177 protein-coding genes and 14 pseudogenes (1 of these 191 running past the window's edge) are annotated in these 230686 nt (G+C 53.5%); 87 read left to right on the top strand and 104 right to left on the bottom strand.

Annotation, left to right across the window (positions count from 1 at the left end; translation table 11 throughout):
* The 4 genes and pseudogenes from HACJB3_RS16390 to HACJB3_RS19145 all read right to left on the bottom strand — a co-directional run.
* A protein-coding gene (locus tag HACJB3_RS16390; RefSeq protein ID WP_008414232.1) for a phenylacetate--CoA ligase family protein crosses the window boundary here: on the bottom strand, positions 1–365 show its 5' end (the start). Its footprint begins 1021 nt before the window's first position; only the first 365 of its 1386 coding nucleotides appear in the window; it begins with the start codon at positions 363–365; its stop codon lies beyond the left edge, outside the window.
* Between the two features lie 124 nt (positions 366–489).
* Positions 490–1540, bottom strand: a pseudogene (locus tag HACJB3_RS16385) (VIT1/CCC1 transporter family protein).
* Positions 1541–2038: 498 nt separating this feature from the next.
* A complete protein-coding gene (locus HACJB3_RS16380) occupies positions 2039–2458 on the bottom strand; it encodes a hypothetical protein (protein WP_013199611.1) in 420 nt (139 codons plus the stop codon).
* Positions 2455–3330, bottom strand: coding sequence for a ParA family protein (locus HACJB3_RS19145; protein WP_008414229.1), 876 nt, complete (start codon positions 3328–3330; stop codon positions 2455–2457). Before HACJB3_RS19145 ends, HACJB3_RS16380 begins: the two co-directional genes overlap by 4 nt.
* A 335-nt stretch (positions 3331–3665) precedes the next feature.
* Between HACJB3_RS19145 and HACJB3_RS19140 the strand changes: the two genes are divergently transcribed.
* Positions 3666–3950: an AbrB/MazE/SpoVT family DNA-binding domain-containing protein gene (locus tag HACJB3_RS19140; protein ID WP_081461360.1), complete on the top strand. Its 285-nt coding sequence runs from the start codon at positions 3666–3668 to the stop codon at positions 3948–3950.
* A 25-nt stretch (positions 3951–3975) separates the two neighbouring features.
* Entirely contained in the window at positions 3976–4404 is a 429-nt protein-coding gene (locus HACJB3_RS20840; RefSeq protein ID WP_241430824.1) for a type II toxin-antitoxin system VapC family toxin, read from the top strand.
* Positions 4405–4416: 12 nt separating this feature from the next.
* On the opposite strand, the gene HACJB3_RS19135 is transcribed toward HACJB3_RS20840, so the two are convergent.
* Positions 4417–4752: a hypothetical protein gene (locus HACJB3_RS19135; RefSeq protein WP_008414226.1), complete on the bottom strand. Its 336-nt coding sequence runs from the start codon at positions 4750–4752 to the stop codon at positions 4417–4419.
* A 626-nt stretch (positions 4753–5378) separates the two neighbouring features.
* Here HACJB3_RS19135 and HACJB3_RS16360 point away from each other — a divergent pair.
* Positions 5379–6605: an orc1/cdc6 family replication initiation protein gene (locus HACJB3_RS16360; RefSeq protein ID WP_008414225.1), complete on the top strand. Its 1227-nt coding sequence runs from the start codon at positions 5379–5381 to the stop codon at positions 6603–6605.
* A 48-nt stretch (positions 6606–6653) separates the two neighbouring features.
* Here HACJB3_RS16360 and HACJB3_RS20530 read toward each other — a convergent pair whose 3' ends face one another.
* Positions 6654–8597 (bottom strand): archaea-specific SMC-related protein, encoded by a 1944-nt coding sequence (locus tag HACJB3_RS20530; protein ID WP_013199609.1) that lies wholly within the window; start codon positions 8595–8597, stop codon positions 6654–6656.
* Positions 8598–9058: 461 nt separating this feature from the next.
* On the opposite strand from HACJB3_RS20530, the gene HACJB3_RS16350 reads away from it, so the two are divergent.
* Complete coding sequence (locus tag HACJB3_RS16350; protein ID WP_008414223.1) at positions 9059–9370, top strand: hypothetical protein; 312 nt, start codon at positions 9059–9061, stop codon at positions 9368–9370.
* A gap of 69 nt (positions 9371–9439) precedes the next feature.
* Here HACJB3_RS16350 and HACJB3_RS19130 read toward each other — a convergent pair whose 3' ends face one another.
* The 3 genes from HACJB3_RS19130 to HACJB3_RS21280 form a co-directional block, all read right to left on the bottom strand.
* Positions 9440–9802, bottom strand: a complete 363-nt coding sequence (locus HACJB3_RS19130) for a TRAM domain-containing protein (protein ID WP_081461359.1) — start codon at positions 9800–9802, stop codon at positions 9440–9442.
* A gap of 560 nt (positions 9803–10362) precedes the next feature.
* The gene (locus HACJB3_RS16340) at positions 10363–10653 is read right to left on the bottom strand and encodes a PadR family transcriptional regulator (protein WP_008414219.1); all 291 of its coding nucleotides are present in this window, start codon (positions 10651–10653) and stop codon (positions 10363–10365) included.
* Positions 10654–10731: 78 nt separating this feature from the next.
* Positions 10732–11010, bottom strand: a complete 279-nt coding sequence (locus HACJB3_RS21280) for a universal stress protein (protein WP_148258267.1) — start codon at positions 11008–11010, stop codon at positions 10732–10734.
* A 77-nt stretch (positions 11011–11087) separates the two neighbouring features.
* Between HACJB3_RS21280 and HACJB3_RS20835 the strand changes: the two genes are divergently transcribed.
* Together HACJB3_RS20835 and HACJB3_RS20830 are read left to right on the top strand one after the other, a co-directional pair.
* Entirely contained in the window at positions 11088–11444 is a 357-nt protein-coding gene (locus tag HACJB3_RS20835; protein ID WP_008414218.1) for a transporter, read from the top strand.
* Entirely contained in the window at positions 11431–11886 is a 456-nt protein-coding gene (locus HACJB3_RS20830) for a formate/nitrite transporter family protein (protein WP_008414215.1), read from the top strand. Before HACJB3_RS20835 ends, HACJB3_RS20830 begins: the two co-directional genes overlap by 14 nt.
* Before the next feature lie 215 nt (positions 11887–12101).
* Here HACJB3_RS20830 and HACJB3_RS16325 read toward each other — a convergent pair whose 3' ends face one another.
* From HACJB3_RS16325 to HACJB3_RS16300, 7 genes are all read right to left on the bottom strand, one after another.
* Entirely contained in the window at positions 12102–12389 is a 288-nt protein-coding gene (locus HACJB3_RS16325; RefSeq protein WP_008414214.1) for a GYD domain-containing protein, read from the bottom strand.
* 302 nt (positions 12390–12691) lie between these two features.
* Positions 12692–13330, bottom strand: a complete 639-nt coding sequence (locus tag HACJB3_RS16320) for a DUF7344 domain-containing protein (protein ID WP_049934667.1) — start codon at positions 13328–13330, stop codon at positions 12692–12694.
* A 921-nt stretch (positions 13331–14251) separates the two neighbouring features.
* The gene (locus HACJB3_RS16315) at positions 14252–14545 is read right to left on the bottom strand and encodes a helix-turn-helix domain-containing protein (protein ID WP_008414209.1); all 294 of its coding nucleotides are present in this window, start codon (positions 14543–14545) and stop codon (positions 14252–14254) included.
* Positions 14546–16661: 2116 nt separating this feature from the next.
* Positions 16662–17150 (bottom strand): glucosamine inositolphosphorylceramide transferase family protein, encoded by a 489-nt coding sequence (locus HACJB3_RS20825; protein ID WP_238532899.1) that lies wholly within the window; start codon positions 17148–17150, stop codon positions 16662–16664.
* Positions 17143–17784, bottom strand: a complete 642-nt coding sequence (locus tag HACJB3_RS20820) for a glucosamine inositolphosphorylceramide transferase family protein (RefSeq protein ID WP_238532898.1) — start codon at positions 17782–17784, stop codon at positions 17143–17145. Before HACJB3_RS20820 ends, HACJB3_RS20825 begins: the two co-directional genes overlap by 8 nt.
* 276 nt (positions 17785–18060) lie before the next feature.
* The gene (locus HACJB3_RS16305) at positions 18061–19185 is read right to left on the bottom strand and encodes a polysaccharide deacetylase family protein (RefSeq protein WP_049934665.1); all 1125 of its coding nucleotides are present in this window, start codon (positions 19183–19185) and stop codon (positions 18061–18063) included.
* Between the two features lie 569 nt (positions 19186–19754).
* Complete coding sequence (locus HACJB3_RS16300; protein ID WP_238532897.1) at positions 19755–20324, bottom strand: hypothetical protein; 570 nt, start codon at positions 20322–20324, stop codon at positions 19755–19757.
* Between the two features lie 2206 nt (positions 20325–22530).
* Here HACJB3_RS16300 and HACJB3_RS16295 point away from each other — a divergent pair.
* Both HACJB3_RS16295 and HACJB3_RS16290 read left to right on the top strand, forming a co-directional pair.
* Positions 22531–23418 carry a dihydrodipicolinate synthase family protein gene (locus tag HACJB3_RS16295; RefSeq protein ID WP_008414205.1) on the top strand — a complete coding sequence of 296 codons (888 nt, stop codon included), beginning with the start codon at positions 22531–22533 and terminating at the stop codon, positions 23416–23418.
* Positions 23419–23661: 243 nt separating this feature from the next.
* Complete coding sequence (locus tag HACJB3_RS16290; RefSeq protein WP_008414204.1) at positions 23662–24096, top strand: universal stress protein; 435 nt, start codon at positions 23662–23664, stop codon at positions 24094–24096.
* Between the two features lie 56 nt (positions 24097–24152).
* Here HACJB3_RS16290 and HACJB3_RS16285 read toward each other — a convergent pair whose 3' ends face one another.
* From HACJB3_RS16285 to HACJB3_RS16265, 5 genes are all read right to left on the bottom strand, one after another.
* Positions 24153–24905: an MBL fold metallo-hydrolase gene (locus tag HACJB3_RS16285; RefSeq protein ID WP_238532896.1), complete on the bottom strand. Its 753-nt coding sequence runs from the start codon at positions 24903–24905 to the stop codon at positions 24153–24155.
* Between the two features lie 4 nt (positions 24906–24909).
* On the bottom strand, positions 24910–25716 hold the full coding sequence (locus HACJB3_RS16280; RefSeq protein ID WP_008414202.1) for an MBL fold metallo-hydrolase: 807 nt from the start codon (positions 25714–25716) through the stop codon (positions 24910–24912).
* Positions 25717–25809: 93 nt separating this feature from the next.
* On the bottom strand, positions 25810–26403 hold the full coding sequence (locus HACJB3_RS16275; protein WP_008414201.1) for a tripartite tricarboxylate transporter TctB family protein: 594 nt from the start codon (positions 26401–26403) through the stop codon (positions 25810–25812).
* On the bottom strand, positions 26403–27926 hold the full coding sequence (locus tag HACJB3_RS16270; protein WP_013199608.1) for a tripartite tricarboxylate transporter permease: 1524 nt from the start codon (positions 27924–27926) through the stop codon (positions 26403–26405). The genes HACJB3_RS16275 and HACJB3_RS16270 overlap by 1 nt, the downstream gene beginning before the upstream one ends.
* Before the next feature lie 63 nt (positions 27927–27989).
* Positions 27990–29003, bottom strand: a complete 1014-nt coding sequence (locus HACJB3_RS16265; protein WP_238532895.1) for a Bug family tripartite tricarboxylate transporter substrate binding protein — start codon at positions 29001–29003, stop codon at positions 27990–27992.
* 318 nt (positions 29004–29321) lie between these two features.
* On the opposite strand from HACJB3_RS16265, the gene HACJB3_RS16260 reads away from it, so the two are divergent.
* A complete protein-coding gene (locus tag HACJB3_RS16260) occupies positions 29322–30353 on the top strand; it encodes a mandelate racemase/muconate lactonizing enzyme family protein (RefSeq protein ID WP_238532894.1) in 1032 nt (343 codons plus the stop codon).
* Between the two features lie 143 nt (positions 30354–30496).
* Here HACJB3_RS16260 and HACJB3_RS16255 read toward each other — a convergent pair whose 3' ends face one another.
* Entirely contained in the window at positions 30497–31630 is a 1134-nt protein-coding gene (locus HACJB3_RS16255; RefSeq protein ID WP_008414192.1) for a mandelate racemase/muconate lactonizing enzyme family protein, read from the bottom strand.
* A gap of 106 nt (positions 31631–31736) precedes the next feature.
* Between HACJB3_RS16255 and HACJB3_RS16250 the strand changes: the two genes are divergently transcribed.
* Entirely contained in the window at positions 31737–32555 is an 819-nt protein-coding gene (locus HACJB3_RS16250) for an IclR family transcriptional regulator (RefSeq protein WP_008414190.1), read from the top strand.
* Between the two features lie 126 nt (positions 32556–32681).
* The gene (locus tag HACJB3_RS16245; protein ID WP_008414188.1) at positions 32682–33776 is read left to right on the top strand and encodes an ADP-ribosylglycohydrolase family protein; all 1095 of its coding nucleotides are present in this window, start codon (positions 32682–32684) and stop codon (positions 33774–33776) included.
* 998 nt (positions 33777–34774) lie between these two features.
* On the opposite strand, the gene HACJB3_RS16240 is transcribed toward HACJB3_RS16245, so the two are convergent.
* The 6 genes from HACJB3_RS16240 to HACJB3_RS16225 form a co-directional block, all read right to left on the bottom strand.
* On the bottom strand, positions 34775–35014 hold the full coding sequence (locus tag HACJB3_RS16240; RefSeq protein ID WP_008414187.1) for a TRAM domain-containing protein: 240 nt from the start codon (positions 35012–35014) through the stop codon (positions 34775–34777).
* Positions 35015–36730: 1716 nt separating this feature from the next.
* Positions 36731–36841, bottom strand: coding sequence for a hypothetical protein (locus HACJB3_RS20815; protein WP_238532918.1), 111 nt, complete (start codon positions 36839–36841; stop codon positions 36731–36733).
* Positions 36842–36947: 106 nt separating this feature from the next.
* Positions 36948–37157 (bottom strand): hypothetical protein, encoded by a 210-nt coding sequence (locus HACJB3_RS20810; protein ID WP_013199607.1) that lies wholly within the window; start codon positions 37155–37157, stop codon positions 36948–36950.
* On the bottom strand, positions 37154–37750 hold the full coding sequence (locus HACJB3_RS20020; RefSeq protein WP_013199606.1) for a hypothetical protein: 597 nt from the start codon (positions 37748–37750) through the stop codon (positions 37154–37156). The genes HACJB3_RS20810 and HACJB3_RS20020 overlap by 4 nt, the downstream gene beginning before the upstream one ends.
* Positions 37751–37811: 61 nt before the next feature.
* Positions 37812–38534, bottom strand: coding sequence for a hypothetical protein (locus HACJB3_RS16230; RefSeq protein ID WP_008414185.1), 723 nt, complete (start codon positions 38532–38534; stop codon positions 37812–37814).
* 1807 nt (positions 38535–40341) lie between these two features.
* Positions 40342–40623 (bottom strand): hypothetical protein, encoded by a 282-nt coding sequence (locus tag HACJB3_RS16225; protein ID WP_008414184.1) that lies wholly within the window; start codon positions 40621–40623, stop codon positions 40342–40344.
* Between the two features lie 275 nt (positions 40624–40898).
* Between HACJB3_RS16225 and HACJB3_RS21350 the strand changes: the two genes are divergently transcribed.
* Positions 40899–41291: a DUF7344 domain-containing protein gene (locus tag HACJB3_RS21350; RefSeq protein ID WP_449267223.1), complete on the top strand. Its 393-nt coding sequence runs from the start codon at positions 40899–40901 to the stop codon at positions 41289–41291.
* A 187-nt stretch (positions 41292–41478) separates the two neighbouring features.
* On the top strand, positions 41479–41793 hold the full coding sequence (locus HACJB3_RS16215) for a hypothetical protein (RefSeq protein ID WP_008414182.1): 315 nt from the start codon (positions 41479–41481) through the stop codon (positions 41791–41793).
* Between the two features lie 393 nt (positions 41794–42186).
* Here HACJB3_RS16215 and HACJB3_RS20805 read toward each other — a convergent pair.
* A pseudogene (locus HACJB3_RS20805) lies at positions 42187–42300 on the bottom strand (ParA family protein); the annotation flags it as partial.
* Positions 42301–42576: 276 nt separating this feature from the next.
* On the opposite strand from HACJB3_RS20805, the gene tnpA reads away from it, so the two are divergent.
* The 3 genes from tnpA (at position 42577) to HACJB3_RS16195 (ending at position 49449) form a co-directional block, all read left to right on the top strand.
* Complete coding sequence (tnpA, locus tag HACJB3_RS16210; protein WP_008414181.1) at positions 42577–42981, top strand: IS200/IS605-like element ISHje2 family transposase; 405 nt, start codon at positions 42577–42579, stop codon at positions 42979–42981.
* Between the two features lies 1 nt (position 42982).
* Positions 42983–44224 (top strand): RNA-guided endonuclease InsQ/TnpB family protein, encoded by a 1242-nt coding sequence (locus tag HACJB3_RS16205; RefSeq protein WP_008414180.1) that lies wholly within the window; start codon positions 42983–42985, stop codon positions 44222–44224.
* A 407-nt stretch (positions 44225–44631) separates the two neighbouring features.
* A complete protein-coding gene (locus HACJB3_RS16195) occupies positions 44632–49449 on the top strand; it encodes a beta-galactosidase small subunit-related protein (protein WP_081461354.1) in 4818 nt (1605 codons plus the stop codon).
* A 257-nt stretch (positions 49450–49706) separates the two neighbouring features.
* On the opposite strand, the gene HACJB3_RS16190 is transcribed toward HACJB3_RS16195, so the two are convergent.
* Positions 49707–49916, bottom strand: coding sequence for a hypothetical protein (locus HACJB3_RS16190; protein WP_008414176.1), 210 nt, complete (start codon positions 49914–49916; stop codon positions 49707–49709).
* A gap of 145 nt (positions 49917–50061) precedes the next feature.
* Here HACJB3_RS16190 and HACJB3_RS16185 point away from each other — a divergent pair, with 145 nt between their 5' ends.
* The 6 genes from HACJB3_RS16185 (at position 50062) to HACJB3_RS16160 (ending at position 58059) form a co-directional block, all read left to right on the top strand.
* The gene (locus tag HACJB3_RS16185) at positions 50062–51090 is read left to right on the top strand and encodes a Cdc6/Cdc18 family protein (RefSeq protein ID WP_049934659.1); all 1029 of its coding nucleotides are present in this window, start codon (positions 50062–50064) and stop codon (positions 51088–51090) included.
* Between the two features lie 109 nt (positions 51091–51199).
* Positions 51200–51889 (top strand): hypothetical protein, encoded by a 690-nt coding sequence (locus HACJB3_RS16180; RefSeq protein ID WP_008414173.1) that lies wholly within the window; start codon positions 51200–51202, stop codon positions 51887–51889.
* Positions 51876–52157 carry a hypothetical protein gene (locus tag HACJB3_RS16175; protein ID WP_008414172.1) on the top strand — a complete coding sequence of 94 codons (282 nt, stop codon included), beginning with the start codon at positions 51876–51878 and terminating at the stop codon, positions 52155–52157. Before HACJB3_RS16180 ends, HACJB3_RS16175 begins: the two co-directional genes overlap by 14 nt.
* Positions 52158–52165: 8 nt before the next feature.
* A complete protein-coding gene (locus HACJB3_RS16170; RefSeq protein ID WP_049934699.1) occupies positions 52166–54289 on the top strand; it encodes a type B DNA-directed DNA polymerase in 2124 nt (707 codons plus the stop codon).
* 1151 nt (positions 54290–55440) lie between these two features.
* Positions 55441–56712, top strand: a complete 1272-nt coding sequence (locus HACJB3_RS16165) for a hypothetical protein (RefSeq protein ID WP_008414168.1) — start codon at positions 55441–55443, stop codon at positions 56710–56712.
* A gap of 108 nt (positions 56713–56820) precedes the next feature.
* Complete coding sequence (locus HACJB3_RS16160) at positions 56821–58059, top strand: outer membrane protein assembly factor BamB family protein (protein ID WP_238532893.1); 1239 nt, start codon at positions 56821–56823, stop codon at positions 58057–58059.
* 207 nt (positions 58060–58266) lie between these two features.
* Here the strand turns inward: HACJB3_RS16160 and HACJB3_RS19080 are convergent, their stop codons facing one another.
* The 6 genes from HACJB3_RS19080 to HACJB3_RS16135 form a co-directional block, all read right to left on the bottom strand.
* Complete coding sequence (locus tag HACJB3_RS19080; protein ID WP_081461353.1) at positions 58267–60192, bottom strand: CocE/NonD family hydrolase; 1926 nt, start codon at positions 60190–60192, stop codon at positions 58267–58269.
* A 112-nt stretch (positions 60193–60304) separates the two neighbouring features.
* Complete coding sequence (locus HACJB3_RS16145; RefSeq protein ID WP_008414163.1) at positions 60305–61570, bottom strand: mandelate racemase/muconate lactonizing enzyme family protein; 1266 nt, start codon at positions 61568–61570, stop codon at positions 60305–60307.
* 60 nt (positions 61571–61630) lie between these two features.
* Entirely contained in the window at positions 61631–61744 is a 114-nt protein-coding gene (locus tag HACJB3_RS19765; RefSeq protein WP_148258264.1) for a 2Fe-2S iron-sulfur cluster-binding protein, read from the bottom strand.
* Positions 61745–62033: 289 nt separating this feature from the next.
* Positions 62034–62894 (bottom strand): endonuclease/exonuclease/phosphatase family protein, encoded by an 861-nt coding sequence (locus HACJB3_RS19070; protein ID WP_081461351.1) that lies wholly within the window; start codon positions 62892–62894, stop codon positions 62034–62036.
* 153 nt (positions 62895–63047) lie between these two features.
* A complete protein-coding gene (locus HACJB3_RS16140; RefSeq protein WP_013199600.1) occupies positions 63048–66188 on the bottom strand; it encodes an amidohydrolase family protein in 3141 nt (1046 codons plus the stop codon).
* Positions 66189–66870: 682 nt separating this feature from the next.
* Positions 66871–68892 carry a glycoside hydrolase family 97 protein gene (locus tag HACJB3_RS16135; protein ID WP_238532891.1) on the bottom strand — a complete coding sequence of 674 codons (2022 nt, stop codon included), beginning with the start codon at positions 68890–68892 and terminating at the stop codon, positions 66871–66873.
* Positions 68893–70384: 1492 nt separating this feature from the next.
* On the opposite strand from HACJB3_RS16135, the gene HACJB3_RS16125 reads away from it, so the two are divergent.
* Positions 70385–70669, top strand: coding sequence for a hypothetical protein (locus tag HACJB3_RS16125; RefSeq protein WP_013199598.1), 285 nt, complete (start codon positions 70385–70387; stop codon positions 70667–70669).
* Positions 70670–70683: 14 nt separating this feature from the next.
* Here the strand turns inward: HACJB3_RS16125 and HACJB3_RS16120 are convergent, their stop codons facing one another.
* Entirely contained in the window at positions 70684–71265 is a 582-nt protein-coding gene (locus HACJB3_RS16120) for an LURP-one-related/scramblase family protein (RefSeq protein ID WP_049934696.1), read from the bottom strand.
* Positions 71266–71487: 222 nt separating this feature from the next.
* On the opposite strand from HACJB3_RS16120, the gene HACJB3_RS16115 reads away from it, so the two are divergent.
* The 3 genes from HACJB3_RS16115 (at position 71488) to HACJB3_RS16105 (ending at position 73976) form a co-directional block, all read left to right on the top strand.
* Entirely contained in the window at positions 71488–72321 is an 834-nt protein-coding gene (locus HACJB3_RS16115) for a phosphoenolpyruvate hydrolase family protein (RefSeq protein WP_008414152.1), read from the top strand.
* Between the two features lies 1 nt (position 72322).
* Positions 72323–73549 (top strand): Tm-1-like ATP-binding domain-containing protein, encoded by a 1227-nt coding sequence (locus HACJB3_RS16110; protein ID WP_008414151.1) that lies wholly within the window; start codon positions 72323–72325, stop codon positions 73547–73549.
* A 136-nt stretch (positions 73550–73685) separates the two neighbouring features.
* A complete protein-coding gene (locus HACJB3_RS16105) occupies positions 73686–73976 on the top strand; it encodes a hypothetical protein (protein WP_008414150.1) in 291 nt (96 codons plus the stop codon).
* A 796-nt stretch (positions 73977–74772) separates the two neighbouring features.
* Here HACJB3_RS16105 and HACJB3_RS20795 read toward each other — a convergent pair.
* Both HACJB3_RS20795 and HACJB3_RS16100 read right to left on the bottom strand, forming a co-directional pair.
* Entirely contained in the window at positions 74773–75207 is a 435-nt protein-coding gene (locus tag HACJB3_RS20795) for a hypothetical protein (protein WP_081461350.1), read from the bottom strand.
* Positions 75208–75215: 8 nt separating this feature from the next.
* Positions 75216–75749, bottom strand: coding sequence for a DUF7342 family protein (locus HACJB3_RS16100; RefSeq protein WP_013199597.1), 534 nt, complete (start codon positions 75747–75749; stop codon positions 75216–75218).
* A 547-nt stretch (positions 75750–76296) separates the two neighbouring features.
* Here HACJB3_RS16100 and HACJB3_RS16095 point away from each other — a divergent pair.
* A complete protein-coding gene (locus HACJB3_RS16095) occupies positions 76297–76620 on the top strand; it encodes a hypothetical protein (protein ID WP_238532890.1) in 324 nt (107 codons plus the stop codon).
* A gap of 96 nt (positions 76621–76716) precedes the next feature.
* Here HACJB3_RS16095 and HACJB3_RS19060 read toward each other — a convergent pair whose 3' ends face one another.
* On the bottom strand, positions 76717–76995 hold the full coding sequence (locus HACJB3_RS19060) for an HAD hydrolase-like protein (RefSeq protein WP_238532917.1): 279 nt from the start codon (positions 76993–76995) through the stop codon (positions 76717–76719).
* 510 nt (positions 76996–77505) lie between these two features.
* On the opposite strand from HACJB3_RS19060, the gene HACJB3_RS16090 reads away from it, so the two are divergent.
* A complete protein-coding gene (locus tag HACJB3_RS16090) occupies positions 77506–78078 on the top strand; it encodes a phosphatase PAP2 family protein (RefSeq protein ID WP_008414147.1) in 573 nt (190 codons plus the stop codon).
* 784 nt (positions 78079–78862) lie between these two features.
* Here the strand turns inward: HACJB3_RS16090 and HACJB3_RS16085 are convergent.
* The 3 genes from HACJB3_RS16085 to HACJB3_RS19055 all read right to left on the bottom strand — a co-directional run bounded on the left by HACJB3_RS16085 (position 78863) and on the right by HACJB3_RS19055 (position 82103).
* Complete coding sequence (locus HACJB3_RS16085) at positions 78863–79426, bottom strand: hypothetical protein (RefSeq protein ID WP_238532889.1); 564 nt, start codon at positions 79424–79426, stop codon at positions 78863–78865.
* Positions 79427–80404: 978 nt separating this feature from the next.
* Positions 80405–80686, bottom strand: a complete 282-nt coding sequence (locus HACJB3_RS16075; RefSeq protein WP_008414142.1) for a hypothetical protein — start codon at positions 80684–80686, stop codon at positions 80405–80407.
* A 715-nt stretch (positions 80687–81401) separates the two neighbouring features.
* On the bottom strand, positions 81402–82103 hold the full coding sequence (locus HACJB3_RS19055; protein WP_081461349.1) for a twin-arginine translocation signal domain-containing protein: 702 nt from the start codon (positions 82101–82103) through the stop codon (positions 81402–81404).
* Positions 82104–82504: 401 nt separating this feature from the next.
* On the opposite strand from HACJB3_RS19055, the pseudogene HACJB3_RS19050 reads away from it, so the two are divergent.
* The 5 genes and pseudogenes from HACJB3_RS19050 to HACJB3_RS16055 form a co-directional block, all read left to right on the top strand.
* Positions 82505–82807 (top strand): annotated as a pseudogene (locus HACJB3_RS19050) (NADH-quinone oxidoreductase subunit C); the annotation flags it as partial.
* 28 nt (positions 82808–82835) lie between these two features.
* Positions 82836–83159, top strand: a complete 324-nt coding sequence (locus HACJB3_RS16070; RefSeq protein WP_008414139.1) for a hypothetical protein — start codon at positions 82836–82838, stop codon at positions 83157–83159.
* A gap of 56 nt (positions 83160–83215) precedes the next feature.
* Positions 83216–83800 (top strand): SprT family zinc-dependent metalloprotease, encoded by a 585-nt coding sequence (locus tag HACJB3_RS21120; protein ID WP_008414137.1) that lies wholly within the window; start codon positions 83216–83218, stop codon positions 83798–83800.
* Between the two features lie 251 nt (positions 83801–84051).
* Positions 84052–86079: a hydantoinase/oxoprolinase family protein gene (locus tag HACJB3_RS16060; protein ID WP_008414136.1), complete on the top strand. Its 2028-nt coding sequence runs from the start codon at positions 84052–84054 to the stop codon at positions 86077–86079.
* A gap of 2 nt (positions 86080–86081) precedes the next feature.
* Positions 86082–88052 carry a hydantoinase B/oxoprolinase family protein gene (locus HACJB3_RS16055; protein ID WP_008414135.1) on the top strand — a complete coding sequence of 657 codons (1971 nt, stop codon included), beginning with the start codon at positions 86082–86084 and terminating at the stop codon, positions 88050–88052.
* A 532-nt stretch (positions 88053–88584) separates the two neighbouring features.
* On the opposite strand, the gene HACJB3_RS19045 is transcribed toward HACJB3_RS16055, so the two are convergent.
* The 5 genes from HACJB3_RS19045 to HACJB3_RS20360 form a co-directional block, all read right to left on the bottom strand.
* Positions 88585–88959: a PIN domain-containing protein gene (locus HACJB3_RS19045; RefSeq protein ID WP_081461348.1), complete on the bottom strand. Its 375-nt coding sequence runs from the start codon at positions 88957–88959 to the stop codon at positions 88585–88587.
* Positions 88960–89190 (bottom strand): AbrB/MazE/SpoVT family DNA-binding domain-containing protein, encoded by a 231-nt coding sequence (locus HACJB3_RS19040; RefSeq protein WP_008414131.1) that lies wholly within the window; start codon positions 89188–89190, stop codon positions 88960–88962. It abuts the gene before it with no gap.
* 356 nt (positions 89191–89546) lie between these two features.
* Positions 89547–90662 carry a low temperature requirement protein A gene (locus HACJB3_RS16040; RefSeq protein ID WP_008414128.1) on the bottom strand — a complete coding sequence of 372 codons (1116 nt, stop codon included), beginning with the start codon at positions 90660–90662 and terminating at the stop codon, positions 89547–89549.
* 97 nt (positions 90663–90759) lie between these two features.
* Positions 90760–90924 (bottom strand): hypothetical protein, encoded by a 165-nt coding sequence (locus HACJB3_RS20365; RefSeq protein ID WP_008414127.1) that lies wholly within the window; start codon positions 90922–90924, stop codon positions 90760–90762.
* Positions 90925–91097: 173 nt separating this feature from the next.
* Complete coding sequence (locus tag HACJB3_RS20360) at positions 91098–91268, bottom strand: hypothetical protein (RefSeq protein WP_008414125.1); 171 nt, start codon at positions 91266–91268, stop codon at positions 91098–91100.
* Between the two features lie 98 nt (positions 91269–91366).
* Between HACJB3_RS20360 and HACJB3_RS16035 the strand changes: the two genes are divergently transcribed.
* Both HACJB3_RS16035 and HACJB3_RS20355 read left to right on the top strand, forming a co-directional pair.
* The gene (locus tag HACJB3_RS16035) at positions 91367–91765 is read left to right on the top strand and encodes a type II toxin-antitoxin system death-on-curing family toxin (protein WP_008414123.1); all 399 of its coding nucleotides are present in this window, start codon (positions 91367–91369) and stop codon (positions 91763–91765) included.
* A gap of 33 nt (positions 91766–91798) precedes the next feature.
* Positions 91799–91969, top strand: coding sequence for a hypothetical protein (locus HACJB3_RS20355; RefSeq protein WP_008414121.1), 171 nt, complete (start codon positions 91799–91801; stop codon positions 91967–91969).
* Between the two features lie 549 nt (positions 91970–92518).
* Here the strand turns inward: HACJB3_RS20355 and HACJB3_RS16030 are convergent.
* The 3 genes from HACJB3_RS16030 to HACJB3_RS16020 form a co-directional block, all read right to left on the bottom strand.
* A complete protein-coding gene (locus tag HACJB3_RS16030; RefSeq protein ID WP_238532888.1) occupies positions 92519–96199 on the bottom strand; it encodes a glycoside hydrolase family 97 catalytic domain-containing protein in 3681 nt (1226 codons plus the stop codon).
* A gap of 577 nt (positions 96200–96776) precedes the next feature.
* Positions 96777–99359 carry a penicillin acylase family protein gene (locus tag HACJB3_RS16025; protein WP_274378065.1) on the bottom strand — a complete coding sequence of 861 codons (2583 nt, stop codon included), beginning with the start codon at positions 99357–99359 and terminating at the stop codon, positions 96777–96779.
* 437 nt (positions 99360–99796) lie between these two features.
* Positions 99797–100528: a hypothetical protein gene (locus HACJB3_RS16020; protein ID WP_008414116.1), complete on the bottom strand. Its 732-nt coding sequence runs from the start codon at positions 100526–100528 to the stop codon at positions 99797–99799.
* Between the two features lie 288 nt (positions 100529–100816).
* Here HACJB3_RS16020 and HACJB3_RS16015 point away from each other — a divergent pair, with 288 nt between their 5' ends.
* From HACJB3_RS16015 to HACJB3_RS15990, 6 genes are all read left to right on the top strand, one after another.
* Positions 100817–101857, top strand: a complete 1041-nt coding sequence (locus tag HACJB3_RS16015; protein ID WP_008414115.1) for an endonuclease NucS domain-containing protein — start codon at positions 100817–100819, stop codon at positions 101855–101857.
* Between the two features lie 163 nt (positions 101858–102020).
* Positions 102021–105203 carry a PD-(D/E)XK nuclease family protein gene (locus HACJB3_RS16010; protein WP_008414114.1) on the top strand — a complete coding sequence of 1061 codons (3183 nt, stop codon included), beginning with the start codon at positions 102021–102023 and terminating at the stop codon, positions 105201–105203.
* Positions 105196–108957, top strand: a complete 3762-nt coding sequence (locus tag HACJB3_RS16005) for a UvrD-helicase domain-containing protein (RefSeq protein WP_008414113.1) — start codon at positions 105196–105198, stop codon at positions 108955–108957. Before HACJB3_RS16010 ends, HACJB3_RS16005 begins: the two co-directional genes overlap by 8 nt.
* A 206-nt stretch (positions 108958–109163) precedes the next feature.
* Positions 109164–113891 carry a DUF4011 domain-containing protein gene (locus HACJB3_RS16000; RefSeq protein ID WP_008414112.1) on the top strand — a complete coding sequence of 1576 codons (4728 nt, stop codon included), beginning with the start codon at positions 109164–109166 and terminating at the stop codon, positions 113889–113891.
* Between the two features lie 255 nt (positions 113892–114146).
* On the top strand, positions 114147–114365 hold the full coding sequence (locus HACJB3_RS15995) for a hypothetical protein (RefSeq protein WP_008414111.1): 219 nt from the start codon (positions 114147–114149) through the stop codon (positions 114363–114365).
* A gap of 156 nt (positions 114366–114521) precedes the next feature.
* Positions 114522–115529, top strand: coding sequence for an HNH endonuclease (locus HACJB3_RS15990; RefSeq protein WP_008414110.1), 1008 nt, complete (start codon positions 114522–114524; stop codon positions 115527–115529).
* Between the two features lie 199 nt (positions 115530–115728).
* On the opposite strand, the gene HACJB3_RS15985 is transcribed toward HACJB3_RS15990, so the two are convergent.
* The 3 genes from HACJB3_RS15985 to HACJB3_RS15975 form a co-directional block, all read right to left on the bottom strand.
* Positions 115729–116463: an MBL fold metallo-hydrolase gene (locus HACJB3_RS15985; protein ID WP_008414109.1), complete on the bottom strand. Its 735-nt coding sequence runs from the start codon at positions 116461–116463 to the stop codon at positions 115729–115731.
* Between the two features lie 76 nt (positions 116464–116539).
* On the bottom strand, positions 116540–117307 hold the full coding sequence (locus HACJB3_RS15980; protein ID WP_008414108.1) for a helix-turn-helix domain-containing protein: 768 nt from the start codon (positions 117305–117307) through the stop codon (positions 116540–116542).
* A 452-nt stretch (positions 117308–117759) separates the two neighbouring features.
* Complete coding sequence (locus tag HACJB3_RS15975) at positions 117760–121857, bottom strand: beta-galactosidase small subunit-related protein (RefSeq protein WP_238532887.1); 4098 nt, start codon at positions 121855–121857, stop codon at positions 117760–117762.
* Positions 121858–122285: 428 nt separating this feature from the next.
* On the opposite strand from HACJB3_RS15975, the gene HACJB3_RS15970 reads away from it, so the two are divergent.
* Positions 122286–122711, top strand: a complete 426-nt coding sequence (locus tag HACJB3_RS15970) for a DUF6884 domain-containing protein (RefSeq protein WP_013199595.1) — start codon at positions 122286–122288, stop codon at positions 122709–122711.
* Between the two features lie 104 nt (positions 122712–122815).
* Positions 122816–124048 (top strand): hypothetical protein, encoded by a 1233-nt coding sequence (locus HACJB3_RS15965; RefSeq protein ID WP_008414104.1) that lies wholly within the window; start codon positions 122816–122818, stop codon positions 124046–124048.
* A gap of 105 nt (positions 124049–124153) precedes the next feature.
* On the opposite strand, the gene HACJB3_RS15960 is transcribed toward HACJB3_RS15965, so the two are convergent.
* The 6 genes from HACJB3_RS15960 to HACJB3_RS19030 all read right to left on the bottom strand — a co-directional run bounded on the left by HACJB3_RS15960 (position 124154) and on the right by HACJB3_RS19030 (position 131744).
* A complete protein-coding gene (locus tag HACJB3_RS15960; protein WP_008414102.1) occupies positions 124154–125659 on the bottom strand; it encodes an FGGY-family carbohydrate kinase in 1506 nt (501 codons plus the stop codon).
* A 129-nt stretch (positions 125660–125788) separates the two neighbouring features.
* Entirely contained in the window at positions 125789–126928 is a 1140-nt protein-coding gene (locus tag HACJB3_RS20490) for an endonuclease/exonuclease/phosphatase family protein (RefSeq protein ID WP_081461346.1), read from the bottom strand.
* Between the two features lie 21 nt (positions 126929–126949).
* Positions 126950–128839, bottom strand: coding sequence for a DUF2075 domain-containing protein (locus HACJB3_RS15940; protein ID WP_013199594.1), 1890 nt, complete (start codon positions 128837–128839; stop codon positions 126950–126952).
* Between the two features lie 5 nt (positions 128840–128844).
* Positions 128845–129192: a nucleotide pyrophosphohydrolase gene (locus tag HACJB3_RS15935; protein ID WP_008415248.1), complete on the bottom strand. Its 348-nt coding sequence runs from the start codon at positions 129190–129192 to the stop codon at positions 128845–128847.
* A gap of 59 nt (positions 129193–129251) precedes the next feature.
* Positions 129252–129722, bottom strand: a complete 471-nt coding sequence (locus HACJB3_RS15930; protein ID WP_008415250.1) for a hypothetical protein — start codon at positions 129720–129722, stop codon at positions 129252–129254.
* Between the two features lie 177 nt (positions 129723–129899).
* Positions 129900–131744 (bottom strand): AAA domain-containing protein, encoded by a 1845-nt coding sequence (locus HACJB3_RS19030; RefSeq protein WP_081461345.1) that lies wholly within the window; start codon positions 131742–131744, stop codon positions 129900–129902.
* A gap of 273 nt (positions 131745–132017) precedes the next feature.
* On the opposite strand from HACJB3_RS19030, the gene HACJB3_RS15920 reads away from it, so the two are divergent.
* Positions 132018–132857 (top strand): HFX_2341 family transcriptional regulator domain-containing protein, encoded by an 840-nt coding sequence (locus HACJB3_RS15920; RefSeq protein ID WP_013199592.1) that lies wholly within the window; start codon positions 132018–132020, stop codon positions 132855–132857.
* Between the two features lie 312 nt (positions 132858–133169).
* Positions 133170–133937 carry a 2-keto-4-pentenoate hydratase gene (locus HACJB3_RS15915; RefSeq protein WP_008415255.1) on the top strand — a complete coding sequence of 256 codons (768 nt, stop codon included), beginning with the start codon at positions 133170–133172 and terminating at the stop codon, positions 133935–133937.
* 113 nt (positions 133938–134050) lie between these two features.
* Here the strand turns inward: HACJB3_RS15915 and HACJB3_RS15910 are convergent, their stop codons facing one another.
* A complete protein-coding gene (locus HACJB3_RS15910) occupies positions 134051–135784 on the bottom strand; it encodes an amidase family protein (RefSeq protein ID WP_174264869.1) in 1734 nt (577 codons plus the stop codon).
* 340 nt (positions 135785–136124) lie between these two features.
* Here HACJB3_RS15910 and HACJB3_RS19025 point away from each other — a divergent pair, with 340 nt between their 5' ends.
* Positions 136125–137723 (top strand): amidase family protein, encoded by a 1599-nt coding sequence (locus HACJB3_RS19025; protein WP_238532886.1) that lies wholly within the window; start codon positions 136125–136127, stop codon positions 137721–137723.
* 1296 nt (positions 137724–139019) lie between these two features.
* Here the strand turns inward: HACJB3_RS19025 and HACJB3_RS15900 are convergent.
* The 4 genes and pseudogenes from HACJB3_RS15900 to HACJB3_RS20785 all read right to left on the bottom strand — a co-directional run.
* The gene (locus tag HACJB3_RS15900) at positions 139020–139721 is read right to left on the bottom strand and encodes an FxLYD domain-containing protein (protein WP_008415262.1); all 702 of its coding nucleotides are present in this window, start codon (positions 139719–139721) and stop codon (positions 139020–139022) included.
* A gap of 161 nt (positions 139722–139882) precedes the next feature.
* Positions 139883–140530, bottom strand: a complete 648-nt coding sequence (locus tag HACJB3_RS15895) for a sugar phosphate isomerase/epimerase family protein (RefSeq protein WP_008415263.1) — start codon at positions 140528–140530, stop codon at positions 139883–139885.
* 183 nt (positions 140531–140713) lie between these two features.
* Complete coding sequence (locus HACJB3_RS19020; RefSeq protein ID WP_008415264.1) at positions 140714–141277, bottom strand: GNAT family N-acetyltransferase; 564 nt, start codon at positions 141275–141277, stop codon at positions 140714–140716.
* Between the two features lie 113 nt (positions 141278–141390).
* Positions 141391–141513 (bottom strand): annotated as a pseudogene (locus tag HACJB3_RS20785) (GNAT family N-acetyltransferase); the annotation flags it as partial.
* 175 nt (positions 141514–141688) lie between these two features.
* Between HACJB3_RS20785 and HACJB3_RS19985 the strand changes: the two are divergent.
* Positions 141689–141850, top strand: coding sequence for a hypothetical protein (locus HACJB3_RS19985; protein WP_155828818.1), 162 nt, complete (start codon positions 141689–141691; stop codon positions 141848–141850).
* Positions 141851–142166: 316 nt separating this feature from the next.
* Here HACJB3_RS19985 and HACJB3_RS15890 read toward each other — a convergent pair whose 3' ends face one another.
* Positions 142167–142418, bottom strand: coding sequence for a hypothetical protein (locus HACJB3_RS15890; RefSeq protein WP_238532885.1), 252 nt, complete (start codon positions 142416–142418; stop codon positions 142167–142169).
* A 319-nt stretch (positions 142419–142737) separates the two neighbouring features.
* On the opposite strand from HACJB3_RS15890, the gene HACJB3_RS19745 reads away from it, so the two are divergent.
* From HACJB3_RS19745 to HACJB3_RS15875, 4 genes are all read left to right on the top strand, one after another.
* A complete protein-coding gene (locus HACJB3_RS19745) occupies positions 142738–143004 on the top strand; it encodes a helix-turn-helix domain-containing protein (RefSeq protein WP_008415266.1) in 267 nt (88 codons plus the stop codon).
* Complete coding sequence (locus HACJB3_RS19740; RefSeq protein WP_148258262.1) at positions 143001–143510, top strand: HTH domain-containing protein; 510 nt, start codon at positions 143001–143003, stop codon at positions 143508–143510. Before HACJB3_RS19745 ends, HACJB3_RS19740 begins: the two co-directional genes overlap by 4 nt.
* Before the next feature lie 1026 nt (positions 143511–144536).
* On the top strand, positions 144537–144779 hold the full coding sequence (locus HACJB3_RS15880) for a hypothetical protein (RefSeq protein ID WP_008415267.1): 243 nt from the start codon (positions 144537–144539) through the stop codon (positions 144777–144779).
* A gap of 186 nt (positions 144780–144965) precedes the next feature.
* Complete coding sequence (locus HACJB3_RS15875; RefSeq protein WP_008415268.1) at positions 144966–145178, top strand: hypothetical protein; 213 nt, start codon at positions 144966–144968, stop codon at positions 145176–145178.
* Between the two features lie 125 nt (positions 145179–145303).
* Here HACJB3_RS15875 and HACJB3_RS21275 read toward each other — a convergent pair whose 3' ends face one another.
* Positions 145304–145495 carry a fibronectin type III-like domain-contianing protein gene (locus tag HACJB3_RS21275; RefSeq protein ID WP_081461344.1) on the bottom strand — a complete coding sequence of 64 codons (192 nt, stop codon included), beginning with the start codon at positions 145493–145495 and terminating at the stop codon, positions 145304–145306.
* Between the two features lie 90 nt (positions 145496–145585).
* Here HACJB3_RS21275 and HACJB3_RS15870 point away from each other — a divergent pair, with 90 nt between their 5' ends.
* From HACJB3_RS15870 to HACJB3_RS15845, 6 genes are all read left to right on the top strand, one after another.
* Positions 145586–148378 (top strand): M14 family zinc carboxypeptidase, encoded by a 2793-nt coding sequence (locus tag HACJB3_RS15870; protein WP_238532884.1) that lies wholly within the window; start codon positions 145586–145588, stop codon positions 148376–148378.
* An 823-nt stretch (positions 148379–149201) separates the two neighbouring features.
* Positions 149202–150815 carry an FAD-binding domain-containing protein gene (locus HACJB3_RS19000; RefSeq protein WP_081461343.1) on the top strand — a complete coding sequence of 538 codons (1614 nt, stop codon included), beginning with the start codon at positions 149202–149204 and terminating at the stop codon, positions 150813–150815.
* Positions 150816–150923: 108 nt separating this feature from the next.
* Positions 150924–151100, top strand: a complete 177-nt coding sequence (locus HACJB3_RS20350; protein ID WP_008415275.1) for a hypothetical protein — start codon at positions 150924–150926, stop codon at positions 151098–151100.
* A gap of 86 nt (positions 151101–151186) precedes the next feature.
* Positions 151187–151960, top strand: a complete 774-nt coding sequence (locus HACJB3_RS15855; protein WP_008415276.1) for a phytanoyl-CoA dioxygenase family protein — start codon at positions 151187–151189, stop codon at positions 151958–151960.
* Between the two features lie 39 nt (positions 151961–151999).
* A complete protein-coding gene (locus HACJB3_RS15850; protein WP_238532883.1) occupies positions 152000–153283 on the top strand; it encodes a divalent metal cation transporter in 1284 nt (427 codons plus the stop codon).
* Position 153284: 1 nt separating this feature from the next.
* Positions 153285–153845 carry a hypothetical protein gene (locus tag HACJB3_RS15845; RefSeq protein WP_008415278.1) on the top strand — a complete coding sequence of 187 codons (561 nt, stop codon included), beginning with the start codon at positions 153285–153287 and terminating at the stop codon, positions 153843–153845.
* Positions 153846–154315: 470 nt separating this feature from the next.
* Here the strand turns inward: HACJB3_RS15845 and HACJB3_RS15840 are convergent, their stop codons facing one another.
* Positions 154316–154939, bottom strand: coding sequence for a sulfatase-like hydrolase/transferase (locus HACJB3_RS15840; protein WP_008415279.1), 624 nt, complete (start codon positions 154937–154939; stop codon positions 154316–154318).
* Positions 154940–155106: 167 nt separating this feature from the next.
* Between HACJB3_RS15840 and HACJB3_RS21270 the strand changes: the two are divergent.
* The 7 genes and pseudogenes from HACJB3_RS21270 to HACJB3_RS21265 form a co-directional block, all read left to right on the top strand.
* Positions 155107–155295: pseudogene (locus HACJB3_RS21270) on the top strand (TrmB family transcriptional regulator); the annotation flags it as partial.
* A 405-nt stretch (positions 155296–155700) separates the two neighbouring features.
* Positions 155701–156258: a class I SAM-dependent methyltransferase gene (locus tag HACJB3_RS15835; RefSeq protein ID WP_008415280.1), complete on the top strand. Its 558-nt coding sequence runs from the start codon at positions 155701–155703 to the stop codon at positions 156256–156258.
* Positions 156259–156831: 573 nt separating this feature from the next.
* Positions 156832–157512 (top strand): hypothetical protein, encoded by a 681-nt coding sequence (locus HACJB3_RS15830; protein ID WP_008415281.1) that lies wholly within the window; start codon positions 156832–156834, stop codon positions 157510–157512.
* Positions 157513–157919: 407 nt separating this feature from the next.
* A complete protein-coding gene (locus HACJB3_RS20770) occupies positions 157920–158150 on the top strand; it encodes an Lrp/AsnC family transcriptional regulator (RefSeq protein WP_238532882.1) in 231 nt (76 codons plus the stop codon).
* Between the two features lie 18 nt (positions 158151–158168).
* Complete coding sequence (locus tag HACJB3_RS20765; RefSeq protein ID WP_238532881.1) at positions 158169–158471, top strand: hypothetical protein; 303 nt, start codon at positions 158169–158171, stop codon at positions 158469–158471.
* Between the two features lie 518 nt (positions 158472–158989).
* A complete protein-coding gene (locus HACJB3_RS15820) occupies positions 158990–159328 on the top strand; it encodes a hypothetical protein (RefSeq protein ID WP_008415282.1) in 339 nt (112 codons plus the stop codon).
* A gap of 636 nt (positions 159329–159964) precedes the next feature.
* Entirely contained in the window at positions 159965–160324 is a 360-nt protein-coding gene (locus HACJB3_RS21265) for a class I SAM-dependent methyltransferase (RefSeq protein WP_148258261.1), read from the top strand.
* A 143-nt stretch (positions 160325–160467) separates the two neighbouring features.
* Here HACJB3_RS21265 and HACJB3_RS15815 read toward each other — a convergent pair whose 3' ends face one another.
* Together HACJB3_RS15815 and HACJB3_RS15810 are read right to left on the bottom strand one after the other, a co-directional pair.
* Positions 160468–162213 carry a hypothetical protein gene (locus tag HACJB3_RS15815; RefSeq protein ID WP_013199584.1) on the bottom strand — a complete coding sequence of 582 codons (1746 nt, stop codon included), beginning with the start codon at positions 162211–162213 and terminating at the stop codon, positions 160468–160470.
* Positions 162206–163030 carry an ABC transporter ATP-binding protein gene (locus tag HACJB3_RS15810; protein ID WP_049934649.1) on the bottom strand — a complete coding sequence of 275 codons (825 nt, stop codon included), beginning with the start codon at positions 163028–163030 and terminating at the stop codon, positions 162206–162208. The genes HACJB3_RS15815 and HACJB3_RS15810 overlap by 8 nt, the downstream gene beginning before the upstream one ends.
* A gap of 871 nt (positions 163031–163901) precedes the next feature.
* Between HACJB3_RS15810 and HACJB3_RS15805 the strand changes: the two genes are divergently transcribed.
* Positions 163902–164582 carry an SdpI family protein gene (locus tag HACJB3_RS15805; protein WP_008415286.1) on the top strand — a complete coding sequence of 227 codons (681 nt, stop codon included), beginning with the start codon at positions 163902–163904 and terminating at the stop codon, positions 164580–164582.
* A gap of 366 nt (positions 164583–164948) precedes the next feature.
* Here HACJB3_RS15805 and HACJB3_RS15800 read toward each other — a convergent pair whose 3' ends face one another.
* Entirely contained in the window at positions 164949–165872 is a 924-nt protein-coding gene (locus HACJB3_RS15800; protein ID WP_008415287.1) for a sulfite exporter TauE/SafE family protein, read from the bottom strand.
* Positions 165873–166728: 856 nt separating this feature from the next.
* Between HACJB3_RS15800 and HACJB3_RS18980 the strand changes: the two genes are divergently transcribed.
* Both HACJB3_RS18980 and HACJB3_RS15795 read left to right on the top strand, forming a co-directional pair.
* Complete coding sequence (locus HACJB3_RS18980) at positions 166729–166917, top strand: HVO_2922 family protein (RefSeq protein ID WP_008415288.1); 189 nt, start codon at positions 166729–166731, stop codon at positions 166915–166917.
* Between the two features lie 241 nt (positions 166918–167158).
* A complete protein-coding gene (locus HACJB3_RS15795) occupies positions 167159–168166 on the top strand; it encodes a sodium:calcium antiporter (RefSeq protein WP_049934694.1) in 1008 nt (335 codons plus the stop codon).
* Positions 168167–168502: 336 nt separating this feature from the next.
* On the opposite strand, the gene HACJB3_RS15790 is transcribed toward HACJB3_RS15795, so the two are convergent.
* Together HACJB3_RS15790 and HACJB3_RS18975 are read right to left on the bottom strand one after the other, a co-directional pair.
* Positions 168503–169519 carry a lysylphosphatidylglycerol synthase domain-containing protein gene (locus tag HACJB3_RS15790; RefSeq protein ID WP_049934647.1) on the bottom strand — a complete coding sequence of 339 codons (1017 nt, stop codon included), beginning with the start codon at positions 169517–169519 and terminating at the stop codon, positions 168503–168505.
* 414 nt (positions 169520–169933) lie between these two features.
* Positions 169934–170347 (bottom strand): annotated as a pseudogene (locus HACJB3_RS18975) (zinc ribbon domain-containing protein); the annotation flags it as partial.
* A gap of 4 nt (positions 170348–170351) precedes the next feature.
* Between HACJB3_RS18975 and HACJB3_RS20755 the strand changes: the two are divergent.
* Positions 170352–170972, top strand: a complete 621-nt coding sequence (locus HACJB3_RS20755; RefSeq protein WP_238532880.1) for a hypothetical protein — start codon at positions 170352–170354, stop codon at positions 170970–170972.
* A gap of 689 nt (positions 170973–171661) precedes the next feature.
* On the opposite strand, the gene HACJB3_RS15765 is transcribed toward HACJB3_RS20755, so the two are convergent.
* A complete protein-coding gene (locus HACJB3_RS15765; protein ID WP_008415312.1) occupies positions 171662–172351 on the bottom strand; it encodes a TVP38/TMEM64 family protein in 690 nt (229 codons plus the stop codon).
* A 230-nt stretch (positions 172352–172581) separates the two neighbouring features.
* On the opposite strand from HACJB3_RS15765, the gene HACJB3_RS15760 reads away from it, so the two are divergent.
* Positions 172582–173433 (top strand): formate/nitrite transporter family protein, encoded by an 852-nt coding sequence (locus HACJB3_RS15760; protein WP_049934645.1) that lies wholly within the window; start codon positions 172582–172584, stop codon positions 173431–173433.
* Positions 173434–173780: 347 nt separating this feature from the next.
* Here HACJB3_RS15760 and HACJB3_RS15755 read toward each other — a convergent pair whose 3' ends face one another.
* Positions 173781–173963 carry a helix-turn-helix domain-containing protein gene (locus HACJB3_RS15755; RefSeq protein WP_008415314.1) on the bottom strand — a complete coding sequence of 61 codons (183 nt, stop codon included), beginning with the start codon at positions 173961–173963 and terminating at the stop codon, positions 173781–173783.
* Between the two features lie 85 nt (positions 173964–174048).
* Here HACJB3_RS15755 and HACJB3_RS15750 point away from each other — a divergent pair, with 85 nt between their 5' ends.
* Entirely contained in the window at positions 174049–174228 is a 180-nt protein-coding gene (locus tag HACJB3_RS15750) for a hypothetical protein (protein WP_008415315.1), read from the top strand.
* Positions 174229–174255: 27 nt separating this feature from the next.
* Here HACJB3_RS15750 and HACJB3_RS15745 read toward each other — a convergent pair whose 3' ends face one another.
* The 9 genes and pseudogenes from HACJB3_RS15745 to HACJB3_RS15705 form a co-directional block, all read right to left on the bottom strand.
* Complete coding sequence (locus HACJB3_RS15745; RefSeq protein WP_008415316.1) at positions 174256–174894, bottom strand: LysE family translocator; 639 nt, start codon at positions 174892–174894, stop codon at positions 174256–174258.
* Positions 174895–175463: 569 nt separating this feature from the next.
* Positions 175464–175784, bottom strand: a complete 321-nt coding sequence (locus HACJB3_RS15740) for a helix-turn-helix transcriptional regulator (RefSeq protein WP_008415317.1) — start codon at positions 175782–175784, stop codon at positions 175464–175466.
* A gap of 11 nt (positions 175785–175795) precedes the next feature.
* Positions 175796–179956, bottom strand: a complete 4161-nt coding sequence (locus tag HACJB3_RS15735) for a multicopper oxidase domain-containing protein (RefSeq protein WP_008415318.1) — start codon at positions 179954–179956, stop codon at positions 175796–175798.
* A gap of 1670 nt (positions 179957–181626) precedes the next feature.
* Positions 181627–181782: pseudogene (locus HACJB3_RS18960) on the bottom strand (ArsR family transcriptional regulator); the annotation flags it as partial.
* A 105-nt stretch (positions 181783–181887) separates the two neighbouring features.
* Complete coding sequence (locus HACJB3_RS15720) at positions 181888–182793, bottom strand: DUF4397 domain-containing protein (protein WP_238532879.1); 906 nt, start codon at positions 182791–182793, stop codon at positions 181888–181890.
* Between the two features lie 240 nt (positions 182794–183033).
* Positions 183034–183840 (bottom strand): CHRD domain-containing protein, encoded by an 807-nt coding sequence (locus tag HACJB3_RS15715; protein ID WP_238532878.1) that lies wholly within the window; start codon positions 183838–183840, stop codon positions 183034–183036.
* Positions 183841–184431: 591 nt separating this feature from the next.
* Entirely contained in the window at positions 184432–184572 is a 141-nt protein-coding gene (locus HACJB3_RS20345) for a DUF7563 family protein (protein ID WP_169312210.1), read from the bottom strand.
* Positions 184573–184940: 368 nt separating this feature from the next.
* Complete coding sequence (locus HACJB3_RS15710; RefSeq protein ID WP_008415327.1) at positions 184941–185108, bottom strand: hypothetical protein; 168 nt, start codon at positions 185106–185108, stop codon at positions 184941–184943.
* Positions 185109–185199: 91 nt separating this feature from the next.
* Positions 185200–186084, bottom strand: a complete 885-nt coding sequence (locus HACJB3_RS15705) for a PhzF family phenazine biosynthesis protein (RefSeq protein WP_238532877.1) — start codon at positions 186082–186084, stop codon at positions 185200–185202.
* Between the two features lie 310 nt (positions 186085–186394).
* Here HACJB3_RS15705 and HACJB3_RS15700 point away from each other — a divergent pair, with 310 nt between their 5' ends.
* Entirely contained in the window at positions 186395–187000 is a 606-nt protein-coding gene (locus HACJB3_RS15700) for an HdeD family acid-resistance protein (RefSeq protein ID WP_238532876.1), read from the top strand.
* 68 nt (positions 187001–187068) lie between these two features.
* Here HACJB3_RS15700 and HACJB3_RS15695 read toward each other — a convergent pair.
* The 6 genes and pseudogenes from HACJB3_RS15695 to HACJB3_RS15675 all read right to left on the bottom strand — a co-directional run bounded on the left by HACJB3_RS15695 (position 187069) and on the right by HACJB3_RS15675 (position 194990).
* Positions 187069–188352: pseudogene (locus tag HACJB3_RS15695) on the bottom strand (TIGR00341 family protein).
* Positions 188353–188665: 313 nt separating this feature from the next.
* On the bottom strand, positions 188666–189184 hold the full coding sequence (locus HACJB3_RS18955; protein WP_049946407.1) for a hypothetical protein: 519 nt from the start codon (positions 189182–189184) through the stop codon (positions 188666–188668).
* Between the two features lie 14 nt (positions 189185–189198).
* The gene (locus tag HACJB3_RS15690; RefSeq protein WP_013199581.1) at positions 189199–189783 is read right to left on the bottom strand and encodes a DUF7437 domain-containing protein; all 585 of its coding nucleotides are present in this window, start codon (positions 189781–189783) and stop codon (positions 189199–189201) included.
* 113 nt (positions 189784–189896) lie between these two features.
* Positions 189897–190076 carry a hypothetical protein gene (locus tag HACJB3_RS15685; protein ID WP_238532875.1) on the bottom strand — a complete coding sequence of 60 codons (180 nt, stop codon included), beginning with the start codon at positions 190074–190076 and terminating at the stop codon, positions 189897–189899.
* A gap of 998 nt (positions 190077–191074) precedes the next feature.
* Positions 191075–192344, bottom strand: a pseudogene (locus HACJB3_RS15680) (RNA-guided endonuclease TnpB family protein).
* A gap of 54 nt (positions 192345–192398) precedes the next feature.
* On the bottom strand, positions 192399–194990 hold the full coding sequence (locus HACJB3_RS15675; protein ID WP_238532874.1) for a penicillin acylase family protein: 2592 nt from the start codon (positions 194988–194990) through the stop codon (positions 192399–192401).
* A 782-nt stretch (positions 194991–195772) separates the two neighbouring features.
* Here HACJB3_RS15675 and HACJB3_RS15670 point away from each other — a divergent pair.
* A complete protein-coding gene (locus tag HACJB3_RS15670) occupies positions 195773–196357 on the top strand; it encodes a CPBP family intramembrane glutamic endopeptidase (protein ID WP_238532873.1) in 585 nt (194 codons plus the stop codon).
* Between the two features lie 398 nt (positions 196358–196755).
* Here HACJB3_RS15670 and HACJB3_RS15665 read toward each other — a convergent pair whose 3' ends face one another.
* The 3 genes from HACJB3_RS15665 to HACJB3_RS15655 all read right to left on the bottom strand — a co-directional run bounded on the left by HACJB3_RS15665 (position 196756) and on the right by HACJB3_RS15655 (position 201168).
* Positions 196756–197868, bottom strand: coding sequence for an agmatinase family protein (locus tag HACJB3_RS15665; protein ID WP_008413777.1), 1113 nt, complete (start codon positions 197866–197868; stop codon positions 196756–196758).
* A 578-nt stretch (positions 197869–198446) separates the two neighbouring features.
* Positions 198447–199472 carry an AbrB/MazE/SpoVT family DNA-binding domain-containing protein gene (locus HACJB3_RS15660; protein WP_049934692.1) on the bottom strand — a complete coding sequence of 342 codons (1026 nt, stop codon included), beginning with the start codon at positions 199470–199472 and terminating at the stop codon, positions 198447–198449.
* Positions 199473–199617: 145 nt separating this feature from the next.
* The gene (locus tag HACJB3_RS15655; protein WP_008413780.1) at positions 199618–201168 is read right to left on the bottom strand and encodes a sodium:solute symporter family protein; all 1551 of its coding nucleotides are present in this window, start codon (positions 201166–201168) and stop codon (positions 199618–199620) included.
* Between the two features lie 348 nt (positions 201169–201516).
* On the opposite strand from HACJB3_RS15655, the gene HACJB3_RS20485 reads away from it, so the two are divergent.
* On the top strand, positions 201517–201861 hold the full coding sequence (locus HACJB3_RS20485; RefSeq protein WP_049946405.1) for a hypothetical protein: 345 nt from the start codon (positions 201517–201519) through the stop codon (positions 201859–201861).
* Between the two features lie 1083 nt (positions 201862–202944).
* On the opposite strand, the gene HACJB3_RS15645 is transcribed toward HACJB3_RS20485, so the two are convergent.
* Positions 202945–203730 carry a hypothetical protein gene (locus tag HACJB3_RS15645; RefSeq protein ID WP_008413784.1) on the bottom strand — a complete coding sequence of 262 codons (786 nt, stop codon included), beginning with the start codon at positions 203728–203730 and terminating at the stop codon, positions 202945–202947.
* 670 nt (positions 203731–204400) lie between these two features.
* Between HACJB3_RS15645 and HACJB3_RS15640 the strand changes: the two genes are divergently transcribed.
* From HACJB3_RS15640 to HACJB3_RS21260, 5 genes and pseudogenes are all read left to right on the top strand, one after another.
* Positions 204401–204763: a DUF5518 domain-containing protein gene (locus HACJB3_RS15640; RefSeq protein ID WP_008413786.1), complete on the top strand. Its 363-nt coding sequence runs from the start codon at positions 204401–204403 to the stop codon at positions 204761–204763.
* A 522-nt stretch (positions 204764–205285) separates the two neighbouring features.
* Positions 205286–205588 (top strand): PadR family transcriptional regulator, encoded by a 303-nt coding sequence (locus HACJB3_RS18945; protein ID WP_008413787.1) that lies wholly within the window; start codon positions 205286–205288, stop codon positions 205586–205588.
* A gap of 261 nt (positions 205589–205849) precedes the next feature.
* Complete coding sequence (locus tag HACJB3_RS15635; RefSeq protein WP_274378067.1) at positions 205850–206545, top strand: AI-2E family transporter; 696 nt, start codon at positions 205850–205852, stop codon at positions 206543–206545.
* Positions 206546–206660: 115 nt separating this feature from the next.
* A pseudogene (locus HACJB3_RS19710) lies at positions 206661–206968 on the top strand (toxin-antitoxin system TumE family protein).
* A pseudogene (locus tag HACJB3_RS21260) lies at positions 206949–207417 on the top strand (HVO_A0114 family putative DNA-binding protein). The pseudogenes HACJB3_RS19710 and HACJB3_RS21260 overlap by 20 nt, the downstream one beginning before the upstream one ends.
* A gap of 31 nt (positions 207418–207448) precedes the next feature.
* Here the strand turns inward: HACJB3_RS21260 and HACJB3_RS15625 are convergent.
* Both HACJB3_RS15625 and HACJB3_RS15620 read right to left on the bottom strand, forming a co-directional pair.
* On the bottom strand, positions 207449–208492 hold the full coding sequence (locus tag HACJB3_RS15625) for a hypothetical protein (RefSeq protein ID WP_008413794.1): 1044 nt from the start codon (positions 208490–208492) through the stop codon (positions 207449–207451).
* Positions 208489–208728, bottom strand: a complete 240-nt coding sequence (locus HACJB3_RS15620) for a DUF4177 domain-containing protein (RefSeq protein ID WP_008413797.1) — start codon at positions 208726–208728, stop codon at positions 208489–208491. Before HACJB3_RS15620 ends, HACJB3_RS15625 begins: the two co-directional genes overlap by 4 nt.
* A 1394-nt stretch (positions 208729–210122) precedes the next feature.
* Between HACJB3_RS15620 and HACJB3_RS15615 the strand changes: the two genes are divergently transcribed.
* Positions 210123–211784, top strand: coding sequence for a potassium channel family protein (locus tag HACJB3_RS15615; RefSeq protein WP_008413799.1), 1662 nt, complete (start codon positions 210123–210125; stop codon positions 211782–211784).
* 17 nt (positions 211785–211801) lie between these two features.
* Here HACJB3_RS15615 and HACJB3_RS15610 read toward each other — a convergent pair whose 3' ends face one another.
* The gene (locus HACJB3_RS15610; RefSeq protein ID WP_238532911.1) at positions 211802–212491 is read right to left on the bottom strand and encodes an alpha/beta fold hydrolase; all 690 of its coding nucleotides are present in this window, start codon (positions 212489–212491) and stop codon (positions 211802–211804) included.
* 393 nt (positions 212492–212884) lie between these two features.
* On the opposite strand from HACJB3_RS15610, the gene HACJB3_RS15605 reads away from it, so the two are divergent.
* Positions 212885–214051 (top strand): acyl-CoA dehydrogenase family protein, encoded by a 1167-nt coding sequence (locus tag HACJB3_RS15605; RefSeq protein ID WP_008413804.1) that lies wholly within the window; start codon positions 212885–212887, stop codon positions 214049–214051.
* A 127-nt stretch (positions 214052–214178) separates the two neighbouring features.
* Here the strand turns inward: HACJB3_RS15605 and HACJB3_RS15600 are convergent, their stop codons facing one another.
* On the bottom strand, positions 214179–215729 hold the full coding sequence (locus tag HACJB3_RS15600; protein ID WP_008413805.1) for a long-chain-fatty-acid--CoA ligase: 1551 nt from the start codon (positions 215727–215729) through the stop codon (positions 214179–214181).
* Positions 215730–215794: 65 nt separating this feature from the next.
* A complete protein-coding gene (locus HACJB3_RS15595) occupies positions 215795–216958 on the bottom strand; it encodes an acyl-CoA dehydrogenase family protein (RefSeq protein WP_008413806.1) in 1164 nt (387 codons plus the stop codon).
* A gap of 329 nt (positions 216959–217287) precedes the next feature.
* Here HACJB3_RS15595 and HACJB3_RS15590 point away from each other — a divergent pair, with 329 nt between their 5' ends.
* From HACJB3_RS15590 to HACJB3_RS15580, 3 genes are read left to right on the top strand one after another with little or no spacing between them, the layout of a single operon-like run.
* Complete coding sequence (locus HACJB3_RS15590; protein ID WP_049934639.1) at positions 217288–219237, top strand: 3-hydroxyacyl-CoA dehydrogenase/enoyl-CoA hydratase family protein; 1950 nt, start codon at positions 217288–217290, stop codon at positions 219235–219237.
* 1 nt (position 219238) lies between these two features.
* Positions 219239–219646 carry a PaaI family thioesterase gene (locus HACJB3_RS15585; RefSeq protein WP_008413811.1) on the top strand — a complete coding sequence of 136 codons (408 nt, stop codon included), beginning with the start codon at positions 219239–219241 and terminating at the stop codon, positions 219644–219646.
* Positions 219647–219660: 14 nt separating this feature from the next.
* Positions 219661–220101, top strand: coding sequence for a MaoC/PaaZ C-terminal domain-containing protein (locus HACJB3_RS15580; RefSeq protein WP_008413813.1), 441 nt, complete (start codon positions 219661–219663; stop codon positions 220099–220101).
* A gap of 9 nt (positions 220102–220110) precedes the next feature.
* Here the strand turns inward: HACJB3_RS15580 and HACJB3_RS15575 are convergent, their stop codons facing one another.
* The gene (locus HACJB3_RS15575) at positions 220111–220632 is read right to left on the bottom strand and encodes an AsnC family transcriptional regulator (protein ID WP_008413814.1); all 522 of its coding nucleotides are present in this window, start codon (positions 220630–220632) and stop codon (positions 220111–220113) included.
* 424 nt (positions 220633–221056) lie between these two features.
* On the opposite strand from HACJB3_RS15575, the gene HACJB3_RS15570 reads away from it, so the two are divergent.
* From HACJB3_RS15570 to HACJB3_RS15560, 3 genes and pseudogenes are all read left to right on the top strand, one after another.
* Positions 221057–222055, top strand: a complete 999-nt coding sequence (locus HACJB3_RS15570; protein ID WP_008413815.1) for a TAXI family TRAP transporter solute-binding subunit — start codon at positions 221057–221059, stop codon at positions 222053–222055.
* 4 nt (positions 222056–222059) lie between these two features.
* Positions 222060–224093 (top strand): TRAP transporter permease, encoded by a 2034-nt coding sequence (locus tag HACJB3_RS15565; protein WP_238532910.1) that lies wholly within the window; start codon positions 222060–222062, stop codon positions 224091–224093.
* Between the two features lie 40 nt (positions 224094–224133).
* Positions 224134–225635 (top strand): annotated as a pseudogene (locus tag HACJB3_RS15560) (thiamine pyrophosphate-binding protein); the annotation flags it as partial.
* 102 nt (positions 225636–225737) lie between these two features.
* On the opposite strand, the gene HACJB3_RS15555 reads toward HACJB3_RS15560, so the two are convergent.
* From HACJB3_RS15555 to HACJB3_RS15545, 3 genes and pseudogenes are all read right to left on the bottom strand, one after another.
* Positions 225738–226889 carry a thiolase family protein gene (locus tag HACJB3_RS15555; protein ID WP_008413817.1) on the bottom strand — a complete coding sequence of 384 codons (1152 nt, stop codon included), beginning with the start codon at positions 226887–226889 and terminating at the stop codon, positions 225738–225740.
* Between the two features lie 187 nt (positions 226890–227076).
* A pseudogene (locus HACJB3_RS18930) lies at positions 227077–227914 on the bottom strand (IS5 family transposase).
* Positions 227915–229027: 1113 nt separating this feature from the next.
* A complete protein-coding gene (locus tag HACJB3_RS15545) occupies positions 229028–229243 on the bottom strand; it encodes a hypothetical protein (RefSeq protein ID WP_008413821.1) in 216 nt (71 codons plus the stop codon).
* Positions 229244–229459: 216 nt separating this feature from the next.
* Here HACJB3_RS15545 and HACJB3_RS21325 point away from each other — a divergent pair.
* Positions 229460–229547: pseudogene (locus HACJB3_RS21325) on the top strand (short chain dehydrogenase); the annotation flags it as partial.
* Between the two features lie 7 nt (positions 229548–229554).
* Here HACJB3_RS21325 and HACJB3_RS15540 read toward each other — a convergent pair.
* On the bottom strand, positions 229555–230511 hold the full coding sequence (locus HACJB3_RS15540; protein WP_174264868.1) for an alpha/beta hydrolase: 957 nt from the start codon (positions 230509–230511) through the stop codon (positions 229555–229557).
* Between the last annotated feature and the right edge of the window lie 175 nt (positions 230512–230686).

Genomic DNA, 230686 nt, shown 5'->3' with positions numbered 1-230686 from the left:
AATACTCCTGGTTCCCCGGTCGTCCCAGATGTGGTCCAAACCGGATACTTTCCGAGGAAGCGCTCGCCGATCTTCGTCTCGTCAGCGACGAACGCGTCGACCTCGTTTTTCGTTATTGCCGTGTCCGTGACGACGTCGTCAAAGTGTTCCATGAGCATCGACTTCGTCACCGGCGGGTACTGTGTGAGGTCGGTACTGCCGTCGGACACGTCGGCGTAGTGGCGCTTGTAGAACCGTGACTGTTGACGGGCAAACGAGAGCATCTCCACGAGCCGTCGTCGCTGTCGAGCCTCTATCTCTGCACGGGTCCCTCCTCTGGCCCGCCACACGTCGAGCGTGATCTTTCCTCTCTCGATTGGATTCATCGGACTGGTGTTGGAGCGCGGGGGAATTCTTCCGAGCCACCTCTCGTATTTCCTGTAGACTTCGCGGCGAACAGACTTTGTTATTGGCCCGCCGAGCCAGTTGTTGCCCGACGTTCCCTATTGGTCAGCCGACGAGCGTCACTCCAATCACGCCCCCGACGCCGTAGGTGAGGATCGCAGCAGCGAGTCCAATCCCGACCTGACGCAATCCAGAAAAGAGTACGGACCGTCCCGCAAGCAGGGCGATGCCGGCGCCGATGACGAACAGCGCGATTGCACTCAGCACGAGACTCGCCCCGACGGCGACCAATCCGCTCAACGCAAAGTACGGGAGGACCGGGACGATGGCGCCGAGTACGAAGAGCACGAACGACGTCGCGGCCGCTTCCCATGCTGAGCCGCCCAGCTCTTCCGGGTTGATACCTGATTCCTCACGAGCAAGCGTGTCTAACGCCATCTCCTCGTCGGCGATCAACTGCTCGGCAATCTCTGGCGCGTTCGGTCGAGAGGCCTTTCGCCTCGTAGATGAGGGCCAGTTCTTCTGCCTCTTCTTCAGGAACCTCGGCGAGTTCTTCGGCCTCGATATCGATCTGGCGTTGATACAGTTCCCGAGAACTTTGGACTGAGAGCCACTCGCCCATCGCCATCGATCCCGACCCAGCGAGGAGTCCGGCGAGACCCGTAATCAGAATCGCTGTCGAATCCAGTGCCGCACCGGCGACGCCCATCACGAGACTGAGATTGGAGACGAGACCATCGTTTGCACCGAGCACTGCCGCACGGAGTGCGTTGCCGCTGGTCGCCCGGTGGCGTCCTTCGAGCTGGGCGAGGACTTCCCCCCGTACCCCCTGCCCGGGTGTTTCCGCGATCACCGTCAGGAGGCGATCGTGCGAGCGTTCGTCGGCGGCCATCCCGGTTCCCGTGACCTCCGGTTGGGTTGCGTAGTCGCTCCCACCGATGGCCTCCCCGGCTTGCATAGAGGATAGTACCAGCCCCGGCCCGAACCGACGGGCAAGCCACGCCAGCACTCTTGCTCTCCGAGACGGCTTGGCGCCTCCTGGGTCAGAACCGGCGTCTCGAATCTTCTCAGTCCAGAAGTCTGCATGGGATCGCTCCGTGTCAGCCAGCCGGCGGTAGACTTCTGCGACCTGTGGTTGCGATTCGGCGTCAGCCATCGCCGTATAGACCGTCGCACTATCGATTTCGTCTTGCTGATTGCGACGGTAGCGTTCGATGTTCTCTGGAGCAGTCATATATGGTGTAATTGCGACGCGAGGACTTAGTGGTGGATTCAGCGCATCACACGGTCGCCTTGACTGCTGAGAATAGCGAAATATGTAGCCGGATAGAGTTTATAGATAGAGAAACTGAGTTTATGGGTCCCGTACCCCCTGTTATCGGACGAATCCGAAGTCTATTAATCCACTTTTGATTAAGCCAATAATCAAAAGTGAAAAGTGCCATCACCGAGCCCTCCACTCATCCAGCCCTCCGCCAGATTCCAAAGTCCAGGGTTCAGCCACTACATCCGCCCTCCAACACTTCAAGAAGGACTCACGCAGTTCCTCAATGCGAAGGCCAAAGGCGACGACTCGGGGAATTAATGACGCAACGAAAAGCGCGTCATCACTCACTGGATCGACTGGCTCAATCAACGAAATATCGAAAGTACGCTAATCGTCGAACGTCATTCCGTAGCCCCAATCTTCCAGTTGGGTTTCAACTTCATCGAGATGATTGAGACCAGCTATCACAAGTGCTTCTCGCAGATCGGTTAGTGAGACGTTGCTGTCGAACTGCTCCTCAAGCTTTCGAAGTGCATCACGTTCTGCGCTTTTCGTATCGCTATGAAGGAATAGTGGGACCCGATCACGTCCATCTTGGACTCCATCTCGCCGGAATTTGTATGGGATCTGCATCGGTTGAGAGGAGTCTCCGCTTTCTGAGCGAGTTGTGCCTGAACTTTCGATATCGGCGTCCATTGACTGGATCTCATCATCAAGTTTATCGTCAGCAGCTGGTGATTGCTCCTCGTCTGTGTCGGAGTCTTCAGCGAACGGGTTCTCTCCGGCGCCCTGCTTCATTCCCGTCATGCAATGACCACCTCATGGTCCACATCCCCTGGTTCAGGTGGATTTGGTGCTTCAAGCCCAACTTCTGTCTCTAGTTGCCGAGCTATGGAATCAAACTGAGCGAGCGTATTGATCTCGTAATCCCGACGTCGGTCTCGGAATTCTCGAACGTATCTAAATGCCGAACACTGCTGCATCCAGCACCCCTCCATGAGAGAAGCTCGCTCTCCGATGATCTCGGGAATAGGATACTCGATCTCATCAAGAATCGTTCGCTGGTCGCGTGTATCTTTGAAGCCGACAGGGACGGCTGCTAGTACACCAACCTCGACGTTGAGTTGGTCTTCAAGACCGGCAACGAGGGATTCGAGGCCTTGGACTGCTGCTTTACCTTTTGCACTTGGTTCAACAGGAATTACGAGTGAGCGAGTTGCATGGATTGCATTGTAGAGATGCGGGCCTTCAGTGGCTGGTGGGTCGCAGATAAGGACATCATACTTCTCGGGGACACCTGCTTCCTGAAGGACGCGCAGAAGCTGTGAGTGCATCCCGAACGCTTCGCCCATTGCTTCTGCCTGGTCTTTCTCGCGTTGGAGGTACTCTGCGAGATCGGAGAGCATGTTGTGCTCGGGAATGATATCAACGCCTTCTACGGTTCGAATGAGATCATTCAGATCACCTTTGGGCCGGCGAATGAGATGGCGGGTGAGATTATCAACGGGTTCTGTGCGTTGGTCATCAACACCGAATAGCCGTGAGAGATCACCATCCTGCGGGTCAAGCGGTACAACAAGTGGTTTGAGACCTGCTCGCGCATGAGCAACTGCGAGATTTGCTGCTGTCGTGGTTTTCCCCACTCCACCGGCCTCACTGTACGTTGAGTACGCTAACATACTCTCTCCAATACTGCGATCTCCCATTAATGTTCGTCAGACACATTCAATAATGCAGACACCTACAGAACATACTGAACACTATTATTGAACACACATCATGAATGTATGTACTGAACACAAGTAATGAAGATCTGCAATGAACATTCTCAATGAACATCGCTAATAGGTCCGTTCATAGAAGAGAAGAAAGCATATTGGAAGACGCTAGCCGAGATTAGTCTTAACCAACTGAAGAGCCGCGAAAGGGGATTCTGTTGGTTAAATTTTCCCCTCTTCTGAAATTGCACCGGCTGTACAGAACAGTTATATAGATTCCCACCCTAGGTGGGACTATGCCAAAAGTAGATTCGAAGGGTCGGATTGTACTCCCCCAAAAGATACGCGAACGGCTCGGAATCTCACCTGGAACATCAGTCGAAGTTCACGAAGAAGAAGGAAAAGCAGTAGTCAAACCCGAAGACAAGCCAGAGCAAATCCTGAACCGGATGGATCAAATAATCGAAGAAGCTACCGAAACCAGATCTCCAACACCGTATGGAGAACTCGATCCGATAGCAAAAGATCACGCAGACACAGTACAACGGCAAGCCCAACAGGAGCAATCCAGTGACCAGTAACGGCCCATTTCTATTCGACGTCGGTGTGACTGCGCTCGCGCACGCGGGAACTCCTGTAAGTGAAACCCCCCTCTCGTATGTAAAGCAAGCAATTCGCGGAGAGATCGAAGTAGTCATCCCGTATGCGTCACTCATCGGAGCACACCATGTTTTATCGTCGTTCTATGGTTTTTCGAACGAGGAAGCGTCTCGACTAATGCAGAATTTCATGGACGCCAAGCAGATTCACTGGTACGAGAAAACAACAGAGAGCAGCGTTCGAGCAGGATTCACTCTCGCAGCTGAAACCAACATCGAAGGCTGGGATGGATATTACGCGCAAGTCGCTCGCGAAGAGGGCATTGAGACCGTGCTGACTCTCGACGATGACTTCAAACAGATAGACGAATTCAGTGCAAAGGTCATTCTCTCTCCTGAAGAGTTCACCACTCTGAACCAGTACTTAGGTTACTAGAGATGGATAGGTTCAGTCCTTGCTCACAGGTTTAATATACTCAGATCTGATTTTCTTGCCATCGCGCCACTGCCAGTAGTAGTAGCGATTATCGTTGATAGTCTTGATCGTGACACCAGCTTTAGCCGGAACACCATCAGGAGTGTCATTTTCATCAGCTAAACCGTTGATCTCTCTATGGCGATCAATCGTTGTTTCTTCTAATTGCTTCTGTGCCTGCTGTTCTTTGTAGTCTGCGAGCTGACGAGCATATCGTCTAAGATCATGAAGAGTTGTTGGACTCTGTTTCTGGAGCCCCTCGACCAAGTACTTCGGGAGTGAATCGGGCGGTTGTGGCTGTTGATCCATTGTTAACCAACGAGAAGCGATTACAGATAGCGATGTTGGTTAAACTGATACATGATAAGGCGGTCTCAATCAGATCGAAAGGATTCGGAGGATGATAGAGGAGGTTCAAAATGACGTACGCTTTGTTATTCGCCACACCACTGTTTCCGGAGCAACCGTCGTTTAGAGGGGATTGAACAGGGGAGTAACTAGTAGGAAGTGTGAGAACCCTCCACCATTTCCTAAGCTTCCTATAGAGAGGATATGGGGACACCCTCACTCCACCGTTTCCTAAGCTATCGCGGAAATAGAGAGAGGGCCAAAGGGATGATGCTGCTATAGGACAGTGATCAAATGTCAATTCTGAAGAAAGTACGTGTGAGTTCTACTAGACTAACCTTCACTACCTCCACTACGGTTATGGTTAACGTATATCGTACTTAAAGATTTCTATTGCTATAGAAGGATTTAGGAGCGGTCCATCTTTGTTTACCAGAGCTTCGGAAATAGTGGGGTGAGGGTGTTTATAAGTATCTGGAACTACGGAAGCAGTGGTTCTACTATCACTTATAAACTCGGAAGCTCCGGACGCTTAGGAAGCTAAGGAAGCGGTGGCTTTATTAATACGTCGTGTGAGTCCACTCCACATGGGAATGTTTCGCCGGGATCATTTGGTGTTTGCTAATGCCAAGCCACTCGATGATTCCTATGAACCCGAAGACATTCGAAAGCGAGACCAAGAACTCGCCAAGTATCAACGCGCGCTACAACCCATTATCGACAATCGCCCCACATCAAATATTTTCCTCTACGGGAAAACCGGGACCGGCAAAACAGTAGCGACAAAGTTCATGCTTTCTCACCTAGAGAACGATGCCGCCGACTACGACGATGTGGACCTTGCAACCATCTGGGTAAGCTGTGAGAACCTTTCTTCCTCCTACCAAGTCGCCATCGCACTCGTGAACGAGATCCGCAGAAAACAGGATAAGGACCGAATTAGTACAACTGGATACTCTCAGCAACGAGTCTTCGACATTCTCTATGAGGAACTTGACGCACTCAATGGGACCATCATAATCGTGCTCGACGAGATCGATAATATTGGACAATCCGACGACATCCTCTATGGACTCCCTCGAGCACGTTCAAACGGATATGTCGAGAACATTCGCCCAGTCATCGTCGGTATTAGCAACGACTTCCAATTCAGAGATAATCTCTCCCCCAAGGTCAAAGATACACTCGCTGAAAAAGAGATTCTGTTCCCTCCATATGATGCCAATCAGCTTATCTCGATCTTAGAACCACGTGCTGACAAAGCATTCCATGACGGTATCCTCGAGAGTGATGTCGTTCCTCTCTGCGCTGCGTTTGCTGCACAGGATTCTGGATCAGCACGACAGGCAATCCGCCTTCTTCGGGAAGCCGGCGAACTCGCCCAATCGAACGATGACGAAACTGTCTCTGAGTGGCACGTCCGTGAAGCACAAGATGAACTCGAAAAAAATCAACTGTATGAGGGAATGCAGGAACTCACGATTCAAGGCCACGCTGTCCTCTGTGCACTTGCATTTCATCAAGCTATGAATGAGGTACCAGTTCGATCACGGACACTCTACGAACGGTACATGAATATTTGTAACCAGTTTGATGCCGACAGCGTAAGTGAACGCCGAGTCCGAGATCATCTCTCTGACCTGAGTATGCTGGGCCTTATTACCGTCTATGAACGCAATGAGGGACTTTCAGCCGGTCGTTACCATGAATATGAACTCGACGTTCCGTTACGAGCTGTCCTTAACGTACTCCGCTCTACAAACCGTTTCGAAGGTATTGCAGATACTATCAAAGACAATGTCAAAGAACAGTAGCCCTCTCAACTATTTTTGACAATCTGTGAAATCTGTGACTCAATCAAGTCAAATCTCTGCAACTCGTTGGTAGTCATCGTCGAGAGCGTTCGCGTCTTCAGACAATAGTGCAACGACGATATACGAGGCATATTCCTTGAGATACTCAACCAACTGTGCGATACGCTCGGAATCGATTGCTTCTAACGAGTCAAGCAGGATAAACGGCATCTCTTCGTGCACATTGTGGACGAGATAGCCCGCCAATGCCAGCACTAAGCCGGTGACCTCACGTTCGCTCTCGCTCAGGTGCCCGACTGAATCCTCGTACGTTGTATCGTCATCCGTTTGGCGCGTTACGTGCAGCTCGAAGGTTGCATTACCACTCGTCTTTGGATTCCGGTATTCGAGCCAAATACGCGCGAGGTTCCCGTAGTCCAGCAGGTCGACAACCGTCTCCATATGTTTGTTGAACGCTTCAATAGCTTCGCGCTCGATCCGTTCGATGCGCGTCCGGAGCTCTTCGAGCTCCGCGTTGATCTCCTCGCGCCGGGCTTCGAGCTGATCGCGTTCTGCAAGCTGCTCTTCGAGATTCTCGATATCCTCTGCGAGAGCGTTCTGTTTCCGTTCAAGCCGATCACGCTTGAGTTCAAGCTGTGTGACCTCCTTTTGAGCCGCAAGGAGATCTTCGTCATCCTCGTCAGCTTCGACGGCCGATTCGAGATCCTCAATCTTCTCTACAAGCTCTTCACGCCGTGCTTCGAGTTCACTGATTCGGTCAGTCCGGTCAGTAAGCTCTGCCACAGCCGTTTCAAGCGCTCGTTCGAGTTCCGCACGCTCGTCTCTCGTACTAGTGTACTCCTTTCGTTGAGCGGTGAGCTCTTCGAGCTCTCGGGTGAGTTCATTACGTCGTTCGACTTTCTCTTGGCGGAGGTCTTGGAGGCGAGAGACCGTCGACTCGATCTGTTCAGTACCTACTTGCGAGCCACACGTCCAACACGTGACATCGTCCGATTGGTCCGCGAGCAGTTGATCCGTGATCGCACCCCCATCTGCTTCCGTCCCAGACGGTTCTTCTCCGCCAAGGAGATCCGTGACGCCTTCCTCAGTGATCTGCTCGTTGAACTGGATGACCGTCTGGAGTTGAGAGATAATCTCGTCGAGTTCTCGCTTTCGGCCACGGATCTGCTCGATTTGACTCGCGAGATCATCTACTTCGTCCTCATCGATAACCGAAAGCTCCTCAAGTTCGGCTTCGAGCTCAGACTGTTCGGCTTCGAGCTCAGACTGTTCGGCTTCGAGCGAGGCGACGCTTTCCTGCTCGGTTTCGAGATCGTAGGTAACGTCCTCAAGCTGGGATTGTGCGTTCCGGAGCGAATCGAGCTGGTCAGACCCCGTACTTTCGGAGTCGGACGTAGATTGTTGGGCCGTCTCCAAGGAGTTGCGTGCCTCCTCAAGTTCCGCCTCGGTGGTTTCGAGTTGGTTGGTAACGCGTGCGTGTTCTTCTTCGAGGGAATCACGCTCACGGCTGGCATCTGAGAGTTCCGAGAGTTGGGTGTCGATGCCGCGTTTTTCGGCTTGCAGCTGGCTGATTCGGGCTTCAATCTCTTCGACGTCGACCGGCCGCAGGATGAGTTCTCGGAGGTCCTCGTTGCGAACGACGGCCCGTCGAGCGGGATTAGATTCTAAGAGAAACGCGAACAGATCAGCCAGTTGGGCCTCTTCGAGATAGGGATCGCCAGCAAACGCGACACCGGTATCGGTCCGGGTGAGTTCACGTGTGTAGGTCTCATCGTCAAGGGCAAGGCTCACACGTCCCTGGTCGGCATCGCCTTTGAGTGATGCACGGTCGCTGCCGAGAGCGGCCATCAGCGCTTGCAGGAAGGAGGTTCGATTCGTTGCGTTTCTGCCGGCGAGGACGGTGACACCGGGTGTGAATTCGACTGAGGTCGAGTTAATGCCGCCGATATGCTCGACGTCGACGGCGGCAGGTGTGTTCTGAAGTGAGGGCATTCTGTGGTCTGTTTTACGACGGGGTCTTCAATAAGCATTCAGATGTGCTCTCATCAGCGATGAGCGGCTGATTAGACCTCCGATGGGTCTGTATCGGCACTCCAGCGTCCGTGAGAGGAGGGATGCCAGTCGTCAGGAACGACGCGATCAGGCTTCTCCGGGCACATTGCTCGATGTCCGTTGGCGGCGTCTGCGGTGAGAAATTGTTTTCCACACCGAGGACACTCGTTCATTACTCTGTACTACCCATTCCTACAATTATAATCCTTCTTCAATTAATCACAACCTGAATATCGTTTCAATTACTGAAATCTAGTGCGTTCTTTGACGCATGAGGCGCTAAGACTCCTTCCTTGCCGCTCGATCGGGGGAGTGAGTCTGAGGGCCTTAGCGCCTCAATTCAGGGAACACCCTTTATCGAACCCAATCTCTATACTCATAACGTCTAATTACCCTCTGTGATGGAGACCGACGAGTGGTCAGCAATCTCGTATCAGCTTGGCGAATCTACTGACCTTCTTACAGCGTTCGAGCACACAGGAATCGAACATCTCGAGGTCTCGGGTGAGCGGACGATCGTCATCTACAGTCGCACTATCTTCGATCTCGAAGCCGATGACGGGAACTTAGCGGACACACAGCTCGTTACTGTTGAGATCTTTGATGTCTCACCGGACTATTCTGCAAGTGATGATCCTGATCCAGTTGCGCTCACCGACCCCTTGATCGAGGAACTCACGGGTGCAATTGGTGTCAACTGGGAGCGTTGCTGAGCACTCTCTTGGTTGATCTTGTGCATCCGAACCATACACTCTACGTAGCAGCTATTTGACGATCTGGCTCTATTTGCTTCGTTCGAGGACGCTCGCAAAGGCGACGTTCGACTGGACGGTCTCGATTTCAACGGTTACCTCCTCATCGGGTTCGGCATCCGGGACGATTACTACGTATCCCCGTTCGACACGAGTAATTCCATCTCCCTGATCGCCGAGCGTATCGATCGTCACTGTTCGGATCTCACCCTCGTTGACTGGTGGCTCTGGACTCTCTGCCGGGGAAGAAGACGATGAAGCGTCAGTGGATGCTGTGCTCTGGTGGTTGTCTACTGCGTCCTCAGTTTCCGTAGGCAGCACGGCGACTTGATAGACTGCTCCTGGATTAACCGTCCCCTGTTCGACTAGCTCTTGTGGAATCTCGATCTGCATGTGTCCCGCTGTCTCGGTCGGGCGAGACGTAATAAGCGCGTGAAGACGATCTGGAATTGAAACCATTGATACGTATTACGAGTAGTTGCATGCACGCCACTCTATATAATCTCTTTCGGCGAATGTGTCTGCTAGAATGTGTTCTTTGCTGCGTGTCTCCGTTATCTCACTCAATACGATGTCGTCGGAGCAATCTGCAGATTCTTCGCTTGGTGAGCAGCTTCAGGCGCTTCACGATACTGCTCCTCAACGCTATAGTCTGCTTGAACACTATGCGGAAGATCTCAGACAGGCTCTCGAACAATCAACGCGAAACTACGCCTCAGCAAAACAACTGTATTCGATGTGGGACGATCCGCCATTCGAACCCCAGCTCTTCGGCCAACTTCTGAGTACTGCTGCGAACCTTGAGATTCTACACATCTATACCCATCGGAGCAATCGGAATCGATACGACCTAACAGCGTATGATTCGACGCGGATGGATCAGCTCGCGGCGATTTTCACCGATGAAGCAGCGTCAGCGATGAATACGGAGCCTGTCGACCGATAACCGCTGTTTAGGCTGCGCTCAGCGTATCGCGCAGGTACTGTTGTTCCCACTCTCGACGAGCGTCGATTTCTCGCTGGCCACGCGCTGTGAGTTTATAGAGGTTCGTCCGTCGATCCATCTGTAATTTCTCGACGAGCCCTTTATCGACGAGCGTATCGAGGTTTGGATAGAGCCGTCCGTGGTGAATCTCTGTGTCGTAATATCCCTCGAGTTCGGCTTTGAGCGCGAGGCCATGCGGGTCGTCTAGTCCACCAATAACGTAGAGCAAATCCCGCTGGAAGCCGGTAAGATCGTACATACGCGTATATTGATCAGGTTTATTGTCAATTTATTGCATAATATACGCTGGAAGAGTGTCTGAGCGAAAACAGATTTATCAGTTGAGTACCTTACCAGTATTGGACTCAACGGGACTTCTGTCCGTTCGAGACCGTTGCTGCAAGTCGTCTAGGTACAGGGCCAACGGCGGTCGAACGAGTGACCATTGAATGTTGCCTTCGTGGTGGTTTTCCTCTGATCGAACCGTAAGGACGGGAACTGACGCAGTCTGGGCCACTTGCTCGGCAATCGACTCGCGCAAGAATCGGGCGAGTCGCCCACGAGAGTGTGCACCCATGGCAATAGAATCAATGTCGTGCGTAGTGAGAAACAGCAAGCGTAGCTACTCTCGAGGCTCCTCTTCACATCCTAGTAAGGGACGGAATTATTCTACAGGGAATCCTTAGTCTGTTGATGAACGATGAGGAGGGCTCTCCCAGCGAAGAGGCAGTCCGGAAGGCAGTTGACCACGCCCAGAGCGGAGCGCCCGCAGCTGGGTCAGCAGTTCGTGATCGGTTCACCGCTGATGAGATCTTTCAACGTGTTGTCGCGGCCGCGGGTGAGGAAGTAACGCTTGGATTTCGCGAGCTATTCTTCAGTGGACTCGCTGCTGGGTTCGCGATCGCACTGACCTTCATGCTTCATGCCTCGTTTGCAGCGGATTTTGGTGAGGAGGCAGTAGTCGCGAGCGGAATCCTGTACCCCCTTAGGTTATCTTCTCACTCCAGAAGCAGTCGAAACAGCGACGACATTTGGAATGGAGGGAATTAGGACGGCGTGGTGGGACCTATTCTATAAAGATGTGTTTGCTGGATTTATTGTTGCCGGTGTTGTGTGGCTCGATTTCGCCGCTCGCGACACTGCATTTCGACTCGTGCTCGTGTATCTCGCGTTCCTTGCGATTCCAACCGCTGGACTGTACCACAGCGTCGTTACTGCCGCAGAGATGTTATTCCTTGTATTTGAAGATCGAATCGGTATCATTGTTGGTACAATTGACTTTCTCCTTCCAGTGTTGCTCGGCAATACGATAGGTGGAGTAGTGTTAGTGACACTGATCAACTACGCTCAGACAAGTAAGAATCGAATGGAGTTTGCAAATGTACAGCAGATCACTCCGTTAACACCTCGCGAATGGCTTTTCGGTGGACTAGTAGGTCGTGCGCATGTCGCTGGAGAGTCAGTTGAAGATTCCGCAAATCACGACGACTGATCGTCTAACCACCGACTGCAACTCTCATCGCTATTGCTTTTGTTAAAAATGAAATCCACTCTACTGCGAGTTCACTGGTAAGACATGCGATCCTCTAAAATCGATTCAAGAGACATTCATCCAATACTGGGTATCACTAGTACTCTCCTCCCGTCGAAATATGTGCAGAAGGGTCGATCTCTCTTTTGCTCTCGTGCTATTAAGTTATTGAATACTCAGGAATCAGTTACAAGATCAGCGAAATCCTCGATTGGGATGAGTTCCATCGTTTGAGTATCGAGTCCATAGCTACCGATCGCAAGCGCGGCTTGTGCTGCTGTATTTCGGTCCGGTGCGTCAAAGATCATAACGAAATCGACATCACCTAAGACAGCGTACGAATGTTCAACCTCTGTACCGAAGTCTTCCTCCAGCTTAGCATGAAGCTCCCCCCAGAAGGAGGCTAATTCTTGGGCGTTTTGTACATGTTCTTCTAATCTGATAAGGACAAGGTATTTTGCCATGACAACACTTGAGTACGAATCCTTATCAACTTTCTATTGAAATTCCATCTGATAAGATGTAATCCTATTCGGATCAGTAGCGACGATTCGTTCGATATCGATTTGTGAGGTAGAATGAATGCTAAGCGTTTTCTTAAGCATGAATTCCGTAGTCGAGAAGCAAAATACAATAATTGTGCCATTCCAAACCGTCCTTTGCATTGGTTTAACAACATCTCCAGCAGATCGTATTTGTCCACTTTCCTCCTTACACTACAGCATGAGATTCTCGCGCTACAAACATGGGAGGAGGTCACCGAAAATTAGCTGGAATGAGTAACGACCGAGTGGGTAAGGACAATCGGTCCGAACACGAAGAGTACCAGTAGGAACCACGCAATATTAGGCACAGCAACAAACGGAAATGCAGTGAATTGAGCAAATCCCAGAATGCTGAGAGTTACGAAGCCTCCACTCAGATAGAGACGGTCCCAAAACACCGTCCCCGAGTGTGAGGGGTGGAGATACTTCTGTACAGATTGAAAATTTTGTCCGAGTTCGATCGTGCCTCTCGGTTGATTGTAGTCGATGACATTTGCATCATCGAGTTTCGGAAGGTGCGTCTGATACAGTGAGACGTACGCGCGCTTCCGATCCTGGTGGGTGATGTAGGCATCCTCCTCTTCCATCTCCCACTCTGCAAGTGCGTCTGCGAGGTCACCCAGTCTCACTACTTCCGCCTGCATCTCAAAATACTGTAGCACATATCGACGGCGGCGATTGCGCAGAAGATCAAAAATTGTCTCTTTTGATAATCCCTGACCAGCCAGTGGTGACGAGAGCCGTTCTTGGAGTGCATTATATCCAGGCAGATGGCTGATATCCTCGCTCATCATGGCCTCTGGTTCGGTCAATCCACCCGATTCTTGGTCGCTCTCTTGCTGTGTTGGTCCGTAGCTCATGTTGTCCCGCCCTTAGTGGACTTGTTATCCTTGCAAACCACTGTCACGTGCTAGTAAATAAAGATAGATTACCATATTCAATTATTGCATATCTAACTAGTAATCCTCACTGAATGAGACACTGAGAGTAGTAGTACTGGCCTGGGGACAGGCATCATTGTGATCAATGCGTTACAAAACGAAGGCCATTCACAGTCGTCTGTACCAGAACCTCAATGCACTGATCGAGAGAGACTCGATAGAGAAAGGCAACGTCGATCGGCAGACGAGCTACTATGTGCCGCTGATCGCAGGCGTCGCGAGTGGGAACATCAGTACGTCGCCGTCTCGGTTAACAGTCAGGTTGTGCCATTGCCTACGTGATAACTTCGCTGCACGTGTCTAACAGAGGAGTGGACCGCCTGCCGATAGTAAAAGAATCGAGTAATGGGGAGCTACAACAATCCAGAGCAGGACGCCCCCATGAGTCACGAGAACCAACCATGAGCGAGGCACGTCAAGGGCGTCCCATCTCCTCTATGCCGTCATAGCACTATTGTAAAGGGGGGCTTGTGGGGGAGATCCTCAATTAAGTGCTCACTTGAGCTGGATATGACACTAACAAGCACGAGATGGACGGGTCGCCAGATAGGGAAATGGAACGGTAGCCGTCGGCGAGTGCGGGCTTCGCGATCGCGTCGATTGTGACCTCGTCCTCTTGGTCATTCTCGTTCTCGAGGTTGCCGACCAGCTACTTGAACTGTTCGCCGCCCCAGTCGGTAGCGACGCGGTCAGTAGACTCAAGACCACCGTTCAGATCGTAGTTGAGCTCACATCTTCGAATGGCGAAGCGACGACGCGCATCGAGATTCAGCCGTGGTGATCTTAGAGAGAAACAAACACGACGGCCCGAAGAAACAGACGCCTATTGATCTCTTGTGGCTACTGTCCCTGTGATGGGATCTCGACCTGGATCCTGTCGTTCGGACTCAGAGTCCGATCGATGAGTCTCCCGTGACCTCGCCGGAGACGCTCGGACAGCGCCTGATGAGAGACCCCGAGCTCATCAGCGAGTTCGGATAGCGAGATCCCTCGAGGAACGTCGTAATAGCCCATCTCCTTTGCTTTTATCAGTGACATGTACTGTGATTCAGTCAGCCCGTGTTCCGAACCGTCGTTCCCCTTGAGATCGTAGATTGCTCTCGGAAACCTCTCCGAATTGGAGAGGTTCAACATGATCGACGGAATGATTTCCGCCGTGGCGGTTACCCGCCATTGAGTTCTATGCTATCATTGATTTTAGTTATACGATGGTTATTCTGCGAAAATTTTTGATGCGAGGCAATAGTAGAGCCTCAGATCTGCCGCTTACTCGTATTTCCCATTCTTTGTAGCAGTATATCTGTACAGATCCCTCTGAGTTCTCGTAGAAAACCTCTCTTTTGTGAGAGAGGTACTGTGGGTGGGTGGATCGTACGCAACTGACCCTGAGTCGCGGTGACCGCATCACCTCGTAGACTGTCAATTGTATTGGTTATATAGGTGATATTCAATGGAGAGTCTCTACGTAATTCGACTCGGGGATAGTAAACGGCCAACCATCGACTCAAGAAATCCTCAGTCAATCCCGACTTTCAGCCCAATCCAACAAAAAGCCTATATTACAGACTCTGCTACAGTAAATTGCCCTACTCGATTACGGAACGAAGGTAATGTCAGAGGCACCTTCACGACGCCAGTAGGGTGTGTGCAATCCCCCACTTTCTACCTCTCGGCTCTGGCGCCGTACCTGAGGATATGTATAACAGTGAGAAATACGTTGGCATTTGTGGAGAAAGTGAGAGGATCTACCTAACACCGGTCTCCAGACGAGTAGAGACCTGTTCGATGCCGTCCTCGAATAGCAACTCCACCGCTGACTATCGATTAGACTTCTACCAATTAGAAACTCTCTCCAGCCTAGAGAGGTCAACCATGAACAAGGGGGAGGGGGGATATATGTCCGATCCCTATGAGCTCCGCGACCGCAGTAGCTCTTTGGATGTCACCTGTATTACTTATACACTGATTATTGATCGCGACAGTCATTCATATTCATCGAGTACTGTTGAATAGCAACGAAGCGAAACGAGACGGTACGAAGCCGCTATGAGGCGTTTGACGCCCAATAGATTGTCATACCTTCCTGCAGGGGGACTAGTGCCGGACCAGCCGATACAATCCTAGCCTCGCTCCCAACGGCAGCACTCCGCATGGGTGGTGTACCTCGCCGTCACTGCAATGCTCGACGTCCATGGTGGGCAGTGTGCGGGCCTCTCTCTGATAGTCGTGTCGCCAGTTGTGTACGCGCTCGCCCGTCGAATAGGCGTCTTGAGGACCTGAGTACTATACCTGATCGAAGGCCTTGTGCAACGACCGCCTTTCACAGCCGGGTTGTGTTGCACAAGGCAAAAAGCAGACGAACATCCGCTCTCCGATGACAGAGTATTGAGCGCACGTCCAGTCTATGAAGTGGCGAGTGAGGTCCCTCGCCCCAGGCCGATCCTGGTATTACCCTCACATGGGTCCCATAACCCATGTTGAGATTTGTCATACACCGAGATAAGTTTATTGGATATTGTAGCTATATTGGAATAAGTTGGACTGCAGAGTAGGTATTGAAGTACCCAGCATACTCTATCACAGTGGAAGGCTAATCGAGGGATATTCACTTTCGAAGCCACCGTTGACAACCCGCGAGCGCGCCTAGTAGCTTCTCTCGCTGACATCCCCTTTCAGTGAAAGAGCCGTAGTAAGTGCACCACACTGAGGAGTCTGCCATTGGGAGCCTCTCCTCATACGCGACGGATGTGGACTCACGACTCTGGCAGTGTCGATGACTATGGATTGGACGACGCCAGATCGTAGGTTACACCTCACGCACGGGATGGCCGCCTACTAAGGGATAAAAAAGACTGGCAACTGGAAGGTCCACACCAGAGTCGAGTAGGACACCCCGATGGATGGCACTGCATTGGTGGTTGAAGCACGTCACGGGGCGTCCCATTTCTATCATAGTGCCACATCCGCATTGTTAGAAGGGTCTTATAACCCGCGCTACTGGTCGATCAGTGCCCATTGAGAATCCAGAGTTCATCGGTGTCAACGGATAGTCGGTCGCTCTCTGTCGAAGAGTCGGTGTGTGGACCGAATGAATAAGAAAATACGAATTGGGTCCTAGGGACGTCCTCAAAGCATCTTCCAAGAGCCAGCTACCATGATCCTCGCCATTGGTATCCTGAAAGTAGTAGAATATCCTATTGTCAGTGAGGTGCCCGTTGATCTTGGCTTTAGTCCGGGAGACGACTCACCGTCACCCTTCAGGAATTTGGTAGATACCGATCGCCCAGTTTGGCCCATCCATCCCCCGAGCACCGCCATCGACAGCGGCACGCCATCCGCCGCCCTCGCCGCGATACCACGGGTCATAATGGTGCATCCGTAGGGAATTCCACGATGGGTCCTCGCTTTCCTCTTCGGCAGTCCCCTCCAGCAGCGGCGAGGTTGGATCTCGGTCCTGCTCGAAGGTCACGGGGGTAAGGTCGGTGATATGGTAGGCTGAGAGTGACTCTCCGTAAAACTGCGCAGTCGCCTGGTAGAACATCATGATCCCCTCATCGGTCACGATCGGCCGACCGCCAGGTCGTGAAGCATCGGGTCGTCCCTCGATCACCGGGTTGGCGTCGTAGGCCGTCCAGTCGCCGTCGAGGTCATCGCTGTAGTATGCATAGGCATCCTCGTTCGCGTCACCGGCAATCGACCACCAGCGGTCCTTCCACCGGAAGAATACGTGGTCAGTCACGCCGTGGCCGAATTCGGCGGGATCGTATGGGTCCGACATCGGTCCACTCGGTCGGGAACTCTTCGGCCCGGTAGAGAGGGACGACGGCGTCATCGCGTCCTTCCTCGGTCGTCATGTAATACTCACCGTCCCACTTGAACACGTACGGGAAAGAGAGGTGCCAGTCAGTCTCGAGGACGACCTCCTCGTATTCCCACGAAACGCCGCCGTCCGGGCTACTCGCATAGGAAATTACTCCACCAACGCCAGCCTCGACGGCCTCAAGGAACATGTGCCACTCACCGTCTTCGACGAACAGAAACGGGTCCGCGACGAAAAGTGGCTCGTCAAGATCCGTCACGTTCTCGGCAGTCAACACCGGATTGTCGACCGCCGGATCGGGCTCCGGAGTCAGTGGCCCCACGCCGGTTTCCGGATAGGGGTACGTGGGGATCGTCTCATCCCACGTCGGTGGCGCCTCGGGTTCGCTCTTGGTCTCCTCGCTCTCCCCCGTCGGCCTGATCTCAGTCGCCTCGGCGGGGAGGCCGGGTAATCCCTCGTCGCCCTCCTCTGTTTGGTCGGTACAGCCCACCAACCCGGTCAGCACAACGCCGATACATCCCAGTAGCTCTCGCCGTCGAGTCATGACTGTCATATTTATATGCAATTAAAAATACACATCAGTGTTTGGATATCGATACGCGATGTTCAATGGCGAGGAATCGTTTCCGAGAGTGCTATTCAGAGAGGAGCGATACCAGCCCTTTCTACGCACTCTGACTCCGCTTTCGGCCTGCTTGAGGACCTGCAAGCGCTTGAGAACACTAACCAATAGACGGTTCTCGCATGATTGTCTGATTTCTTATCGTACACGTCTTCCATTGCAGAAATCACAATAATTTTCCCACCTATCTGTTTTTAAGAAAGAAAGCTAGTGATGACTGGTTGCCGTTTCAGACTCGTCGGCGTAGATCGATATCGCCTCACGAAGCGTCAGAACTTCGATCTCGCGTTCCTCGACCCACTCAAGTATCTGCCTGATTGAGTCTTCATTCACCTTCTTTTTGACTGTGTGTGCCCCAAAAACGCCAAGAAGAGCCTCCTCAGCAATCTCATCTAAATCTCGCTTGACTGCCGTCTCCGTCGTGAACTCAATGAAATAATCTCGTTTGGTCTCATATGGGTTGTACTCTGCAGGGTCATTAATGCGGGATCCATGTCGGGCGTTCGCCACACCATCGTAATATTCCGGGACGAACAAGTCCGAATATCCTGAATACGCATCATACGGTGCCAACAATGTTGACACGTCATAGCCCATCTCTTCAAGCGTGTCCTTTGAGTCGCCAAGCGTCTCATGCATTGTCTCAGCCGGATGGCGAATCTCTGTGTCCTCTGCGGAGAATGATTCACCAACTGGTTCGGTCAGTGCAATGCGGCGTTCACCGGGTGCTCCGCCAAGTCCAGCGACTTCTCGAGTGACTTTCGTCTCTCCATCACTGATTTCGACTGTACTCCCTTCGTGGTGACCCTGTCGATACCCTTTCGCCGAGACCTCTGTATCCGTGGGATGGATGTCCTTGAGGAGTGAAAATGCTCCAAGTGGACGATGTTCTTTCGTGTGACTAGCGATCTCCCAGCCTGCATCGACTAACTCGTCTAACTCCTCAGTGCCCATGTAATCAGTGCGCCCAACCCATTCGCTCACAATACCAGTAGTCGCAGGCGCGTCAAACTCTTCATGAGCTGGGAGTGCCTGTGTATAGTCAGTTATTGGCCCATCGTCGTAGACAAAAACGATGGCTCCGTTTTCGGGTTTGGCTGGTCCCGAGTTTTCTTCTTCTTGTTCCTCATCTTCTTCTAATTCTTCAATTTCCTCGTTAGGTTCGTCAGGTGGCTCTTGATCGGTACGTTGTGGTTTGTTGTTCGGTTGCGTCGTTCCGTTACTGTCCTGTATCCCGAACAGTTGTTTTATTGAAGAAATTATCCATGAAAGTATTCCCCATCCGAAGACGCTGCGTAGCACCTCCCGCCGTGTCTCTCCCCGTTCTTCCATAATATCCAATTTAACACATAACGGATATATATTGCGAAAGTGTTAGGAAGATCACAATTCGGGTTAGAATCTAAAGGTGAGTTGAGATTTTATAACAGAAATTGTATTAAGTAGAATGGAAAATAGTCTATAATCAAATCAGATCACTTCCTCGTTGAGCCGGACGGTGATTTGTTTCATGGTGCAAGCTATCGGAGCGGGATCGGCTAGGAGTGCGTCAGACGTCCGAGCGACTCATTTCGACTGAAGCGTTTGGCACAGTAGGTTGAAAACGTAATCTTCCTTAGCTGACTCAGTAAAATACGCTAAAACGGTGTGCCGCCAAACAGTAGGTTGGCGTTCATGATTGGATAGGGCAGTTAGTCGAACTCATCGCGCAGATCATCGAGTTCGGTGCCAAGCGTTCGATTGGTGGAAGTCGTGGTCCGTACAAGCGGCGATGACGATACTGTCCATAGCCACCGTCCCTGCGTTATGTATGACGCTATATGGGGTTCAGTCTCCGGGAAATGTCGTCTGGATTTCTTCTGAAATTACTTGCCCGAAGTGAAAAGCTGGTCTATTTCTACCTAGTCAGTATTATTACCTTCTGGTCCGCCGTCGTCTTCGACAGCTCCAAGGATCATGAGAATCCGATTTACGAATTCCTCCGTCGTGAGATCTCCGAACAGACACTCACGCAGCCACTCCACATCCAGGTAGAGTGCGGCCCGCCGGACGTCACACTCGTCGTAAAGGGCGAATTTGAATTCCTCAACCGCTTCGAAGAACTCATCAACATCCGCCTCACGAATCGCTTGGTTGAACGCAGGGACCAGGGCTCGTAATTCCTCAGCGAGAACGTCTTCATCAGTCGTCTCAACGATAACGCTGAGTTTGAGTGTTCCTTCGTGGAACCCGAGATCTTTCACGGAGAGGACGTCGCTATCGAGCTCGAACTCCTCGCGATCGAACCCAGGGATTCCGCCGTACTCATCGTCCTCTCTCCTTTCCTCCTTATCTCTGTGCTTTGTGTGCCCGTTCTTTTCTGGTTTCGTATGCTCATCCTCAGCGTCGTGTGCTAAGCTAATGCTGGAATAGCCAACGAGGGTAGTTGTGAGCAGGCCACCGGTTCCGATGAGCATCTGTCGACGCTTCATACCCTATCCATCAACCTGCGTATATATAATTTTTCTGGTGCTAAACAGATAGAATTATATAGAACAACCAGTAGCGCAAATGGTGAATGGGTGCAGCAACGGAAAAGTAGAGAAAAGTGCCCTTGTGCAACGATCAACTCGCGATGAACGGGGCTGTTGCACAAGGCTAGAGGGAGAAAGGACAAGTAAAAGTTACTAATATATCATATCATGATAGATTTAATAGTTAGCAGGATGCTCTAGCTAATAGGGTTCACGCCCAAATGAGAGTGCAGGACTGAGGCCATAGTTGACTCCTGCACTCCACTGCGGTCGCTCAGGCGTGCATACCCCTTCTTCAGAATCCACCCAGGGACTGAATTGTAGCACCTGGGGTGAGTATCTATATCAGAGAGTATCCACGCCTGTGCAGGGACTATTAGCACTCCAAGGGAATATATAGTATTCGCATTCGATGGTAATGATAGACACTTATGAAATAATGGAATAGGAAAATGAAACGGAGGGTCGTCCGAACGCTCGTTATTCACCAAATAACTAATATGTCTTTACAGTTACTATTGCATGGGAGGGTCACCCCTTCCGCTCCCGGCTATGGCCTCAGAGCCGGGAGTCTGCGTTTCACACTCAGTCGGATAGAGACTATGAGGGGAGAGTGGCGATTGCTCACGGGCTATTATCAATCACCGACGGCGGTGGGATCTTACTAACAGCGTGAGCGGCGGTTATAACGGTAGAGAAAGGATACAGGGCGACCGGAAGGAGGATGTAGGGGTGTTCGCACTCTGTATGGAGTACATCGCGTTCGGGCCCGCTTTGCACACCTGATTGGTCTTGTACCGCTCTTCGTATGGTGTTTTGTTATATTATTAAGGCAAGTATTTCTCCTATCCACCTAGTAATTAATATAATTGTGTCTGTAAGAGTTAGTGCGGCCCGACTGATTCACGGCCGCCCGCAACCCACCCCCGGCCCTCCCCCTCTCGTTCGTGATTGACCTCCCCGACCCGGGAGGTGTTGAGGGCGAGTCATCGATCGAACCGCTTGCCAGATAGCTGTGTCATGGTGGAGGTCGCAAGACTGCATCGGGGTCGGTGTGAGGGCCTGACCCCGGATCGGGCAGTCCGGTTGTAGGTAATGTTCTTCCTGTGTGTCCCTGTACAACGAAGCTCCTTCGCAATCGTGAATCGTTGCACAAGGCTTGTCTCACTTGAAAAGTATCCGTCTGAGACTTGAAACCAGTGTAGAGACAACAGTGCGTATCAGACAGAGCCAACAGCAGCCAAAGACACGACTATAATAACAGCCGGTGCGAAATTCGGGCACGTGGAGTTTGTCATGCGGTCCCCGTTCCATATGCGAGTCTAGTATACAACACATAATAGTATGAAAGTGATAATTTCTGAAGAGGAATTGGGTCGCTGGTTAGATTGTACCTTGTACAAGCAATCTCCTTCCTGAAACAGCTCTGGTGAACAAGGTGGCAGCCACTAAGGACTCAGCCCTCACTGCAGGTTGCAAACATAGCCAATTGCACGATTATACTCATTTCGTCACTATCTATAGTGTCTATACCCTTAGCAATTTCTTGATAAGTAACTCTGTTACTCACGAAGGTTTCAACATAAACGCGGTGATCTCCACACCGTATAATTCAGACAACCATATGATATCTCTGCTTCTTAAGGAATTGAAATAATTCACTCATATTCACAGAGATTCAATTACGGATATGCCTGTTAAAGTTCGTATCGGAACTTCTTTCAGTTTTTATAGTTATAATAATTCATACATATGACAATAGAAATATGACATATGGGTGATTACGTCTTTTCATTCAAACTGCGATTGATCTTTATGGACAACATGACCCTGCAGCTGCCCTTTTTGAGGATGGGCAGTTCCTTTTGGAATCGAAGAAGAACGCCTTACGCGAAATAAACATGCTCCAGACGTTCCCACGCCAGACAATTCGGGCCTGCCTTGATTATCGCAACCTATAATTTTCTGAAATTGATTAGATCATATTATTCTACAAATCATATCTTTAATCGAATCTTCTGTGATATAGACTCAAAGACCATGAGGATGCTTCGATTGATGAGCCCGACCCACTGGGTTCGACGAGAGGCCGATCCCATTCCCTTCGAATAAAGCGTTACCGGGACAGGAAGTTCTTTGTACCGAGGTTACCGAAGCATGATGTATGACATCTCTTGACAGTTCGTTCACCGGCGTCCTCTGTCCCATTGTTACCCCCCTCGACGACGGGGAAGTCGACGAGGAATCGCTCGCTTCGCTCACCCAGTTCATCCTCGAGGGCGGTGTCGACGGCTTCTTTCCCTGTGGCACCACCGGTGAGTTCGCCAGCCTCGCGCCCGAACAGCGCAGCCAGGTCATTGACACTGTCGCCGAGACCGCCGGCGACGCGTCCGTCATCGCCGGCGCGGCCGGCACGAGCGTCCCCGAAACCCTCGAACGCATCGCGGAAGCCGAGGCCGCCGGCGCCGACGCCGCCGCGATCGTCGGGCCCTACTTCCACACCCAAAACGCCGCCGGAGGCACCCAGCAGTACTTCGAGGCGGTCGCCGACGAGAGCGCCCTGCCGCTCTATCTCTATAACATCCCGATGTACGTCGGTGACGGTATCGACGCCGAAACCGTCGGCGCGCTCGCCGAACACGACTCGATCCGGGGGATGAAAGACACCAGCGGCGACCTCTCGTATTTCCTCTCGGTTGATCGTCAGACCAACGAGGAGTTCGTGTTGATGCAGGGCTTCGACACGCTGTTGGTGCCTGCACTACGGATGGGCTCGAACGGTGGAGTCCACGCGCTCGGGAACGTCATTCCCGAGGTCTTCGCCGAACTGCTCGAGACCGCGGACTCCGAGCGCGGGGCCGACCTCCAGCGCGAGGCGATCGCGCCGCTCTTTGAACTCTGCGCAGAGTACGGCTTCGCCCCGGCGACGAAGGCCGCGTTGGTCCATCGAGACGTGATTCCCACAGACGAAGTCAAGCCGCCGCTGGTCTCGCTCGACGAGGACACCCACGAGGAGATCGGCGAAGCCGTCGACCGGGCACTCTCGATTTAAAGAAGAAACGAGGGGGTGTACACGATGACGACCCCCGACGGTAGTTCGTCGGTGACCGATGTCGAACAGTCCTTCGTGGCTCTATTTATGTCACCCATGACCCTCCCCCGACTGTTCTTCCAAACCGGTAGTGGCAGTAGTCGTCTCTAATAGACTGAAAGACGTATGCGAAGATGATGTCGACAAAATAATACAGGATAAGTTATAGACGACCTTTATACGAGAGGCTATCAAGAGGGCCATATGGTAGTCGTAGCCGCAGTCGATCGCTCGGACCATGCGAAACAGGTCGTAAAACAGGGAGAAACGTTAGCAAAACAGTTCGATGACGAGCTACACATACTGCATATCATCTCGCGCTCCGAGTTCAGGAATCTACAGAGAGAAAACATCGACCGGAACGACGAAGCGATTGATATGGAATCGATACGTGAGTTCGCTGCGAAACAGGCTGAAAAAGCCGCCGAAGACATCGAAGGGCCGTATGAAACCGTTGGTCGTGTAGGAGATGCCAGTTCGGATGTCGTTTCGTATGCGAAGAAGCATGCCGCACGCTACATCGTCATCGGTGGGAGAAAACGATCCCCCGCAGGGAAAGCTGTCTTTGGAAGTACAGCACAATCGATCCTTCTCAATTCGGAGAGCCCGGTTATCTCGATCATCAAAGACGAATCGTAAGTCACGCTACGGGCTCCGAACGAAGCGCCAGTAGGCACTCTGATGAGTCCGTCGTCTCAGGTCTGGCCCGGGACCTCGTATTCAGTGGCGATCTGATCAGCTGCCTTGATGAGTTTCTCCATGTACTCATCGAGGGCATTCGCTGGAATTGGATGGCCGTGGATCGGAGCGATGTACGTCGGGTGGTACTCCTCGAGGATGTCTTCAATAGCACCACGGAGCTTGCTCGGGTCGACATATCGGAGCCAGACCAACGTATCGTGATGGAACTCATAGATATGGTCGTACGAGATTCCTCCCTCGAGTTCCGCTGCGGTCTTGTTCCGGTCGGCAGCTGTATGGGTACTCCCCATTCCGTCGGCTGCAAAGAGGATACCCGATTCGTGATCGTAGATCCACGTCGTATGTGATCGATCGGCTAGCGGCGGGTCAATGAAGCTGAATTTGCGTCCAAGAACCTCGAGCTCGCCACCGATACTGCACTTCCGAGCGTCAGTGGGTAGTCCTTGTACCGCAGGGGACCCGGAGGAGGCAACGAGTTCGACGTCGTCCCACTCGTTACGGAACTCGTCGACGTTTCCAGAATGGGGGTAATCGGAGTGCGATAGAATGAGGGCATCGATACCCTCGCCATCGGTCTCCCTGTCAATCGCGGTTTTGATCGAGTCGCGATGGTGGAACGAACCGGAGTCGATGAGGATGTATTCACCACCAAGGTCGATCAGATAGACAGAGACGTGCTCGGAATGCGCTCCGACCGAGTGCGATTCATTGATCCAGATCGTATCGTGTGAAAGTCTGACAGTCATTATCTCACCCGAGCGCCCCCACACGGCCGTCCTGGTTGATGTCTTGGACGACCTGCTTCATCAAACGCATATGATCCGAAACGTTCTCCCGGACGACGTTCCCATGGGCAGGAGCGAGCAGATCAGGATCATACGACTCAATAAGCTGGTCGATCTCCGCATTTACCTTCTCGACATCGACGTACTGATACCAGAACAGAACCCGCCCGTGAAAGTGCATAAGCCGATCCGGTGTGATCGCATGATCGAATTCATCGGCAAAGAGGCCACATTCACTGTTCGTGTGTGGATATCCGAACCAATCGACTGGGAACAAGGTGTTCGTAGTGGTCTCCGTCATCCACATGTGCAGTGCTGCATCAAGGAACGTGGCTTCGTGAAACGCGACGGTATTGGTGCCGAGATCGATCGTATCCCCTTCCCCTACGTGCATTGCATCATCGAGGTGATACAGTTCGTGACCAGTACCGTATTTCGGGGCAACAAGCGTCGCCTCAGGGTACTCCCGCAAGATCCGTGCAGTGTTTCCTGCATGGGGGACGTCGGGATGTGAGACGGCTAAGTAATCCAGATCGTCACCGGCAAGCAACTCATCGAGAACGGCGATGATTCTATCGGAGCTCGCTGGTGACAGGGTATCGAATAACAGTGTTTGGTCATCCGTGAATAGGTATGCACACTGTCCGATATGCAATTCTTCGTCTTCGTTATACCAGACTGGGTTCGGATCAGAAGTCTCCTCGACGAAGTTACTTCGGTCTGCACCACACTCTTGAATCCAGTAAAGGCTGTCTCTGACCTCTCTTGGCATAGTACGTCATACCATGACTACCTATATAAAATAGTGGGAATTGATGTGTACTAATTGTGTTTTTGCTACAATTGAAATGAATTACATGTCAGATCATATTAGCCCACCAACAATTACACCTAGCTCTCTAAAGATACCTACCCCATACGGGAGTGCGATGTTCATGAAGTTCCTAAAGAGGATAAACACCAACAGGGAGACAGCACTCCCAAACACTGCTACTTTCCACACGGGTCGGTAGCCAAGGATCCACACCAGTAACGAGAGGAAGACGGCGGTGGTGATGAGGAATCCGAAGTAAGAAAGAAGGGCGATATATCCAATCAGGAGAAAGATACTAGCCGCATATTTTGTGCTCTCAGTTGAATACCTGGATGGAGAACTCACGCTGTTGAATCCCGCAACGAGAGGGCTACTGATCGAAGAGAACCCAACGACATCGTCTCTCGAGAGGATATGTACTAGATTGACCAAGCTTGAGAGAAGGATGACGACAAGAACGACCCGAGGCCAGAAGGCAGCACCCGGATCACTTGTTGCTGTCCGGACACCAGCGTACTGGCCAGAATTAATCAAAAATAGGATCGCACCAAGACTGATCGCTATCGAAATAAGTGCATCAATACCACTGTTGTGAGTGTTGGACTCCTCTTTGCTTACAGCCTGGGCATCTGTTTGTTGGGCCATTAATTAGCACCTCCTAAAGTGAGATATTTTTGCCCCCAGTTCGTCTCCTGGAGTAACGGGATGCTGAAGAGAAGAAGCGCTATCAGGAGGAGTGCAGCAGAGAGTGGGCGTTGAACGAAGACAGCGAAATCACCACCTGCTTTGATCAGCCCTCGTCGCAAGCCGGGTTCTGCGATCGGACCGAGAACGAGACCGATAATCAGTGGTGCAACAGGATAGTTGTATTTCTCGAAGTAATACCCCACAATACCGAAGAGAAGCATAATCCAGAGGTCAAAGACGATATTCCGTGTGGAAAAGGCTCCAACGACAGAAAAGAGAATAATCAACGCGAACAGTAGGGATTGGGGAAAGCCCCTGACTTTGGAAAACAGGGAGACAACGAATTTATTAGCCACTAGAATCGCGATATTTGCTATGAGTAACGCAGCGAAGACAGTGTAGACCAGTGAGGAGTTGTCGGCGATAAACGACGGACCAGGCGTTAGCCCATGCAAAACGAAGGCGGCCAAGATGACAGCGGTCGTCCCGCTTCCCGGAATTCCGAGTGCGAAAAGGGGAACGAAGGCACCGCTCGCCGCGGCATTGTTTGCTGTTTCTGGGGCGGCCACACCTTCAGCAACACCGGTCCCGAACCGTTCACGGATCTCTTCAGGGACGATCCGCTGCCCGAACGTATAGCCGAATAGTGCGCCAGTGGTAGCACCAGCACCCGGTAGGATACCGATTAGCGTCCCAGTGATAGAATTGAACGCAAGGATCCGTCGGAACCGTTTGAAATAGTGTAGTGGGGGAAGGAATGAGCCTGTTAAGGAGGATTCAGAGTCATCATCTCCGATCATTTGACCGCCAGACTGGATCTGTTTCAGTACCTCCGCGATAGCGAAGAGGCCCAAAATAACAGGGATGAGCTCGACACCGTTCAGTAGAAGTCGGTTTCCGAAGGTGAAACGAGCTTGTCCAGCAAGCGGATCGAGCCCGATAGTGGCAATGAACACCCCGATCGACATCATGATGACTGATTTCGTGATGTTGCCCGCACCAATTGTAGAAACCAATGCGAGTCCGAGGACGACAACGCTGAAATATTCCGGGTCTGAGAGGGTTCGGGACCATTCAGCCAACGACGGTGAGAAGAAAATAAGAATGATTGCTCCGACAATCCCACCAACAGCGGAACAGAAAACCGCGGTACTAATCGCTTCTTCCAAGCGCCCTTGTTGATTCATTGGATAGCCATCTAATGTGGTCATGATGGCTTCTGGTGCGCCAGGAACCCGGAACATAATAGCGCTAATAGACCCGGCATAGACCGATCCAACGTAAATCACAGATAACATCATGATCGCTGAAATAGGATCCATACTGTACGTTAGCGGAATGAGCAACACGACAGTCATCGTTCCGTTTAGCCCAGGTATTGCTCCACTCATCATCCCAACTAGAAGGGCAATAGAAAATATCATTAAATTCAGAGGAGTGAAGATATTCAAAGCCCCCTGGGCTAACTGATCAATTACCATAGCAGATCTGTTCCTCCATAATAAATCATCTTCATTGTGGTTGAGGTATTATTGATAGTACATTCACGGATTATATGCCGAGAGAGTTTCTTCAAAGAGAGTGACCATCTCCTGTAGCGAATCCATGTACTCCGGTCCAGAGAGATATCCCTCTCGAATGTCGAGATAGTTTGCTGACTCGAATTCTTGATACGCATCAGTCTCTAGAACGTCCTGTACTAACTCCGCCCAGAAATCGATAGCTTCCTGTGGTGTATCGTTCAAGACAACCAGGCCCCGCTGGGTGCCGAACTGTGCGTCCCAACCGGTGTCCTCTACGTTCGGAACGTCTTCGTACCCTTCAACAGTTTCGTCATAGCCCACATACAGAAGTTCGATCTCGCCCTCTTCTACGAGCCCCTCGAGCTCGACCAATTCACCGTACGCGCAGTCGATCTCACCGGTGATAACGTCGTTCTCCATCCGTCCTGCGTCATCATAGGCAACAATCTCAAGATTATTGAGGAATCCTGCTTCTTGGGCGAATTGTACCGGGAATGCAGCACTATCAAGCCCGCCAGAGATCCCGAAGCTAATTGCTTCCGATTGGGCGGTATCGACTAATTCTTGGATGTCCCCAAACCCAGTCCCTTGTCTACCGCTCCCGAAGATCCAGGTCGTATCATACTGCATTCGGGCGATGCCAGCCCAGTCATCTAATGTAAACGCATCCGTTCCCTGCGCAATCGATGGTGCGATGACGTTCGTGTTGGCGAAGATTGTGTGCCCATCTGCAGGTTGATTGAGAACAGTCGTGGCAGCGTTCTGTCCACTAGCTCCTGTTATGTTTTCTACGTTCAATTCAACGTTGATATCTCTTTCACTGAGTAACTCTTGGGCCGGTTGCGCCACCTGACGAACAGCGGTATCAGTCCCACCGCCAGCTCCCCACGGAACGATCAATCGAACGTTCTGATCCGGAGTCCATTCGTCTGAATCTCCACTATTACTTCCACCAGCACAGCCAGCCAGTGTACCCATTCCAACAAGGCCACCATACGTTAGGAACTTCCGTCTAGTACTGCCATTCTCTACCATGCGATATGCAATGTGTGGATTAACGATTTAAATCTTTCCCACGGTACACGATAGTTATCTAATATTTATATTCTCATAGGAATTCTATATACTACATTTCAAGTTGTGGTACGAGATCAACCATCTAGCCCTAGTGAGCCCAAGAACATCCAACTATTCACGATTACATCTGTGGGGTAAATTTATTATAGAGTGGTATGAAGCGGGGGGTGCATGGAAGTAACAGAGGTCGAACCCATCGCATTAGAGAGCGCTATCGGCACAGTATCGATTCCAGGCGGCAAGTCAGATTTCGACACCACTGTACAGCCAGTACTGGTGAGGATACATACGGACGAAGGGATTACTGGGATCGGTGAAACCTATCTCGACGATCCGTCGGGTGATAGCGCTCGGTCGGCTGCAGCAGGAATGCAGGCGCTTGGCAATCACTTAGTCGGGCGGGACCCTCGGAACGTAACCCAGCTCTGGAACGAGCTCTACGTCCACGTCAAACGAGGCGTGAAAGGGTATCGCGCCCTCAGTGCCCTCGACGAAGCGCTCTGGGATATCGTCGGAAAAGACGCTGGAAAACCGCTCTATCAGTTGTTTGGAGGGAAAGCCGGTGAGCTACAGGCGTATGCAACGTTTCCCCTTCCTAAGGAGACGGACGAGTTAATCGAGGATGCGACGTGGCTCTCCGAGAAGGGTTTCTCTCATATGAAAATCGTCGGTGGGTATGGGGTGGAGAAAGACCGCGAGCGGATACGGGCGATTGCAGACAACATTCCAGACGATTTCGGACTCGCGATCGATGCGAACACGACCTACAAGTTCTCAGACGCACTTGCCGTCGCAGAGACCGCAAGCGAGTACGGGCTCGAATGGTTCGAGGAGCCGATCGCACACACGGATCTCAACGGTCAAGCGAACCTCAACCAGCAGGTTTCGGTGCCGATATCCGGGTTTCAGACGCATCACACACAGTACTCGGCGATCGACCACCTCTCGATCGATGCCCTCGAGATCTATCAGCCCGCGTTCGACCTCGTTGGAGGGATCACGGCAGCTAATCGGGTTGCGACGCTTGTCGAGGCGTACAACAAGGAGTTCCTTCCCCATGCGTATGGGCCAATGGTCAACTATGCAGCAAGTCTCCATGTCTCCGTGGCGAGCCCGGTCTGTTCGTTGATCGAGTTCGCCGTGTACTCGGATGACGTTGATGACCCCGGGGAGTATCTCACCAGTCCCTACGTCGCAAATCAAGAGGACGTCTACGTCCAGGACGGTGGAACGATCGAGCCGCCCGAAAAACCGGGAATCGGTATCGAACTCGACGAGGACGTAATCGAAGAGTATCGAATCAACTGACGGACGGCCCGTCTACTACGCTATTTTTCGGATAGTGGTGGTTGAATGCCATCGGGAACACCGACACACTGAGATCAATCGAAGAGGTGTGTGGGATACTGACACAGTTTGGGACGAGTCTAGGCCGGAGTGGCTACGGTGACTCAGTTGAGACGGTACTCCTCGACGAGCTCGTCATCGAGTTCTAATCCGAGTCCGGGTTTTTCGGGCGGCTCGATGATCCCACCGTCTTGGACGTAAATGTCGGTCTGGTTGTCGACATAGGGACTGGCGAGATACTCACCGGGATCATCGATCTCATCTGAGTACACGCCGAACTCGATCAGTGGAGAGACAGGGCATGCGGCTGCGACGTGGAGACTCGCCGAATAGTTGATTACGGGCCCGAAAGCATGGAGTACGAGCTTCTTGTCGTACGGCTCGATCATAGTACCGACACGCTGGGCAGCAGTGATTCCGCCACAGAAGTCCAATGCAGGTTGATAGATCTCGAGGGCGTTGGCCTCTAGATGATCAACGGCCGGATAATGCGTCAGGTGGTTTTGGTAAGCAGAGATAGGAACGGAGAGGTCCCGATTCAACTGTGCTTGGCCTTGGATATTTGTATGTGAGACCGGCTCCTCGAACCACTCCAGACCGACATCGCTGGCTACTTCGCCGACCTTCATCGCATCCTGCACATCATAGGTCGTATTCGAGTCGATCGCGAGACCCATCGTTTTCGGAATATTTTCTGCGACGGCTTTGATCTTCTCTTGATCGTCCGTGACACCGCGGCCAGCAACGATTTTCATCGTCGGGAACCCCTTTTCATAAAGCCATTGTGCGTCTTCGATAAGCTGATCAGCCGGTTTCGAGAGCGGGAACGTCGCATAGGCCTTGACCTGACCGACCTTTCCTCCCAGTAGTTCATACACCGGTTCTCCTACGTCCTTTCCCTTGATGTCCCAAAGCGCCTCGTCGATAGCACTCATCGCACGATACGACCCTTCGCGTTTGACGTGGACGTACATCTCGTGCCACCGATCAGTTACATCACGTGGATCACTTCCCTGCAGTTCGTGACCGAGTGCTTCGATTCCCTTTGCAGTCGTCATCGCTTTGTGTCCCGATGGATCGTCGAGATACGTTTCACCCAGACCGATGATCCCTTCATCAGTGTGTACTTTGGCAACGACTGGCGTAACAGTGGCATTAAACGCGTTCTTGCCACCTGGCATCGAGACAGTCCCGACAGCACTCTCTAAGACGATCGGCTCGATTTGCTCGATTCGCATACAACGTCGAGGAGGACTATTGCATTTATATTTTCGGATAATATAGAACATCGACACATCTGTTTTATTCCGGAGCTCTATCAACGATGGTGAATGGCAGGGGTTGATGGTGATGGATAAGAGAGTGTGTGCCATGGAATCGAACGCCACAGACGGGAAAACGATCCAATCGATTGAAACTGCGTTCGCCATTATAGAACATATTGCGGAAACAGACCGGCCAAGTGTCTCTGAGATTGCAGCTGAAGTAGGTTGTTCTCGAAGTACCGCCCACTATCATCTAAAAACCCTCCAGCAGAATCGGTACGTAATTCGTGATACCGAAGGGCTCCGTCTTGGGCTTCGAGTAGCACGCCTCGGAGACCTTGCATTACGAGAAAGCGATCTGCATGGGATCATTGAGAAGAATGCAGACGACCTCGCAGCCGAGACTGATGCGATTGCGCACGTGGCCGTTAAAGAGGGTGAGAAGATGGTGTGGGTATATCGATCCTCAGACGGAAAGATCACCGATCTCCAGACAGAGGTCGGAAGAGAGACCTACGTGCACTGTACGGCATACGGGCAAGCCATCCTGGCATATATGCCAGAAGAACGAGTGAATGCCTTGATTGAGAGGTTCGGATTGCCTGCGATAACGGACCAGACGATCACAGAAGCGGACGATCTTGAGGAGCAGTTAGAAGTTATCCGTGAAATCGGCTTTGCCTACAGTGTAGGGGGGTTTCACCGGGAGATGAGTAGTATTGCAGCACCGATCTTTGACACGACGGGAACGGTCGTTGGCACAATCGGTATTACCAATGCAAGTAAGCATATTAACAACCCATACAAGCATGCGAAAGCGCGCCGATTCTCCGATGAGTTACCCAGCCATGTCCAGAAGGCAGCCCGAATAGCGAGCGATAACCTCGCAGATTTGTAGCTGACTCTCGACATTGACTCAGATGCTGTTCTATTCTGTAGAACGGGTGGGGCTGCTGATAGAACTCGACCGTAGTGCTGGTACCTGAGCACAACTATCTTAGTCCATACGCACGAACGGCCGACTATGACATATGATATTCAAAACACGGTGTATGGCTGTCTCATCGGCGGTGCGATCGGTGATGCACTTGGAGCACCGATCGAAGGATGGACTCGAAAACAAATCACCGAGGAGTACGGGACGTTCGAAGAGTTCAAACAGTACTACATGCCGTACTCGAACACTGAACCCGGAACAATCACGAGCGATACAGCGATGCGGCATTATCTCTGCTTGACAATTGTAGAAAATAATGGCCGGGTGAGTCCATTCGAGTTTGCTGATATTCTCCGTGAACACCTCAATCCCGATAGAGTGTGGATCACCCAAGAGATCATCCTGAAAAAGTTGAGCACTGGAGATGATCCGTGGTCGACGGGACAGGGTACTATTCCGGATAACAAGGCTGCCTCGGCGATCACACCCATTGGAATTGTTAACGCAGGAAACCCTCGGCAGGCCTATCAAGACGGCTTCAATATCGCCTCAATGCTCCAAGACGGCTATCATCGGCACATGACCGCGACAGTGGCTGCCGGCATCGCAGAGGCTGTTATGCCGAACGCCACTATTGAGTCGGTTATCGCCACAATGGTAGAACACTCAACGGGACTTGCAACACGTGCTATAGATATCGCAATGGGATTCGCCGAAGACGCGGAGTCAGTTGAGGCGCTTATTGACATGCTCTACGAGCAATTTATCGATTGGCGTTGGCCAGCAGTTCAGTGGGATCGCGAAAAATATCACAACGGAGAGATATTTAGTGCCAGCACTCTCGAGACAGTACCGGTTGCTGTCGCAATACTTTCTCTTTGCAACGACGATGTCAATCAATCAATTATAGAGGGAATCAACTATGGGCGTGACAGCGATGCAGTCGGTACGATCGTAGGGAGTCTTGCTGGAGCCCTTCACGGTGCTGACGAAATTCGCAAAGAGTGGAAAGTGAAGTGTGAAGATCGGAACCAAGACTTCTTCGAAGAAGTCGAGGGAGACCCAACTGCGGACTTTCGTTCAATGACGAATCGACTCATCGATTCCCTAGAGTACGAGCAAGAGAAGACCACCGACCGGCATGATACGTTGAGCCGACTCCTGGATAACGGCGGTTCTTGAGCATCCTACGGAGATATTACTATAGCCGCCAGTATAGAACTGTAAAAGCGTTGGATGGCATATATTGAGTGGTGTTTGGTGATGAAGTGTTACTGGAGCTAGTTTAATAATTTGATTTTCTAGTTGAACTTAATTCGATATAATCCGTAACTAACTATGCGTTCCCTTACACGCATACTTTTGTAATCCGAGTACTATGGATATAGATTAATTTGTAGGTATCAACTTCCTCCTTGCAATTCCGCTGCTTTTGATTAGAGAGTTCTATTATCTAGTGCCGGATCATTCATTGAAGAGATGATAATACTCCCAACAATTATACTCACTGAGAGAAATTCATTGAAGGAGATACTTCTTTGTGTAGTATTATTGTTCTATTCGAATTTAAATTGTTTTATCAAGTAGTACTACTGAAATCCGAACACAGATTCGTCGTACTCACCTTTCTGCCGTCCGAACCCGTAGAGTCCTGGGTGAACTACCCCGCCCTGCTGGCCTGGCGGCCTCGCTGCGGACGGGGCTTCCTGTTTCGATGACGTTGTCAGACTCTTCAACTCTGACAGCCAATCAGATTCCGGAGAAATCTGATGAACGCGCTGTGCAGGAATCGAATCGATTCCCGGAGGAAGCGCCGTCTCCGCAGGCGTTGACGAATCGCAAAGCGATTCGTTTGCTAACCAGAATGCGAAGCGTTCTGGTGACATTGAATCGGAGTGAATCACCCCCTAGTTGATTGAGGCACGAGAAAGGATGTTGTAGGCGGCGTTGAAGTCGCGCTCTGCCCCGAATCCGAGTACAACATTGGTATTTCTACAACCATCTATACGCTGACCGACAAGAGTCAAGCACTCCTGGATGAACGCTCAAATCGAAGATGACGCATCATCAGTGCACCAAAACGAGCTGCAATGGCGACTCTATGAGCGCCGGCTGGTATCTCTATACAGAGAACATACTTCAACAGGTGATTTCAAGATCCGAAATAATCCCTTTGTTCGCTACTGATAGCACTCCTCTCGCTCAATAACGTCGCCAAAGACGACGGTTGGTGTCACGTCAATGATTTCGATCTTAACGCGTTCATTCAACTCTGTGTTTGAAACGATCACAACGTATCCGCGTTCGACACGCGCGATACCATCGTCCTGATCACCAATATCGGTAATATCGACTGTCCGGTGCTCACCTTCGGTGACAGGAGGCTCGGGCTCGGGGTCCCTGTGCTGTTCAGTCCACAACGTGCATTCAATCCTGAATCCGCAGACGAACAGGTTCGTGTGCTCGCTATCGGTGCACCCTCTGTCGATGACGCGCAGGAGTATAACCCGTCGGCTGATGCGTGAAACCTTCGAGTGGATGGTCAGTTCCTCAGAGGCGTCGATATACCTTATCGACGTCTTCCAAAGACTCAGTTGTCCTCAACAAGTGCATGCCCTTCGTCAGTTAGCGTATAAGAGTGTTGCTGGAATCCCGGTCTCATATTCACCAAAGTACTGGGTTCCAACTTGTACGATGAGATCCTACGAGTCAAGAATTGAGAGCGGATAGTGCGTGTACTTCCGTCTGGAATCTCGGCATGGTCTCGGATCTCTCTTGAACGTAGTTCATCGTGTTCAGCAAGCACTTTGAGGATCCGATAGCGATCATCTGTCAGTGCAGCCTGAAGCTCTTTGTCAGTTGTCGGTTGTTGCCTACTGAGCTACTCGGAGTTGGTGTGGTTCGCTTCCAGCCTATTACGGTAGATAACGTACACCGATATAATCAATATTTCCCTTTAATCGTGTGTTCAGTCAAGTGCCCAATTGGAAATAGAAGTATAGTAGGTAACGACCGAGTAATATCAACTGAACGTTTTATCTGAGGAAGTACGGCACCTCCGAGAGCACTTTGGCAGGGCTTCCCAATCGGAGAACTGCCTGTTGTGTTTGTCGACACTCTAATGCAAAATATCGATAAATTCGACGAATACAACAGTAGTGTAGCTACTAGCACCACTCTTCTATAATTCTACTGCGTTGTTCGCTGAAAGCGGTGGTGGGTGTTCGTGACTACCGACCTTCTTCCCGTCTCGGTAGATATCAATATGCAGTCCGTCCTCCGTGATGTCATGCGTTACTTCAGCGCTCCTTTTGTGTCGTGAACTCTTTCTCGTAGACACACGGTCTATGGCCGATCATAGATAGAATGACGTATCGGATTCCTTCACCGCCCGACGTTCGACCGAGAGACCGTGCTTGGCGATCATGAGTTGACGTTCTACCTTCGGAATGTGCCCTCCATAACGATGAATTCTATCTGCGATTCGCGGAACGGTTCAATTCGGATGATGAAATTGCTGCTGCCCTCCCGGAGATATCTGAACGCGTAGTCGAAAATCGAACATCGTCGAGGGCACCTATGAGATCGATGTTGAGGAATATGATAGCCTGTTCACTGTCTATATTGCTACATTAGCCACTGTTGTCGACGACCATGTCGTGTCGAACCACTCTTTGATTGGGCGGATCAATGAGATCTATGAGGAAACCCCTGCAGAGGCTTTTGCGAGTGACTCTACGTGATTGAACCGAACAGCTGTTTTAGGTGCGTGGGTTGAACCAACGAGATCTGCTGCATTCGATCTCTTTATCCAGCACGATATTCTTAGCACAGTGTGCAAATTTCAACAGAGTACTGACTTTATCATCTCCGGTTGTGCGCAAGAGCCCCTTTCTTGACGTGGTCGGCCTTGTGCAACAAAACGCTTCTTGGATGCGAAGTGTTGCACAAGGTAGTCTCTCTTTGCGGAGCGACTATTCTCTAATAGCCCTAATCAACGGATACGTTCCTCACCACCGACCGACATCAGAGGTATCTCGATACTGCTGGTAGAAGGCCTTCTCAACCGTCCGGTGATCGAACACACCTGGGTTTCGGTCACGGAGTGTAGTGAGGATTCGTGGGTAGCCAGAGAGTCATAGTGCTCGGTCGTCACCGAGGAGGGCCGCAACCATGTATCGATCACCGACTGCGTAGTTCATTGGATCGTGAAACGCGAGAATAACTGTGGCAGTTGCAGGCCCTATTCCAGGGATCGACGTGAGAGTTTCCAGCTGGAGCTTCGGATCGTCGACGAGGAAGGCCGCTTCACTTATTCGCTGGATGAATATCTCAGAGACCTCGTACAGCCACTCAATATATCGATCTCGCCGTCCACATTGGGCGGTCAGTTTCCACTGCGTTACCTTCGGTTGGGGTATTAGGATCGCTGGAAATCATCGTGTTTGCCAGTATCACGAATCCCCTTAGAGGTTCGTTCGGCGAATCGTACTGCTTGAGGTACTCGAATCGCTGTTCGATCTCGTCTTCTGCAACACCTAATTCGGAGGCCAGTTCGCTCACAGGTTTTGGAGCAGTATCGTCCAAGTGTATTCGGAGTTCGTACCTATCCATATACCGCTGATAGTATTCCCGAACAACGCCGTCGATGGCGTCTGGATCCCCTCGTTTTCATCGAGCCGCTCCAGCGATTCGGACACTACCGTGACGAAGAGGTCCCCGCCCAAGAGCTCTACTTGGTGTTCGATTTCGTCTTCGATGGCGTCAAAGTCGAGATCAGTCTGGATGAGCGTGGCCATGTCGCTTATATCATCCGGACGCTCTGCAACGGCTTTGAAAAGAAAAACGTCCTCAAACGAGACGAGACCGATCGAGAAGTACTTGTCCGAGAGAAACGGCTCGCTTCGTGCACGCATTCCGTCGCTGAAGAGCAGCTTATCGGCGATCTGTCGGTAGAAGATGTCGAACTGGCACCTAGCGTCGTTCCGTACGCAGTGGCGTGCACCCAACCGATCGTACTCGTCACCAAGATCACTAACTTCCTCATACCCGAGGTCGTCGAGTACCCCCAGCAGGCGGCTCTCAGCCGCCTTGTCGACAACAACGAGATCGATATCTTTGGTCGTGTCCTTGAGTGACGGTTCGTGAAGTGACATCGCGCCACCGCCGATGAGGATACCTCCCTATCCCTGTCTTCACCTCTAGGTGACTCAGTCGCTAGATCGCTGTGATTCGCTGGTACTCCTCATTGAGTGCATCGGCATCTTCCGGGAGGAGGGCAACCACAATATAGGTGGCGTATTCTTCGAGATACTCGACCAACTGTGCGATACGCTCCGAATCGATCGCTCCCAACGAGTCAAGCAAAATAAACGGTATTTCCTCGTGCACATCGTGGACGAGATACCCCGCCAATGCCAGCACTAAACCGGTAACCTCCCGTTCGCTCTCGCTGAGGTGCGTGACTGAATCCTCGTAGGTTGTGCCATCGCCTGTTTGGTGCGTTACGTGCAGCTCGAAGGTTGCGTCTCTTCTTCCGTCCGGATTCCGGTACTCAAGCCAAATGCGCGCGAGATTTCCATAATCGAGAAGGTCGACGACCGTCTCCATATGCATATTGAACGCCTCGATCGCTTCACGCTCGATCCGTTCGATGCACGTCCGGAGCTCTTCGAGGTCCGCGTTGATTTCCTCACGCCGGGCTTCAAGTTTCCCCTGCTCGTCAAGTTGTGATTCGAGATTCTCGATATTCTCCACGAGGGCATCGCTCTTGCGCGCAAGCCGATCACGCTTAAGTTCGAGCTGGGTGACTTGTTTTTGCGCCACGAGGAATTCTTTGTCATCCTCGTCAGTTTCGACGGTCGATTTGAGATCTTCAACCATCTCTACAAGTTCATCCCGCTGTGCCTCGAGTTCATCGACTCGATCAGTCCTCGTCACTGAATGGATGAGCTTAGTACCTCGCTCGAGAACCCCACGTGTTCACGCCTGCATCGAGCACCGCCCACGTCTTAGAAGAAGGTTTTTACATATTCACAATTCTAAAACTAGTAACACCACAGGAGTGGGTCACTGGAGTCGTGATGAAGGCAAGCGATGCCAGGCATGCCGACTCGCTGGCGGCACTGATTCCCGTCAAGACACTCTCTCGCGCAAATTAGCTGGCCTTCGTCGTCTTTCGGGGGATCCTCTGGTAAACCCTCTAGATCGTGGCCGAACCTGGCAAGGACGTCCTGGTAACTCATTTCGCTGGCCATGTTTTGATTCAGTTAATCAAATAACATAAAGTTACGCCCTTGAAAGAACCGCTATAAGGCCGGTAGTCGGTTCTCAGGCGTCGGTTCGTTCGGAGAATGTGTGTCTCTAGGCTCGTGTGTTAACTCGCGAGTGTTTGCCGCTCAAGACGTTCACTGATCGGGCGTCCCCTTGCACTTGGGCACTAACTATTGCGCACCAATGGTTGACGTGTGGGTGCCCACAAAGTGAGAGGGACGGAGAGCGCCTCTGACATCGCCCTCTCCATTCATGAATGAGTCTATGGCCTCCACCGGGCAACTCTTCGCTTATACAATGCTTTGTATAGTATGTTAGGAACCACACATCTCTTACCGGCGTTGCTCTTCTACTTGATCAGAAATAGACTGCCCGATTCAGGGACAGACCCTCACGCCGACCCCAATGCAGTCGTGCAGTCTCCGTGATGACACACGTTTTCTGTCCGAGTCACCCATTACTTCGTTCCTGAAAACCTCCCTGAATTGGAGAGGCTCATCATGAACGGGAGGGGTGTCCGATCGTCTCGAGCGGCCGGGAGTCAGTTGGCCGCAGTAACTCATAGCATCTCAATTGTATTAATTACTATGGCTCTATACGTGATATACATGACTCACCTTGTGCAACGGCCTCTGAACGGCATTGTTGCACAAGGTGAGGGAGAGAAGGGTGAGTAATAGTCACTAATACGTCATATCATGATATAGATTTAATAGTTAGCAGGATGCTACTGTCCGGTAGGGTCCACGCCCAAATGAGAGTGAAGGACTGAGGCCATAGTTGATTCCTGCACTCCATGCACTCCACTGCGGTTGCGCAGGCGTGGATATCCCTTCTCTAGAACCCACTTAACGGCTGGGTGTAGCCCCTGCAGTGAGGATCCAGAGTAGCGGGAATATCCACGCCTTTGCATGTACTAGAAGCACGCAAGGGAATATGTATTCTTCGCATTCGAGATTAACGATAAATGCTTTTAGATATCAATCAAACTGGTGACGAGAGTCACGAGGGCGTTCGTTACTATCCTAGTAACTAACATCTATCCGTGATTACTATCTTACGGGAGAGGCACCCTCTCCCGCTCCCGGCTATGGCCTCAGGGCCGGGAATCTGCGTTTCACACTTAATCGAATACAGGCTGCAACACCAATACGAACAATATGGGACAAGGAGAAACCCGAGGCGACTCCTCCTTGAGCAGTGTCATTCGACCATGGATCCACACCTTTCCATGCCGGCAGATTACCGCTTCCCCCGCGCCGAAGCGCCGACGGTAGCCCTTCGCGAGGTGATACTTCATTTTCTCCTCGCTTTCACTCGGCGTCTGATTACTCCCTGCATTGCGAGTAGGTTGCTCAAAGGACATCCTGATCGCCTTGCGAAAAAGGATATGACCGTCGACTACTGCGTGAGATCCTCGAGTTGGGCGATCAGTTCCTCAGTGACGTCGGTTAACTGTGTTAGTGTCTATCGCTCAGCTATCCTCAAGAAGTGCATGTCCGTCGTCAGTTAGCGTGTAGATCGTCGCTGGAATCCCGGTCTCATGTTCGCCAACGTATTGGGTCCCGACTGGCGTAATGAGGTCCCACGAGTCAAGCATCGAGAGCTGATAGTGTTTGCTTCCCTCCGGGATCTTGGCCCGATCACGGATCTCACTTGAGCGCAGTTCATCGTGTTCAGCAACGACTTCGAGGATCCGATAGCGATCGCCTATTAGTGCAGTCCGAAGCTCTTCATCGGTCGTTGGTTTTTGCATACTACGGTATTGGAGAGAGTGTGGTTCGATTCTGGCCTGTTACAGGAGATAACATAGGCCAATACACTCAATATTTCCCTTTTAATCGTGATGTAGTCAAGTACTCAAGTAGACGTGATCAGCGATCGAGTACCATCGACAGGGACGTTCTATCCGAGGAAGTATGGCACCTCCGAGACTGACCCTGTTCGTCGACCTTGAGGGAGCCTGTCCAAATCATCGGATTGAAACAACAGCGTTATATCTTCCAGTTATTGTAGACTCGCCAACGGCACATGACTTCGTCTTCGCCACCCTCGGATTCTGCGGTACTCTCGTCGCTGTCACTGGATACAATCTTAGAACTCTTAGCTAACAAACGGAGGCGATTTGCGCTCTACTCACTCCTCACTGCCGATAGTCCATCCGTCGAATTCAAGACATTGATTGAGGACGTCGCGACGCTTGAAGCAGAGCTCACAGAGGACGCGCTCACTCGCGAACGGTATCAGGACGTTGCAGCGGATCTCTACCAGTGGCATCTCCCAGTGCTTGACGACGTGGGGGTCATCGACTGTGACCCTCGGCATGCTCTCATACGCGTGTTTGAGGATTCGTGTCTTCGTAAATGGTTTTGCGAATGGATGGGATCAGATGCGGACAGCTCAAGCGAGGGATCCATTGTTTAATTCATTCTCTTGTAGATACCTACCATCTATATCCTTAGTATATTTATATCTGTAAATATCATAGCTACAGGCGTCTTATTTGCCCTCTATTTAGTTCACAGAGTGAATGTCAAAAAGAGATAAATCAAACAGATATCTTAAAAAGATAGCTAGTAGAGACGAAACCAGGATAAACTGCCGATCAATTATGCAATCCGTCGGTGCGGTGGGTGCCGCTAACATGCTGCCGAACGCTGTTCAGGCGCAGGACTCTCCGGATGAGAAACCGGAGGAGTCTTCGGATGAAGATCAATCGAAGAGCCCAAAACCAACGATCGCGACGTTTGCCGGTCCGACGGCGACGATTATGAACGCTGGGATACGGATCACCAGCAACAAGGCACGAAAGAAGCACGATCTGCCACTGCTTACGGGGCCAGACGGCGAAACACTCGATAACCAGTCCTACAATGAAAACCTGATCCTTGGGTATAGCCAATCGAATTCGAATTGTTTATTATAGTAAGTATCGATAGCAATTCGCACGGGTGTATAGTTCAGACTGGAAGAACACCTACTCGGTGGCCTTGTAGTGAAATGATGGCGTGGGGGGTGCTACGCGCGACATCTCCTGATTTCATACGATTAACAAGGTCACTAAGATAGGAGGCTCAGGGTTCAAGTCCCTGTGCACCCATTATATTTCGATCAGTACGCAAGCTGAGCACTTCGAATAGGTTCTAACTATGGCTACTTTGCTGAGAGATGCTGGAATCAGGTGGAACTAGGATAGGGTTGCTTGTGGCGACTACCTGAGGAGTCCCTCGTGTAATATTGGCAGCGCCTGACCGACGAGTCTTTGCGGCTGAGAATCGTGAAATGCCGTTGTCTGTGTTCTATGGGTCCGATCTGTTGGACCTCGAGCTGCGAGCCGATCCGCGATATTGAGTGCGATTGTGGACTTTCCCACCCCTCCCTTCAGGAGGGAAATTGCTGCACCAGGAAGTCCTTCGAACTCTCCAGTACTCATTGGCCATCACCAAGATAATATCGGGATATTGTACATTGTGTGGGAAATCTAGATTTTGTAGATTTTGTGAGCAATTTGGAGTTTGTAAGCAATGTACGTTCTGTCTGAATTGAGGCGCTAAGACCCCTTCCTCAGCGAGCGCCGACCGAAGGGAAGGCGCGAGCAGGGAGGGGATACAGCGACGCACGGTTTTCATACACTCTACGGTTGCAGGCCCACAGACCCACGCAGTCGTAACGTTTTTTCAGTAGGGTAGCATAGTAGTGACTGAACCCAATGGAATACGACCTCGACTCGGGAGCGCACTCGACGTTTTCCCTGCACTACCACCTGATACTCACCACAAAGTATCGGTGCGGAGTGCTAACCGAGGAGCGAACCCAATTCATTCGCGAGGTCATCAGCGGGTTCACTGACAACTACGGTGTCGAACTGACGAACCTCGACGGAAAGGACGACCACGTTCACATCCTGTTCCGAGCAAAACCAACCACAGACCTCGTGAAGTTCATCAACACAGTCAAGGGCGCAACCGCCCGCCGTATCCGCAACGAGTACGCGGACGAACTGAAGACCGACCTGTGGGGCGACTCGTTCTGGAACGACTCGTACTGCCTCATCTCGACGGGGCAGGTGTCGCTGGATGTGCTGCACCAGTACATCGAGAACCAACGCGAGTAGAATGTACTACGCCTACAAGTACCGTCTCAAGCCGTCCGACGCCCAACATGAGGAGTTGGACCGCCACCGAGATATTTGTAGGCAACTCTACAACCATACGCTTTACCGACTCAATGAGTACCAAGACGAACACGGCGAACTGCCGTCCATGACCACCCTGCGGTCGGAACTACCCGACCTCAAGACGTGGTGGGACGGCCTCTCCGACGTGTATTCGAAGGTTCTCCAAACAGTTGTGGAACGCCTGTTCGACAATCTCAAAGGACTCTCCAAACTCAAGAAGAATGGCTACGGCGTCGGCCAACTCAAGTGGAAGCCACCACGAGAATTCCGCAGTTTCACGTACAGTCAGTCTGGCTTCAAGCTCGACAAGAAGGGCGGTCAGACTGTGCTGTCGCTCTCGAAACTTGCGGACATATCGATTCGGCTCCACCGTGACATCCCTGGCGACGCAAAGCTCAAGCAAGTCACGCTCAAGAAGGAACCGACGGGCGAGTGGTTCGCCACCTTCGGCGTTCAAATCGACCGAGAACCGCCTGAGCCGCCTGAGAATCCCGAGAAGTGTGTCGGTATCGACGTGGGGATTCTCAAGTACGCCTACGACACCGACGGCACGGCGGTCAGGTCGCTTGACCTCTCGAACGAACGTGAACGCTTGGAGCGCGAGCAACGGAAGCTCTCGCGGAAGCAACACGGGTCGAACAACTACGAGAAGCAACGTCGGCGAGTTGCGGAGTGTTATGCCGACCTCCGTCGGAAGCGCCGCGACTTCTTGCACAAACTCTCGGCGTACTACGCACGGGAGTACGACCTCGTGGCGGTCGAAGACTTGAATGTGAAGGGGATGCTTGAATCTCCGTCGAACAGTCGCAATACGGCGTCTGCGGCGTGGCGAACGTTCCTCTCGGTGCTCGAATACAAGTGCAAGCGAGAGGGGACGCACTGCGTGGCGGTCAACCCGAGAGGGACGACCAAAGAGTGCGCGTCCTGCGGCGTCTCAACGGAGAAATCGTTGTGGGTCCGTGAACACTCCTGTCCTGCCTGCGGGTTCGAGGCGGACAGGGACGCGAACGCGGCGTGGAACATTCTTTCTCGCGGCCTCGAAGATATAGGAGTGGGATACTCCGAATCAACGCCTGTGGAGACTGCGCTCCCTGTGGATACACCTGTATCTGCAAAGCGCGTCGTGGAAGCAGGAAGCCCTACCCTCAAGGAGCGAACGGCTGATGCCGTGAGCGAGTAGGGTAGGGCAGTTCACCCGTTGGACTCCGGTCAGCCACACGCCGATGGAGAGCGATGAATGCCGTTTCGAGCCCCTTTCGTTGTTGTTCATCCTCTAACGCTGTAGTGCTCACGTATGAGACGTCGAGAGCGGCCGATCTCATCCCTACCCGTCGTCCGTCGATGGATGATCCGGTCGGGAGGCCTCAGTCAGCCGTGGCGGAGTCGTTTCCGCCGCCGGGTGTCTCTTACGTACTGCTCTTCCTGCTTACCAAGCTAGTTCGGTGTCATTTCTTCGTGTAAAGAAGGCATGCCCTTCCTTGTACATTATTATTAAGTAGTCCCCTGAGAGTTTCAGCATTGTATGACAATATCAATGGTTATTAGCGTTGATGAATATACTATTACATCTGAAAACAAGGTGGTAGTATGAGTAGAATAGATAATTCATTAGAGGATGAGTCGATAGAACACCGAATTTCAACCTCCCGACGACGCTTCCTACAGGCGACAGGTATGGCAACACTAGCTACTGGGGGTGCTGTGGGAACTGCTGTAGGAGTACACGAGTCTTCCTCCACCATTCCTCCGGGGACAATTGACGAAAGAACACTCTCGTCGTATATCGACGATCCAGCGGTCTTTGAAGAGAATCATGCATCGCCACACGTTACGACGACCGTACCATTTGAGTCGGTTGATCAGGCCATAGACGCGGATTCCCCTTATGAACGCTTAGAGACTCGATTCGGTCAGTCGCCATATTTTCAATTGCTTGATGGAGACTGGCGATTCAAACGGTATGAGAACCATGCGGCGGTTCCAGATTCTCACGACGCTATTGACTGGGATGAAATTGCTGTCCCGAGCAGTTGGCAGACCCAAGGATTCGGCCAACGGCTGTACATCAACTCTGATTTGACTTGGAACCACTACGATCCCCCCTCCGATGCGAATCCCGTCGAGGAGGTTCCGCTAGAAAATAATCCAGTCGGTGTCTATCGGCGCTCGTTCGATGTACCCGCTGACTGGGACGGTCGCCAGACGTTTCTCCATTTTGCCGGCGTGAAGCAGGCGTACTTCGTTTGGATCGATGGTCAATACGTCGGCTATCACCAAGGATCGATGACGCCCGGCGAATTCGACGTTACTGAGTACGTCACGCCCGGTGGAACACACACCGTTACCCTGCAAGTGTATCGTTTCTCGGACGGCGAGGCTATCGAAACCCAGGACATGTTCCGTTACTCAGGGATCTTCCGAAGCGTCTCTCTGTACTCGACGCCGGCGGTTCATGTGCGCGATTTCTTTGTCCGGACTGATCTCGACGACGACTACGAGGATGCAACGCTGCGAGTCGACGCCGAACTTACTAATAACGGTGAGGAAATCTGTGAGTACGAACTTCGAGGGCATCTCTATGCGCCTGATTCGGACCAGCCCCGACGCGGTCCACCTAAGGAAACGCCCGGACGCGGACCACCGGACGACAGATCGGGCCACAATCGGTCTAATGACTTCCCAGGTCGTGGGCCACCTGCAGGTGACGCGGGTAGAAGCCCTTCCAAAGCCTCCGGTCACAGTTCGCCGAAAAACGGATCAGTCGGTCGAGAGGTCGCAACGCTGTCTGGATTAGCCACGGTCGACGCTGAGGGTGCCCACGTCTCGCTCGAAACCGAGGTGAGCGACCCTGAAAAGTGGTCTGCAGAGGATCCGACGCTGTATACACTGGTTTTGGAACTCGTTCCGCTCGACAAGCCTGACAGCAAGGACGATCCCTGTGAAGTACTACTTGAGAAGGTCGGATTTCGAGCATATGAGAGCGAGCGCGGCGAGTTGAGTTCCACGTGGCACGTTAACGGCGAAGCGATGAACATCCGGGGAGTGAACCGCCATGAAACCGACCCCGATTACGGCCGGTACGTCCCAATCGAGACTCTCCGAACGGACTTTGAGGTCATGAAGCGGTTCAATGTCAATTCAGTACGGACCTCTCACTATCCGAATGATCCGACGTTTTACCGGCTGGCTGACGAGTACGGGATCTATGTGCAGGACGAGATCAACGTCGAGACTCACTGGTGGGAGCAGATGGCCGCCAACGTCGACGTATTTGATGAGCAGATGCTCACTCGGTGGCGCCGCATGGTCCAGCGCGACAAGAACCACGCCTCCGTGTTCGTCTACTCGACGGGTAACGAGGCCGGTACGGGTCCACCACACCTTGCGATGGCTGCCTATAATCTCGGCGAGGAGAACGCGGACAGGATCCCCGATACGTTCGAAGCTTACCACCTTTCAGGGGCCGACGACGCAGATCGCGTCGGCGAGGAGCTCGACCTCGAGCCCCGCGGAGTCGATACCACTCGACAGCTTTACCACCAGCCCAACGGCGGCGGTTGGACCATCGATTACAGCGATATGCTGGGGCCGCGCTATCCCATGCCCGATGGGATGGTAAGCGAGGGTGACGGCTCCGGACTCGGCGATGGCCTGCGACCTGTGATGATGGGTGAGTATAACCACGCGATGGGCAACAGTCTCGGGCTGATTCACGAGATGTGGTCCGAGTATATCCAGCCTCCAGTCCGCCAGGCACGCGACGGTGCGGGTGAAAACGATGGCGTCCTCATCGGCAATCCAGAGGTCACTGGCGACGGCCAGATCGTTTTCCAAGGCGACGATCACATCGAGGTTCTCGGCATCGAGGGAATCGCATCTTCCGAATCGGGATTCACTGTCGAAATCGTCGTCCGGGAGATCACTGATGGGACTCCGCTCGTTGTTGCCGATGGCTACGCGCTGGCGGTCTCCGATGATGGGATCGAGTTCTCAGTCGGCGATGCGTCAGTCTCGGCGTCGGCGCCGGACGGGGACGGCTGGCACACCCTTGTGGGCGTCTACACGGGTGACGAACTGCAGCTATACGTCAACGACGAACAGGTAGGTACCGAGGGTCATTCGGGCGAGGACCTCGAAGCCAGTAGTGACTTGTGGATCGCCGGCGATCCCAATACCGATAACGACACGGGCGTCACGCTCGATTCGGTGGCCCTCTACGACGTCGTCCCCGATGGAGATGAGTATTCTTCGCCAGGAGACGCGACGCTGTCATACGACTTCGCCGAGCTCGCGCGCGATAAGAGTCTGCAGGGTGGGTGGATTTGGGACTGGGTGAACCAAGACCTGAACGACGAGACTGAGGACGGCGAACCGTTTCAGTTCTACCACCTCGAAGGGCCCGATGGAGCGTTCTGCCTCAACGGCACCCTCTGGTCGGATCGCACCCCCCAGCCCGAGATGTGGGAACTCAAGAAGAGCCACCAGCCTGTCGGCTTCGCTGCGCGCGCGGTCGAGAACGGCGAGATTTATATCACAAATTACTTCGGGTTCACCGACCTCGACGAGTTGGACGTGACATGGGAGCTCACCGCTGACGACGAAACTGTCGAGTCGGGCGAGCTCGATCTTGACGTCCCGCCAGGCGAGACCTGCTCCGTCACCGTCCCCTTCGAGGAACCCGACCTCGAGGCAGGCGTCGAGTATTGGCTTGATGTCTCGGCTTGTCTCACCGAAGCGACCGACTACGCAGACGCCGGCCACGAAGTCGCCTTCGAGCAGGTTGCGGTACCGTTCGACGTCCCCGATCCGGAAACCGAGAGCATAGAGGACATGCCAGCGCTGTCGGTCTCGGAATCTGACGAGACAATCACGGTCGGCGGCGAGAGCTTTGAGTATGCTTTCGACACGGAGCTTGGGACGCTCGCCTCGATGGAGTACAATGGAACCGAGTTGCTCGATCGCGGCCCGCTGCTGAACGCCTGGCGAGCGCCGATCATGAACGAACTTCAGGATTGGGGCGGCGCACAGGCGCCCGATTGGTACGATGCCGGGCTCAACGATCTGAACTACGTTGTCGAGTCGATCGATGTCGATCAACCGGAGGACGCACTCGCTCGCGTCGCTGTCGAAGGCTTCGCAGAGGGAACCGCCGAAGACGAAGGGCTTGTTACACCTGATTCGTCTTCAACGGAGGCTGATGGCGTACTCCGAGGCAGTCCTGAGATCGTTGAGGGCGTTTCCGGCAGCGCAGTTGCGCTGGATGGAGAAGACGACTACATCGAGGTCGGTACGCCCGATGCCCTCGATTTCACCGAGCCGGGATTCACCCTTGAGGTCACCTTCCAAGGAATCGACGACGCTGAGCACGGTCCATTGGTCGCTAAGGGTGATTACCAATACGCGTTGAAGACCGCTGGCGGCGATGCCTTCGAGTTCTTCGTCTATGACGGTAACTGGGTCTCGATGCAGGCGCCGATCCCCGACGAGGCTCGTGAAGGGTGGCACACGCTCACGAGCGTCTGTGCTGACGACGAATTTCGGTTGTACCTCGACGGCGAACGGTTGGCCGCCGAGAGCCACTCGATCGGGAATATCGACTCAAGTGGCGCGCCGGTCCGAATCGGACAGAACGCTGATCAGGACCGCTACACCGAAACGACGATCGATTCGGTGGCCGTCTACGATACCGCACTCAATGATGAGGAACTCGCGACGGAATTCGACGAACCGCCGGAGAATGCGGTACTGTGGTACGACCTTGATGAATTCGAAGAGGCTGAGGACGAAGGCTACGGGCCTGGATTCGCGACGCGGTACACCTACACGGTCTTCGGGACTGGCGAGATCGTCCTTAATGTCGAATCCGATCCTAATGACCGACTCCAGAGTGCGATCAGCGGCTGGTTACCCAAGGTAGGCGTCCAGCTTGAACTGCCCGAATCGTTCGGCGAGTTCGAGTGGTACGGCCGTGGCCCCCAGGAGACGATGCCTGACCGCAAGTGGGGCGTACGCGTCGGTCGGTACTCGGGGTCGGTCGCTGACCAGTATGTCCCTTATCTCCCACCGCAGGACAACGGAAATAAGGCTGAGACCCGCTGGGCTGCCGTTTCGAACGACGACGGCGTTGGTATCGCGGCAAGTGCACATCCTGAGATGCATGTCAGTCTCGAGCAGTACGCAAATCTAGATGAGGCGAACCACCAGTACGAACTCGAAGAGCGCGGCTCTATCGGATTCAACCTCGATCATGCAGTGACTGGTGTCGGTGGAACACCGACTACTCCATTGCCTGAGTACCAGGTTCAGCCCGAAACGATGGCTTTCACAGTCTCGCTTCGGCCGTTCGCTAACGAAGATCCGATGGAACTAGCAAAGCGGCGCCTTCCGAAACCCAACCGAGAGTAGCTGACCGATGAAATTGGGCTCGGCGAGCGCCCGCAAGTCGGCCTAGATGAGGCCGACAGCCATCCTCTGAGCGCAAAAACGCCGTATGCTGTGATTCCGTTTTTCTGCCTCTTATCGAGATGGCCACAGACGAGCAACGAATTCTCCATTGTTCACCATCGCACCTCGCCAATGTCGCCTCCTCTGTGGGATTTCCACTCACGACGGTTGTCTCATCCCATACGGATGTGACCTTACTCAGGAACTGTTCGCTGTCGTCACTTCTGGTTTCGGTCTCTGTCGTCGGTGTTTGAGTCTTCATTGACCTTTTCCTGAATTTTATGAATACGATCCTTGGCCTGCTTTTTGTCCATACTGGTACGCTTGCCGACTTGCTCGGCCACCTTGTCTTCGTGGCCCTCTACGAGACCAATGAGTCGACGGAGTTTGTCTTTCATGCTCATGTCACCGATGGCTTCGGCTCGCATGTCCGAAAAGGTGGTGTCTCAGTCGCGAATGCGACCAGTCGAATCGAATACGAGTATCCATTGCTGATCAACCCACTACTTATCGGAACTTTCGGAACCACCCCAGTACCGTTTATTACCCTTCATTTGCAACTCATTCTGCAATGTGATCACGGACGCTCGAGTGTTCCAGGATACGTTCGTCCCAGAAGAGGTCGTCCACCGCAATACGGAGCTCACCCACCTCTCCGGGATCCTTGCGCCTGTCCTGCGTGGAGAGCCTGCTGAAACGGCCGCTATCTTCGGTCCGACCGGTGTCGGGAAGACCTGCTGTGCTCGCTACGCTGTCGAACAACTTCGTGAGAACTCGTTCAACGTCCGGACACAGTATGTTAACTGTTGGCAGGATTATAACCGCTATCGTGTGCTCTATCGGCTCCTCGAAGGGCTCGATCGCACACTCGACATCCATCGCCAATCGACGCCCCGTGATGTTCTCTACGATCGCATTTGCGAGGCGAACGATGATCCCTATGTTGTCGTCCTCGATGAGGTCGACCAACTCGAGGAAAAAGACGTCCTCTATGATCTCTACACCCTGTCTCATATCTCGCTGATTCTCATCGCAAACGACGAGCAGGAGTTTTACTCGAACCTCGGCGATCGCCTCTACAGTCGCCTCACCGGCAGCGAGCGGGTCCAGTTTGACCCCTATTCTCTTGATGAAATTGTCGCGATCCTCGATGCGAGAGCAAATTCGGGGCTTGCAGACGGCGTCGTTTCACGTGAACAGATGGAATTGATCGCTGATCGAGCCGCTGGGGACGCTCGGGTTGCGATCGGGATTCTCCGAACGGCCGCTCGCAAAGCCTCTCGCGGCGGCGCCGAGTCGCTCACAACCGAGATCATCGACGCGGCGGTTCCCGATACTCGCTCGGAGCTTCGGCAGAAAACGATCGAGCAGCTTTCGCATGATCAGCAGGTCCTCTATGAGATCATCGAAGACCATGGTGAGACGACACCGGGGACGCTGTATGAAGAGTACGAGCAGCGCTGTGACGATCCAAAGTCCAGACGGAGCGTCCGGAACTACCTTGGGAAGATGGAACACTATCATCTGATCGATGCCGACGGCGAGAAACGCGCCCGGGTCTACCGACTTTCGGAAAGCGCTTTCGGAGCCCGAAATTCCTAATCCAAGAATCGACTGACTGCGTTGAGGTTCGGCGACCGTACGATCTTCTTTCGGCAGTATTGGTACTGACACGCCTGTACTTATTCCAGTTGTGATACATTAGCTCGCCATGGAATCCTATCGATCGGACCGTATCCCGGAGTTACCATCCTTGTCGAGTGGGGTCTATCTGCTCGACAGCGACTCTGTTCGCGGCCCCTTACACACGCTCGTACTGGATCACATCCTCACGACTCGCGGGCCAGCCTACTGGGTCGATACCCACGGCCACGTAACGACCCACCTACTTGCGCGACTCGCACCGGATCCACAGGTGCTTGATCGCATTCGCGTTGCACGTGGGTTCACTGCTTTTCAGCATTACGGACTCACCGAGACGCTTTCGACGATGGTTGATGACACTGCTTCGCTGATTATCTGTCCGGCGATCGACGGCCTGTATCGCGACGACGCACTTCGAGAGGACGACCGCCAGGCGATGCTCGTTCGGGCTCTCGCGATGCTCTCGGGGGTGGCTCGAGAGTACGATCTTACGGTGGTGCTCACCCGAACTCGGAAGGATGCGTTCTCTGAGCCCATCACGAATGCTGCCGGCGATATCATTGCGTGTGAGCAGACCCGGATGGGTCCACGATTCCACAGCGACGGCTTCGAGACACTCGTTTACCCACTCGGGAACGGACAGCTTCAGACGACGCTTGCCTTCTGGGAGCGGATACTAGAGGCCCGACAGCCGGTTTATGATGCCGCGCAAGCCGGCCTGCAGTCTCCGGAGGTGCCTGCCGATGGGTCGTACTAACCCGACCTATCGCGACGTTTTACGAGCACTCGACAACCAGTGGTCGGACTATCGTCGCGGGCTTCGCCGAGAGGATCAACAGCACTTCGATCAGCTCTTTGCATATATTCGTGCTCACGCTGACGCGAGCGGGTATCTCAACCATACGGAACCGTTCTACCCCGCACTGGTGTCGATCGATCTCGAACAGGAAGCACGGCTCGACGAGCTCGAAAGTCGACTTGCGCAGTTAGAGAGTGAGACCGACTCAATCGACAGCGGGGAGTGACCAGGGAGATGGTCTATACGATCGATTTTCTCGACTCTGGGGACGTCTACGAGTGGTCGATCACTCCCACTGGTGCTGAGTACGAACGAGTGACCGACTATACGCCGACGATCTACGTGACCTACGATGGCCGGGCCGAGGATGGGCTTTCTGACCTTCAGGAGCGTCTTGCGTCCTCTCCGACAGTCGCCTCGATGGCGATCGAACAGTGGCGGCAGGGGTTTCGCCATGAACACGAGTCGATACTTCGAATTGATGTTCGAGAGCTTGCTGCTGTCCGTCCGTTAGCCTCACAAATCCGCAAACTCGGCTGGCCTGGTGAGTACAAACTCTACAACGTGGATTTTTCACGGGAGTTTCGCTACTGCTTGGAGCGTGGCCGTGACCCCACTCCAACCCGCGTTCCATCGGTGCTTGCGATCGATGCTGAACCACCCGCCCTCTCGAATCCACCGCTCACTGAGCTTCAGATCAATGAGGAGACGGTGACAGGCTCACCGGAGGCCATACTGTACGCGATTCAGCGGCGACTCAGGCAGGTTGACCCGGATGTGTTGGTCCTCTCTTCGGGTGAACTCATACCGACGCTCTCCGAGATGGCCGACCAGCACGATGTCGACCTCCAGCTTGGACGACGACCCGGCTGGGAGCGACTTGCCGGGCGGTCGACCTACGAGAGTTATGGCAGCGTTGGCCACTCTCCAGCGCGATATAACGTTCCAGGACGGGTGATTATCGATCGCTCAAATACGTTCTTTCACTCCCAATCGGGGTTGGATGGCTGTCTGGATATGGTTCGTCGCTCGGGGAAACCACTGCAGGAACTCGGGTGGGCATCGATCGGCAACGTTCTGACGGCGATGCAGATTCGTGAGGCCCGAGATCGGGAGGTGTTAGTGCCGTGGAACTCCTGGCGCCACGAGTTTTTCAAGCCACTCTCAACGCTTCACGATGCTGACCGGGGTGGGTACACGTTTTCTCCGGAAGCCGGCTTTCACGAGAACGTCCACGAGCTCGATTTCTCCTCGTTGTATCCGAACATCATCTGCCAGTTCAACGTAAGCCCTGAGACGATCCGGTGTGACTGTCACGCCGATCGGGCAGACGTGCCGGGCTTGGAGTATTCGATCTGTGATGAGCGTGGGTATCTCCCCGACGTCCTACAGCCGTTGATCGACGCCCGTGATACGATGAAAAGAGAGATCCGAGAGATCGATGATGAGGAGCGAGTTGCAGTCCTGAAGTCGCGTGCGGACGCGATCAAGTGGATTCTGGTAAGCTGTTTTGGCTATCAGGGATTTAGTAATGCGAAGTTCGGTCGCATCGAATGTCACGAAGCGATCAACGCCTATGCTCGCGAGATTCTGCTCGATACAAAGGAGACGTTTGAGGCCAATGGGTGGCACCTTCTGCATGGAATCGTCGATAGCCTCTGGGTGACCGCGATTGAGGGTCAGAAACAGACACCGCTTACCGAGCTTGCGACGGTGATTTCCGACCGTGTTGGGATTCGACTTGAGTACGAATCGGCCTTCGAGTGGCTTGCACTCGTTCCTCTGCGTGATCGTGACGAGGGAGCGCTCACGAAATACTTCGGAAAGGTCGCGTCTGCAACGGGTGATGAGCCCGAGTACAAGTATCGGGGTATCGAGTGTCGCCAGCGATCAACGCCGGACTGGATCACGAACGCCCAACAGGAGCTGATCGTGACGCTTGATCAGTCTCGATCGCCAGAAGTAGTGTGTGCTCGCCTGCAGCGTCAACTCGCGGAACTTCATGCCGGGCGGGTCGACCCGGAGGTGCTTACAATCGATAATCGACCCTCAAAGCACGTCGAGGAGTATACCCGGACCACGCGAACGGTTGCTGCACTGCAGCGTGCACAGGATGAGGGACTTGATCCACAGCCTGGACAGGACGTTTCATACGTGGTGGTCGACGACTCAAAGCGCTCTCGAGACCGCGTTCAGCTCACTCATGAATTGTCTCAGCAGTATGATGCCGAATTTTACGCGGATCTATTGCTCCGAGCTGCCGAAAGTGTCTGCTCGCCACTCGGGTGGCAGCGGAGCGATATCGAAGCGTATCTGTCGGACCACCAAGACAGCTCGTTGGCAGCGTTTCAGAACTGAGAGTTGTGGCGTAAGCGAGCGTACTGCTACCGCTTTGTATGATGGCTGAGTAGAGACCACTCGATCGATACAGTCGCCAATGAACAACCTTGCGAATCACTCTTCCGTTGCGTAAGGATTATGATGTTCTACCTCCAGTCTATAGGTGCATACAGATCGGGGCTCCCGAGCTTAGGGAGACCCGCTGATAACACCGAGGAGAGTCATCGCTGTTGCTACGGAGACGAGCGCTCCTGCCAGTAGGTATAGCGCCCGTGATCCGAGGACGATTCGTTCGAGCTGTTCTCGACGTCCGCATTCACACGACGTGGACGGACTGTTCGTTTCGGTTGCGTTTTCTGCGGCCATAGTTGTAACTCATGCCGGCAGAATCCCGTGCATACAGATCGGGGCTCCAACCGGCACTAATTCTCATAACGCTCCAGGAACATAAAACCAAGGATTTTGGGGGTTAGAGGGGCTTAAACGGTTGTTTTCGGAATTCCGATACCGATGCCAATACCAAGATGGGGACTGGCTACCTGCTGGGATAGTTCGCGATCAATGCCGTCTCGAGGCACAACCATCATTTCGTGTGTTCTGGGTCGTGATCCGCCTTGTTTGCAGTGGCTTTTGAGTTCACTCGTATGCTCCTTACGGGGGGAGGGTAACCTCCGTACAGGTGTGGCCATCCGGCTCGCCGCATGCAGGTCCGGGCGGTAAGGGCGTACCCCGCTTTCGTCGTTTCGATTCCATTCGAGCATTGCAGGAGGACACCTGACGGCGTGTCCCCATCACGAGACTTACGCGATTCGCGCCTGCCGTTTACGGCGGGATCTCTCGCTGCTTAACGATAGGCAAGCCTTCGAGTTCGAAGCATGCTACAATTACAACCCCTGCACCTGGCGTGAGATCGGACTCAAGTACTTCAAATACCGCCACCGGACTGGAGAATTGCTTGAAGACGACACTGAACAGGATGACAGCCAGTCCACTCTCCTCGATATCCGAACTGAGCCGTTTGCTGACACTTGTTTTCGATCTGCAAAGGTTAAGATCGTATAGCGCGATATCTCAGTCATATCACATGGAGTGAGGACAACATGACCGTACAACGCCAACGGCTACAGAACCACACGATAATCACCCTACTAGTCTGCGTCTCCGTCATCATGGCCGGCTGCGCCGGCTTCGGGGCCGGCGAGCCAGCAGACGACACCGGTACCGACTCGCCAGACCAAAGCGACGACCTCGAAGACGAACAGGACAGTGCGGAGGGCAACAACAGCAGTGCCGACACTGACAGTGAGGCCGAACACGAAACCTCAGACAGCGATTCTGCGTCAGAATCTGCGTCGGACTCCACATCTGAGTCCAGTTCTAACTCCGACACAGACGCCTCGACGAGTTCGGCAAGCGACCCCTGTGGAGACTCATCAGAGACAGATCCCTGCGATAGCGGATCGCCCGACGACTCTAGTCGATCTGCCGATGAGAACACCAGTACCGATGAATCGTCGTCCAACGACAGTGATTCGACCGACGACAACGGCTCGACTGACAACACGGGCGGCGATAATGATAGTGACGACAGCGACGATACAGACGACAGTGAGGGCGAAGAGGAGCTTCTGCCACCAAGCTACACCTACACCGTGACTGTTGAGGTAGTCGACGCGGACGGAAACCCAATTGCGGACGAACCCGTGACCGCAACGGTCAACGGCGAGACGACTGAGTACCTAACCGGCGAGGACGGGACGGTCAACGTCACCACCGAATCGACCATCGCGAAGGCCGTCGAGTACGAGATCACCGTTCGCCACGACACGCGCGGCCTTCCGGTGAACCAATCGGCACAGACCGAGCGCTTCGTGATCGGTGCGCAAGAGGAGCCCGAACCGGAGCCTGAGACGTACGACTTCACGGTCTACACTCAAGAAGACGTCTCGGTCACCGTCAGGAACGACGATACGCGTGAGGAATGGACCAAGAACGCCACCAACGGCTCGGTAACGTTCGAACTCGCCCCGGGCATGTATACCATCCATGCCGATGAACACGCCTCGGTTCTGATGCCGACCAACGTTCCCGGACACACGGAGATCGAACTTCAGGGCGGATACGACGAGTTCACGGTGAACGTCGTCGACGCCGAAACCGGCGACCCTATTGAGGGCGCGGAGATCAGCGGTGTCTGCGATTGGTACTTCTCGAGTGGCGACGCGTACATCACTGGTGAGTCGAACGCCGATGGCGTGATCGAGACGAGCGTGATTTCGCCGAGTGTGTGCCACGGTGTCCTCGTCGAGGCCGATGAATACGAGTCGACTACGATTTCCGTCATCAACATCCCAGACGACGATGAAATGACAATCGAACTCGACGCAGCCTCGGATGAATCGAGAGACGAGGAGGAGCAGACGAACGCTTTGGTCGCCTGATCTCGACTGGAGTAGCCAGTATTCCGTTGCTATGGATTGCAAGACGCGTCAGTAATTCCTTAGCTATTTGAGGATTAAGTTTATTTATACAGAGAGAACCGAAGTACCGTGGGTCAAGAACTACCAGTTAGTAAGATTGATCGACGTGATTTCCTTCGATTGAGTGGGGGTGCCGTTGCCGCCAGCGCGTTCATTGGGACCGCGAGTGCAGACCCAAGTGCGGACTGGCCTCAGCCGCGGGCTAACGCCGCACGTACAGCCTCTACGGCCGCAAGCGGACCGAAAGATACGGTACAAACCCGCTGGTCGGTAACAGGGGACAGTAACGGTGTTGTTGTCGGTGACTGTATCTATATTGGAGATTCCGGTATTATTCGAGCCATTCGGCTTGCAGACGGATCCGAACGGTGGCGAGTGCAGACTGCAGGGTCGAGAGTGAGTTTGTCTGCCGGCGATGAAACGATCTATGCTGCCGTCGGTGGCAATAATTGGTCGAGTCTCCTCGCGCTGTCAGTAGCTGATGGCACTGAACGATGGCGCAACGAACAGTTCCAATCGATATTCGTGCCTACGGTTGGTGACGACCTGTATTCGATCGTTGAGGAATCTGACGCTAATGACGAGGAGACGTCCTCATCGTTAGTTGCTCTTTCTGCGGCCGATGGAACGGTTCAGTGGACCCAACCACTCGATATGGAGGAACCGACTGCACCAGCAGTTGCCAACGACACCATCTATATCGCCGGTTCTGAGGTGGTTGCGATTGACACAGATGGTGAAGAAATGTGGCGGAACCCTGCCGGTGGAGGTACTCCCGCTGTAGCGAATGACACGGTCTATGTGACTTTTTCGCCAGGCGTGCGTGCGCTGTCGGCGAGTGATGGCTTTGAGCAATGGGAGTACGTCGCTACCGTTGACGATCGGCCGGCTGAGTATGCGTTTCCGTCAGCACCGGCAATCGTCGATGAAACGATCTACTTCGGGTTGACCGACTATGCCCGTGAGGATGCAACGGCGATGTACGCGCTTTCTGCGACTACTGGAAGCGAACAGTGGACGACATTGTTCGAGCGCGACATTGTCGTTGGGGCACCAGCGGTTGCTGATGGTGTCCTCTACAGTCACGTAGCTGGATTTGCTGATTTCCCCAGCGAGCGTGGGACCGTAGAAGCGGGGAGAGCGATTGCACTTGATGCCGACGATGGCACCCTTCGCTGGGAAGTCGATGACGCGGAGGACACGTTGTTTTCCGATCCCATTGTTACCGACGGTCTCGTGTTGGTCGAGAAACACTCAATACTTGCTGATGAATCTGTTATACTGGCGCTTGAGGAGGCTGATTCGTAGCCTACTAGTATTCCTTTTCCGGACAAAACGGATCCCTTAGGCCTGTACCCGCTCGACTGTCCCCTCGAGATGCTCTTCGCAGGCGTACGCTGAGAGCAGGTCATCAGTCAGCATGTAGTAGTCGGCATTAGCGTCACAGCCATCGCCGACACACGATCATCTTAGATTTGCAGTAGGTGGGTGGCTTCTGACTGTCTCGTACGCTCCTTACCGGGGGAGAGTGACCTCCGTACAGGTGTAGCCATCTGGTTCGCCACATGCCGGTTCGGGCGGTAACGACGTACCCCGATTTCCTCGTTTCGATCCCCATTCGAGCATCGGCCAGAGGATGCTTGACGGCGTATCCCCACCATAGGACAGGGAATTCTCACTGCCGCTATCGAGTGGATCATACTCCCAGTAGCGGGCTGGGTCCGGACCTTCCTCTTGGGGTGGAGCGTGAATATTGACCAGTAGTCGATGCCCTGGGTAGATGATATGGCCAAGCGGGAAGATTTCGATATCGTAGCGATAGAGTTCCCCAGGGACAATCGGTGTTGGATTGACCATTGTATGATACGGGCGAATGATCTCCCCAGCTTCATTTCGAAGCGTTTGCGAGTCATCGAGTTCGCGGTGACTTGCGCGCAACATACCCCGCTGGAGATACGTTACGGCTTCATCCTCTGGCTCAACATCGGCCAGTGAGACATACATCTCGGTGTTCTCTGCCGATGACTGCAAATAGAGGGTCGCAGTAATTGGACCAGCAATCACACGTGGATCATCGAATGGGGTTGACCAGTAACTGAGGAGCGTCTCGTCAGTCAGATCATCGATATACCAGTAGTCTGGGCTTGAACTCGTATACGTCTCCTCACCCGCAGTTGACGGTCGTTCGGTCGTCAACTCGTGGTCACCAGCGATGTAATAGCGTGTCCAGTCCGTGTTTGATGCTGGGAAGCCATCAAAACTCATCGTGCCGTGGCTGTCTTCGGTATCCATCCCGAAGTCCAACCGAACAGGAGCTTCCTGCATGATATCGGTATTTTTCCCGCGGAGCCAGTAGTCGAACCAGCGTCGACCATCCCGATCGCGACCAAGTGCCCGCCATGCAGTGCCGTGGACCCCGTTCGTTGCCCGCAGGAATTTCGGCGACTCGCGGAGTTCGGGGCTCGGTGGGCGTCGGCCCGGGAAATCTCCAGGATGAATTGGATCCGGATCGAGAGCGTTGTACACTGTGGGACCGCCGCGCTGCCCGACTTGACCATCCTGCCACGCGACGCTAATATAGGTTGGAACCTTGATTTGCTTCGCCATTTCGACGAAATTGATTCGCCGATAGCCATCGTTCTCCGTTCGCTCCCGATACCACGTGGGATGTTGATCGATGATCGCTTGTGGATCACGGTTTGCCCGATGCTGTCTGCAGAACGGATCCTCCTGTTCTGGGATGATGTCTTGTGATTCTTCATCCCACCACAACGTTGGGAGGTTGTTAAGCCAGTTATCGAACGCGAGGTTATCGACACCGCCGGGGAAGGTGCGGCCTCGGAGTAGATCACCCATGATCACGTTCGCGGAGACACAGGCTAATGATGGTGGCTGGGTGGAGGCGACCCGAATGGATGTCATTCCTGAATACGAGAGTCCGAACAAACCGATCCGATCAAGCGACCACGGACGATCCGCAAGCCACTCAATGATCTCATATCCATCCAAGCCATGACTCCGTTTATCGTAGACTTCACCGAAATCTGCTGCATCGCCGGCTGAGCATGCTGTTGCTCGGACGCTTGATTGGACGTGGACGTACTCATCGCCGAGATCCGGCGACGGAATAGCACTATAAACGCCAACGCTCGTCGCGATGAGTGTGTCGTCTGGCATTCGAATATAGTGGGTCGGGCCGTCGGCTGCGAAACTTGCGCCTACATACCCGTCGTGCGTGTACACGACGGGCCGATCCGTACCAGTTGGCGGGTTCCAATCGTGGCGAACGTATCCCCACTCTTTTTTCGCGAACGTGTCGTCGTAGTCGATGTCTCCATCCGCCTGTGTATAGAGTTGATTTGGCTCAGCACTGACGGCGCCACTACTTGCGATTCCGACTGTTCCGATCCCGATTGATTTCAGAAGCTGTCTCCGCCTCATGAGAACAATACCCGCACCAAGGAGTTAAATATTTTACTATTATCTATAAAATTATATATTATCGAATAAATGACTCCTTTATTCGGTCATCGATGATGAACTCTCTTCAATATTACAGTTCGAACAGCTCCTCGCCAGACGCGAGATGTTCCTCGATCGTGTCGGGATCAAGCATGACGCCGATACCAGGCTTCTCAGGCACTTGGATCACGCCGTCTTGGATAACGTCTTCGTCCTCGGCATGCATGTCCTCCCACCATGGCACTTCACGGGCGTGCCACTCAAGCGCGAATGCGTTAGGAACGGTGGCGCAGACGTGGACGCTCGCCATCGTTCCAATGGGGCTCGAGATATTGTGCGGCGCGATAGGCACATCGAATGCATCAGCCACGGCCGCGATCTTCCGAAACTCAAGCAGCCCGCCGCACTTTTGGATGTCTGGCGCGACGATATCGAGCGCCTGCTGAGTGAAAAAGGGAAGAAAGTCCTCGACACGGGTGAGGTTCTCGCCTGCTAGGATGGGCGTCGACGTGCTCTCGACCACCTTGTGGTGGGTCTCGGCGCTCTCCGGCGGCACCGGGTCCTCCAGCCAGTCGAGGTCGTACTCCTCGACCTCTTGGGCGATCTTGGTCGCAGTCTCCACCGAGAAGTTCCAGTGGAGGTCAAATCCCAGGGTGGGCTCATAGCCGATCTCCTCGCGCACCGCGCGCACGATGTCGACCTTGTGTTGAATTGCTGGGCGGGACAGCCGCCGAGTCGCGGTGTCAGCTTCCTCGACTTTCACGTCAAGGTCGAATTTCAGTGCATCGAATCCCTCGTTGACGACCTCGCGCGCTGCCTGAGCGTATGAGTCGGGCGAGTACACGTCACGTGGGTCCACCGATGTGGCTTCCGCCAGGTTCTCGCCGGCGTGGCAGTCAGCGTAGATCTGGACCTCGTCGCGATACTTCCCACCGAGCAGCTGGTATACCGGAAGTCCGGTGAGCTTACCTGCAATGTCCCAGAGTGCGATTTCGATTCCCGATACCGCCGCCTGGGAGTACCCAGTTGATCCGCCCAAGCCCGAGAGCAGCTGTGTCATGTGCTCCACCAAGCGGTCGATATCGAGCGGGTTCTGTCCGACGAGACCAGGCTTGAGGAACTCGACGTACTCGCCGGCCGGACCAGGAAACGCCTCCCCCAACCCATAAACATCGGCGTCGGTTTCGACCTTCACGAGTACCCACGGGAAGTTGCCCTCTACGACCACAGTTTTGATATTCGTGATCTCTACGTCGCGTTCGGGCGCGCGGCGCTGATCCGTCTTGCGTAGGTCGCGCCACCCAATGCCACCCATCATGTCCGCTACGAGCTGGCGGTACTTCGAGTCATCTGTCATATGTATCGATCCGAAACCTACGATAGCAAAGGAGTTTGCGTATCGGCAAGCTCCTACTGGTTACTCTTTTTGAACGAGGTCACCCTTCAGTAGACGCCCAGTACAGGTGCCACAGGCGCCGTACAGACAGCCATACGGGACGCCGAGACCGTCGCGTTCGGATCGAAACGTCATCGTTTCTGCGGCCGCCGTACGGGCGCTTGGCGACTGAGTAACGGTACTGATTGTTGGCGCCCGCCCAGTCGTGAAGCGCAAGACCAGCAAGAACATCGGTGTTAACCGTTGAATAGCCGCCAAGTCACGGGCATTGTGCACATTCTCTACATTTTGCCCGATAGACTCATTGAAACCCACAGCGATGATTTTTCAGAATATACTGAATAGAACAAGTATATCGGTCACTGTATTCATGAAAGCTAGATTAGAATCAATTTGGCAAATATAGATCAGTTTTGTGTAGCCATCATAAATCGAATTCCCCGATAATCAGAGCATGATCACTACACTCAAAGCCGCTGTGATCGTAGTAGCAGTCAATTGGGCTAAGATCCTCTGAAGCGATTAGATGGTCGAATCGGAAGGTAGTATGACTGGTTTCCGCTACCTCCACTCCCTCATACCCATGGATATGCCGAAAGACATTTACCATCCCTATCTCTGTTAATCCACAGAGAATATTTCGCTCTGCAGCAATCCACCGTTCTGACAGCTGACCTTGGGTCTCTGAACGCCACGGAATCAGTGTTCCGTCTTCTCGTTCGCCCTTTGGCGCGTTAAAGTCACCAGCCAAAATTATCGGTGGCTCACCTGCTTTGAGGATGCGCCTGGACGCTGTCTCAAGGATCTTCACCTTTTCCTCTCCCCAGTTAGTCCCTGGGACAGCACGGACATTCCAGACTGCTACTTTTGTCTCTCCTAGTTTGAAAGCTGTAGGTAGTATCTTTTCTGGGAAGTTAGTGTTCCAGTTCTTCAGCTCGGAGTTTTTCCATGGTCCATCTCGGATACTCGGTGACTGACGGGTAAGGTTCGTACCACGAAATCCGTCATAGAGTGCTGTCAGATTCCCATTGACGTGGTTGATGTCTTCGTGGGGAGGGATATCGCTATTTCCTAGTGTCTCCGCCCATTCCATTGAATCTTCAATCTCCGAGTAGCCAATATCCTGAAGCGAGTCTAGCCAGAGATCTCGCTTCTTCGTCGTTACCTCATTTAGTAGAAAAAGGTCCGGTTGTCGTTCGGCAATAAACTTGACTTGAGATTGGATTCGGTCTGTACTTCCCTGCCACGGGAAAGCCCCCTGTACATTCCACGACAATACTTTCATTATCCGTTATAGATAGTGAACCATCATAAACCATCTTAGAGTTGCAAATATAGCAAGGAATTTGGGACGTGCTTGAACCCGTCAAATCCCACTGTACTACTGTGTATGTGCTTTGGAGGAACGAGATCTTAGTGAGGAACTTGAATCTCTACCTTATGTCTCGTCAGCTGAAAACGGCTCTACAAGATCCTGAATAGTAAACAACTCTCCGTTTTTCATTGTCATTCTCACATCTGTTGCGTCTTCGATTTGTTCGAGTGGATTCCCCTCAACAAAGACCATATCAGCTAGTTTCCCCGATTCAAGTGTTCCAAGATCATCGGCAACTCCTTGCTCTTCAGCGGCATATCGCGTTGCTGTCAAGAGGGCCTCGTATGGGGAGAACCCATACGCAGCCAAGGGACGCAGATTTCCGTGTACTCCAATACCAGGATAGTCCAATGGCATATCCGTGCCCGTAAGCACTACTCCACCCGCATCAAATATATTTTTGAAGGTCGTTACATTTCTACATAGGCTAGTCTCACAATCAGGATCCGAGGGGAATTCTGTGTTATCCGCGACGCTCTCTCGTAAATCATCACGGGCCGCCAGTCCAGTTGGACCCGGTGTGTCGATACTTTCTCCAGGAATAAATAGCTGCAATCGAGGGTCGTCCTCGACATCGTCAGCAAGAATAAAATCGGACGTGAAGACTGTCGTTATGACTGACCGTTCTCCTTCACCGTAGAGGTTGATGACATCATCATAGGTTTGGCTTGTCGCGGATTCCGTTCGGGCATAGCCAAGGCGTTGGGTTGCGGACAGATGTGTTGTTCCGTCTTGCCCAACAAGACCACCTGGAGCAAGGTAGTGCGATTTGACTGGTACGCCGAGTTCTTCATGGGCGGCATCGGTAACCGCAGCCATACGTTTAGCGTTTAATCGAACGTATGTTTTCACGAAGTCGTAATTGAGCTCTATTGCCCGTGACAGTTCTAAGGGGATTTGTTCCAGACTCGTAGTGGGCCGACCGATAAAGCCATAATAGACGCGCGAGCCGTCGATCGGTTCACCGCTTGCAAAGAAACGCGGTCCGGTCCGATCTCCAGACTCTATCGCTTCGCGCTGTTCGATGGCACTGTAAACACGGTCACCGGGAGAGACTGTTGATGTAATCCCGTACGCGAGATTGATCCGTCCCATTCGGTCCCCGAAGAAGCAATCACTAAACGTCTGGTGAACGTGCGAATCCCAGAGGCCTGGGATTACTGTGAGATCGGATGCATCTACATAGTCACCATTCGGCGGCTCACTATCTGGCACAACCTTCTGAATTCGATTGTTGACGACGGTGATATTGACGTCCTCTTGAACGTCTTGGCTCGTACCATCCCACAACTTTCCGACATGGATGACGGTACGACCGGCCGGTTGATCGCGATGATAGTTGAGTTGGTGAATTGGAACATCCTGTGTTTCGCTCCCGTCACGCCTGACCTTTTTCAGTGTTCCATTGTTCAAGTATAAGAGCCACTCCGAATCACCACTCCATGTCGGTGCATCTGTGGCTTCCTCTGTGATCTGTGTTGCCGGGCCGGTCGGTTCACCGGCTTCATCGACTGGCATGACACGTAAGGTGCTTTCAACCACGAAGGCCATCCAGCGTCCGTCTGGTGACCAAACAGGACCGTCATTACCCCGTGTTGAGAGCGATTTGAACTCCTCACCCGGCGGATAAAAGGTCTCTTCCCCAGTTTCGATATCGACAGTCAAGATCTGGCTTGTGCCCGACCGGAATCGGTCCGAATACTGTTTAACAGCCGCCACAGCCACTGTATTTCCATCCGCTGACCACGTTGGACGGCCTGGAAGAAACAGTGGTCGTATGGCCTCCTGACCATCACTGAGTTCTATCTCGTTCTCGCTACGTTCTACCTCGGCAATTAGGGTCGTTCTATGTTGGTTCTGAAATGCGATTTTGGAGCCGTCCGGGGACCACGTCGCCGCTACTACAGCATCGTCCCGCGCAGTGACTTGCTGATTCTCACCGGTTTGCAGATCGTGTACGTACAGATCTTGCGTTCCATTTTCATCGGATGAGTAGGTTACATATCGGCCATCAGGAGACCACGCTGGGTCGGCCTGATAGAATGAGTCGTCTGTAATGCGTTGCGGTGGTTGCCCAATACGCATTAGCCAGAGATCGTTCAACGCGATAAACGCCACATGCTCGCCATCCGGGCTCAGCCGTGGGGTTAGAATTCCCTGTACCTCACACGCACCCGTATTGTCAAAGTCATATGACTTCTGGTCATAATCGAGCGCGGGCACGTCAAAAGTAGCGCTGAATGGAACATTAGATGACGTACCAGAGTCCAGATCCAGTGTTCTGACGTTGCCATCAGCAGAATACAAGATCTCATCTGTGGACAACCAGTGAGGAGTAAAGATGAAGACGTCTTCTCCGTCGGTTACCGGTGACTCGGAGACCATTAGATCGATGTCCCCTGTTCGGTTCTCCTGTTCGTTAATGCGAACGTAGGCAAGGTCTTCTCCGTTTGGAGACCACGATGGCGAATGGAGCGTTTGTCCCATTTGGCCGGAGACAAGCGTCCGGGTCTCACCGTCCTGATTGACTGCTTCGATTGTTATTGGCGAATCGTCGCCATCACCATATTCTCCGGTAGGATCGGCGACGTACGCGATTTCAGTTCCATCAGGAGACCACGTTGGTTCGAAATTCTCACTGGAATCGTCCGTCCATTGCTGTAGGTCGCCAGTCTCGATATCTACTGTCCAAATGTCATAGTTTTCGTTCCGATCAGAGGAAAAAGCGATTTGAGTGCCATCAGGAGACCATTGAGGTTTTCGATCGTCCCAAAACCCATCAGTTATCTGTTGGATATCGCTGCCGTCGGCAGCCATCGTCCAGATATCGAAGTTCCCATCTCCATAGCCTTGAAATGCAATACGCGCTCCATCTGGCGCATAGTCGGGCTGAGTAGGTTCTAATTCGACATCAGTCAGTTGTTCTGCTTCGCCCCCTTCTCTTGGCAGGCGAAAGAGGAGCCCATGGAGATCCATCACAACCGATTCTCCATCAGGTGATGCAGTGAGCGCAATATTAGTGCCGTCTGTCACTGTCACCTCCGTTCCTTCGCGTATATCTTCGTTATCTGCATGACCTGCCGCAGTGTACGCAAATCCACCAGCCGAAAGCCCCGACAGTGCTACACCACCCAGAACTCCTTTTAGATGATCCCGTCGGGTATGTGTGAATTTTTCTTCTCTATGTGTGGTATTATCTCTCATTCCGTCTAATTTCTCGCGCGCTGGTTTGATAGTATTTTTCGTGTAGATTCTATGACTTCTAAGGTAGATTATTAGACTAATATCTAGAAGTTAGAAATAATACAACGAGCGACTTTTTCTCGTGTATCACTACAATTATATAAATTCAGGCTGGTAGAAGGACCATTGGGTCGATGTGTACAAGTGTAGCCATCTACAGCCGAATTATCACCAGACGGACGGCACTAGCAGAAGTTAGTGACCACCGGAAACGGAGTGGAGACCGACGATACCGACGAGAATCACGCTGATAAACCCGATTCGAGCAAGGGTTGCCTCTCCTAATGTGGCCTGCCTTGTGCAACAAACCATCCTTGGATACGAGGTGTTGCACAAGGTAAAATTTCTTTGTGGAGTGACTACTCTCTATTGGTTCTCATCAACGGATCCGCCCTTTACCGACGGCCGATATCAAACGGATTTCAATACTGCTGATGATACGCCTTCTCGGCAGTCCAGAGATCGAACTCGCCTTCACAGTTCTGTCTCGTCAATAAATAACGTCGACCAACCACACTATTTCTGATGATGTCGGATCGCATAGAAAATCGCCGACGCTCAGCCATATCGGTATCATGGATAGCTACCGTGTCCCGCCGAACAAAGATTTCATCGTCGGAATACTCTACCCTCTAAATCACTCTTAGCGAATATGCAGGGTGAATCCTCCGTTTACTGGCACATCAAGGGAAAGAGTATCGTCAGCTGTGACAGTCGTCTCTGTGGCTTCAAGACCGTTTCCACCGGAACTATCATGAATCAACTCCGCCGTGTATTCGTCATCATCTTGAAGGAATGAGAGAGGAACGTCGACAGTTCGTGCTTCCCCGGCAATGATTGATCCGACGTACCACTCGTTGTTCGATCGACGGGCGATTGTCGCTTCCTCGCCCGGTCGCCCATTAACAAGCGTAGACTCATCCCAAACGGCGGGAACTTCACTCAAGAAGCGTTCTGCGATCGGCCGGTCCCGGTAGCTCTCAACACTATCGGCGAAGTGTTGCCAGTCGGACTGATAGACAACCGAGAGCGCCAACTCGTGGCCATCGCTTGTTTCACGATCGTCAGCAGAGAACGTAACCGGTGTATAGTCTAGCGGTCCAACAACATTGCGCGTGAATGGAAGAATCACATTGTGGGTCGGTGTGAGTTCACCGAACTTGTAGTACTCCGCGCCCCGCCCCGCTTCATTTGTCATTAGATGTGGCCACTGGCGACGCCGGCCTCTCGGAAGGGTTGAACCATGAAAATTAATCATCAATTCACAGTCCGCAGTGGCTTCAAGAATCTCGTCATAAAACTCCATATACTGCTGGAAATCAGCGTTCATATAATCGACCTTGATTCCACTGACGCCCCAGTCGGCCAATCGGGATAACACCGCTTCGCGCTTGGTTTCGTCATTTACGTAGTACCAAGGGAGCCACGCAATGATGTCGACACTCTGATCATCCGCGTACTCGACAAGTTCGGACATCCAGTCGCGATCCCACCCGCGATCAACCAGTGAGAATTCCCATCCTTGTTCACTGGCATAGTCGACGTACTGTTTCTGTACCTCGAGGTCCTGTGGGCTCCCGCTGTCGGACCACCATGACCAGGCGACTCGCCCAGGCTCTATCCATGATGTGTCTTCGACATTCGAGGGATCATTGAGAGCGAGTACGAGATTCGACTCCGTTACGGAAGCCAAATCACCAATGATTGCTGTCCGCCACGGTGTTGCGAGCGGGAGTGTGCTGCTGATCGTCTCGGAAAGCCCGAATGTGTCGGCGAAGACCAACTCGAAGAGATAGGGATTATCATCGTAATCCGTATCTTCGTTCTCGTCAGTCGCTTCATCCGAACCCTCGTCGTCCGCGTCATCGACGAATAGATGTGATGCACCGTACCGGCCCGTGACATCAGCCTCGGTCAGCAACAGCCATGAATCGTTACCAACCTCAGATAGAACCGGGAAGCCATAGGCGCCGCTTGCGGACTCAGCCGATGTCTCGTTCCACAGTCCCTCATAGGCTTCGCCGAATGGAGCCAGCCACGTTTGGGAATCGTTGGGTAATCGAAATGAACTTGCTTCATTAGTAACGACAACATCCCCATCGCCGGGGAGTCGATACCGATAGGCAGCACCATCGTTCGCCACGCGCAAGTCGATTTGTAGTGTTCCGGCCTCCGATTCAAGCGTCAGCGTTGCTTGTTTTGCCTCATGCTGGAACTGTGAGCGCTGTCCGCCATTGATATTGATCGTCTCCGAAATCGTTTCAACCTCGACTCCGGTTACGGATAACTCAGTGACGAAATCCGCTGAAAACGTGCTGATTCCGAGTGGAGATGGTTCGAGTACGGTAGTCCCATCATGCTCAACTGTAAGAGTAAATCCCTCTCCATCAGGCAAATCCGAATCTACGTCGGCAACGTCATTCCGCGCAATCGTTGCTTCGATCGATCCATCCGGACTGATGACAGTCCAAGGATCCGCTTCGTGAAGTGATGCCATCTCGGAGGACGAAGATTCACTCGCTCCGATCCCAGTACCAGCAGCACTCCCGACCCCAAGAGCGGTTGCTCCTTTCAGTACTGACCGGCGAGTACTCGCGACGATAGGTCGAAATTTATTCACTGAACCAAACCACTCTGATCCTGCTGTTTTGTTTTTATCAGACATTGTGTTTCCTTTCTTCAGATATGATCGGTACGTAGTGACGAATTGTGTCCTACGATACCAACCATCGTCCACTACTATTTCTCTATTCATGGCTATTATAATTAATTACTACATTGTTTAGGTGTTCTCAGCTATGTATTAGAACAAGAAAACCGCAATTGAGTACGACTTACCTGAGTTCTGTTTACGGCGTTCGGTGAAATTCGCGGGTAGTCAGAAAGTTGTAGTACTCGGCCCTCACCGAGGAGGGCTATAATCATGTATCGATCACCGGCTACGTAGGTCGTTGGATCATGAACTGCGAGAACAACTGTGGCGGTCGCAGGCCCGATCCCATGGATTGACGTGAGGGTTTCAGCTGGAGCTTCGGATCGTCGACGAGGAGGGCCGCTTCGCTTATTCGCTGGACGAACGCTGTAGGAACCTCGGACATCCACTTGATGTATCGATCACGTCGTCCATGTTGGGTGTTTAGCTTCCACTGCATTACCTTCTCGAGCTCTTCCTGTGTTATGTAGTGTTGTTCTCCGAGGGCTGTGGTGAGTGTCTCCTCGACACCTCTTTGAGGGTTGGATCCTAGTTCGCGTTGTAGTGCTCGCTCCATTGTTTGATCGCGTCGTGGTCCATAGTAGTCTATCAGGGACTCAGCATCACGTACTACTACTAAGACTCCTCTATCTGTGGGAAGTAACCTTGATCTTCCTCGGCTTAGCGACACAGACAGGGATGTGACTTACTTCATGTAATCTTCTCTGTGGATCCAGACTCGAGGTAGCTCGAATCCACGAGTCCGAAAACCATGAGATCCAAATCAGGGACATCCTTGTACCAGTGGACTAGGTGCACGTTTCCGCTGTAAGGAGTACAGCTACACCCGACAAGATTCCCAACCCTTCCAGTGTACGTTTCCGCTGTAAGACTCTACCTGAGATTCCTGCTAGCAGCTAAATGGGAGTGGGAACGTTCCTACTTCGATTGTTGCTCCCGCTTGAGGAGCTGTTTTCTTGATCTCCTGATAAAACTTCTGTATAATACAGACATAACTTCACCAGAGGTTTTGAGCAGGAACCGTTTAGAAGCACAGCTTCTTACAGAAATGATTCATCTTGCTCATGGAAGGACTATCCTCTTACAGCGGAAACGTGCACTTGAGGACTCTCTTCTCGATGCCTTCAGCCGTACTGTTTACAGCGGAAACGTACACTCACTCATGTCCCATACAGCGGAACCAGGCACTAGGAAAAGCGCGTATTTCCGTTGTAAACGAAGATCTGGACGTACTCGACCAGCGACGCAAAGGAGCTGGGAAAAAGGGACCTATCGGGCTATCTACCTTGCTGACGCTCCTGATACAGTCCTCAGAGCGTGCAATACGGTCGACTGACGAGCCGGCGTGAACAATCCCGATTACAAGGACTGGGTTCTTGCCTTGTACCGCCTTTGATACCGCCCTACGCGGGCTGCCTCGGTTCTTAGTCGTGTGCTGTCTTTGTTGAGTGCGCTGACTGGGACCAAGAACATCGACGCCACGATCACGATTCCAGCGTACCTTGAGGGCGTTCCCGAGTCGATTCGACGGGAGTTCGTCGACGTCTATCTCAGGAATCGGGGCCATCGCTACGATCACAAGGCGACGATCCACTTCCGGGAGGAACCGTCGACGGAGTACCTCAACGCGCTGGTGGCGCTGATCGCGGATGTGAGCGGCGAACGCGTGACGCGCTCGGATCGGAACGTCATCGTTTCTGCGGACGCTGTACGGGCGCTCAACGTCTAAACTGCGGTTGGTCCTTAGTTGCCTTGAATCGCGTCAATGACGATTGCCGCAGCAACAATCGGCTCTTTCGGGACCGTACTCGCATCGTCGATAGTGATTTCGTAGCGGTCACGGAGCGAGAGTTTGCTACGAATCGTCCCGACATGTCCACTGTCTGTATCAGTAATTTCGTATTTGTACTGAATCAATCCGCTGAGTGGCAGCTTCTTCCGAGCCAGTGTTGCGAGTGCACCACGGGAGGTGATTTTGGCGAGTGTAGCGCCCGTCTCGCTATCACGAATCGTCCAGGTATCTTGGAGCAGCGAATAGTCGTTATCGAGGATTACGAGATCTTTCCCTGTTTGTGCATCCGTGAGTAGGTACTTGCCCGCAACGTCAAGGATGCCGCTTGCTTTCACGGTAAAGACAATAGTGCCGTTGGCATCGACAAACGGGAACTCCTCTTTCATTTTGAGCATCTTCTGTTTGCTCTTGAGAACGGTGGTGCCAGCGGCGTCACGAACGGTGTATCTGTTCCGGAAGAGGCTCTGGTCGACGGTATACTGCTCATCGGTGAGTTCGATTCCGGTGATATCGTAATCCGTTGCTGCGGTCATGCTGTGTCTCAGACTGGTCGATATCATCATGAATCCATTGGCTATCCCGTAGTCCATGCACTATGAAAGATCGATTTCGATCCCATTGACAAAACTCGCTACTACGGTGTCGATAATGGCCATAGTCGTCCCTCCAACTACGCCGTACTACCGGGAAACGCGACCCACAGTTGTTATCTCGCAGTAATGTTAATAGGGTGCTACGAGTAGCCAACGACTGCTATGCAATTTACTCGGGACGAGTCGCTCGCACGACTCGAAGAAACAGTATCGAACGGGGAACCAATAATCGGTGCCGGTGCAGGAACCGGTATCTCCGCAAAGTTCGCCGAGCTCGGCGGCGTAGATCTGCTCATTATCTATAACTCCGGGAGATACCGCATGAATGGCCGAGGGTCGCTGGCCGGATTACTTCCGTATGGTGATGCAAACGAGATCGTCGTCGAAATGGGTCACGAGGTGATCCCCGTCGTTGAAGATACCCCTGTGCTCGCAGGTGTTAACGGAACTGACCCCTTCCGCCAAATGGACGTGTTCATCGAGGACCTGCAACGACGTGGATTCTCCGGCGTTCAGAACTTCCCGACCGTTGGGCTTATCGACGAGGACAGTCAGTTTCGCCAGAACATCGAAGAGACCGGGATGGGCTACGACAAGGAGGTCGACATGATACAGGAAGCTGCGGAGCAGGATATGCTCACTTGTCCATACGTCTTCACCGAGGAACAGGCCCGCGAGATGGCCGAAGCGGGTGCCGACGTCATCGTCTCGCACATGGGATTAACGACCTCCGGCGACATCGGTGCGGCAACCGCCCTCGACCTTGAGACCGCAGCCGAGCGCGTGCAGGCACATCACGATGCCGCAACGGACGTCAACGACGACGTACTGGTCATCTGCCACGGCGGTCCGATTGCCTGGCCCGACGACGCCGAATACGTCTTGAACAATACTACGGGCGTCGTCGGCTTTTTCGGCGCGTCTAGTATTGAACGGCTTCCCACGGAGGAGGCGATTGAGAAGCAGGCCCACGAATTCAAGGAGATCGAGTTTTAGTATGGCCGTTGTCATCGTCGGTACGCTGGATACAAAAGGTGAGGAGATCGGCTTCGCCAAAGACATTATCGAAGCTCAGGGCGTGGACGTCCACGTTGTCGACGTTGGCGTAATGAGCGAGCCAGAGTTCGAACCGGACACAAGTGCGAGTGAAGTAGCCAAAGCGACGGACACAACGCTCGATCACCTCCGTGATGAGGGCAACCGAGGTGAAGCTATGGAAGCTATGGGTGAGGGAGCAGCCGTCGTCGCCCAACAGCTCTATGAGGAGGAGGAACTTGACGGAATTCTCGGTCTCGGTGGGTCGGGTAATACGTCCGTCGCGACAACTGCCATGCGGACGTTACCCGTTGGCGTCCCCAAACTGATGGTATCGACTATGGCGTCTGGCGACACCGAACCGTACGTTGGCGCCCGGGATATTGCTATGCTGTACTCTGTTGCGGACATCGAGGGTCTGAACCAGCTCTCACAGAAGATCATCGCCAACGCTGCGCTGGCGATGGTCGGAATGGTCGCTAACGAACCCGATGTCGAACTCAAGGACAGACCGACTGTCGGTATCACGATGTTCGGCGTTACAACGCCGTGTGTACAGACTGCGCGGGAGCATCTCGAAGAAATGGGGTATGAAACTATTGTTTTTCACGCTACGGGAACTGGAGGGCGGGCGATGGAGTCGCTCGTCGAGGAGGGTATCATCGACGGCGTTCTCGACGTGACGACGACAGAATGGGCGGACGAACTCATCGGTGGTGTCCTTAACGCCGGTCCAGACCGCCTTGAGGCCGCGGGAGCGGCAGGGATTCCACAGGTCGTTTCCACCGGTGCGCTTGATATGGTCAACTTCGGCCCTCGTGATTCGGTGCCCGAAGAATTCGAGGGACGGCAATTCTACATCCACAATCCACAGGTTACTCTCATGCGAACTAAACCTGAGGAAAACGCCGAACTGGGGAAAATTATCGCCGAGAAGCTCAATACTGCCACAGGACCGACGGCACTCACGATACCGCTTGGTGGAGTTTCCATGATCGACATCGAAGGGGAGGACTTTCACGACCCCGAGGCCGACACAGCGCTCTTTGAGGCACTCCGAGACCACATCCACGAGAATATAGAACTCATCGAACTGGAGACGGACATCAACGACGAGACTTTCGCCACCACTATCGCTGAGAAACTCGACGAATATATGCGAACTGCCGGCACTGGCCCTGTATCATAACGCATTCTTTATTCAGTGGACCGTGAGATCGCAGAAGAGGCGCTTCAACGAAAGTTCTCCTGCTCTCAGTGTGTCTTGGCACCATTTTGATAGAATCCAAGGATATATCGGAGTGGTACCAAACTACACTCCTGCTATGGCAACAGTCAATGTCATTGGCGGAGTACGGTATGGCCTCGATCTGATCATCTACATTTTCGTCATCGGTCTCGCGACTGGACTTGGTCTCCTTCTTGGGATTGCCATTGGCGGTGTCGATAATATGGTCTTTTCACTGGTTGGTGGACTCATTGCTCTTGCGAGTTTTCTTGCCTTTTATGCCGGCATGATGGGGATTCTCTACAAGGTGATCGCGGATGGCGTGACAGTCGGTATAGAAGCTGTAAACGAACCTTCTGAGACACGAACGCCTCCTCGTCCCAAATAGTTCTATCTCGAGTTGGAGTTACCGACGCCCGATTTTACTGAGACAGCCCGGACAGATGCGAACAGGCTCGAAATGCAGGTCAGTGGTGTCGATATTCGGTTGGTGAAAGCGGCTGATTTCGTTCGGTTAGTAGAACTCTGGCGGGAGGAGTATGCGGCTAAAAATCGTGAACTCCGTTGTCTGTGTTCTATGGCTCCGATCTATTGGACCTCGAGCTCGTGGCGTTTTCCATTGATGCCAGCTGGGCGGCTCAATACCACGTTCTGCGTTTGGCTCCTCGTCGCCTTCGGCGAGGAGACCGCCTTTGAATGGTGGGTCGCTATAGCTGTACGAGGATTGTTTGTAGCCGTCGGTTATTCGGCCGAAGTTGGCGGTCGGACTCCGATCGGTCGCGTGCCGATGGAGGGTAATGAATGTCGTTTCTAGTCCCTTTCGCTGTTGCTCATCTTCTAACTCTGTGGCACTTACGTGTGATACTTCGAGAGCGGGGCCGGCCTCATGCCTGATGGCCCAGAGACAGGGGGCTGCAGTATGTGGATCGCGATAGGGCAGATTTCGGTTGGGACCGTCTTTTTGAACCGGGTACATTCGTAGTGTTGTCCATCTCTCAGTGGGTCGTGATATTGGAAATAAATCGGTCCTAGTTCAGGATGGTCGTCGTCACGATGCCAGCCACAATTGAATCCGGTGTTCGAGTCGGCGTAGTGGATGCGATAATACGATTCATTTTCGACAAACCGCCACTCAACATTGAATGTCGGGGCTTGCCGGCCTTTTATTATCCGTTCATAATTCCTCACGTGTCCCACAAGACCGCGATTCGGTCTTCAATCTCCTCGAGGACGAGCGCCAGTACGTCGCGATGATCGGCCGGCCAGGATTCATCGTTGCCGGGTGTTGCGGCAGTGGGAGGAGGATGAAAATGGTCCCGCGTATTGTGAGGGTTCGGATGTCGGTCCCACCGGCATTCCCAGGTGTGCTCTGAATGCACCTCTCGATAGTGGAGTTTGAAGTCGTCGTTTGTATACCAACGAACTGTCAGCTGTGCTTCGTCGACGGTGACGGGATAGTAGGTTGGTGTGAATACGACTCGGAGTTCAAGATGGCCGCTTGTGCTCGTAATCGTTGTTCGGGCAACTTGACTCGTAGCTTGGAGACGCGTCTGTAGAAATTCGAGGATCGGGCGATCGATGGGGGCGGGGCTCCCTCCATCACTTGTCGGCGGAACCATGGATATGGCTACCCAGATGCCTGCTCGGTCTCGGTACTAACTCGTTGCTGGCGAGCACGTTCGTAGCGCTTTCGCTCCTCGTGAGCGGTCGCCCAGTCACCGAGGTCGCTGTAGACATCGTCGATCGTCCTGTCGTCGTTCTCCTCCGCGACTCTGAGAGCGTCGACGGCTGCCGGCGTCTTGGCGTCGTATGTCTCTTCGTATGTAGCGATTCGCGTCGTTAGCTGGTGGACGTGCTCTTGGAGTGATTCGACGGAGTGTTCGGCAGCAAGCTGGTTGACACGTCGCCACTCAAAGTATGCATCGTTGCGCTCGTATGTGGTCGGATGACCGTCATACTGTGTGACGATTCCGAGATCGGCAAACCAGCCCAAGTATTTCCGGGCAGTTTTTGGATCGCACTCGACTCGTGTGGCGATATCACTTGCTGTCGTCGGCTTCCGTGTCTGCAGGATCGTCCCGTAGATACGTTGTTCGACGTCATCACCGCGAAATGGATCTTCGAACGACGGTGGAGAATCTGGCGCTTCTGTATTGGACATACTTAGTCTTATACAGTGGGAGATATAGTTCTTGCTCTACGGAATAGTTTCCTTTCCTGTGGAATATTGACCGTGTCGACTGTCCCTAAGAGGATGCTCTGCAACCTTGTGCAACAGCTATAGCGTCCAAATAATACTCGTTGCACAAGGCCCTTGATCGTATGACATTCGGATTCTTGAGACGAAATTCAACAGGCGAGCGCGTACATAACTGGCGGCACGAATACTACTAAACGAAACCCACACGGCTGCCCACTACGAATGTCCAAAACTTCATTGATGGGCTTCTACGATGAGGAAGCCGAATGTTGCACAAGGTAAACTCTCTGTACAGAGTACACAGGGTCTATTTGTGCTGCGCAACTATCTCTCAATAGCGAGAGGACCCATCGTTTACCGCGGGGAGGATCTCACGGCTCCAAATAGTCGTCCAATTCTGATTGATCCTGTTCAGTAGAATGGCCCCGGTATTATCAAGGGGTTCAAATCCGTGTTAATGGCCACTATGGCCTTACTCAACTCTATACCAATTCCTGGCCAGGATGTGATGAGTCGTGTACTCGGATGGATTCTTCCGCATCGCGACGAATCCAAGGACGAAGAATTAGGCGAGTGGCAGCGCGTTGAGCGCACCCCTATTCAGACAGTGTGGTGCAACGATACGACTCGCCAGCTCGTCGTCTGCACTCAACAGTATGAGAATGCATGGATGACCAGAGCAAAACCTGCACTTATCGATGGCGAAGAGGTTGACCTTAGTCTAACTGCTGGACCAACCTCGCGGGAAATTGCCGAATTTCTCGCCCATCAGTACATGGCTCATGAACTCGTACTCGCCCCTATTACCGCGATGCAGCCACGCCGGTACTGATGATATCTCTGTGTAGGCCCAAACACCAGTTTCAGGTACGATGAGGAAATAGACGGTGAACGTCCAATTAGAACCGCTGAGAGTTAACTGGCCGCCCTATGACAGCAGTACATCTGCTAACTCTCCTGTATCGGCGACGGTGATATCCGGTTGGTGAATCCAGCTTCCATACGGATTCTCGTGTCTGTTAAGAAACGCCCCACGCATTCCGATCGCCTTCGCCCCTACGAGATCGAACGTGTGAGCGGTGACGAATACGACCTCATGGGGTGCGACATCGTATTCGTCACAGCAGAGGTCGTACGACGCTCGGTGTGGTTTGTATGCGCCAGCATCAGCGACCGATACAACGCCGGATACGTAGACCGAGCGTATTGACCGTTGGATAGTCTATCAGGATCGGAGACATTCAGCATACCGAGGCTGAATAGATCGTTTGTGTCCACCACTTGGATGTGTGCGAACTGGTATCGAGATCAGGTGAAGATCGGGTCGAAGTATTAACAGTGATCGGAGCGACACACTGCCGCATAGAGATGCTCAGCAATGACCGTGGAATCGGCATCAGCGAGGCACTTCACGGGTCGGCACAGGACCCGATTCTCGTTTTCTTTACGCTGTTGACCCAACTTGGCGATGTCTGGTATCTCTTTTTACTAGCCGGCGTACACTACGTCTCCGGCGACAAGTTCCCGAAGTGGGGTATCGACCGACGACGTGGTCTGTTCGTTCTCGGACTCTTACTGACCTACGTTGCTCTTGTGGGGGTGCTCAAGCAGTCCTTTATGCTCCCCCGACCGCCGGGAGCGGGGATCCCACCGGATATTCAGTGGATTCCCTCCGCCCTTCAAGGGGTGTTCGCTAGTATTTCGACGGGGACGGGGTATGGGTTTCCGAGCGGCCATGCCCTCGGGAGTACGCTGGTGTGGGGTGGGTTCGCGCTGGTGGTCGGAAAAGGCAAACGTTCGTTATGCGTGGCTCGCGCTCGCGAGCGTCGTAATCGTCACTGTCTCGCTTTCGAGAGTCGTCTTGGGGGTTCACTATGTCATCGACGTCGTAGTCGGAACCGTCATCGGGATCGTCGTTCTGGGAGGACTCTACAAGATCACTGATCACGGCAGTGCCCCTGGCCGGGTACTCGCGTTCGCCGCGGGTATCGGAGTGCTGGGATTGATTCACGGAGTTACCTTCGATAGCGTCGCTGCTGTCGGGAGCGCTGTTGGGGCGTGGCTCACTTGGCGTGCCATCGGTGATTTGACGCCAGCTCACCCATTGAATCGCCGGGAGGTTGTTGCCGGTCTCGCTGTCTTCGGACTTGCTGGCGGTTTCTTCGCGCTTTTGTATTTCCTCAAACCGCCGCTTTCGGTCACGTTTTTCGGCGCTGCTATTGCTGTCGGCGGTGTCATTGGTGCACCGTTGATTGGTAACCGATTCGTCGTGCAGTCGGAAGAACGATAGCTTACTCGACGTGCAGCGATACATACAGAGAATATACTTGACAATTAGCCTCCAACAATTCTACTGAATCGGTTGACCATATATATTCTATTATAGAAGATAGGAAAGAACTTGTCCGAATATAATTGTATAATATTATGAGAAACGACTTTCCTGACTATACCAGTCCCACGTCACAAAAGGGTCTTCTCTACGGAATTATTACCAATGGAGTATTTCTTGCTCTCTTTATAGCGTCATTCGCTACAGGCCTTGTTAGTTCTCCACTAGCTATTATCGAGAATGGACTATTGATTATTGCAGGTGCAGCTATCGGGAGTGGTACTGTGTTTCTCTTTCGTCGTAATGAGTGGGTGTCACAGATGTGGAACAAATTTTCTCTCCGGTTCGCATTTATCCTTGGCTTCATAATTGTATTTCAAGTATTAGGACGATTCTATAGCGCAGCTTTCTCACTATTACTGATTCTACTAGTTCGTGCTATAGTTGGGAGATATAACCAATCGAATAGTATTATATTTCAGATGAGTTACTAATATAGAATGTGTGGGTACGATCTCGAGGGGGATTCTGATCGTGAACTGTGGCACGTATCAGAGGCTATCTCACACCTTTCGATCGCAACCTGAGGAACCGATAGATACAGACGAGAGATATACCGTAGGATACTTTCCAGATATCCCTGCGTTGTCTATGACAATATATGGGGTTCAGTCTATGAGAAGTGTCGTCTGGATTTCTTCTGGGATTACTTGCCCGGAGCGAAAAGCTGGTCTATTTCTACCTATTCAGTATCATTACCTTCTGGTCCGCCGTCGTCTTCGACAGCTCCAAGGATTATAAGAATCCGATTCACGAATTCCTCCGTCGTGAGATCTCCGAACAGACACTCACGCAGCCACTCCACATCCAGGTAGAGTGCGGCCCGCCGGACGTCACACTCGTCGTAAAGGGCGAATTTGAATTCCTCAACCGCTTCGAAAAAGTCATCAGCATCTGCCTCACGAATCGCTTGGTTGAACGCAGGGACCAGGGCTCGTAATTCCTCAGCGAGAACGTCCTCATCAGTCGTCTCAACGACAACACTGAGTTTGAGTGTTCCCTTGTAGAACTCGAGATTTTTCACGGAAAGGACGTCGCTATCGAGCTCGAACTCCTCGCGATCGAATCCAGGGATTCCGTCGTACTCATCGTCCTTTTCTTCCCCGTCTTCGTGCTTTGTGTGCCCGTCCTTTTCTGATTTCGTGTGCTCATCCTCAGTGTCGTGTGCTGAGCTAATACTGGAATAGCCAACGAGGGTAGTTGTGAGCAGGCCACCGGTTCCGATGAGCATCTGTCGGCGCTTCATACCGTACCCATCAAGCTACGTATATATAATTTTTCTGGTGATAAAAAGATAGAATTATATGTATGACGAATAGCGCCATTGGTGAGCGGTCGAAGAGTTAGAGAAGTAATGGGGGTGCCCTTGTGCAACAACCAACTTGCTATGAAAGGATTGTGCACAAGGCTGGAGGAAGGAAAGACTGACAAAGATCACAAATACGTCATATCATGATAGATTTAATAGCTAGCAAGATGCTACTGGTTGGTAGGGTCTACGCCCAAATGAGAGTGAAGGACTGAGGCCATAGTTGACTCCTGCACTCCACTGCGGTCGCTCAGGCGTGGATACCCCTTCTCCAGAACCCACCCAGGGACTGAATTGTAGCCCCTGCGGTGAGGATCTAGATCAGAGAGTATCCACGCCTGTGCATGTACTAATAGCACTCACGGGAATATATATCGTTTGAATCTGGTCGCAGCGACATATCCTTATGGAGTATTGATCTCTTTGAAAGACAGGAAAAGATCACAAAACACTCGTTACCCTACTAGTAACTAACATCTATTCGTGATTACTATTTCACGGGAGGGCCACCCCCTTCCGCTCCCGGCCGTGGCCTCAGGGCCGGGAGCCTGCGTTTCACACGTTGTCGGATAGAAGCTGTAAAACTCATTCGAACGATATGGTACAAGGGAAAAACACGAGTCGATTCCTCGAGCAGCGTCATCTGACCGTGAGCCATCCCTTTCACCTGGCGGCAGATTACCGCTTCCCCCGCGCCGAAGCACCGACGGTAGCCCTTCGCGAGATGATACTCCTCTTTCTCTTCGCTTTCACTCGGCATATAGTCACAGATTCTGAATTTCGGATATATTGCTCGAAAGACGTCCCGATTGTCTCGCGAAGAAGGAACATGACCTGTCGACTGCTGCGTGGGATTCCCGAGCTTGACGGTCAGTTCCCCAGTGGCGTCGGTTAACTGTGTTAGTGTCTTATCGTTCAGCTATCCTCAAGAAGTGCGTGCCCCTCGTCAGTCAGCGTGTAGAGCGTCGCTGGAATTCCGGTCTCATGTTCGCCAACGTATTTGGTTCCGACTGCTGTAATAAGGTTCCACGACTCAAGCATCGAGAGCTGATAATGCGTACTCCCCTCCGGGATTTCGGCATAGTCTCGAATCTTGCTTGAGCGCAGTTCATCGTGTTCAGCAAGAACTTCGAGGATTCGATAGCGATCGTCTGTCAGCGCAGCCTGGAGTTCTTCAGTGGTTGTCGGTTTTTGCATATCGAGATATTTGGAGTGTGTGGTTCGTTTCCAGCCTGTTACAGTAGATATCGTACTATAATATAATTAATATTATCTTTTTAATCGTACATTCAGTAAAACGGCTAATTAGAAAGAGGAGTATAGTAGGCAACGATTGAGTAATATCAACTGAAACGTTTTATCTGAGGAAGTACGGCACCTCCGAGAGCACTTTGGCGGGGCTCCCCAATCGGAGAACCCCCTATTGTGTCTGTCGACACTCTAATACAAAATATCTACTTTAGGCGGCCTCTGTTCGAGTGGTAGTTACCTCGGTTCTGTGGCGAAGATAGGCGATACTCACACCGACCGCGGCGAAAACGTGCAACATGTGACCAAAGAGTGTAAGCAAGTCTAGGAGAGTGGTCGCAGTAACAGTCGCACTTAAATAGACACCGAGGGGAGTTCCCCATTGACCACCAATCGCACAGAGGGTGACGAGATCCTTCCAGCCAGCGATTGCCTCGTCTAGTACCTGACTATAGAATAGTACTGCGAGCGATCCAATCAAAAGCATATTTGAGACTGTACTAAGCCACCCGGGAATCAGCTGGACCTCAGGATAGATAATCGGATCGCGAAGAACAGCGGTATACAGTCGGACGCTAAATCCGCTGGCTAATCCAACAAACCCTGACACTCGGAGAGTGTATGTAAAGTTATTCATAAAATATATATTGAATGAATACCGTAATCAGGTACTGCTGTTGTTCGCTTCGACTTCGGCGTTGGTCTCGTTGAGCGACGTTGTAACGGCTGAGTCAGGATTCTCGATGGAGACAGTAAACGTAGCATCAACAGGATCACCACTGGCTGATCCACCGGAGTTCGTTGTTCCGCTAGCTGAAAGCGTCAATGTCACATCCTGCGTTTCCGTCGCGCCATCAGAAACAGCGGATGGGAAACTATCGGCCGTAATTCCCGTTCCAAGAATTGATTGTTGTGCGCAAGTGATAGTAGCAGTTCCATTATAACTGGAAAGATCGTCACTAGTGAACGAATCGACAGTGGCATCGCTGGCATCAGTCATCCCTGTCACATCATAGATTGTCTCTGTCGGGCCATCAGTGCCAACCTGCGCGTCAATAGTGAAGGTGAAATCGGCAACACCATCGCCGAAATCGGACCAATTCATTTCGAAAACCGGTGCCACACTAACATCGGTGAGTTCTCCATCATTGGTCACGACTTCAACGGTTCCATTTTCGTTTTCAGAGAACGTTTCGGCAAGTGAGGGCTGAGCACCGTACCAGAGTCCAAGACCGACCATTGCACCGGCACCGGCCACTCCGGCAGTTCCTTTGATGAGACGTCGACGAGTGAAGAATGGTGCTGCTGCACTCGCGTCTGCTTGGGGGGTTGTACTATCTTGTTGTGAGTTTGAGTCGGATGTCATTATTCTGATTTGCAATGTAGCTTTAATTACCTGAATATTTATAATTGCGTGTTGTCATCACCTACAACACCCCTGTAATTTGTTACTTTGGGATGATATGTATGGGGATATATCTAGACAGAGGCAAGTGTACGAATCCATCGAGAACGACGCCTGCAGCCATCTTGCCAATGAGAACTTTAGTAAAATCAGATATTCTACAGAAATAAAATCTTTCCGACAGAATCATGATTCTCGCAAGCGATAGTCAGTGTATAAGTAATACCAGTGACATTCATAGAGCTACTGCGGTCGCGGAGCTCATAGGGCTCTGACATATATCCCCCTTCCCCTTGTTCATGATCGACCGCTCCAGGCTGGAGAGGGTTTCTAATTAGTAAAAGTGTAATCGATAGTCAGCGGTGGAGTTGACATTTGAGGCCGGCATCGACCGTGAATCACACGAGAACGCCCCTGCAGTCGTAATCCGGGCCGATCAAGTTCGTAGGGTCCTTTCAACGTTTCGTTCGGAAGCGGGGCTTGACCACTGCTCATGTGTGACCGCCCAAGAGTACGAAGACCGCTTCGAGACGGTGTATCACCTCACCAGCTACGACAATCGAACGTGTGAGCTATCAGTTAGCGTCCCAACGACGAAGGACAACCCAGTCAGCGAGTCGGCTGTGCCAGTCTACCGAACGACTGAATGGCACGAACGAGAGGCACGAGAACGCCGACGAGCACAGCTATCGCGTGAACGTTGAGGAGGGGTTTCCGGTCGCCTGTGAATGTCCGTCTGATACGTATCACGACGGAGCCTGCAACCACCGGGTCGCAGTGGCGATTCGCGAGCCTGTGCTCAAAGCCGCAAGCGACTACGAGAGCGGCGAGGAGCAGGAAGTCGCGACCGACGGCGGGACGACTGTCGAGCGGTCAGGAAGCAATGAGTACTGTGCGAAGAACCGCCCGACCGATTGTGGCTGTCTGCCGATGTTCGAGGATCTTCCCTGCTGGCCCTGCTACCGTGATGGGTTCCGCATGCCGAATCCAAGCATGGAGGCTACTACCGAGGATTAAAGCGGCATTCGGTGGTTGAATCGCTCGCAAGCAAACGCGACGATAGTATTTGATCGATGAAACAAACACGACTGACGGACGACGATTGGACTGCCTCAACGGCTGAGAGCCAGCCAGTACCCGCGCAGAGTGATACAGACGAAAAAAGTGGGGAGAGTCTCCCGACTACGAAAGCGGCGTTGTGTGAGCGTGCAGCGGCCCATGCTACTAAGATTGCGGCTGAGCATTTTCCAGAGATATCTGTTGGGATGATCGACTGGGAGACCTCAACGCGGATGCAGCGCTCCGCGGGCGTTGCGATCTATGACCAGCAGAGTGAGCAGGTCACGATTCGCCTCTCGTGGGATGCCTATGAATCGTATGGGTGGGAGCAGTTTTCTCGAGTCATTCGCCATGAGTTGATCCACGCCTGGCAATATCACGAGTACGGTGAAGCCGATCACGGATCTACGTTTCGCCAGTGGGTTGAACCACTGGAGACGGATCGCCATTGCGAGCAGTACACTGAGCCGAACTACTGGGTTGTCTGTGAGAGGTGTGAGAGTCGTAATCCCCGATATCGTCGGTCGAAGGTCGTGAAGCAACCCGAGAAATATTCTTGTGGACAGTGTGGTGGGGCGATCTCGATTGAGAACGTATAGCGAGAGTTTCGTTCGGCTTTCAGCCTTGTTCAACAGATCACTCTCAATGGGTTATGGTGTGCACAAGGTGCTTGCAGTCTACGATGGACGAAGCTGGATAGAGAGAAGAGCGAGAGAGTAGACTTCGTGAGCTTTTACCCTGGAAGGGTGGTGAAAGACGAAGAAGTTCCAATACTGTGCTCACCAGTGGCAGTCCCGCCAGAAGAGAAAGACTATGACCCCTAGGAAGTCACTTCATGTGAGATGATATCATGACTCGATCCGGTGTCGATATCGGCGGTACCTTTACTGACGTTATTATCTTCGACGAAGAAACACGAACCATCGAAGTAGCAAAAACACCATCCACACCAGAAAATCCCGCTCAAGGCGTTATCAACGGCCTCACGAAAGCAGAGACGAACATCGAAGATCTCGATTTCTTCTCACATGGGTCAACCGTCGGGACAAACGCACTTATCGAACGGGAATTACCTCGAATTGGACTCATCACAACTAATGGATTCAGAGATGTCCATGAAATCCGGGATGGGACAAAAGCCGCGATCTGGGATGCATACGAAGACGTCGCCGACCCGTACGTACAACGGCGTGACCGACTCGAAGTACGAGAACGCATCGATTACAAAGGAAATATCGTTACACCGCTCAACGAAGACGACGTTCGAGACGTCACTCACATCTTCAAGAAACGCGGGATCGATACTATCGCTGTCTCCCTCGTCAACGCCTATGTAAATGGCGACAACGAGCAACGAGTAGCAGATATCGTTGCTGAGGAATACCCGGAGGCATTCGTCTGCCAGTCACACGAAATCCTCCCGGAGATGTTCGAACACGAACGAACGAGTACAACGGTCATCAACGCCGCACTCGTGCCTGTTGTCCGTGAGTATCTCACGGATCTCTCGAACCAGCTCTCCAAACGAGGGTACGATGGCGACGTTCTTGCGATGCATTCCGGTGGTGGAGTGATGACAACTGATGCAATCGCGTTCTATGCTGCTCGAATTGCGAACTCGGGGCCAACTGCCGGTGCGATTGCTGGCCAGTACATCGCAGAGCAGTGTGGGTTTGAGAACGCGATCGGCTTCGATATGGGAGGAACGAGTGCCGACGTCTCACTCACATACCAAAGCGAGATCGAGATGACGGACGAATGGGCCGTCGAATACGGGTACCCGATCATGTTCCCGTCCACCGATCTCGAAACGATTGGTGCTGGCGGGGGCTCAGTCGCCTGGATCGACGAAGGTGGCTCGCTCCGTGTTGGTCCGAAAAGTCAAGGAGCAGATCCAGGACCAGCTTGCTACCTCCGTGGTGGTGATAAACCGACGACTACCGATGCCAACGTGGTTCTCGGATGGGTTGATCCGGATGCATTCCTTGGCGGAGATATGGAAGCCACTGCCGATCCTGCAAAACGAGTTATTGAACGAGATATCGCCGACCCTCTCGGCCTCTCGTTAGTGGATGCGGCATCGGCAATCGAACAGATCGCTGTCGCGAACATGTGCAATGCTGTTCGACTCGTCTCAACCAGTAAAGGATATGATCCACGGGATTTCGCACTTGTTGCATTCGGCGGTGCTGGTCCAATGCATGCCGCCCACGTTGCACGAGAGATGAATATCCCGACCGTAATCGTTCCTCCATATCCCGGTATCAACTCTGCCCTTGGCTGTCTGCTTGTCGACGTTGAACACGACCTGTCGAAGACGTTCATTGCTGAGGCGACAGAAGAAATCGTCGACGACGTTGAAGACAACTTCAGCGAGATGGAAACCGAAATCATTGAACGGCTTCATGAAGAAGGAATCAGCGACGAGGATATCCGGATCGACTATACGATCCAGATGCGGTATGCTGGTCAGTGGCGGTCACTCAAGGTACCGTGTTCACGTCCAATCGCAGAGATGGACTCGATCCGTCAGCGGTTCCACGACGAGCACGAACGAGTGTACGCTTACTCCGATACTGAGCAGACCGTAGAGATCTACAGTCTGCGAGTCACCGGTCGTGGCGTCGTCGATAAGCCATCATTCCCAGAAATCGAGTCACGTGGTACGTCTGAAGACGCTGCAACCGGGACTCGCGAAGCGTATTTCGAAGAAGTCGGCGAGTTCATCGAGACGACCGTGTACGACCGCCGTCGGCTAGGAGCTGGCACAACTATTTCTGGACCAGCGATTGTCGAGCAGATGGATTCGACCGTTATTGTACCGCCCGCTGCTGAAGCTGAAGTCGAACAAACAGGCAATCTCATCATCACCGTCTAACCATGTCAGAAACCCAGCCACAATCCGAAATAGATCTCGACCCCGTTACGTTCGAGGTTCTGCGTAGCTCCTTTACAAACCTCGTCGACCGAATGGCAGAACAGATTCAGCGAACGTGCTACTCGTTCGTGATTTACAATCGAGACTTCAGTAACTGCTTGAACGACGCTGAAGGGAACACGGTGATGCAGGGCTCACAAGATATCGCCGTTCACGTCGGCACCCTCCATTACACTTGCAAAGAGACACTCGAGTATTTTGAAGGCGATATCAATCCGGGTGACGTCTACATTGTCAACGACCCGTATCTCGGCGGGACACACATCAACGACGTTCGAATCATGCGTCCTGTGTTCTACGATGGTGAACTTATCGCCGTAACGCAGTCGAATGGACACTGGGCTGATGTCGGTGGTCCAGCACCGGGCTCGTTCAACATTGATGCAGCGAGTCATTTCGCCGAGGGCATGCGGATCCCGCCTGTGAAGCTCTGGGATGCCGGCGAATTCCGTGAGGACGTCGCGAATCTCCTGACAGTCAATATGCGACTATCTGAGGACCGACGTGGTGATATGCGAGCACAGACCGAAGCGACTCGAATCGCCGAGGAACGGTTGTTGGAACTCATCGACAAGTACGGAGTGGAAACAGTGAAAACCGCGTTCAGCGAATCGAAGAACTACGTTGAACGCATTATGCGTGACCGGATCAGTAATCTCCCTGATGGATCATGGCGGACACAGGATTACATCGATGCAGACCCGAACAAGGACGAAGGATTCGTTACTGTTGACGTCGAGATGACTATCGATGGAGACGAAGTATATTATGATCTATCCGGTTCTGACGAGTATGTTGGGAATTTCTTGAACTCGACGTACGGCACGTCTTTCTCGGCGGTCATTGCAGGTACGAAAATGTTCTTTCCGGATGTCCCACTCAACTCGGGGATGTACCGAGTGATCAACGCGACGCTACCGGAAGGGACTGTCGTCAATGCCCCTGAGCCAGTCGCTGTAACCGGGTCGGTTGCTGGTGCATACGAGAAGGTCATGAACGCGATTTTCGATCTGTGGTCTGAAGTGCTCCCTGAGCGGGCGATGGCTGGCGCGTTCAATCTAGAGTATCTTCTTGCTGGTGGGACGGATCGCCGCCCAGGACGTGATGGAGAGGAGTTCATGTGGTATGATTGGATGGCGGGTGGATGGGGTGGCCGTGATGGAAAAGACGGGGCGAATGCAACGTCGCCTGTTTTCGGAGCGGGACTCGCCGTACAATCCCTTGAGGGTCAAGAACGGGACACACCCTTGATCACGAGCGAGCATGCGATTGTGACTGACTCAGCGGGTCCTGGTCGGTTCCGTGGCGGGTGTGGTGTCCGGAAAGGAGGCAACCTACTTCAGTGTGAGAATAGCGTTATCTCCTACTGTTCTGATCGGAACCGGTCGATTACTTGGGGGAGTGAAGGTGGGCTACCAGGAATCCCGCATGGAGTGACACTCGAAAGAGATGGCGAGGTCAACGAGATGGGGACTGTATTCTCGAACATCCCGATTAGCGAAGACGATATGTTTGTTCGCCCGTCCTCAGGTGGTGGTGGGTTCGGTGACCCACTTGAGCGAGATCCCGAAGCTGTCCTTGAAGACGTGATTGATGAGTACGTGTCCATTGACCGCGCGAAGAAAGATTACGGGATCGTAATTCACGCAGTCGACCCTGATCGATGCGAGTATACGATTGATCAGGAAGCTACGGATACTCAGCGGGAGTATATTCGGCAGAATCGAGGTGACTGGCTTCGCGAAAATCCTGAAATGGTTGCTGAGCAGTATCGGGCTGGCGAGCTAAGCAAACTGGATCTAATCCGTCGATACGGTGTCATTGTAGAATGGGATACTGGGGAATTACTCGAAAGAACGACCGAACAGTTCCGGAGTATGTTGAAAGAACGATCTGCATCTGCGTGGAGCTAAGAGACGGCTACAGCCACGTAACCACTCTATAAGAGCTGGCGGTGATTGAACACTAATCACCCAATTGACTCGACGACCCGGATTTTCCAGTGTCTAAACCCCGTTGATGGCCAAACAGAGTTCAGAACAGACCCGTCGGGAGACGATGTATCTGTACGAACAAGGTGCAACAGGTGTGTTGCGAGGAGGTCCATAACGCGAGCCACAGGTTCCTCTGAGGGCGGTGATGACCTTCGTGATCGTCTGGCTATCGAGCACGAGGCCAGCAGGCGCTTTTTCGGCGTAGTTCTATATGTTCTGTGTGATAAACCGAGTGCGTTCCTGGTTGGTGTGAGCTCGCGATCGGCGAGGTGCTCGAAAAAAACAAACGCCCTCGATCCCTCGTGGCTTTCGTTCTAGCAATAGGATCTCGATCCGGGTTCTGTCGTTCGGATTCAGAGCACGGTCGATGAACTTCCCGTGCCCACGCCGGAGACATTCGATGAACGACTGATGGGAGATTCCAAATCGACGCGAGAAGATGGAGCTAGCGTCACTCCTTCTGAACGTCTCCAAGATCGAGTCGTGGTGCGAATCCCTCATACGTGCTGTCGCTGGAAACGATGGTATCGCCTGCAGATTCCACGAGATGGAGCGCGTCAAAGGGGGTGAACCCGTGGTCTTCGATGTAGGTTGCCGCGGCGACGACGGTCTCTACGTCGCCACGTACTTCAAGGAGGGAGGCAGCGTTCGCAATAACGTGTTCCGTATTTCGTTCCTCGCGATACGCGACTAAGAGCAGTTCAATGAGTGTGAACTGGGACGTCCACAGCTCGTCTCGATGCTCTCGATACACTTCCTCAGCAGCATCGCCCAGCCAATCGTCATCTTTGATAAGGGCAAGAAGGAAATCCACTTCGGCGTACATTTAGCGGCCAGCCTCGTCAAGAGCTGCTTCCCGTGCCTCATCGCGAAGTTCAGTAGCGGATTTTTCGACATCCGCAAACTCGTCACGAAGTGCATCGAGCGGATTGTCTGCGACTGGGATGAGTTTAATACCGTCGTGGAGCTCAACGATATGATAGCGCTCGCCATATCGCTCCCGAATCTCCTTTGGGAGGGTGAGACGACCACGTTCGTCAAGCCTTGTGTTCGACATATACTGCTCTATGATGGGAACAATCAAAAGATTTCCCCTGAATAGTAGCTTTACCCACTGATAGGCTTTCGACTTTGCGCTTCGGTTATAAGTAAGTGGATACGGGTGCTGGAGTAGTCGACGACGTATCGGCCACCTTATTGCACCCGCGCTTATGTTCACGAGCAAAGGCTAGCTCACGCATCTGACTAGCGTAGAGGTCGTACATATAAAACGGCGGACGGGGCTCGCCCGTGAACTGCTCAGATGGGGCACAAGCTCAGCAGGCGCCTTCTCAGCGTACTCCTGCACGTCCTGTAAAATGAAGCGGACGCGGTGCAGGTTAGCCATGAGTGTTCGAATAGTAGAATCTGGTTTCAGCTTGTTCGGAATTTGTGTCGGTGTTCATTCCGCACTGTCTCATACGCCGCAAGCCCGATGAACAACATCGTGATGCCTCCAAGGGCGACGATGGCGGGCACCCGCACTGCGACGGGGAGTAACATGAGGGTAATGATCGTCACGACGAGCCGTTCGAGGCTAATATTCCCGTGATCACGATATCGGAAGGCGTTATGCCCGAGTAGATAGAGGGCAGCGCCCCCAAAGAGAGCGGCCGCAGCGACTGTCCCAAGCGGTTCACTGACATGAGCGACCGTCTGCTCGATACCGAGCGCGATGAAAATGATACTCCCCACCATCAAGAGGTGAATGTAGCTGTATGAATCGCGTGCCATCCGTGTTTGATCATGGCCGCTGGCCGCGGCGAGGGTTTGCTCTGCAGCGAGGACGACGTAGTCGAAGTAAAGCCACCAGAGCGCGATAATGAGGGCGATGCCAAACAGGGCTGCGAGGACCACATCGGTGCTGAGGAGGAGCTCTTCCGCGCCGACGCCGATCGCTATAAGCGACTCGCCCAGGGCGATAATCAGGACGAGCCGATGTCGCTCGACGAAATGACCCACATTGACGTGAAATCCCTCGACACCCCGAACGAACACAATCCCATAGTCGATCGCGAGTGCTGCGATCCAGAGACCGCCTGCAAGAGGACCATCGAACAAACCAGCGACGACGAGAAGCGCCGGCCCGCCGAGAAATCCGGGTGCAGCCCGGAGGACTGCATCGCGCGTCTCAGGTGGGGTTGCAACAGCATAGAGAACGACGTGTAGCGCCCGAACGACAAAGTAGGCGACGCCGAAGAGTACGCCATCATCACCGAACGCATCAGGAACGGCAAGTGCGACGATAAGCATCGCACTCATTGCAGTGAGGATCACTAGCCGCGCGGGGAGTCGTTCTTCAGCAGGAACGGCACCAGTGAGCCATGAATAGGTGACCCATGCCCACCACAACGCTGCGAACAACGCCGCACCGCGTATCATACCGGTCCAGGTGAGATGGTCGACGAGAAATCCTGTGACCTGCGTAAATGCAAACACGAACACCAGATCGAAAAACAGCTCTAGTGGGGTGACGTCCTGCTCTGGCATCGGAGTCGCACCACCCGAATCACCTGCTAGTGGTTCCTTTGTGCTCATCAATCTCAGTCAGTGTTACCTACCATTGCAGCCTACTAATCGCTAATTACTATCGCTCTTGAGAGCGATCATCTTTGCGTTCGATTTCGGCTTCGAGTTCCTCGACGCGATCGGTGAGTGTCTCGAGTTGTTCGGAGACGGATTCGAGAGATGGCTCATCAGGTGTCGCGGGCTGGTCGGTGGCGGTGCTCTCGGTCGTACTACTGTCGGTCATTGGAAACAGGATGATGGTGAGACGATCGTGGTGCCCGTCTCGGGGCTCGCGAACGATTCGGCGGCGTGGCTCAGCGGGGTGACTACACTCTTACTGCGGACTGGGAGAGGCAGGGTTCTCGATGGGCGCACAACGCTGGCGCTGTGAGAGAACCCGCCCATTGCTGGCGCGGGTTACTCCTGGGGCTGGTGGAGCTGTGTACGAACACCCGTGCGTGTAGCCGGGCTCGTCGCGCGGTGGGTGTCCCTGTTGGTGATCGCGGGGTCGCCGTCGGGATCGGTCTCTTGGGCGGCGTCGGTCGGATCACTCGTACACGCCCGGACGTGTTGGGGCCACGCGCTCATCCCGACCTGGACGTTACAGTGCGGGCAGAGGCGGATGTTCTGTTCACCCTGTCGGAGAGATCAGCATGATTATCGGAGAGCGCGAGTAAGCCGTGAATGTGGCTGACGACATCGCGTATCCCTCCGTCGAACTCATCCTCGATCTCCACGAGCAGATTGTCGAGGAAGGCGACAACACGGAATCAGGAGTTCGATCGGAGGACGCGATCGAGTCCGCACTTCAGTACGTTTCGGAGGGGTACTTCAGTGAAGTGCCGCAGACACTCCACGAGAAGGCGGTCCATCTCATGCGACTCCTCGTCGTGGATCATCCGTTCGTCGATGGAAACAAGCGAACTGCACTCCGAACGGTGGTCGTTTTCTATATGGTGAACGGACAGACATTCGAATACGGCGACGAAGTTCGTGCCTTACTGCACCGCTTTGCGACGGACGAAGCCGCGGTCGATATCGAGACGGCAGTTATCTACTTCCGAGCGTGTGCTCGGCGCAACTGATAAAGGGCCGCACTGAGTACGTTCGATACAGAGATGGCGTCCAGCACCGATTCTTCGGCGACGGTCGACGACGAAGTCCGCCAGCTGTACGAGCGGTATCAGTCGGCCGAGAGCGACGAGAAACGCCACGAGATCGCCCTCAAGATGGGGAAACTTGACGGACGCCGACACGCCGAAATCTACGCAGCACTCGAGAACGAGTGACTCCTCCCGTTGTTCTACAGAGAGTGAGCCTGCCAATTTCACCGATGCAGACGATACCGACGGATGAACCTCCTCTCTACTCGTGCTCCCTTCGACTGCACTCGTTGAGGATAGGGCCTTATCCGCCTGCAAGTCAGCTATCGACCTCCTCCCGCGCCTGAAGACACCTAGACATCACGAAGAGCGATAACGATAGTCCTGGCAAACCCACAGACAGGTGTGTATCGCGGTGGAAAATGTGGAGACACCTCTGTCGCGTTTTAGAGAATCAATTCCCTAATTCGGTTGCATACCGGCGCTGTGCTATACCAGTGTAATCGCTGCATTGCTGACAGTTGTTGTCACCGGTACAATTTGTCTCATAAACCGTCCGCTCGGAAATCATGAGTTTGTCTAATAGTACGACCGTCATTTTTTCTTCTCAAACAATTCTAAAAAGACGTCCGGCGGGATCAACACCATCATCGAAGGCTAGGAGGCGCTGGAGATCACACTCGATGTCGCTGGGTGAACGTCTCTTGCCCGGATGGGGGAGTACCGCTGTCGTGATCACTCCGTGATTTCAAAGTCGCCGAATGCCACTCTGCTCTTCTCGCCTACGTTGTGTGAGAGGGCGAACATCCCAGCGTCCTGTACCTCGGCCGCCGATGAGACGTCGACGGTGCTGATCTCGGTGAACGTCGACCCGCCGTCGACGCTCGCCAGTCCCGTGAACGTCGTACCCTCCTTTTCGAGTTGGAGGTGCGTCGGGAAGCTGTAGGACACCTCCGAACCAATGAACTGGTCCACGCGGCCGCTCGCGTCGGTATCGACGTGCATAAACGGCCCAAGCAGCGGTGAGGTCGCTATCAACAGGTAACCAGGGGATTCGCTGGCACCGGTAATGTCGTTTCGCACCATGATACCCACCTTGGCGTACGGATCGGTGTTTTCTTGGTCGAGAATCTCCGCCGTGACCGTACCGCTCTCGCCGAGTCCATCGTCCACGTAAATGGTTCCGTACTCGTCGGCGTAGGTCTCGATGTCCTCGCCGGCGGCGTTGATAAGAAGTCGGTCGTCGATACGGCCGAACTCGGCAGGTGCCGACGCGAACGTCGAATACTGCTCTGGGAGCTCGGCAGCGTAGGGATCCTCGATACTGATGGTCTGTGCTGGGAGGGCGTCTTCGAGTGTCCGACCGACGGTAATTTCGTACTCGCCGGCTTCGTCGAAGGTGAGACTAAAGCTGTCCGTCTCTTGTGTCTCCGAGAACCGAACGAGGACGGTATCTACTTGTTCGCCGTCAGCGTAGACGTTCAACTCCTCGCCGCCAATGAACTGACCGGTGTGAGAGCCGGTTATCTCCACGTCGAAGGGGAAGGTCACGTAGGTCTGTTCCGGGAGGGAGATGGCGTCGTACTCCTGTTCGGGTCGGTTGTACTCGGGAAGTTCGGCGCGTTCGCGGCCGCGGGCCTTCCGGAGACGAATCGCCTGCCCGCCGCTGGCCACGGCCGACGCAAGCAGTGTCGTGCTTGGATCGACGATAGCCTCGTCGATTCGAACGTCTGTCGGCTCGCCGGTGAGTGACGCGTCGATACCGTCGCTGTACATCTCTGCAACGTATTTCGGTCCTCGCGGGACGTTCGAGCTATTCGCGGGCGTGCCGTTTTTGTTCGCATGCTTGTTCCCTCGGCCTGGCGCGAGGAAATCGAGGGGGATGTCGAGCGCACGCCCGCGCTCGCCGGTCATCGTGCCGACGAACCACTCCTCGCCGGATTTACGCGCCGTAACGGTATACTCGCCAATCTGGGCGTCCAGAACGCACGTATCGTCCCAGCCGCCGGCTGGAATCGCTTTGAGGAAGTCAAACTCGGGCTCCGTCTCGAAGTTCTCGTTTTCGGGCGTGTAGTCGGCGTACTCGCTCGGAATCGGTGACGCTTCGCCCTGCTCGGTGACGGCGATCGTGTTGAGGTTGAACCCGCCGACATCGCCGGTAAAGGTGCCATCGGAGTCGTCATAGTGTAGTTCGACGGCGACGGTGTTCTCGCCTTCCGTAAGCTCGACAGCAACGGTGAACACCTGCCAGTCGTCCCAGTACTCCGTAAAGGGAAGTTCGATGGAGTCCGTCGAGTCGTTCACTCGAAGGGTTGCTCCGGTCTCTCCGGCCTCGATTACACTATTCGCGTTCTGCTCGGCGTCGCTCGCGTAGCGCAGATGAAGATCGTACGTTCCGTCGGTAGGGACGTCCGTAACCGTGAATGATACCGAAGCGCCGGATGGGACGCGACTCGGATCGACTGCGACGTAGTTGGTACCGAAGGCGTTCCGCCAGTTGTCGGCCGTTATCATCCCATCGAGATTGCCGGCCGCCGCTTGGACGAGTTCGCCAACGCCCAGTTCGGGGTTGATGTACGCCTCGACGCGGTCGGCGGCCATCTGTATCCCGGCGTTGTAAGTCGGGTACATGGCGAGTTGCTTCGCGAGTGTCGTCTGAATTTGGCCGCCAGTGTCGTCGTTGAATGTGATGTCGAAAATGCCGGGCTGAAAGCTCGTTGGGCCGGCCAGCATCCGCGTGAACGGCAATTCGACATGATGGTCGGGACCGAGATCGGACGCAAGGGCGTTGAAACCGTCGAATTCCTGTGCTTTCACCGTCTCTGTAGCCGCCAGGTTTGGGTAGGTCCGACGCTTGCCAGTCGGTTTATCAGCCTCGTGCCGTTCGAGTAACTGTCGGTTGCCCGCCGCTTCGCGGGCGACCAGTTCGTGGTGGTTAACCGCGATCTGACAGTGATGATTGATGGTCGGCGAATTGTCGGGACTTTCGTGAATCAGACCTGCGTCGGAGACGTAGCCGTTCTTGATCGTGCGAATCTCGTTGTCCTCGTAATACTGGAAGATATCGTCATCGAGAATCTGCTCCTCGTAGTTGCCGAGGTTCCCGCCTGTCTCGTTGTGTGCGGTCATCTCTACTGCCAGGTCAAGCGACTGGCCATAGTCCGTGACCTCGGTCAAACTGAAGTCAGGGTAGGATTGATCGAAATCCATCGTCGCTCCGGAGCCCGGGTAGCTGTCCCACCCTTCGTTCCATCCCTCGACAAGGACACTGTCGACGCCGTTCTGGCTGGCGAAGGACATGTAGCGTTTCATCCGCTCGGTGCGTGCGCCGTGGATGTACGCCGCTGGGTCGTTCCCATTGGCTTCGATTTCGGCGTCGGATTTGTATTCCCAGTGGGCGTTGCCCGCGATCATCGTCCACCAGATGCCGACGTACTTTCGCGGTGTAATCCAACTCGTATCGGGTTCGCCGGCGACGGTCGGGAGAACCGACTCATCGAGGTCGTCGTTGAGCAGCGGAATCAGTGACGACTCTGCGAGCTCTCCGGGTGTCCGCGTTACCTGTATCGTCCGCCACGGCGTTGCGGTCGGCGCTTCGGTGACAACCTTTGTCCCGTCGGGTAGGGGGGCAAGTTCGGCAGTGAAGTCGGTCCCGCCGTCGTCGGACTGTGGCGCGAGCGACATGGTCGCGTAGTCTGTGAGATCAGCCTCGTGGACGCTTAGATAGGCATCCTCACCGGCCTTGACCGTGAATGGCGTGTGTGCGCCATTTCGAATCGTATTTTCGTTCGGCCGAATCGACCGCGTCCCAGCGGGGACGTCGCTGAGATCGGTCTTCTCGTACTCCTGTTCGAAACGGGGGTTGACGAACTCATTTCGAATCCACCACGCCGTGTAATCATCCGCGAAATTGAACTGCGTGTTCTCGGACGTGATAACGGTCTTATCGCTGTTGGCGGCGAAATCGTCGTCGAACGCGAATCGAAAGCCGAGGCCATCGTCGAACACGCGGAGTTCGAGGTTCGCCGATCGGTTCGGACTCGCCGTCTCTTCGAGGCCGAGGCGCAGATAGTTAAATTCCTCAGCAACGCTGTCGTACTGGTCCCAGACGGGGTCCCAACGCTCCGACTCCACGCCACTCTCACTGCCCGTAACAGTAACTGCGGCACCGTAAGACCCGTCGGCCGCCACACCGAATGTCGACTGGTTCTGGAAGTCGAATCCGAGCGATGACACGTCGACGTAGGTCGTCCCATCAAACGTCACCGTATACGTCGGTTTCCCATCGGCAAGGTCAACTGTTACTTCAATGCTCCCATCAGGCGACGCGACGGTCTGTACATTGTCGTCCTCGTCGTTCGCTATCTGTCCGGACACAGCCTCAGGTACACCTACCGTGTACGCTGCGGCAGCCATCAATCCGGTAACGCCACCTAAAAAGCCCCGGCGACCGAGTGCTGTGATTTCTCGCGCGTCTCTGTCTGCTCCTGCCTTTTCCATACTATCTGAATCATGCGGCATGTATAATCAATTTATAATAGATATAAATAATAGTTCCTAAACTACTATTACAAGAGATTCAATCGCGTCCGAAACAGGGGCTGAGACAATTATTGTGTAACGCTGTTTTCGGACGGTGCTTTGCTATACTCACTCGGATATCCTCGTTTGCTTGTTGACGTCCGTCCACTCCTACGGAGACTCTACGAGTAGGGAACCTGTCTAAGATACGCTCTCTATGGATAGCCATTGTCAAGAGTGAAACCTCCTAATCGGGTCTCTGGGTAGCGCCGTCACCAGCCGTTTACGGGATGTACCCGCTAGTAATTGTACTGTATAAGAACCCTATTTGTGAAGTTGGGTTGCTTCTTGTTATATATCTATCTAGTTTCCAGAGAGATTGGGGCCCGGAAACATTACTCCAGAGAGCGCCTGAACAGCCCAGTCTACGAATAGAGACTAGCAGTGATCAAAAGAAAAAGTCGGTTGAGACTTACTTACTATTCTCGGGCTTGAGATCAATCCGCCTGACACACGCATCTTGAACAGCCTCTCGTGTGTAGAGTAAGGGGAAGTATTCCCCATTAACGAACTTATCGAGCAAGTTGTCGTAGAACGGACTCTCAGGATCACCGGATTGGCCAGGTACGTTCATTGCTAGTGAATTATTCCATCCACCAACGTCAATGACCATTCGCCACGACCCTCCATGCGTTAGCTGAAACTCATCGTTGTGGCCAGCTCGCCCCACCGTATAGTTCCCTCCGCCCATCGGTTTTGGGCCGACATTCAATGTCTCAGCACTCTCTTCGTCAACAGCAGGTGACAGTGCGTGCTCAAAGAGGGCATGCTTCAGATCACCCCACTTCCACTCGTCCCGGTTCTCACCGAGTCGGTCTTCGACGTCATCGACTGCATCGCTAAGCGTCGAGAGGAGCAACTGATTACGGCTCTCAACAGCATCGTCCTCAAGATACTCTTCAGGTTCCTCGATTGCACCGAGGATCACTTGGATATCACCCGTCCCGATATGATCCGCTGCTTCTTCCCCGACGAGTTCGACGGTGACCGCTTCTTGAAGATAATTCTCAAACCAGACTACGGCGAGGGCCGCCTCGCCCGACTCCGTATCAAGAACGTTATCCCACGCTGTAAGCCAGTCACGTATTTCGATCAGGTCCTCCTCATCTGGATCAGTCTCAGCGAGCGCTTCAGTAATGATCCGCATTGGAATTGATAAGAAATCAGTCTGAAGGTCTGTCGAATCCGTAAGTGAGTGTTCGTTCTCCGCAGAATACTCTCCGAGAACTTCCGCGATTCGCTGGTACCGATACGGCGCTGAGAACTCAAAGCCGATCGGTGGATCGTCTCTCGGATAGTCTTCGGGAAGAACTTCCTGGTTAGCAGTCGCAACCCAGCCTCGATCGGGGTTGATCTCCCGTGGCAGGTTGGATTGATGGAGATATCCATCCCATTCGTAGCGGCCATCACCGGGGACTGGCAGTAACCCATCCCAGTTGGGACGTACTGGCGTCCTCCCACCAGGGAACCATCCAATGTTTCCTTCTGTATCGGCAGCAACCTGGTTCTCCGGGGGTGCACCCCATCCCTGCATCTCCGATGTTAGTTCCCCTTCCATCGCATCTTGGAACTCTTCGATGTTTTTGGCGCGCATGTATCCAATGCCACCGAAATACGCTGTTGTACCGGGATCCGTCCAGACGGTGCGTACCGCAAATGCAATGTTTTCGTCAGGGTCCTCATGAATCACTGGCCCATGAGTAGTGAACTTTAGTTCGACTTCTCGATCATCTCCATCTCTGACGGCGAGTGTCTCTGTGTCGACCTCCATCGAGGCCCATTCACCATCGTATTTGTACTCATTGGGATCGTCTGGATTCGTCTCGTAGACATACAAATCCTGCTGGTCAATATGAACAATCGTCAGTCCAAACGCAGTATTCCCATTGTGGCCAATTGAAATTCCAGGGAGACCTGGTTCACCTGCTCCGATAACATCGAATTCAGGTGAACTGATATGGGCCATATATCGAAGCGATGGAACGTTGTGAGCACGGTGGGGGTCGTTCGCGAGAATCGGTCGGCCCGTCTCGGTGAGTTCAGGTGCGACTGCCCAATTGTTGCTTGCAGAGGGCGTCTCCTTCTCCATGAGATCCGATTTGTCCGGAGTATCTCCGCCAACGGAGTTAGAACTATTCGTGACGACTGAGATATCGTCAAGTACGTCAGGATTCCGAACGTCGTCCTCGTCGAATGTAATAGCTGTATGAGACATCGTCGCCATCTCGAAAGTGTCGAGGACGTCTTCTGGAATAAGATCGAGATCGAGTCCTTCAGGGACTTCAATTTCCCAGTCTTCGGGATCAAGCCACTGACGGACCCGTTCAACATCCTCGTCGAACTCCCGGAGCGTGATCGCTCGTTGGACCTCACTTGAGACGTTGAGCGTGATCGCATGGACACGCATCCGAACGATGTCTTCTGGTTCCCAGCGTCGTGGCTCGTAATCGAGTGCCTTGAACTCAACCGGCATCATCTCCGGATCGTCCTCAGCCTGATCAATATACGCGTTCACACCCTCTGCGAAGCCAGTGGCGATAGCCTCTGCGTCGGGTCCGTAGGCGTCCCACTCTTCCTCGATATCACCACGGTAACTGAATAGCCGTGCCCCACGATCGTGCCCAGTCCATTCTTCACCGAATACTTCCGATAGTTCTCCGAGGGAGCGTCGTTGCCAAAGATCGATCTGCCAGAGGCGATCGCGCGCAGCGTTGAATCCCTGTACGAACGCGACGTCTTGGACATCCTCGGCGTACATGTGGGGCACACCCCACTGATCGACGAGAATCTCCGCGGATTCTTTTAATCCCTCGACTTCGTAACAGATTGAGTCGTGCTTCTCTGGCGTGTTTTTGGTGGCAGCAGCGGCCAACCCCCCCAGCTGGATCGCTCCGAGCGTACCGGCGGTAAGTCCGCCGAATGCACGGCGTGAGAGTGGCCATGTGCCGGATCGATCTGCTTCTCCCCCCTGACGAGATGAGTTATCATCTACCATGTGGAGGTGAAACATCTTACGCTAACTACAAATAGATTTTTCGTATCATTTGCTCATTAAGAATTCGTAATAATTACTCTTATTTTTTACTCAGTTGACTTAAATCGGGAGATGACTCTCAGGGAGTCGCTTTTCATTGATGAGCATGAGCTTCCTGCCCTGGCGTTTCGTCTGTTCGAGTTCATTCTTCCCCAGCTTCTCGAGGACTCAGTGGTCACACTGTTGTGACGGGTGAACCAGCCGTTTCCTTTGGAATTCCATACAAAACACGACGAAACTGAAACGGACCCGCTAGTAATAGACCGCTGTATGTAGCAAAGTGAGACACCGGAGTAATGATATTTCCGATTTCGGCTGCATTGAGAGCGTCTTGAATCGGTGTCAGGTCACACTCGCACCTCCCGCAGGCGTCACAACAGTGTGATGGGTGAGGAGGTTCATTCGGCCACCTCCTGATGTGGCTGGGTCGTCTCGATGGTCGCCTGGAGCTCGTCGCTGAACTCCTGAAAGCGTTCGCGATCAATGACCAGCGTCTTGCGGTCGTTACGGGTTAGCTCCTCAACGAGCATTTCTCCTAGATCGTCCACGAGGTCGATCACGCGGCAGACTGTCTCACTGTGCGGGCGGGACCCTTCTTCGGTCGCGAGGATATCCCGCACGGAACTCGAGGGGAGCACGAACTTCGAGGGCGTGCGCTCGCACGTCTCGAGGAAGTGTGACCAGACGATCGCCGCCCGGCGTTCGTTTGCGCTCAGGACGTCCGGATCGACCTGGTACGTGCGTGTAATCTGCTGAATCGGCAGGGTCTGTTCGGCTGGAATCTCGGTCTGTGTTAGTTGGTTGTTTGCCCGTTGTTTCTCAAGGTCATCCCGGAGCGTCTGGACTTCGCATTGGCGTCGGTCGACCATCGCACCGATCGGATGGCCGGCTAGCCAGATCTGCTCGAGGTCGGCGTCGGTTGGGTCGTCCGTGCCGCGTAACTCGAGGAGTGAGGTGACGAACGTTTCGAGCTGCTGACGCTGGTCGCGTTCCTGTTCGTATTTGGTTTCGAGTTCATCAACGCGTTCTGTAAGCGTCGCGACGTGGTTACATAGCGACTCAAGGGTTTGGGTGTTCGATTGACTGAGATCGGCTGCGGTACGTGCGCTGGTCATCATGTTGTCAGTCATTGGACGGAACGGAGTGAATCGATGAGAGCTGTTGCTCATTGCTGGTCGGTGGTTGCTACTGGGAGTCGAGCGTCGCTTGTCGAGAGCGATCGCTCCCGCTGGGTGACTGTGGTCGCGTGCATGCGAGCTCCGGACTTAGTTGGCGTTTGACCGGTGCTCAGTGCTCAGATGACTGTCGCCCTGAGGTGTACTGAGTTCACAGCCAGTCGGAGTCGGTAGTGATCGCTCCGGAGGAGTGCCCTCAGTGAGTGGGCTTGCGTCCTGGATATCGACCGCGAGGAGGGTCAGATGGTGTTGCCGCGAACTCGCCGTTTCAGTGAGTCACGGTTAGAACAGCTTCTTATCGAAGATCCAAACCTCCTAGGAAAACGCTTACTCATCATTGGCCAGCAGGTTCACACAGCAAGCAACAATCGCCTCGATCTCTTAGGAATCGACGTCGAAGGTGATCTCCATATTATCGAGCTCAAACGTGATCGAACACCCCGCGATGTCGTTGCACAGGCACTGGACTACGCAGCCTGGGTTCGAACACTCACGTATGAGGATATCGTCGAGATCTACGATGAGTTCGACACGGACCACGAGTTTGAGACAGCATTTGCCGAACAGTTCGGTGCCAGTCGACCAGATGGGGCACCAGATATTCCTGAAGACATCAACCAGAGTCACAGCCTCACGATCGTCGCTTCCGAACTAGATAGGACAACCGAACGTATTATCGAGTATTTGGCCGAAGAGTACAGCGTACCGGTGAATGCGGTCCGCTTCAACTACTACGAAGACGATGGCCGCGAGTATATCGGCCGAACATGGCTTATCGATCCACAGGAGACAAGTGAACCACCCAGCAAACGAGAGTCGTGGAATGGCCGGGATTTCTACGTTTCCTTTGGTGAGGGAGTCCATCGCTCATGGCGTGATGCTCGCCGGTACGGATTTATCTCCGGTGGGCAGGGTGAGTGGTACAGTCGAACGCTTGGCCAGCTTTCGATTGACGACCGTGTTTTCGTTCACGTACCACAGCATGGCTACGTCGGCGTTGGGAACGTCACCCAAGAGAAAACCCCCGTGGCCGAATTTACAGTCAAGATTGACGGCGAAGACCGGCCGATTCTCGACTGTGAGCTTGAAGCTACTGGAATGGATGAAAACGCCGCTGATCCAGAATTACGTGAATACGTCGTCGGTGTCGAATGGATCGATGCGCAACCGCTGAACGAGGCGTATTGGGAAACAGGCATGTACGCGAATCAAAACACAGTGACGAAACTTCGGAATCAATTCACCCTCGATCGACTGTCCGACACATTCCAGATCGATCGCTAGGCTATCAATAGCATCGAGAACGATCCAATAGCTATCTTCCCATCAATAGAGCAGAAAACATTCTTCTTCCCACCAGCATCTATTTATGATAGATACTTCCAGAGAATAGCAACGCAATAATTCACGATACCGACCAGTCGACTATCGTGAACCGCAGACTAGAATGCCAATACCAACACTCCTCTACGGGCCCTCATTCGATCGCCTCCGCACTGAAGCATTCACTCGCATCAATCCCCAAGCAAACGACCCCGAAAGTATCCTCTTCGTCGAAGCAAATACCGCACAACACGATGCGCATCGTACCTACTGGCACACTGAGCACGACCCACTCCAACTAACGGTCTGTGAACTCTCGGATGTCGTTCGGCGAGCACATGACCGACTGATCGCTCCGATTCCGGAAGTCGATACGCTCGATCGCCAGCGAATCATCGAACAAGCAGTCGCTGACAGTTCCCACTTTGAGAAGCCCCGCCAGTATACGAACTTCGTCTCCGAACTCATTCGAGCACTCGAGGAAGCGGGCTACCAGACGCCCGACGCGATCACGACCGCCCTTTCGACGACCGATTTACCGTCAGAACGTATCGACGTGATCAGCGAGATAGTCGACCGCTACAGTACATATCGAGATCTCATCGCTCATCCAGCCGCCCAGCCTCGCAGCCAGCTCTATGAATCACTTGCGAACACGTCGGGATCACTCACGACAGCGTTCCCCTCAGTCGAGACAATCATCCTTTCTGGCTATACGGATCCAGCGCCAGTGGAAGTCGCCGTCATCAACCGCCTTGCTGAGGAATTCCCACTCACGATCCTTCTACCGACAACAAACGGCAACACTGCCGACCCAATCGATACCGACGGCGCCGATCGACACCTCGCACGAACACACGAAGCGTACGAGCCACTCGAATACACTACAGAGTACGTTCCATCAACTGACCAAACCCAGCTTCAGACGGCCGTCAGCCGGATGTACACGCATGCGGCCAGCACCGAACCACCTGTCGAGACTGATACTGTCTCTTGGCATACTGCACCGACACCGGACCGTGAAGTTCGCCATCTCGCCCGCAGACTCCGCGAACAGCTGGCTGATCCAACGAGACCATCACCGGATGAGACACGTATTCTCGCCCCGGGACTGCTGACCTATCGCGATCAAATCAGTGATATCTTCGCCGAGTACGGAATCGAGTATACGACCAGTCTGAGTATTCTTCTCGAGCAAACCTACGCTGGTAGAGCAATACAGGATGCCATCGCACTCTGTATCGAAGAGACCAGCGAGCCTCTGACTCGATTGGCCACCAACCCTGTCGTCTCCCTTTCGGACATCGATACTGCGGCACTCGTTGCACTCGAACGACGATATCGACCATGCGATCTCGAGACGCTCAAAGGGCGATCCCGCTCCAAATGGCTCACAACACTCACGCAAATCCAGCAATCTGTCACGAGAGCCCAATCGAACGACGGCACTGCAGCGATCCACGGCATTGCAAACCTCGTTGAGACACTCAAGCTCGAAACGAATGTCGAGAACCTCCCGGAGGACGTCGAAGGGGGCTACGAACGGCGTGCGATCAGTCGCGCCAAACGGATCCTCCAGTCGCTACTCAGAATTTGCGAACACGACGAACTCGACATCGACGATCCCCTCACCGAAATCGAACAGGCCTTCGAGGGGGTCCGGGTTCCAGCCCCGAAACAGCACCACGCAAACCGTGTTCGGATCATTGGCCTTGAAGACACCCTGATGGCCGACTGTGAAGCACTCTACGTACTCGGTGCAACCGAGGAAAACCTCCCGGGCCACCAGAGTCGACCACGATACTTCCAGCAGATTGCCGATGCCGCCGGGGTACTCCCGGCAGATCGCCACCAAGAGCTGGCCCGCTATCGCTTCGGAGCAATTGTTTCCAATGCGGACTCGGTCCATATCACGACGCCCAAAGAGACGATGGACGGCGAGCAGATCCTTCCCTCAGCGCTCGTCGAAGAACTGGATCGAACGGCCACCGTGACACAAACGTCTGGACTCGCCGACGAACGACGTGGTTCGTGTGAAGATGTTCAGCGGGCCCTTGCCGGCAGTCCACCCGATAAACTCGAGGAATTACTCAACGGGCCATCAGCAACAGAGACGTTTACCCCGGCCCAAATCGAGAGTAGTCGTGCTGGCGCCGAATGTGCCTCGAATCGTGCCACACCGGGGCCATCGGTCCATGATGGACGGCTCCCTACAGAGTCACTCGATGAGGTCGGTGATCGACTCACAAAACAGCCCTACAGTCCCTCTCGGCTCAACACTTATGCGCAGTGTGGATTCAAATACTATCTGCGAAACGGGTTCGAACTCGAGGAACCCGACGAGGAGTCAGCCGACACCGGACGGTTCGCAATCGGTGACGTCGTTCACGAGACCCTCGAACGGTTCTATACTGAACTCGCCAAAGAGACGACCGGCGGCGTTGATCTCACAGAGTACGATGAGACAGACCTTCGCCAGCGTCTGTATGCTGCCGGAAAGGAGGCCGTCGCTGACAGCGATGAATCGTTCAGCAGTCCCTTCGACCGCCAGCAGTTAGCCGCCCTCTTCACCGGGATCGTCCCGCCAGAGGACAACCGGTTTTTCCTCGGCACGGACGAGGGCGATGAGGAAAGTACCGGGCTTTTGGTCGAGTTCCTGCGTCGCGAGCAACGCGATGGGGACTGGCAGCCTCGGTTTTTCGAGCAGTGGTTCGATGGAGAGGCAGGCCCCATCCAGACACCGGACGGCACCGAACTTCCCGTGTCCGGACTGATTGACCGGATCGACCTCGATACGGAGACGCCAGCCGCCGCTCGTGTGCTCGATTATAAGACCTACAAGGCAGATACCAACGACGTGATCAGGGGCATCGACTTCCAGCTGCTGGCCTACACGTTTGGCGCTGAACGATTCCTCGAGACCGAACTCGGCGACCCACACCAGCGAGTCGAAGCTGGGTATCGCATCGTCAAGCCCCCGACCACAATCACCCACAAACAGTCGCTACCAAAGACGATCGAATCGAATCTCGAGATCCCGGCTGACCAATTCCTCCAAACCGTCGCTCCCCGCCGATTTACGGAAATTACCGAAGCGATCGAGACGGGGACGTTCTCGCCGGCAATCGTCGGCGAAGACACTGCCAAATGCCAGTACTGTGCGTTCAGCGACGTCTGTGATGTGCGCCACCACCGACGCTTCGAGGCGATCGAAGCGATTGACAACCACGATCTTCCGGTGTACGTCCCAGACGGCACCCGTCCGGGAGATCTTACTGAGCACCTGGAGGTGACGGCAGATGAGTGATGATACCTCGACGTATGAAGAGCGACTCTTAACAGACTACTCAGCCCAAGCAAGCGCAACTAAAGAGTTTGAACTCACTACGGAACAACAACAGGCACTTGCCCTCGATCAAAATATTGCGATTACGGCCGGTGCAGGTACTGGCAAAACAACGACGCTCACGGAACGCTACCGGCACATCCTCACGGAATACCCGGAGCTCAGCCCAACCCAGATCGTCACGATCACCTTCACACGTGATGCGACAAGCGAAATGCGTGACAAAATTCGTGGCGTTGTCGACGATGCACTCGAATCGGCCAGCGCAGAAACGTATGATCGATGGCAACGAGCCAAAGACGACATCGAGGACGCCTACATCCACACGATCCATGGGTTTTGCAGCCGTATTCTCGAAGAGTACGCCGTCGAGACCGGCGTCCACCCTGATTTCGAGACGCTCGATAACGGCGAGGCAGTAACGCTGATCGATCGGACCGTTCGGGATGTTCTTGCGTATATCCTCGATGAAGCCACACATCTCCGAGCGGCCGACGCTATCGACGCGCAAAAAGCAACACTCACAGACGACGTCGAACGTCTCGCACGCCTGTATTCGCGCGATGACCTCGTCAGCCTTCTCGCGGGGCTTCTCAACGAGCGGCCCGAAAGCAACGAGTGGGCCAATCAACTTCTCGAGACGAGCCATGAAGAGTACGTAGCGGCCGTCTTCGAACGAGCGTGCCCACTCTCCCCGGAAACCGTCAACACGCTTCTGTCCCAACCAGCGGTGTGTGAGGCCCTCGAGACCATCAGGGAGCTTGCAGCCAACGACTACGAATTTACTAACGAACCCGATGACGGCATTAGGACCCTCGAACTGCTTGGCCCACAGCTACCGGACGGACCGATCGACGGTGCCGAGACAGCGACCTACCAGCAGCTCTTTTTGGATTTCTGCGACCAGGTGACGAAGGGAGATGGCACGCTGTATACCAGTGCAACCTACTATGCAGGCACGGCGAGTCGCTGGAAAAAGTATGACCGCACGGCGGATCACGAAGCGCTCACAGCCGCCTGCGAGACGCTGATCAATACACTCGATCCGGAGAACCAGAACCTGAGCTTTGATGGGGCCGCGATCGAACGCTCGATACCCTATGTCTACGCAATCGCCCGTCTCTATCAGACTGTTCGAGAGGAGTACACACGGCGAAAAGAGGCCCAACACGCACTGGATTACTCGGATCTAATCGAACGCACGATCGACTTCCTCGAGACACACGACCGAGCGCGCCATGAACTTCGCGAGCAGTTCGAGTATCTCATGGTCGACGAAATTCAGGATACGGATCCACGCCAGTGGGAGCTCGTAACGCTCCTGACTGGCTCTGATGGTCCTAATTTCGACGGCCAGAACGTCTTTCTGGTCGGTGATGAGAAACAGAGCATCTATCGCTTTCGTCGGGCCGACGTCACGATGTTTCGTGAGGCCCGCGATCGTCTCAAGAGGGCGAACCCAGACTCCACGGAAACAGCCCAACAGCTCAGCGGGAACTTTCGGACCCTATCGGGCCCCCTTACGTTCATCAACGAACTGTTCGAGGAGGTCTTCCAACCGGAGGGCGACGAGTACCAGCCATACGAGGCACGTCCACAGTGGCTGACGCCTGAGCGGTCGGAGGGCACCGAGATTGACGGCACGGTCGAATATCTCGTTGTGCCGGAAACGGACCAAGACGTCGCTCCCCTTGGCCTCGAGAACAGTTGGTTCGATGAGCGAACCTATCGTTCGAAGGGCGAGCGGGAAGCCTACGGCGTTGCTGCTCGGCTCACACAGCTGTTCGATGACCCACCGCAGATCTATGATCCGGAGACCGACGAGTATCGAGCAGCCCAACCGCGTGACGTCGCTCTCCTCTTTCGAACACGGACTCGCTTCCCTGAATTCGAGCGTGCATTCGAGGAGTACGACATCCCCTACAGCAGCTTTGGCGCCCGAGGCTTCTACGAGACATCCGAAATCCAGCCGTTGGTGAACCTGCTCAAGGTGCTCCAAGATCCCACGCAGAATATCCCGCTGTACGGTGTGTTGCGATCACCGCTGTTTGGATTCACTGATGAGCAACTCGCAGTACTGTACGACTCGGACGAATGTCTCTGGAGGCAACTGGCGACAATGGACAATGCCCTCGAAACTGCTCACGGTCAACTCAAGCAATGGCGAGAGCAGGCTGGGCTCGATGGAAGCGATCGAATCACGACGTGGGCATCGCTGCTCTCAGAGATTATCGACGATACGGGCTATCTGATTAGCGTCGGTGCTGACGAACGACCCGAGCAAGCCGTTGTAAACGTCAATAAGTTCCGCGAGCAGCTCCGAACGTGGGAGGAGGGAAGCGCCCTCCCCCTCAGTGAAGTAGTCGAACGCATCGAACGCGAGCGAGACCAAGAGGACGACCCTGGTGAAGCAACGATTCCAGCAGCGATCGACGGCGTCCAACTCAGGACAGTCCATTCCGCAAAGGGCCTTGAGTTCCCGATCGTCGTCGTGCCGGAGCTCAGTCGCGGCGTTAACGAACGGGCGACGATTACTGATAACAGCTCATACTCTCAATCGCTTGCCTATCTCGAGACAGTAGGTGATGAGCCAGTCCTCGGCATCAAGGGGCCCTCACCAGCAAACAGCTTTGAGACCACTGCAACGCCGGACTATGAGATCGCAAAAACGGTCCAGCAACAGGAGTTACGTGCCGAAAGTCGGCGTCTCCTATACGTCGCGACGACACGCGTTCGGGATCACCTCTTGTTGACAAGTACCCACACCGTCGGGTCAGATAGTGAGGCGACTTTCGGTGAGTACGATACCGGCGAGCAAGCCTCCAGTTGGCGTGATCTCGTTCAACCGGTTCTCCTCGAAGATCGAGAACTCCTTTCGGACCTCGCTACGGCAGGCAGCGCGACACACTTGTTGGGTGACGGTCAGTATACCGTTCGCCGACCGCCAACGCCCGTTGCTGGACCGGCTGAGTCAGCGAGTACCGAACGTGCCTGTGATATCGAGCTTCCAGAACCTCCTGAATCGTCGGCAGGGATCGCGCTGTCTGCAACCGCCGTCCGTGATTTAGTTTCGGATCACTCTTCACATGACGAATCGCGGACGGAGACAGAGCCAGAGCACAGTGCTTTCCTCACTGAATCGTCCTCCAAGAAAGGATTGGCGCCGACCCAATTCGGAACGGCCGTCCATCGATTGTGTGAACTGTCTCTCGTTGGCAGTACCATCGATTGGTCTGCGGCCCCGACCCAGATCGTCGACACTCCCGACAAACTGTCGCCGACAGTTCTCAAGGACCTGCAAAACCAGGTCCAGTACGGCGTCTCAGACATCGAGCAGGTAGAAGCAACACTGCCCGTAGAAGCAACCTACGATGAGTATCAGGTTCGTCTCGAGCTCCCCACTGGCCAGGTAGTCGGCGATATCGACCATCTTACGGTAACCGACGACTGCTACTATATCTCCGATTATAAGACGGACACACTCGGTGATCGGGATCTTGAGACAGTAGCTGAGCATTATTTTGCGCAACTCTACGTCTATGCGTGTGCACTGTCACAAGCCGACTCAAGTCGAGACTGTGTGCTACGGTTGATCTTCACCAATGCAGAGACGACAGCAGAGAGAGCCGTCTCAGGAGAGGATATCAGCGGGTGGCACGAACGCTTTGTACAAGCGCTTGCACAGGAGTCAGCTGACAGAAGGCTACGTGAGTAATACTCGAGAATCAGTAGTAGAGAGCTCACTCATGAAACGATCGGATCCTCACCCTATAGTTCTACAATTACAGAACCATAGCTTCCAGTTACTTCAGCATGAATTAACGGCGGACAGCTTCCGTGCTTTGCAACTCGAATTCTTTCTTCGCAAGATACAAGACATTTCCCGAGACAGTCGGTTCAGATAGTAATTCAGGGTCGTCTATGAATGTTGATATTGATAAGAAAATCGATAACTGGAAAGAGCAAGTATTAGACCTTACTCGGCGCAATAATATGGTCGATTTCTCGGCGACCAAGACTAAATCATTGCCGACGAAACAAACGGAATGGAAAGCCGTAGCCGATCAGTTGGCTACAGGTAATGAACTGTACGTATGGAGGCCCAATGACGAGGAATTCCAGTCCGAATTAGACTCCACCGACGAAACATCGCTAAACGAGATCGAAGATACAGAAGAAGCCGACGCGCAACCATCGACAGGGCGTACAGATACAGAGGCCTCCTATCCCAATAGCGATCTCATCTCGATTCGGAATCCAAAAGAAACCGAAAATTCGCTCTACAACATCTCTCTCAATCAACGCAAACATCTCCAAGAGAAGGGTGTTGACTCCCTCTATCTCGCCCTGGGAATGCTTGAATGGTTCAGCGTTGACTACTCTGATACGAAATTACGATCTCCAGTCTTTCTCGTCTCGGTCTCGCTTGAACGGGAAACCATCTCGAATCCAAACCGCCATGATTACAAGATTACTTCTGAAGACGAGGTTATCATCAATCCAGCCTTGCGGAAGAAATTAAAGACAGAATTTGGCCTCGTATTACCGGCTGATACTACGGTTGAGCTGACTGATCTCGAAGCAAGCTTCGAAGATATTGAGGATCTCATTGAGGGGCGAAGTCGATGGTCGCTCGCTAATGAAGTCATTCTGGGCATTTTTGATTTTGCTAAACTAAGCCTATACAATGATCTCGAGGAGCAGCGAAGTACGATCAAGTCGAATCCGATTATTCGCGCCCTCAACGGGGATACAAGCGATCTCAACGCTGATGCGAGTAGCGTTCCCGCTGCAGAGGAACTCGATACGACCGTTGACCCGATAGACACCTTCCAAGTACTTGAGGCCGATTCGAGCCAACAGGAGGCGATCGAGGCCGCTAAACAAGGGGTGAGTTTCGTCCTCCAAGGGCCACCAGGAACGGGAAAAAGCCAAACAATCGCGAATATTATCGCCGAAAAGCTCGCTGATGGAGAACAGGTACTGTTCGTAAGCGAAAAGCAAGCAGCACTTGAGGTCGTTCAAAACCGTCTCGGTGACGCTGGATTAGCGCGATTTTGTCTCCCAGCACATGGTAAGCATGCCTCAAAAGATGATGTACTGCGGGCACTAGGTGAAGAACTGAACGCACCGCAGATAAAGGAATCATCGACCCGGCCTCAGCAGTTAGGGAAACTTCGGAAACGACGGGAGGAGCTCAATGAATACGGTGAGGTTCTTCTACGAAAATACGGCGGTATTGAGACATCAGCGTACGAAGCCCACGGGATCGTTGCTAACCTCAATGATGTACAAACACCGTCTTGGTCGATCTCCGATCCGCTTGCTATATCGACGGAAGAATTAGAAACGGCGATTGATACTCTCGATGATCTTGCACAGTATGATACACAATTTCGTAACCATTCGTCACATCCGTGGAGTCATACGACACTAGATCGGTGGCGTATTGATACTGCCGACAAGATGCGAGAAAGCCTCAAAAATCAACTCGAGATACTCGATAGGATAGTTTCTTTCTGCGAACAAGCTGAAAGCAAGCTCAGAATCACCATAACCTCACTACAGGAATTCAAGGATACGATCGAACTATTAGAACGGCTTGATTCACGGCCCGATATCCAATGGACCGAAGAATTGTTCGCTACCAAATTTTATCAGAACGAATCTCGGCTTCAGGACTTTGCTGATACGAGCCAAGAGATAGCCACACTGCGAGAGGAGCTCGACAAGAACTATGAACAGAGTGTCTATTCGGAAGATGGGCAAGAGCTTCATTCAGCAGTAGCCGCCTATGGATTGACTCGATACGTTAGACCATCATACTGGCAGCTGAAAAAACAGATCGGAGCACACACAGTAGGATCCTATTCACCTTCTGCTGCGGATCTCCAAGAGGACATGCAGCAGTTGATGGTCATTCAACAGCGTAAAGACGAAATCGACGAGCTGCAGGATCTTACTCGGTTCTTCAGACAACTGTATGAAGGTACTGAGACGAACTGGGAACTCGTGTTAGAGGTTCGAGAATGGATCGATACGCTATTATCGGAGTCCTTACTTACAGAAGGGCAAGTTGTACGCATACTACAGGACGATACTACCGACACGGCACAACTCCTGAGTGAAGCGCGATCACTCAATCAACAATGGAAGCAGGCGTCCGCATTTTTCGAGGACGTTGTCGATCGTACATCACTAACGACATCAGGTGGTGAAGCACTCGATAGCGCCGATTTCGATTCATTTAGTTCGAAATTGCATGCGCTCGAAAACAGAGTACCTGAACTTCAGCAGTGGGTACAGTTCTCACAACTACTCGATTCAGCTACTGAGACGATAGTTGAGGACTACATTGAGTCGGCCTTAGAGGGAGATATTGATCCATCCTACCTCGTCGATGGTTTTCGTAAGAAATTCTATACGGATTTTTTGAACGCTATCTACGATCAAACCTCTCTCAGCCACTTCAATTCCTCACAGCACGAAAAAGCACTAGAACAATTTCGACAACTGGACAAAGAACAACAGGAACTGGCCAAAGTCGAGATTCAGCACCGCGTCACACAGCGACGACCGACAATCGATCTCGAACACGCCTCGAGTTCCGAACAGGTAGTACTGCGTCGAGAGATCGAAAAACAACAACGGCGAATGCCGCTGAGAGAGTTGTTCTCGGAGGCCGGCAATATGATTACCCGTCTGAAGCCCTGCTTTATGATGAGTCCGCTGTCGGTTGCTCAGCATCTCCGTACTGACTCAATTGACTTCGATGTCGTGATTTTCGACGAGGCGTCCCAGATCATGCCCCAAGATGCCGTCAGCAGTATTATTCGAGCAAAACAAGTTGTCGTCGCGGGCGACACGAAACAACTGCCACCGACGCAGTTCTTCCAAGGAGATACAGAGACCGATAGCGACGTACGTGATGACCTTGAAAGTATCTTGGATGAGGCAGCGGCAGTACTACCAGAAAAGCATCTCCGATGGCATTACCGAAGCCGAACTGACGAGCTCATCACGTTTTCTAATCAACGGTACTACAGCGGTCGACTCAATACGTTTCCGGAAAACGATCCAGATGTACCGACAGGAGTTGACTTCGAGTTCGTTGAAGACGGCATATATGATAGAGGAGGTTCCCGTCAAAATCAGCCAGAAGCCCGTCGGATCGTCGACTACATTCGCCAATTTGCCAAAGAGTACTCCAGTCGCAGTCTCGGTGTAGTTGCATTTAGCGAAGCCCAAGAACGTGCGATTCGAGATTTAATAGAAGAGCGACGTCGGGACGATCCCGTTCTTGACAGTTTTGTCGATGAAAGCGACGCACTTGAGGGGTTCTTTATCAAGAATCTCGAGGCAGTTCAGGGTGACGAACGTGATGTAATGCTCTTCAGTGTAGGATATGGGCCCGATCAATCTGGAAAGATTACAATGAACTTCGGCCCCCTCAACAATGATGGGGGTGAACGACGACTCAACGTTGCAATCACACGTGCCAGAGAGCGTGTGATTGTATTCTCGTCATTGCAGCCAGGTGATATCGATACGACTAGAACCGAGGCCCGTGGTGTACGTGATTTCAAGGCATATTTAGAGTATGCGAAGAAGGGGAAGCGAGCACTTCTTGAAGAGAGGCAAGCAACTGAAACGCTGAATTTCGATTCTTCTTTCGAAGAATCAGTATACACAGCGCTCGAAGAGCAAGGATACGATGTTGTAACGCAGGTTCGAAGCTCTGGATATAGTATTGACCTTGCTATCAAACATCCAGAGAAACCAGGAAAGTACATACTCGGGATCGAGTGTGATGGCGCAGCATATCACTCTTCGAAGACAGCCCGCGATCGTGATCGTACGAGACAACTGATTCTTGAGGACCTCGGCTGGACGATTCACCGAATTTGGTCGCCTGACTGGGCATCGAATCGCGAGCAGGTACTACAATCTATTGCCGATAAAGTAAGCAAACTACGAGAGACCGGTCGTATAACAGAGGAACCCCCTGTCGACGCACCCGTTAAACAAGAGGAAGCCGAACCGGTCGAGTCTCTCGAGCAGGACGGGGGGACACCTCTCTTTGAGGAGTACTCAGCGCCAAAGGTGCAAACATATCGAGACCGTGATTTCGATGATATCCCCCGTAGAACCCTCGGTAATGACTTGGTAGATATCGTTGAAAAATATGGCCCAATAGCCAACGATGATGCATACCTCCATCTCGTTAGCCAATGGCAGTTTGCGCGTGTCGGAAAACGCATGCGGCGCCAGTTAGATCAGATTCGTTCCCGGTACGAAGGACAACAGTTGGTACACGAGAACGGATTCCTCTGGGCTAACCATTTGGATGAGGTGCCAGTACGTGTGAATACAGCTATAGACAAACGATCGGTCGACGAAATCCCCCATGAAGAGCTGGCAAAGGGTGCGTATATCCTTCTCGAGAATGGCATCGCAATGTCTCGTGACGACCTTGTGTTAGAAACAGCACGGAAGTTCGGTTGGACTCGACGAGGTGAAAAGATTCAAGCTCGACTCAATGATGCAATCGATTATCTGGTTGAAATCGGGGCAGTAGAGGAGTCCTCAAAAGTATCGGCCTGTGGCGTCGATATCGATTCGTTTATTCTCCGGACTATCTACGAGTAGTGACAGTTTTCAACAATAAATATTTGGTTTGTGTACAGGACTTGTATGGATTACTATTCTCGGGAACCTAGACTGATTGCTTCCTTCTCATGTTCAATGAGTTCTACAAGCGGTGCAAACACCTCACACAACTACTTACCCAGAAGTCCGTCGATATGAAGCCAATAAGCGATAATCACGAATCAATGAGAGGATATTACTTTTGAAGTACACCGATCCTTATTGTATAGTTCTTCAGTTGAAGTACTATGACCTATGGCCGATAAAGTAGCAATCGGGGACTATTACGATCAAGACCAGATCGAGGAAATCTTCGATACAGGCTTTGGCTACCAGATAACGGGCATCAACGTTCGCAGAGACGACGCCGACCAACGCTACATACTCCTCTTCGCAAAAGAGGATGGGCCATACGATGACGACGTACGTGAAGGCCAGTTCGAGTACATCGGGGAAGGCCTATCAGGAGACTAAAGCGCCTCATCGCCGGGCAACAGTGCACTGATCGACGCCGTAGAGACGCCGGTTCCGATCTACTTCTTCTATAAGGGCGCGACTGACGAGGGCTGGGAATACCAAGGAACCGTTGCCGTTTGTGACTACCGCACAGAGGAACACAATGAACGAGAGGTGTTCGTCTTCGAAATGGAGCATACTAAGGACCAGGACGATACTACTCCAGCCAGTAGAGACACGGTACCTGGCCTTTATCTGCTCCCCGTCAGCGAGTCGTGGCGACCCCACTTCGATCGAACCGTCGAGACACCGGTCATTCTCAGTACGAACGACGTCCCGGAGCAACTCGCCGGCTACACTTCACTCCGAATCTGGGGCACCACTGAGACCGACTCAGCGAAAAAGCAGACGCACATGGATCAACTCGAAGCGGGCGATTGGATATTGTTCTATCACAGCGGCGAGTTCATCGCGACGGCCAAAGTCGGACGAGTCTTTGAGAGTGCAACAGTCGGTGACTGGCTCTGGGACAACCCCGAAAGTAACTTCATCTATACTATCGAGGAGTACCAAGATACTGCACCGAGCATCAATCACGTCTGGGATATCCTCGAGTACGAGGGACGGCAGGTTGTCAACGGCTTTATGCGTGTCAGCGATGATCGCGTTCAGCGCGTGATCACGGAGTATGGCTCACTCGAGACAGCACTGTTCGATGCCGATAGAACCCAAATCAAGCGCGAAAAATCCGCGCTGGAAGTTGCCCTCGAATCTGAACCACGGCTCACAGAAGACACAGCCGACTACACGACAGCCCGTCGACGAACACGCGACCAAGCCTTTCGTGAGCTCGTTCTCGAGGTCTACGACGAAACCTGCGCTGTCTGTGGTGCAAACCGGCACTCACCGGATGGAACACCGGAGGTCGAAGCCGAACATATCTACCCACGGAGCGAGAACGGGCGTGACGATGTCCGGAATGGAATCGTACTCTGCCGACTCCATCACTGGGCGTTCGATACTGGCTGGATCGAAATCACGACCGACTACGAGATCAACGTACTCGAAAAGCCCGAGCGCGATGAATACCACGAATTCGAGCAGCTGGACGGACAGGATATAACCCGACCAGAGACTAGGATACCACATTCGAAGTATGTGGCTGCCAGACAGAGGCTATAGGTATCTTCATATCTGACGCCGGCTCTGGACATCCTCCTCGCTCGAAACGAACGAGCCCCCAAGAGGGTAGTAGGTTACACCGGTTCTGTTGCACTTCTAATTGGGTTCGGTAATCGGAACAACGACTCTCCAAAGGTGCGTATTGACACGGAGATACTGATGATCCCTTCAGCTACATGGTTCTCCGAATCCGCTCACTCTACAGGCTAATCTGTTCTCCATCATCAGGAACGTGGACATCCGCTGTCGCCGACCGCAGTTCGTCACGGGTGAGCAAGCAGTGATTGATTGCTTCCATATGAACGACCACAACCGTGCCATCGGTAGCGTCGCGGACGGCGGAGATATCCTCGATGCCCATCGTGATTGGCTTGCCCTGCTCGAACTGTGCTTCGCCGCCATTGAGGACGACCATATCAGGATCGAACTGATCAAGCGTTTCCGCGATCGGCTCGTACCAAATCGTGTCGCCTGCAACGTACACCGTCTCCTCGCCCTCGAACACGAATCCCGAAACGGGACCCATCTCCGCTGCCAACTGCCCGTGTCCATGGCGTCCGGGCGTTCGGTGAAGAGTGACCCCCTCGAATGAGGTGTTCTCATCGACGGGGCGGACGTCAGTAAAGCCCTCGTCGGCGAAAGCAGCCGCCTCTTCGGGCTGACAGAACAGCGGCACGGTAGCCTCAAGTTCCTCAATGGCCGCCTCGTCCCAGTGATCGGGGTGGCGGTGGGTGACGACCACAGCGTCGTAAGACAGGTCGACAGCTGGCATCGGGACGAGCGGGTTTCGGCGGTCGTTTGGCGAATTCGGCACGGGCGGATTCTCACCGAGTGCTGCGAACATCGGATCGACGAGGAACGTCGTGTCACCAACGTCTACGAGGATAGTGGCATTCCGAATCAATTGCACGCTGGCAGCAGTCGTCGTTGACATACGAAACCGTCTACGAGCGTCATCGGGATGAGATTTGCTTCGACATATTCCAATTCACGTAGTGTTCGCCGCGCGCTCACTGAATGAACTCGATATCCTCGGGATCGAGATCCACGTCGAGATCTACATCGAGTGAATCGGCGGCGAACTGCTGTGCCAACCACGCTTCAGCCCGGTTGAGTCGGTACTGGAACGTCGAACGCGACACGTCGACGGCAGCGGCAATCTCAGTGACCGACTGCTGACGTGGCTCCTCGTAGTATCCGTGTTCGATCGCAGCCTCGAGTGCCGCCTTCTGTTCGGGCGTGAGGGTTTGTTGAACACGACCGTCTTCGAGCAAGCACGGCGGCGTTCCGAGCCGTTCGACGGTCAGCGACAGCCCCTCCCGAAGGTTCGTACGGATATCCTCGTGGATCGCTGTTACAGGCTCGTCGAGAAGTAAGCGCCATCGGAATTGGTCGCCACGACGCTCCGATCGCATTATCAGTCCCTCGCCAACGTGGTTCGCGGCGACAAGCGGGATCGACCGTGGAGCCGCCCCTTCCTGGCGAAGCGAGTAGATCTTCCGTGATTCGGCGTTCGACGAGAGGATCGTATACTCGTATTCGGTCACGGGCGCACCACACATCCCGGTCGTATTCGGATCACTGGCGACGCGTTCGAGCCGATCATCAAGGTCGTTGAGGACAGTGGTCGGGCCGACGACTTTGTCGATTCCCCATACTGCCTCGCTGGTCGCATTGATCTCCATCGACCGGGCGTACAAGTCTCCATGGTCGATGAAGAGATCCATCACCTCATCAGCTCCCGTCTCGTATTCGATCGTGAAGACGAACTCGCGCAAGATATCGTCCGTTCTCGCTCGAGTGATAAAGCCTGGGAGGTGGATCTCCTTCTGCGGTGAAATTGAATACTACTTCCGAATAGGCTATTTCAGAATTGGTTATTGTACGCTACGTCTTGGGCCGTCACTGTTACACTGAGGGAAGGTGGTCGTTGGGAGCGTCCAGTTCCGGAAGATCAACTATCAGAAGGTGAGTCCCCAGGACGATGCCGATAAAACCCGAATCGAACGTGAAAAATCCGCACTTGAAGTCGCCCTTGAATCCGAACTACAGCTCACGGAAGACAGCACTGACTACACGACAATCCGCCGACGAACACGCGGGACTGTGCCTTTCGTGAACTCGTCCTCGAGGCCTACGACGAAACCTGTGCTGTCTGTAGTGTGAACCATCGCTCGCCGGATGGAATACCGGAGATTGAAGCTCAAACAACGTCCCGCTCAGGCCGTCATCACCTATCTTGCGTAGACGGGAGGTTCCCTCCCAAGACGTTCATCGGGCCCTCGGTAGCTCGAAACGGACAGAGAGTGATAGAGAATTCGGTCGATTCGGGTTGAACTTGGTACTCATCGGCCGTTGGAACGGGTGTTCCACCGACACCGGTTACCGCGTGGTCGAGATTGAACCCGACCGAACCACGCTCTTCGAGTTGATACTGATAGTCGGCGTCCGCGAGGTTTCCATACTGTTCGAGACTAACATCTAATAGCGAACCGCCGAATGCAGCCACTCCAACCGAACCGTTACTGAGTGAAGCCCAGCGCGTATCGGTCTTGTTTCCGTTGTCCTGCGGTGGGAGATACGGGACGTGCTGCTGTTCGACTGATCCCGCGTAGTGACCGACTCGCACGCCGGTCTTCCGATCAGGATACGTCTCAATGGGTCCGCGACCGTACCACTCGAACTGATCGAACTCCTCTAAGAATTCTAGTTGCAGGCCGATTTTCGGAAGCCACTCGCCGACGTCTGCAACAAGGCGGTCGGTCGGATCTACCTGAACGTCGATCTGCACCTCGCCGTCTCCGGCGACGTGATAGCAGTAGGTCGTCTCGTAGCCGGCTGGCGCCCCGTCGTCGGTTGCTCCGAATGCTAAACTATCGACCTCGATATCCACACTGTGTTTGTGTTCCGTGATCTCGATATCGTCGACCTCGTGTCGAATGTCGTCGAGTCCCAGATCATACCAGCTCGGTGCCGGATGAGGGCCCCAATCCTGGAGTTCGTTCATGATCGGTGCCCGCCAGAAATTGAGGACTGGACCGCGCTCGACGAGTTCGGTCCCCTCATATTGCATCGAGGAGAACGTTCCCAGCGACTTATCGAGCGTATACTCGAACTTTTTGCCCGTTATTACGAGTTCCGTGTCCGTTTCCGCGGTCGTGACCGGCGGTCGACCGCCTGTCCTACGACGCTTGGGAGCAGGAGTCTCAATTGGAACCGGGAACTGCGCGAAGGCGATTTCATGACCTTCGTCACTCCAACTGGTGTCCTCAGGAATCGAGACGGAGATATCGACCCAATACTCTGCCCCAGGTTCGGAATTCGGTGCATGCACGAGACCGTCGATCGAGACGATCTCGGTCGTGTTCGGCGGTGTCTGGAGATCGAGTGTATCTTCGCGTACCGTCTGTCCGGCCGCCGAGAGCGTCCACGTGATATCGAATCCCTGTAAGTCCGTAAACTGGTGGTGATTGGTGATGTAGACCTCCCCTTGTGCCAGATCTCGCGGAGCCATTTTCACTGGCTGATGGCACTGTTTCAGTTGCCACATTTCGGGCTGGGGACGTCGATCCGACCAGGTCGTCCCGTTCAAACAGAAAGCCCCCGCTGGACCATCGAGATCGTAGAACTGGAACGGTTCGCCGTCCTCGGTCTCGTCATTCAGATCCTGGTTGACCCAGTCCCAGATGAAGCCCCCTTGGAGGCTCTTGTCTCCCAGCAGGTCATCAAAGTCGTACCAGAGGACGGTCTCGTCAGTTGGGCTCTCCTGCCCGATGTCGGTAGCCGAAAGAGCTGACTGGTAGACAGCAATCGACTCGATCGTCGCCTGTAGGAACCGATCGCTACGACCGTCATGACCGATGAGCAGTGTCTCGTCGGTCCTGTCGAGATCACGGCGGTCGTGTTCAGCGATACCGATCTGCTCCCCGTTTACGTAGAGCGCGAGTTCTCTAGCCGAATAGACGGCTGTCAGCGTTTGCGTCTCCGTCTCGATCGCAGGGAGCTCTCCGGTCACTGATGTCTCTCCGACGGTGAATTCGAGGTCTCCTGCGGCCGTCACAGCGAGTGTACACTGATCACCGGCCACGACCAGTGGTGCATCACCGTCAGCGATGAGTTCGCTTACCGTCAGCTCGATGGTAAATTCGGACCCGGACACCGGCTGATCGGATGGGACTACCTCGATATAGTCAGACTGGCCATCTAATTCGAGTGCGCCACCGTCCGTCCCCGCAACGACCATCGGTGATCCAAGTAGGACGCCATCTGCGTCGCCAACCCGATCACGTACCCGGCGGACCGGTGGCTGGATATAGTCGTTCCACATCTCATCGATCAGTCCGAGACTATTGCCCATCGCGTGGTTGTACTCGCCCATGACAACCGACCGCTCGCCGTCACCGGGCGAGCCATCTCCACTCGACCGATCGCCGAACCGGGGACTATCACTGACGTCACCACCCGCTCCGAATGTCGCTAGCGTCTCGGCATCGATATACCGCGGACCGAGCATGTCACTGTACTCAACGTCCCAGCCGCCATGGTTGGGCTGGTGGTACATGATCCGGTCGGGTGAGAGGGCATCGATTCCGTTGGCGTCGAACGATTCGATTGCTTCGCCCGACAGGCGCGTCGTCTCGCTCGTATCCGCGGGTAGTGTCGGATCGTCACCACCGATCGCCAGTGCGGCCATGTTGAGATGTTCGGCCCCGGTGCCGGCCTCGTTGCCCGTCGACCACGAGAATATCGACGCGTGATTCCGATCGCGAAGCACCATTCGCCGGAACCGCTCGACACTTTGATCGTGGTATGCGGTGGTCTCGGCTAATACGCCCTCCCACCAGTGGGTTTCACAGTTGACCTCGTCTTGCACGTAGATCCCGTACTCGTCGGCGAGTCGGTAGAAGGTTGGATCGTTCGGGTAGTGAGAGGTCCGCACGGAGTTGAGGTTGAACTGCTTGAGCAACTCGAAGTCCTCGCGCATGGTTTCGAGCGGTACCGTCCGACCGGTATCCGGATCGGTTTCGTGCCGATTGATACCTCGGACGTTGACGGGCTCACCGTTGACCGTGATGTGGCCACCCGGTCCACGTTCGGCCTCATATTCGCGGAAACCAACCTTTTCGAACAGGACCTCGCTCGGTTCGGGTTCCGATTGGTCCTCAGTGTCCCGACCGGCTGGGAGAAGTTCCACGAGCAGTGGATACAGGGTTGGATCCTCGGCGGACCACTTCGCGGGGTCACTGACGTCGGTTTCAAGCGTCGTAACGGCACCCCCCTCAACGGTGACGGATTCCTCGCAAGTCACCACTTCTGAGCGACTGTCAGGCTCGCATAGCGTCGCTCGCACTAGATACTCGGTCTCATCGGGTACCGAGTACTCGGCGAGTTCGACATCGACCCGCAACGTCGCATCCTCGTACTCGTCGTCGAGACCGGTCCGGACAGCGAAGTCACGAATGTGGACCGGCGGGGTCGAAAACAGATACGCACTCCGATAGATACCCGCGTACTTGTGCATGTCAACACATTCCAGCGCCTCACCGTCGCTCCAACGATAGATCTGGACTGTCAGGTCGTGACTGGCGCCAGCCTCGACGTACTCGGAGATATGGAACTCGCCGGGTGTCATCGATCCCTGCTGGAAGCCGACGTACTCGCCGTCGATCCAGACGAAATACGCCTGCTTGACACCCTCGAAATGAAGGAACGTCTCACGGCCCTCCCAATCAGCTGGGACATCGATCGTGCGATTGTACACGCCAACCGGATTGGGACCATCGTCACCGACGCCGGGAACGTCAACCATTCCCTCTTCGTCTGGATAGAGCTCCCATTCGAGATCGGGATCGTATCCCACCCACGTTGGCTGCCAATTCGTGTAGACGCGTTCGTCGTACCCTTCGGTCTGCCAAGGGCGGGGAACCGTGATCTCGTCCCAGTCGTTGGCCCCATCGAGTGACTCTGGAAGATCGGAAGGACGTTCGAAAAATTGGAAGTTCCATGTCCCATTCAGGAGTTCGAAGTACGGTGAGCCATCGAAACGTTCCTCGAGTTCGGTAAACGGTTCGTCGGATTCGATCGCCTGCGTAACCGATTCATAGGGGATCGTCGTCGGTGCGTGGGTCGGCTCGCGATTTTCTTCGAATCGAGTAGGATCTTCCAGATACGTAGAGAGATCGTGGATCCGTCCGGGGCCAGATCCGATTTTGGTGGTTGGTTTTGCTGCAGTGACGCTCGCGGCGCCCCCCGCTGTGACGAGTGCAGCCGCGCCGCTAAGTTCGAGGAACGTCCGCCGAGACGTCCGAAACCCTGAGTTGTTCTCCATCTGATCTTCTGTTTGAGTCTCCTTCGAGTTCATTGTATGATCGAGGACGAACAGAATATGCCGAAGAGTCTCCCCGTCCCTTACACATAGAACATCGAAGTGTGAGTATAAAAATTAGGAAGTATTGTAATTATTATGGATAGTTCCACATCGAGATAATAGTAGATTTGTATCGGATAATGAATCTACACTATCAGTCCGTGCGAGAGGGGGGTTCGTTGTTGGACAGGATTTTCTCGCTCGGTTGAAATCGTTCAGGAATAGCCGGTTGAGGTATCCAGTACCAGAGATGAGCGAAGATGGTACAAACGTCTAGTAGACCTCTCTGATAGGTGTCGGAAATACCATGTTGAAGGCGGTCCCGTCCCACCAATATACGAACGATTCAAACGAAATAACTGATCCCAGTATCATCGCCCTATTATAGGATGGAAATCGGATTGATTAGTTGCACCAAGAGCAAACGCGACGACTCCGCACAACCGAAGGATCTCTATATGGAGTCGCCGCTCTTCAGGAAAGCTCGTGCGTACACCGAACGCGTTCACGATGACTGGTACGTTCTCTCCGCAAAGCATCATCTACTTGATCCGGATGGTCCACCGATTGATCCCTACGAAGAGACGTTGACCACTGCGACAGTTGATCAGCGCCGCGAGTGGGCCCAAACCGTTTTCGATCAACTGAGTACAAACGGCCTCCTCAAACCTGATACAACCCTCGTGATCCATGCCGGGAAAGCCTACTACGAACCACTCCTTCCCCTTCTCAAAGACGAGCCGGTCTCGATCGAAGTCCCAACGGAGGGCCTCCAGATCGGCAACACACTCGCGTGGTACAACGACCACCAATAACAGTTTGAGTACGCGTATCACCAGTAGAGACGGTTTGGAGAATTCCACGGCGTCCGTTGGACGAAACGACCCGATTTAATGGGGTCGAATCAGAAGACCCGCTAATGGCAGCTACACTCGCCGAACCAGCCGTTCTCGCTGCCGCGAAAGAAACTCTCTACCAGAACCTCAACACTGATTCGGAGCAGTACGCCGTCACGGAAACCCAGTTCACTACCGCCACGTGGGGCACATGGACGATTCCAGACGACGTTCGTCGTCGTCTCGAACCCTACAACACGCTTCGTCTCGCCAGCGGGGAACCCGACCTCCTGGGCGTTGGGATGCCAACAGAAGGGGTACTGAACGCTACCACAGCAACTACTCCTGTCGCCGTAATCGAAGCGAAAGGCCACAACAACGACCCAAGCAAAGCGGACGTCCACACTGGGATCACCCAAGCCCATGGGCATCTTTCGGAGGTCAACCTCGGATATGTCGCTGCCCCTCTCAGGAGTATCACGAATCAGGCACGCGCCCTCGCACGCAACCTCAATATCGGCATCATCGGTGTCGATACTACCCAGACTGGAACGCTCGTCGAACCAGCTCGAGTCACCGGTGCCGGCGACTTCTCGACCACTATCGATGCGATCCGATTTCAAGCAACCACACACCAACTTACCGATGGGAGCTTCCCGGTCAACCATCCGAAGAACTACCTCGGGTATGCACTCGCCCTCGCTGCGAACGGTGATACAGACGAGACCTACTCGGAGTACGTGATTAATAGCGTATCAGGCGGTCGTCGTGGCGCACTTTTGCTCGGGCTCGCCGATAATCGACCGAGTGGAGAGACCCTCACGCAACTTGGTGCAGAGGTCGTCCGTTTTGCCCGCAACCAACATGGAAGTATCAGCGCTGCACTTGAGGAATTCGCATTTTGGAAAGGCCGATCGACCCCGTTTACCGATCTTGCTCCCCGCTGGGCGCAACTCGCCCGGTCAGTCGCAATCCAGTACGATCCAACCCAACTCGTCGTCGAAGCCCTCGAACGTCTTCACCAACGCGGTGTTCGACCCGCGACTATCGACGATGTCCTCACGGAAGCCTGTTACATCAACCAACCGCTCGCAGTTGAGGTCTTCATCACGCAAGATCGGCGCGAGGATGTTCTCACCGCTGAGGGAGATATTGCTGAATCGATGCTGACTGACCCGACTGTCTACAAATCAGGGATCCATTTCCAATTCAAATTCCAGCTCTATCACATCGGACTTCTCACAGCGGGTGGAACAGACGCCAAAGCCGAGGTTCTGGAGGATAAGTGGGAACTTGTGCACCCGATTGCAACGTAGGAGACCACCAATAAGAGTAGTTCACTCCGAATCAAGCTACCAGAACCGGATGATCGAAAACTGGAGACAGCCAACACAACGGTTCACAGTAGCAACAAGAGAGCGTCAGTCGGGCAGCTGTGATGTCGTCTCAGCGTGGAGCGCCCAAATCTCTACCATACGCGAGCGGATCTGTACGTACTGCTCGTAGAGTAGATCATACGTCTCAGTCACAGCAGTAGTTGGCTGATACCGATCCGGAGCCGACAGAACCTGACTCGTACCGACTGTGGGATCCGAATAGCAGTCAGTACCAACCCCTGCAAGCACCGCTGCGCCAACTGCAGTCGGTTCGGCACTATCCGAAACGAGGATCTCGACGCCCATGCAGTCCGCGACGAGCTGATTCCAAAACGTCGACCGAGTGGGCCCACCGGTTACGTAAAGCTGTGAGACCGTATTCGGAATCGCCTCGTAACAATCCCGTAGTGCCAATGCAAGCCCTTCGTACACTGCTCGAACGATATGAGCGGTCGTATGCGATGGCTCTAGGCCAAGCAACTGTGCTCGTGCATTCGGATCGACGAACGGACCTCGTTCGCCAGTTGGACTAAGATACGGGAGATACAGCAAACCGTCTGCTCCTGCCGGCACCGATTGTGCAGCCGTCTCCAGATCCGAATAGCTGGTTTTGCCCTCATCTACGATCTCGTTGCGTACCCACTCGATGCTCTTGGTGCCTGCATTCGAGCCGATCGCCTCCGTGTAGAGATCCTCCCACAGAGCGACTTGGATCGTCGTCGAATCGACGCGTGGTGTCGATGCCAGCGATTGATTCACCACTGAGGTCCCGATCGAAGAAACCGAATCACCTTCAGAGACAGCACCACAACCGATGGCGGCTGCGGCGACATCGAACAGTCCCATTACAACCGGCGTTCCGACTGGAATGCCGGTCCTCGCTGCCGCAGATTCCGTTATCGATCCAACAACGGACCCCGCCGGCTGTAACTCCGGCCGAAGGTGCATGTACTCGGCTAAGCCTGTAGTCTCCCAGACGGCATCCGAATACGACTGCTCGTAAATGTCCAGTAGTGGTAGCGAGGCATCGCTCAGATCCGTCGTTCGCTCTCCAGTCAGCTTGTAGGTGAGCCAATCCTTGCAGAACAAGAGCGTCGCTGCCGTCTCAAGGCGTTGTGGCTCTTCATCGGACACCCACGCGAGAAGCGGGAGTACAGTCCCCGGAAAGAGCTCTGACCCACAGATACGCTCGATCTCTTCGAGAGTGCCGTCGGTACGCCACTGCTGGATGTACTCGCTTGCCCGACTATCCGACCAGAGGATAGCATCGCGAACGGGATCGCCATCGCTATCGATCAACCAACAGCCATCGCCTTGGGCTGCAATACTCACACCAAGAATGGTTGCATCACGTGGAAGCTGTTCGAGGAGATCCCCAAGACAAGCGGCGGTCTGCTCCCAGACGGTGTTCATATCCTGTTGGGCCCATTGGGGCTCTGGATGATCGGTCGAAAGAGATCGCGTAGCCAGTGCCCTCTCGCTTCTAGCCGGCGTAATGGCTACTGCTTTGATCACTGATGTACCAGCGTCGACACCCACGAGGAGATCCATTACTCAGTACGCTACTGCCAGTCGAGTTAGGGATTATGGACGGTCGCGATCAAAATGGCAGAGAGGCAGTCGGTATTCCCCTCCCGTTATCATATAGGCACAGTCATCTACTTCGAGACAGATCTGGCTCTATTCTACTTGCTGTTTCACACACCACTCATAGAGTTCTTCTTGGAGTTCTTCCGAAGTATCGCCGAAGAGTTTGCCCAATCGCCAGCCAAGATTTTCCCAAGTAAGTCGGTCTAACGCAGCATCCATCTCTACGCCAGCAACGCTTTTGTTCCAACCGGCTTTGAACCTACCGCGACGGTAGTTAGCGTCAGGGGCAACTGCTCGAACATCCTCATCGTATGTTAGTTCACTAGACGCTATAGTGGAATTAGAATCAGTTCCACTACGATCCCGAGATGCTGTATAGGAGCTGCGGTCAATTGCTTCATTCTCCTTGCGCAAGCCGTCTTTCGGTGTGAAGACTACCTTGAGTGGCGTGTGATCCGAGAGATCGTCATACTCGTGGAGATACGAGGCTTCGGTCGCATTGAGGTGCTCGCTCGCGAAAACGTGGTCGAATCGTCGTGGCCACTCATTGCCTCGATTTTTGGCTACCCAACTATACTCATCATCCCCGTACCCGTTGACCTCCCGGTAGGCGTCAGCGAGGTCATACTCCGCCAGTTCAACGATGACGCTACGCTCAGCTTCGATTTTACGTTCGTCACTCCCCCAGACAGTTACGTCACCGTCTTGGCTCTCCTCTTTTGGTGAGTTAAAATCACCACAGAGAAACCGATAGTCGGGTCGATCGTTTTGAGCGAGACGATCATAAATCCCTTCGAACATCTCGATTTTCCTCTGATGGTCCATCGACCCGGGAAGAACATGGACAGTGTGCCCTTCCACCCGGCCAAAAGGCGTGAAAAACTCCGCAGAGAGGGTATGATGTTGGGCCGGGATGGTGAACGTATCGGGAGACAGAATTCGAAACGGCCAGCGGCTCGCAAATGCGACACCAGAACTGTTCCCAGCGTCGGTAAGCCGATATTCGTGACTATGCGCGGTGTATTCGAACCCATGTTCCCGGAGAAGTCGTCGAGGTCGTCGACTCGCTTTTACCCCGACTTCCTGCAAGGCAATGATATCGGGAACACGCTCTTGGAGAGCTGTCAGTTGGCTTTTGAAGCGGTTGACTGAAGCCCGTTCAACATTCCACGTGATGAGCCTCAACTGTTGATCGGCTTCGGAGCTCGATGCCTCGTTAGTCTGGTCCATAGTCCTGTGTCTTAATATCCGTCATAGAGATCCCGTACTGACGTTTGCGACCCGTGTTTTGAGATACTCCTGAAGCTGATCATCACAGCAGTAGATGTAACAGCCTTTCATGCCGCGGCTCATTAGCGTTCGATACGTATTTTTGATCAACTCCTCGGCTTTCGCAGCCGCCTTCTCCGGTTGCTCCTTGAACATCTTCTTGATTCCGAACAGCGACCGATCCGTGCTCGCACGGGCCTCGTGATCGACGACGATCTCACCATCTCGATATCTCAAATCCTCACCGATGATCACACCAACGTAGTCGAACTCGAGCCCCTGACAAGTGTGAATACATCCGACTTCGTCGATCGATCCTTCCGCGATCGCCCACGGTTCGCTCGTATCGAGATTCCAACTTTGCTCGTAGTCACCGATTTTGATATCGTACGCCTCCGGGTTAGAACGACCCTCCTTGTCCCACTCCCAGCAGTAGCCGGCGACTACCCGCGATAATCGGGTCTCCTCATTCCGACGCGCAATCGTCTCGTGAAGCGTCTGTGGATCATCAAACACCTGCAGGTCATAGTCGAGGTCGAACCCGTCTGCATTCGCCGTATCCCGTATCTCGAGGACGTCATCGAGCCACGCGAGATACCCTTCCGAGCCATTACAACGGAACTGCGATTCCAGTGTTAGCTCCTCGACCTCAGCACCCAAGTCATGGGCATGCTTTCGAATCTCCTCTTTCGATCCAATATCATCGATGTGAACGCGCTGACTTTCATCGATGAAGAACACGCTGAATTTCGCGGCGTTGATGATCTCCATGATCTGGTTTTCACCACGACCGAAGAACGTCGATTCCGCGTTCAAACGATGGGCCTCATCAGCGATCAGCGCGGGAAGTGTATCGGCCTCCGTCTCCACGTAACTCCCAGCGCCCGTAAACAGATGCTCGATTTCTTTGACTAGCTTATCGCCCCGAAGTTTTTCCTTGTAGACCGCTCTGGGCGCACGATTCTTCGAGACGTATTGGGCCACGAGGTCGTTTTGAATCAGCTCGGACAAGATATTGATCGCTACAACCGTCTTGCCAGTTCCGGGCCCACCATCGACGATCAACACGCGTTTTTGCCCATCACGGTGTGACCGCTGTGCCATCTCAACGCCCGTCTCGAAGATAACCTTCTGAGAGTCAATCAACGTGAACTCGTCCTGTTCCTCGAGCATGGCCAGGAGCGAATCTTGAAGCGTCTTCGCCGGCCTGAGTTCTCCCTCGCTTAACTCGTAGAGGGTCTCTCGGTCATCCCCCACGTCGATCTGGGTTTCCAGAAACGAGCGCAGTTTCTTTGCATCACCACGGATGTAGAGGGGTGCTTGCTCCGTGTAGGGTTGGTAGATCTGATTATCGATCGTCTCGCGGTATTGTGGCTTGAAATTGTGGAGATAAGCTGCGGGATAGAGATGAATCGGTTTCTCTTGGATACTGGTATTGAAATCCCGCAGTAACTGCGCATATGACGCCGCCTGATAACTCGGATGGATTGTCTCACGAATCCCTCCGCCAAGGAATGTTTTGACGATCCCATCCTGATCAGCAACCGTTTCTGTGGTTTTCCCATCCCACTGTTTGAGCTCAACGATGGCGACGTTCGCATTTCCGGCCTCGTCGTATCCCGAAATCAGAAAATCGATGCGACGGGAGGTGAGTGGAATCTTGAACTCAATTGCTACGCCTGCATCGTCGGGGAGGTCGCTTCCACTCAGTACCTTGTGCATGTATTGGAAGGAGTTCTCCCACGACCGAACCTCGCTCTCGCTTCCGATTCCGAGTCCTTTCGATTCGTACCCTTGCTTGATTTTCGGGACCAGTTGATCAGTCAGGTTATCGTCCAAGAATCCCGATTTGGTACTTTCATAGATGAGCATCCTCGTTATTCATCGTACTTTTCATTGCTTCCTTTATATTCGTTCTCCGGATATCGTTTCCCGTTCTTCTCAAGTTTCTGCTCTAGAGCTGCCTCCAGATCAATATCGTATAGATCAGCGAATCGGAGCAGAAAGAACAGGATGTCCGCGAGTTCGTCCTCAATATCCTCACGCTTTTCAGACTCTGCAAGGAGTTCCAATTGCTCGGTACGATCCTTGAACCGGAACAGTTCCAACAGTTCACTAGATTCCGTGACCAGTCCAATAGCGAGGTCTTTGGGCGTATGATACTGTCCCCAGTCTCTGCTCTCACAGAACTCCCGCACAGCCACATTCAGCTCGTCAAACTGCATACGCCACCTTTCCTAGACGTTCCTAAAGAAGTACGGCAGTACAAATCACGAAGAGATACCTAACCTATCTCGTCCTTCTCAAGCCAATCTTTGACTTGGTCGAGTCCGTGTTTTGACTGATCGAGGCGTTTGTTGATTGGCTCCGCTTCGATCAACAGCCGGTTCGAGTCGATGTCAGCGTACTCGTTCAGAGAGGCCGCATAGTCGGCCTGCTGACCGCGCTGATCGGAGAGGTCGCCTGCTTCGAGCGAGAGTGGTGGGTAGTTCAGCGCGTCGAATAGCGGCTCAATGAGAACCTGCTGGGTGAGTGGTTCTGGATCACTTCGTTCGACGGAATCAGCCTCTCGAAGGACACGGGAGGGGTTTCGAAGGAGGTCTTCGATTAGATCGTCATCATCGATAGCTCGTCGGAGTGAGCGAACGATCTCTTCGATCTCGTGGGCGAGCTGCGTTGTCGTTTCCTCGGTGACGCTTGTGTCGAATTCCTCAACGACGAACTCGCTTTGTGTCGGGGTAGCAGATTGGGACATGAGATCCGGTAAGGCCGTTATGCTCCGCTTGTCTCGCCCTCATGGTATTAACGATTCGGTGCTCTCGTTCAGATAATTAGTGTATAATTTGTAAGTCTATGACCTAATTCTTACTGATAATTGAATCTGCAACCATAACTATATTTTCCAACAACCCTTTACTCTCTAAGAGCCGATTCAGATGACTTTTCCCCGATCTTCTACCGTCTGATATAACCGCTCAAATCGGCCGTGAGGATCTGTACGGAGGGTATCCCAATCACCAAACAGGGCAAGATGGCGCTGAGCGCGGGTCATTGCAACGTTTAGCCGCCTTTCTCCCTGCCCTTTTGAAAGGAACCCAAGGTCTCCTCGATTGTTAGACACTGTGAACGAGAGTAACATCCCCTCTCGCTCACTTCCTTGGAAGGCGTCAAACGTTGAAATGTCTATATCACTATAATCCTCGTTATCAAGTGCTTCAACCCGGTTTTCAATCCGATCCGCTTGACTACGGTATGCAGCTGCAATACCAATATCACCTGGCTTAAGATCAGTCTGGTTGAGCAGTCTCGTCGCGTAATCAACAACCTCCTCGATCTCCTTTGTATTATACCGAGATGTCCCATCCCTCTGTTCATGGCCATCAACATGAGAGGCCAGAATGGGAGACACCTTTCCGAGTTTCTCGATCTCACCCCCATTTTGGAGCCGGCCATCGTAGAACTCCTGATTCGGGAACGCCGCAATATCCTCGTGCATTCGATATTGCGTGTCAAACATCACACCTAAAGCACTTCCATACAGCCCTTCCTCGCCATATAGACGCGTAAATGGTGATACCTGGCTAGGAACCGTTTCCTCTTCCTGCTGATCAGAACTTCGCTCAGGTCCAAGCTGCTTGTGATCTCCAACCAGAATTGTAGTAGACGCGAGACTCATTGGGATTGCTGCTGATGCTTGCGTTGCCTGCGTAGCCTCGTCAATGATTGCGATATCAAACCACTCCTTCCCAAGTGGCATTGAGTCAAGCCCCGCAGCGCTATTATTGGTAGTCAGAACAATTTGTTCACGGCCTGTTACCCCTTGGCCGTAGAGCTGGTGTACCAGAGGATTGTCACTCGCATCTGGATTCGCTCTTGCAGCACTGAGCCCTTCGATCTGATTATAGTGATGTAAACAAGTGTTTTTAATATTCTGTTCCGAGGAATCTCCGAACAAGATATTATCCACTGCCTTGTTAGTCTCAGCAGTTACTAGGACGCGTTTTCCAGCTTCAACGAAGCGCCTGACAAGTTCAACAATAACCCGGGTTTTTCCAGTACCGGGCGGGCCTTGCAGACAAGCTATGTCATTTGCAGAAAGAGCCTTCTCAATCCCACGTCGTTGGGAGTCATTTTCGTACAATACACTGTCTTTTTGCGAGGACTGGGTAGCTGTGTTCGCTCCAAAAGATACGGTGCGATTTCCTAAGAGAATATCACAGTACCCGTCAGACAATGCTTTAATTCCCTTCAATTCACGGTCATACGGCGTTCTGTTCAATAATTCTCCAATATCAATTTTCTCAGCTTCGAGGATTTCCCTATACGCTTGTGTCAACTTTTCCTCCGAGCTTGCCAGTCGGTGTAATGACACCGAGATCGAGGCGTTTGTTATATCTGAAACGATTGCTTCATATATGGATCTTGTTTCCCATTCTCCATTTCCACTGTTTTTACAGGAGCGAACCAAGACTTCGTTTTGGGGATAAATTCCATACCTATTGGGAATATTCACGTTGTCGTAATCTTCATCATCTTCTAAGGGCACCTGGAAGGTGAGAGAAATTCGATGTCGTTTCCCGGTGAGTATTGCTTCTGGGATGTATCCAAGATCCTTGTCTAATTCTAAGATCCGGGGATTAACATTCTTCTTAAACGTCTTCTTGTTATCCTCACGGTCGGCTTCTTCTTCAGCGGAGACGAATAGTTTGAGACTTCGTCGGTAGGTTTTGCGATCGTTGTTATCAGATATCTGTGGTGTGGCTTGTTGTTCTTTCATTGATGTCTCAAAGAATTGCTCTATTTACAGTAGCATTGATGCATGAACTATACGGATGAGAATGCGTGCCGATTTCTCTCCAATTCGGAGGGTGCGATGAGAGCGAAGGATATCGTCCGCAAATGAGTCGGGAGATCTCGAGGGCAGCCATTTGTTAGCACCTGCTAATGGGGGTCGTTGCATTATAGTCATTATGCCGTTAATGACGTAGTTATCGATAGTGACGTAACAAACAGCACAATCGTAAATAGATAACAGCGAGGGGTAGTAAGCATGGACGTTAAACAACGGTTACACCTCATGCCGCTTGGCTATGAGTATGATCGGATCGTAAAGGCAGCTGACCAGCAACAAGCCGATTTCGTGATTCTCTTAGATTATCGAGAGACAGATATTGCAAAGCAAGATGACGATATTGTCACACCAGAATACCACCATGATATTCGGGAGGACCTGAAATCTATGGGAATAGAGGTCGCAACAGTCCCTTGCAACCTCTTTGACCTCTATGATTCACTTGGAACGATTGCAGAGATCGCAACAGCGTTTGAGGATCACAACGTACATGTGAATCTCGCGTCCGGAAGCAAAGTTACTGCTATTGGAGGTATGATCGCCTGCATGGCAACTGGAGCACGTCCGTACTATGTCTCGGCAGAGGATTATGCTGGCGGTACTAAGGAACCAGTAGCAGAAAATGTCGATGAGATATACGAATTACCGAAATATCCTATCCAGCCCCCCGAGCCTCAGCAGATTTCGATTCTCGAATACGTCGTTGAGAAGGGCCCTGTCGCCAAGAAACGACTGATTGAACACGGGGAAAATACAGAGCTCCCATTTATCGCCTACTATGATGCTTCAGGCGTGAAGGACAAGGTACGCGGGAAGTATCGCCGTCTCCAGTCTCAGATCATTAAACCTCTATTGGATCACGAGTACATTACAATTGAAGAGCGAGGTCGCCACCAGTTCGTCGAAGCCACGGAGAGTGGTAAAAATACCGCTGAAGCATTTCACTATCTCGTGAATGGAGATATAGACGAGCTAGGGCTAGATCCCTCGGAACTCCCGTTTCTGCCAACAGAAGATAGAAACTCACAGCGGGATTGAAACCAAGAATCTGATCCAGCCGATCAACAAAAGCAACATCGCGACGGAGTGGAAACCCACAACGGGGTCGAGGCCACTCTGGATATACTCTGCTGTAAGCGTTGCACAGTAGCTCGCATATTTGATCGCTTGCAGATCAATCGTCTCGCCAGTCCGATCTCGCTTTCATTGGATAATGGTGGTCTGCCAACAAAGCCCAGCAAAACAGACCGTCTAAGCGTGTCCCGATACTCGACTACAGGATGCACAACCCAGCGGTGACAGGATACCCTAGTCCCCAACGTAGTAAACGATGCCAACTGAACTACACTCATGCTTAGTGATCCCGACGCGTTGGGCACGCAACTCTATCGAGCCTACCGAAATGCCAAGCCAATCGACTCGACAACACTCTCATCAAACGTAACGGTTGAGGAGGGATACGCGGCCCAAGACGCATTTCTAGACCACCGGATTTCTGAGGAAGGAGAGCCAGTTGGGTACAAAATCGGCTTCACAAACGAGGCTGTCCAAGTTGATCTCGGCGTCGATACTCCGGCATTCGGACGGCTCCTTGCCGATACCGTGCGAGACGATCGGCGCTTCGAGACAGAACTACGAATCGAACCAAGAATCGAGCCGGAGATTGCCTTTCTGCTGGAAGAGGATCTGTCTCCACCGGTGAGCCGCCTCGACGTTCTTAGCGCGACCGACCTCCTCGTGCCAGCCATTGAGATAGTTGACAGCCGAATCCAGAACTGGAACCTTACAGGACCAACGGCCATTGCCGATAATGCACTCGCGGCTCGGCTCCTCCTTGGCGATCAAATAGCAGCCACTGATGTGGATCTCGTCCGGGAAGGGGTGGAAGTACTGATCGACGGTGTCCGTCGAGCAACGGGAACCGGCGCAGCAGTGCTCGGCCATCCAGCTGACGCCGTCGCCTGGCTCGCAGAGACGCTTCCCGATCATGACGAGACGCTCAAAGCAGGAGATATCGTCACAACGGGTTCGATCACCGAACCAATCCCCATCGAAGCTGGTCAAACAGCTGTTGTGCGCTTCTCGTCGCTCGGCTCCGTTGTCGCACACGCCGAATGATCCGTGACAGAGAAGCCGAGACGTAGGGCTAAGTCAGCCGTGGTAAGCCAGCATGCTTGTATCAGAGCTCGGCAACCGCTTCCTGCACCACCTCATTCACAACATGGGGTTCCCTACGACGAGTCTGAACACCCCTCCGTAGCGATCTCGTACGAAAAGTCCGGGTACGGAACGTCCGGCGCATCAGCAGGGAGTGGCCCAAACCCATCCGGTGCCTGTCGTCGCAGAGTCGCTTGCTCGTATGCGTACGCAGTCTCGATGAGCAGTGGCTCGGCGAATTCCAATCCAAGGAGTTCTAATCCGACCGGCAGGTATTCGTCCTCCGTAAATCCTGCAGGAACAGAAATCGAGGGGAGTCCCGCAGTCGGACCCACTGGATAGTTCAGACGGATTCGCTCCATATCCTTCCCGATTTCAGGCGGAGTTCGTGCTCGAGTTGGATACAACAAGACATCAACATCGTTCGCAACCATCGTCTGTTCAACCGCATCTCGTAGCGCAACTTTGCCCCCGATCGCACGCAGGTACTCTTCAGACTCCCTGAGATCTGGCTCAGGCTCTGCTTCCGCCGCTTCACGGAGACTGGCAGCGTCAGGACATCCGTAGAGATTCGACGCAGCCAGCTCTTCTACGGACCTGTACGGTGCATCGTCTCCTAGGCTCTCAAGATACTCGTTCAGGTATAGCTTATACGACGATGGGGCGCTGGCTGCGTCAAGCAAGTCATCCAGCGGTAGGAGACTTACGGGGTCCACGATCTCGGCACCGTGCTGCTCCATGTCTTCGATGGCGCAGTCGATAACTTCGGTTACTTGTGCTGCATCAGCTTCGGCTTGCTCCTGCGTGATGCCTGGTTCATCGCCAGCATTCTCGGCAGCACCAAAGAACTCTCTGACAACTCCGATACGGACGTTTTCAAGACCGTCTTCGTTCAGAAAGTCGGTATAACTCTCATCGTCAAGCGGCGGCTCATTTACCCCGCGAGCAGTAATCGGATCATCCGGATCATACCCACGCATCACATCAAGCGCGACAGCAGCATCACTGACAGTACGTGTGAGTGGGCCACCGGTATCCTGAGACAAGTCAACTGGGACAATACCGTCCCGGCTCAAAAGTCCGCGTGTCGGTCGAATCCCGACTAAGCTTCCGTATGCTGCCGGATTAACAAGCGAACCGGAGGTCTCAGTACCGATTCCAATGACAGCAAAATTCGCTGCGATTGCAGCCCCTGGTCCTGCGCTTGACCCGCCCGGCACGCGATCAAGTGCATACGGATTGGGTGTCTGTCCACCAAGTGAGCTCCATCCATCGGGCCCACCTGCAAATTCGTCGAGATTCCCTTTGGCAAGGATAATCCCGCCCGCCTCACGCAGTTGCTTCACAAGGAACGCATCATCCGGTGGAACGGAGTCCTTCAGAGCAATCGCACCAGCCGTCGTCGGCATATCCGTGGCGTCATAGTTATCCTTCACGATGATTGGTACCCCATGAAGCGGACCGACTGGGCCAGACTCTTCGAGCGCCTTATCTAACTCATCAGCACGATCCAATGCCTGCGGATTGACGGTGATTAGCGCGTTAAGCGCCTCATCATAGACCTCGATCCGATCAAGATAGTGCTGTACGATTGATCGGGTAGTGACCTGTCCACTTGTAATGGCAGTTCGGACGTCTTGAACGGTCGCTTCGATCGGGTCGAAAGACTTCGCAGAGTCAGTTTCAGTTGCCCCTGCTGTAGTCATCGACGCGATTCCTCCAAGGCCTGCTAATCCGATCCCTTGCATTACTGATCTTCGGTCGGTGGGAAAAATACTTTTGTGTAATTTTTCGTCTTTTATTTTCATATTCAGTCTCGTAATTTCGGTATTAGATCATAAGTGTTCCTATATCTTGGCGATATAGAGGATATTGTATTATAGTTCATTCCTAATACTGGCTTGGACACGCTATACGGAGTGTGTTGCAACAATCGCCGTCCCAAGCCAGTCTCCGGTCGTCTCTCTGTCAGTTTGATCGGATAGTTGTTATCGTATTTTTTCTTCTCTTGGGGAGCGTCGGATATGGACTACTCACACGATGATCGCCAACAGATAGAGAAAACAAATATTATAGTATAAACGTTCACTGTAGGATACTAATACGACATATATGGCAACTAACACCGGATTAAGTAGCACTTTATAAATGTACTCGAATATAGCACTGATGTCAAAAATTCCGGCGAATAAGGGGAAGGAAGAAGCAGTAATACATGAAAATGGTGGATATTCGTCTTCAAGAAGGTCAGTGCTAAAGGCCGTCGGAGCGATGGGGGTAATTGGGACAATTCCTGGAGTTACAAGTGCGACAGAGGATAGCAGGTGTAGTGATGAGTCATTCGAGATTCTTGAAACGACAGTTGCAGATATACACGAAGCCTTCGCTACGGGTCGTACGACGGCTCGTGAGATAACCAAACACTATCTCGATCGGATTGAGGCCTACGATGATCAGTTGAATGTCGTTATTACGCTTAATTCAGATGCGATTCAGCGAGCAGAAGAATTAGATGAGGAGTTCGCTGATTCCGGCCCCACGGGCCTGCTTCATGGTATCCCCATCCTGCTCAAAGACAACATCGATACGGAAGACATGCCAACAACGGGGGGAAGCGTTCTCTTTGCAGATACGACGCCACCAGATGATGCATTCATCACTCAGCAACTTCGGGATGCCGGTGGGATCATCCTCGCGAAGGTCAATCTCGGCGAATTCGCATATGGGTCCGTGAGTTCACTAGGTGGCGAAACAGTGAGTCCATACGATACAGAAATCCAAGCTGGGGGATCAAGTGCAGGCTCAGCAGCAGGAACCGCTGCAAATCTTGGTGCGATCAGCGTTGGTTCAGATACTGGTGGATCGGTTCGTGGTCCAAGCAGCAACAACAGTTTAGTTGGGTTTCGGCCAACAACGGGGCTAGTAAGTAGAGACGGAATTATCCCACTCAGTTCGACGCTTGATACTGCTGGACCAATGACGCGAACCGTTGCGGATAACGCTGTGATGTTAGATGTGATGTCTGGCTACGATTCAGCCGATTCCAAAACAGCCGAAAGCATCGGCGAAATACCCGAGGACGGTTATGTATCGTATTTGAATGCTGATGGCCTTGACGGAGCTCGAATTGGAGTGCCCTGGCAGTCAATCGGCACGGATGATGATGAAGTCGTCGCGATCTTTGAAGAGGCTCTCTCAGCGATCGAGAAAAGCGGTGCGACAGTCGTTGATCTCGATGACCTACCTGACATAGCTACGTTAGCTGACGAGGGAATGGTGATCTCATATGAAATCGAACGAGAGATCAACGACTACATAGCTAGTCTCGGAGACGAAGCACCTGTTGAGTCGTTTAGAGAAATTGTTGACTCTGGCACCGTTGAAGGTGTTATTGCTGAAAATACTTTCCCCGAAACGGAGGATATTGATTCGGATGCCTTAGATGAAAATGTTGACTATCTGAATGCGTTACTCGTGCGCCGAGAGCTTCATAAATTGCTCTATTCTGCAATCGCTGAATATGATCTTGACGCATTCGTCTATGAGACGGGTTATTCCTCGGTCCCGCCGGTTGCAGCATTCCCGAGTGTGAACGTCCCTGCGGGGTTCTCCGAAGAGGCGCTTGCTGTTGGTATTGAATTTATGGCACAGCCGTTCGAGGAGCCCTTACTAATCGAATTAGCGTATTCGTTTGAACAGGCGACTATGCATCGTCAGCCTCCCGAAGGATTTGGACCCATGGCATAATCTTAGTGTGATGGTGTCGAGTACAGATTGGTTCCAAGCTATCGAACGCTGGAAACGTAGAAGTCAGTGTTGTACCATTCGAGCGCTTCGTGGGTGAGCTGAACGCGGTCTCGAGAGCGTTTCGACTCGTCGACTACCACATACGAAACGTCTTGTCTAGGCTGTGGATCGACCCCCGCGTCTCGTGCGCGCTGCAACGCAGTAACCGTTCGCGTGGCTCAAGACGATTTCCGGTCTGTTGAGACGGCATACTACCACCACTATCGAAATCCGTTCGATGTCGGCCGTCGGTCAAGAGCATATCCGTTGATTAGAACCAACACAGGGAGACCACTCTCCAAAAAGAGTCTACCTTGTGCAACATCTCGCATTCGTGGACGTTGTGTTGCACAAGGATCTGTCTGACTAATGTTATCTCTCTTCAACATAGTTTTATAACTATTGACTACACAGTCGTAAGTGAATACATGACCATGCTCGGACCACTCGCGTTTCTCGATCGACGCTAGGTCCGGTCACGATCGGGCATCCCCGACGGCCGGATTCACGCGTTGATTTCATCAATGCACGCACCATCCGGCCGCATTTTCGACGGTTCACTGCGCCATTCTCTCCCCGCTATCGCATAGTGGGAAGCGTTTGGTATGAACTACAACGGCTATAACGCAGTCAGCACTATCGGGACGGTGCTAGCTCGCCGTTCGTGGTTGATTACGTCTTCTGGGCGGTCGGTACCTGACCACAGCAAGCGCTCGGGACACGGAGAGACACCTCTCCGTCGTACTCGAGCATCACTCGGAAATCCAAAATGCAACGACCCCGAACACAAGCCGAACTGGAACATGAACAACGACGTCAGCGCGAACGTCTCGTCCGCCAGCCTTCAGTGATCACAGTTAGTGTGGTCGTCGTCGGTGTTGCTATCGTACTGCACAGCACTGTCGGTATTCTGGCTGTCGTAGCGGCGGCTGCTGTGTGTATCGCTGGTGTCTACCTCACCTTGTAGACTAATCGTCGCACATATCAGCACACTCAAATTGTTCCGTCTAAGCCGACGACTCCCACTACCCACTGGGCGGTCTGGCCATCTTCAAGGTAGACTACGAAGAGTATGAATCCATATCGAAGGTACCGCACTGTCACAAGTGGGATCTCCTACCGATAATGTCGAACCACTATACGTCTCAGCAAGGTCGTTTGGCAGCCAAGCCTAAAGCGGGCGATCATCTTTGATCGAGCCAACAAAAATAATAATATATCTACTAGTCCAGTCTGTTAGTCTTACTAAATTCTAACTCAAGTAGTATTAGATACGAGGAGTTCATGAGTCGCTGCACGATCAGTTCGATCTCGTCCACGCCACGACACCTCGAACGACCACGTTTCACCGCCGCGTAGTTCTGTAACGTTCGTATAGTTGTCCCCAAGGACCACACCCTCTTCATCATAGATCTTTGCGACGGCTGCAACGTAGTCCTCCGTTTCGTCGCTCGTATTTTCGATCTCGCCAGTAACAACAGCTTCATCCTCGCCAACTTCCATCTCACTCCCTAGTAGCTCCAACCCATCCGGATTAGGGTTAGTCAGCTCTTCGTCGAATTCGCCTTCGAATTCGTAGTCCTCAACCTCCTCTGGGTTAGATCCGAGGTAATAAACGCGGGCTTCCCAAGATTCGCCAGGGGCTAGAGATATGAGCCACCCAATATCGTTATCGAGATAGTTCCCATCAGCATTGTACCAATCCGCCTGAAGTTCGATGTTGCCAGACGGAGCATCACCCGTATTCTCAATCAGTGCTTCAACATATACGTCTGTTATGTAATCCCCTTCATCAACAATTAACTCATGGTCAACAATTTCGATTGCAGATGTGCCTTCATCAGTTCCCTCGTCGTTAGTAGTGCTGTTATTGCTATCGCTCGATGAATTACTATCGCGAGTACCCCCTTCTGCTTCCTCGGATCCACCTCCAGTACATCCTGCAAGGGTACTAGCCATTACAAGTCCGCTACTGTAGAGTAGTCGTCTCCGGTTCATATCACGTGAGAGACAAGCATCCAGAGATATAAAGGATTCTAAACAGGTAACTACAGACTCGCCGTGTATTACTAAGATAGTCGACGAGAAAAGAGCATGGCAAGCTCCGCTTTACGCGCGTGTCACTGGAATAGTTCTCTTGCGCTGGCCTGGGCTGTCGGTGGATGCACCTCCATCACGACAGTCCCCTCGTAGTACTCTTCAAGCAGCTGTATTGTTCGTTCACTATTCAGTGTTCCAGCACCAATCTGAAGCCCATCTTTCCTCACGGTCGAATCAGCAAAATGAATAATAGAAATTTGCTCATGATACTGCTCAAGCAGCCTCTCTAGCTGCTGAAGATACGCTGGTTCCGCCATGTAGAGATGTGCTGTATCCAAAACTAGTTCGTGTCCTTGCTCGAGGATCAGGTTCTCTATATGGAACCGGCTGGATCCCGGATTGTTCTCATATCCGTAGTTGGATTCGAACGAGTATTCTTCAAGCTGACCGATATGAACGTGCTGAACGTACTGTGAGTGAATTACAAGATAGACATCCAGTTCCGCTGCCATCGCATCAGCTTGAGTGAACACAGTAGACTCTTCGAGCGACGCGTGAGGGGTATGTACTGACACGACCTCAAGATCGCTTTGCTGAACGGCCGCTATAGATTGCTCAAATGTATCGAGGTGCGTGTGAAGGAGCTGAAGTTCAACAGCGTCAAACCCAAGCTCACTCAATTCTTCCAGTGCATCCGGCTCTGGCCGGCATTTTCCCGCGAATTTCATGCATTTGATTATTTTTCTCTTCGTTTTTATCTTTGGGTCTTAATTTTTAATTGTTCGCAACACAATACGGTCGCTTTCCATGAAGGCTGGGGCTAGGCATAGCTATGGCATTGCTAGACCGCGTGATTACTCTTAATCTACCTGCAGCATCTCTGTAACGCTACATTAGCAGCTCACTGTACGTTATTCATCACAGTGATGAGCAGACCATTCAGTGCGAAGAAGCCCATATTGAATAGTATCGACGTAGTCCCCATCGACAAACCGATTTTTGCGAATACGTCCTTCTTCGGAGAAGCCGAGTGAGGTCAACAGATTCTGAGATACTTCATTAAATTCGTAGACTCCTGCTCCAACTGCGGGGTGAGCGTAGGTACGAAACACATAGTCGATAACGAGCGAAAGAGCCTCTTTGCCGTATCCATCACCATGAACGGCAGGAACAAGCCAGTAGACGAGCTCGGGTCGTCGCCAGTCTGCATCTTCGACAAAGACCACTCCGATCGGTTTCGTCTCGCTCTCAGGGGGCTGTCCAGATCCAGCATCGGTTTCATCAAGACAGACAAGGAATTGGTCGTCACTATGGTCTAATATCTCCTCCTCGACTTGCGTCTGATTCATGAGTCGTGATCCAAGCGAATAGCGGAGTTCGGCATTCGCGGTTCCGCGTTGGAGAAAGGGAACATCCTCCTGCTCAACGGTTCGCAGTGTGATGCGCTCTCCATTCGCAATGCGTGCTCCTGGCATAAGCTGACTGCTCCAGTATTTCAAATAAGGATGGTGATTGGTCTAGCTTATTCTCAGATACGATGCACCGTCGATCGGAATGGGGAGAGTGTATACTCACCAGGTATCGCAATTTACTCTATTGGTTGGGCGTAGTTGACTTGTTTCGGCTGGAAACTCGTATTGCGGTAGAACCGACGTGCACCTTCGTTCTGCCATTTACAGGAAACCTTGAGGTGATCACACCCTTGAACGCGCTATGGATCACCCGAATATGACGCCTGAGTTGGCGGCACTCCTCTCGACTAGTCAGGTCGAACTAGAGTACGAGGTTCGGTCAGACGTGAACGTTAGCGACTAACGGTATTCTCCTCCCTTCTTCAGCGTTAGATACAGAGCATAGACCTATTATATACCACGAGTATTTCGTCCATGGACTGGCGTCTCCTTGTAGCTGGATTCGTCGCGAGCGTCGGGTTCGTTATCGGATGGAGAGAATTCGGCTCACTTGGCGGAGCAGTTCTCTCTGGCGCGTTTGTATCGGGACTCTTCATTGTTGACTGGTTGGTTGATACATATCTCTATGACCTATAGAGCAGTACGAATAGTTACAGAATATCTCAACCATATCTACAAGATATGCACGAACTACCTAACAGCTGCTTCATCTCTCAACACGATAGAACGAAGCAGGGAACTAGGGTGATCGGGAGTCCGTTTCTTGCACATCGGTCCTTGACAGAAGTCCCGACGAAACGGACACAGTGCTGATTTGTCCCGAGCCCCACATCGGACGCAGACACCGACTCTCGGCCTGCAGTGTACGAGGGATCAAACTCAATATCGACGGTTAAGATTCTCTGGTTGTCTAGCGGCTCCTCGCGGATGGCTGAGTAGCTTGTACCCATCGTTAGAGTTTGTAGTCGGCGGCAGTACTCTCATTCTCTTTGTCGAGGTCATCGTCGGCGTCGGCATGATCGACGACTTCCGCCATGTCGATCCAGCGTTGCTGAAGGATTCCCCACTCGCTCTCATCGAGGTCCGGCGGATAGCCAAACGCCTTCCGGACTTCCTCGAAAAGGAGATCTAGACCGGTATTGTGCCATCGGACGGTCGGGAACTTGATCGTAGCCGTCTCACCGTCGTAGGAGAGAGTAACCACGACAGTCCCGTTCGGATCGACGCCCGCTGGTTCGTAAAGCAATGGTGGACGGGTATCGAACAATATCGCCAGACCGCGCCAACGAACTTTGCTGGGTTGAGTGGCTCAGAATCGTCGTTATAACCACCGTACTGAAAAAGGACACTACAGTGCCTTCCAAACGCTATTGCTCTCTCCGGAGCGTAGCTGACTGCTCTTTTCCCGTAATGTTAGATATTATAATATTCTAAGTGATCATCGCTCACGAGTATAGTCGAGACGGGGGTAGTACCCAATCCCGTCCAACCAGCCCGTACAACGTCACCCAAATTCCAACGCCATGAATTCCCAACAGCCCATTGCCAACCAGTCCGAAGCGACTGTCGAGCCAGTACCACCTAGTTTGGACTCAAGTACCTCGAAGCTCGTGTACGTGTACTTATCGAGCAGTGAGTCGGCAACGATCGACGAACTCCACGCAGCGCTCGATGTTGAGAAGCTGACGCTGTACCCAATCCTAAATACACTCATGACAGCGAATCTCGTCACCCAATCCGAGGGCAGATACAGCTGTCAGAACCACTCGATATGCGAGATGGGATCATGACTGCTACTGTGCCTCGTGCCGTTTTACGGCTGCGAACACTCGTCCCTAGGGGAATTAGTCCAATTCAATCCGACGTTATTGACCAGCTTCAAGAATGCAAGACGGAAGGAACAATCGCTGACCTTGATATCGACACGTGGGGATCGTCAATGGGAATGTCCATTTCGAACGATCGAGATTCCACCGACACACGAAAATTACTCTCCGAGTTCGAACAATGGGAAGAAACCCATAATTGTACCCTTAATCCCGCTTTTGGGCGCTCCGACACCAAATCGAGTGGTGGTGGCAACATCGAGGATGGCACCTACACTACATTACCGCTGCTCTGTCTAGCGGTCTATAACGATACAACGGTCCAGGCGGTCTATCCGCATAGGACTAGCGAAGAAGTTCGTACGATCTACGATGGAATTGCCGCACTCGAAGCAAGAAAACCAACTAGAGAGCAGATAGAAATCACATCAAGCGAGAAGCCAACGGCAACGGGCACATACTCGCATTGATAGCTGTAGCTAATGACGGACCTTCTTCTTCGGTTTCCGTCCCAGATTTTTAATCGATCTACGTGAGAGTATTGTTGAATAGTGCATTTCCTCGATTGATTTTCGTTGCGGTGAAGATACCCTACTGGGATGATCGCGCTCAGCGATCGCAAGATTGGTCGCAGCAGTATAGGGAGTATCCCAGCGGAGAACATTCGACCAGCGCCAGCACAACGGATCAAACATCCAATCTTCGTGATATAGATTCTCGTAGTCAATAGCGACAAGACAGCCATCAAGAACCATCCCCTCTACATCCATTCGTTTCGTAGACGACGGCAACCAGCCACGCTCACGAAGGCGGCGACCTATGTAGCAATCCGCGTGAGATGAATTCCGAACCTCAAGGTCATCATACGCGTGATCATCCGGTAACGCGCCGAGGTCGTCACAATGTTCCATGAGTATCCACCCTTGATCTCGGTTAGCGTCCGACGATCGGACACAAAAGATCGTCATCGCCGCGCCGGACCGCGTCGTTCCATACTCCCAGCTCGGATTTGAGGAAACAAGTGGAGGTATCAGAGTGATCCCAATGGTGTGTCATTTCAGTGGGACCGTCGCTGGCACAGTCCGAACAGACCTTGAGTACATACGTCTCTTTATATCCAGGTTCAATATGCCGCCGGCCTTCATGGATGCCTGGTAGTGTATAGACATGGCCTTTCAAGAGACGTGTCGCACCAAGTTCAGATCGTAACGCTTCTCGCCGACTTTCATACCCCCACACTTCATACTCAGCAACCTTTCGGAAGCGAGCCCGTCCTTCAGCCGTCAGGGGCGTGTCGTGATCCATTTAATAGGGTCTACGCTGCCGCTTCTTTAAATCTAACACGACGGTAACGACCGACGAACGCCATCAACGCAGTCCATCCCCATACCGTCGGTCCTACTAGCTCACTGCACGGAACAAGCTCTATCATCGATTCTCGACAAACCCTGCGAGAGCCACTACGTACAACATCAAGTACACGGAATACAATCGAAATGTCCGACGCCACAGACAAGATGATCGGCCGGGTCGTTCGCACGGTCGAATATAACACCGGCAACGGTGGATCCGAGGCAATTAGTACCGCCCAGATTCGCGTTCATCTCTGTGCGAACAGTATCTATCCCGTCGAGGCGGTTAACCGAGCGATCGCCACAGCGCTCGAACGCGGCGATCTCGTCGAACAGAACGGGAAATATGCCTCCGCGAGTTCGGACACCTACCGCAAGTACCTGTAGAGGCATTCACGTTCCAATAGACGTCTTTTCGAAAGCACGAGCAACTGCATCCAAACCTAGTCAACTACCTTGTGCAACACTCACCGTTTATTGGCTGCCGATGTTGCACAAGGTTTCTACTGTAACAGAGATCGCAACTCGCAGCTGCACGGAATGATTAACTTGTCCCAAGAGAGTGGCTCTCGTATGATCGACGTCACATACGAGGACGTCAATGACGAGAAAACGACGATCCACGCGGATGAAGCGAATATAACACCCGAAGAGCGCTATCTCCAGATACGAATTACAGACGACGAACGGCAACTCGATATCCCAACACGAAGAGTGATTTCCGTCGAACGTGATCTCGAGGAACTGGATGCGAACGACCGGACAGCAAGCGCACAGTATCTCTAAGTCGCGTTAACGATCTACTCTCAGGACAAAAACAGTGAACCAGCCACGACGTATGTTTGCTCTCGTAGTCACGAAATCGTCGTACTGCTGGGCGAGAAAATGACTCCAGTAGGGATATTAGGCTCTCAGTGGACCTCAAAGCGCTCGGTGAGACAGATATCCCGCGAGGAGCTCCCGACAAGCAGTTCGAATGCCCCTGATTTAGTCACCCACTCGCCGGCCTCCCCGTCGTAGAAGCCCAGGTCGTCGACGGGAACGTGAAACGTGACGGTACAGCGCTCGCTGGGCTTGAGCGATACCTTCTCGAAGGCTTTGATAGTCTATAACGTAATTGATTTTAACATTCAGGACATTTATGTATATTCACTAAGTGGTATTTGATTGCGAGTGTCACACTCGCAAGCACAATGGCACAACAGGACCCGTCTAAAGCAGAGGACCGATTCGGAAATGCATCGATTAATCGTCGTGACTTCATGCGTCTCTCGGCGGTGACCGCTGGGGCACTGACGCTACCTGGTCAAGCGATCTCCAAGATATCTTCACCAAAGCTAACCGACCTTTACGAGTTCGCGATCAATCACACGCCCGAAGACTACGGTGTTGGTACACTCATTCGACTCACAGATACCACTGCATTTGACGATCTTAGTGACCTTGATCTCCAAGAATATCGTCAAACGGATGATGGTGAACCGGCTGCCTATGCGCAGTTAGATAACACAATCATAGAGAACATCATCGACATCGATACCGTCGTACGACTAGAGTTCTCGCCCGGCGCGAACCCCTTCTGGCAGCTCAGTAACTACGAACCACGAGTCTTTCCGCCAGCGATCGAGAGCGTCGATGACCTCGACTTTGAGGAAACGATCACCGGTCTCCAAACGCTCGAACAACGCCACGACGATCGACTGTCTCTCACCAGCATCGGTCAATCCCCAGGCTGGTTCAACCATGCATTAGGCGATCTCGAGCCGAGCGATGTCTGGGTCGCAGAACTGACGAACGATATCGGCGATGAGGCGGCGTTCGCCGACAAGAAGAAGGTGATCTACGCCTGTTCGATCCACGGCGACGAGCGGTCCGGGGCTGAAGCCGGAACCCGATTTATCGAGCGACTCCTCAAAGGAGAGGAATCTGAGACCGAGGCGTTGCTCGATGATGTCGTACTGATCTTTCTCTATCCTAATCCCGACGGCTGGAACGCACGACTGCCACAGTACGCTCAGGAAAATCAAAACTCTGCTGAACGACTTACTGCCAAACGTGGCAGCGCTCGCGTCGAGGACACAAATCGTCAGTATCCCACGGCTGGCTGGATCGATCCTGCGTACTTCCCGGCCGAACCCGACGGCACGAATTTAGTAGATGACGATCCAGATATCGATGATGATGTCCCCAAGGCCTATCAGAAAAACGTCCCTGATCCGCTCAAAATTGTCGAGCACTTTCGAGACTACGAGAATCTCGCTTACGCCGCGGATCTCCACGAAATGGGGTATCGGAAGAATTTCGCCTTGGGGTTGCATGTCAATACGGAATATGACCTCCAGCAAACCCACGACATTTACGAGTTGAACCGGGAGCTAAAACCCCGCCTGAATGACCAGCTAGGGGATCTGCTTAAGGAGCGTGAGGATGTCTTCCAGCAATACATCGACGAGGAGGCTGAGGATCCGGAGGCCGTCCCGCTTCCGACGGAGATCCCTTTTGACTACGGGACGATCACCGATACGCTCGGGTATCAGACGACCGGGATTCTTGTTAGTTGGATGGGGCACCCTGAGGAGTATGGTGGCCTTGGGATGCAGACGCTGGCCTATGAAATCGCTGGGCCGGCACCACGGTGGCCGGAACTCATGGACCTGAACGTAATGGCGTACTCCGAGGTTATTCGAAGTCTGGCTGCCCATGCCCTGCGAGACGTTGAGGCGACGGTCCAGACGGGCGGCCGTTCAACGGCTTACGTCACTACCGATACAGTAACACGCAGTAGTAACGATTTGGTCTTCGCTGAGTCGAAGGCCAGCCACACAGGGGAAACGATGACGGTCGGTCCTGAGCCGACGACAATGACAGTGGCGATTGAGGAGAACACACGGTCAGTTACATTCCAGATTGTTGAGCGGACTGACACCGCAGTAGTCGCAACGCTGCGCGATCCCGATGGAACCGTCCGAGCGACCTACGATTCTCAGAAGGACGAGTCCGACGCCGCACGGATGTGCATCACTGAGTCGACGTCGGGTAAGTGGACGGTCGAAGTTATCAATCCGCGAGAAGAGCCACCCGAGAAAGGTGAGGTCGCCGTCGTTGTCGATACAGTCACCAGTGAACCGATCGAAGATGGTATTGCGTCGCTTGATCCTCGGGATATTCTTGGATACGAGCAACGTGAGTACGAAGTGACGCCATTCTCGTTCCTCGAAGGATATAGCGAGTTCCTTGATGAGGGACAGCTTGACGCTGTGAGTGTCGCGGACGTTCAGGATGGCGCCCTCCTTGATGACGGTCAGCCAGCCTATGACAACCTAGTCGTTATTCACAATGAGGGTGTGGAAGATGCCGCCTATACTGATGCGCTCGACGCGTTCGTCAATGCTGATGGAAACGTCCTTCTTACCGACTCGGGCGTGCGGGTACTCGCTCATCTGGACAACGACCACGTTAGTAGCATTACTGAGGACGACATTCATGACGAGACTGTTTTCTCGGTCGCAATGAATGCGTACGAGGAGTCACATCCACTCCGGGAGAACGCGCGGCCGATCCAGCGCGAACTCTATACTCCTGCACCCGTGGGATATCCTGTAACGACTGAAGGAGACGCACCTGCGACCGTCGTTGACGTTGAGCAGTTCCAATCAGCCGATGGCGATTCCGCTGGCCGGTTGATGACCACACCCAACCGCGACACTGTGAGCGACCTCGTTGTTGCTGGTTCGATTCAGGATAACGGAACTGGCGTGCATATCGTCGGCGGATTACTTCCGCCTGCGTTCCAAGAGCAGTTACATCCGTTCGGGATGCTCAACCATTCGGTATCCCTCCTCGGATATCTCACTGTGACGAATGCGCTCGGACATAAGCAACGTCGGGTCGTTGACGGCGAGGAAGTCATCTTCGGAGAGACGATATTAACGGGGGACCAAGCACAGGTCTACTATCCCGATGCTACAGAGGACGAAGACGAGTAGTTAGGTACCGGATTCAATCAATCGAGGCGTCTGCTGATCGGTTCGGTTTCGATCAACAGTCTGTTCGAGTCAATTATTGAAAAAGTAGCCAAAGAGGCTGCATAATCGGGCTGCTGGCCGCGCTGATTAGAGAGTTGCCGGCTTCGAGCGAGAGTGTTGCGTGGTGGTTCCGCGATATCGACACCACCTTTTCGGACACGCGAACCGAAGCTATGGTGAAACCTATCCCCAATCGAGTGATTTCAGCAAGGCAAATCGTCGTACGACCCTGACCAATTCAACTCGCTAAACAAAAAATAGCCAGCTCACGGAATATCATCTGTGGTCTCGGCTGTCCGGAACGACTCGAGGTCGGGGTTTGGTCTTGTTTCAATACTCATTCGAATCGTCGGATCGATCCACCTTTCCGACTAACGAACTTCCTGACGCCGATCAGCATGATGACTGCTCACCGACTGTTGAATCACTCATTCGTCTTCTGAACAACGTGGAGATACTGGTTCACTACTATCGAAGCTGATGAAACAGCCATCATCAATTTTTATCGCTCGGTGTCGTAGTGAAGCCAGATTGGAGTTACTTTAGAAGAGTCTCATTTGTTCCAAGTCCTCTGCGAAGGATTTTCTCCAGCTAATCGTTCCAGTTTCACCGTGGTTGGCGGTTCTATAACTCGGTAGAGTACCAGTTGTCGAACACCGATGACACCCTTTCGAATTCGAACTCGAACTCAAACAGTCGAGAGAAAACAGAGAAGGGGAACCACCAGACATGGGCATGCTATCGTCATCTCCTTTCGAACAACATTCGGACCCGAATCCAGCCAATGACAGTTCTGTTCTGGCATCGTACTGATCTCCGCCTCCAAGATAATCGAGCGCTCGAGAAAGCACTGCAGACTGCCCACGAGAGGGGGACAGTTGTCCAACCAATCTTCGTCTTCGATTCACAGTTCTACTCTGAGGACACGCTAGCCTGTCATGCCAGAATTCGATTCCTCCACCAGTGTCTCGAGAGTCTCAGAGACCAGTATCGCACTCATGGTTCGGAACTAACCTTCCTTTATGGAGAGCCAATCGAACAATTGCTTTCAATTACAACACGTGGCTTTAGGTCCGACTCAAATGCCACTGAGCAATCGGAGGCGATTTTCTATACCCGTCATCCGACTGCTCGCTATGGTGAGCACCGTGATAGAAGACTCCACAAGCAAGCGACGGATTCGGGACTCTCTGTTCAGGCAGTCCCGGAAGGAGCGATCACGTTCGATGCCGACGAACGCGGGATCAACTCCCGAGATGGGTGGAGCGAACGCTGTGAAAACTACCTCACTGGCGACCCACTCAATCCCAACATGGATCCCCTCGTTGGTCCCGACGAGGCACTCGAAAGCGAGGTGACGATCGACGAAATCGAAGATACCTACGGGATAGCGCCGACCAAGCAAACGGTCCCCCGTGGCGGCCATACGGCTGCTCATCGCCGACTCAACTGGTTTGGACGCCCAACGACGATAGCGGACTATCCTGAGGGCATTTCCCCACCAGCGAAATCCGAACGACAGACTTCTCGTCTCTCACCGTATCTTCGCTTCGGGGTGCTCTCGCCACGACAGATCTACAATCGGACTGTCGACCAGTACGGTGCCAGGCGAGCACGGGAACTCTTCGAATCACGCCTCTACTGGAACCGTCATTTCAGGCAGAAACTCGCGGATAATCCGACGCTGACCGAACAGGCCGTCAACCCCGTTTTTCGAGGGCTATATGCTGGGTCCGATCATCGCGACGAAGAACGGATCACAGCCTGGAAAGAAGGCCGGACCGGGTTTCCAATGGTCGATGCATCAATGCGAGCGCTGACCGAAACAGGCTTTCTCAATTTCCGAATGCGGGCGATGGTCGCCTCGTTTTTCAGCTATATCCTCAAGCAGTGGTGGCGAATCGGCGCGGATTTCATGTACTACCATCTGATCGATGCCGATCCGGCGATCAACTACGCTCAATGGCAGATGCAGTGTGGGTTAGTCGGCTGTCATCCCAATCGAATCTACAACCCACGAAAGCAGGTCCGCGAGAACGACCCAGCGGGAGAGTTTATCCGCGAGTACGTTCCGGAGCTCCAAAACCTTTCAACAACCTTCCTCGAGCGACCGGAAAAGACACCGCTGCATGTTCAGGAACAATCCGGTGTCACGATTGGAGATACATCGGATGCAGTGTATCCATACCCGATCGTCGATTTCGAACGCGAGGCAACGCTGGCTCGTGAGCAGTTCAATGATCGTGCAGACGCGGCTCGCGAGGCGCTCCAAGATCCAGACGTCCGACGTCGAGCATCACTCTCTCGGAAACGACGGCACCAAGAGTTCTCGACGGAGTCAACAGGCACGAACAGTGCCGATACAGCCGATCAGCAGCAGCTCGCTGACTACAGTTAATCGGTCACGAGTCGGCCGTGAGTGTGGACCCACGATGGATAGTAATCTAGCCTCATCGATTTCAAGCTCTACGAGAGTTTATACCAGAAGACGGGCCCACCAGGGCGTATGCCCGCCGGAACCCCCGACAAATGGCTGTTCGACGATTGGCAACTCATCGCTCGCGCACTCACCGCCACAATGCACGAGGACTGCCGGTGCTACGAGTGTGATACCATCGACGCCCTGCTCGGTGACATCGCTCAGTACTGGGACCTCAACGAGAACGAACTGGCTGAAATTTGATTAGTGAGTTGGGTATAGTACTCGGGTTTTCAAACCACGTCGTCAAGAGCACAAGGGTTTATTACCCCTAAATATAACCTAGTGATGTGGTGCTAACTGATGAACAGCTCGAGCAGTACCAGCAAGAGGGATATGTTATTGCGAAGAATATCCTCTCGGCCGACGAAGTAACAGGTCTGAAGACGCGCCTTCGCGAGTACGTTCGTGGCGACCGCAAAGAGAGCAAGTTCGATCGGATGCTCGAGCCCTCCGTTGATCCCGGGGAGTTCAATAGCGAAGGGGAGCCGGTCCGCAAGTTCGAGGGCGTAGGGATGGCCCGCGAGGACGATGTCTTTCGTGATCTCGCGTTTCACGACGATATCGTCAAGATGGTTTCCCAGATTCAGGGTCCGAATCTGAAGTTGTTGCGCTGTGCGGGGATGCTCAAACCGCCGGGTGTCGGTAGCGCGAAGAAGTTCCATCAGGACGCAGCTTACTACCCCATCCACCCCATGGACCACGTGACGGTGTGGGTGGCACTCGACGAGTCCACAACTGAGAACGGCTGCATGCAGGTTGTACCCGGGGCCCACACGGATGGCTTACTCAGACACGAAGAGATGAAATACGACACTGACATCACGCTCGCCGAGCGTGACTACAGCGAAAGTGACACTATCGCGCTGCCGATGAAGCCAGGCGACGCGCTATTCCAGCATTGCCTGCTGCCCCACTATACTGCATCCAACGAGAGCGGGCGGTGGCGCCGGGCGATGATCGTCGCCTACATGCGATCCCGATCGCGGTTCACCACTACCGATCGGCCAGAGTGGGTCGACAGTATGCACGTTAGTGGCGAGGAGTTCCCGGGGTGCGTATAGGTGGCGGTCGCCGACAGTATCCGCAGCTACGCCGGGAAGATGGGGCCATCGTGGGTCGCGGGCGCCATCGCAGCCGGCCCGGCGACCATGGCGACCCTGATCACCGCTGGGGCGGGTTACGGCTATAGCCTACTCTGGGTCGTAGTCCTCTCAACAGTTGCCGGGGCACTCGCACAGTACCTCGCGATGCGCCTTGGTCTGCTTACCGAACAGGGAATTGTAGGGGTAGTCGAGGATTATCTCGGTGAGTGGTGGGCGTGGCTCCTCGTCGTCGACGTTGTCCTTGCCTCTGGCGTCGCACAACTCGTGATTATGAATACGCTCGCGAGCGTGTCCGCGACCATTACCGGCATGGACGCCTGGGTCTGGGGTGTTGCCTGGGCAGCGGTGCTTGCACTCGGACTTGCTGGGCGGGGCTACAACCTCCTTGAGACCGCAACCAAGGTCCTCGTCGCCGCCGTTGTCCTCGCGTTCATCGCATCGCTGTTTGTGGTGCCGATCGATCTCGGCGCGGCCGCCGGTGGGCTCGTTCCGGCACTCCCCGGCGGTAGCGCGCTTGTCGCTGCAGGCATTCTCGGCGGCGCGGTTCACATCACCCTCATAACGATGCACTCCTACACGATGCGTGTCAAGGGGTGGACCGAAAGCGAGTACAAACTCGCAACGTTCGATATCGGTGCATCGATGCTCGTCGCCTTCGGTATCTACAGCGTTGCTATCTTCCTCGTCGCGGCAAGCGTCCTCACCCAACCCAGCCTCAGTACCGTCGAGGCTGCACAGGCACTCGGCCCGCTCGTCGGAGAGAACGCCAGATGGCTGTTTCTGCTCGGGCTCGGTGGAGCAGCAGTTTCGACACTCGGCGGAAACACCATCGTCCCGCCGTTCGTCATCGCAGACAAGCTTGGCTGGGGGACGACAGTCGACGATTCGCGTTATCGCGCCCTGCTCGCAGCGGTCGCGCTTTTGTCAGCGCTCGGCGCCGTCATCGGTGGGCAGGTGCTCGGCCAGCTCGTGCTCGTGCTCGCACTGGGCACGGTCGGGACTCCCTTCGCCATTGCCCTTGTTGTGTATCTCCTGAACTCACCCGCGGTGTCGCGGCCGACCGGTACTCTCACGAACGTCGGTGGCGTCGCTCTACTACTGGTCTCGGGCGCGCTCGCGGCGAACTTCGTCCGGGAGCAGATCGCAGGTGGCGTCAACCCGCTCTCGGGGAGCGTACTGGCGTTCGCCGTCCTCCTCGGGCTCGCCATGGTTGGATTACTCGTAAAGTACGCCCGCGAGCGGTTCGGCAGGGGCAGCACGGCCGTTGAATCGGCGAGCTGAGATGGCACATCTTCCGTTCCCGCTGTCCGGGGCTACGCTCGTGACTGGGCCGTCGAACGCCGGAAAGACGCGCCTAACCGCCCGCGCGCTCGACGCTTGGGTGGCCGAGCACGGAACTGACGGGATCGTCGTGCTGGATTTCGCCCCTGAAGTGGACCAAGATGGCACACTGCTGGGGGGCCGGCTCACCCGGTTCACCGACATTTCAGACGAGGTCTGGTACGGCGTCCTAGAAGCGTATGCGCCCAGAACTGCCGGCGAAACGGAAGAGGAAGTACTGACATTCGCATCGGCAAATGCGCGACACTCGCGGCACCTCGTCGAATCGATGCCGAAGAATCCGCGTGTCGTTTTTGCCAATGATGTCACTATCCCGTTCCAAGCCGGTGAGGTCGACGGGTTCTGCGTCTCGACGCTGGTTGATTACTGCGACGATGTTGATGTAGTTGTCTGCAATGCCCTCGAGAGTGACGAACTCGGCGTCAACGATCTCATCTCTCGAAATGAGCGGGCCACGCTCGATGTGTTGCGGACGTGGACTGACAGAGTCATAGAATTGTGAATTCCTTTTTTAATATTCTCAATTTCACTGATAGTCCACTCTCTTAGTTTATCGCCGATGAATATGGCCTATCTCAGATGTCTCGGATAGCGACCTCTCGTGTTGAAGACACGCCTTCTATTCGGCACTGCCGTAGAAACCGTGTCTACCAGACGACTGAGTCGAGTCTCGCAATAAATCACGTTCCGGCACTCAATAGTCGAAGACCGCCAGTGCTACGACTGTGATACGATTGACGCTTTACTCGGTGACATCGTTCACTACTGGGACCTCAACGAGAACGAACTGGTCCAGCTACTGCACTGACGACGAACCACCGGAAAGCTGTCTCTCCAATCAGATCCACTACCCCAACGATAGACTGGTACTCAACATCGTACCACCCCATAGTAGTGGAAGACATCCCCCAGCCAGCACCAGAGCCCTACTCACCAAGCGATGAGGTCCAAATTTACCTCGATCCAGCTGACTTAGATGCCCACACTCATGGTACGGTCTGCGGGAAGATAGGGCAACGTCTCGACGGCCTCGGGATCGGCCGGCTCGTAGCGATCGTCCGCGAAGCGGAATCGCCCGTCGTCGGCCTCGAGGCGGTGGAGTTCGAAGAAACCGATCGAGGCGAAGAAAGGGTCCCCGAGGTCACCGTCCCCGAGACAGTCAGCGAACCGCTCGCTCACCTCGCAGGCACGGTCGATCTCGTGGACCGACGGCGGGACGTCCGGCGAGAGGTGCCGTTCGGAGTGGAGTTTGTCGAAGCCGAGCCGGTCGGGGTGCTCGGTGACGTGCTGGAGTCCGAACAGATGGGTTTCGTAACCGGCCACCGAAAGATACTCCGGTAGGAGAGATTCGTCGTCGTTCAGCGTCGGTTCGTCGTGGGCCAGTCCAACCAATCCATTCTCGTGGGGATGTCTGCCGGTCTGGAGGCTTGCACGACTCGGCGAGCACTGGGGTGCGGTGGCGAAGGCATTTTCGAGAACCGCGCCGTTCGACGCCAACGAGTCGATTCGCGGCGTATCGACGTCGAAGTCGTAGCAGACGAGATAACGCCCGAGGTCGTGGCAGTGAACCAGACAGATATTCGGGTGATCGGACACACCGATCGTAATCGTTTCGCCTCTGAAAACGCCCTTGATATGGCCTGAGAATTTGGAATCCGGGACATAAGGGAGATAGAATCTGTGGGGAGCATTGTACTATAGATAAAAACGTCATCGGCAACAATTCTCATCGGTTTAATTCACTCCGTCATTGCCAAAACACGATGTCAGCTACTGACCTCACTTCGAATCAGAAAAGCATTCTCACAGCACATTGAGACACGGAAACCGCAGTAAAAGGGGGAACGATCGTCGAAGAAATCGATCAAAACCCAGAGACGATTCGCAATCAGATGCAGAGTCTCAAAGCCCTACAGTTGGTCGAGGGTGTCCCTGGTCCAAAAGGTGGGTACATCAAACGGTTACCGTCTTTGAGGACTGGACATCGATTAACTGGATGAACCGGCGGCAGTTCCGCTCACATACTGACGAAACGGTTGCCGACGCGAATATTCAAAAGAGTCCACCTTGTGCAACACCCCGCCTCCAAGGACGCTTTGTTGCACAAGGGTAGCCCAGTCAAGAAATGGGAGTCCGTGCTCACAGTCGCAGATATTACAATCAGTACTCTGTAGAAATTCTCAGAATGTGATAAGAACGAGGAGCTGCATACAGAGGTTCAAACGAACCGTGTTTGGCGTCCCCGCGTGACACGTACCGATATGTGACAGTCCGCAGCTCCTGGTCCGGCGGTCGATCCAGAGTTCTACCCCGTATTTAAGTCGCGAGGCGACCATTTTCTGTGCAATCGATCAGCTATGCCCATACCACCGTACGATCAGGAACGGATTAGCAAGCTTACCGATCCGAGCGCCTTCCGCTATTGCTCCGGCGAAGAGCTTCGGAGATTCCTCGCTCCCGGGCCCGATTCGCGAGTTGCCGATTTTGGCAGCGGCGCCGGCCTCTTCACGACCGAGCTGGCCCCGGTCGCCGATACCGTCTTCGCTGTCGACGTTCGACGAGATCTCCACACAGTCTATCGCGAACACGGGATTCCAGCGAACGTCACGCCTGTCACCGCTGACTTTGCGAATCTCCCCTTTCCCGATAATCACCTTGACGGCGGCGTGTCGATTCGCACATATCATCACGGATTCGAGTCAGCCCTCGACGAGATTGCGCGCGTCGTTCGGCCAGGTGGTCGCCTCGTGATCGTCGACTGGTCGGCTACCGGGGCCGGCGAACGCGACGGTCGTGACGAAGAGGAGTACTTGAACCTCGCGACCGTCCAATTGCACCTCTTGGAGGCCGGCTTTCACATCGTTGAGGCCCAGGAACGCCGAGAGACGTTCGTGGTGATCGGGGCGCTACGGTAGATTTCTGGCACAACTGATCCGATGCCTCCATTCCACGCCGTGTTCGATAGTTCACCGCCGATAGTGGAAGACACCCGGCGCACGACGAATTTGCTGCTGGATACGCGCTCTGTATTCAGTACAACTCCTGAAACCTATCTCCGTTTGAGAGATTCCAACACGGCCAAACCACTTACGACCCTAACCTAACCAACTCACTCAACGAAAGAACGGCCCGCTCACAGAATAAGGTAAGGAAACGATTGGTAACTACACGCTCAGCCTCACCGACGAGCTCGACTGTTCCCCTATGCGTTCTCAGTAGTCTTTGATATCGAGATCACCGACCCGCGCGAACTCGCCACGAGTAAGATCAGGTCGAACCACCCGTTCAAGTGAGTAGATTCATTTATAAAGACCCCCACCCCTCCGTTCGAGTGAACTCATGCATATGAGGAGGGGGTCGCCCGCGACCCCCTGTTCGCACCGCCTCCGCTCCTCTCTTTCTTGCTATCATCATGATAGCGTTAGTGTTAGTGGGAGATCACTCTGCTATCACGCTGATAGCGCACTACTTTCGGAGGTGTGCGTGTAATGACGTCCGAGGAGTGTATCGGTTGGCGGGTTCCCGCCGAGGAATACAAGAAGTTCCTTCGTTTCGTCGAATCGGAACGGGGCGATAGAGACCGCTATGCGTGGGTATTCATCGAGAACGCGATTCGAGAGTATATCGACACTGACGACCTTCGTGAGCTGGAACAGTTGGTCGATTCGGTCCTTCGAGCAGGAGGATACACACCTTCGGAGCATCCCTCGAAAAAAGAAACATCGAGCACGAGCGAGACGCTTCGTGGCGAAGATACCACGCTGGTGAACCGTCGGATCGACGCCGACCTCCGGGAGCGCTTCATGTCGTTCGTCAAAGAGCATACCGAGTTCGGAACGCGCTACGATCTCGCACTCGGCTACGCCCTCCGAGAGTATCGACAAAGCAACCGAGCGGACCGAACAACCGAGAAGTTCGCCCGCGTATCGGATGACATTTCGCAGATCGTTGCCGACCTCGACGAATCGCAGACCACCGACGGCCTCTCGACGAAAGAGAAGCGGACAGTCGCGATGTGCCGAGAGATCGGCTGCACACCGATAGAGAAGGAAAGATCATGGATCTCTCGGCATGACATCCACGTCGCGATCGAGAGCGCCATGGGAAGGCCTCTCAGACTACCTCAAAGAGACGTACACACCGCTGATCCTCGATCGACTCGGGTATGAACCATCACCGAGTAACGCGGACCTCTTTCTCCCGACGGCGACGCTGAGCAGCAACGTCGTAAGAAGGCTGAGACAGAAGCGACGCACCAGATGGACGTCCTCATACAGGCGATTCCGGCAACGGATGGTGGAACGTCTGAGAGACGTCTCCGCCGGCTAATTGTCGAGTTTGATATTTTCCTCACCTTGTGCAACAGTGGCTGTTACGAGAAGACGATTGTTGCACAAGGCAGTAGTTAGTGACCCTCAACAAACGGAGCGCGACTACTATAGCGAGAGACTTTCGATAGACGGGAGTAGCTCGTAACATACAGTCCCGGTTCTCAGTTCTTGTTTTCTGTTCGTTTCTCGTGACTGGGGGACTGGACAACGCTAACATACTTCACTGGTGCCGTGCAGTCGACCGTATGGTCAAAGAACAGGATGGCAATGTCGTTTTAGACGACCTTGATCGAGAGATCCTCTATGAATTACAGCAAGATGCACGGAAGACGACCCACGAGGAGATCAGCACCACAGTCGGGGTCTCACAGAGTACGGTCCGCAATCGAATTACCGCACTCGAAGAGGCGGGCGTTATCAAAACGTACGCCCCAGAACTCGACTACGAACGAGCAGGGTTCTCGCTTCGCGTCTAATTCATCTGTACAGCCTCAATGAACCAACGCCACCAGGCGGCACGCGATGCCTTAGACATCGGTGGTGTCATCACCGTTCAAGAGATGGTGACGAGTGAGCACAATCTCCTTATTGAAGTGATCGCGACGAGTTCGCAGGATTTGACCGAGATCACGCGTGAGCTCGAGAATCTCAACCTCGATATTCACTCCTCCCAGATCGTCACGAGTACGTTCAGTCAGCCGTTCAATTATTTCGAGTACAGCCGGTCTCGAGCTGCCGTCTCCGACGTCCCTGAAGACACCACGATCGAGCACGCTCCACCTGCTGATCAAGAGTGAATTGAGCCACAATTGCTGTGAATTTCGCACTGAACGTGATAACGAGCAGAACATTAATGAGAATACAATGCGAGACTCTCACGTGAGAGGGGGACGAAGCAACAGCTACTACGGGAGAGTATTACTTAAATGTCACTGAAATGGCTTCAAATTGCGATTTTCGCAGAAGAGACGTGGAAGTGTCAGTAGCGGGATCGACACGAATGTTCGACCCGGAGGTACTGCTGACTCTGAAGGCGTTGATAGCGACTGAATGGTAGACAACCTTGTGCAACTCTGGCCGTGTCAAGAGGATTCGTTGCACAAGGCTGTATCTGATCACACCGTGGTGTGATATGCTCGCGAAGCCAGAATCAGAGAACCCGTTTCTACTCCCTCTACTACTACTTATTCAGGAGGAGGCTGCTCGGAGTTGTAACTAGGAACGGAGGGCGTACCCGGGATGGTTGTCGAAAGCTATGCGTCGTCTTCTTGGCTCGTTGTTCCAACGCAGACGGCGAGATCGATACATCGAGTGGATGTCCGAGGTTCCTGCAGCGTTCGTCCAGCGAATCAGTGAAGCAGCCTTCCTCGTCGACGATCCGAAGTTCCAGCTGAAAACCCTCACGTCAATCCCTGGAATCGGACCTGCGACCGCAACAGTCGTTCTCACCTTCCATGATCCGATGAACTACGCAGTCGGTGATCGATATATGATTGCAGTTCTCTTTGGTGAGGACCGAACACTGCGACTTTCTGACTACTCGCGAATCTTTACTGCACTCTGTGAACGGAATCCAGGCGGGTTCGATCTCCGGACTGTCGAGAAAGCCTACTATCAGCAGTATCGAGTGACACACGATATCGGTCGTTGGTAGCGAAAGGAGTCTCCGTCCAGACAAACGCCGATTGTTCTCGTGAAACGTCTGCCTTGTGCAACACTCCGTATCTAAGAACCGATTCGTTGCACAAGGCATGCTAGTTAGGAGATGATACTCCTTACGTATAGCCGCAGACGTTGATATCACTCGTCAACCCTGATCAAGCCAACTCGCTCAACGAAAGAACGCCCAGCTCACAGAATATCAGCCGTCGTCTCCGCTGTCCGGAACGACTCGAGGTCGGTATACCGTAGCCCGTACGGAACACGCTTGCTAGCGAAATTGGATCGGACAGCTCATACAACGATTCTGGCTCAAAGACAACGACGCGCTTGTTCTGATCAAACGTGGCCTGATCACCGGGATATGACTCAAGCGGGCGTGACAACGCCGCGTCGCTCGCCGGCACGATCTCTGTGACACGTGCCACATACATGACGGCTCCCACAGCACCGATGATGGACACTCCAGCAGACTCCGGATACGAACCATGTCTTCTTCCGCTCATAGAACGGGGAGCACCTGCTGCTGCTGTATCCAGACTTTGAATGGCCCTATTAACACCGATCGTGGGAGCGTACCTCTGGTCTGGCTGGACAAACATATTTACCATCGTTTGTAAGAACACAGACCATGCCGTGGATGGATCACCGCCGACGCGATAGACCTGATCCTGATACTGTCTTTCAGGCACTCGAGGTCGGGATCAAGCCGGGCGTCAGTATCCAGCACGCAGCGACACGTGTTCTCGATGGGTTCGTTGCCGGAGTGGATACGTCGGAAGTGATGCTCGCACAGGCACGCGACCGGAATCGACAAGCGATCGAAGCCGGGCGGGTTGCTCTCGCTCATGAATCAGCCACCTCGCTCCCGCATGAAGATCGAACAGGTCCTCTCCTTCCGATTCCCACATCGCACCGTGATTTGAGATCGACCTGTTCGTCCTACGTGTCGCTGCCAAGGAGATATTTCAGGAAACGCATCACACATTGAGGGTTGCGTGACGACCTTTGGTATTCGGGTGATGAAACATATGTAGTGGTACGGTCAAGGCTGCCAGTATGCGTGATGCTCTCTACAGGGAGTACTTGTCGCTCTCTTCTCACTGTGCTGTGACAGAAGTAGCACCCACGCTGTCAGTGCAGTTCGTGGGTCTCAAACCTTTGTATCGCCCCAAGATAGGCGCTCCAGGCGACCAGTAGTCCACCGAAAACGAGCAGCATACCGAATCCACTCCGGAAAGCAGTGAGCGGGAGCTCCTGAATCATCGCACCAACGTCGTTCAACGACGACGCGAGGAATGTGAGTAGTCCGCCGTTGGCGACCAACCCGAGAATGAGTCCCGGAACGTAACCGATTCCAGAGAGTGCTAGCCTTACCAGTTTCGGTGCTGCCACGAGTCCAACCAGCACCGCGCCGGGAATCCATATCAATACGACGTGAAGCACACCCGCGAGCAACCGGGGTGGTAGTACTCCGTCGCTGTTGCCGATGCGGATAGCGCTATAGCGCGGAAACCACATCCCGACGATCGGTGCGAGTGCCGCCCCGACGATAGTAAGTAAGCATCCGATCAATGTCAGCGCGATCGCTGTCAGTAGTCCGTATCCTCCTACGAGTGACGTCGCGAGCGTGACGACGGTGACGGCGGGCACAAACAGAAGACTCGAGGTGATGAGACCACGGACGAACGCCCGACCCGAAACAGCGGTCAGAGTTGCTGGCAAGACGGCTCCTTCGTTGCCAAACGGGTTAAGACCGAACGCCGCGCCGGCGGTCCATCCTAGTAACACAGCGATGATAGGTCCCAGTATCGCAAGCGAGACGGACCCCTGTAGTAGCATGTTCATTACTGCTGAGCCGCCACCGAACACCGGAATCAGCAGGAAGTTTAACCGCTGAGGTTCGCGACGAGCTCGCAAGAGAGACCATTCAGCAATGTGACGAGTCGGGCCGGTGATAAACGGGGCGCCTAGGGGGCTGATGGCCTGTTTAAGGGCTCGCTGATTGCCCTCCGTGCGGATGGAGACCGCGGTCTTGCCACTAGCAGAAACGTCGATTGACTCGTCGAACCAGAACGAGACTGCGATACGCTCGGCCAGCCAGCCTCCACCGACGAGCACCATACCAACCGTGGCCATTCCCCCGAGAGCGTGTGTCAACGACCAGCCAATAGGCGTGCCAATTGCCAACAGGTCTGCGAGCCACCCAGTCGGGATCACTCCGAGCATGGCCGGACTGACCGAGAATGGCAACTGCGGTATCTGGAACAGGAAATAGAGGCTAAAAAATAGCATTACAACCGTCCCGCCTAACACGCCCTTGTGACGAGCGATGAACGGCACGGTGGCTACGAGCCATGCGGCACTATATCCCAGCACACGACCGGCCGTGACCGCGCTAACAACGTACAGACTGCCGACTAATGGAACTGTCAGTAGGGTCAGTGGTGAACTAAACGCATACGCTCCGGCAATAGTGAGGAGTAAGCCGAGCGGAAGTACATACGTTAGCACTCGCAAGCTCTCGGCAATAATGCCCCCGATAACAGCGGTTCTCGGTGAAACTGTCGTCAGCACGAACGCATCGGCGACCGGTTTACTGTGGGCCGTCGTCGTTCGCTGTGCGAGCATGAACGTTCCGAACACCCAGAGCATAGCAAGCGTTCCTCTGACGATCCGATTTATCGAGAACTCTGGATTCGTTCCCCGGAGTTCCGGAACGAACAGGACCGCGAGTCCCGTTAGCAGAAGCGTTGGGAGTGTCACACCACCAGCCATCAAGATCAGCCGACCAGTGTCACCCCGAATCACCCGGACAGAACGATGATAGTCGAACTTGCCCATCCGAAGGGCATGCCCGAACCAGCCCGATTCAACCATCGGTGTCCTCCTCAACGACCCTCTGGTTAGCGGTACTGGCGACACTGATCTCACCATCCGTCTTTCCTGCGGTACCGCGCTCGTCAGTCGTGAGTTCAAGGAAAGCATCCTCCAGCGAGCGCGTCTCACCGGTCTCTACGCGGCGTTCGAGATCAGTAGGCGAACCTTCAGCGACCAACTCTCCGTCGTAGAGTATTCCAACTGTGTCCGCGACCTCTTCAACAACAGGGAGGATATGCGTCGAGAGGAAGACGGTCGTTCCCCTATCGGCGAGTTCTGTGATCATTTCTCGGAGAGTCCGTGCAGCGCGTGGATCCAGCCCAGACGTGGGTTCATCTAAGAAGACTACAGTGGGTTCGTGGAGGACGGCCTGTATGTAAGCGGTTTTCTGTCGCATTCCCTTTGAATAGTCCGCGATCCGCGTGTCAGCATCTGACGTGAGATCCAGTTTGTCGAGGAGTCCATCGATTCGGTCACGTGTCACTTCTGCGGGGAGATCGCGAAGGCCGGCGGCGTATTCGAGCTGTTCGTAGGCCGTTGCCTGATCGTATAGCGGTGGTTCCTCGGGTAAGTATCCGATGTGCGTGCGCAGGCCGTCTCGATCCCGAATCGAGACATCAGCGACGGAACCGGTCCCCTTGGTTGGCCGTGTAAGTCCAGTCAACATTCGCATTGTCGTGGTTTTCCCTGCACCGTTTGGACCGAGGAATCCATAGACTGATCCACGTGGAATAGAAAGATCGAGACCACTGATAGCGGTAGTATCGCCATATCGTTTTGTTAATTCTCTAGTGAAAACAGCAGGCTGATGGTTCATAAGATTGCTTTTTACACATGCATTATATAGGTTTTAGGGTGCTATCTATTATTGATAGCAATATCGGATTAATAAAATTTTATGCTGAATATAGTCTCTATTTAACAGGTAATCTCTAATTGTTGGTTAGTTATTGATAATTTTACACTTTCCATGGCCGGTTCTATAGACACCTACCGGGATGAGTACCAATTCGAAACACGTAGTCTATTGCGAGTGAGAGAGACTCTCCTCGGAGCTCTGATCCCGAATTCACTCAATTTCTTCCTTGGCTTGTTTTAGTCATTCAACCTGTTCTGAGGTATGTATAGGGTCAGACCAGGTTTTCATCATTTCCTCAATGATAAGACTGGACAGATAGGAATTTGCAACGAGAATAATAATGACAAGAATCCAATTCATCAGTGTTCTCGCTCCATGTACTAACCAGAACAAGAGCGGTTATTATTAATAGGTCCATAATACTTTACTAACGGTATTAATAGGTCTTTTAAATCTCATTCTTCCATTCAAGAGAGAAGGCCTCTTGTTAGCTCTAAGTAATGTGGGTTTGGTTATGACATCGCCATCAGTCACGTCCATTGTATCGTCAGCTAGCCGGTGCTCAACTGTTCAATCACTTAGCCCGTGATACTGTTTACGAGCGGCGATCACTATCTTGACGTTTCTGTCGCTCGCTTTCAATTGGTGACCTCATTCTGTGCGATAAGCAGGGACAGTACGCCAAAGCAACGAATCGCTCGAACGATTCCCTCGTTCCATTTGATAGTCTCCGGTCGTTCGTCTACAGACCAATCGCACAAATTTCAGGCCCCTCTGAGCACTCCCAGCGGCCGTCAGTTTCATTCTTCGTGTTGGCGTACAGGTTCGTATGAACACTCACCAGCGGTTTGGTCTGGCGGCCGTGTTTGTTGTATTCTCTGGGATCGTGAGCCTCCTCACCGCGCCTGAGCTCCCTGCGGAGATCGTCTCAAATTGGAACGCGGCGGGCGAACCGAGCGGGACGATGCCCAAGACGCTCGCGCTCTGGCTGTTCCCGGGATTGACAGCGGTGCTGCTAGTTGTGTTTGCACTTATTCCCCAAATCGATCCACTTCAAGAGAATATCAACGCCTTCCGTCCCTACTACGACTGGTTCGTCGTGATCTTCACCGGCTATATGCTTCTGCTTCATGCCGGAATCGTCGCGTTCAATCTCGGCTACGAGTTTGACTTCACGTATCTGGTGCTCATCGCGGCTGCAGGGCTACTCTACTACAGCGGTATCTTGCTTACACACGCCGAACGTAACTGGTTCGTGGGGATCCGGACACCGTGGACGCTCAGCAGCGAGGAAGTCTGGAACCGGACGCACGCGCTCGGTGGACGGCTTTTTAAACTAACCACGATACTGACCTTGGTCGGACTTCTGTTTGGCGAATACGCGCTCTACTTCCTCATCGTACCCACTCTTCTGACCACTGGGATCACTGTGGCATACTCATATTATCTTTACGAGCGAATCGAACGACGTGGAAGCTCATCCCCTGACACTGGAGTAAGACACTACTGAGAAAGTACAAGTCATCGAGCGTGCCATTTGCACTGTCTATTCAGCATACTGTTCTTAGTGGCTATCTTTTAGTTCGTAGATCTGTACGTTGTTTTGTTTCCTATCGTCCTCCTCAGGTCGATTCGTCGTTCCAAAAAGCGCACACGTGAGGTTCCATCAGCGGCGCCTGCAACCCACCGACCGGACAGACACGACGATCCTTTAGCTCGGCCAAGAGTTTATCCCAGAAGACGGGCCCACAGAGCGTGATGAGCCTGAAAATCGGTCATCGCGTCCGTATTGACATCCCTGATGAGCTTGACCTTGATTTCGAACTCTATGGCGAATACGCCATCGTCCTCGACAATGACTCCGGCTGGTGTACATTCAGAAGAATAGTGCTGGAACCGTGTTCCGAAAGATATTGAGCGAGATAACAAACAGAAGCGCGATGACGAACCAGGTGAATTTCTGCTCATCGATCTCAAGACGGCGTAAGTAGGTGCCGAGCAACAAGCCAACGATCGTGATGACGGCGATAGTCGACCCAAGCCAAAGCCGATACGGCGTCATCAGGTCGGTGAAGAACGCCATTACCACGAGACGAGTGGCGAAAATCGTCCCGAGCGTCATCGATAGTCCGCCAATGTATCGCTCCGCGTCGCGTTCGAACGTATGGAAATAGGCCGGGAGAACCGGACCGAGGTTTGCGGCGGCGAGGAGGAAGCCCTCAATAAGTCCGATACCACCGAGCGCAACAGGATGGTGGGCTTCTTCGATGACGACGAAGTTCTGAATTACCTGAAATAGCACATAGCCCAAGACAATGAGCCCAATGAGAAACGGGACAATCGGGCCGGTGCTAAACCACGAGAGAAAGGCCACACCAATGATTGTGCCGACAATAGCAAGCCCCAGCAATGGCCACTCCTCGCGAACGAACTCAAGCCCGGTCCCCGTTTCACCCATCTGAAACATGTTTACCATCAGTGGCGGGACTGCGAGGACGACAACTGTGAGCGTTGGGTCAATAACACTCGCAAAGACGGGTGTCACGATTAGCGAGAACCCAAACCCGAGCATTCCCATGACCGTCCCGGCGAGGATCGCGACGCCGACAAAGAGTACGAGAAGTCCTACCGAGACGTCCGACTGAATCCCTTGCGTGATGTTTTCTGTACCCGGAAAGAGCATGATTGACGCTGTGATGACAGCGAGCGTTGCACTCGTCATCATTACCTCCCGGTAATGGAAATTCAGCAGGTTTGCAACGAACTGGTCGATATCTATGTGAGATTTACTCGTTCCCATTGTTTCTGAATCGAAGAGCAGATCAGTAACCACGACCGACTGCTGCCTCAGTAGACGTCACAACGAGCGTTGCACATATGCCTCCCCGGTAGCCGGTGAGAACTGTGTATAGATGGGCCGGTCTCGAACCCGGTAAAAGCCAGTAGAAGCCTGTTATAGAGCGATTGGCTCCAGAACAACCGGCTCGTTTCCGTCCTAGAAATCGGTTAATAGCACCGCTATTGGCCGAGTCTATTTTACGGTATTTCGAGAACTTGAGGGACTTTACGGCGCGGTCGTCCAGCGTGGGCAAGAACATGAGCTTCCCGTTCGTATAAACGAAGCAGTCTACGCGATCCTCCGGCCGTGGGCCCAGAGAAAGCAGCGAATCTAGAAGCGAACGTTCTCTACTTTACGTGTCCGCTGAGCTTCTGGTGGGACGTCCGTGCCGTGTTTCATCCGGAGTGGGTTCTCGTGGCTCATGGGGGCATCCTGCTATGTTCGTTGTCGCCCTATCCCCGCTGTTACTCGGCTCTTCATTACCTGACAGGCGATCGCCTTGTGTTTTGTAGTGTAACTCTCGTTCCACGTGAGGGTGGAACACTCGTCTCAGAACGGAGCGAAATAGAGTGAGGATACGGCGTTTCTTGCTCCCGGTTGAGAGTTCCGATACTGCTCACGAACACCGGAGTAATCGGACGCCCAGCGGGTACGAGGAGAACGAGGAATATCAGTACGCGAAAGGCGATGCCAGAGCGTTGACTCCGGTGAAACCGTGATCTGCTGTCAGAAGAAGGGAAGGATCTACGGCTGGCCCCAACTGCTTGCCGGATGGGATGATCAGTATCCATATTGCAGCCCTAGGTGTAACCAGAGTATGGCACGGAAGCCCCGTTTTGAACTCTACACCGACAACGCCGGCGAGTGGCGATGGCGACTCGTAGCAACGAATGAAGAGATAATCGCAACCAGCGGCGAAGGGTACGTGTCAAAACAAGGTGCTGAGCGCGGCATCAAGAGCGTCAAGCGGGCGGTTCCGAAAGCCGACGTTCGAAGTGACTCCTAATCATCGTCGGGCTCGCTAACCCCTCAGATTACAAAAAACAAGCAGTATTGACCTGATAGCGCCAGAATCGTCTGTTCGGCTCGATTTGGAATAGATTGTCGGGAGAGCAGTACTGGAGGCTGCACACGCCGATCTCACAGATATTGAGCAGTTTTTACACTATCCCTCGAAAGTGAGGGTAGAACATGATTGGACAACCGGTATTCGGACACTCGAAACAGACGCCCTCCAGAACACTGGCGTGAATCCGCTCTTTGTCGCGACTGCGTTGGTTATTGTCTCAACAGGCGTGATTTGGAAGGGAAGCGAGGTTCTTGAAGCGTCCGCTGAACGGCTCAGCAAGCACTACGGCCTTCCGGTCGCCGTTCATGGGGCGGTAGTTGTCGCCGTTGGGTCAAGCTTTCCAGAGCTCAGTACAGTCGTGATTAGCACACTTCTCCACGGGGAATTCTCTCTCGGCGTCGGCGCAATCGTCGGGAGCGCCGTCTTCAACCTCCTGGTCATTCCAGCGTTCTCGGCACTCTCTAGCGAGCGTCTTGAATCGACACGTGATCTCGTCCACAAGGATGCACAGTTCTATATTATCAGCGTGCTCGTTCTGTTTGCCACGTTTGCCCTTGGCGCGACCTACGTCCCGGGTGGAACGAACCAGGCGGCGGTTCTAACACCGGCACTCGTCGTCTTTCCCCTGCTCACGTACGGTATCTACGTCTTCTTGCATTACCAAGATGTCCGTGAGCATACACAGAGCGAAGACATCGCCATCAAGTCCGCACATGAATGGGGCCGGCTTGTCGTTTCACTTGCCCTCATTGCTATCGGTGTTGAGGGAATTGTGCGCGGAGCGCTAGAGTTCGGTGCCGTCTTCGACACACCACCGGCTTTCTGGGGAATCACGGTCATCGCTATTGCGACGAGCCTCCCAGATACATTCGTCAGTGTCCGGGCGGCCAGACAAGGGTCAAGCGTCACCAGTCTCACGAACGTTCTCGGGAGTAACACGTTCAACCTCCTCGTTGCAATCCCCGTTGGCGTGTTAATCGCGGGCGCGACGACCGTCAACTTTCTCGTTGCTGTCCCCTTACTGGGGTTTCTCGGAATCGCAACGCTCGTATTCATCGTCTCTGCCAGAACAGACCTCAAGATCTCGAATTCAGAGGCATACGTCTTCCTCGCGCTGTACGCGGTGTTTTTGATATGGATGGGATTGGAAACTGCTGGTATCTCACAGACTGTTCGCGGATTGTAGCGAGATAGAGTACGGTCTTCTCGCCTATAGCAAAGGCGTGCTTCCTCAGTTTTCTCAGAATTGGGATATTTTCGCTTGCTGAATTCGAAATCGATTGTGAGTATCTTCCCTCCGATTGATGTAGCGACAGACGTTCTCGGTAACTGTCCGATTGTTGTGAGAAGTAATCAAGCTGCTATAGGTACTTACTATCATGATACCGCCCGAAGACATCCTTCATTGTAGGCAAGCCGAGACGCCAGTCCACAACGGGCGCTTCTCACAGGGTCGAGTGAACTTTAATGTCTCAAGGAGCTTCGCTGCTATCGGCAGGGAGCTACCGAGTTGTAATCTTGGTTAGTTAGATTGGCCTCTCGGGCGCCAGCCACGTAGATAGGCAACGCAGATTCCTCCAGCGACCCCACTAAATGGAAGAGAGAGCGTTCGAACAACAAGGACTGCCGCTGTGGCGACAGTGGTAGGGACGCCAGTAACGACGACTAACGCTCCACCGAGCAACAGATCATACGCTCCGAGACTCCCCGGAATCGGAACGACGCTTGCGATCTGTGGCAGTGGAATGATGATAAGGATTGGAAGAAACGCAGTGTTGGTTCCGAGCCCAGCGAGTGCGACCCAGAGAGCAGCCGTAGTCAATACTTGTTCAATAAGACCTCCAACCGCGATAAGAGCGAGCAAACCCGGTGTCTCTTGAAAGCCGACGATTCGCTGCCAGTATCGGTCGACACCATTCGAGACGAATGCCTGGTCATGTGGTGAGTCTCGGTAGAGTCTCGAGATCCATGTCACAAGTGGTGTGAGAACTACAACGAGGCCGCTCGATAGATACTCACGTGTGTAGAGAATTACGCCACCGAACAGTGCAAGACCCGCAATTGAGAGGCCGAATGTGAAGAGGATAGGAGCGGCATCAGGTGACCCCACGAGCATGAACAGCCCCAGCATCGCCGAGAAAGTAATCTGTACGCTTGCCTTCACGTATTTTGCGGTTGAGCGGACGCCGAGCGCCTCCGAATACCCCGTATCCGTAGCAACGCTATAGAATCGAGCCATAATCGGCTCGGAACTGACTGGTCCTGCCGGACTGAGAGTATCGAAAAAGTCACCAGCGAGTGCGAATTGGACACTTTCACCCCCAGAAATGCCATCGCCTAGCGGCGCAATCGATGCCCAGACACCGATCGCGTCCGCCAGTCCCTCTAGAATAACGAGCAGGGCGACGATCCCAAGCGCCCACGGTGCGATAGCGACCAGCCGGTTAAGAACTGTCTCGGCACCAACGGTATAGAGATATCCTGCTAAGATAGCACCGCCCGCACCAACACCACCGAGAAATCGAAGTGTTCTTCGCACGGTTTAGAGCCTCTTTTTCCAGACCAGTGTGGACAGAGCGGTCTCGTTCTGATATAGTACCCGAGACCGACATGAGCGAGTCCAGTAGATGCTAAGAGAATTAGGATCAATGGACTTGAACAATTCTATCGAATGACGGTGAGTCTCTGTATTGGGCAGGCGTTTCAGAATTACGAAATTTAAACAAGTTCCACAGATCGACAGGAGACGTTATCCGATCCGAGTCTTCTCTATAAGGCGTAGGAGCGCTACTTTGAGGATATAGTAGAAACGGACTACTGTGATACGTTGGCTACTCGTCGTCGCTTTCGTCAGCTAACGCGGCGTAGAGTTCGTGGTTCTCTTCCACGTCCTTCGCCATATCACATTCTGATTCCTATTTCACACCTTCAATATCACGTCAACTACCCCACCCTACACGCCTTCGGCGTGTTGAGGGTGGGGCTTGTCCGTGAACTCGGCCTCGAACCCATCGGGGTAGGCGGTAAATCCGCCCTTCGGCTTCAGCGTTCCAGACTTTAGGGCGAGCTGACTGTCGCCCGTCCGCCGAGACGACTGTTGGCCTCGACGGACATACCGCATACCGATGTTCTTCGCCGCGTTGTAGTCCGCGTTCGCTTCCGATCCGCACTTCACGCACCGGAAGTCGTTGCGCGACGGACGATTCTCGTCTGCCGTGAATCCACACTCGGAACACCGCTTCGATGTGTACGCCGAACCCACCTGCTCCACCGAGACACCGACCGCTTCGGCTTTGTGCTCGACGTATTCGTAAAGTGTTCGGAACGCCCACTTGTGACCCCACGACGCGCCGGTTCGGTCGTGTAGTTAGGTGAAGGTCACGAACAACGTCTTGTCTGCAACCGTCGTTTCGGGACGTATGGGATGGGCTAAGTCGTTTTTCGATCCACCAATTCGAGCGTGGGCCGGATGGTGGCTGTTCGCAGGGCTGCTGACCGCTGTTCTGCTCGTTATCTTGTCTCCGTACCTAGGATGGGCCACGTTTGGGCTCTTCCTCTATTACGTTGCCCGTCCCATTACTAGACAGGTACGTCAACAGGGTGTGTCGTCGACCGGTGCGGCGGCGCTCACAGAGGGTCTATTCATTGTTCCACTCGTCGCCCTCTTACTGGCGCTCACGGCGTACGTGGTCTGGCAAGTTGCTACATTGGAACCAACGGACATTGAAAGCGTTCTCGAGGTCCTCTTTCCTGATATTGATCTCGACGAACTACCGGCCTCTCCAGACGCAATCTACGCGCTCACAGACGGTTTTCGCACAGATCCAACCGTCGAATCAGCGCTGCTCTGGCTCAGTGGCTTCATCGACACGTTCGTGAGCCAGCTCTACAATGCACTTCTCACCATACTGTTCGTTTTTTTCTCTTACGCGACGAGCAGTCGATCAAGGACTGGGTTTACGAAAACATTCTTGAGGGGCGCCCGAACCTGATTGAGTACATCCAAACGGTCGATCAAGGGTTGAAGTCGATTTATTTCGGCTATACACTGACCCTGCTGGCGATCACGATATTCGCTGCGATACTCTACCACACGCTCAACCTCATCGCACCATCCGGGCTCGCGATCCCCCATCCAATGTTGCTCGCGATTGCGACGGGACTTACGTCGGTGATTCCACTGGTTGGGCGAAACCTTCTCTACGGAACCGTCATCATATACCTCTCCGCTCTGATCCGACGCTCCTCTGGTTCCCCGGCCTGTTCTTCCTTGTTATGAACCTCGCTTTCGACAACATCATCCGAATTTATGTTCGTCCTTCTCTGTCAGGACGGCTATTCCCCATTGGGCTCGTCATGTTCGCCTACCTGCTTGGCCCACCTATCTTCGGCTGGTACGGCATTTTCCTCGGGCCATTTGTGATGGTGGTTGTTGTTCAGTTCTTTCGCTATCGCTTACCGTTTCTCTTGCATCCCAACAACTGATCAGTCACATGCATAAAACAAATACTCACTCAAGTTCGAGGGTTCCTGTACGGTCTCCGTTGTCTTCACTATTCTTGACTGGTACGCTGTTGATCTGGACTTTGAGTCCATCTGATGGACCACACTATGCTCTTCACAGGGCGATTTCTAAGTGAGACAACGTCTGCTCAAATAGGTCAGACAGAATCATAGAAGTCTAGAAATTTAGTCGCTGGATAAACTGTCGAATCGCATTCTGCTTGTAGTAGCCGATCGCTGAAAGAACAATCACGACCCCGAGAAGTAGTAGTGCGCTACCGAACTGACCGCTGGCCAATTCACCGCCGGCGTACACGGTGAGAATATACGCTGGTAGACGACCGATAGTAATCAGTATAAGGAACGTTCGGAGCGACATCGTCGTGAGACCACAGAGGAAACAAATTGCATCATCGGGAAGACCGGGAATGAGGACAAACACGAGTAGGCCTGGGATACCGATTTGGTCTACGAATCCGTCAAAGCGCGTCATCAGGTCGTCGTGGAGAACCTCTTCAACAAACGAGCGCCCATAGCGCTTTGCAAGGCTGAACGCAATCGCACTCCCAAGAAGGACACCGAGGAGACTATAGATAGTCCCGGCAACGGATCCAAAGAGATACCCTGAGACGAGAGCAAGAGCCTGCCCGGGTATAGGAGCCACGACGACTTGCGTAGCCTGGATGATGATGAAAACGAGAGGAGCGAGGGGACCGAATTGGGAGATCCATAGACGAAGTTCTTGAGTATTGAAAATAAACGGTAAATACCGTTGAATAGAGAGATATAGAAGACCGAGAGCAACTATTGCTATAACCGAAAACAGAATCCCCCGGAGTCGATGCTTCTTCGAAGAAAATACCTTCATTCGTAGTAAGGAACAAGCGGAACAGCCTTTAGTTTTCGTTCTGTCTTTTCAGTCCTCATCGGACAGACCGTGTACGCTCTATTTTTCATCCGTCTGATTGTTCGTATCTGTCCTCGGTCAATATAAAGAGACACTTGAAGACTAATCGCCGCTTCGTGTATCCATTTAGCAAGCCCAACCGACTTATTATCGGAAAGAGTACTGTCGGCAGATCGTATTGGTGCCTCTGAATGAGTACTGAAACAGGAAGTGACGAACCCTCCGGTGCATCCCTCTCGTATCAGAATATTCTCGAACGGGAGATGGAAGAAGCGCTCCAAGAGATCGCTCGTCCAACGATGGGAGTGTTCTTATCCGGTCTTTCAGCCGGTTTGAATTTGAGTTTCGGTGCTTTGTTTATGGGAATGGCGTTAACGTTCTCGGGTGGCTTCCAATCACAGTTAGTGCAACAACTCGCATTAGGCAGTCTTTCTTCAATCGCGTTCTTGTTCGTGGTTCTTGGGCAAACAGAGTTATTCACCGCCCACTCAACAATGGCTGTGCTTCCGGTTCTCGACCGTCGAGCCTCGCTCAGTGACCTTGGTGGGCTCTGGGGAGCAACCTATGTTTCGAATCTCCTTGGCTGTGTGATCTTTGCCGGTCTTATTGCCAGCCTCGGGCCGTCGATGGGTATCATTTCACCGTCAGCATTCGGCACGCTTGCAAACGCGTTAATCCCACTTCCTTGGTGGACGATCCTCCTCAGCGGTATCGTTGCAGGCTGGCTCATGGGAATGACCACATGGCTCGTGGCTGCTAGTCGTGATACGATCGGACGTATCGTATTTACGATGGTTGTCACCGGGTCGATCGGCTTCGGTCCGTTCCATCATGCTATCCTCGGGACAACTGAAGTGGTTTCGGCAATGTTCTTGGGCCAAGGAGTGACAATTGGGGATCTCGTTCACTTCCTACTCTGGACTACAATTGGAAACATCATCGGTGGAGCGGTATTCGTTGGGTTGCTCAACTATGGACATATTGAACTCGCTGGCGAGCCACAGGATGTAGACTTTGAAGCCGAAACAACTAGCGACTCCTGAATCCTCAGCCAATCTACGAGAGTGTGATGTTCTGGTGTCTCTGGCGAGCTCTGTCCAGAGCCTTCTCCTTGTCTTCTCGCAGCAGTATCAGGGGTGTAGCGTTATCCCTTGATCTCTTGAGGTATATATGGATTCGAAACCCGCTCGTGATGGTCCGAACGAGTAGGAAGGTCCGATTAAGCAGCTGGTGTTGTCAAAGGTACTATTTTCTCCCTCAATCCACTCTCATTTCTTTCCGTGTACGCACTCATCACTTCGAACGCTTTCCACTAATAATCCTGTCTTGGTATACCGTGTCATTATCGTGGTCGTATCCACCACCCGGTGCCACTACTGCACCTACTCCCTCAGTCGTCCTCTGGTGACATCAGGATGTGTGTCAATATATTCGTCGTCCCGCGTCGGATCCGTTCGGTCACTTCCTGATCCGACCCCCCCAGTTGTTCCCCCAACTCCTTCGACGTTATCTCCCGTGGGACCGTAAAGTAGCTCTTCTCAAGCGCTACAAAAAGTGTATCAGTGCTGGACATCCATCAATCCATACCGCTCGGGTGACGCAGAACTGCTCGGCCGATAGATATGACCGAGTGCTAACGGGAGGCCAGCGTTCTCACATTGAACATAAATTCCGAGATCGCCTCATGGCTCGGAAACCGCGGCTCGAACATCCGCAAGCTGTACGAGCGGTATCAGGCGGCTGAGAGCAACGCCGAGCGTCGCGAGATCGCCCTCGAAACGGGAAAACTCGACGGACGACGCCACACAGAGATCTATGCAGCACTCGAAAACGAGTAGGCCCTCCTTCTTCACGAAGCGCGTGTGTTAGGCAGTAGGCCGTTTCTCAACTGCGAGTTTCAGTCCGAATCCAATGAAGACACTCCCACTCAGATACTGAACAGCCCTGCGAGTTACCTCTGAGTGAAGGAGCTGGTGTCGAACCCGGCTGGCGAAGAGTGCGACGACGCCGAGATAACAGACGCTCAGCCCTGTATAGAGGAGCCCGAGGAGTGACATCTGGAGTGAGGCGTTCGCGGTTGCTGGAACGAACTGCGGGAAAAACGCAAGGATGAACACCGCAACCTTCGGGTTGGAGACGTTGATGACGACCGCCTTCCGGTATGACTCTACAAGAGAGGTATCCTGCTCGGCGAGGTCGGTTTGGAGATCGAATTGGTCGTCACTTCGGAACATCTGGACACCGAGATAGAGCAGATACGCGGCGCCGACGTATTTCACGACCATGTAGGCGAGCGCGCTCGTTCGCAGGAGTGCCGCCAGACCGAGTCTCGCCCCAATCGTGTGGACTAACACGCCAGTTGCCGTCCCAAGTCCTGCGATGAGTCCCGCCGAACGCCCACTTTTGAGCGATTGTGTAACGGTATAGACCGTATCAGGGCCGGGCGCGACGATAATTGCGAGGACGGCAGGGACGAACGCAGCGAGTGTCGTAAACTCGATCATAGCCGTTCTGTAGGTCAACTACCACTGACTTAGGTTGCCGGTGTCTGTAGCTTCCTCGGCGTAGGTATCATAGACAGCCAATATTCGCAGATCTCCCTGAGGCGAGCCGGAAAAATATTAGATACAGCGATACGTTTGCTGTGCCCACGTTCCCAAACCAGCCGGGTAGGCCCACGATTCGGATCACTTGGAGAACTCAAAGGACTAGGATACAGTACTACGGCATCGCGGAGAGTCGTGACATGAACGAGCCGCGTGATTCTCCTTTCCAATGCTGTCAAAACGATGAAGAGGATCGTACCCATCGCCTCAACTGCGTTCACGGTGTATTGTGGATCCTCTCGGCTATCTCTGTCCTCTCGTCGCTCGAGCTCGTTGATCTTCGCTGATCACGGGTAGAGTATGATAACAATAGTTTGAATTTGAGATGCCAGGAGGTGTACCGGTCCTGCTCTTGTTCGCGACTGGGATGACATCCCAGTCGCGGATATTCAATCGATGATGTTCACGGTCACGTTCTATCTCGAACTCGAAAGAACGGACCCGACGACGCCGTCAATCGGGCGCCTCTACTCGTCAGCGGTCGCAGTCGTACTCGTCGGCTGGTTGACTACGGGAACCGTCACGTACTGGTTTTCCCATTCGCGACGCGTGTCGATCTCACGACGCCCACGATCAGGCAGCACGTAGTAGTTCGCTCGCCGATCGGATCTCCCCTTTTCGACCAGTCCTTTCTCGATTAGCCGGTCGAAATTCTGGTACAGACGGCTGTGAGCGACCTCCGATTCGTAGTACTCCTCGAGCTCTGCTTTGACTGCGAGCCCGTTGGGGCCGTTCTTGCCGGCGACGACGTACAGGAGGTCGCGCTGGAACCCCGTCAGATCATACATAACTACTCACCTCAGTCTCCTTTCATATTTCCGAGCAGATCGACCACTGTGAGTTGCTCCGAGTCGGAATCTGACCCGAATGCGAGCGCATCACGCGGTTCTCCCTTACCCCCGAACTCCCGGGCTCGATCAGGGAGCGGCAACACCTTCGTATCGAACTTCTCCAGTGCATCCCGAACGCGCATGATCCCCCAGAGCCCTCCTTCGAGGTAGAACTTCGTCTTGCGCTCCTGATAGACGTAGTCGCCGGCGCCGTTGGCCCCGCCCTCGAGCACGAATTCGCGGGCCGCAGCCGTCGAGATGTCGTCCTGCGTGCCGACTAACCGCGATTCGGGGATGTTGTTCCGCCGCCACTGATGACCCGCACAGTGGAACGAGATCCCGTTGGCCCGGTCGGCGGGCTGGCTCACGCGCAGCGTCACCGGGTCGTTCGTGTACGCCCGCAGCAACGGCGTGTTCGGGTCGCCGTGCACTTCCGAACTGTAGACCTTGTACTGGCGCTCATCGTTGTCGAACCGATGGGCGAACGGTTCCGAGCGGTAGTTAATTCCCTGGAAGCCTTGATCCTCCTGTTCGAGGATCTGATTACACGGCTCGTCCGCTAGTTCTTCGACGTCGACGTCCTCTTCGTCGGCGAGTCCCGCCCGCGGAATCGGGCAGTCCCCGTCGTCGTTGACGATGTACATCCCCTCGGTGAACATCAAGGCGAACTCCCGGAAATCCTCGCCATCGTGACCCGTGATCATCGCCTGGGCGCCGTTCTTGACGGGCTTTCCGGTCTCGGGGTCGAGCCACTTCGAGCCTTCGGGTTCCACGATCAGGTTGCCAAAGGCACCGTGGTGGCGGTTGCTGCGCACGTCCGCGAAATCGGAAAGCACGCCCGTCCCGATCGAGCGAGCCTGCGGACCGTTGTCGTTCTCCTCGCCGTTGACCGGCGCCGAATTCGCATACCACCGATAGGTGCGCGTCTTGCCGGGCGCGATCGTCGAATCGAAGTTGAATCCGGCGGCCATGCCGGCCGAGCCCTGGTCGTCGAACAGTAGGTTCTGGGGCGTCAGCGAGATCCGCTTCGAACGGTTCCAGTCAGCGTCCGGCTGGATGTCGAACGTCGGATGGGAATGCTCGTCGTCGAGGTCGCCAAGCGCGTTTGTGAGGTTGATCTCGACGCACTCGCCGGCGTTCGCACGGATCGTCAGCGGTTCGGGGTTCTTCCCGTTTTTCACGGCCTCGACCTCGTCGTCGAGCACGTAGACGATCCCGTAGGGGTCGTGATCGCCGTAGTCGTTGTACTCGATCTCGGTCTGGATCGCGGTGACGTTGTACGTTCTGGTTGGCGTCCCCTCGGGGCAGGGATCGCCGGGGTCTTTCGCTTCCGGCGGGCGCTTCCCGACGTTGTCGTTCTGACGCTCATCCTTGTCGGGGACGAACCGCCGGTCGTCGTCCTCGCCGTACAGTAACTTCGCCTTGTGACCGACCTTCGTCCAATCGAAGTCGCTGAACGGGGCGGGGTGGCCCATCTCGCGGAGTTCCTCGGTGCTGATCGTTCCACTGGGCGCGTCGCGGTCGGGCAGCGACTGGAGGTGTTCAACCTCGGCGCCAAACAGCCGGAAGATCCCCCATAGCCCCTCCCAGAGGTCCTGAACGGGCTCGGAGCCATAGACGTGGTCCCAGATCGGCAACCCGTCCGGGTTCAGCTGTTCGTGCAGCGGGTCGATCAGCGTGTCCTCCATCGTGAGTTCGAAGGAGAACGCCTCCGAGGGGCCGATGATCTGCGAGGTGGTCTCCGCGCGCTGGAGGCCGTCTTGCTGGCCCCGGATGCCGTGGATCGTGAGGTTGTGCTGCTCCTCGTAGGGCCCCTGGAGCAATCGGATCCGGACGGGATCGCCCGTGTAAGCCTCCAGCGTGGGCGTCGGCGGGTCGCCGTGCAGGCGCGAACTGTGAAGGTAGGCGGGATCGTCATTGTTGCGCCGGAAGTACGGCGCGGTGCGGTAGTTGATCGCGCCCGAACCCGCGTTCTGGTTATGCTCCATCTGCTGGTTGATGAACTCGCCGTCGCAGTTCTTCAGCGGGGCGAAGTCGTGATAGAGCAGCGCAAACTCGCGGAACGGATCCTCGTCCTCGTCGCCGGGGTTGATGATCGCCTGGGTTCCGCTCTCGATCTCCTCGCCCGTGTGGGGGTCGTGCCACGTTGAATCTTCAGGCTCGACAATGATTCCCGCGAACGTGCCGTTCTGCGATTCTGGGATCCCGGTGATGTGGTCGTGGAAGAAGATCGTTCCCTCCTCGTTGGCGAACCACCGGTAGTGCATCGTCTCCTCGGGATCGGCCCCCTGATCGTAGTTGTACCCGACGTTCGCCGAGTCGGATCCGAGCGGATCGAACCTGACGAAGTGGGGGTGGACCGACTTACCGGACTCGAGTTCGTTTTTGAACGTGACCTCGACACAATCACCGACGTTCGCGCGGATCACGAGCGGCTCGGGGTTCATCTTCCCCGAGCGCACCGCCTCGGCGTCGTCCTCGAGGACGTAGACCTTCCCCTCGGGATCGTGATCGCCGGCGTCATTATAAACGACGTTCGCTGGCAGCGCGACGATGGTGTACTCGCGGGTCTCGCCGATCACCTCGGGGTCGATCCCCTCCGGGTCACAGGGATCATTGTACGGCGCACCGGGGACGATCTCACCGAGCGCCTCGGCCTCGTCGGGTTGTTCCGCTTCGCGCTCTTGAGATCCCGGCGGCTTGGGCGGGAGTTCGCCGTCCTCGCCGGGGATGAAGTCCGGGAATCCCTCGATCTCGGAGTTCGCGTCGAGCGGCGGGTCGTTGTTCTCCAGCAACTGGAGCTCCTTTTGTTCCTTGTCGAGCACGCGCATCAGCGCGTTCATCCCCTCGCCGTAGTGGGGGAACATGTGGCAGTGGAACAGGTAGTCGCCGGTCTGTTCGTCGTCGCCCGCGCCGACCGCGAACGCCTCCTCGAAGTCTAGGTCGGGATTGAGAGTACCTGGCCCGTGGGCGACGGTCAGTCGAGCCTCCCACGTCGCGGTCGGGCCGATCGTCTGGGAGTCAATGGTGTCCGATTCGGTTTCACCGGAAACGCCCTTCCAACGGTGGCCGTGCAGGTGGTGGACGTGGTTCTCCTCGTGTTGGGCACCGACGACGCACATCTTGACGGGATCGCCCGTATAGCAGGGAAAGACGAGGTCGCCCCCGCCGGGGTCGCCGTGGACCCACGAACTGTAGAAGGTATCTTCTTCCTCGATGCCCTCTTCGGTTTCGAGTCTGGCGCTCGTCGTCGCCGCGCGGTAGTTGATCCCGTGGACGCTCTGGGGATTGTCGGTGCCGGGCCAGACGGGGTCGCTCCCGTCGGCGTTGACGACGTCGATGGCGTCGTGATAGAAGACGGAGAACTCGCGGTGGCTCACGCCGTCGGGTTCGTGGATGTCGGCTTTCGTCCCGCTTTTCAGCTTCCCGCCGGTCTTCGGGTCGGTCCACTCGGCGCCAGGCGACTCGACGGCGAGCGCGCCGAAGAGCCCGCGCGACTGGAGGTTGTTGTCGTCGAACTCCTCCTCGGGATCGCTCATCATCGCAGGGCTGGCACCGTCGCCGAAGAAGTGGGTTCCCTGGTGGTTCGCGTACCAGCGGTAGGTGATCGAATCGTCGGGCGCGACGGTCGTGTCCTCGTTGTACCCGACCGCGAGGCCGTCGCTCTCGTTGACCTCGTAGGGGAGGCCGTACTGGTGGATCGAGGCCTGACAGTCAAGGTGGTTGTGAAAGTCGATCTCAACGATGTCGCCCTCATTGGCGCGGATCGTAAGCGGTTGGATCACCGACGTGTCGACATCGCCGCCGGGCGCACAGCCCGAGGCCCGGCGCGCAGCCTTCAGATTCTCCTCGAGGACGTAGATCACGCCGTTTGGCTGGTGCTGGCCGAACGCGTTGTAGACGATATCGACGCTGATCGCGTGCACGTCGAAGTGTCTGACTTTGCCCCCCTTGTCGGGTTCTTCGGGAACGACTTCGTCGAGATCCATGTTCGCGGCCGCGCCACTAAGCGTGGTGGCGGCGGCGCCGGCACCGATCATGAACTCGCGTCGGGTGGTGGCTGGGTGGTCGAGTGACTGTGCTTCGTCCGTTCGATCCTGGGTGTGTCCAGGTGACGATTGCTCGTTCATGGTACGAGACAGTCACATCCATGTGGCAGTTGTGATACTGTTATCTGGACAATACGAGCCCTAGTGGATATGTTATTTTATTGTGATTTTAAACCGCGGCTATCGACGCTACTGTTCCAGTAATATCATAATATTTATCTATTAGAATGTATAGTATATATTTCTTATACCGCCCAAAACACGTTTCAGTAGCGCTTTGGAGCCGGTCTAGGATATTCGGCTTTTCGGTGTTTGACAATATGTACGCAATCGGGGATTGTTTGTAGAGGGACTTTACTGCAGGAGTTCCGCGAATAAGTATCGGCTACCGGAAGATAATTCGGTGTCGATTCGCCGGCCAATTTTGTGAATCATCTCGCGGAGAGCGACTTGGAACAGTATTCTTAATTATCATTTTTAATGATAGGTAAGCTCGATAGGAGACTGGATACCCTAGCCGATTCATTCTATCGTAGAGATCAACATGCGTCGCACTCTCGATTGTGAAGAGTTCGACACTCTCACCGGTTGTTTGACAGCGTTCTCGCTGTAGTGTAGTGTGACCGCCTCGTCTATATCCACTACTTCTATCACCGGACTGGCTGTCGATCCTTAGCGTAGTCGAGAGAAAACGACGCTTGTTGCCTATTTGCTGGCGAGCTGAATAACTGTAGTAGAATGCCAGTTTCTAAAACCGACTTAAGACAGCTACTGCAAAGCAGATCGCGACTCGCAGAGTCACGCAATAAATGATCTGTCTCAATAGATCCGCGGACAATTCAGCCTCATATCGAGGAATGAGTCAGAAGCAAGCTGTATGCGAGATCAAGGATAGATAGTGGACTCGAACTACGAGAATTCGTCCTGCTGCACACGGGTCGTCCAGTTGCGAAGACGTGACTTTTCAAACACGCGTATGAGGTCCTGTCGAGGGTCATACTCAATGGCCTAACGTAGTCGAGCACTGGGAGGTGCCATACTTTCTCGGATAGAACGTCCCTGTCGGTAATACTCGATCGCTGATCACGTTACTTGAGTACTTGACTACATACACGGTTAAAAAGAGAAATATTGATTGTATCAGCGTATATTATCCTCTGTAACAGGCCGGAATCGAACCACACCGTTTTCAAGTACTTCAGTATGCAAAAACCGACGACCGATGAAGAATTGCAGGCGGCATTGACAGGCGATCGCTATCGAATCCTCGAATTGCAGCAGTTGGAACCCAATACGTTGGCGAATACGATGCTGACTACTACGTACAGACTGATGATGTGCTCTCGGAGTACACCTGCGAAGCACATCTCGAGGAGACTATCGAGCGAGCACAAGCCTGAGTCCCTTTCGTAGTCAGTATCAGCAGTTGGCTTTGTTGAAATCCTCCTAATCGGGGACAGTGAATAGTGAGACAATCGTGCCGCAAAGAGGTCTGTTGGGCACTTTCCCAGGGAATGATTATCTAGCCCAGGCTCGAACGATCTGTAATGACTGTCTCCGTCGAGTCCTTTCCGCGTGACAATTTGGACGAGGGAGTCCAGTTGTATCGTGCTGTGTTTAACGAACCGCCGTGGAATGATGACTGGACCGACGAAACAGCTCGTAGACGACTCTCGCAAATCCTTGAAACGTCGGGATATCGAGGGTACGGCGCCTCTGTCAGAGGAGAACTCGTTGGGTTGGTGATGGGGAACCTCGAGGTGATGGCGGATCGTCGTGTAATCGAGGTCGAGATCCTCGGCGAACTGATTGGCATTGCGTGGCCGTTCATCAATTGCCTGCAGGAGGCGGACTCGGTTCGGCCCCCCGCGAGTTCCGGTGAGCACGTACCAGAGAACGGCCTCCATTATTCTCTTTATCTCCACTTGCCACTGTAATAATAGCGGTTCATTCTGATCGCTCATAGAAGAACCATTCAACTTCCCGGAATCTAGGCAACACGTGTCATCGGCTTACCGTTCACCCGGTATCGCGTCCTCAGTAATCCCAAGTGCAAACGAGGCGTTTTCGACCGCGCTTTCGGGTGCAGTAGTTGGATCAACGTATCCGAGGGCGAACACCGTGTAGACTGCCCCCGCCTCGAACCCGATATCGAAGCGCTCAACGATCTCACCGGTCGCGCTCTCGCGTATCTCAAGAACCGTTTCGTCAGCGGCCACTTCGCCGTAATTCCCCTCTCCGAATCCAAGGTTCTCAAAGACGGTCTCTTCGCCGGTTCGAACGGTGAAGTCGACACATGGAGCGTCGACTGACGCGTGAATGCCCCGGACACGGGCGTGTCCCGACGACGTGGGGGTCGTATCGTCTTCGAAGGGAACGATCCGTAGTGGTTCGTCGCTTCCCGCACAGGCCTCGCCAACGGCGGCAACCGTATAGCGTCCTTCCTCAAAGGTGACTTCACGTTCGAGGACCGCCGCCTCGGGGCCCTCACCGGCAGGTGTGAACTGGACCGTGTACGTTCCAGGCACGTACTCGAGGTACGGTGTCTGGGTCGCGAACGGCTCGACATCCTCAAACCACAGTTCCCCGTCGACGTACACATCCACGATAGGGGCATCCGGCGAGAGGTGAACGATGCGTGCACCGTCCTCGAGTTCGGAGTTTCCAGTGTCCTTCTCGCTATCGTCGTGGTTGTCGGCGCCGGCCGGTGAGGCAAGTCCGGCGGCGCCGAGTCCCACAGCCGCGGTTCCAGCTAAGAACCCACGCCGAGAAGAGCTGTGACGAGCAGCGTCAGTCTCCTCTTTAGTTGCTTCGTTACTCACGTGCAGACCAGCCGACCAGCTCCTGTTTAGTGGGTAATCGGGCATTCGGCCGGTTTGTCGGTTCGTCCTATCGTTCGCGTCGTCGTGGTCAGTCATTGTGTTCTCCGAGCTTCGGTTACGTCGAGCTGTTCATCAACTGTGCAGTGTATCGGGCTCACAGCCCCATTTCGTCCTTTTTCGTCACTCTGTTGCCCCGTCTCCTCTCCCATTGGTCGAAGACCGGAAGTAGAGAGGGTGATGATTGTCAGCGGAGTGAGTCCCAGGGCGGGACCCCTTCGGTAGTGTCTCCGTTTGGGGCCGGCTGAAGGGATCGTGGGAAGACACCAGTCGTCTTCGTTAACAATCCTTGTCTTTTGGCATGTACACTTCTTTCTTTTCGACGTTATCGGCGTCAACTCGCGGATTGTCCTCGACAGGAATCATCACACCTGTCATGGTCGCGAACTCACCAGGCAGGCAGCCAACGCTCTCTCGGACCTGCTGTACCTCCGGATCATTCGGCGTCGGATCCGGGAATACGACACGTGGCGGTCCAGCCTCTCCTTCCGGCGCCTCGTGGATGTGGGTTGCTGTGTTCGCAGGGCTCTGGTATGGCGGCGTCACATCGACAGCGATGTCGAAGCAGATGATGTTCTCCTCGGGCTGCAGCTCTAGCTCATAGAGACCACTTCCCTCCGGATCGCCGATACCAACCTCGCCAGAGTCACCATCAACGACCTGATCACCGTCGGCCTGCACGAGGAACTGCGTATCTCCTGGTTCGCCGTGTATTTGCCCCCGGATCGCACCAGGAACGAACTCTTCGGTGTGGACGTCCACGAAAAATCCGTCTGGGTTGTCAACGATATCCTGTACGGTGAATCCAGCGCCTGCGTCGACTTCGATCTCGTTCATTTTGGTATTGTCGTCGTCATCATGGTTCGTACTGCTCTCATCACCGTCGCCGTCGTGGGCGCTCACTGATCCGGTCATGCCTGCAGCACCGAGTCCAACTGCTGCGGATGCAGCGAGAAATCCGCGGCGGGATTGTCCACTCTCGGATTCGGCGGCAGGCGCCTGTTCGAGTTCTCTCTCGGGATTCCGGTTGAGTGGGAAGTCCGGCATCTGTTTTGCGTCATCGTTTGTCTCTGATTGTTCCGTCATATTCTGGTTCTGTCCTGTCTCTGTTGTTGATTATTCACACGATTCGGCTGTTGTTGTGCATGTCGTGTGCGCCACAGGTCGTTTCTACATCCAGGGGCCCACAACGTGTGATTCCACCATCAATCAATAGAAGAGCGTTTTCCGAACCCAGTCCAAAATCCATCCAAAATCCGGAAATTTGCTGACAGTAACTATCGTGTTCTACTTAGCCTCGTAATCCACTTGAGAACAGCTTTTTATTTCGAAATATATTTTTCAGATATCAAATCGGCTCTCATGGCTCTGAGGACCGATGATTAGGCAGGGATATCGTCTGTGGGGAAGGTGTTTCAGAGACTGGAACTTGTGTAACTCACCCTGCTGAGAAGGGATCGATAGTGCACAAGGCATTGTCTAATTGATTACACCCTGAATTGATATACTTCCAAAGGTCGAACCGACGGAATCGTTTCTACTACTCACACTACTACTGTACTCTACCCGGGTTATTCGACGTTGCTACTAACCGATCTTTGCTTACGTAAGTCGCTCTTACTCCATGCTGGCAGTCTTGTCTGTTTAACTACAGTACCACTATAGCCAGGGAGCGGTTCAGCGGCCCGTTGCTTTTCCGTTCTTGATCGCCGTCGCACTCAGACAATCGGGACAGCCATAGAGCGTCCCATCGTTATCGGCGAATACGCGGTGGAAATCGGCCGTTACGTGCTGGCCACATTCGTCGCACTCAGGCATATTCCGCTTATTGTATAGGGTGGTTATCAATATTCGGCCGATATACGTGAGATGCGACAGTAGAGCATCGGAACTGCTGGTCCTCTATAGCAATCCACTAGACCGTGCAGCGGTCGGTTTGGCTACGCTAACAGCCAATACCGCCGAACAGAACAGACGGAGTACTGAGTCTTGTGCAACAGTCCCGTATTGGAGAGTCATGATGTTGCACAAGGCACTATCTAACTGAGTCCATCGTCGCCTAGTATACAATTCTCATTAGTACGAAGCGTCGGGTACTGCTTGAGCCGGTTTTCAGCAGGGTGTCTACGAAAGCGGCAGCTACGTTGGGAGTTCTACTACACTACTTTGTTAGAGAGGCGTCGACCTTAGAGGTCGCGAGCCTGAACGGTCTTCCGATCGTTGTCAGCCGCTCGTTGGGCTGCATCCTCGAGTAACTCCTCAACTTCCTCGTCGAGTGCGTCGTAGAAATCCGACGATACATTGTAGTCAGTGAGCGTTTCTTTGACCGCCGCCTGAACGATGAGGTCTGCCATCAATTGTGTCTACTGAGGGTACTACTGTAGGATTTCTGCCTAGGAGAGCATGAAGAAAGCGTCAGTAGACCGCCCTGGAGGGCGTGTGGAGTTATCGAAGCTGCCCACTCAAGACCGGTAGTACGCGTCCACCAACTTCGACATCGATACCATCTGTTGATTGGGATGCTCGGAGCCGAAGCAGTGAGGGACGATTCATCTCGTATCCTTGTTCGACCGTCACTTCGATCTCATCGGACTCGAAATAGTCTTCCTGAACGAGATAGGCAGCGAGACACCCATTCGAGGAGCCTGTTGCAGGATCTTCCGGAACGCCCCCACAGTCGGCAAAGACGCGGACGTTCAGGTCGTTATCGTCGTACGTCTCGGGAGCGAACACGAGGAGGTTCACGTTACCAAGAGGATCGATAAGATCACTGTAGTATGGGTCCAGTTGCGTCTCGGCTCGCTGAACGGCATCAAGAGAGGTCAATGGGACGATAACGGTTGGAAGTCCTGTTGATACGAGTTTGATTGGATACGAATCGTCGATATCGGCCTGATCGAGCCCAAGAATGTCTGCGATCAATTCCGGTGTAAGTTTGTCCTCAAATGATGGCTGGATTTGCTTCATCCAGTAGAATTCGTCATCGCCATCTGCTTCGACCCAGACGGGAATTTCGCCCACGCCAAGGTTGAGTGTGAGTTGGTCTGGCCGATCGTCTGTGAGATACTCACGAATCACGAACGCCGTACCCAATGTCGGATGGCCAGCAAACGGAATCTCCTCGGTGGGATCGAAGATGCGGACGTCATACTCACCAACAGTTGTGTCGACCGATTCGATGAAGGTGGCTTCGGAGAAGTTTGTCTCGCGGGTGAACGCAAGCATCTCATCGGTGGAGAGATTGGACGCCTCGTGAACGACTGCTAATTGATTGCCGGTGTACTTTTTCTGTGCGAATACATCGACGATATGGACGGGGTTGGTTGGCATCTCTGTCACACTATTCATGAACGTGAAGGGATACTGTATCGGTCGAAAGACGGGGTCTGAGTTTATTGAGCTTCACTCATCGATACGGATTCTCTCTTGAGTACCGATTCCAGCCCTCTATAGCCGAATTATAACATTTTCCAAGCATTTTTCTCATATATATTTGAATCGCCATTAGATGGTGGTGCTCTATCTGCTGCTTTGGCCCTCACCTTCGATATCCCGTGTATAGGCGACTTTCAGACTTATTGTAAATTGACCAACACTTTTTATAGTAGTCGGGAACAGACCGTTCGAGTGAGGTACATAGATGAACCAAACAGCCACGACTGAATCAGCCCGAGAATCGATGCACTCGCTGCAAGATCACTGGCGACTGTTATTAGCGATGGGGATCATTATCGTCGGTCTCGGTATCTTAGCGATTCTTTCTCCACTCGTCGCCGGCTTATCTGCAACCGTCGCACTGGGGGCACTCTTGATCATTGGTGCAGTCGTTCATGCCGCCCACGTGTTTACAGTTCATGGGTGGAAAGGACGCACGGCTCAGACTGTCTTAGCAGTCGTGTACCTACTGGCTGGCCTCGCACTCGTCGGCAACCCTGCAGCAGGATTAGCGACTCTCACTATATTGTTAGTCGCGTTCTTCGTTGTTGATGGGCTAATCGAAGTATATGGTGGACTCAAACTCCGTCCTGAGACGAACTGGCAGTGGATGGTTGGAAGTGGCGCCATCTCAATCGTCCTTGCCGGTCTTATCTGGGTAACGTTGCCCTTTGCTATCGTGTGGGCTGTTGGTCTTCTCTTCGGAATCAATCTACTTACAACTGGTATCTCGATGATCGAGATCGCTTTTGGCGGACGGAGCGCTAGTAGGGAAGGGAGGGCACCTGCTGGCGAGCCACGTGGCGCCTAACGGTGCCTTACGCCTTTTATTTTGAATCGGATGCCTTCGAGAGATCGAATAACGATAGAGATAATTAGTTAGGTTGAACTCTGTCCCCGAACAAATTCAACGTTGACAGTGACGTCTTCTCCTGTTTCACTCGTCAGGCGGTCATCGATACGCTGAGCTACATCTGGTGGGATCTGAGCGTTCGGCCTATGTGCGACGACAACGGTTACTTCGGCAGGGTTTCCGAGAAGCACATCATCGATATCGTAATCAACTGTTAGTGCTTCGAATTCCAAGTCATCAAACTGGCCGCTATCGAACACCGCTTCGACTTCGGTATTGGCATCGGTCTCAACAGTTCCAACTGCGAAGGATGCCCACGTGATAGTTCCAAGGACAACCGAGAGGAGAAGAAGACTACAAACGGTAGCCACGATACGGACGCGGACTCCCTGCCATGCCCGTCCCGCGTGCTCATTTGTTTCGGGACGGTAGCCAGCGATCCACAAGAGAATGAGCGCCGAGAGATTGATCGCAAGCAGGTTCACCAGCACAAGAACGCCAGCAGTAAGAACGACTCCAGGATAGCCCCATGCAAGACCGAGCCCAGACATCGCAGCAGGAGGAATCAGTGCGACCGCAATGGCAACTCCAACGAGTGCTGATCCTGCCCCACGGATGATACTCACGGCACCAGCAACACCCGATCCGAGAGCGAGAAATAGCGAGAGGAAATTCGGCGACGTCCGCTCAAGGATATGTGGGATCGTTCGGATGTCAACCGGTGGTAACAAGGCAGTCTCATTCAACAGTACCCCGAGGCTGGCAGCTGTTAAGACTGCAGCGAGCAACCCAGTCACCTGTAGTGTCACACCACGAGAGGTCATATCCGAATCCGCTAGAACTGCTCCAACACTGGCCGAGATAGCGGGTCTCCCATCAACGGGGCAATAACCATTGCGCCGATAATAGTTGCCACCGAATCGAGGAGCAGCCCTGTTGTCGCAATGAGTGTGCTTACGACAAGGAAAATAAAGAACGTCGAGATCGCGGGGGCAAGGTCTTCGGTGTGTGCGATAAGTTCGTCGCGTGCGATATGATGCCCCCGGTATCGATTTTTGAGGGTCTCTATTCGCTCGGAAACGACCGTCTCGGTCGGGAGAACAATCGTATAGGAGTTTCTTGATGCCTGCAGCATACAGTTTTTCAAATACGGGTTCAACTCCAGCATCAGGGATTGGGAAGGAAACTACGGCTGCGAACTCTCCACGGCCAGTTTCTTCAGAGACCGCATAATCGATCCGTTCGTCGTCGAGTACCGCGAGAACGTCCATTCGATCACCGTCAGGGATAAGAACTTGGACAAAACGCATAGAACCACTATGTGTCAATTGGGTATAGATAGTGTTCTTACTTTCCGCTATTTTTTCTCCAGTAAATGGCAAGTATATAAAATCTCTTTGAGTAGACCGGGTCTCAATCTGATTATCATCGGAGAATAGAAAGTAGGTAGATAGCCGTGGCCAGCAGTCCCTACCGGAGAGCCACAAGGGTACACAAGGCTCTGTCTGACTCCTCACATCGTGGCGAGGGATATTCAACAACGTAGGACCACAATATCCGGTCCTAGTGAGCTACCAGCCAGCAAGAATATATCAAACATACTTGGCCACTCCGTCAATATATTTATGTGATCGATTCAATCAGCTCAAATCCATCTTTCAACGTGATTTGATCAGTGAACCCTGCTGCTTCGATCGCCGTAACGACTCCCTGACCAGCATCAGCGTCTGTTGTAAGGAGACACACAGACGATGCAGGTCCCTGCAAAAGAAGTTGGATTGCGACGCCTGCAAGTGCGGTGTCCGCCCGTTCAATTTGGTCTTCAGACCGATTAGACGAATTTGCGATATAGCTCCGTGTCCTATCCATCACCGTTGATACAGTACTGTTTGTATAGTCGAGATCATCCGCAACTGTTACCCAACCACTGGTGATTGCACTGTCGATCGGGATCTGTCCCGGTGTACTCTGTGCTGGTGCACTGTTGAGCTCCTCGTAGACGTGCTGTGGAATAATGAACGTGATCTGGTTGTGCGTTGCAAATCGTTCGAGAGCGGTGTATTTGGTATTCTCTTGGCGGCCACACGCAATGAACAGCCCCGAATCAGCAACCCAGGCGGTACTATCGGAACGAGGAGTCATAGAGGCAGGCTCATCTAGGAATCGTGATTAACTGCTTCAGTCCGGGCATTTCGAATCTGGTCGAAATATGGGTCGTGCGTGTGCATCTCCTGAATGACCTCTTGGAGTGCATGCAAGACGGCGATTCCAACCGCCGGTTGGAGATCGAGCTCACGAGCAGCAACCCGTTCGGTCATTTCACCGTCTACATATGGAACGGCGTACGTTACCGCAGCAGCGAGTTTGCCGAGGCCGTATCTCTCAACGACAAACGCGAGGTCTTGGTCGTTCGATGTCTGACCAACAGCTTCGATAAGTGTAGGAGTGATCGTATACGTATCCCCGTCAAGATTCGTAGTCAGTTTAATTGGCGTTGCCGTGTAGGTGTGGGTTTTCTTGGATTCATCACGCGTGAGCAGTCCTAGTTCAACCAGAGTGCCTGTATCAGCGTATGCTGTCGTGCGTGGTGTCTCTAGGTCAGCGGTGATTGTATCGACCGTCACCTCGCCCTCGCGAAGGATATACGTATAGAGGCGGGCGAGGCGTGGCTCTTCGAGTACATGAGCCACTGAGAGGAGCCCATTGATCGCTCGTTCCGAGGAGCCGATAGCCTGTGACATACAATTCATGATTCGTGTATTGAGTAATAACTCTTGTTGCAGGGAATACGGTCTGGCCGCCGTAGCGGAAGCAGACGATGCAATACTACAGAGGCCTTGTACACCGGGATGCATTATCGGTCGGCTGCCTCTTCGTCAACCACGACGAGCTTCTTCCCGCGACGTTTCGTTTGTTCGACGTCGTCTTTCCCAAGCTTTTCGAGGAAGTTCATGACACGGGCCACAGTTTGCGTGTGCGGCTTCAAGCCTTCGGCGGCAGTGATAACCTTCGCGATCGTCTGGCTATCGAGCACGAGCCCAGCAGGCGTGTGCTTGACGCTCGCTGTGACTGAATTGGGACGTACCCCAACGGGATTGTCGACGAATGAACTGCACTGTCTCATTCCCTCGACGAGTGCCAGACCGTCTAAAGAGAAACGGTTGAACGGTCAGTGAGAATGCTTCTGAAAGTATACTCATCACTCCCGAAACCCCTCTCAGAACCCATTTGGTGAGCTCCGAACTGTTCACTTTCACCGCGGTTGGCGCGTGTTTTTGACCATAGGAGACCTTCAGTTAATTGGAGCCTGTCACACGCTCCATACCCTTCACTGCTAACGCCAAATAGTCCCAGAGGGCGCCTGAACAGCCCAGTCTACGAATAGCGATCCAGAGTGAACGTTACCGAGCGCGGACGAACTTGTCCAGCACATCGGGACAAGAGGTAGACGGTAGTTGCTATCGCTGGGCGTCACGAACGGTTTCACTATCCAGAGATGAGCACGAACGCCAAATCACCATCGTACAGAGAACAGACGCGCGATCACGACCATGACCAGCGGGTCTGTCGTGCCCCGAACTGCTTTAGCTGTGAAGACGTGCAGCTCGTGCAGGCGTTTGGCGAACCATCCCCGCTCTGTCGCTCCTGCCGCCGACTCTATTTGGGGGTGAGTTCATGAGCTCAGAAAAAATGCCGTCCGAGCTAACGTCACTTGAGCGCGTACCGCGGTGGGAGCAACAAGCAGATCCTCGCCCGGCGGACTGTGATTGTCTCCCGACGTTCAATGATCTCTCCTGTTGGCCCTGCTACCGAGACGGCTTCAGGACGCCAAATCCCGATCCTGAATCGGATGCGTGAGGGCAGTGTTCAGTTCTCATCTCGACCAATGGTAGACTTCTATTGAATGGTATCCTATCAAGTCAACTGGCCAGTTCTTTCTGACCAGCCTAGCACTGTCGATTGACATCCTCGCACGCCCTAAAGGGCGTGGAATCCCCAGCATGGGGAATCCAGCCTGCTACTGGAGAGGTTTCAGCCCCACTCTCCGAGCGTCGTCTGTGCGGGTTTCGCACTCGGCTCGGGGCGGGCTGTGGCACTGTCAAGGGTGCTCCCATCCTGAGGCGAGTCATCGCCTGCCGATTTCCAAGGCAGGCTCTCTCCCCACCGGTTGACGCGACCGGCGATGTTCGCCGCCGCGTTGATGTCCGCTTGGTACTCCGAAACCCAACAATCACTGTACGTACAGCGGAACTCGGCTTGCGATCCGCGCCGACCGATGTGACCGCAAGCGTGACACATTTTCGACGTGTACGCCAGGTTCACGAATTGAACTGGGATTCCGGCATCGACCGCCTTGTCCTCGATTCGGTCGGTGAGGCGCGCGAACGCCCAATTGTGGAGGCGGCGATTCATCCACTTGCCGTAATCGAGATGTTCGCGGATATACGAGAGGTCTTCGAGAACGATAACCGGCGAGTCGAACCGGCGGGCGTATTCGACGGCTTCTCTGGACGCCGTCTCCACGATGTCCGTGAGCGTGTTTTGATAGTGGTCGAAACGCTCGTCTACTCGCCACTGTTCGGCGTCACGCTCTTGAAGGCGTTTCAGCGTCGTATGCATCTCCTTTCCGAGGTGTCGAGCACGTCCGCCGTCGTAGATGTACGGTTGGGTTGGAGTCCCGTCCTGACAGGCACAGCCCGTCAGGAGCTTGGATTCGACGATGTCGAACCCGATAGGTGTCGGGTCGTCCGGCTGTTCTGGCTCCGCGACGGTGTACTCGACAGTGACGTGGAGCACCCAGTTCGTTCGGTGCTCTTGCAGCCGGAACTCACCGACCGTCACGTTCCCGGCGAACAAATCACCCTACAACTCGCGTTGTTTAGGATTGATACGAAGCGGAATCCAGAAGGCGTTCCCACGACCGGCTTGTGGAACACTCGTGTTCGCGCTCCTTGGAGTGGTCAAACGACCATCCACGATTCGTGAAGCGAACAGGGTGATCATCCTGAATCTCGCGGGCGTTGTGCGTCCGCCGAAGATTCGGGACGTAGTTCTTGAGCGCGTCCTTCGCGTAGGACGTGAGATCGTAGCCGGTAACGACATCGTTGACTGCCGATTGCGTATCCGCGCCACTCTCAAACGCTTCGGAGAGAGCGCGGCGGTACATCGCCACGGTTCGCTGAAGTCGTTGCTCTTTGCCCGTAGTGGGCGGAGCAAGGGTAGCTTCGAGCGTTTTCGTGGCAGTGGTTTTCCGCGAGGTCGTCACATCGTTGGCGAACTCGGAGTTGACAAAGTGTTTCATTTAAGTGTAGTATTCTAAAAAGAAAATCTATGTTCTACCCTTCGCTACTCTCTTTTAATCATCCGTGGCTTGTGGGGCGAGTTCGATCTTCTTCGTACAAGCGTCTTGAATAGCCTCACGGGTATAGAGTAGTGGGAAGTACTCACCGTTGACGAACATTTCGAGTAGGTTGTCGTAGAACGGGCTTTCGGGATCACCAGATTGACCGGGCACACTCATTGCCAGTGAATTATCCCATCCGCCAACATCGATAACCATCCGCCACGATGCGCCAGAGGTCAATTGGAAGTCATCGTTGTAGTTGGCGTTCCATACGGTGTACCCGCTTCCTCCCATTGGCTCTGGTCCAACGTTTAGCGATTCGGCAGCCTCTTCATCGACACCAGACGACATTGCATGCTCGAAGAACGCCTTCTTCAAGTCACCCCATGCCCACTCATCTCGATTCTCGCCAAGTAACTCCTCAACCTCATCAAGTGCATCAGCAAGTGTCGAAAGTAACAGCTCATCACGAGTGGCAACTGGATCATTGCCGAAGCGTTGCTCGGGCTCCTCAATTGCCTCAAGAAGGACGCGGACATCACCCGTCCCAATGTGATCAAACGCCTCTTTCCCGACAAGTTCAATGGTCACTGCTTCTTGGAGGTGCTTCTCGAACCAGACTTCTGCCAAGGCTGCCTCGCCCGAATCAGCATCAAGAACAGCATCCCACGCTGTAAGCCAGTCGCGAGCTTCGACCAACCGATCCTCATCTGGGTCGGTTTCAGCAAGCGCTTCGGTAATAATCCGAATAGGGATTGAGAGGAAGTCCGTCTGAAGGTCAGTGGAATCCTGAAGTGAGTGTTTATTCTCCTCATCAAATTCGCTGAGAACTTCTGCGATTCGCTGGTACCGATATGGTGCTACCCACTCAAAGCCGATTGGCGGATCGTCTACCGGATAGTCATCAGGGAGATTGAAGTGGTTAGCCGTCGCGATCCAGCCTCGATCGGGATTAACCTCCCGTGGTAGATTAGACTGATGTTGATATCCATCCCACTCATAGCGACCGTCCCCGGGGACTGGAAGTAACCCGTCCCAGTTGGGTCGAACGGGTGTTCTCCCACCGGGGAACCATCCGATGTTTCCGTCCGTGTCGGCAGCGACCTGGTTCTCCGGCGGCGCACCCCACCCCTGCATGCCCGGTGTGAGTTCACCCTCCATCGCGTCTTGGAATTCGTCGATATTCTCAGCACGCATATATCCGATTCCGCCAAAGTAGGCCGTCGTTCCGGGATCGGTCCAGACAGTCCGAACGGCGAATGCGATGTTCTCGTCGGGATCCTCATAAATCACTGGTCCATGTTGAGTGAATTTTAATTCGACTTCCTGATCATCGCCGTCTCTAATCTCGAAGGTTTCCGTTTCCACCTCCATAGACTCCCAATCGTCCTCGTAGCGGTACTCGTTTGGATCATCCGGGTTCGTCTCATAGACATACAGATCTTGTTGGTCGATATAGAAGATCGTGAGTCCGAACGCTGTATTTCCATTGTGCCCGATCGAAATCCCCGGAAGTCCCGGCTCGCCCGCTCCAATGACGTCAAATTCAGGAGAACTGATGTGCGCAATATATCGTAGTGATGGGACGTTATGAGCGCGATGGGGGTCATTCGCGAGAATCGGTCGCCCTGTTTCGGTGAGTTCAGGTCCGACTACCCAGTTATTACTTGCAGATGGTATCTCCTCTTTCTCGTCTGCCCAATCCGATTTATCAGACGTTTCTTTGCCACTAGAACCGTCACCGTTCGTGAGGACCGAGAGATCATCAAGTACCTCGGGATTACGAATGTAGTCCTCGTCGAACGAAACACTCGTATGTGACATGGTTGCCGCCTCGAAGACATCAAGAACGTCTTCGGGGATCAGCTCAAGATCAAGTCCATCCGGGATTTCGATTTCCCAGTCGTCGGGATTGAGCCACTGGCGGACCCGTTCAACATCCTCGTCGAATTCTCGGAGCGTGATCGCTCGCTCAACTTCACTCGAAACGTTGAGCGTGATTGCATGGACGCGCATTCGAACGATGTCTTCTGGTTTCCAGCGCCGTGGTTCGTAATCGAGTGCTTGAAACTCGACCGGTAACAAATCAGGATCTTCTTTGGTTTGATCGATAAACGCGTTAACGCCGTTGGCAAACCCAGTAGCGATCGTTTCTGCATCGGGTCCATAGGCCTCCCACTCCTCATCGATATCGCCGCGATAACTGAAGAGGCGCGCACCACGGTCGTGTTCGATCCATTCATCACCGAATACCTCCGATAGTTCGCCCGACGAACGCCGACGCCAAAGATCAATCTGCCAGAGGCGATCACGTGCAGCGTTGAATCCCTGTACAAACGCGATATCCTCTACATCCTCAGCGTACATGTGGGGAACGCCCCACTGGTCGACGAGGATCTCCGCGGATTCTTTTAATCCCGCGACTTCATATGAGGCTGATTCTCGTTGTTCTGGCGCTTTTTTGGTGGCAGCAGCGGCGAGCCCACTAAGTTGGATTGCGCCAAGAGCACCGGCGGTAAGTCCGCCGAATTCACGCCGTGAGAGTGGCCACGTGCCGAGTTGATCTGGTTCTTCTCCGTGATGGGATGAGTTATCATCTGCCATGTGTGGCAGAAACAACTTACGCTATCTACAAATAGATTCTTCGTATCATTTGTTTATTAAATGGTCACAATAATCATATCTATATATTGGACTATTGAAATTATTCAACAGAAAGGTAACTTTCAGAGAGTCGCTCCTTATTGAGTTTGTCGGAGCTAAACCGCAAGCCCACTGTCGATAACTGCAAACCCTGCGAGTATGAAAACATCGTCGATACAGGGGTATAGGTGAGCACGGTTCCGACAATCGCCGCTCCAAGGCTCCGATTTCAAAGATAGTGAGATAGGTATACCCGAAGGATAGTCCCCGTGATTCTGGTCGCGTGCACGATTCTTCTCTGAGGTATCCCGCTTCCGCTCGCAGTAGTCGGCCACGAAGGCTCCACCATCCTCGTTTCGTTGAACGGTCTTCGATTGCTCGGCTTTCGTGGATAAGGACGTTCAGAGCGAGACAGATGCAGCAACGTCGCTGATTCCTGGTTTCAGTTCGAAGGTTCCATCACAGCGGAAGATGGTAGTTTCACAACTCCTTTCTCAACGCTGGGAGTCACCGAACCTATGTCCCCGACTACGAATAGGTGGTCCTTTGGTAAGCGGTTCGGTGTAGCCCTGCTGTTGGGTATACCCGGAATCGTGGCGCTCGTTGGCTACATTTACTTCACGACGCCAGAAACAGCTGTCCCGACCGGGCTGTCCCTCCCGCTCCTCGCTATCCTCTCAGCTGTCAATCCATTGTTGCTACTCGGCATCGCGTGTCTATGCGGAGCCTACGCAGCGCCGCGAGTGGGCCTGCAGTCGTACGTCATCGACCCGAGAGGGACTGGCGACGGGATCTGGCAACGTCTCCGGAGCGACATCGGACTGGCCGTTGGAATCGGTATCATCGGGGGTGTCCTAATCGTCGTCCTTGATGCGGTGATGATGCCCTTTGTCGCCCAGGACCTACCCCAATCAGTGATTGGAGCGACGAGGCCGACCGTGCTTGACGTCTTCGCGTACGTACCCGTCCGTTTCCTCTACGGAGGGATCACCGAGGAACTCATGCTTCGGTTCGGACTCATGTCCGTGCTCGTGTTCGTCGGGTGGCGCATTACTGGTACCCGGACGGATGGTCCACAACCGGCCGTCGTCTGGGCTGCAATCGTCATCGCTGCCGTGCTGTTCGGCTTAGGCCACTTCCCCGCACTTGCCCAATCAGTCGATCTCACTCCGGCACTGATCGTGCGGACGGTTCTTTTGAACGCGGTCGCTGGCGTCCTCTTTGGCTGGCTCTATTGGCGGCGTAGCCTTGAGGCCGCGATGGTGGCTCACGCTTCGTTTCACGTTCCGCTCATCGTCCTTTCGCTCGTCCAGGTCGCGCTTTTCTGACTATCTCTGCAGACAGTGATACGAGGGAATTCGAGTTTTCCTGGCTAATTTCGGACGGTATCGGTTCAGAGAAACAACGGACACTCCACGGCAGCAGTCTATCTGCCATCTCCGTTCTAAGCAGGCACGGATTTAAGCGGACTGCCGTTCAAATTAGCGTATAGCCGCAGAACTCTCCGAGCGGGTTCGTGAGATCGCACAAACACGTGATCTCTCCGAGTCAGCGGTCTTCGAACAAGCGCTTGAACGCGGATTCGAAATAGGTGTTATCCGTTATATACTTGTTTCGTCAGAATTGACATTCGCCTGCCGAGCATTGTGGTTCCGGGTGACGGTCGCCGATTGGCGGTGATAGTGGCATGGCCCGACGATCGGTGGGTCTTTGATTCGTGTCGGGCTCAGTCGTCGGCCGACGCTTCGAGATCGGGTTGGGGACCGAGCGGTTCCTTGGGTTTGATCGGTGAGCCTTCACTGAGGCCGTGTTCGGCGAGCGTCATGCTACCTAGGACCTCGATAATCAGTCGGTTCGCGAACCCAGAGGTAATGCCACCGTTATAGGAGTTCGTGTCGCTGACGTCGTACTGTGGGGCGACCTCAACGACATCGAACCCGAAGTGCTCGGGATCAAGCTGGGTGACCGCGTCTCGAACCATCCTGATGGCCTCACGGGGGACGAGCCCGCCTGGTTCAGGCTCGCCGGTGCCGGGACAGTAGGCGGGCTCCATGACGTCGACGTCGAAGGAGATCCACACTGCGTCGGTGCCGTCGGTCGCACGCTTGACAGCGTCGGCGATAATCTCGCTCAGGTCGTACTCGGCGACCTCCATGGCGGTGTACCACTTCATGCCCGCCTCGCGCATCTCTTCGTAGGTCTCGGGTCCGGGCCAGAAGCCACGGGGGCCGATCAGCGTGTAGTTCTCGCCGGCCATCAGTCCGTCGTCGTAGACACGCTTTACCCACGCGCCGTGATCGTACTCAAAGCCGGTGAGCCCGTCGTCGCCAGTGTCGGCGTGACAATCAAAATGGATGAGCCCGATGTCGTCGTAGCCGTTAGCCTCGGCCCAGCCCTTGATGTCGGGATACGAAATCGAGTGATCGCCACCGATAACGATCGGCGTCGCACCCTGCTCGGCGATCTCGCCGACGGCGGCCTCGATGTTGAGTTGGCTTTCCCTCGTCTCCCCCGGAGAAACCGTTGCATCGCCTGTATCAACCACTTTATAATTGTCAAAGGGATCGACACCCGTCTCGATGTTGAAGTGCTGATAGGGTGGTGAGGGGACCGTCGAGGCGGCTCGGACCGCCCGGGGTCCGTAGCGTGTGCCCGGGCGGATGGTGGTTGCCGTGTCCAACGGTGCGCCAATGATTCCGATGTCCGCCCCAATGTCAGCCAGTTCGTCGCGGTCAGCTTGGGGGAGTTTCAGGAATGATGGGATTCCGCTGAAGATCGGTTCGTTCGCTTCCTTGTGCGCGTCGCCGTAGATGTCCTCGCCGGATTTCTCATCAGTCATATATTCGATCGTTTCTGTTTTTCGCGATTCCGAGCACGCTTGTGCTCTTCTTTCGCCATCGAATAAGTACATAGATGTATACTAAAGCGTTTCTTGGGATATATCCCATTTCAATGTACGAACGGATGCACGTTCGAACAGTTATAGCACATTAATATACCTTAATGAACATCTTCGAACGCAACTATCATTCTCCCATCGATTGCAAGCTTCGCGGCATCCCGCCCACGAGATTCGTTTTCCTGTCACTCTTGATACCGGTTCGGCGCACGGGCCACCATGGGCCGGATCCCGCTCATCGTAATGACTGCCGTCGGTGTACCGGCGATGATCGTCATAAGTGAGACTGGTTGATCGTGTCGTCTATCTGTTCGCGTTCACTAACATACCGATTGAGATCTCCTTAGGGCTCGGTCCTAGCGTACTCGGCGTCGGTGCTCTGATCGGTCTGTCCTACGCGTTCATCCGAAATTACAGGCGAGGCAGGACTACTTCCGCTGTGTCAACTATCGAGATTGGAATGCGTCGCTGAACATCCGTCTCTATCAACAATTCACGTCGGCGACGCTGAGTGTGTCCTACTCGTTCCAGGTGGCCACGTCGGGGCTCTCCCGGAAGGCAAGGTGGGTCGCTACGTCCAGCGAGTCGGATGTGTGGCGTGCGCTGCGTTCGAACAAGAGGTGAACCCGATGGAGAGCGAGCAGCGGCTCGGGACGCTCGGCTTCAAGGTGATCAATGGCCGCCGTCGATCGATCATGAACCCGTTCGAGGTGCTCGCGTGCATCGATAACGGCGTCGTACGTGGGATCGATGACGGCGTCTCGCGTTCTGGTGGCGGCCTCGTCGAGTGCCCCGTGAACGTCCCTGACGTGTTCCGCGGTGGTGCTCTCGAGTGGCGCCGGATTGCCCTCTTCGACGATCGCTGCGATGTCATCGGCGATCCCTGCTATCAGTGAGATGTCCTGGGCCACCGAACGATAGCCGATGAGCGGGAATCCCGTGTCGATCCCGACCGCCTGATTGAGCCGGGGGTTACGGTAGGTCGTAAACACCAACCGAAGGAAGAGGAAGAACAATTTCTCCAGTTGGGGGCTTCGAGTACGTGCCTGCCGAGCCGCCTCAGCGTCGCCCGCTAGCAGCGCCTCGACGGCGCTCGTTCGGATTGTGGCTTCCGTGCGTCCGAACCGCCCTAGCAGGGTTGGGAGCTCAAAGTCGTCAGGTGCGACCGAACAGCGGATAGTGACGTGATCAGGCGACTCCTCGACGATGCCAAGTCCCATCAGGCGATGCTCGGCGTCGAGCACCGCGTCATAATGAGCTGTCTCAAGTGCAGTCTCGGCTTCGATGTGGACGAGCCCCCGCCCGAGGACGTATTGGGTGATGATTGCCCGCAGGAGGGCGTCGGCGCTCATAGCGTCGGCATCGATGGTCGTCGCGGCGTCGTCGCTCGTAGGCCGGTCAGGCGTGATCAAAAGCGAGTTGCCGTTCTCGTCACGTTGGACTATGAGGTCGTCGCCCTTCGAAAGGTCGTGGCGGTGGGCCCATTCGGCGGGTACCGTTACTGCCAGCGTCGAGGAACCCAATTGTTGGGCCTTCCTACGCATTCTGAGATCGTCGTTTTTCATCGTGACCACCTTGATAATTGGATATTCGTTCCCATATAGGCGCTCTAATTACGGATACTCACGCATATAAATGGTAAGGTCGATGTATAGAGTTCATGGGCGAGTAATATGCGTATCTGTCCACTTACTCGTCGTCACCGCCGGCGACGATGGTCCGCCGCCCCTCCCGATCAAGGGTCCGGGCATCGTACCGGTCTTTCGTGGCGTAGGCGACGCCGATGAACGTCACGAGGCTCACGCCCGCGGCGATAAACGTCGGGAGCCCATCGAAGGAGGCTGTAAAGATGCCGTTCGGGATATATAGCAAGGTATTCTCATAGGCGTAAGTCGTCGGAACGAGCACGAACAGAACCAGACGGGTTAGCGATCCCGAGAGCATCGAGGCCAGCGCTGCAGGTGTATTCGCCATGTCCGGCCAGTACAATCCCATCACCATCGGCACTAGCGCGCCTGCGAGCATGATATCGAAAGCTAGCACGAGTAGCATTCCCGTCGCCGACAGTCGAAGCGCGAAGAAGATCCCCAGCAAAGTGATCGGGATCGACATCAGCCGCGTGACAGTCAGGAGTTTGTCACTCTCAGTACCGAGGAAGCCACCGTCGGCCGCGACTGCGTCATCGGTTGTACCATTCTCGTCGACGCGGATACCGCCGATGTTACGCGCGATAACCGCCGATGTGCCAAGAATCGCCCCGTCGCTCGTCGAAAAGGAGGCTGCAACGATCCCCCCGAGGACGATCACCGCCAGCCACGGTGGCACCGCGTTCTGCAATAGTGTGTACAGCATGGCCTGACTGCCAGATTCAACGCCGATCGAGGCGAGAATCGAGTTCGCCGACAGCGCGACGACCGAAAAGGGGATCCCGATGATCAGAGTGCCCGCCGAGCCGATGAAACACGCCTTCTGGGCCGTCTCGGGGTCGTCGGCGGCGAACACCCGCTCCATGAAGTCGATGGCGACGATGTCGCCCAGACCGAGGGCGACGATGGTGGCGAGGTTGATGTAGGCCCCCTGGCTCGGATCGGTGAGCTGGCCGACGTTCGTCGGTCCCATCCCCGAGGGAATGGTGAGCCCGTACTGGGTCGTGATGAACACGATGAGGGCGAGCGAGCCAACGAGCGCGACGCCGGCTTGGATCACGTCGGTGTAGGCGACCGCGAACAGCCCGCCCGCGATCGTGTAGACCAGCACGATCGTGGCGATGGCGACGACACCGGTCGTGAAACTCGTGCCCACGAAGATCTCGAAGAGGTAGCCGCCAGCGACGAGGTTCCCCGCAAGCAGGAAAGCGTAGGCGACGGACATGATAACGCTTGCAATCACCTCGACGGTCCGGCCGTACTTGCGACGGAAGAAATCGGGGAGTGTGGTCAGGTTCATCCGATTCATCGGCTTGGCGAAAAACAGCCCAGTGAGGAACAAAGCGAGTGCCAATCCAACTGGTAGTGCCGCTCCCGCCCAGAACCCGGCCGAGGCGACCAGATCCGTATTCCCGAGCGTCGCGTTCGTATCCAGCGACTGGGCCATCAGCGTCGCGGCGGCCAGTGGTAGGATCAACCCCCGCCCAGCGACGATGTAGTTGATGCTGTCTCCCTTGACCTTTTGTGAGACGTACAGCCCCACTCCCAACATCACAGCGATGATTCCGATCAGCCCGTAGATGATTAGGCTCATCCGCCGACACCCGACGTAGTGTGTAGAACTTCTCTGTGTTTGTCTATTGAATACGGATTTTGCCTGTTGTTCGGGCGCATATTATGGACATGTCTGTTGGAACAGTTAGCACCGAAAAGCGTTGTCCTGTATTTGTATAGTCTCTCGTGTACGATGGATGCATACCTATACTGCACCCGTTCTTATGCAGACCTATATACAATTTATACGCGTTAAATCGGACGTTCGCGAATAGTGGCGGTATCAGAGTTGTCGTGGGAAGCGTCCGCCGCCAGTTTTACTTTCGATAAGTAGTTCTCGCCAGTCGAAGAGACGCCGTTTGAACGCTCGATAGCTTAGTATTGGGCCATGTGGGGCAAAGACGACGATCGAAAAGGGCTCTGGGATCGAACGTTCATCAGTTCGCGTGTGACCGGATGGCGAGCGAGCGCTTGTATGGGAATGATAGAACACCCGTGGTGGCGGTGGCACCCGGTCGTCGACGACGGCGCTGAAACGCCGTCTCGGCATCGGGGCGTCGTTCGGGAGGGAAACGTGGCGTTTAGCATGAAGCCGATCGCCTTGGCGCGTACACGCGAGGAACCCGCCCGCCTCTTTGGGATGGACGGCGGCCACGTGGCTCTCAATGGCATGCCGTATCTCCGCTGGGATGACGATCCCCCGAACCGGTTGCGGGAACACGAGTGGCCGTAGTGGTGGTATCATTACACCGCTTTCGGCCCGAGAGCTACCGGCCCTCATTCCGACATGGACTCTTGTGTGGGTTTTCTTCGAGTTCTCGAGAACTTTCCTTTCCTCTATCAGTTCTCCCAATAACCACGATCGGTATGTGTACAATATACTACGTCACGAAAAGAATCGCATCTGACCGATAGAATCTGGGGAGATCTTAATTGATAGCAAGAGCAACCACAAAGCGATTGTCCAGACAATCGAGATGGGAAGAAGAAGAGTAGGTAATAGTATGATGAGTGGTGAACTCACCAGAGCGATACTCACTAAGACGCTACCTACAAGCTGACAATCCTTCTTGGGAGAAAACTGGCATTCGAGGCATATGTTAGTGTCCGATGGAAGGTCTTGAGAACACTGTTGGCAGACACCTTTTCGAACGGTGCCTCTATTACGCATATCTGCTTGTAAGGACGACTATTTATATATTTTTCTAGTTTGGAGTATTAGGGATCAGATGGTCCCTATATGCGCTTACAAAATTACAATACCTCATTATAATCGGATTATATTGAAAAGATAGCTACTAATAGAATATCTAAGGTCAAAGTGGCATTTGAGACGACAATACACTTACACAAGAACAACGATACCAAAAAGGCCGATAAGGGGTGCTGTATAGTAGTGTCGTCAGTTGATGATGGGCTATTGCGCATAATAGGCACGAACGAGATCGTCAGAATCGGACTTGTCAACGCATCTCATTGAGAAGAACTCGACATTGCACAGAACATTGTCTGACTGATCACAGCGTAGTGTGATATGGTTCCGAAGGTAGAACCGACGAACCCGTTCTTACTCCCACTACTACTAAATCAGGAGGTGGTTGCTCGGAGTTGTAACTAGGAGAGGAGGGAGTGCCCGGGGTGGTTGGTTCGAACTATGCTCCTTGCTGTTGTCCCGTTGTTAGGACATCACACTCTCTGCGGGGGGTTGCTCGAGATCGCGACCACAACGATCGTGATAGTGGGCCGTCGCCTCAGGCTCAATAACAACGAGTTTCTTCCACTTTCTCGTGAATTTACTAAAGTAGGCCGGGGTAGTTCACTTTGTATTCGCATGCTTGAACCGCTGGCCATAGATCCGCCGGGGGTTCTTCACTTGCGAGTATTTGACCTGCGATGGGACTGTTGAGACGCGCGTCGACGCCGAGTCCGGAATTGGGCCCTTTGGCATCGTTGAAACTACCGTCGGATTCAACGAAGCCTGGCCGCCGAGTTTCTCTTGGTTAATTTCATAGAGCACTCGCACCTTGTCATGAGTCTCCAACAGCGACGTTCGGAACTTCTCGACGGCCGTCTCAATAAGCTCCTGCATCTTTTTTTGACGGTCATCGATGTCAAAATCCACGTTGGCACCACCAGTATCGAGCATCCCCTCCATATCAAGGAGGCCGTCATCTTCTTCGTTCCCGTCGCCGGTGACATCTGCTACCTCTGCATCGAGCTCTTGTTTCTGTTTGCGTAGCTCAGGGACGTCAACGGCCTCCCAGAGCTCCCTGAGTTCTACTGCGTCGTTCAGCTCCGAAAGATCGATCGCGTCACGTGCATCGCCCGTCGAGATCACCTCCGGGACCTTCTTCATATCGATCGCATCGGGAAGCTCCTCGGGATCGATCACGTCAGGAAGTTCCTCAAAGTCGACTGTTTCAAGGACGTCTTCTGCTTCCTCTATGATGTCCCAGATTTCTTCTACGGCCTCGATGAAGGCTGGATCGGCACTGTTCTCGACGATCCGTATCTTCAACTGCTCGAGTGCAGCCGTGAATCCGGGAATCCGGTCTTCTAATCGGACGAGAACCGACGGTTCCGGTGTGTTGGTTTTACTCATTGGATCCTCCTTGTCATTGTATGTCTGAATGGTGGTGTACTAGTCGTGTGCCAGTTCTGCTACTTTGAGTTCGACTTCTGCTCTTCAAGAAGTGCAACAACGGCGGCCATAGGAGCCCTCCTTTTGAATGTGTTCAACTTCAAAGAGCGTACGCGTTAAGCGTCACTGATAGGGTAGGTGATCAAAGAAGACAACGATGTGGGTTACTGTCGCAGGTAGTCTATGTAGGTGTCGTCCGGATTCCAATCTAGTCCCAATATCGTCTGCACAAGTGGCTGGCACAGCGAGTGCCACCTTTGTTGCGACGGGATTACTGGGAAGCGGTGTTTATCCTTGTGTCGGATCGTCGGAAACGCGATCGAGTTCAAGAACCGATGACAAACATCGAAATCAAGGCGTTTAGAAGAAAATCGGTCAACGTCCCCGCGACGGAGCTACTCGCGACCACAGTCTTCTTACCCTATAGTACATTGCGCCACCCTGCTCCGGCGACTCGAGATGTGGGCCAGTGATGAGTGTCTCGGTGAGGAAGAGTTGATCTTGGAGGTATGAGGGGGGTGGCCGCGTTATCGGATAGGAACTCTTGAGCGAGGAGTGCTCTCGACAGTTACGGACGCGAACATCGCAAGCCGTACCGATTTCAGTGCCCGAACGTGCATATCAAGTGGTCATGACTAATTGGCGCTCCGTCGGTATCGGGTTCGTTTTGCAAGTAGTGTTTGGAATCATCGCGTTTGCGTTCGTAGGGGTCGGAACCGTCATCGCTGGGTTTCTCGCTGGCCTCGTTTCGGCCTACTTCACCAATCATGGTGCCAGAGCCGGTGCGTGGCACTCGCTCCTCTCCGGCGCTCTTGGAGGGATTATTGTTGCAATCATCGGGGGTATCGCTATCTCTCTCCTCGGCTTCGCACTTGGCTCATCAGGACTAGGGGCACTGTTCGGCGGCAGTGTAGTGGCTATTGGGGTTCTGATCGCATTTCTTACCGTGATCCCGAGTTCGGTCGGTGGGGCAATCGGCAGGTACGTCAACTGAAATGATGAATCACTGATAGAGTACGACCTCAAAGCGATACCGACACCAGTCACATCGGGTATCGCCCATTCAGTGTCTCGCTGAACCGCTCTTCCCAGTGGCCGAAGCTCAACAAGGCATACTACCAGCAGTATCGAGGGATGTACGCTGTCGGCCGCTGGTGAGGAGCGTATCCGTTGACTAGGACCTGCAGAGGATAGTCTCCCTTCAAAGAGAGTTTACCTTGTGCAACATCTCGTATCCTAGGATGTTTGTTGCACAAGGCTGACCACGTCAAGAGAGGGCTAGATGCCGATTCAATATTAAGAGAAATCACCGCTATCAATAGCACTACTCCAAGACGGACCACTTCTGGAGGCAGAGGACTACTGCTCGTCAGAGGGGGCGTAATCGTTCAATAGGAAGCACCCACCCCTTACAATCAACTCCTCCCGAGTCACTGTAATAGTCACTTGTTAGTCATATGTGGCGTGATAAGTTCTGAATACTAGTAAGTCAGGCACGAGTTAGAACCACTCACTCATGCACGATTTGACCGGATGCCAACGGGATCTCCTCTATGTGGTTGCTGGGAAGGACGAACCGAATGGCCTCGCGATCAAAGAGACACTAGAAGACTATACTGGAACGGAGATTCATCATGGCCGCCTCTATCCGAATCTCGATACACTCGTGGACAAAGGGCTGGTTGAAAAAGGTGAAGTGGACCGTCGATCGAATTATTACCGGATAACATCTCGGGGCCAGCGCGAGCTTACTGCGCGCCATGAGTGGGAAAATCAGTACATCCGTGACTCCAGTAGCGTTGAAGCGACGACTGATTGATAACGGAACCGACGGAGTTGGCCCATCATTCGGAGCCGTAACATCCTCCCCGGCGTAAATGGTGGATTCTCTCGCTGTTGAGAGAGATCCGTACAACAGATAGACGCTGTGTACTTCACAAAAAGGTCTACCTTGTGCAATATTTCACACGCAAGATGCGAGTTGTTGCACAAGGCTATATCGCGATCCGGTCTCTCTACCGAGATAGCTGACGAGAGAGAAGAGCAGGGCGAGTAGTAGGTAATCGCCGGTACGGTCACTTTGACACGTCCAACAGAGATAACGATCCCAACAGCACTGCTCTGGCTCAGTGGCTTCATCGGCATGTTCGTGAGCCAACTCTACAATGCGTTTCTTACCATACTGTTCGTCTTCTTTCTCCTGCGCGATGAACAACGGATCAAAGAATGGGGTTATGAAAACGTCCTTGAGGGGCACCCGAACCTGATCAGATACATTCAGGCGGTCAATCAAGGTCTGAAGTCGGTTTATTTCGGCTATACGCTGACCATGCTAGCAATTACCATTATATCTGCAATACTCTATCACGCGCTCAACCTTACCGCACTATCCGGGCTCGCAATCCCTCATCCAACGTTGCTAGCGATTGCGACGGGACTGGCGTCGGTGATTCCACTGGTGGGACGAAACCTGCTCTATGGAGCTGTCCTTGTGTACCTCTCCATTCTCGCTCTCCGCTCTTATTTAACGCTCCTCTGGTTCCCCGGCCTGTTCTTCATCGTTATGAACCTCGCGTTCGATAGCATCATCCGAATTTACGTTCGACCGTCTCTGTCGGGACGGCTATTCCCTATCGGACTCGTCATGTTCGCCTACCTCCTTGGTCCACCCATCTTCGGCTGGTACGGCATCTTCCTCGGACCATTCGTGATGGTAGTTGTTGTTCAGTTTCTTCGCGAGCCATTAGCCATTCTTGTGTCCCCACTGGATGAGTAGTTAACAGGGCTACTGAGAAGGACCAAGCTACGTCATTCCGGTTCCACTCTGGAAACCACCAGATAGTAATGGAAGTAGTCAGACGATTGGGGTCGTATCCCAACATAGGAGACCGATGCCTGCGACAGTGGTCTATCGGGAGAAAGACGAGAAACCGGATGGGAGTCGGTACGAGATGGTTGCGTGGCAGGTCTCGGTGAGTGAGGATTTCCCGCAGGGGCTGAAGTACAGCTTCCAGGACATGGACTGACGGCGAGACGCTCCTACGGTACGATAACTCACCCTATACCACTTGGACGTCGGCCGACACCATCGGCACACGCCCGAGGGCGCTATCACGAAGCTGGAGTTCACAGGCCTCTTCGCTTGATCGACGACTTCCAAACCGAGCTGAACGAACTCTATGAGCGACGAACCGACTAACACCGAACCGACGCACGACGAATTCACGCCTGACCCGGGCGACATTGAGTACCCCTTCGACTCTCCGAATTACGTCGCTCCCAGCGGAACAGGCGCAGGCGGCAGCCATTGAGCGCGCTGAACAGTGGGAGCAGGGTAAAGAAGTACCGCATGTCGTCAACTTCGAAGACCATGCGCGGCTCCACCAGCTACTCACCGACCGACGGATGGAACTACTCGAAAAGGTGATGCAGCACCCGCCCGAGAGTATTCGTGCACTGGCCGACCGCCTCGACCGTGATGTCCACGACGTCCACAACGATCTGCACCTGCTAGCCGAGTACGGTATTATCCACTTCGAAGAGGATGGCCGTGCGAAGAAGCCGTACGTCCCCTACAGCACGGTCTGGATTGAGGTTGAGTTCGGCCTGCGACGTGGTGAAGGGTCAGAGTCGGCCACATCGGCATAAGCTATTATCTGAGGAGTAGTTGTTGACCTGCTTATCGTTGTGATTCCCGGAGAATCAGTGGTTCGATCGCGAGCGTCCGTTTAGCGACCGTCACGACTCGAGAGACGTACGCCGTAAACAGGAAAAAGGGTATGAGCGTTACCGCAAAAGCAGCCCCAATCAACCATGTGATGTTTTCGATACCAAGCGTACTCCCTACTAGCGTTGTTGCATCAACGACAGTGACCATGATACCCGCAACTGCGAGTGCTGGGATCGCCGCATACAAAATGAGCTGTGAGAGCGTTATCAGTGCCCACTCGAAATACAGCGTTTTGACGTGTTCCCGAGCCGGACCAAACATCGAAAGGGCCACCTTCAACTCATTCAGAAGATCATTCTCGGGTTGACCGAGGTCCTCCTGGTGATCGTGGAGGAGGCGCTCGACTTGGAAGATCTTCCACCCATAGTTGTAGTCGAGTGCCGCATGCATGACGTCGAATGTTCCGAATTGGGCCCCTTCTAGCTCGTCGCGCACTACCTCGGAATTACCGATAAGACTGTCGGTGAACTGGTCGACCTCCCACCGAAGTTGATCACTCTCAATATCGCTGAGTCCATCTCGAACCGCCTCAGCACGGTCCTGCGAGACATCAATGAGATTGCGAAGAAACGCCGATGGATCAGCGGGGCTTGGCGCTCCAATTAGTTCCTCGGTGTAATCACGGAAATCCATTGAGTCTTCCATTCGGCCGCGTTGTTCGCCAAGTGGGCCATTCTCTTGGGAAATAACCAACTGACCAATTGTCACGACAAGCGTCGTGCCCGTGACAACCACAGTGATCATCGTTGAAAACAGCGTTTCGATCGTGTCTCCCGAGCTAAGTTGGGGGATAAGTGGGGGCGGAAGAACCGTAACCGCAACTACGAACACGAGAAACATCGCGAGGGTCAAGACACCGGTAACAACGAGGCGGTTTGCACTGAGCAGAATCCAGAGTTTGATACGGCTTTCACCAGCCCGCTCGCGCATCGTATTGGCCGTCCCAACGTCGACGTCTTTGTCGATGTTCGACTCGTCGATTTCAGAACTCATGCAGAGTGCTCGTCCTCGAACCGATCATCGTTATTTCGAACGGGACGTTCGAAGACGAGATATTTGGTCCCGCCACTCGTGTAGTCGATTGTTTCGACGAGTCGCCACCCATCAGCAGCGAGTTCGTTTATCTCGGCTTTTGGGTCCTCGGCTTCTTTCTTGGTATCGCCTCGGGGCGGTCTGAGCGTTTCGTATTCCCAGTATGTGTCGGATTCATCGTATTGGTGACGACTCATGCCCGAACTTACTACTACCGCTGTCAAAAACCCCCTTTCTTCTCGACTCTATTCTTTCCTCCTCTGCTCGCTAACTACCGTAAAACTGGGCTTAGAGGGTCTGTTCGCCGGTCGCGGTGACGTTCATCGTATCGATAGTGGTTGAGTTAACGCTGTTGCTGGCAACTAGCGTCGAATTCTGGTTCGTAGGCATCCAGACGGAAACTGCGGTCTGACCCGAGTCAACGCTTACTGTGCTATAGGACTGTCCAGACTCATCGATAACCGTTATCGTCGTTACGTTGCTGGCTTCAGGGGTTGATTCGAGGCTCGCGTCAGTGCGAACGTGTTGCCCACCCCAGGGCTCATTAGTCGAGACTGTGTCGAACACAGGTGATGTATCTGTATCCGCTGTGACTGATGGACTAAGCGTCAGACAGCCACTGACTGTGAGGACGACGATTAAGAGGAGTGCACTAAGTGTTCGAGCGGTGCGGTGTGACATAGCAGCTACTCATTGGCCTCGTGAGAAACAGTTTCGGATTGTATAGCAACTGTGGTCTACTTCTCAGGTAATAAAATGTCCGGTTCTATAACTCTCTGAGGGCTCTGAATGAAACTGTTGGCGTTCACATCATATGCATTGAGACGACCGGTCTCAACTACAGCACCAACCCGACGCTGGGCCTAAGCGAATACCTCCTCCAATCGCGGCTCACCCGAACGCTAGACGTTCGCACCCAGAGCGAGTTCCAGACACTTGGCGAAATCACGACGCTCAACGCAAGTGCCCCAGTCAAGGCAGTGCCGAAGCCCACACCGAAGACCCCCCGACAGCACTCCTTCGAGACACCCACATCCAGAATCCCGCCAGCGCGGTCTATCACATCGACGACGGAGAGGGCCAGCCACTGTGCAACTGTCCGAGTGACGCCCAGCGATAGCAACTACCGTCTACCTCTTGTCCCGATGTGCTGGACAAGTTCGTCCGCGCTCGGTAACGTTCACTGCGAATCGCTATTCGTAGACTGGGCTTTTCAGGCGCTCTCTGGAGTAATGTTCCCGGGCTCCAATCCTTCTGGAAACTAGATAGATATATAATAAGAACAACCCAAACTTCACAAATAGCCCAGAATCCCCCCTTAGTGGCGGGAGCAGTCGAGATTGTTCTGCGACTTCCTAGAAGGAGTGCGGCTGGAAAAGACACGGGAGAAAGCCGCTTTCATAGAAATATCCATTTCGCGCGTCATTGTCCACTACCGGCGACCAAATCTCTATTAATTCGGTCGTTTGTAATTTTAATCTACACCGTCAAAGAACTCAACCATTCGAGTGAAGAGATATCACATTCGCGATTATCTCGGTGTTCCCGATCTAGCACTTGGACTTTTCCTATCGACAGACCCAGGAAGTGTATGGACGGTATCGACTCGACGGAGCTAGGGAACCGCTGGCAGCGACGAACTATCTATTACGCCCTCGTGCTCGTTCTTATTATAATCGCGTATGCGGTCTTATACCACACGGGGATGGTCGCTTTGGAGGGTGAGGATGTAACGTTTCTCCACTCGCTACAGGTCGTCGTTGAAACATTTACGACCACAGGATATGGCTCTGACGCCCCCTGGGACCATCCCTGGATGAACGTACTGGTTATCGTCATGGATCTAACTGGCGTCGGTCTGATCTTTCTCGCACTGCCACTGCTTCTGTTTCCACTCTTCGAAGAAGCGATCTCGACAACGCCACCGGTCGAACTTGAGAACGATCTCGCGGATCATGTCATCATCTGTGCGTTCTCTCCGCGCACCGAGGTCCTCATCAATGAACTTGTCGCGCGGGATGTCGACTACGTAATCGTCGAGTCCGACACGGATCGTGCGACGAGACTCCATGAAGACGGTCACCCGGTGATCAACCGAAACGCCGAATCCGTCGAGGGTCTCAGGGCAGCACAGCTCTCAACCGCCCGGGCGTTGATTGTGGACGTAGACGACGAGACCAATACCAGTATCATTCTAACAGCAAAGGAGGTCGCCGGAAACGTACAGGTAATCAGTACTGTTGAGGATCCGGAGCGAGAGCACTATCATCAACTGGCTGGTGCCGATACCGTTCTCACCCCTCGATTACTGCTCGGGCAGAGTCTTGCAGCGAAGGTGACCTCAGGCATCTCGGCGGAGTTGAGCAATGTAATCGAAATCACGGAGGACTTCGAACTTGCGGAGCTCCCCGTTCAGCGTGACAGCGACCTTGTCGGTCGGACTATCGCTGACAGCAGGATTCGTGAGCAAACCGGTGTGAATCTCCTTGGGGCCTGGTCCCGAGGGTGGTTTGAGAGTCCCCCATCACCGACAATGACAATCGATGAGAGCACCGTCCTGCTGGCTGCTGGTCGAGAAGAGCAACTCCAGCGACTAAAAGAACGGACACGCTCAACGCTGCGACCGCCGACTGCTGGAGAGACGATCCTCGTCGGATATGGAGAAACGGGTAGAGCCATCGGGGAGGTGCTTCATGAGAGAGGCGTCACATACACCGTCCTCGACGCCCTTGATATGCCGGATGTCGATGTTGTCGGGGATGCGACCAAACCCGAGAACGTGCTTGAAGCCGGTATCTCGAACGCACGGACCGTCGTTCTGGCGCTCCCAGAAGACGCGACGACGGAGGTCACAACACTCGTCAGTCGGGATCTCAATCCAGCGGTGGAGATCGTCGCTCGAGCAGAGCAAATGGAGAACGTCACGAAGATCTACCGGGCAGGCGCCGATTACGTACTATCGTTAGCAACCGTCAGCGGCCGAATGTTGGCCACGACAGTTATCGAGGACGAGGAGGTCATCTCGTTGAACACCCAGATCGAGGTCGTTCGAACGCCAGCCTCGCGGCTGGCCGGCCAACGATTAGAAGATACCCGGATCCGATCGCGTACGGGTTGTACGGTCGTCGGAGTGGAACGGACTGGAGACGTGATTACAGACCTCGGTCCCGAGTTCCGGATTGAGGCGGATGACCTGCTGATCGTCGCCGGGACCGACGAGGGGGTGAATCAATTCACCGAGATACTAGAGTGATCGAACCGTATCCGAATTCACTCCCGATTATAGGCGTCGTGATCGACCGAGTAGTAGTAGAGATCGCCTTTGAACACGCCTGTCGCGCCTTGTTCGTACAGATACATCGTCTCTCGATGGGTCTGTTCTGGACTCTGTTTGGCCATCAATCCCCAGCAGGAATACGCGTTGACCTCTGTCGTATTGACGTGGGGATGATCGAGCCAATCGATATGGAAGCCGGGACTGTACGCGCCACATTCGAGTCCGATCAACGCTCGGAACCGATCCGGATACCAGTCATCCAGCTCCAACGTAATGTTGCCACCCATACTTGAGCCCATATAGATCAGGTCCTCAAGATCGAGCGCATCAGCGATACTGACGATCGTCGCGGCAAACTGTTCGACATCCAATTCGTAGTCTTCGTCCCACCAGTCGTTACTGGTTGGTGGAACGAATTTCCCGTGGAAGGGTAGATCGTATGCAATCACCCGAAACTTGTCAGTAATATCGTCATTTGCGAGGAGATGCCGCCATTCTTGATTATTACAGCCAGCCGTATGCTGACAGAGGAGTGGAATCCCATCGTCTGGTCCGCTTTCTTCGACATAAATTCGATAATCAATTCTATCGACATCGACGTGAACGTACTTGCCGGTGATCGGCCCGACCGTCCCTGGTTCAGTTTCCAGGTCGCTGTTGGCCGTTCTTTGTAGTGTTCCCACCTCGTTTTTGAACCGAGTTCTGTGTCTGCCATTGCGGACTCCCAGTACTGGAAACCAGTACGGAACAATCCACCCCATATAGTGCCGTCTAAATTGATAGAAAGAAGACAACCTGTGGGACAGGAGTTATTAGTGATAAGTAACTATGAGTATTTGTCTTACGAATTTAGATAATCTGGGAGATAACCATACTATTTTTAAACCACTCATCCGTACAGCACTAAGAAGCAATGCCAACCGCAATCGCTACTACAGAGATCGACAAGCATAACGGTCTTTCGAGGACCGATTTTGTAAAGAGACGACCGCACATAACCTTAGCGAGCGTTCAGAAGTGGGAATTTGACGTCCTGTACAGGAGAACAAGAGGACACAAGGAGTAGGTGTTTATTTATGGACTTATTGGATGAATCTATCGTACCGGAGCGAGCTCGTGACGTGAAACAAGAAGCACAAGATTTCGCTCAACAGCACATCGCCCCCAATGCAGAGGAGTATTACAGAACAGGAGAGTATCCCTGGGAAATCCTGGAAGCGGGTCAGGAAGCGGAACTCGTCGCGCAAGATATTACCGAGGATTACGGCGGTCGCGGATTCGATATTGCGGAAATGCTCGCACTCGTAGAGGAGTTCTTCCGGGCTGACCCCGGCATTGGGCTCACATTACGACTAGCAAGTTTCGGTAGTCAACTCGTTGAGAGACATGGAACCGAGAAACAGCACGAAGAATTCTTGCGTCCAGTTGCGGAAGGCAAACAGATCACTGGACTCGCAGTTTCAGAGCCTGAGACGGGAAGTGACCTCGCAGGAATGACTACTCGTGCCGAAAAGGACGGCGATGAGTGGGTGTTGAATGGCGAGAAATACTGGGTTGGCAATGCCGTTGAGGCTGACTGGCTCACGGTCTATGCAAAGACGGACGACTCTGATCATCGCTACTCAAACTATTCGTTGTTTATCGTCCCGACCGATACGGATGGCTACGAGGCAGAGCATATCCCGGAAAAGATGGCATTCCGCGCGAGCAAACAGGGACATATCACCTTTGACAACTGTAGAATCCCTAGCCAAAATCTCGTTGGGACGGAAAACGAAGGCTTCTACAAGCTTGTAGAATTCTTTAATGATGAACGAGTCGTCGTCGGGGGTCACGGACTCGGGATGGCAGCGGCCGCCATCGAGGAGACGTGGGAGTTCGTCCACGATCGTGAAGCGTTCGGAAAGAATGTGAGTGATTTCCAAGCTGTGCAACACGATCTTGCGGATATGCGAATCGACTTTGAAAGCGCTAGAGCAGTAAACTGGCGAGCAGCCAATAAGGCATTGCGGGGAGAGGATACCAGCTTATGGGGCGCAATTGTAAAAACCAAATCGACAGAGACAGCCGTAACATGTGCCGAGCGTGGAATGCAACTGCATGGTGGCCGATCAATATTAACTGATCGTCGGATCGCTCGTATTTATCGAGATTGTCGGATTCCAGTTATCTATGAAGGCGCAAATGAGATTCAACGTAATTTAGTTTATAGTCAACAATTAAACCGTCAGAAACAATTGTAACTCAGCCAAACGAATCGCTGTACTGCTTGTCAGGATAGTTACCATCTGAGGAGAGTTCTCTTGAGGGGAATGGTGAGACAACTACTGATGTAATCCCACTGGAGAGCGATCATCGTGTCGAATACAGTTACTTCTCTGATTCAAGCACGAACTTCTGGACTTTCCCGGTAGTCGTTCGCGGAAGTTCATTAGTAAACTCGACTTCACGGGGATGCTTGTACTCCGCGAGATTCTCAAGACAGTATTTTTTGATTTTCTCGGGCGTTACTTCGTCATTGGATTGAGGAACGACAAACGCCTTGACCGTCTCGCCGCGACGATCATCCTCGATACCGACGACAGCAGCATCGGCTACTCCTTCATGTTCGAACAGCAGTTCCTCAATTTCACGGGGATATACATTATATCCTCCGGTGACGATCATGTGTTTCTCTCGATCTACAATGTAAAAGAAGCCGTCTTCGTCCCGGTATCCGAGATCACCAGTATGAAACCAACGTCTGGTTTGTTCCTCTGTGAATACTTCCTCGTTCGCATCATCGAGGTTGTGATATCCCCTCATGACATTCGGGCCATGTATCACTAGCTCTCCAACAACATTCTCCAGATTAGTCTCATCGTTTACCGGTCCCCTTTCAACTGGTGGTAATTCCTCAAAATTTCCATTGACGATCTTTGATTCGACACCTGGAAGTGGCTTCCCAATACTTCCGATTCGACGATCATCAAGACGGTTAGCGTGAGTAACTGGTGACGTTTCCGTTAAGCCATATCCCTCTAACAACGATGGTTCGAATAGCTCTTCGAATCGCTGTATCACCTCTCGAGGGAGGCTACTGCCGCCTGCATTGGCAAATCGGACTGTTTCGAGACTGTAGTCCTTAGCAGCAGCATAGTTTACCAGATCGTTGTACATCGTAGGAACGGCATGCATCAGCGTAATTCCCTCGTCTGAAATGAGATCGAGCGTCTCTTGTGCACTCCATTCCGACAGCAAATGATAGCTCCCCCCACCGTAGAGCGTCGCTAGCATTGTAACAGTCATACCATAGATGTGAAATAGGGGTAGCACACCGAGCATTTTATCCGTCTTGGCAATTCCATCGTGGATCTGCGGAGAGACACGGGCCTCAAACTCGAGATTGGAGTGCGTTAGGAGGACACCCTTTGATCTCCCAGTTGTTCCAGATGTGTATGGCTGAACGGCAATCTCATTGTCCGCCCGATCGATGACATCCAGCGTATCGTCCGCAAGAAATGTCTCAAACTCGATGGCGTCTTTAGTGGTGGGTCCAACTGAGACGATCGTTTCGATGTTCGTCTCATCTTGGACTTCGGTAACCTGTCCGATGAGTTCTGAAAGTCCGACGACAGCCTTTGCCCCACTATCAGCGAGTAGGTGCTCAATCTCTCGGCTCTTGTATTGTGGATTCATTGGGACGACAACTCCTCCAGCACAGAGTATACCGTGAAATGCGGTCACGTACTCCGGAATATTTGGGAGATAGACCCCGATCCGATCCCCTGGGTTAATACCTGCATCCGAGAGTGCGTACGCGAACTTCTTTGTCCGTTCCCATAACTCCTCATAGCTGATCTTCCGATTCTCGAATCCGATTGCTGTCGCTTCAGGACTTGCTTCGACTGTTTCCTCAATCGTGGTGAGAAGGTTTGTCACGCCCAAAAATAGATGACGGTACTATCTAAAGGTTATTCATAGCATTTTTATACGTTTTGAGAAATTCATTCGAATGCGGAGATACCGGTGAAATCCTGACCAAGAATCAGTGTGTGGATGTCGTGGGTCCCCTCGTAGGTGTAGACCGTCTCCATGTTCGCCATGTGACGAATCGGTGAGTATTCAGCGGTGATCCCGTTACCGCCGAGCATCTCGCGAGCGATCCGCGATTGGTCGCGCGCCATCTCGACGTTGTTGCGCTTGGCCATCGAGACATGCTGGGGACGCAGCTCGCCGCGCTCCTTGAGCTCGGCCAACCGATGGACCAGCAGCTGACTCGTCGTGATCTGGGTCGCCATTTCGGCGAGTTTCTCCTGTTGGAGCTGGAACCCGCCAATGGGCTTGCCGAACTGTTCGCGATCAGTCGCGTACGTACGAGCCTCCTCAAAGCAGTCCCGAGCCGCCCCGACTGCACCCCATGCGATGCCGTAGCGCGCCTGCGTGAGACACGACAGCGGTCCTTTCATGCCCGACACACCGGGCAACACGTTCTCCTTGGGGATCCGAACGCCGTCCATCGTGAACTCCCCCGAACTGGAGGCCCGAAGCGAAAGCTTCCCGTCTATCGTGTCGATATCGAGGCCGTCGCGATCGGTTTCGACCAGAAAGCCCCGCACCGGCTCGCCCTCGCTCGACGTATCGCGCGCCCAGACGACCAGCACGTCCGCGATGGGCGAGTTCGTACACCAGCGCTTCTCGCCGTTCAGCACGAACTCCTCACCATCGCGCTCGGCTTGAGTCTCCATACTCCCTGCGTCCGAGCCGTGCTCAGGTTCGGTTAAGGCGAATCCACCAATGGCGTCCCCTTTACCCATTGAGGGGAGCCACCGCTTTTTCTGCTCTTCGCTGCCGAAGGCGTAAATGGGATACATGACGAGTGCCCCCTGAACGCTGGCCATTGATCGGACACCGGAATCGCCGGCTTCGAGTTCTTGCATCAACAAGCCATAGGCGGTCTCGCTCACGTTCGAGAGGCCATACCCCTCGAGGTTTGGTGCGTAGAAACCGAGATCCCCCAGTCGGGAAATGAGTTCCGTAGGGAATGTCCCTTCGAGATAATGATCTGCGATGATCGGCCGAACTTCTTCCTCAACGAATTTTCTAGCTTCATCTCGAACCGTCCGCTCTTCTTGACTCAGATCTTGTTCAAGCTCAACGAAATCTATCATACATAGCCATGATTAACATAGGTAATAAATATTGTGTTAAAGAGATTAATTGGTAGCAACAGAGTAGATATAGCTGCCAAAATTAATAAGAGCACCGTCCCAGTAATCAAAGATTCAATATCGATACTTGGCATTGTTAGGAGAATTAGGCCAATAAACGCCTAGATCGGGCGTCCTTATCGGGTGAAACAGTAAGTAAATATTACAAGAATTAACAGACGGCAGAACAGTAGGTGAAAAGCGAACCAGTATTCATCTAAATAGAGCACACCAAAACAGTGGTAGGCGCATCCGATGGAACTAAGGTGAGAGTTATCGCAGAACATTCTATGGTTGTTAGTGATATAGATCGTGTCACCGTACTCGGCGCAGGTAATATGGGCCACGGAATCACGGAAGTGATTGCTATCGCTGGCTATGAAGTAATAATGCGCGACGTGGAGCGCCAGTTCATCGAAGACGGTTATGACTCAATTGAGTGGAGTCTTGAGAAACTCTTTGAGAAAGACATTATCGACGAAGCACCTGATAACGTTCTTAGCCGAATCGATATTGAGGTAGAACTTGAAACTGCAGTTGCGAACGCTGACCTTGTTATCGAAGCGGCACCCGAACAAATGGATTTGAAAAAAGAGATCTTTTCCGATCTCGATGCGTTCGCGCCCGAACATGCGATTCTCGCGTCGAACACCTCCTCGTTGTCGATTACTGAGATTGCATCTGCAACGAACCGTCCGGAGCAGGTCGTGGGAATGCACTTTTTCAATCCACCAGTGAAGATGGATTTGGTCGAGGTGATCTATGGATCTGAAACGACCGATGAAACCGCCAACACTGCATCCGAGTTCGTCGAGTCGATCGACAAAACGCCAATCTACGTTCGTAAGGACGTCAATGGGTTCGTCGTTAACTCTGTTTTGGGGCCGTTCGGTGACGAAGCGGGATGGATGGTTAGCGAGGGACGCTACGAGATCCCTGAGATCGATGCCGCAATGGTTCATCAGCGGCACTACCCAATGGGACCGTTCGAACTAGGCGATCTCACCGGTATCGACGTTGGTTACCATATTCGGAAAGAAGCAGGTAAGCCAATCCCACCCATTCTTGAGGAAAAAGTCGAGGCCGAGGAACTCGGTCGGAAGACGGGCCGGGGCTACTATGACTACGAAACCGGCGATGGCCCCGACTACGAGTCTGGTCAAGGTGAGGGCGTCGATACACTACGTATCGAGGCCCGGATCATCAATGAAGCCGCGAAACTAATCGGAAACGATGTCGCCACCGCCGAAGCGATCGACACGGGGCTTCGCCTCGGTGCAGGCTTTCCCGAAGGACCCTGTAGACGGGCGGATAAGATTGGGCTTGATACCGTTCTCGAGAAGCTCGAGTCGTTGTATGAAGAGTACAGAGAGGAGCGCTACGAGCCAGCAGATCACCTCCGTCACCTCGTCGAGTCGGGACAGACTGGTGAGGACGCGGGCGCTGGCTTCTACGAGTACAGCGACGGCGCAAAACGCGATTACACGACCCTGAAGCACACCGTTGAAAGCGGGCTTCTCGAAATTAAACTCGACCGACCCGAACGGCTGAACGCGCTCAACGAGGATCTGATGAATGAGATCGTTCATCTGCTCGAGAACGTTAACCTCGATGAAGTATGGGCCGTTACCTTTGAGGGGGCGGGCGATCGGGCATTCTGTGCCGGCGCAGATATCTCCGGTTTCTCGGGAGCCGCACCTCACGAGAAAGAAGTGACACAGATGTTCACTACAGTCGCGGAATTCCCGAGACCGGTACTTGCAAAGATTGACGGCTACTGCCTTGGTGGTGGCCTTGAACTCGCGCTCGCATGTGATCTCCGGATCGCGACCGAGGCCGCTGAGTTTGGCTTTCCTGAGATCAACCTAGGCCTGTTGCCCGGTGGTGGCGGCACACAGCGAGTGATTCGCATGTTGAGCGAAGCCCGCGCAAAGGAACTCGTCTTCCGGGGTAACCGAATAGATGCTGAGACCGCTGAGCTATGGGGGTTGATCAACCGCGCCGTTCCAAGAGCGAAATTCGAAGAGACAGTTGAGGCGTTTATCGACGATCTCGTTACCGGGCCCCCAATAGCGCTGCGAAAGGCAAAGCAGGTGATGAACAAAGGACGTGACCAAGACCTCGATGCTGGATTAGAAATGGAAGCGCAGGCGTTCGGTTTGTTGCTTGGAACCGAGGACACATCGGAAGGTACTGCAGCGTTCGCTGAGGATCGAGATCCTAAGTTCCGAGGAGAATAATATGTCGAGCAACACTCTTGATGGGTTACAATCGTTCACCGAACGACATGACTATCACTCATGGCTTGATCTTCAGCTCGACAACGTTGACCATGGGAAGGTTCAGATATCCATCCCGGCGAACGAGAACCTTCATAATCCTGGTCGGAACGGGTTGATCCATGGCGGGATTGCAGCAACCCTGATTGACACTGCGAGCGGCTTCGCGCTTCGAACGACCTTCGAGGACCCCGTAACGGCGCGCCTCGCAACAACGGATCTCAATGTTTCGTATCTGCGCCCAGCAACTGGTACTCTAATCGCCGAGGCGAAGGTGCTCCGCGCGGGCGAAACGACGGGCGTCACTGATGTCTCTGTCAAAAGCACGGATGAGGACGAGTCGGTCGCGGCGGGACGCACGACCTACTGACTGTTTCGAGATTCATGAGTCTGTTTACCGAGAGTAAGGTAGGAGAGTTCTCCCAAACGAAGGGACGGACACTCACGGAGACCGATCTCATGAACTTTGCAGGCATTAGCGGCGACTTCAACTATCTCCATACCGACGCAAAGCGGATGGAAGAATCCGAGTTTGGCGAGCGGATCGTTCATGGTGCGCTCGTATTCAGTGTAATGACGGGACTTCTCTGGCAGTCCCGGAGTGAAGAGGATCAAGATGCGGTCGTCGCCTTCTACGGTATCGACCGGCTGCGATTCGTGAAACCGGTGTTCTTAGGCGACACTATCCATGTCGAGAGCGAAGTTATCGAAACAGAGCAACGGGAGCATCCTGTCGCTAATGGCTTAATACGATATGATCTACAAGTCAAAAACCAGCACGAAGATGTCGTACTTGCCTGCGAGTTTCTCTCGCTCGTTACGTAAAGATTCGAGTCATTCTCTGTGTTTCGAGAGGTCGTTTAGCAGTTCAGGATCGGTCTGGAACTTCAATACGTTGTGAATTACGGAGTTGCGAATATTGTCAATTATATTGCCATGTTCTTTATAGAACTCATGAATCCATCGTGATTCGGCCTCACGGTATGGAAACATCATCACTGACTTCCATTGATACTCACCGTCAGACAGGAAGTAAAAGAGCGTATGTTGATCATCGCGGATGTATTCCATCGCATCTCGCCAACTGTCCTCGAAATTTTCAGGATTGAATTTGAACTCGAATAACCCAAATATGAAGTACTCTTCATTAGGTACGATCGCTTCGCGAAAGACACCTTGCTGGCGCATCTTCCGGATTGACTCGCTGACAGTGACGTGCGAGACGTCAATATCATACTCCTGATCAAGTATCTTGGTCAGTTTACGCGAGGAGATCTGTGGATTCTTCGAGAGTTCGCGAAGAATAACGACATCGCGATCCTTGAATTCCCAATTCGGTGGGGCGTCAGTGGACATAGATCCTGATTTCATCTGATCGATTGTGTCGGTTTCGACTCAGAGCAACTGGTCTCCAATGATGTTCTTTCGAGTTTCGCTGGTCTCATCGTAGATTTTCGTGCTGATAGATTCTACTATTGTTGAACATCTAGCTACGTATAGACTCCATTGATCAGGTTACTCCTGCAGCATCCGCCCTTCTTGATTATGTAACAGGAGACTTTGAGCGCTATGAACCCACTGTCGTTGTCTCTCTAGTCACTTGGAGGAGGCGAATTTCTGTAAGTACGGCTGAGTTTAGCTCACATCCCAAGAGTTATTAACAATGAGGAAGGATACCAAGAGAACGTTAACAATGGTAACTAAAGAAAGGGTCCGAATTCGAGAACAGAAGGGAGAGAGCACTCGCGAACGAATTGGACGACGAAGATTTTTAGGAGCAATGGGTGTAGGGGCGGTCGGACTTGCAGGCTGTATCGGCGATAGTGAACCCGAACAAATAGATGATGGCAATGAATCCTCAGAGGGCACGTTGCGGATGCGGACCGCCACATCAACGACAGCTGCCTATGCAGGCAATCAAGGAATCGCGGCAGCTGTCAACGAAAACACGGACACAATTTTCGTTGAGGCACAGACTAGCCCCGGTACTGAGGCAAACATTGGGGCGTTACAAAGCGGCGAGGCCGAGATGGTTTATATCCAGAACTGGTCCGCTGCCGACGTCTTAGAGGGCGTTGAGCCGTTCAATAACCTTGATTTCACGATGAATCAGGTCTTTCACTACTATGACCTACCCTGGTTTTTCTGTACAGCAGATGAAGGGCTGGAGTCACTCGCTAACATCGAATCTGACACAACAATCTCGCCGACCCCTCGAGGGTCGGGGACCGCGTCCGCCCTTGAGCATGCACTCGAGTATGCGGCGGAGGACTACGAACGTGTCAGCCAGACCTACGGGGAACAAGCTAGTGCAATGAATGAGGATCGTCTTGATATTGGCGTTGGGACCGCCTTGAACTTCGAGATCATCCCTGGCTGGCTCCAGGAAATGATGGGCACTGTCGACCTTCGAATACTTGAGGTTCCCAACGACGTAGTTGAGGCCTGGGAAAACGACGACCGTTTAATCGCAGAATCATTCCCTGGATCTGTCGTTGAGAATGCCGCCTTTGCTCCAGAGGAGGTGTGGAGCATTGCGTTTTCGTACAACTTCGTGAGTCGAAACGATTTAGACTACGACGCAGTCTACGAGTTCCTCAACGTACTGTACGAGAATCGCGATGGGCTGGCGGAATATCATGCGCTATTATCCCAACTTGAAGATGAATCGTTCTGGGTTCGAAGCCCATACGAAAATATCCCCTTCCACCCTGCAGCAGCCGACTTCTATGAAGAAATCGGAATCTGGAGCGAGGAGTTTGAACGCGGGGAGGGCTGAGACGATGGGGAACCAATCCAGCATACCAGGGTGGTTGGCCCCCCTCAACATCCTTCGAGCCTCTGTCTACCTCCTTGGCATTACCTTCACCCTATATACGATCTACTATGCCTATTCACTTTTTTTCATTCGTCTCCGTTACTCAAACCTCTTCGTTGGAATGGGGATCGCGCTGTTCTATCTGGATTACGTCCACAAACACTACGAAGCCAGCGATGAGAAAAACAATGTCGCTGACGATTCTACGGGTGGAAGTAGTAGTGTTTCTAATGTGATCGGAACACTCCGTTCAGTAGCCCACCGCATAGATCCACTGGTGGCAGTCGGACTCGCATTTCTTGCGCTCTGGTCAACCGCCTACGTCGAGCTTAACTTTAGCCGATTGTTCTACGACGCGCCGGTCGTAGGATACACGGAGACGGATCTGCTGATAGGGGTCGCGCTAATCGCGCTCGCAGTCGACGCGACCCGGCGAGCATTCGGGAACATTATTGCTACTGTCACCGTCGGAGCAATTCTCTACGCCCACACGCTGGTCGGTCCGAGGATGCCCGGTGTTCTCAGGCACACCGGAATGAGCTGGGAGCAGATCGCCCGTGACGGTGCGATCGGACTCACAGGCGTGTATCACGAAACGCTGATGGGTATTGGCGCGACTTGGGTCGCGATCTTCATCATGTTTGCAGGGATCGCGAAGGCCTATGGACTGATGGACTTCGTCCTCGAGGCTGGACGCGAGGTAGGATCAAGCCTTCGGACCGGAATCGTCCAAGTCGCTGTGATTGCAAGCATGATCATGGGTTCGATTACGGGTAGTGCCGCAGCGAACACCGCAACAACGGGCAGTTTTACCATCCCGATGCTCAAAGATCAGGGCGTTCGTGACGATTTCGCCGCTGCGATTGAGGGTGTCGCAAGCGCGGGCGGCCAGATGCTACCGCCTGTTATGGGCGTAGCGGCGTTTCTCATGGCGGATATCATTGGAGTTCCATATGTCGATATCATTCGTGCAGGATTGATACCGGCCGCGTTGTTTTACTTCAGCGTTGGAATTGGAATCCATTTTGCAGTGTTAAAATTTGGATGGACGACTGAGCGACTAACCGAATTTGAGCCACGAATCTTGTTACAGGGGATCCATTTCACGATCCCGCTTGGAGTACTGCTGTATACACTTGTCATTCTTCGGTTCACTCCATTGAGCGCCGGTATGTACACTATTTTCACTATTATGCTAGTCGTCCCGGTTCGAAATGTTCTCGTTGACGGCGCCTCTAACGAGACGATAGCTCGAACGGTCAAACAAACCGTCGACGGCCTCTATCAGGGCGGGGTTGAAATGGCTCCCCTTGTCGGTGTACTCGCAGCGATGGGTGTCATTATCGAACTGCTTACGCAAACAGGGCTCGCCCAGCGAGTAAGTACACTAATCGTTGGCCTCGGTGGTGGTTCGTTATTAGTTGTCCTTTTACTCGCCATGCTTGCCAGCATTCTCTTTGGGCTCGGGATGCCGACGCCTGCAGCGTACATCCTTGTCGTGATTCTAGTCGCGCCGGGCGTCAACGCAATGAACGTCCCGGAAATCACCACTCATATGTTCGTTTTCTACTTTGCCATGTTGTCCGCTATTACCCCACCGGTAGCGATATCTGTTGCTGTCGGCTCGCGAATTGCAGAAACGAGCTTTACACGATCCTGTCTACAGGCCCTTCGAATCGGTGCACCTGGTTTCGTCATTCCTTTTGCGTTCGTTACTAACAATAGCCTCATCTACTGGTCGCTACCGATGACATTGGTAACGTTCCCACTTGTGCTCACGGGAACGATTGCGCTGACTGCCGCGACCGTTGGCTACGACGGTTCGAGACGACTAGGATACCGACACCGGGGGTTATACATTGTTCTCGCGTGTGGTGCGATGTTCGGACCAGCGATCCATATCGCAGTGCAGGCAACAGCAGCAGCAGCTATTCTCGTATTACTGCTGCTCTCAAACATTAAAAGCATCTCACAACTACCGATCCCCATCAAGAATTAATCGATTATGACCTATACAGGTGCAGAGTGTTTCGTCGATACGTACCCGGCGGTATCACGCGCATGACGACGACGTTCTGCCAGTGGGCGTGGCCAACCTTCACCTTGCTCCCGGGCTCGCACAGGGACTAGGTAACCTCTACGCTGCACGGATGGCGGGCGCACCCATAATCGTCACCGCTGGTAACCATAGCACCGATTTCCGCCACGAAGAACCCATCCTGTCGGGCGATCTCGTCGGGATAGCCAAAGAGTTCACCAAGTAGAGTGCCGAAGTGCTCGACGTGGAAGCGCTCCTCTCGATGGTCCGACGGGCCTTTCGAGCCGCGCTCACTCCACCGACTGCCCCGGTTTTCCTCGGCCTGCCGCTCGATACGATGATGGCCGAGACGAATGCTGAGCCTGAACGGCTAGGCGAGATTCCCACTGCTGGCCGGGGAGATCGGACACAGATCGAGCGAGCAACGCAGCTGCTTGTGGAGGCAGACGAACCAACGATGATCGTTGGCGACCACGTTGCTCGCGCGGGGCATGGTGCCGTCGAGTCGGCGGTGAGACTAGCCGAAACAACTGGTCTCCGCGTTCACGGCGAAATTCTCTCCTCAGAGGCAAACTTCCCCACGGAGCACGACCAGTGGGTGTCCCACATTCCGCCAGACCGAGAGCTAGCCGCGAGACTGATGGATGTCGATACATTGGTGTTCGTGGGTTGTTCGACTAATACGACCCTTATCCGACATGAGAACCCACTGGTTGATCGTGAGACAACCTGTATTTACCTCGGACCGGACGCCTGGGAGCTGGGGAAACACCAGCCTGCCGATGCCGCTGTGCTGGGCGATCCCGGTGAGATCATGACCGAACTGATCGAGCTCGTTGAGGAGCAACTGGATGAGAGGATTCGCGATACGCGGATCGAGCGTGTGGCTGAAGCCCGCACGTCGATCGCTTCGACTCGTAACTCGATTGGCACGGACGACACTGCGGACGACCCGCCTGCATCGAAGACCGAACTCGTCGATCAGCTCGAGGAAGCCGCTCCTGGGGCCTATATAGTCGACGAGGGCTTCACATCGAAGTATGCGCTGTTGAACCAGTGGCCGCTTGAAGCTGAAGGGATGATCTCGAACAAAGGTGGCGGACTAGGGTACGGATTGCCGGCGGCAGTGGGAGCGGCGGTCGCGGAGGGTCAGCGGGAGACATCTCGCGACGTACTGGGGTTTGTTGGCGACGGGTCGTATCTCTACTACCCACACGCGATCCATACGGCGGTGCGTTACGGTGTCGATCTGACGGTGGTAGTCGCGGATAACCGGAACTACCGCATTCTGAAGGACAATACCATCAAGCTGTTCGGCGGCAATGACGCAGACTACGACTACGTTGGTATGGATTTCGAGCCGCCGGTGAACATCCCGGCCAACGCTGAGAGCCATGGAGCCGAGGGGAAATCGGTCGAAACGCCTGAGGCATTGCTCCTACGATCGAAGACGCACTCGCGAGTAGTGGACCAACTGTTCTAGACGTACAAGTCCACGACTGAAGTACTCGGCTGTCGACTCATCGTGCTTGCCTCCTCAGACGAAATCTTTCGGTAGCGGGTGGGTCTCAAGGAGCTAAAGAACCCATACGGCTCCTCAACCCCCTACTTTTCCGACCGTGAGAACTCGATTGCTGCTCCCTGCCCGAACCCGACACACAGCGTTGCGAGCCCACGCTCGGCGTCGCGCTGGATCAGTTCGTGGACCAGCGTGACCGGCAACCGCGCGCCGCTGGCGCCCAGCGGGTGACCCAGCGCAATTGCCCCACCGTTGACGTTGAACTTCTCATCGGGGACGCCGAGCTGACGCTGGCTGTAGAGCGTTTGGCTCGCGAACGCCTCGTTGAGCTCGACGAGATCGTACTCATCGATTTCCCTTCCGGTTCGCTCAAGCAGTCCCTCGGTTGCGGGTACAGGCCCGACACCCATGATCGTCGGATCAACGCCTGCGACATTGTTCGAGCCGACCTCTGCGAGCACCTCTAGATCGTGATCCTCTGCAAACCCGCGACTTGTTACCAGCGTCGCTGCGGCGCCATCAGTGATCTGGGAGGCATTGCCAGGCGTGACGGTACCGTCATTCTTGAACACTGTTGGCAGCTCCGAAAGAGCCTCTATCGAAGTATCCCGGCGAATCCCCTCATCCTCGCTGACAGTACCATCCTCGGTCTTGATAGGAACAATTTGGTCGTCAAAGCGGCCAGAATCGGTTGCCTCGGCAGCGCGCTGGTGGCTCCGTAGTGAGTATTCGTCTTGTGATTCCCGTGAGACGACGAATTCTTCGGCCACATTTTCGGCGGTCATCCCCATCTCCAGATCGCCGACGTTGTACTGCTCTGCAAGCCGTGGGTGAAGATTCTGATAGGACTGGCCACCTTTTGGGACTCGACTCATCGACTCGACCCCGCCAGCGATGATCGCGTCACGTTGGCCGGCATGGATTGCATCAGAGGCAGAGATGATCGCCTGCATCGAAGAGGCACACCAGCGATTGATCGTCGTCGCGGGAGTTCCCTCACCGAGCTCTGAAAGTAGTGCAATGACACGCGCAACGTTATTGTCTTGTTCACCGCGTTGCTGAGCACAACCCCACATCAGATCATCAATATCTTCGCCGCTGAGTCCGGTTTCGGTGAGAATCTCGTTGATTAGCGGAATCGAGAGATCTTCGCTGCGGATATCGGCGAGTACACCGCCTTCTTTCCCTTGGGGCGTTCGGAGTGCTTGTACAATTACCGGAGTAGTATCTGATCGCATACTCCTCCATTCGATCTTTACGAACTTAAGTATAACTACGACTATTACTTCCTACGGTAGATAAAATAGACACAAGGGTTACAGAAGAAACAATAGCTGTGTCTGAAGGACTCGAGCTCTGACGAAATGCGTAGGAAATTACTGGCTTGCTGAGTGGTGTAACTGGGCGTTGTTTAGACGCGTAATTTCATCGGGTAGCGTCCTCGATGGCGCGTTCGATGTTTCGTACCGCGGATTTCATGACTAGTTCACGGAATTGACCGAACCAGGTTCGCGACCACAGCGTCTCATCGTATCGCTGGCGCAATCCGAAAAACACCGATTCGGCGTTCGAGCGCTGATTATACCCCGATCGTGAATGAGTAAATTCCTCGCCCAGCCGCGAAAGCCCGGGCCGCGCTGCGGAATCAGCGGTGTGACACCTTCAGCACGCAGCTTCGTGCGAAGCTGCTCCCAGTCGTATCCTTTATCCGCCGCTACAGCCGTCAACGCGTCGAGATTCCGCACTAACACCTGCCAGCCGATCTGTGTGTCGTGCGGTTGTTTCATCGAACAGTGTATATCTAGTATCGCATTCGTTTCACAATCGATAAGCACGTGGTCTTCACCGCCTCAAACGTGTAATCCGTCCGTTTCGCGTAGTGCTGGCTCGCTTGGATACGACCCACGCCGGTTGCATCGATTGCTTGTACATTTCCAAGTTCGTACAGTCCGACCGACGCGTCGAGGATCGCTCGCCACCGCTTCATCGGAATCGCTTGCTTTTGCGCACACACGGTCGAGTAGTGAGGTAATGTCTCAACCGTTAAACCGAGCGATTCCGCGACTCTCGGCATTTCTCGCAGCACATCCATCAGCTTCCTGTAATCGTGATTGAGATACTCTTTGAAGCCCTGAACCGCGAGAATCACTCAGTCGGCATACCCGTCTTTTCCGGGTCGGTATGCCGGCGCTGGCTCGCCAACGACGGCTTTTTTCGAGAGCGATACAAGCGTCTCTGCGAAGCGGGAGGTCTTGGTTTGCACACCCAATCCGTCCCGCTTTACCTCCTAGTAGATTTGGTACTTCTTTGGAGCTACTAGCGTTGCGATACTAGTTACACGTTCCTCAGGATGACCGATTCTACCCGTCTAAACAAGGCCGACCGTGTTCAATAGTGGTCTCTGTGAGAGGTGACTGTTACACAGGGCACTCAAATACAGTGTATTCTCTTCTCGGTACTACTGTTCTCGCGGTTGCATACCGAAAAGCCTTGAACTCGCTGATTCTGCGGATTTTCAACTATCTGTAGTATCATCACTGGGTCGTAAATATGTTAAATCTCCAGCCCTGTATCGGGGATTTCGGAGGTTCCCCCCCCCCATCTATCGATAGGGAAACGGGATACTACGTCCATCTCCGAGGAAACTATGGAGGGTAAAAGAAGTTTCCGGCTGCATTATTACCGGGCCAGACTCCACATGAAAGACAGTCGGAAAGCACCTCACGGTCGTAGTAGCGAAAATCATACCGCTGACAGTGATTTTCGACACGATCTGGCGGTTCCGTGTCCCATTCAGTAGCCTGCCAGACATTCAGACCACAGTTGTTGCTCTGCTGGTGAAGTTCGAGATGGACGATGTCAACCCCGTCAGAGTGATTTCGAACGGCTCGTTGCAACGTTTCTAGAAGCCGTTTTTGGTACACTCGCTCCAGAGCACCGGAGACCGTCTCATCGGTCGTTTCCATGGTCATAGAGGACTGTTTGATCGTTTCGTTCTTATCGTCGGTTTGGCGATTCATTCAAGACGCCCTGTCAGTCTTCCGTTGGAGGGTGATCCAAGCTGGCTTCATCGTACAAGTAGTGTTGATTAGTGTGACTGAGTTCTAAGCTAATAGTATCTATAGTTGGCATACCATGTCTAGTATCCATACGACAGGAATGAGTACGACTAGCAGGGATTGGTAGCGATACCAATGCCGATGTTCTTCCAGTAGCGGAAGGATCACCCTCTCAACTGGGAACGACTCCCATCTGACCGACCCACCACTTTCATCGGAAACTGGAAAACCACGAGACAGTTACTTCACCAACAATGTGCTTCACAAGAGCGGATCACACGTCTTTTCGCTCGGGAGCCGATTCCGCGCCCGGGAACTCAAATCGTTTCTTCAGAATCAACTACTGTACGTTCTGGAATCGTTGTTGGCGCCGGCCGTATGAAGACGTCGGCGTTGATGGTCAGTTCGATGTCGCCGCCGCGCTTGCGTAGGTCGTCGAGAACGGAGACGAGTTCGTCCTCAAAGTCGAGTGTGGTGAGTTGCTCGTCACCACCCATGTGGAGGTCGCTGATGAAGACGTACTCGGTGGCCATTCGGATCGTCGTTTCATGTACTACCAACAGCGACACGATAGTGGTTTCGCTGTTTCGGGCTCCAGCTCGTGATCCACACTGGTCTCTGGGTGCACGGTTAGCCGTGTACGTCCGTCGCCTCGTTCCCTCGACCGGTCGAGTGCTAAGTCCACTCAGCAAGCGCTTCAATCGAGCATGTAGAAACTGGACTCTGAGGACGACGTTCTCATAGAACTCGGTGCGGTCGCGTTCCTCCGCTCGGCCGATACATCGTACCATCACAGGCCACACACTGCCCGTTGATGGCTGTCAGGCAGCTGACTGAGCAGGGATCAACGAAGGTCCCCAGAAGGTCCGTCCTCAGTGAGCATCTCCGCGAGGTCCGCGCCGACCCCCCTGATAGCCTCGCGAGCCCGATCAACGTCGCGGAACGTGATGAACCCGTGAACCATGTCGTCGTAGTTCCGGTACCGGGTTGAAACACCGTCACGGACGAGTTGTTCAGCATACGCATTCCCGCCATCACGGAGCGGGTCGAATCCAGCTGTTATGACCGTCGCGGGGGTGACGCCGGAGACGTCACAGGCATTCGCCGGGTCGGCATACGGGTTCCGCCTGTGGATATCGTTCACGTAGTAACAGCGGTTGAACCACTCCATATCGTCCTCGCTAAGGACGATCCCTGTGTTCTCCTGAACGGAGTCCTGACGTTCCTCGACGCCGATAGCGGGATAGATGAGGGACTGATAAGTGATCTCGGGGCCATCGCGCTCGGCGGCGATAAGTGCCACAACGGCAGCGAGGGTTCCACCCGCCGAATCACCCGCAACCGCGATGGTACCGGTCCCGTTGACAGCATCCGGATTCGTGGCCGCCCACTCGGCGGCGGCGTACGCGTCTTCGACGGCCGCCGGAAAGGGGTGTTCGGGAGCAAGCCGGTAATCGACCGAAAGAACGCCACACCCACTCTCTCGTGTGAGGTGCCGACAGAGCCAGTCATGCGTGTCGATACTTCCGAGAACGAACCCGCCGCCGTGGAAGAAGACGACCGTGGGAACCGGTCCATCCGTATCCGGTAAGTAGAGACGCGCGTCGAGTTCCCCTTCCGGGCTGGGAATCCGTCGGTCGATGGTCGTGCCAACACGTGGCGGGTTTCGATTGCGGATCCACATCGCTGGTCGAGTAATAAGGCGGAGAAGCTTCACCCCGCGGCGACTGTGTGGGAGCGAAAGACGATCCTGTCGATCGACCGCCGCCTGCGCTTGGGGGTTAATTTCGTCTGCCTGCATATCATCATTTGAAGGAACGACGCCAAAAAAACTCCCCGAATCCGGCGACTGTCCTCTCCGCCCCCGGTGTGGAGGCCCTGTCAGTTCCTATTCGTGCGGGCGTACACTGCGTCGACTGCCCCCTGGTGGGTATCGGTCGTTCTGAAATCGTGGTTCACCGAGGACATGGACAAAC

This window comes from Halalkalicoccus jeotgali B3 (assembly GCF_000196895.1).
Classification (GTDB): domain Archaea; phylum Halobacteriota; class Halobacteria; order Halobacteriales; family Halalkalicoccaceae; genus Halalkalicoccus; species Halalkalicoccus jeotgali.
This window is presented reverse-complemented; position numbering and strand designations above follow the sequence as displayed.

Bases quoted from the DNA above. Each gene is read 5' to 3' on its own strand.
- HACJB3_RS19080 (WP_081461353.1), bottom strand. From the start codon at position 60,192: ATGAGGCGGAGACAGCTTCTGAAATCAATCGGGATCGGAACAGTCGGA.
- HACJB3_RS15540 (WP_174264868.1), bottom strand. From the start codon at position 230,511: ATGCAGGCAGACGAAATTAACCCCCAAGCGCAGGCGGCGGTCGATCGA.
- HACJB3_RS15910 (WP_174264869.1), bottom strand. From the start codon at position 135,784: ATGAAAATAAAAGACGAAAAATTACACAAAAGTATTTTTCCCACCGAC.
- HACJB3_RS20350 (WP_008415275.1), top strand. From the start codon at position 150,924: ATGCCCGCCGGAACCCCCGACAAATGGCTGTTCGACGATTGGCAACTC.
- HACJB3_RS15715 (WP_238532878.1), bottom strand. From the start codon at position 183,840: ATGACGGAACAATCAGAGACAAACGATGACGCAAAACAGATGCCGGAC.
- HACJB3_RS15690 (WP_013199581.1), bottom strand. From the start codon at position 189,783: ATGTCACAGGCTATCGGCTCCTCGGAACGAGCGATCAATGGGCTCCTC.
- tnpA (WP_008414181.1), top strand. From the start codon at position 42,577: ATGGAATACGACCTCGACTCGGGAGCGCACTCGACGTTTTCCCTGCAC.
- HACJB3_RS16190 (WP_008414176.1), bottom strand. From the start codon at position 49,916: ATGCGAGCCGAAGCCATCGGTGACATGAGCATGAAAGACAAACTCCGT.
- HACJB3_RS15930 (WP_008415250.1), bottom strand. From the start codon at position 129,722: ATGTCCCAATCTGCTACCCCGACACAAAGCGAGTTCGTCGTTGAGGAA.
- HACJB3_RS15555 (WP_008413817.1), bottom strand. From the start codon at position 226,889: ATGCGATCAGATACTACTCCGGTAATTGTACAAGCACTCCGAACGCCC.
- HACJB3_RS16140 (WP_013199600.1), bottom strand. From the start codon at position 66,188: ATGAGAGATAATACCACACATAGAGAAGAAAAATTCACACATACCCGA.
- HACJB3_RS20530 (WP_013199609.1), bottom strand. From the start codon at position 8,597: ATGCCCTCACTTCAGAACACACCTGCCGCCGTCGACGTCGAGCATATC.
- HACJB3_RS19030 (WP_081461345.1), bottom strand. From the start codon at position 131,744: ATGAAAGAACAACAAGCCACACCACAGATATCTGATAACAACGATCGC.
- HACJB3_RS16225 (WP_008414184.1), bottom strand. From the start codon at position 40,623: ATGCAAAAACCAACGACCGATGAAGAGCTTCGGACTGCACTAATAGGC.
- HACJB3_RS15675 (WP_238532874.1), bottom strand. From the start codon at position 194,990: ATGGCAGATGATAACTCATCCCATCACGGAGAAGAACCAGATCAACTC.
- HACJB3_RS15875 (WP_008415268.1), top strand. From the start codon at position 144,966: ATGATCGACGTCACATACGAGGACGTCAATGACGAGAAAACGACGATC.
- HACJB3_RS18955 (WP_049946407.1), bottom strand. From the start codon at position 189,184: ATGACTCCTCGTTCCGATAGTACCGCCTGGGTTGCTGATTCGGGGCTG.
- HACJB3_RS15850 (WP_238532883.1), top strand. From the start codon at position 152,000: ATGGGGCCATCGTGGGTCGCGGGCGCCATCGCAGCCGGCCCGGCGACC.
- HACJB3_RS15660 (WP_049934692.1), bottom strand. From the start codon at position 199,472: ATGCGTAGGAAGGCCCAACAATTGGGTTCCTCGACGCTGGCAGTAACG.
- HACJB3_RS15565 (WP_238532910.1), top strand. From the start codon at position 222,060: ATGGGGAACCAATCCAGCATACCAGGGTGGTTGGCCCCCCTCAACATC.
- HACJB3_RS16290 (WP_008414204.1), top strand. From the start codon at position 23,662: ATGGTAGTCGTAGCCGCAGTCGATCGCTCGGACCATGCGAAACAGGTC.
- HACJB3_RS15615 (WP_008413799.1), top strand. From the start codon at position 210,123: ATGGACGGTATCGACTCGACGGAGCTAGGGAACCGCTGGCAGCGACGA.
- HACJB3_RS20360 (WP_008414125.1), bottom strand. From the start codon at position 91,268: ATGAGCGCGTGGCCCCAACACGTCCGGGCGTGTACGAGTGATCCGACC.
- HACJB3_RS16195 (WP_081461354.1), top strand. From the start codon at position 44,632: ATGAGTAGAATAGATAATTCATTAGAGGATGAGTCGATAGAACACCGA.
- HACJB3_RS19140 (WP_081461360.1), top strand. From the start codon at position 3,666: ATGCCAAAAGTAGATTCGAAGGGTCGGATTGTACTCCCCCAAAAGATA.
- HACJB3_RS19745 (WP_008415266.1), top strand. From the start codon at position 142,738: ATGAATTCCCAACAGCCCATTGCCAACCAGTCCGAAGCGACTGTCGAG.
- HACJB3_RS16020 (WP_008414116.1), bottom strand. From the start codon at position 100,528: ATGACTGACAACATGATGACCAGCGCACGTACCGCAGCCGATCTCAGT.
- HACJB3_RS15545 (WP_008413821.1), bottom strand. From the start codon at position 229,243: ATGGCCACCGAGTACGTCTTCATCAGCGACCTCCACATGGGTGGTGAC.
- HACJB3_RS16165 (WP_008414168.1), top strand. From the start codon at position 55,441: ATGGCCGGCTGCGCCGGCTTCGGGGCCGGCGAGCCAGCAGACGACACC.
- HACJB3_RS16115 (WP_008414152.1), top strand. From the start codon at position 71,488: ATGCAATTTACTCGGGACGAGTCGCTCGCACGACTCGAAGAAACAGTA.
- HACJB3_RS15605 (WP_008413804.1), top strand. From the start codon at position 212,885: ATGGACTTATTGGATGAATCTATCGTACCGGAGCGAGCTCGTGACGTG.
- HACJB3_RS21265 (WP_148258261.1), top strand. From the start codon at position 159,965: ATGCCGTGGATGGATCACCGCCGACGCGATAGACCTGATCCTGATACT.
- HACJB3_RS15655 (WP_008413780.1), bottom strand. From the start codon at position 201,168: ATGAGCCTAATCATCTACGGGCTGATCGGAATCATCGCTGTGATGTTG.
- HACJB3_RS15965 (WP_008414104.1), top strand. From the start codon at position 122,816: ATGGCAGCTACACTCGCCGAACCAGCCGTTCTCGCTGCCGCGAAAGAA.
- HACJB3_RS16340 (WP_008414219.1), bottom strand. From the start codon at position 10,653: ATGTACGATCTTACCGGCTTCCAGCGGGATTTGCTCTACGTTATTGGT.
- HACJB3_RS20020 (WP_013199606.1), bottom strand. From the start codon at position 37,750: ATGTCACTTCACGAACCGTCACTCAAGGACACGACCAAAGATATCGAT.
- HACJB3_RS16145 (WP_008414163.1), bottom strand. From the start codon at position 61,570: ATGACAGATGACTCGAAGTACCGCCAGCTCGTAGCGGACATGATGGGT.
- HACJB3_RS16350 (WP_008414223.1), top strand. From the start codon at position 9,059: ATGGAGACCGACGAGTGGTCAGCAATCTCGTATCAGCTTGGCGAATCT.
- HACJB3_RS15755 (WP_008415314.1), bottom strand. From the start codon at position 173,963: ATGTCCAGCACTGATACACTTTTTGTAGCGCTTGAGAAGAGCTACTTT.
- HACJB3_RS16360 (WP_008414225.1), top strand. From the start codon at position 5,379: ATGGGAATGTTTCGCCGGGATCATTTGGTGTTTGCTAATGCCAAGCCA.
- HACJB3_RS18945 (WP_008413787.1), top strand. From the start codon at position 205,286: ATGCACGATTTGACCGGATGCCAACGGGATCTCCTCTATGTGGTTGCT.
- HACJB3_RS21350 (WP_449267223.1), top strand. From the start codon at position 40,899: ATGACTTCGTCTTCGCCACCCTCGGATTCTGCGGTACTCTCGTCGCTG.
- HACJB3_RS16090 (WP_008414147.1), top strand. From the start codon at position 77,506: ATGGGTTTCCGAGCGGCCATGCCCTCGGGAGTACGCTGGTGTGGGGTG.
- HACJB3_RS16285 (WP_238532896.1), bottom strand. From the start codon at position 24,905: ATGACTGTCAGACTTTCACACGATACGATCTGGATCAATGAATCGCAC.
- HACJB3_RS19020 (WP_008415264.1), bottom strand. From the start codon at position 141,277: ATGCCAGGAGCACGCATTGCGAATGGAGAGCGCATCACACTGCGAACC.
- HACJB3_RS16300 (WP_238532897.1), bottom strand. From the start codon at position 20,324: ATGAAGCGTCGACAGATGCTCATCGGAACCGGTGGCCTGCTCACAACT.
- HACJB3_RS19025 (WP_238532886.1), top strand. From the start codon at position 136,125: ATGTACTCGAATATAGCACTGATGTCAAAAATTCCGGCGAATAAGGGG.
- HACJB3_RS15880 (WP_008415267.1), top strand. From the start codon at position 144,537: ATGTCCGACGCCACAGACAAGATGATCGGCCGGGTCGTTCGCACGGTC.
- HACJB3_RS15940 (WP_013199594.1), bottom strand. From the start codon at position 128,839: ATGCTCATCTATGAAAGTACCAAATCGGGATTCTTGGACGATAACCTG.
- HACJB3_RS15920 (WP_013199592.1), top strand. From the start codon at position 132,018: ATGGACGTTAAACAACGGTTACACCTCATGCCGCTTGGCTATGAGTAT.
- HACJB3_RS16180 (WP_008414173.1), top strand. From the start codon at position 51,200: ATGGAATCCTATCGATCGGACCGTATCCCGGAGTTACCATCCTTGTCG.
- HACJB3_RS15575 (WP_008413814.1), bottom strand. From the start codon at position 220,632: ATGTCCACTGACGCCCCACCGAATTGGGAATTCAAGGATCGCGATGTC.
- HACJB3_RS20765 (WP_238532881.1), top strand. From the start codon at position 158,169: ATGAACCAACGCCACCAGGCGGCACGCGATGCCTTAGACATCGGTGGT.
- HACJB3_RS19000 (WP_081461343.1), top strand. From the start codon at position 149,202: ATGACAGTTCTGTTCTGGCATCGTACTGATCTCCGCCTCCAAGATAAT.
- HACJB3_RS21120 (WP_008414137.1), top strand. From the start codon at position 83,216: ATGAAACAAACACGACTGACGGACGACGATTGGACTGCCTCAACGGCT.
- HACJB3_RS15585 (WP_008413811.1), top strand. From the start codon at position 219,239: ATGTCGAGCAACACTCTTGATGGGTTACAATCGTTCACCGAACGACAT.
- HACJB3_RS16015 (WP_008414115.1), top strand. From the start codon at position 100,817: ATGGTGTTGCCGCGAACTCGCCGTTTCAGTGAGTCACGGTTAGAACAG.
- HACJB3_RS15765 (WP_008415312.1), bottom strand. From the start codon at position 172,351: ATGAAGGTATTTTCTTCGAAGAAGCATCGACTCCGGGGGATTCTGTTT.
- HACJB3_RS16215 (WP_008414182.1), top strand. From the start codon at position 41,479: ATGCAATCCGTCGGTGCGGTGGGTGCCGCTAACATGCTGCCGAACGCT.
- HACJB3_RS16135 (WP_238532891.1), bottom strand. From the start codon at position 68,892: ATGTCTGATAAAAACAAAACAGCAGGATCAGAGTGGTTTGGTTCAGTG.
- HACJB3_RS15845 (WP_008415278.1), top strand. From the start codon at position 153,285: ATGGCACATCTTCCGTTCCCGCTGTCCGGGGCTACGCTCGTGACTGGG.
- HACJB3_RS19070 (WP_081461351.1), bottom strand. From the start codon at position 62,894: ATGAAAGTATTGTCGTGGAATGTACAGGGGGCTTTCCCGTGGCAGGGA.
- HACJB3_RS15985 (WP_008414109.1), bottom strand. From the start codon at position 116,463: ATGTCAACGACGACTGCTGCCAGCGTGCAATTGATTCGGAATGCCACT.
- HACJB3_RS15665 (WP_008413777.1), bottom strand. From the start codon at position 197,868: ATGACTGATGAGAAATCCGGCGAGGACATCTACGGCGACGCGCACAAG.
- HACJB3_RS16275 (WP_008414201.1), bottom strand. From the start codon at position 26,403: ATGGCCCAACAAACAGATGCCCAGGCTGTAAGCAAAGAGGAGTCCAAC.
- HACJB3_RS19055 (WP_081461349.1), bottom strand. From the start codon at position 82,103: ATGACATCCGACTCAAACTCACAACAAGATAGTACAACCCCCCAAGCA.
- HACJB3_RS16380 (WP_013199611.1), bottom strand. From the start codon at position 2,458: ATGACGGGAATGAAGCAGGGCGCCGGAGAGAACCCGTTCGCTGAAGAC.
- HACJB3_RS15830 (WP_008415281.1), top strand. From the start codon at position 156,832: ATGACGTCCGAGGAGTGTATCGGTTGGCGGGTTCCCGCCGAGGAATAC.
- HACJB3_RS19765 (WP_148258264.1), bottom strand. From the start codon at position 61,744: ATGACGTTTCGATCCGAACGCGACGGTCTCGGCGTCCCGTATGGCTGT.
- HACJB3_RS20835 (WP_008414218.1), top strand. From the start codon at position 11,088: ATGAACGATGAGGAGGGCTCTCCCAGCGAAGAGGCAGTCCGGAAGGCA.
- HACJB3_RS15935 (WP_008415248.1), bottom strand. From the start codon at position 129,192: ATGCAGTTTGACGAGCTGAATGTGGCTGTGCGGGAGTTCTGTGAGAGC.
- HACJB3_RS15590 (WP_049934639.1), top strand. From the start codon at position 217,288: ATGGTTGTTAGTGATATAGATCGTGTCACCGTACTCGGCGCAGGTAAT.
- HACJB3_RS16005 (WP_008414113.1), top strand. From the start codon at position 105,196: ATGAGTGATGATACCTCGACGTATGAAGAGCGACTCTTAACAGACTAC.
- HACJB3_RS15570 (WP_008413815.1), top strand. From the start codon at position 221,057: ATGGGTGTAGGGGCGGTCGGACTTGCAGGCTGTATCGGCGATAGTGAA.
- HACJB3_RS15645 (WP_008413784.1), bottom strand. From the start codon at position 203,730: ATGAGTAAAACCAACACACCGGAACCGTCGGTTCTCGTCCGATTAGAA.
- HACJB3_RS19985 (WP_155828818.1), top strand. From the start codon at position 141,689: ATGGACTGGCGTCTCCTTGTAGCTGGATTCGTCGCGAGCGTCGGGTTC.
- HACJB3_RS15835 (WP_008415280.1), top strand. From the start codon at position 155,701: ATGCCCATACCACCGTACGATCAGGAACGGATTAGCAAGCTTACCGAT.
- HACJB3_RS16030 (WP_238532888.1), bottom strand. From the start codon at position 96,199: ATGGCTGCCGCAGCGTACACGGTAGGTGTACCTGAGGCTGTGTCCGGA.
- HACJB3_RS16265 (WP_238532895.1), bottom strand. From the start codon at position 29,003: ATGGTAGAGAATGGCAGTACTAGACGGAAGTTCCTAACGTATGGTGGC.
- HACJB3_RS15620 (WP_008413797.1), bottom strand. From the start codon at position 208,728: ATGAGTCGTCACCAATACGATGAATCCGACACATACTGGGAATACGAA.
- HACJB3_RS15960 (WP_008414102.1), bottom strand. From the start codon at position 125,659: ATGGATCTCCTCGTGGGTGTCGACGCTGGTACATCAGTGATCAAAGCA.
- HACJB3_RS15900 (WP_008415262.1), bottom strand. From the start codon at position 139,721: ATGGCTAGTACCCTTGCAGGATGTACTGGAGGTGGATCCGAGGAAGCA.
- HACJB3_RS16245 (WP_008414188.1), top strand. From the start codon at position 32,682: ATGACATATGATATTCAAAACACGGTGTATGGCTGTCTCATCGGCGGT.
- HACJB3_RS15640 (WP_008413786.1), top strand. From the start codon at position 204,401: ATGACTAATTGGCGCTCCGTCGGTATCGGGTTCGTTTTGCAAGTAGTG.
- HACJB3_RS15735 (WP_008415318.1), bottom strand. From the start codon at position 179,956: ATGAACGAGCAATCGTCACCTGGACACACCCAGGATCGAACGGACGAA.
- HACJB3_RS15710 (WP_008415327.1), bottom strand. From the start codon at position 185,108: ATGGCAGACCTCATCGTTCAGGCGGCGGTCAAAGAAACGCTCACTGAC.
- HACJB3_RS16060 (WP_008414136.1), top strand. From the start codon at position 84,052: ATGACTCGATCCGGTGTCGATATCGGCGGTACCTTTACTGACGTTATT.
- HACJB3_RS15740 (WP_008415317.1), bottom strand. From the start codon at position 175,784: ATGTATGATCTGACGGGGTTCCAGCGCGACCTCCTGTACGTCGTCGCC.
- HACJB3_RS15995 (WP_008414111.1), top strand. From the start codon at position 114,147: ATGGCCGATAAAGTAGCAATCGGGGACTATTACGATCAAGACCAGATC.
- HACJB3_RS19145 (WP_008414229.1), bottom strand. From the start codon at position 3,330: ATGTTAGCGTACTCAACGTACAGTGAGGCCGGTGGAGTGGGGAAAACC.
- HACJB3_RS15815 (WP_013199584.1), bottom strand. From the start codon at position 162,213: ATGGTTGAATCGGGCTGGTTCGGGCATGCCCTTCGGATGGGCAAGTTC.
- HACJB3_RS20770 (WP_238532882.1), top strand. From the start codon at position 157,920: ATGGTCAAAGAACAGGATGGCAATGTCGTTTTAGACGACCTTGATCGA.
- HACJB3_RS16205 (WP_008414180.1), top strand. From the start codon at position 42,983: ATGTACTACGCCTACAAGTACCGTCTCAAGCCGTCCGACGCCCAACAT.
- HACJB3_RS15625 (WP_008413794.1), bottom strand. From the start codon at position 208,492: ATGAGTTCTGAAATCGACGAGTCGAACATCGACAAAGACGTCGACGTT.
- HACJB3_RS16250 (WP_008414190.1), top strand. From the start codon at position 31,737: ATGGTGATGGATAAGAGAGTGTGTGCCATGGAATCGAACGCCACAGAC.
- HACJB3_RS16025 (WP_274378065.1), bottom strand. From the start codon at position 99,359: ATGGTAGATGATAACTCATCTCGTCAGGGGGGAGAAGCAGATCGATCC.
- HACJB3_RS15800 (WP_008415287.1), bottom strand. From the start codon at position 165,872: ATGGGAACGAGTAAATCTCACATAGATATCGACCAGTTCGTTGCAAAC.
- HACJB3_RS20830 (WP_008414215.1), top strand. From the start codon at position 11,431: ATGGAGGGAATTAGGACGGCGTGGTGGGACCTATTCTATAAAGATGTG.
- HACJB3_RS15810 (WP_049934649.1), bottom strand. From the start codon at position 163,030: ATGAACCATCAGCCTGCTGTTTTCACTAGAGAATTAACAAAACGATAT.
- HACJB3_RS15760 (WP_049934645.1), top strand. From the start codon at position 172,582: ATGAGTACTGAAACAGGAAGTGACGAACCCTCCGGTGCATCCCTCTCG.
- HACJB3_RS15745 (WP_008415316.1), bottom strand. From the start codon at position 174,894: ATGATCGAGTTTACGACACTCGCTGCGTTCGTCCCTGCCGTCCTCGCA.
- HACJB3_RS18980 (WP_008415288.1), top strand. From the start codon at position 166,729: ATGGCACGGAAGCCCCGTTTTGAACTCTACACCGACAACGCCGGCGAG.
- HACJB3_RS20795 (WP_081461350.1), bottom strand. From the start codon at position 75,207: ATGGTTCCGCCGACAAGTGATGGAGGGAGCCCCGCCCCCATCGATCGC.
- HACJB3_RS19135 (WP_008414226.1), bottom strand. From the start codon at position 4,752: ATGGATCAACAGCCACAACCGCCCGATTCACTCCCGAAGTACTTGGTC.
- HACJB3_RS15895 (WP_008415263.1), bottom strand. From the start codon at position 140,530: ATGAAATTCGCGGGAAAATGCCGGCCAGAGCCGGATGCACTGGAAGAA.
- HACJB3_RS16000 (WP_008414112.1), top strand. From the start codon at position 109,164: ATGAATGTTGATATTGATAAGAAAATCGATAACTGGAAAGAGCAAGTA.
- HACJB3_RS16305 (WP_049934665.1), bottom strand. From the start codon at position 19,185: ATGGAAGAACGGGGAGAGACACGGCGGGAGGTGCTACGCAGCGTCTTC.
- HACJB3_RS20355 (WP_008414121.1), top strand. From the start codon at position 91,799: ATGGCGTCCAGCACCGATTCTTCGGCGACGGTCGACGACGAAGTCCGC.
- HACJB3_RS15975 (WP_238532887.1), bottom strand. From the start codon at position 121,857: ATGGAGAACAACTCAGGGTTTCGGACGTCTCGGCGGACGTTCCTCGAA.
- HACJB3_RS16095 (WP_238532890.1), top strand. From the start codon at position 76,297: ATGAGTCGTGTACTCGGATGGATTCTTCCGCATCGCGACGAATCCAAG.
- HACJB3_RS16100 (WP_013199597.1), bottom strand. From the start codon at position 75,749: ATGTCCAATACAGAAGCGCCAGATTCTCCACCGTCGTTCGAAGATCCA.
- HACJB3_RS15970 (WP_013199595.1), top strand. From the start codon at position 122,286: ATGGAAATCGGATTGATTAGTTGCACCAAGAGCAAACGCGACGACTCC.
- HACJB3_RS16120 (WP_049934696.1), bottom strand. From the start codon at position 71,265: ATGACCGCAGCAACGGATTACGATATCACCGGAATCGAACTCACCGAT.
- HACJB3_RS15870 (WP_238532884.1), top strand. From the start codon at position 145,586: ATGGCACAACAGGACCCGTCTAAAGCAGAGGACCGATTCGGAAATGCA.
- HACJB3_RS19040 (WP_008414131.1), bottom strand. From the start codon at position 89,190: ATGTCGAACACAAGGCTTGACGAACGTGGTCGTCTCACCCTCCCAAAG.
- HACJB3_RS20485 (WP_049946405.1), top strand. From the start codon at position 201,517: ATGTGGGGCAAAGACGACGATCGAAAAGGGCTCTGGGATCGAACGTTC.
- HACJB3_RS15915 (WP_008415255.1), top strand. From the start codon at position 133,170: ATGCTTAGTGATCCCGACGCGTTGGGCACGCAACTCTATCGAGCCTAC.
- HACJB3_RS16040 (WP_008414128.1), bottom strand. From the start codon at position 90,662: ATGCCAGAGCAGGACGTCACCCCACTAGAGCTGTTTTTCGATCTGGTG.
- HACJB3_RS16175 (WP_008414172.1), top strand. From the start codon at position 51,876: ATGGGTCGTACTAACCCGACCTATCGCGACGTTTTACGAGCACTCGAC.
- HACJB3_RS19130 (WP_081461359.1), bottom strand. From the start codon at position 9,802: ATGCAGATCGAGATTCCACAAGAGCTAGTCGAACAGGGGACGGTTAAT.
- HACJB3_RS16110 (WP_008414151.1), top strand. From the start codon at position 72,323: ATGGCCGTTGTCATCGTCGGTACGCTGGATACAAAAGGTGAGGAGATC.
- HACJB3_RS16255 (WP_008414192.1), bottom strand. From the start codon at position 31,630: ATGCGAATCGAGCAAATCGAGCCGATCGTCTTAGAGAGTGCTGTCGGG.
- HACJB3_RS16280 (WP_008414202.1), bottom strand. From the start codon at position 25,716: ATGCCAAGAGAGGTCAGAGACAGCCTTTACTGGATTCAAGAGTGTGGT.
- HACJB3_RS19740 (WP_148258262.1), top strand. From the start codon at position 143,001: ATGACTGCTACTGTGCCTCGTGCCGTTTTACGGCTGCGAACACTCGTC.
- HACJB3_RS16105 (WP_008414150.1), top strand. From the start codon at position 73,686: ATGGCAACAGTCAATGTCATTGGCGGAGTACGGTATGGCCTCGATCTG.
- HACJB3_RS20820 (WP_238532898.1), bottom strand. From the start codon at position 17,784: ATGACAGTCATGACTCGACGGCGAGAGCTACTGGGATGTATCGGCGTT.
- HACJB3_RS19045 (WP_081461348.1), bottom strand. From the start codon at position 88,959: ATGTACGCCGAAGTGGATTTCCTTCTTGCCCTTATCAAAGATGACGAT.
- HACJB3_RS15595 (WP_008413806.1), bottom strand. From the start codon at position 216,958: ATGATAGATTTCGTTGAGCTTGAACAAGATCTGAGTCAAGAAGAGCGG.
- HACJB3_RS16325 (WP_008414214.1), bottom strand. From the start codon at position 12,389: ATGGCAAAATACCTTGTCCTTATCAGATTAGAAGAACATGTACAAAAC.
- HACJB3_RS16295 (WP_008414205.1), top strand. From the start codon at position 22,531: ATGACATCTCTTGACAGTTCGTTCACCGGCGTCCTCTGTCCCATTGTT.
- HACJB3_RS16315 (WP_008414209.1), bottom strand. From the start codon at position 14,545: ATGTTGAACCTCTCCAATTCGGAGAGGTTTCCGAGAGCAATCTACGAT.
- HACJB3_RS16170 (WP_049934699.1), top strand. From the start codon at position 52,166: ATGGTCTATACGATCGATTTTCTCGACTCTGGGGACGTCTACGAGTGG.
- HACJB3_RS20345 (WP_169312210.1), bottom strand. From the start codon at position 184,572: ATGCCTGAGTGCGACGAATGTGGCCAGCACGTAACGGCCGATTTCCAC.
- HACJB3_RS16085 (WP_238532889.1), bottom strand. From the start codon at position 79,426: ATGAAGCGCCGACAGATGCTCATCGGAACCGGTGGCCTGCTCACAACT.
- HACJB3_RS16270 (WP_013199608.1), bottom strand. From the start codon at position 27,926: ATGGTAATTGATCAGTTAGCCCAGGGGGCTTTGAATATCTTCACTCCT.
- HACJB3_RS15700 (WP_238532876.1), top strand. From the start codon at position 186,395: ATGAACCAAACAGCCACGACTGAATCAGCCCGAGAATCGATGCACTCG.
- HACJB3_RS16320 (WP_049934667.1), bottom strand. From the start codon at position 13,330: ATGAGCTACGGACCAACACAGCAAGAGAGCGACCAAGAATCGGGTGGA.
- HACJB3_RS15580 (WP_008413813.1), top strand. From the start codon at position 219,661: ATGAGTCTGTTTACCGAGAGTAAGGTAGGAGAGTTCTCCCAAACGAAG.
- HACJB3_RS20490 (WP_081461346.1), bottom strand. From the start codon at position 126,928: ATGGACCAGACTAACGAGGCATCGAGCTCCGAAGCCGATCAACAGTTG.
- HACJB3_RS15820 (WP_008415282.1), top strand. From the start codon at position 158,990: ATGTCCGAGGTTCCTGCAGCGTTCGTCCAGCGAATCAGTGAAGCAGCC.
- HACJB3_RS16075 (WP_008414142.1), bottom strand. From the start codon at position 80,686: ATGCAAAAACCGACAACCACTGAAGAACTCCAGGCTGCGCTGACAGAC.
- HACJB3_RS15705 (WP_238532877.1), bottom strand. From the start codon at position 186,084: ATGCCAACCAACCCCGTCCATATCGTCGATGTATTCGCACAGAAAAAG.
- HACJB3_RS20365 (WP_008414127.1), bottom strand. From the start codon at position 90,924: ATGACCGACAGTAGTACGACCGAGAGCACCGCCACCGACCAGCCCGCG.
- HACJB3_RS15805 (WP_008415286.1), top strand. From the start codon at position 163,902: ATGAACACTCACCAGCGGTTTGGTCTGGCGGCCGTGTTTGTTGTATTC.
- HACJB3_RS16055 (WP_008414135.1), top strand. From the start codon at position 86,082: ATGTCAGAAACCCAGCCACAATCCGAAATAGATCTCGACCCCGTTACG.
- HACJB3_RS15720 (WP_238532879.1), bottom strand. From the start codon at position 182,793: ATGACTGACCACGACGACGCGAACGATAGGACGAACCGACAAACCGGC.
- HACJB3_RS16010 (WP_008414114.1), top strand. From the start codon at position 102,021: ATGCCAATACCAACACTCCTCTACGGGCCCTCATTCGATCGCCTCCGC.